Source organism: Paenibacillus rhizoryzae (assembly GCF_059686995.1).
Map to the genome: position 1 here is coordinate 574,283 of NZ_JCAALT010000003.1, position 203,797 is coordinate 778,079.

196 protein-coding genes, 4 pseudogenes and 1 riboswitch (1 of these 201 only partly in view) are annotated in these 203,797 nt (G+C 48.9%); of the genes and pseudogenes, 171 read left to right on the plus strand and 29 right to left on the minus strand.

Annotated features, from left to right (window positions below; translation table 11 throughout):
- From dapG to AC6ESO_RS11805, 28 genes are all read left to right on the plus strand, one after another.
- Positions 1 to 698, plus strand: the 3' portion of a protein-coding gene (gene dapG / locus AC6ESO_RS11670) for an aspartate kinase (RefSeq protein ID WP_497091445.1). Its footprint begins 520 nt before the window's first position; the window shows 698 of its 1,218 coding nt (coding positions 521-1,218); its start codon lies off the left edge, out of view; the stop codon is at positions 696 to 698.
- Between the two features lie 188 nt (positions 699 to 886).
- The gene (gene dapA / locus AC6ESO_RS11675) at positions 887 to 1,750 is read left to right on the plus strand and encodes a 4-hydroxy-tetrahydrodipicolinate synthase (RefSeq protein ID WP_497091446.1); all 864 of its coding nucleotides are present in this window, start codon (positions 887 to 889) and stop codon (positions 1,748 to 1,750) included.
- A 379-nt stretch (positions 1,751 to 2,129) separates the two neighbouring features.
- Positions 2,130 to 3,809 carry a ribonuclease J gene (locus AC6ESO_RS11680; protein WP_091218615.1) on the plus strand — a complete coding sequence of 560 codons (1,680 nt, stop codon included), beginning with the start codon at positions 2,130 to 2,132 and terminating at the stop codon, positions 3,807 to 3,809.
- A gap of 158 nt (positions 3,810 to 3,967) precedes the next feature.
- Positions 3,968 to 4,726 (plus strand): ClpP family protease, encoded by a 759-nt coding sequence (locus AC6ESO_RS11685; RefSeq protein ID WP_497091447.1) that lies wholly within the window; start codon positions 3,968 to 3,970, stop codon positions 4,724 to 4,726.
- Positions 4,723 to 4,947, plus strand: coding sequence for a YlzJ-like family protein (locus AC6ESO_RS11690; protein WP_210661430.1), 225 nt, complete (start codon positions 4,723 to 4,725; stop codon positions 4,945 to 4,947). Before AC6ESO_RS11685 ends, AC6ESO_RS11690 begins: the two co-directional genes overlap by 4 nt.
- 76 nt (positions 4,948 to 5,023) lie before the next feature.
- Positions 5,024 to 7,666 (plus strand): FtsK/SpoIIIE family DNA translocase, encoded by a 2,643-nt coding sequence (locus AC6ESO_RS11695; RefSeq protein ID WP_497091448.1) that lies wholly within the window; start codon positions 5,024 to 5,026, stop codon positions 7,664 to 7,666.
- A 98-nt stretch (positions 7,667 to 7,764) separates the two neighbouring features.
- On the plus strand, positions 7,765 to 8,541 hold the full coding sequence (gene sleB / locus AC6ESO_RS11700) for a spore cortex-lytic enzyme (RefSeq protein WP_497091449.1): 777 nt from the start codon (positions 7,765 to 7,767) through the stop codon (positions 8,539 to 8,541).
- A gap of 128 nt (positions 8,542 to 8,669) precedes the next feature.
- The gene (gene yfmF / locus AC6ESO_RS11705; protein ID WP_497091450.1) at positions 8,670 to 9,950 is read left to right on the plus strand and encodes an EF-P 5-aminopentanol modification-associated protein YfmF; all 1,281 of its coding nucleotides are present in this window, start codon (positions 8,670 to 8,672) and stop codon (positions 9,948 to 9,950) included.
- A gap of 4 nt (positions 9,951 to 9,954) precedes the next feature.
- Entirely contained in the window at positions 9,955 to 11,241 is a 1,287-nt protein-coding gene (yfmH, locus tag AC6ESO_RS11710; protein WP_497091451.1) for an EF-P 5-aminopentanol modification-associated protein YfmH, read from the plus strand.
- Between the two features lie 14 nt (positions 11,242 to 11,255).
- Positions 11,256 to 11,987, plus strand: a complete 732-nt coding sequence (gene ymfI / locus AC6ESO_RS11715; protein ID WP_497091639.1) for an elongation factor P 5-aminopentanone reductase — start codon at positions 11,256 to 11,258, stop codon at positions 11,985 to 11,987.
- Between the two features lie 88 nt (positions 11,988 to 12,075).
- Positions 12,076 to 12,327 (plus strand): DUF3243 domain-containing protein, encoded by a 252-nt coding sequence (locus tag AC6ESO_RS11720; protein WP_475779588.1) that lies wholly within the window; start codon positions 12,076 to 12,078, stop codon positions 12,325 to 12,327.
- 155 nt (positions 12,328 to 12,482) lie between these two features.
- Positions 12,483 to 13,247: a DUF3388 domain-containing protein gene (locus AC6ESO_RS11725; protein WP_090976411.1), complete on the plus strand. Its 765-nt coding sequence runs from the start codon at positions 12,483 to 12,485 to the stop codon at positions 13,245 to 13,247.
- 20 nt (positions 13,248 to 13,267) lie between these two features.
- A complete protein-coding gene (locus AC6ESO_RS11730) occupies positions 13,268 to 14,194 on the plus strand; it encodes a helix-turn-helix domain-containing protein (RefSeq protein ID WP_497091452.1) in 927 nt (308 codons plus the stop codon).
- A gap of 109 nt (positions 14,195 to 14,303) precedes the next feature.
- Complete coding sequence (locus AC6ESO_RS11735; RefSeq protein WP_494819089.1) at positions 14,304 to 14,792, plus strand: YajQ family cyclic di-GMP-binding protein; 489 nt, start codon at positions 14,304 to 14,306, stop codon at positions 14,790 to 14,792.
- Positions 14,793 to 14,929: 137 nt separating this feature from the next.
- A complete protein-coding gene (gene rimO / locus AC6ESO_RS11740; RefSeq protein ID WP_494819090.1) occupies positions 14,930 to 16,258 on the plus strand; it encodes a 30S ribosomal protein S12 methylthiotransferase RimO in 1,329 nt (442 codons plus the stop codon).
- A complete protein-coding gene (gene pgsA / locus AC6ESO_RS11745; protein WP_494819091.1) occupies positions 16,255 to 16,830 on the plus strand; it encodes a CDP-diacylglycerol--glycerol-3-phosphate 3-phosphatidyltransferase in 576 nt (191 codons plus the stop codon). The genes rimO and pgsA overlap by 4 nt, the downstream gene beginning before the upstream one ends.
- 112 nt (positions 16,831 to 16,942) lie before the next feature.
- Entirely contained in the window at positions 16,943 to 18,184 is a 1,242-nt protein-coding gene (locus AC6ESO_RS11750) for a competence/damage-inducible protein A (protein ID WP_497091453.1), read from the plus strand.
- A 323-nt stretch (positions 18,185 to 18,507) separates the two neighbouring features.
- Positions 18,508 to 19,566, plus strand: a complete 1,059-nt coding sequence (gene recA, locus AC6ESO_RS11755) for a recombinase RecA (protein WP_497091454.1) — start codon at positions 18,508 to 18,510, stop codon at positions 19,564 to 19,566.
- A gap of 91 nt (positions 19,567 to 19,657) precedes the next feature.
- Positions 19,658 to 20,323 (plus strand): RecX family transcriptional regulator, encoded by a 666-nt coding sequence (locus AC6ESO_RS11760; RefSeq protein ID WP_497091455.1) that lies wholly within the window; start codon positions 19,658 to 19,660, stop codon positions 20,321 to 20,323.
- Between the two features lie 179 nt (positions 20,324 to 20,502).
- The gene (gene rny / locus AC6ESO_RS11765; RefSeq protein WP_494819095.1) at positions 20,503 to 22,044 is read left to right on the plus strand and encodes a ribonuclease Y; all 1,542 of its coding nucleotides are present in this window, start codon (positions 20,503 to 20,505) and stop codon (positions 22,042 to 22,044) included.
- 75 nt (positions 22,045 to 22,119) lie between these two features.
- Positions 22,120 to 22,914, plus strand: coding sequence for a TIGR00282 family metallophosphoesterase (locus AC6ESO_RS11770; RefSeq protein ID WP_497091456.1), 795 nt, complete (start codon positions 22,120 to 22,122; stop codon positions 22,912 to 22,914).
- 146 nt (positions 22,915 to 23,060) lie between these two features.
- On the plus strand, positions 23,061 to 23,321 hold the full coding sequence (locus tag AC6ESO_RS11775) for a stage V sporulation protein S (RefSeq protein ID WP_028597363.1): 261 nt from the start codon (positions 23,061 to 23,063) through the stop codon (positions 23,319 to 23,321).
- Positions 23,322 to 23,417: 96 nt separating this feature from the next.
- Positions 23,418 to 24,368, plus strand: a complete 951-nt coding sequence (locus tag AC6ESO_RS11780) for a dipeptidase (protein ID WP_497091457.1) — start codon at positions 23,418 to 23,420, stop codon at positions 24,366 to 24,368.
- A gap of 190 nt (positions 24,369 to 24,558) precedes the next feature.
- On the plus strand, positions 24,559 to 26,292 hold the full coding sequence (locus AC6ESO_RS11785; RefSeq protein ID WP_497091458.1) for a 2-oxoacid:acceptor oxidoreductase subunit alpha: 1,734 nt from the start codon (positions 24,559 to 24,561) through the stop codon (positions 26,290 to 26,292).
- A gap of 3 nt (positions 26,293 to 26,295) precedes the next feature.
- On the plus strand, positions 26,296 to 27,162 hold the full coding sequence (locus AC6ESO_RS11790; protein WP_497091459.1) for a 2-oxoacid:ferredoxin oxidoreductase subunit beta: 867 nt from the start codon (positions 26,296 to 26,298) through the stop codon (positions 27,160 to 27,162).
- Between the two features lie 98 nt (positions 27,163 to 27,260).
- Positions 27,261 to 27,830, plus strand: coding sequence for a phosphate propanoyltransferase (locus AC6ESO_RS11795; RefSeq protein WP_497091460.1), 570 nt, complete (start codon positions 27,261 to 27,263; stop codon positions 27,828 to 27,830).
- A gap of 173 nt (positions 27,831 to 28,003) precedes the next feature.
- Positions 28,004 to 29,605, plus strand: a complete 1,602-nt coding sequence (gene miaB / locus AC6ESO_RS11800) for a tRNA (N6-isopentenyl adenosine(37)-C2)-methylthiotransferase MiaB (protein WP_497091461.1) — start codon at positions 28,004 to 28,006, stop codon at positions 29,603 to 29,605.
- 22 nt (positions 29,606 to 29,627) lie between these two features.
- Positions 29,628 to 30,116: a YlbF/YmcA family competence regulator gene (locus AC6ESO_RS11805; RefSeq protein WP_497091462.1), complete on the plus strand. Its 489-nt coding sequence runs from the start codon at positions 29,628 to 29,630 to the stop codon at positions 30,114 to 30,116.
- 57 nt (positions 30,117 to 30,173) lie between these two features.
- Here the strand turns inward: AC6ESO_RS11805 and AC6ESO_RS11810 are convergent, their stop codons facing one another.
- Complete coding sequence (locus AC6ESO_RS11810) at positions 30,174 to 31,370, minus strand: MFS transporter (RefSeq protein WP_497091463.1); 1,197 nt, start codon at positions 31,368 to 31,370, stop codon at positions 30,174 to 30,176.
- A 194-nt stretch (positions 31,371 to 31,564) separates the two neighbouring features.
- Here AC6ESO_RS11810 and lepB point away from each other — a divergent pair, with 194 nt between their 5' ends.
- The 45 genes and pseudogenes from lepB (at position 31,565) to AC6ESO_RS12035 (ending at position 78,673) form a co-directional block, all read left to right on the plus strand.
- The gene (gene lepB, locus AC6ESO_RS11815) at positions 31,565 to 32,116 is read left to right on the plus strand and encodes a signal peptidase I (RefSeq protein ID WP_497091464.1); all 552 of its coding nucleotides are present in this window, start codon (positions 31,565 to 31,567) and stop codon (positions 32,114 to 32,116) included.
- A gap of 2 nt (positions 32,117 to 32,118) precedes the next feature.
- Positions 32,119 to 33,123: a DUF4184 family protein gene (locus AC6ESO_RS11820; RefSeq protein ID WP_497091465.1), complete on the plus strand. Its 1,005-nt coding sequence runs from the start codon at positions 32,119 to 32,121 to the stop codon at positions 33,121 to 33,123.
- A 68-nt stretch (positions 33,124 to 33,191) separates the two neighbouring features.
- Positions 33,192 to 33,533, plus strand: a complete 342-nt coding sequence (locus AC6ESO_RS11825; protein ID WP_497091466.1) for a DUF3889 domain-containing protein — start codon at positions 33,192 to 33,194, stop codon at positions 33,531 to 33,533.
- A 55-nt stretch (positions 33,534 to 33,588) separates the two neighbouring features.
- A complete protein-coding gene (locus tag AC6ESO_RS11830; RefSeq protein ID WP_210661392.1) occupies positions 33,589 to 33,900 on the plus strand; it encodes a heavy metal-binding domain-containing protein in 312 nt (103 codons plus the stop codon).
- Between the two features lie 145 nt (positions 33,901 to 34,045).
- Positions 34,046 to 34,354, plus strand: a complete 309-nt coding sequence (locus tag AC6ESO_RS11835; protein WP_091218217.1) for a rhodanese-like domain-containing protein — start codon at positions 34,046 to 34,048, stop codon at positions 34,352 to 34,354.
- A gap of 130 nt (positions 34,355 to 34,484) precedes the next feature.
- Positions 34,485 to 36,701, plus strand: coding sequence for a heavy metal translocating P-type ATPase (locus AC6ESO_RS11840; RefSeq protein WP_497091467.1), 2,217 nt, complete (start codon positions 34,485 to 34,487; stop codon positions 36,699 to 36,701).
- Positions 36,702 to 36,743: 42 nt separating this feature from the next.
- Positions 36,744 to 37,006, plus strand: a riboswitch (cobalamin riboswitch).
- A 175-nt stretch (positions 37,007 to 37,181) separates the two neighbouring features.
- The gene (locus AC6ESO_RS11845; protein ID WP_497091468.1) at positions 37,182 to 38,183 is read left to right on the plus strand and encodes an ABC transporter substrate-binding protein; all 1,002 of its coding nucleotides are present in this window, start codon (positions 37,182 to 37,184) and stop codon (positions 38,181 to 38,183) included.
- Position 38,184: 1 nt separating this feature from the next.
- A complete protein-coding gene (locus AC6ESO_RS11850; protein WP_497091469.1) occupies positions 38,185 to 39,225 on the plus strand; it encodes a FecCD family ABC transporter permease in 1,041 nt (346 codons plus the stop codon).
- Complete coding sequence (locus AC6ESO_RS11855) at positions 39,222 to 40,025, plus strand: heme ABC transporter ATP-binding protein (protein ID WP_497091470.1); 804 nt, start codon at positions 39,222 to 39,224, stop codon at positions 40,023 to 40,025. Before AC6ESO_RS11850 ends, AC6ESO_RS11855 begins: the two co-directional genes overlap by 4 nt.
- A gap of 104 nt (positions 40,026 to 40,129) precedes the next feature.
- Positions 40,130 to 41,188: a nicotinate-nucleotide--dimethylbenzimidazole phosphoribosyltransferase gene (gene cobT, locus AC6ESO_RS11860; protein ID WP_497091471.1), complete on the plus strand. Its 1,059-nt coding sequence runs from the start codon at positions 40,130 to 40,132 to the stop codon at positions 41,186 to 41,188.
- A gap of 41 nt (positions 41,189 to 41,229) precedes the next feature.
- Positions 41,230 to 41,853 carry a bifunctional adenosylcobinamide kinase/adenosylcobinamide-phosphate guanylyltransferase gene (gene cobU / locus AC6ESO_RS11865; RefSeq protein ID WP_497091472.1) on the plus strand — a complete coding sequence of 208 codons (624 nt, stop codon included), beginning with the start codon at positions 41,230 to 41,232 and terminating at the stop codon, positions 41,851 to 41,853.
- A 1-nt stretch (position 41,854) separates the two neighbouring features.
- Positions 41,855 to 42,670: an adenosylcobinamide-GDP ribazoletransferase gene (gene cobS, locus AC6ESO_RS11870; RefSeq protein ID WP_497091473.1), complete on the plus strand. Its 816-nt coding sequence runs from the start codon at positions 41,855 to 41,857 to the stop codon at positions 42,668 to 42,670.
- Positions 42,671 to 42,956: 286 nt separating this feature from the next.
- Positions 42,957 to 43,997, plus strand: a complete 1,041-nt coding sequence (locus tag AC6ESO_RS11875; protein WP_497091474.1) for a LacI family DNA-binding transcriptional regulator — start codon at positions 42,957 to 42,959, stop codon at positions 43,995 to 43,997.
- A 359-nt stretch (positions 43,998 to 44,356) separates the two neighbouring features.
- Complete coding sequence (locus tag AC6ESO_RS11880; protein WP_497091475.1) at positions 44,357 to 45,751, plus strand: ABC transporter substrate-binding protein; 1,395 nt, start codon at positions 44,357 to 44,359, stop codon at positions 45,749 to 45,751.
- 193 nt (positions 45,752 to 45,944) lie between these two features.
- Complete coding sequence (locus AC6ESO_RS11885; RefSeq protein WP_497091476.1) at positions 45,945 to 48,881, plus strand: extracellular solute-binding protein; 2,937 nt, start codon at positions 45,945 to 45,947, stop codon at positions 48,879 to 48,881.
- Positions 48,882 to 48,990: 109 nt separating this feature from the next.
- A complete protein-coding gene (locus AC6ESO_RS11890) occupies positions 48,991 to 49,863 on the plus strand; it encodes a carbohydrate ABC transporter permease (protein WP_240548257.1) in 873 nt (290 codons plus the stop codon).
- A 4-nt stretch (positions 49,864 to 49,867) separates the two neighbouring features.
- On the plus strand, positions 49,868 to 50,734 hold the full coding sequence (locus AC6ESO_RS11895; RefSeq protein ID WP_494819117.1) for an ABC transporter permease subunit: 867 nt from the start codon (positions 49,868 to 49,870) through the stop codon (positions 50,732 to 50,734).
- A gap of 13 nt (positions 50,735 to 50,747) precedes the next feature.
- Positions 50,748 to 52,223 carry an SMP-30/gluconolactonase/LRE family protein gene (locus AC6ESO_RS11900; RefSeq protein WP_497091477.1) on the plus strand — a complete coding sequence of 492 codons (1,476 nt, stop codon included), beginning with the start codon at positions 50,748 to 50,750 and terminating at the stop codon, positions 52,221 to 52,223.
- Complete coding sequence (locus AC6ESO_RS11905) at positions 52,204 to 52,824, plus strand: YIP1 family protein (protein ID WP_494819119.1); 621 nt, start codon at positions 52,204 to 52,206, stop codon at positions 52,822 to 52,824. The genes AC6ESO_RS11900 and AC6ESO_RS11905 overlap by 20 nt, the downstream gene beginning before the upstream one ends.
- Before the next feature lie 14 nt (positions 52,825 to 52,838).
- Positions 52,839 to 55,415, plus strand: a complete 2,577-nt coding sequence (locus AC6ESO_RS11910; protein WP_497091478.1) for a DUF5696 domain-containing protein — start codon at positions 52,839 to 52,841, stop codon at positions 55,413 to 55,415.
- Positions 55,412 to 56,314: a carbohydrate ABC transporter permease gene (locus tag AC6ESO_RS11915; protein ID WP_497091479.1), complete on the plus strand. Its 903-nt coding sequence runs from the start codon at positions 55,412 to 55,414 to the stop codon at positions 56,312 to 56,314. Before AC6ESO_RS11910 ends, AC6ESO_RS11915 begins: the two co-directional genes overlap by 4 nt.
- Before the next feature lie 63 nt (positions 56,315 to 56,377).
- The gene (locus AC6ESO_RS11920) at positions 56,378 to 57,334 is read left to right on the plus strand and encodes a carbohydrate ABC transporter permease (protein ID WP_497091640.1); all 957 of its coding nucleotides are present in this window, start codon (positions 56,378 to 56,380) and stop codon (positions 57,332 to 57,334) included.
- A 27-nt stretch (positions 57,335 to 57,361) separates the two neighbouring features.
- Positions 57,362 to 59,101 (plus strand): DUF5060 domain-containing protein, encoded by a 1,740-nt coding sequence (locus AC6ESO_RS11925; RefSeq protein WP_497091480.1) that lies wholly within the window; start codon positions 57,362 to 57,364, stop codon positions 59,099 to 59,101.
- 32 nt (positions 59,102 to 59,133) lie between these two features.
- On the plus strand, positions 59,134 to 60,129 hold the full coding sequence (locus AC6ESO_RS11930; protein ID WP_497091481.1) for a glycosyl hydrolase: 996 nt from the start codon (positions 59,134 to 59,136) through the stop codon (positions 60,127 to 60,129).
- 43 nt (positions 60,130 to 60,172) lie between these two features.
- On the plus strand, positions 60,173 to 61,168 hold the full coding sequence (locus tag AC6ESO_RS11935) for a glycoside hydrolase family 113 (protein ID WP_497091482.1): 996 nt from the start codon (positions 60,173 to 60,175) through the stop codon (positions 61,166 to 61,168).
- Between the two features lie 214 nt (positions 61,169 to 61,382).
- Positions 61,383 to 63,932 (plus strand): ATP-dependent helicase HrpB, encoded by a 2,550-nt coding sequence (hrpB, locus tag AC6ESO_RS11940; RefSeq protein ID WP_497091483.1) that lies wholly within the window; start codon positions 61,383 to 61,385, stop codon positions 63,930 to 63,932.
- A gap of 13 nt (positions 63,933 to 63,945) precedes the next feature.
- Complete coding sequence (locus tag AC6ESO_RS11945) at positions 63,946 to 64,236, plus strand: DUF1294 domain-containing protein (protein WP_497091484.1); 291 nt, start codon at positions 63,946 to 63,948, stop codon at positions 64,234 to 64,236.
- Positions 64,237 to 64,463: 227 nt separating this feature from the next.
- Positions 64,464 to 66,557 carry a HelD family protein gene (locus AC6ESO_RS11950; RefSeq protein WP_497091485.1) on the plus strand — a complete coding sequence of 698 codons (2,094 nt, stop codon included), beginning with the start codon at positions 64,464 to 64,466 and terminating at the stop codon, positions 66,555 to 66,557.
- A gap of 811 nt (positions 66,558 to 67,368) precedes the next feature.
- Positions 67,369 to 68,184, plus strand: a complete 816-nt coding sequence (locus AC6ESO_RS11955; RefSeq protein ID WP_497091486.1) for an aminoglycoside adenylyltransferase domain-containing protein — start codon at positions 67,369 to 67,371, stop codon at positions 68,182 to 68,184.
- Positions 68,185 to 68,301: 117 nt separating this feature from the next.
- Positions 68,302 to 69,402 (plus strand): DUF3900 domain-containing protein, encoded by a 1,101-nt coding sequence (locus AC6ESO_RS11960; protein ID WP_494819129.1) that lies wholly within the window; start codon positions 68,302 to 68,304, stop codon positions 69,400 to 69,402.
- 34 nt (positions 69,403 to 69,436) lie between these two features.
- The gene (locus AC6ESO_RS11965; protein WP_497091487.1) at positions 69,437 to 69,856 is read left to right on the plus strand and encodes a ribosomal maturation YjgA family protein; all 420 of its coding nucleotides are present in this window, start codon (positions 69,437 to 69,439) and stop codon (positions 69,854 to 69,856) included.
- 106 nt (positions 69,857 to 69,962) lie between these two features.
- Entirely contained in the window at positions 69,963 to 70,205 is a 243-nt protein-coding gene (locus tag AC6ESO_RS11970; protein WP_497091488.1) for an SDR family NAD(P)-dependent oxidoreductase, read from the plus strand.
- Positions 70,199 to 70,468, plus strand: coding sequence for a hypothetical protein (locus tag AC6ESO_RS11975; RefSeq protein ID WP_497091489.1), 270 nt, complete (start codon positions 70,199 to 70,201; stop codon positions 70,466 to 70,468). The genes AC6ESO_RS11970 and AC6ESO_RS11975 overlap by 7 nt, the downstream gene beginning before the upstream one ends.
- Positions 70,469 to 70,542: 74 nt before the next feature.
- Positions 70,543 to 71,211, plus strand: a complete 669-nt coding sequence (locus AC6ESO_RS11980) for a response regulator transcription factor (protein ID WP_497091490.1) — start codon at positions 70,543 to 70,545, stop codon at positions 71,209 to 71,211.
- A gap of 2 nt (positions 71,212 to 71,213) precedes the next feature.
- Complete coding sequence (locus tag AC6ESO_RS11985) at positions 71,214 to 72,626, plus strand: sensor histidine kinase (protein WP_497091491.1); 1,413 nt, start codon at positions 71,214 to 71,216, stop codon at positions 72,624 to 72,626.
- A 139-nt stretch (positions 72,627 to 72,765) separates the two neighbouring features.
- Entirely contained in the window at positions 72,766 to 73,353 is a 588-nt protein-coding gene (locus AC6ESO_RS11990; RefSeq protein WP_497091492.1) for a metallophosphoesterase family protein, read from the plus strand.
- Between the two features lie 161 nt (positions 73,354 to 73,514).
- Positions 73,515 to 73,907, plus strand: a pseudogene (locus AC6ESO_RS11995) (GNAT family N-acetyltransferase); the annotation flags it as partial.
- A 144-nt stretch (positions 73,908 to 74,051) separates the two neighbouring features.
- Positions 74,052 to 74,453 (plus strand): GNAT family N-acetyltransferase, encoded by a 402-nt coding sequence (locus AC6ESO_RS12000; protein ID WP_497091641.1) that lies wholly within the window; start codon positions 74,052 to 74,054, stop codon positions 74,451 to 74,453.
- A gap of 131 nt (positions 74,454 to 74,584) precedes the next feature.
- A complete protein-coding gene (locus AC6ESO_RS12005) occupies positions 74,585 to 74,995 on the plus strand; it encodes a DUF1572 family protein (RefSeq protein WP_497091642.1) in 411 nt (136 codons plus the stop codon).
- Positions 74,996 to 75,164: 169 nt separating this feature from the next.
- Entirely contained in the window at positions 75,165 to 75,323 is a 159-nt protein-coding gene (locus tag AC6ESO_RS12010; protein WP_497091493.1) for a hypothetical protein, read from the plus strand.
- Between the two features lie 747 nt (positions 75,324 to 76,070).
- A complete protein-coding gene (locus AC6ESO_RS12015; protein ID WP_497091494.1) occupies positions 76,071 to 76,586 on the plus strand; it encodes an 8-oxo-dGTP diphosphatase in 516 nt (171 codons plus the stop codon).
- A 17-nt stretch (positions 76,587 to 76,603) separates the two neighbouring features.
- Positions 76,604 to 77,149, plus strand: a complete 546-nt coding sequence (locus AC6ESO_RS12020) for a hypothetical protein (protein ID WP_497091495.1) — start codon at positions 76,604 to 76,606, stop codon at positions 77,147 to 77,149.
- A 37-nt stretch (positions 77,150 to 77,186) separates the two neighbouring features.
- Positions 77,187 to 77,381 carry a hypothetical protein gene (locus tag AC6ESO_RS12025; protein ID WP_497091496.1) on the plus strand — a complete coding sequence of 65 codons (195 nt, stop codon included), beginning with the start codon at positions 77,187 to 77,189 and terminating at the stop codon, positions 77,379 to 77,381.
- A gap of 21 nt (positions 77,382 to 77,402) precedes the next feature.
- Positions 77,403 to 78,107 (plus strand): methyltransferase domain-containing protein, encoded by a 705-nt coding sequence (locus AC6ESO_RS12030; RefSeq protein ID WP_497091497.1) that lies wholly within the window; start codon positions 77,403 to 77,405, stop codon positions 78,105 to 78,107.
- 2 nt (positions 78,108 to 78,109) lie between these two features.
- Positions 78,110 to 78,673 (plus strand): GNAT family N-acetyltransferase, encoded by a 564-nt coding sequence (locus AC6ESO_RS12035; RefSeq protein WP_497091498.1) that lies wholly within the window; start codon positions 78,110 to 78,112, stop codon positions 78,671 to 78,673.
- 48 nt (positions 78,674 to 78,721) lie between these two features.
- Here the strand turns inward: AC6ESO_RS12035 and thrC are convergent, their stop codons facing one another.
- The gene (gene thrC, locus AC6ESO_RS12040) at positions 78,722 to 79,990 is read right to left on the minus strand and encodes a threonine synthase (RefSeq protein WP_497091643.1); all 1,269 of its coding nucleotides are present in this window, start codon (positions 79,988 to 79,990) and stop codon (positions 78,722 to 78,724) included.
- 183 nt (positions 79,991 to 80,173) lie between these two features.
- Here thrC and AC6ESO_RS12045 point away from each other — a divergent pair, with 183 nt between their 5' ends.
- From AC6ESO_RS12045 to fosB, 21 genes are all read left to right on the plus strand, one after another.
- Entirely contained in the window at positions 80,174 to 81,070 is an 897-nt protein-coding gene (locus AC6ESO_RS12045) for a LysR substrate-binding domain-containing protein (protein ID WP_497091499.1), read from the plus strand.
- The gene (locus AC6ESO_RS12050) at positions 81,067 to 82,548 is read left to right on the plus strand and encodes an FAD-binding oxidoreductase (protein WP_497091500.1); all 1,482 of its coding nucleotides are present in this window, start codon (positions 81,067 to 81,069) and stop codon (positions 82,546 to 82,548) included. The genes AC6ESO_RS12045 and AC6ESO_RS12050 overlap by 4 nt, the downstream gene beginning before the upstream one ends.
- Complete coding sequence (locus AC6ESO_RS12055; RefSeq protein WP_497091501.1) at positions 82,545 to 83,105, plus strand: MFS transporter; 561 nt, start codon at positions 82,545 to 82,547, stop codon at positions 83,103 to 83,105. Before AC6ESO_RS12050 ends, AC6ESO_RS12055 begins: the two co-directional genes overlap by 4 nt.
- 143 nt (positions 83,106 to 83,248) lie before the next feature.
- Positions 83,249 to 83,911 carry an FMN-dependent NADH-azoreductase gene (locus AC6ESO_RS12060; protein ID WP_497091502.1) on the plus strand — a complete coding sequence of 221 codons (663 nt, stop codon included), beginning with the start codon at positions 83,249 to 83,251 and terminating at the stop codon, positions 83,909 to 83,911.
- A gap of 282 nt (positions 83,912 to 84,193) precedes the next feature.
- Positions 84,194 to 86,587, plus strand: a complete 2,394-nt coding sequence (helD, locus tag AC6ESO_RS12065; RefSeq protein ID WP_497091503.1) for an RNA polymerase recycling motor HelD — start codon at positions 84,194 to 84,196, stop codon at positions 86,585 to 86,587.
- A gap of 30 nt (positions 86,588 to 86,617) precedes the next feature.
- Complete coding sequence (locus AC6ESO_RS12070; protein WP_497091644.1) at positions 86,618 to 87,046, plus strand: GNAT family N-acetyltransferase; 429 nt, start codon at positions 86,618 to 86,620, stop codon at positions 87,044 to 87,046.
- A gap of 161 nt (positions 87,047 to 87,207) precedes the next feature.
- Entirely contained in the window at positions 87,208 to 87,828 is a 621-nt protein-coding gene (locus tag AC6ESO_RS12075; protein WP_497091504.1) for a TVP38/TMEM64 family protein, read from the plus strand.
- The gene (locus tag AC6ESO_RS12080) at positions 87,825 to 88,307 is read left to right on the plus strand and encodes a tetratricopeptide repeat protein (RefSeq protein WP_497091505.1); all 483 of its coding nucleotides are present in this window, start codon (positions 87,825 to 87,827) and stop codon (positions 88,305 to 88,307) included. The genes AC6ESO_RS12075 and AC6ESO_RS12080 overlap by 4 nt, the downstream gene beginning before the upstream one ends.
- Positions 88,308 to 88,489: 182 nt before the next feature.
- Complete coding sequence (locus AC6ESO_RS12085) at positions 88,490 to 88,837, plus strand: hypothetical protein (RefSeq protein ID WP_497091506.1); 348 nt, start codon at positions 88,490 to 88,492, stop codon at positions 88,835 to 88,837.
- A 92-nt stretch (positions 88,838 to 88,929) separates the two neighbouring features.
- The gene (locus tag AC6ESO_RS12090) at positions 88,930 to 89,343 is read left to right on the plus strand and encodes a hypothetical protein (RefSeq protein ID WP_497091507.1); all 414 of its coding nucleotides are present in this window, start codon (positions 88,930 to 88,932) and stop codon (positions 89,341 to 89,343) included.
- Positions 89,333 to 89,788, plus strand: coding sequence for a hypothetical protein (locus AC6ESO_RS12095; protein WP_497091508.1), 456 nt, complete (start codon positions 89,333 to 89,335; stop codon positions 89,786 to 89,788). The genes AC6ESO_RS12090 and AC6ESO_RS12095 overlap by 11 nt, the downstream gene beginning before the upstream one ends.
- A gap of 11 nt (positions 89,789 to 89,799) precedes the next feature.
- Positions 89,800 to 90,294 (plus strand): NUDIX domain-containing protein, encoded by a 495-nt coding sequence (locus AC6ESO_RS12100; RefSeq protein ID WP_497091509.1) that lies wholly within the window; start codon positions 89,800 to 89,802, stop codon positions 90,292 to 90,294.
- Positions 90,295 to 90,312: 18 nt separating this feature from the next.
- Positions 90,313 to 90,744, plus strand: a complete 432-nt coding sequence (locus AC6ESO_RS12105; RefSeq protein WP_497091510.1) for an NUDIX domain-containing protein — start codon at positions 90,313 to 90,315, stop codon at positions 90,742 to 90,744.
- A gap of 241 nt (positions 90,745 to 90,985) precedes the next feature.
- Entirely contained in the window at positions 90,986 to 91,135 is a 150-nt protein-coding gene (locus AC6ESO_RS12110) for a hypothetical protein (protein ID WP_497091511.1), read from the plus strand.
- Positions 91,132 to 91,257, plus strand: a complete 126-nt coding sequence (locus AC6ESO_RS12115) for a hypothetical protein (protein ID WP_497091512.1) — start codon at positions 91,132 to 91,134, stop codon at positions 91,255 to 91,257. The genes AC6ESO_RS12110 and AC6ESO_RS12115 overlap by 4 nt, the downstream gene beginning before the upstream one ends.
- 15 nt (positions 91,258 to 91,272) lie before the next feature.
- Entirely contained in the window at positions 91,273 to 91,938 is a 666-nt protein-coding gene (locus AC6ESO_RS12120) for an HAD family hydrolase (RefSeq protein WP_497091513.1), read from the plus strand.
- 31 nt (positions 91,939 to 91,969) lie between these two features.
- A complete protein-coding gene (locus AC6ESO_RS12125; RefSeq protein ID WP_497091514.1) occupies positions 91,970 to 92,482 on the plus strand; it encodes an NUDIX domain-containing protein in 513 nt (170 codons plus the stop codon).
- 18 nt (positions 92,483 to 92,500) lie between these two features.
- The gene (locus tag AC6ESO_RS12130) at positions 92,501 to 92,992 is read left to right on the plus strand and encodes an NUDIX domain-containing protein (RefSeq protein ID WP_497091515.1); all 492 of its coding nucleotides are present in this window, start codon (positions 92,501 to 92,503) and stop codon (positions 92,990 to 92,992) included.
- A 31-nt stretch (positions 92,993 to 93,023) separates the two neighbouring features.
- Positions 93,024 to 93,503: an SRPBCC family protein gene (locus tag AC6ESO_RS12135; RefSeq protein WP_497091516.1), complete on the plus strand. Its 480-nt coding sequence runs from the start codon at positions 93,024 to 93,026 to the stop codon at positions 93,501 to 93,503.
- Between the two features lie 36 nt (positions 93,504 to 93,539).
- Positions 93,540 to 94,127: a hypothetical protein gene (locus AC6ESO_RS12140; protein ID WP_497091517.1), complete on the plus strand. Its 588-nt coding sequence runs from the start codon at positions 93,540 to 93,542 to the stop codon at positions 94,125 to 94,127.
- 25 nt (positions 94,128 to 94,152) lie between these two features.
- Positions 94,153 to 94,575 carry a metallothiol transferase FosB gene (gene fosB / locus AC6ESO_RS12145; RefSeq protein ID WP_497091518.1) on the plus strand — a complete coding sequence of 141 codons (423 nt, stop codon included), beginning with the start codon at positions 94,153 to 94,155 and terminating at the stop codon, positions 94,573 to 94,575.
- Positions 94,576 to 94,601: 26 nt separating this feature from the next.
- Here fosB and AC6ESO_RS12150 read toward each other — a convergent pair whose 3' ends face one another.
- On the minus strand, positions 94,602 to 94,976 hold the full coding sequence (locus tag AC6ESO_RS12150; RefSeq protein WP_497091519.1) for a VOC family protein: 375 nt from the start codon (positions 94,974 to 94,976) through the stop codon (positions 94,602 to 94,604).
- 81 nt (positions 94,977 to 95,057) lie between these two features.
- Positions 95,058 to 96,464 (minus strand): sulfatase family protein, encoded by a 1,407-nt coding sequence (locus tag AC6ESO_RS12155; RefSeq protein WP_497091520.1) that lies wholly within the window; start codon positions 96,462 to 96,464, stop codon positions 95,058 to 95,060.
- Positions 96,465 to 96,593: 129 nt separating this feature from the next.
- Here AC6ESO_RS12155 and AC6ESO_RS12160 point away from each other — a divergent pair, with 129 nt between their 5' ends.
- From AC6ESO_RS12160 to AC6ESO_RS12175, 4 genes are read left to right on the plus strand one after another with little or no spacing between them, the layout of a single operon-like run.
- Positions 96,594 to 97,646, plus strand: a complete 1,053-nt coding sequence (locus tag AC6ESO_RS12160) for a formylglycine-generating enzyme family protein (RefSeq protein WP_497091521.1) — start codon at positions 96,594 to 96,596, stop codon at positions 97,644 to 97,646.
- Positions 97,643 to 98,188 carry a GrpB family protein gene (locus AC6ESO_RS12165; protein WP_497091522.1) on the plus strand — a complete coding sequence of 182 codons (546 nt, stop codon included), beginning with the start codon at positions 97,643 to 97,645 and terminating at the stop codon, positions 98,186 to 98,188. The genes AC6ESO_RS12160 and AC6ESO_RS12165 overlap by 4 nt, the downstream gene beginning before the upstream one ends.
- Positions 98,185 to 98,427 carry a hypothetical protein gene (locus tag AC6ESO_RS12170; RefSeq protein ID WP_497091523.1) on the plus strand — a complete coding sequence of 81 codons (243 nt, stop codon included), beginning with the start codon at positions 98,185 to 98,187 and terminating at the stop codon, positions 98,425 to 98,427. Before AC6ESO_RS12165 ends, AC6ESO_RS12170 begins: the two co-directional genes overlap by 4 nt.
- Before the next feature lie 37 nt (positions 98,428 to 98,464).
- Complete coding sequence (locus tag AC6ESO_RS12175) at positions 98,465 to 98,935, plus strand: GNAT family N-acetyltransferase (protein WP_497091524.1); 471 nt, start codon at positions 98,465 to 98,467, stop codon at positions 98,933 to 98,935.
- Here the strand turns inward: AC6ESO_RS12175 and AC6ESO_RS12180 are convergent.
- Positions 98,924 to 99,370 carry a GNAT family N-acetyltransferase gene (locus tag AC6ESO_RS12180; RefSeq protein WP_497091525.1) on the minus strand — a complete coding sequence of 149 codons (447 nt, stop codon included), beginning with the start codon at positions 99,368 to 99,370 and terminating at the stop codon, positions 98,924 to 98,926. The genes AC6ESO_RS12175 and AC6ESO_RS12180 overlap by 12 nt on opposite strands.
- Before the next feature lie 110 nt (positions 99,371 to 99,480).
- Here AC6ESO_RS12180 and AC6ESO_RS12185 point away from each other — a divergent pair, with 110 nt between their 5' ends.
- Genes AC6ESO_RS12185 through AC6ESO_RS12195 form a run of 3 tightly spaced genes read left to right on the plus strand, consistent with a single transcriptional unit; the run spans position 99,481 to position 100,945 of the window.
- Positions 99,481 to 99,987, plus strand: coding sequence for a GNAT family N-acetyltransferase (locus AC6ESO_RS12185; RefSeq protein ID WP_497091526.1), 507 nt, complete (start codon positions 99,481 to 99,483; stop codon positions 99,985 to 99,987).
- A 24-nt stretch (positions 99,988 to 100,011) separates the two neighbouring features.
- On the plus strand, positions 100,012 to 100,491 hold the full coding sequence (locus AC6ESO_RS12190; protein ID WP_497091527.1) for a GNAT family N-acetyltransferase: 480 nt from the start codon (positions 100,012 to 100,014) through the stop codon (positions 100,489 to 100,491).
- A 1-nt stretch (position 100,492) separates the two neighbouring features.
- On the plus strand, positions 100,493 to 100,945 hold the full coding sequence (locus tag AC6ESO_RS12195; protein ID WP_497091645.1) for a GNAT family N-acetyltransferase: 453 nt from the start codon (positions 100,493 to 100,495) through the stop codon (positions 100,943 to 100,945).
- A gap of 185 nt (positions 100,946 to 101,130) precedes the next feature.
- Here the strand turns inward: AC6ESO_RS12195 and AC6ESO_RS12200 are convergent, their stop codons facing one another.
- Together AC6ESO_RS12200 and AC6ESO_RS12205 are read right to left on the minus strand one after the other, a co-directional pair.
- On the minus strand, positions 101,131 to 101,619 hold the full coding sequence (locus AC6ESO_RS12200) for a YhjD family protein (protein ID WP_497091528.1): 489 nt from the start codon (positions 101,617 to 101,619) through the stop codon (positions 101,131 to 101,133).
- Entirely contained in the window at positions 101,616 to 102,881 is a 1,266-nt protein-coding gene (locus AC6ESO_RS12205; protein WP_497091529.1) for a DNA polymerase IV, read from the minus strand. Before AC6ESO_RS12205 ends, AC6ESO_RS12200 begins: the two co-directional genes overlap by 4 nt.
- Positions 102,882 to 103,281: 400 nt before the next feature.
- On the opposite strand from AC6ESO_RS12205, the gene AC6ESO_RS12210 reads away from it, so the two are divergent.
- The 14 genes from AC6ESO_RS12210 to AC6ESO_RS12275 all read left to right on the plus strand — a co-directional run bounded on the left by AC6ESO_RS12210 (position 103,282) and on the right by AC6ESO_RS12275 (position 122,623).
- Positions 103,282 to 103,377: a YgaP family membrane protein gene (locus tag AC6ESO_RS12210; RefSeq protein ID WP_497091646.1), complete on the plus strand. Its 96-nt coding sequence runs from the start codon at positions 103,282 to 103,284 to the stop codon at positions 103,375 to 103,377.
- A 393-nt stretch (positions 103,378 to 103,770) separates the two neighbouring features.
- Positions 103,771 to 104,097 carry a hypothetical protein gene (locus AC6ESO_RS12215; protein ID WP_497091530.1) on the plus strand — a complete coding sequence of 109 codons (327 nt, stop codon included), beginning with the start codon at positions 103,771 to 103,773 and terminating at the stop codon, positions 104,095 to 104,097.
- 59 nt (positions 104,098 to 104,156) lie between these two features.
- Complete coding sequence (locus AC6ESO_RS12220; protein ID WP_497091531.1) at positions 104,157 to 104,594, plus strand: hypothetical protein; 438 nt, start codon at positions 104,157 to 104,159, stop codon at positions 104,592 to 104,594.
- Between the two features lie 422 nt (positions 104,595 to 105,016).
- A complete protein-coding gene (locus AC6ESO_RS12225; RefSeq protein WP_497091532.1) occupies positions 105,017 to 106,810 on the plus strand; it encodes an alpha-L-rhamnosidase-related protein in 1,794 nt (597 codons plus the stop codon).
- 176 nt (positions 106,811 to 106,986) lie between these two features.
- Positions 106,987 to 107,895: a creatininase family protein gene (locus AC6ESO_RS12230; RefSeq protein WP_497091533.1), complete on the plus strand. Its 909-nt coding sequence runs from the start codon at positions 106,987 to 106,989 to the stop codon at positions 107,893 to 107,895.
- Positions 107,895 to 110,195, plus strand: coding sequence for a family 78 glycoside hydrolase catalytic domain (locus AC6ESO_RS12235; protein WP_497091534.1), 2,301 nt, complete (start codon positions 107,895 to 107,897; stop codon positions 110,193 to 110,195). The genes AC6ESO_RS12230 and AC6ESO_RS12235 overlap by 1 nt, the downstream gene beginning before the upstream one ends.
- A complete protein-coding gene (locus AC6ESO_RS12240) occupies positions 110,192 to 111,406 on the plus strand; it encodes an amidohydrolase family protein (RefSeq protein WP_497091535.1) in 1,215 nt (404 codons plus the stop codon). The genes AC6ESO_RS12235 and AC6ESO_RS12240 overlap by 4 nt, the downstream gene beginning before the upstream one ends.
- Before the next feature lie 14 nt (positions 111,407 to 111,420).
- Complete coding sequence (locus AC6ESO_RS12245) at positions 111,421 to 113,613, plus strand: glycoside hydrolase family 36 protein (protein WP_497091536.1); 2,193 nt, start codon at positions 111,421 to 111,423, stop codon at positions 113,611 to 113,613.
- Positions 113,614 to 113,721: 108 nt separating this feature from the next.
- Complete coding sequence (locus tag AC6ESO_RS12250) at positions 113,722 to 115,392, plus strand: extracellular solute-binding protein (RefSeq protein ID WP_497091537.1); 1,671 nt, start codon at positions 113,722 to 113,724, stop codon at positions 115,390 to 115,392.
- A gap of 40 nt (positions 115,393 to 115,432) precedes the next feature.
- Positions 115,433 to 117,232: a sensor histidine kinase gene (locus AC6ESO_RS12255; protein ID WP_497091538.1), complete on the plus strand. Its 1,800-nt coding sequence runs from the start codon at positions 115,433 to 115,435 to the stop codon at positions 117,230 to 117,232.
- Positions 117,210 to 118,811 carry a response regulator transcription factor gene (locus tag AC6ESO_RS12260; protein ID WP_497091539.1) on the plus strand — a complete coding sequence of 534 codons (1,602 nt, stop codon included), beginning with the start codon at positions 117,210 to 117,212 and terminating at the stop codon, positions 118,809 to 118,811. Before AC6ESO_RS12255 ends, AC6ESO_RS12260 begins: the two co-directional genes overlap by 23 nt.
- A 188-nt stretch (positions 118,812 to 118,999) precedes the next feature.
- The gene (locus AC6ESO_RS12265) at positions 119,000 to 120,706 is read left to right on the plus strand and encodes an extracellular solute-binding protein (protein ID WP_497091540.1); all 1,707 of its coding nucleotides are present in this window, start codon (positions 119,000 to 119,002) and stop codon (positions 120,704 to 120,706) included.
- 90 nt (positions 120,707 to 120,796) lie between these two features.
- Positions 120,797 to 121,702 carry an ABC transporter permease gene (locus AC6ESO_RS12270; protein WP_497091541.1) on the plus strand — a complete coding sequence of 302 codons (906 nt, stop codon included), beginning with the start codon at positions 120,797 to 120,799 and terminating at the stop codon, positions 121,700 to 121,702.
- A gap of 39 nt (positions 121,703 to 121,741) precedes the next feature.
- The gene (locus tag AC6ESO_RS12275) at positions 121,742 to 122,623 is read left to right on the plus strand and encodes a carbohydrate ABC transporter permease (RefSeq protein ID WP_497091542.1); all 882 of its coding nucleotides are present in this window, start codon (positions 121,742 to 121,744) and stop codon (positions 122,621 to 122,623) included.
- Positions 122,624 to 122,970: 347 nt separating this feature from the next.
- Here AC6ESO_RS12275 and AC6ESO_RS12280 read toward each other — a convergent pair whose 3' ends face one another.
- The 4 genes from AC6ESO_RS12280 to AC6ESO_RS12295 all read right to left on the minus strand — a co-directional run bounded on the left by AC6ESO_RS12280 (position 122,971) and on the right by AC6ESO_RS12295 (position 124,937).
- Positions 122,971 to 123,282, minus strand: a complete 312-nt coding sequence (locus AC6ESO_RS12280) for a helix-turn-helix transcriptional regulator (protein ID WP_497091543.1) — start codon at positions 123,280 to 123,282, stop codon at positions 122,971 to 122,973.
- Between the two features lie 60 nt (positions 123,283 to 123,342).
- A complete protein-coding gene (locus AC6ESO_RS12285) occupies positions 123,343 to 123,726 on the minus strand; it encodes a hypothetical protein (RefSeq protein ID WP_497091544.1) in 384 nt (127 codons plus the stop codon).
- Positions 123,723 to 123,944, minus strand: coding sequence for a hypothetical protein (locus AC6ESO_RS12290; protein ID WP_497091545.1), 222 nt, complete (start codon positions 123,942 to 123,944; stop codon positions 123,723 to 123,725). Before AC6ESO_RS12290 ends, AC6ESO_RS12285 begins: the two co-directional genes overlap by 4 nt.
- A 393-nt stretch (positions 123,945 to 124,337) precedes the next feature.
- On the minus strand, positions 124,338 to 124,937 hold the full coding sequence (locus AC6ESO_RS12295) for a TetR/AcrR family transcriptional regulator (protein ID WP_497091546.1): 600 nt from the start codon (positions 124,935 to 124,937) through the stop codon (positions 124,338 to 124,340).
- A gap of 144 nt (positions 124,938 to 125,081) precedes the next feature.
- On the opposite strand from AC6ESO_RS12295, the gene AC6ESO_RS12300 reads away from it, so the two are divergent.
- Both AC6ESO_RS12300 and AC6ESO_RS12305 read left to right on the plus strand, forming a co-directional pair.
- On the plus strand, positions 125,082 to 125,981 hold the full coding sequence (locus AC6ESO_RS12300) for an ABC transporter ATP-binding protein (protein WP_497091547.1): 900 nt from the start codon (positions 125,082 to 125,084) through the stop codon (positions 125,979 to 125,981).
- On the plus strand, positions 125,974 to 126,756 hold the full coding sequence (locus tag AC6ESO_RS12305) for an ABC transporter permease subunit (protein ID WP_497091548.1): 783 nt from the start codon (positions 125,974 to 125,976) through the stop codon (positions 126,754 to 126,756). The genes AC6ESO_RS12300 and AC6ESO_RS12305 overlap by 8 nt, the downstream gene beginning before the upstream one ends.
- On the opposite strand, the gene AC6ESO_RS12310 is transcribed toward AC6ESO_RS12305, so the two are convergent.
- A complete protein-coding gene (locus tag AC6ESO_RS12310) occupies positions 126,731 to 127,495 on the minus strand; it encodes a TspO/MBR family protein (protein ID WP_497091549.1) in 765 nt (254 codons plus the stop codon). The genes AC6ESO_RS12305 and AC6ESO_RS12310 overlap by 26 nt on opposite strands.
- 1,490 nt (positions 127,496 to 128,985) lie before the next feature.
- On the opposite strand from AC6ESO_RS12310, the gene AC6ESO_RS12315 reads away from it, so the two are divergent.
- From AC6ESO_RS12315 to AC6ESO_RS12335, 5 genes are all read left to right on the plus strand, one after another.
- Complete coding sequence (locus tag AC6ESO_RS12315; RefSeq protein WP_497091550.1) at positions 128,986 to 129,954, plus strand: ABC transporter permease; 969 nt, start codon at positions 128,986 to 128,988, stop codon at positions 129,952 to 129,954.
- Positions 129,955 to 129,996: 42 nt separating this feature from the next.
- Entirely contained in the window at positions 129,997 to 130,899 is a 903-nt protein-coding gene (locus AC6ESO_RS12320) for a carbohydrate ABC transporter permease (protein WP_497091551.1), read from the plus strand.
- Between the two features lie 78 nt (positions 130,900 to 130,977).
- Positions 130,978 to 132,678, plus strand: a complete 1,701-nt coding sequence (locus AC6ESO_RS12325; protein ID WP_497091552.1) for an extracellular solute-binding protein — start codon at positions 130,978 to 130,980, stop codon at positions 132,676 to 132,678.
- A 94-nt stretch (positions 132,679 to 132,772) separates the two neighbouring features.
- On the plus strand, positions 132,773 to 134,335 hold the full coding sequence (locus tag AC6ESO_RS12330; protein WP_497091553.1) for a response regulator transcription factor: 1,563 nt from the start codon (positions 132,773 to 132,775) through the stop codon (positions 134,333 to 134,335).
- A 14-nt stretch (positions 134,336 to 134,349) separates the two neighbouring features.
- Positions 134,350 to 136,125 carry a sensor histidine kinase gene (locus tag AC6ESO_RS12335; RefSeq protein WP_497091554.1) on the plus strand — a complete coding sequence of 592 codons (1,776 nt, stop codon included), beginning with the start codon at positions 134,350 to 134,352 and terminating at the stop codon, positions 136,123 to 136,125.
- A 379-nt stretch (positions 136,126 to 136,504) separates the two neighbouring features.
- Here AC6ESO_RS12335 and AC6ESO_RS12340 read toward each other — a convergent pair whose 3' ends face one another.
- Complete coding sequence (locus AC6ESO_RS12340; protein WP_210661234.1) at positions 136,505 to 136,993, minus strand: pyridoxamine 5'-phosphate oxidase family protein; 489 nt, start codon at positions 136,991 to 136,993, stop codon at positions 136,505 to 136,507.
- A gap of 616 nt (positions 136,994 to 137,609) precedes the next feature.
- Here AC6ESO_RS12340 and AC6ESO_RS12345 point away from each other — a divergent pair.
- On the plus strand, positions 137,610 to 137,837 hold the full coding sequence (locus AC6ESO_RS12345) for a Spo0E family sporulation regulatory protein-aspartic acid phosphatase (protein WP_497091647.1): 228 nt from the start codon (positions 137,610 to 137,612) through the stop codon (positions 137,835 to 137,837).
- An 11-nt stretch (positions 137,838 to 137,848) separates the two neighbouring features.
- Here AC6ESO_RS12345 and AC6ESO_RS12350 read toward each other — a convergent pair whose 3' ends face one another.
- Together AC6ESO_RS12350 and AC6ESO_RS12355 are read right to left on the minus strand one after the other, a co-directional pair.
- The gene (locus tag AC6ESO_RS12350; RefSeq protein ID WP_210661232.1) at positions 137,849 to 138,415 is read right to left on the minus strand and encodes a beta-class carbonic anhydrase; all 567 of its coding nucleotides are present in this window, start codon (positions 138,413 to 138,415) and stop codon (positions 137,849 to 137,851) included.
- A 405-nt stretch (positions 138,416 to 138,820) separates the two neighbouring features.
- Entirely contained in the window at positions 138,821 to 139,105 is a 285-nt protein-coding gene (locus tag AC6ESO_RS12355; protein WP_497091555.1) for a hypothetical protein, read from the minus strand.
- A gap of 440 nt (positions 139,106 to 139,545) precedes the next feature.
- On the opposite strand from AC6ESO_RS12355, the gene AC6ESO_RS12360 reads away from it, so the two are divergent.
- Both AC6ESO_RS12360 and AC6ESO_RS12365 read left to right on the plus strand, forming a co-directional pair.
- Entirely contained in the window at positions 139,546 to 139,893 is a 348-nt protein-coding gene (locus AC6ESO_RS12360) for an NTP transferase domain-containing protein (protein ID WP_497091556.1), read from the plus strand.
- A gap of 146 nt (positions 139,894 to 140,039) precedes the next feature.
- A pseudogene (locus AC6ESO_RS12365) lies at positions 140,040 to 140,306 on the plus strand (bifunctional acetaldehyde-CoA/alcohol dehydrogenase); the annotation flags it as partial.
- A gap of 168 nt (positions 140,307 to 140,474) precedes the next feature.
- On the opposite strand, the gene AC6ESO_RS12370 reads toward AC6ESO_RS12365, so the two are convergent.
- Positions 140,475 to 141,047 carry a Crp/Fnr family transcriptional regulator gene (locus tag AC6ESO_RS12370; protein WP_497091557.1) on the minus strand — a complete coding sequence of 191 codons (573 nt, stop codon included), beginning with the start codon at positions 141,045 to 141,047 and terminating at the stop codon, positions 140,475 to 140,477.
- 255 nt (positions 141,048 to 141,302) lie between these two features.
- Here AC6ESO_RS12370 and AC6ESO_RS12375 point away from each other — a divergent pair, with 255 nt between their 5' ends.
- Genes AC6ESO_RS12375 through AC6ESO_RS12385 form a run of 3 tightly spaced genes read left to right on the plus strand, consistent with a single transcriptional unit; the run spans position 141,303 to position 142,860 of the window.
- Positions 141,303 to 141,839 (plus strand): DoxX family protein, encoded by a 537-nt coding sequence (locus tag AC6ESO_RS12375; RefSeq protein WP_497091558.1) that lies wholly within the window; start codon positions 141,303 to 141,305, stop codon positions 141,837 to 141,839.
- Positions 141,840 to 141,865: 26 nt separating this feature from the next.
- On the plus strand, positions 141,866 to 142,417 hold the full coding sequence (locus AC6ESO_RS12380; RefSeq protein WP_497091559.1) for a hypothetical protein: 552 nt from the start codon (positions 141,866 to 141,868) through the stop codon (positions 142,415 to 142,417).
- A gap of 5 nt (positions 142,418 to 142,422) precedes the next feature.
- Positions 142,423 to 142,860: a universal stress protein gene (locus AC6ESO_RS12385; RefSeq protein WP_497091560.1), complete on the plus strand. Its 438-nt coding sequence runs from the start codon at positions 142,423 to 142,425 to the stop codon at positions 142,858 to 142,860.
- A gap of 50 nt (positions 142,861 to 142,910) precedes the next feature.
- On the opposite strand, the gene AC6ESO_RS12390 is transcribed toward AC6ESO_RS12385, so the two are convergent.
- The 3 genes from AC6ESO_RS12390 to AC6ESO_RS12400 are packed head-to-tail and all read right to left on the minus strand — an operon-like array spanning position 142,911 to position 145,167.
- Positions 142,911 to 144,020, minus strand: coding sequence for a PAS domain-containing sensor histidine kinase (locus AC6ESO_RS12390; protein ID WP_497091561.1), 1,110 nt, complete (start codon positions 144,018 to 144,020; stop codon positions 142,911 to 142,913).
- Entirely contained in the window at positions 144,013 to 144,657 is a 645-nt protein-coding gene (locus AC6ESO_RS12395) for a response regulator transcription factor (RefSeq protein WP_497091562.1), read from the minus strand. Before AC6ESO_RS12395 ends, AC6ESO_RS12390 begins: the two co-directional genes overlap by 8 nt.
- A 45-nt stretch (positions 144,658 to 144,702) precedes the next feature.
- Positions 144,703 to 145,167 (minus strand): GAF domain-containing protein, encoded by a 465-nt coding sequence (locus AC6ESO_RS12400; protein WP_497091563.1) that lies wholly within the window; start codon positions 145,165 to 145,167, stop codon positions 144,703 to 144,705.
- A gap of 270 nt (positions 145,168 to 145,437) precedes the next feature.
- On the opposite strand from AC6ESO_RS12400, the gene AC6ESO_RS12405 reads away from it, so the two are divergent.
- The 3 genes from AC6ESO_RS12405 to AC6ESO_RS12415 all read left to right on the plus strand — a co-directional run bounded on the left by AC6ESO_RS12405 (position 145,438) and on the right by AC6ESO_RS12415 (position 148,668).
- A complete protein-coding gene (locus tag AC6ESO_RS12405; RefSeq protein WP_497091564.1) occupies positions 145,438 to 145,839 on the plus strand; it encodes a DoxX family membrane protein in 402 nt (133 codons plus the stop codon).
- Positions 145,840 to 146,250: 411 nt separating this feature from the next.
- Complete coding sequence (locus tag AC6ESO_RS12410; RefSeq protein ID WP_497091565.1) at positions 146,251 to 147,249, plus strand: type I glyceraldehyde-3-phosphate dehydrogenase; 999 nt, start codon at positions 146,251 to 146,253, stop codon at positions 147,247 to 147,249.
- Positions 147,250 to 147,645: 396 nt separating this feature from the next.
- Complete coding sequence (locus AC6ESO_RS12415; RefSeq protein WP_497091566.1) at positions 147,646 to 148,668, plus strand: zinc-dependent alcohol dehydrogenase; 1,023 nt, start codon at positions 147,646 to 147,648, stop codon at positions 148,666 to 148,668.
- Between the two features lie 240 nt (positions 148,669 to 148,908).
- On the opposite strand, the gene AC6ESO_RS12420 is transcribed toward AC6ESO_RS12415, so the two are convergent.
- Complete coding sequence (locus AC6ESO_RS12420; protein WP_497091567.1) at positions 148,909 to 150,063, minus strand: MFS transporter; 1,155 nt, start codon at positions 150,061 to 150,063, stop codon at positions 148,909 to 148,911.
- Between the two features lie 957 nt (positions 150,064 to 151,020).
- On the opposite strand from AC6ESO_RS12420, the gene AC6ESO_RS12425 reads away from it, so the two are divergent.
- The 6 genes from AC6ESO_RS12425 to AC6ESO_RS12450 all read left to right on the plus strand — a co-directional run bounded on the left by AC6ESO_RS12425 (position 151,021) and on the right by AC6ESO_RS12450 (position 157,136).
- Positions 151,021 to 152,121: an oxidoreductase gene (locus tag AC6ESO_RS12425; RefSeq protein ID WP_497091568.1), complete on the plus strand. Its 1,101-nt coding sequence runs from the start codon at positions 151,021 to 151,023 to the stop codon at positions 152,119 to 152,121.
- A gap of 213 nt (positions 152,122 to 152,334) precedes the next feature.
- Complete coding sequence (locus tag AC6ESO_RS12430; protein WP_497091569.1) at positions 152,335 to 153,867, plus strand: spore germination protein; 1,533 nt, start codon at positions 152,335 to 152,337, stop codon at positions 153,865 to 153,867.
- Position 153,868: 1 nt separating this feature from the next.
- Positions 153,869 to 155,056: a Ger(x)C family spore germination protein gene (locus AC6ESO_RS12435; protein WP_497091570.1), complete on the plus strand. Its 1,188-nt coding sequence runs from the start codon at positions 153,869 to 153,871 to the stop codon at positions 155,054 to 155,056.
- Entirely contained in the window at positions 155,053 to 155,268 is a 216-nt protein-coding gene (locus tag AC6ESO_RS12440; protein WP_497091571.1) for a hypothetical protein, read from the plus strand. Before AC6ESO_RS12435 ends, AC6ESO_RS12440 begins: the two co-directional genes overlap by 4 nt.
- A gap of 23 nt (positions 155,269 to 155,291) precedes the next feature.
- Positions 155,292 to 156,389: a GerAB/ArcD/ProY family transporter gene (locus AC6ESO_RS12445; RefSeq protein ID WP_497091572.1), complete on the plus strand. Its 1,098-nt coding sequence runs from the start codon at positions 155,292 to 155,294 to the stop codon at positions 156,387 to 156,389.
- Positions 156,390 to 156,434: 45 nt separating this feature from the next.
- Entirely contained in the window at positions 156,435 to 157,136 is a 702-nt protein-coding gene (locus AC6ESO_RS12450) for a Crp/Fnr family transcriptional regulator (RefSeq protein WP_497091573.1), read from the plus strand.
- Between the two features lie 338 nt (positions 157,137 to 157,474).
- Here AC6ESO_RS12450 and AC6ESO_RS12455 read toward each other — a convergent pair whose 3' ends face one another.
- A complete protein-coding gene (locus tag AC6ESO_RS12455; protein ID WP_497091574.1) occupies positions 157,475 to 157,936 on the minus strand; it encodes a cupin domain-containing protein in 462 nt (153 codons plus the stop codon).
- Between the two features lie 524 nt (positions 157,937 to 158,460).
- On the opposite strand from AC6ESO_RS12455, the gene AC6ESO_RS12460 reads away from it, so the two are divergent.
- The 5 genes from AC6ESO_RS12460 to AC6ESO_RS12480 all read left to right on the plus strand — a co-directional run bounded on the left by AC6ESO_RS12460 (position 158,461) and on the right by AC6ESO_RS12480 (position 162,002).
- Positions 158,461 to 158,934 (plus strand): GNAT family N-acetyltransferase, encoded by a 474-nt coding sequence (locus tag AC6ESO_RS12460; protein ID WP_497091575.1) that lies wholly within the window; start codon positions 158,461 to 158,463, stop codon positions 158,932 to 158,934.
- A 137-nt stretch (positions 158,935 to 159,071) separates the two neighbouring features.
- Complete coding sequence (locus tag AC6ESO_RS12465; RefSeq protein WP_497091648.1) at positions 159,072 to 159,770, plus strand: Crp/Fnr family transcriptional regulator; 699 nt, start codon at positions 159,072 to 159,074, stop codon at positions 159,768 to 159,770.
- A 91-nt stretch (positions 159,771 to 159,861) separates the two neighbouring features.
- Positions 159,862 to 160,191 (plus strand): putative quinol monooxygenase, encoded by a 330-nt coding sequence (locus AC6ESO_RS12470; protein WP_497091576.1) that lies wholly within the window; start codon positions 159,862 to 159,864, stop codon positions 160,189 to 160,191.
- Between the two features lie 317 nt (positions 160,192 to 160,508).
- Complete coding sequence (locus AC6ESO_RS12475; RefSeq protein WP_497091577.1) at positions 160,509 to 160,952, plus strand: hypothetical protein; 444 nt, start codon at positions 160,509 to 160,511, stop codon at positions 160,950 to 160,952.
- Positions 160,953 to 161,309: 357 nt separating this feature from the next.
- The gene (locus tag AC6ESO_RS12480) at positions 161,310 to 162,002 is read left to right on the plus strand and encodes a Crp/Fnr family transcriptional regulator (protein WP_497091578.1); all 693 of its coding nucleotides are present in this window, start codon (positions 161,310 to 161,312) and stop codon (positions 162,000 to 162,002) included.
- On the opposite strand, the gene AC6ESO_RS12485 is transcribed toward AC6ESO_RS12480, so the two are convergent.
- Genes AC6ESO_RS12485 through AC6ESO_RS12495 form a run of 3 tightly spaced genes read right to left on the minus strand, consistent with a single transcriptional unit; the run spans position 161,992 to position 164,252 of the window.
- Positions 161,992 to 163,134, minus strand: a complete 1,143-nt coding sequence (locus AC6ESO_RS12485) for a sensor histidine kinase (RefSeq protein WP_497091579.1) — start codon at positions 163,132 to 163,134, stop codon at positions 161,992 to 161,994. The genes AC6ESO_RS12480 and AC6ESO_RS12485 overlap by 11 nt on opposite strands.
- Positions 163,131 to 163,811, minus strand: a complete 681-nt coding sequence (locus tag AC6ESO_RS12490; RefSeq protein ID WP_497091580.1) for a response regulator transcription factor — start codon at positions 163,809 to 163,811, stop codon at positions 163,131 to 163,133. Before AC6ESO_RS12490 ends, AC6ESO_RS12485 begins: the two co-directional genes overlap by 4 nt.
- 60 nt (positions 163,812 to 163,871) lie before the next feature.
- Positions 163,872 to 164,252, minus strand: coding sequence for a hypothetical protein (locus AC6ESO_RS12495; protein WP_497091581.1), 381 nt, complete (start codon positions 164,250 to 164,252; stop codon positions 163,872 to 163,874).
- A 471-nt stretch (positions 164,253 to 164,723) separates the two neighbouring features.
- On the opposite strand from AC6ESO_RS12495, the gene AC6ESO_RS12500 reads away from it, so the two are divergent.
- From AC6ESO_RS12500 to AC6ESO_RS12555, 12 genes are all read left to right on the plus strand, one after another.
- Entirely contained in the window at positions 164,724 to 166,199 is a 1,476-nt protein-coding gene (locus tag AC6ESO_RS12500) for an ABC transporter substrate-binding protein (protein ID WP_497091582.1), read from the plus strand.
- A 351-nt stretch (positions 166,200 to 166,550) separates the two neighbouring features.
- On the plus strand, positions 166,551 to 168,482 hold the full coding sequence (locus AC6ESO_RS12505) for a fructose-1,6-bisphosphatase (protein WP_497091583.1): 1,932 nt from the start codon (positions 166,551 to 166,553) through the stop codon (positions 168,480 to 168,482).
- 267 nt (positions 168,483 to 168,749) lie between these two features.
- Positions 168,750 to 170,318 (plus strand): response regulator, encoded by a 1,569-nt coding sequence (locus AC6ESO_RS12510; protein ID WP_497091584.1) that lies wholly within the window; start codon positions 168,750 to 168,752, stop codon positions 170,316 to 170,318.
- Between the two features lie 5 nt (positions 170,319 to 170,323).
- The gene (locus AC6ESO_RS12515) at positions 170,324 to 172,120 is read left to right on the plus strand and encodes a sensor histidine kinase (RefSeq protein ID WP_497091585.1); all 1,797 of its coding nucleotides are present in this window, start codon (positions 170,324 to 170,326) and stop codon (positions 172,118 to 172,120) included.
- 2 nt (positions 172,121 to 172,122) lie between these two features.
- Positions 172,123 to 173,661: a response regulator gene (locus tag AC6ESO_RS12520; RefSeq protein WP_497091586.1), complete on the plus strand. Its 1,539-nt coding sequence runs from the start codon at positions 172,123 to 172,125 to the stop codon at positions 173,659 to 173,661.
- Between the two features lie 137 nt (positions 173,662 to 173,798).
- The gene (locus tag AC6ESO_RS12525) at positions 173,799 to 175,508 is read left to right on the plus strand and encodes a type 2 periplasmic-binding domain-containing protein (protein ID WP_497091587.1); all 1,710 of its coding nucleotides are present in this window, start codon (positions 173,799 to 173,801) and stop codon (positions 175,506 to 175,508) included.
- Between the two features lie 131 nt (positions 175,509 to 175,639).
- Positions 175,640 to 176,563: an ABC transporter permease gene (locus AC6ESO_RS12530; protein ID WP_497091649.1), complete on the plus strand. Its 924-nt coding sequence runs from the start codon at positions 175,640 to 175,642 to the stop codon at positions 176,561 to 176,563.
- Positions 176,564 to 176,576: 13 nt separating this feature from the next.
- Positions 176,577 to 177,473: a carbohydrate ABC transporter permease gene (locus AC6ESO_RS12535; RefSeq protein WP_497091588.1), complete on the plus strand. Its 897-nt coding sequence runs from the start codon at positions 176,577 to 176,579 to the stop codon at positions 177,471 to 177,473.
- 82 nt (positions 177,474 to 177,555) lie between these two features.
- On the plus strand, positions 177,556 to 178,326 hold the full coding sequence (locus tag AC6ESO_RS12540) for an alpha/beta hydrolase (RefSeq protein WP_497091589.1): 771 nt from the start codon (positions 177,556 to 177,558) through the stop codon (positions 178,324 to 178,326).
- Between the two features lie 346 nt (positions 178,327 to 178,672).
- Entirely contained in the window at positions 178,673 to 180,064 is a 1,392-nt protein-coding gene (locus AC6ESO_RS12545) for an AraC family transcriptional regulator (RefSeq protein WP_497091590.1), read from the plus strand.
- 700 nt (positions 180,065 to 180,764) lie between these two features.
- The gene (locus tag AC6ESO_RS12550; protein ID WP_497091591.1) at positions 180,765 to 181,106 is read left to right on the plus strand and encodes a hypothetical protein; all 342 of its coding nucleotides are present in this window, start codon (positions 180,765 to 180,767) and stop codon (positions 181,104 to 181,106) included.
- A 164-nt stretch (positions 181,107 to 181,270) separates the two neighbouring features.
- Positions 181,271 to 181,909, plus strand: a complete 639-nt coding sequence (locus AC6ESO_RS12555; RefSeq protein ID WP_497091592.1) for a hypothetical protein — start codon at positions 181,271 to 181,273, stop codon at positions 181,907 to 181,909.
- A gap of 271 nt (positions 181,910 to 182,180) precedes the next feature.
- Here AC6ESO_RS12555 and AC6ESO_RS12560 read toward each other — a convergent pair whose 3' ends face one another.
- Positions 182,181 to 182,777 carry a YjgB family protein gene (locus AC6ESO_RS12560; RefSeq protein WP_497091593.1) on the minus strand — a complete coding sequence of 199 codons (597 nt, stop codon included), beginning with the start codon at positions 182,775 to 182,777 and terminating at the stop codon, positions 182,181 to 182,183.
- A 338-nt stretch (positions 182,778 to 183,115) separates the two neighbouring features.
- On the opposite strand from AC6ESO_RS12560, the gene AC6ESO_RS12565 reads away from it, so the two are divergent.
- Complete coding sequence (locus AC6ESO_RS12565) at positions 183,116 to 183,760, plus strand: class I SAM-dependent methyltransferase (protein WP_497091594.1); 645 nt, start codon at positions 183,116 to 183,118, stop codon at positions 183,758 to 183,760.
- A 652-nt stretch (positions 183,761 to 184,412) separates the two neighbouring features.
- A complete protein-coding gene (locus tag AC6ESO_RS12570; protein ID WP_497091595.1) occupies positions 184,413 to 185,015 on the plus strand; it encodes a YjgB family protein in 603 nt (200 codons plus the stop codon).
- 381 nt (positions 185,016 to 185,396) lie between these two features.
- Here AC6ESO_RS12570 and AC6ESO_RS12575 read toward each other — a convergent pair whose 3' ends face one another.
- The gene (locus AC6ESO_RS12575; RefSeq protein WP_497091596.1) at positions 185,397 to 185,582 is read right to left on the minus strand and encodes a hypothetical protein; all 186 of its coding nucleotides are present in this window, start codon (positions 185,580 to 185,582) and stop codon (positions 185,397 to 185,399) included.
- A gap of 679 nt (positions 185,583 to 186,261) precedes the next feature.
- On the opposite strand from AC6ESO_RS12575, the gene AC6ESO_RS12580 reads away from it, so the two are divergent.
- The 3 genes from AC6ESO_RS12580 to AC6ESO_RS12590 all read left to right on the plus strand — a co-directional run bounded on the left by AC6ESO_RS12580 (position 186,262) and on the right by AC6ESO_RS12590 (position 190,511).
- Positions 186,262 to 188,109, plus strand: coding sequence for an ABC transporter ATP-binding protein (locus AC6ESO_RS12580; RefSeq protein WP_497091597.1), 1,848 nt, complete (start codon positions 186,262 to 186,264; stop codon positions 188,107 to 188,109).
- Positions 188,084 to 189,913, plus strand: a complete 1,830-nt coding sequence (locus tag AC6ESO_RS12585; RefSeq protein WP_497091598.1) for an ABC transporter ATP-binding protein — start codon at positions 188,084 to 188,086, stop codon at positions 189,911 to 189,913. The genes AC6ESO_RS12580 and AC6ESO_RS12585 overlap by 26 nt, the downstream gene beginning before the upstream one ends.
- 91 nt (positions 189,914 to 190,004) lie before the next feature.
- Positions 190,005 to 190,511, plus strand: a complete 507-nt coding sequence (locus AC6ESO_RS12590; RefSeq protein ID WP_497091599.1) for a DinB family protein — start codon at positions 190,005 to 190,007, stop codon at positions 190,509 to 190,511.
- Positions 190,512 to 190,845: 334 nt separating this feature from the next.
- Here AC6ESO_RS12590 and AC6ESO_RS12595 read toward each other — a convergent pair.
- Positions 190,846 to 191,577: pseudogene (locus tag AC6ESO_RS12595) on the minus strand (glycoside hydrolase family 130 protein).
- Positions 191,578 to 191,628: 51 nt separating this feature from the next.
- Complete coding sequence (locus AC6ESO_RS12600) at positions 191,629 to 192,306, minus strand: MOSC domain-containing protein (RefSeq protein WP_497091600.1); 678 nt, start codon at positions 192,304 to 192,306, stop codon at positions 191,629 to 191,631.
- Between the two features lie 132 nt (positions 192,307 to 192,438).
- Here AC6ESO_RS12600 and pdxR point away from each other — a divergent pair, with 132 nt between their 5' ends.
- The 5 genes from pdxR (at position 192,439) to AC6ESO_RS12625 (ending at position 197,901) form a co-directional block, all read left to right on the plus strand.
- Positions 192,439 to 193,878 carry a MocR-like pyridoxine biosynthesis transcription factor PdxR gene (gene pdxR / locus AC6ESO_RS12605; protein WP_497091601.1) on the plus strand — a complete coding sequence of 480 codons (1,440 nt, stop codon included), beginning with the start codon at positions 192,439 to 192,441 and terminating at the stop codon, positions 193,876 to 193,878.
- Between the two features lie 447 nt (positions 193,879 to 194,325).
- A complete protein-coding gene (locus tag AC6ESO_RS12610; RefSeq protein WP_497091602.1) occupies positions 194,326 to 195,519 on the plus strand; it encodes an epoxide hydrolase family protein in 1,194 nt (397 codons plus the stop codon).
- A 201-nt stretch (positions 195,520 to 195,720) separates the two neighbouring features.
- Complete coding sequence (lspA, locus tag AC6ESO_RS12615; RefSeq protein WP_497091603.1) at positions 195,721 to 196,182, plus strand: signal peptidase II; 462 nt, start codon at positions 195,721 to 195,723, stop codon at positions 196,180 to 196,182.
- Positions 196,183 to 196,591: 409 nt separating this feature from the next.
- The gene (locus AC6ESO_RS12620; protein WP_497091604.1) at positions 196,592 to 197,104 is read left to right on the plus strand and encodes a hypothetical protein; all 513 of its coding nucleotides are present in this window, start codon (positions 196,592 to 196,594) and stop codon (positions 197,102 to 197,104) included.
- 155 nt (positions 197,105 to 197,259) lie between these two features.
- Entirely contained in the window at positions 197,260 to 197,901 is a 642-nt protein-coding gene (locus tag AC6ESO_RS12625; RefSeq protein WP_497091605.1) for an HAD family hydrolase, read from the plus strand.
- A gap of 205 nt (positions 197,902 to 198,106) precedes the next feature.
- On the opposite strand, the gene AC6ESO_RS12630 is transcribed toward AC6ESO_RS12625, so the two are convergent.
- The gene (locus tag AC6ESO_RS12630) at positions 198,107 to 198,610 is read right to left on the minus strand and encodes an Rrf2 family transcriptional regulator (protein WP_497091606.1); all 504 of its coding nucleotides are present in this window, start codon (positions 198,608 to 198,610) and stop codon (positions 198,107 to 198,109) included.
- A 224-nt stretch (positions 198,611 to 198,834) separates the two neighbouring features.
- Between AC6ESO_RS12630 and AC6ESO_RS12635 the strand changes: the two genes are divergently transcribed.
- The 7 genes and pseudogenes from AC6ESO_RS12635 to AC6ESO_RS12665 all read left to right on the plus strand — a co-directional run bounded on the left by AC6ESO_RS12635 (position 198,835) and on the right by AC6ESO_RS12665 (position 203,532).
- Positions 198,835 to 199,329, plus strand: a complete 495-nt coding sequence (locus AC6ESO_RS12635) for a cupin domain-containing protein (RefSeq protein ID WP_497091607.1) — start codon at positions 198,835 to 198,837, stop codon at positions 199,327 to 199,329.
- Positions 199,330 to 199,344: 15 nt separating this feature from the next.
- Positions 199,345 to 199,833: a cupin domain-containing protein gene (locus AC6ESO_RS12640; protein WP_497091608.1), complete on the plus strand. Its 489-nt coding sequence runs from the start codon at positions 199,345 to 199,347 to the stop codon at positions 199,831 to 199,833.
- Between the two features lie 57 nt (positions 199,834 to 199,890).
- A complete protein-coding gene (locus AC6ESO_RS12645; RefSeq protein ID WP_497091609.1) occupies positions 199,891 to 200,349 on the plus strand; it encodes a cupin domain-containing protein in 459 nt (152 codons plus the stop codon).
- A gap of 187 nt (positions 200,350 to 200,536) precedes the next feature.
- A complete protein-coding gene (locus AC6ESO_RS12650; RefSeq protein ID WP_497091610.1) occupies positions 200,537 to 201,187 on the plus strand; it encodes an FMN-dependent NADH-azoreductase in 651 nt (216 codons plus the stop codon).
- A gap of 9 nt (positions 201,188 to 201,196) precedes the next feature.
- A pseudogene (locus AC6ESO_RS12655) lies at positions 201,197 to 201,394 on the plus strand (MFS transporter); the annotation flags it as partial.
- A gap of 395 nt (positions 201,395 to 201,789) precedes the next feature.
- Positions 201,790 to 202,893 (plus strand): CapA family protein, encoded by a 1,104-nt coding sequence (locus AC6ESO_RS12660; RefSeq protein WP_497091611.1) that lies wholly within the window; start codon positions 201,790 to 201,792, stop codon positions 202,891 to 202,893.
- Positions 202,894 to 202,914: 21 nt separating this feature from the next.
- Entirely contained in the window at positions 202,915 to 203,532 is a 618-nt protein-coding gene (locus AC6ESO_RS12665; RefSeq protein WP_497091612.1) for a hypothetical protein, read from the plus strand.
- Positions 203,533 to 203,797: the final 265 nt, after the last annotated feature.

Here is a 203,797-nt window from a genome sequence, read left to right on the forward strand (position 1 = left end):
TCGATATTTATACAGATGTAAACGGCATTCTAACCGCAGATCCCAGGATCGTGAAGGATGCTCGGCCATTAACCGTGATCAGTTATGCCGAGATCGGCAACATGGCAAGGCAAGGAGCGAAAGTCATTCATCCGCGGGCGGTAGAGATTGCTCAGCAAGCTCGTATTCCGCTTCGTGTACGTTCGACCTTCTCAGAAGAGGAAGGAACGCTTGTGACGGACACCTTCGATGCTGCTGCGAAAGCTTCTGCAGTGCGCGATCGTCATGTTACGGGTGTGGCGCATGTCAGCGGTGTTACTCAAATTACCGTACAGGCGCAGGATGGTCACACTGACGTACAACTGCAAGTGTTTCAAGCAATGGCAAGGCATCAAATCAGTGTAGACTTCATTAATGTAAATCCTGGCGGCGCGGTTTATACCGTATTTGATCATGATGCAGACAAAGCCGTTTCGGTTCTGCATGATATCGGTTATTCACCGCGAGCAGTAAGCGGATGTGCCAAAATCTCCGTCATAGGCGGCGGAATGAACGGTGTTCCCGGCATCATGGCACGTATTGTGGAAGCGCTGACGGAGCAAGGAATTCCAATCCTGCAATCAGCAGATTCCAACACTACAATCTGGGTGCTGGTCAGTGAAAATTATATGGCCGGCGCACTGCAAGCGCTGCACTCGAAATTCTCATTACATGAGTAGCAATCGTAAATCGTAGTCAAGCTTTGCGGAGCAAGGCAGCTGAAGAGCTCATGTTTTGCTTCGCAGACCTTTTTTTCATATAAGAACGTATAGGTTCACCTTATACTTAGCTTATATTTCATCGGAATGAAACGCGCTTATCCGCCGAAAGGGCGACGATAGCCGATTCACCTTGGGAGGAATCATACATGGATTTCGGAAGAATAATTACTGCAATGGTTACCCCGTTCCACGCGGACGGATCGATTGACTGGGAAACGACAGGGCGGTTAATGGACTACTTGATCGAGGATCAGCAAAGCGACAGCCTCGTGGTTTCCGGCACAACCGGAGAATCTCCGACGCTTACCGATGATGAGAAAATCGCTTTGTTTACTTTTGCTGTAGAGCACGCACGCGGACGCTGCAAAATTATTGCGGGATCCGGAAGCAATGAAACGGCCCACTCCATTCATTTGACTCAAGTGGCTGAGAAATGCGGCGTTGATGGGGCATTATTGGTTGTGCCTTATTACAACAAGCCGACGCAAGAAGGGATATTCCAGCATTTCAAAGTAATCGCAGAAGGCACCAAACTGCCAATTATGGTCTATAACGTTCCTGGACGTACAATTGTCAGCATGTCTGCTGAGACTACACTTCGTCTTGCGCAAATTCCGAATATCGTTGCAACGAAAGAGTGTGCTTCCCTAGATCAAGTTACGCTTATCGCTTCGCAAGCACCTGCAGATTTCCGCGTTTACAGCGGAGACGACAGCAGTGCTTTGCCTGCGGTTGCTGTAGGGGCACATGGCATTGTCAGCGTGGCAAGCCATATCATCGGGAAGCAGATTCGTGAAATCATCGAGTCTTATTTGAAAGGCGATGTTGCGCAAGCTTATAAAGTGCATGCTGCTTCGCTGCCGATTTTCAGAGGACTGTTTGATCTTCCTAACCCTGTACTTGTGAAAGCAGCGCTAAACCTGAAAGGGCTGCCTGTTGGCGGTGTTCGTCTGCCTCTGGTTGACGCCAATGAGTCAGAATTAGCTGCGCTGCGCAGTATTTTGAACTAATACTTAATTCACTGCTCGTGGTACTTCTTTCCGCAGTCGCCACAAACCGGTGCGCTTGCATCGGTTTTTTGTTTGTACATAGAGAAGGTCATTCCAGACTGGACATTTTCTCCTTTACTTGTTTTTCGTATTTTCAATCATGTATAATGAAAGCAAGTGACGGTGTGCGGCAAAATATTGAAAATGTGTAACGCCTAGGGTGGCGTTGAACAGCACTAGTTATTACTTGTATGAAGCGCGTTCCTGCGGGAGGAACGTCCAGCCATACAATTTGGACAACTATTATATAAAGTTCGATCAGATTAGCTTCGGTTTCTGTCGTTAGGACAGTGATGAGGTCTGGTTTGTTTCGTAAAACTATTAGGAGGTACGGATACACTTGTCTAAGAAAAACATCCAGGATAAGCTGCTTATTTTCGCACTAGGCGGCGTCGGTGAAATCGGGAAGAACATGTATGTCATTCAATATGGAAATGATATCGTAGTCGTAGATGCAGGTCTTAAGTTCCCGGAAGAAGATATGCTCGGAATTGATATTGTCATCCCAGACATTACGTATTTAACGGAGAATCGCGATAAAGTTAGAGGGATTCTGATTACGCATGGTCATGAGGATCATATCGGCGGCTTGCCATATGTACTGAAGCACCTGAATGTGCCGATTTACGGCACGAAGTTAACATTAGGCCTTATCGAAGGCAAATTGAAGGAAGCGGGCTTGCTTGGCGAGACGAAACGCATCCTGATCAATGCGGATTCGGAAGTTCAACTGGGCTCCATGAAAGCGTCCTTCTTCAGAACGAACCACAGTATTCCGGATTCCGTAGGCGTATGCTTGGATACTCCGGAAGGAACTGTCGTACACACAGGCGACTTTAAATTCGACCATACACCTGTAAATAATCAATATGCTGATTTGCAGCGTATGGCAGGAATCGGAGCGCGCGGCGTTCTGGCCTTGCTTTCGGATAGCACAAATGCAGAGCGGGCAGGCTTCACACCGTCAGAGAGCATGATCGGTGTTGAACTTGAAGATATTTTCCGTAAAGCTACACAACGTGTCGTTGTTGCAACTTTTGCATCCAACGTTCACCGTATTCAACAAGTTGTGAATGCAGCTATTGCTACAAAACGTAAAATCGCCGTTGTTGGCCGCAGCATGGTCAATGTCGTGTCGGTTGCTTCTGAGCTTGGTTATTTGAACATTCCGGAAGGCACGATTATCGAGCCTGAAGAAATCAACAAAATGGCTGCTGACCGCGTTGCCGTCCTTTCGACAGGCAGCCAAGGCGAGCCAATGTCGGCTCTTACGCGCATGGCGCGTTCGACGCACCGCAAGGTTGATATTATGCCTGGCGATACTGTTATTATTGCAGCAACTCCAATTCCGGGTAACGAGCGTTATGTGGGACGTACTGTAGACGAGCTGTTCCGTCTCGGCGCCAACGTTATTTATGGACCAGGTTCTGTTTCCGGCGTTCACGTTTCCGGACACGGCAGCCAAGAAGAATTGAAGCTGATGCTTAACCTCATCAGACCGAAATATTTCATTCCGATTCACGGTGAATACCGTATGCTTCGACAGCACGCATTGCTTGGCGAATCCGTCGGAATCGAACGCGAGAATATCTTCGTTATCGACAATGGGGATACGGTTGAGTTCACAGGCGGAGTTGCCCGTAAAGGCAGCAAAGTGCCTGCAGGTAACGTTCTGATTGATGGACTTGGCGTAGGCGATGTAGGTAATATCGTACTTCGCGATCGTAAACTTCTGTCCCAAGACGGCATTTTGGTTGTCGTAGTAACGCTGAGCAAGCAAGATGGCGCGATTTTGTCCGGACCGGACATCATCTCCCGCGGCTTTGTTTACGTTCGCGAGTCCGAAGGACTGCTTGAGGAAGCAAACCGTATCGTAACTTCAACGTTGCATAAGCTGATGAACGATAAAGTCAATGAGTGGGCATCGCTCAAAACAAATGTGAAAGATGCACTCGGACGTTTCTTGTATGAGCAAACGCGCCGTCGCCCAATGATTTTGCCAATCATCATGGAAGTATAAATTGCTCCACCACTAGGAAACGGTCTCCGAAGAGCGTCATGCTCAATTTCGGAGGCCTTTTCTTTTTGCCCGGAATTGCATAATTCTACAGGCAGATTCCATACTATGCAGAGCCGACCATAGGCAGTCTAGGTGGAATGTTGAGGAGGACAAGGCATATGTTTGAGGATGAATTAGTTTATAAATCGGAGCAGCCGGAGCCACCGGCACCTGATCGTAAACCAAGCACGAATCCGGTCGTGGAAACGATTCAGCAGTTAGGTCAGACGGCGACCCCGCAGTCGGAGTCCAACATATTTTGCATGACCATTATCGGGCAGGTGGAGGGTCATCTCGTATTGCCTCCGCAAAACAAGACAACAAAATACGAGCATCTGATTCCCCAGCTGGTTGCAGCGGAGCAAAATGCTAAAATCGAAGGCATCATGATTGTGCTGAATACGGTGGGGGGGGATGTGGAAGCGGGACTAGCTATAGCTGAAATGATCTCATCGCTTACCAAGCCAACTGTCACGCTTGTATTGGGCGGAGGTCATTCGATCGGGGTACCGATCGCTGTTGCCGGCAACAAATCGTTTATCGCGGAATCAGCAACAATGACCATACATCCGATCCGCTTGAACGGGCTTGTTATCGGAGTACCGCAAACCTTCGAATATTTGGACAAAATGCAAGAGCGGGTCGTTCGATTCGTTACTTCCCACTCCAACATAACCGAAGCGAAATTCAAAGAATTGATGTTCAAGACAGGCGAATTGACCCGGGATATCGGAACGACCGTCATTGGGCCGGATGCGGTTAAGCATGGATTGATCGATGCAGTAGGCGGTATTGGACAAGCGCTCCGGGATCTGAATTTACTGATCGATCAGCGCAAGCAAGCAACGGCTGCCGGGGCAGGAGGACTGACGCAATGACAATCTACTCCACAATGCCGCTTGAGCTTGTCTATGATGGAATTAACCATCAGCCGGGTCCTTACGTGTCCATAAAGATAGGGGATGTACAGCTGCAAATTGAATCGGTTACGCCGGGTGTTGGCCGTATCGTACGTTTGCTTGACGGCCCATTGGATGCGTATTTACGTCCTGAGCTCTCGCCGGGAACGCTGATTGCTTTCGGGCACCCATCCTCGTAGAAAGCCCGCCCTTGCTGGATAATAGTAGCACATCCTATGGTCTCCTATGGTATAATGGCTACCAGAGGTGACCATTTTGGCGAAGAAAAAGAAGAAGCGAAAGAGCTCAATTGGGACGAGCCTTAAATATGAAGTATATGGCATTTTACTCATAACCGTATCCGTAATCGCGCTATCGGGTGAAGCAACGGTCGGCCGTTCCTTGTCCAAATTATTTGGTTTATTGCTGGGCAAGTTTTATTTTGTCCTTCCACTAGTCGGTATTTATGTAGGGCTGATCGTCATGGTGAAACGTGCCTGGCCTACAGGCTGGTCGACTCGTAAGACGGGCTTTCTACTCGCAGTGCTTGCTTGCACCTTATGGAGCTCGGTAGCCGTAATGGATCTGAAAACAGAGCCGACAGGCGGGCTGACAGCTTCTTACATACTTTCTCAACTTGGAAGCGATATCCGAGGGACACTCATGACCTCTGCACAACAGGCACAGGCGGAAGGCGTCGTGCAAACGGTTAGCGGCGGGTATGCGGGAGCCATTCAGTATACGCTGCTATATTGGTTGTTTGGCTATTTTGGCGCTAAGTTCGTTATGATTGTCATGTTTGCCATCTCCATCATGCTGATGACGGGCAAATCCTACGTGGATTTGCTGCGGGCAGCCCGAATCAGAGGCGGCCGTTTCTGGTCCTTACTTCGGAAGAAGCTGTTCTCGAAGAAGCAAACGCTGGCGTCTTCGGGGGCGAAGGCAGGTCCGGTTAAGGGTAATGTTGTGACATTGGATGACCTCGATGACGATGATGATGATGAGAACTATGCGCCGGTGCATAACCCGCGTCCGAAGAAAAGCAGATTCCCTATTTTCTCTTGGTTTAATGAAGTACCCAAGACTAATGAGGATGCTCATGATAACGAGTGGCAAATGGATGATGGACACCAAACGGATGCTAAAGGTCAAGCGAGGCGTATGCCTTGGCAAGACGATGAAGATGCTGATGAGCTTGGCTGGCAAGCGAATGTACTGGAGCAGATTGAAGAACATTCAGCGAAAGCGAAGGAAACACCACTCCCTGCGACTTGGGAGCTTCCTTATGATGATGAGAAGGATAATGCCGAGGTGCTAACGGATTTCCATCCGGTTGACGATGCGACCGGAATAGATGATGACTCGTTAGAGGCAGATGATTTCGAGGAAGAACTGCCGGCTGCTGTGACAGCCATCCCGACAAGTCCTGCGATTATGCCCGATGATCCTGATTCACCGGAAGGCTCAGTCAGCATAGTGAAGCGACCGACAGAGAAGCCGTATGTATTGCCATCGTTGTCACTCCTGCAGAAGCCAAGCGGACTTGGCAAAATCGGTGAAACGGCGGATTCCTTGGAGTCCCGACGTAAACTGGAAGCGACACTGGAGAGCTTTGGCGTGAGAGCCAAAGTGCTTGATGTTGTGCGAGGTCCAGCAGTGACCCGCTATGAAGTACAGCCTGCTACAGGCGTTAAGGTTAGCCGAATTGTCGGTCTGACTGATGATATCGCGCTTGCGCTTGCAGCGAAAGATATTCGGATGGAAGCCCCGATTCCAGGCAAATCGGCGATCGGCATAGAAGTGCCGAATACAGAAGTATCGGTTGTTACGATGCGTGAAGTTATGGAGACTCCGTCATTCCTCAATGCGAGTTCGAAGATGTCGATTGCTTTTGGACGTGATATTTCGGGTCAACCGATCGTCGGCAATCTGGCCAAAATGCCCCATCTGCTGGTAGCAGGTGCTACGGGCTCCGGTAAATCCGTTTGTATCAACGGGATTATTACAAGCATTCTGTACAAGGCGCGGCCGGATGAAGTGAAGCTGCTTATGATCGACCCGAAGATGGTTGAGCTTAACATGTACAATGGAATTCCGCATTTGCTTGCACCGGTTGTTACAGATCCAAGACGCGCTTCATTAGCACTGAAGAAGATTGTCGTTGAAATGGAGAAGCGTTATGAGCTGTTCTCCAAGTCTGGCACGCGTAATATTGAAGGTTACAACACGCTCATGGCAGAGAACCCGGCTGCGGTACTCCCCTATATCGTGGTTATCGTGGATGAGCTTGCAGATCTGATGATGGTTGCCGCTAACGATGTTGAGGACGCGATTTGCCGACTTGCTCAGATGGCGCGTGCATCAGGCATCCATCTGATTATTGCGACGCAGCGTCCTTCCGTTGACGTTATTACGGGCGTTATCAAGGCGAACATTCCTTCTCGTATTGCTTTCGGCGTTTCATCGCAAGTCGATTCTCGCACCATTCTCGATATGGTGGGGGCGGAGAAATTGCTCGGTCGAGGCGATATGTTATTCTTACCTGTTGGCATGTCCAAGCCGATTCGGGTACAAGGTGCATTCCTCTCCGATCATGAGGTTGAAGCTGTTGTAGCTTATGCACGTGGTCAAGGCGAAGCCGAATACAAAGAAGACTTAGTGCCCGAGATTGATGATACCGTCACAGAGAATGAAGAGATTCTGGATGAGCTGTACGATCAGGCGGTTCGGATTGTATTGGAAGCGAAGCAGGCATCTGTTTCTTTGCTCCAAAGACGGATGCGAATCGGCTACACACGTGCTGCGAGGCTGATCGATCAGATGGAGGCACGTAGCATTGTAGGACCTTACGAAGGCAGTAAACCGCGTGAAGTACTGCTCACCGTGGATCAGTACGACTCAGGAAAGATTAGCTCTTAAGGCAAATTCATGCATAATCGTATCCTTGATTTCTCATACTAGGAATATGCTTCGCTTGCTTTGCGAATCCATTTGCAAGAGAAAGGCAGATTCTAAAGATGAGAAATCGTTTAATTACGGTGACCATCGTCATCGTCCTTCTGTTGTTCGGCGCCTTCACATTGAAGCATGCCTCGTTCGGTAAAACAACCGAAACGTTCAGCAGCGCTACACTCAAAGTCGGGTCATCAGGAAAAGACGTCACAGAGCTGCAAGGCCGGTTGAAAGCGCTTGGCTACTTCGACGGCAAAGTTGACGGAGTTTTCGGGACCAACACGAAAAAAGCAGTCACCTGGTTTCAATGGAAGTTTGGCCTGAAATCCGATGGGGTTGTCGGCGCGAAGACGAAATTGAAGCTATGGGAAGCAACGAAGAATTGGAAACCGACCGCAGCAGATACAAGCGGCGGCAGTGCCAGTGGATCGAGCGGTAATAAGGAAACATCGGGATCGGATGTAAACAAGTCCAATAACCTGGGCCTTTCTGCGAACGATCTCAAGCTGATGGCAAATGCCGTGTACGGCGAATCTCGCGGAGAACCGTTTATCGGACAAGTCGCAGTGGCAGCCGTTATTTTGAATCGCGTGAAGTCGCCAAGCTTCCCGAATACGGTTTCCGGTGTTATTTTTCAACCGGGTGCTTTCACGGCAGTGGCCGATGGGCAAATTTGGTTGACGCCAAATGAGAACGCGAAGAAAGCGGTACAGGATGCGATCAATGGCTTAGATCCGACCGGCGGATGTCTCTATTACTTTAATCCGGAGACTGCAACATCCAAATGGATATGGTCTCGTCCACAAGTGAAAACGATCGGAAAACATATTTTCTGTATGTAGTAATTGAGGAGCAGCCTGCAGATCGACGCGGGTTGCTTCTTCCATTTCCGATCGGGTAGAATGGAATAGATCCTAGGAAATTGGAATAGATTGACTTTATAAACTTGAGCGGAAGGGGGTCGTGTTGCGTGAGCAACTCTCCATTTCAACGAGGACAGCTGAATCGAATCCGATTGCATGTTCTGCCCACACAGCGCTTCAAAACATTTTCCATTTCCTTGTACTGTGGTCTCCCGCTGACGGAAGAGACCGTTACGCCAGTAGCGCTAATTCCATTTGTGCTGCGCCGGGGAACGGCTTCAACGCCGGAGACAATTGAGTTCCGCGAACGTCTCGACGAATTGTATGGCGCAGGCTTCGGCTTCGACGTGTACAAACGCGGTGACGCACAAATCGTCCAGTTTAGAATGGATGTCATCAATGATCGGTTTGTTTCGTCCGAGCAGCCGCTGCTTGGCGAATCTTTGAAACTGTTAGGTGAGGTATTGACCGAGCCTACCTTAGAGAACGGGCATCTTCGCGCCAAATACGTGGAAGCTGAGAAAGAAACGCTGCGTAAGCGACTGGAAGCGATCATTAATGATAAAATCCGCTATGCGGCAGAGCGTTGCTTAGAGGTGATGTGCGAGGATGAGCCTTATCGCCTGCACCCGCTTGGTAAACTCGAAGACATTGCGACGCTGACACCGGAGTCCGTAACAGCCGCTTATCGAGAGTGGCTGTCTAAAGCTGCATTCGACTTGTACGTAGTCGGCGATACTTCGCTGGAAGAAGTGAAAGCGCTCGTAGCCGAGGCGTTCCATCATAATGAGGGAGCACCAGCGGATTATAAACTGCCGGAGATTCGCAAACCCATTAGTCAAGTTCAGACGGTTGTCGAACAAATGGACGTGAATCAAGGTAAGCTGAACCTCGGCCTCCGTATTAATACGGCATACGGGGATGACGATTACCCGGCGGCACTGCTCTATAACGGTATTCTAGGCGGCTACCCGCATTCTAAGTTGTTCCTTAACGTTCGGGAGAAAGCGAGCTTAGCTTATTATGCTTCCTCGCGTTTAGACGGCCATAAAGGCATTTGCACGATTCAATCCGGCATTGAAATCGCTAATTACGACAAGGCGACGACAATCATCAAAGAACAGCTGGAGAGTATGCGAAGCGGCAGCTATAGTGACCTCGAAATGAACCAGACCAAAGCGATGATTGCCAATCATCTGCGGGAGCTTCAGGATTCCGCCAATGAGATGATCGGCTTTGATTTCAATGCGATTCTATCCAAACGCGAGCGTTCCGCCGCACAGCTGCTGGAGCAGGTGCAGGCTGTTACTGCCGAGCAAATTGCAGCTATCGCACACAAAACCGAGCTCGATACGATTTATTTCCTGCGTGACAGGAAGGAGGGCTAAGCCTATGGAAACGTTAGCTTACCCAGGCGTTCAAGAAACGCTGTACCGTGAAATTTTGCCGAATGGTTTAGAAGTAGTCGTGCTGCCCAAAGAAGGGTTCAGCAAGACCTATGCCACATTCTCCACTCGTTACGGATCGATTGATAACCGGTTTGCCGTAGGCGATCAAGCACCGATTTCAGTTCCGGATGGTATCGCCCATTTCTTGGAGCACAAGATGTTCGAAGAACCGACCGGTGATATTTTCGCAACTTTTGCATCGCAAGGTGCTTCGGCGAACGCTTATACGAGCTTCGACCGCACCGTTTATCTCTTCTCGGCTACAGAGCAAATCGATGCGAATTTAGAAACCTTAATCGATTTTGTTCAAAATCCTTACTTCACCGACGAGAACGTCGAGAAGGAGAAAGGGATCATCGAGCAGGAGATCAATATGTATCGCGATAATGCGGATTGGCGCGTTTATTTTGGGCTGATCGATGCCCTCTATCACAAGCATCCGATACATATCGACATTGCCGGAACGGTTGATTCTATCCGTCAGATCACGAAAGAAACACTTTATAGCTGCTATGAAACCTTCTACCACCCATCCAACATGTTCTTGTTTATTGTGGGCGGTGTTCAGGCTGAAGCTGTGATGAAGCTGGTTCGGGAGAATCAGGCGCGCAAAACGTTTGAGCCGCAAGGCCCAATCTCCAGATTCTTCGATCCGGAGCCGGAAACGGTGAAGATTCCGCGCAAGACAGCAGCATTGCCTGTTTCCATGCCGAAGTGCATGATTGGCTTCAAGGAGAATCGCGGCGCTTTGAACCCGGAGGAATTACTTCGCACGGAGCTTGCAACAAAGTTGATGCTCGAAGCGTTACTAGGTTCGAGTGCTCCGCTTTATCACGCGTTGTACGATGATAATCTCATTTCGGATTCCTTTGGGCACGAATTCAACAGCAGTGAGGATTATGCCTTCTCCGTTGTAGGTGGCGAGACTCGCGATCCGGATGAACTCATTCGCAGGCTGCGTGCTGCTATTGAGGAAGCACAGAAAGTAGGATTAAACGAAGAAACTTTTGAACGGACCAAACGCAAAAAAATCGGCGGATATCTTCGTATGCTTAACTCCCCTGAAGCAATCGCCGGTGAATTTACACGCTATCGTTTCCGTGGCGCAGATTTGTTCAAGATGCTTCCTGTCTATGAAAGCATTACGCTCGAAGAAGCAAATGAGCGGCTGCGCAACCATTTTGACTGGAATCGAATGGCTGTATCCATTGTAGCGAAAGAGTCGGTTTGAAAACATTAAAAGAAATGACGGTGCTCGTGACCGGGGGAAGCCGTGGGATCGGAGCGGCCATTGCGCGCCGCTTCGCCGCGGAGAACATGAACGTCGTCATTCATTATAATCAAGCACATGAAGCCGCTAACGAGACGGCTCGCAGCTGTATGCGGCTGGGTGCAGCCAATGTGTTGACCGTTACAGCGGATATTCGTTCCAAGGAACAACTTATTCGTATGCGCGAGAAGCTGGAAGCACGCGGTATGATGCCGGATATCGTCGTCAATAATGCCGGTATAGCCCACTACAGTATGTTAGCAGACGTATCGGAAGAAGCGTGGGACGAAGTCATGAACGTGAATTTAAAGGGTATGTTTCTCTGCACGCAGCTCTTTATGCCCGCGATGATTTCCCAGCGTTTCGGGCGGATCATTAATGTATCGTCCATATGGGGGATGTCCGGTGCTTCTTGTGAGGTGCTGTACTCAACCAGTAAAGGCGGCATGAATGCCTTCACGAAAGCATTAGCCAAGGAACTGGCGCCTTCAGGCGTTACTGTAAATGCAGTAGCGCCCGGGGCTGTCGATACCGTTATGCTGGACAACCTTAATGCAGAAGAGAAATCGGCATTGGAGTCGGAAATTCCCGTTGGCCGTTTTGCACAGCCCGAGGAAATCGCTTCGTTGGTTTATTTCTTAGCGCTGCCGGAGTCCGCATATATCACAGGCCAAATCATTAGTCCAAACGGCGGATGGCTGACTTGATGTTCAAATCCGTATAAGATTGATCCTTTGCGTGTACAATACGGTTGTTGCCGTATAACGGCTAACATGCGAAGGAGGAACAGAAACAATGTCAACTGTCCTTTCTAATTTCGAAACCTGGAAGCACTTCTTGAGCGATCGCGTGGATCAGGCCAAGGGAATGGGATTAAATGAAGACACCATTGCAAATCTTGCCTATGAGATTGGCTCCTTCCTTGGAGAAAAGGTCGATCCCAAAAACGAGCAGGAACGCGCAATCAAGGAACTTTGGGATGTCGGCGACGAGCAGGAACGAAAAACGATTGCTGGCCTAATGGTCAAGCTTGTACAAAGTTCGTAAACCTTCCACGAGAAAAGCCTCCCGAAACGGAGGCTTTTCTGTAATGTTTGCCGGAGGTTGCAGGATATTGACGAATATTGTAGAATAATCTTTTATCACGCATGAATGATTCATTTATCTTTTTACCTATTCCTCCACAAACACGAGGTGTCATAATGGAATTTAAACAATGGTACATGGAATACAGAATACATAAGAACAGACCGGGTTTGCTAGGCGATATTGCGTCCTTGCTAGGTATGCTCGAAGTAAACATTCTTACGATTAATGGTGTTGAGAACCGCACACGCGGCATGCTGCTGCAAACGAATGACGACGAGAAGATTGAAATTCTCGGACGTATGCTTCAGAAGGTCGACAACATTACCGTGCTTAAGCTGCGCGAGCCGAAACTCGTAGACATTCTGGCTGTTCGCCATGGCCGCTATATTGAGCGTGACTCTGATGATCGCAAAACGTTCCGTTTTACGCGGGACGAGCTTGGTATGCTGGTTGATTTTCTCGGTGAAGTGTTTAAACGAGAGGGTAACCAATTAATCGGACTTCGTGGAATGCCGCGCGTCGGCAAGACAGAGTCTATCATTGCGGGCAGCGTTTGCTCCAATAAGCGCTGGACATTCGTTTCTTCCACGCTCCTCAGACAAACCGTGCGCAGTCAGCTATCGGAAGAAGAAATGACGCCAAACAACATTTTTATTATTGACGGGATCGTCAGCACAATTCGTTCAAATGAGAAACATCATGCGCTCTTGCAAGAGATTATGGCAATGCCATCAACGAAAGTCATCGAGCATCCGGATATTTTCGTGAAAGAATCAGCGTATGAATATAGTGATTTTGATTATATTATCGAATTGCGCAATACACCCGACGAGGAAATTTCTTACGAATCGTTTACGATGGGCTTTAACGATTTTTGATGAAATGAGGAGGTGTGGTCATGTCGGATTTGGGTGCCTTGCTTCAGAAGGCGAGGGAACAGCGAAGGCTGTCTCTGGATGACATCCAGGAATTGACGAAAATTCGTAAACGCTATCTTGAAGCGATTGAGGAAGGCAATTATAGTGTGCTTCCCGGTTCATTTTATGTGCGTGCGTTTGTAAAGAACTATGCAGAAGCAGTGGGGCTTGATGCGGATGAAGTTCTTCGGTTGTACAATAAAGAAATACCCTCTAACGTCCCGGAGCAAGTCGTAGAGCCCATTCAACGACCACGCCGCCGCTCTCAGACGCAAGCAAACGATCGATGGGGCAAATGGGGCTTCCGTACGCTGATGTGGTCGTTTCTGCTCTTGATTATCGTGCTTGTTTACATTTATGCGATCAAGCAGCCGAGCAAGGATAATGTGGATTCAGCAGATCAAACGAAGATGACGGATCAGACGAAAGCGCCGGATTACAATCCGGACAAGGATACGGTCAAAAATAATGATAATGCTTCCACGAACGAATCTACCGGCGGCGATGATACTGTGCCCGTAACACCGCCTCCTACGGAGGAGAAGCCAGAGGAACCAGCTGTGCCGGCTACAACGCTGACGCTTGATCGTTCTTCCGGTTCGACGGATTATTACAAGGTAGCACCAGCAGGCGCGCACAAAATCGTGTTTAACGCTACAGGCCGCGCTTGGATCGGGGTTAAAGAGAAAAATAAGAGCGGGAAGTATATTTTGCAGCATCAATTCAATAAAACCGGCGAAACCATTGAGCTTGATATAAACGGACCGGCTTATATCAATGTCGGGCGTGCAGATCTAGTTGAAGTGACGCTTGACGGCGTTGCCATGGACGATGGGAATGCAGCGAATCCGCATCGGATGCAGTTGGACATGGTTGAGGGAGAAGCGGCTAATAAGACTGCTCAGTAGCACACAGAAGGCATTCATCCTGGGAATAGCCGGGAGGAATGCCTTTTCTTGCGGAGTAAGATGCGTTATAATACGTGACAAAGAAAAAGCAAAGGAGCTGCAATGATAGATGGCAGAGAATTCATTTGATATCGTATCGAAGGTTGACATGCAAGAGCTGAACAATGCAATTACACAAGCGGAGCGGGAGATTGAAACACGTTTCGACTTCAAGAACAGCAAGAGCAGCATTGCAATTGAGAAAGAAGATATCGTCGTAGTATCGGATGACGAGTATAAATTGAAGAGCGTCGTTGATATTTTGCAATCCAAAATGATCAAACGCGGTGTTCCGATCAAGAACATGGAATTCGGTAAACTGGAGCCGGCTTCATCGGGTACGGTTAGACAGAAGATCAAGCTGAAACAAGGCATCGAGCAGGATATTTCAAAGAAAATTAATATTCTGATTCGTGATTCCAAGCTTAAAGTGAAAAGCCAAATTCAAGGGGATTCCATCCGCGTAACAGGCAAGAGCCTGGATGATTTGCAAGCGGTCATGGCGTTGCTGCGCGGCGCGGATCTTCAAATTGATCTCCAATTCACGAACTACCGCTAAGCGATTTAGGTACATAAGAAGAGTCCCGGTCCGCAGGCAAAGTCGCGGTGGCTGGGACTTTTTCGTATTTTGACACTGAATATGCCTTGTATTATACTTGTTAAGATAGCTTTACGGAGGGGTTTGGGGGATACAAAATGACAGAACGAGTGAAAGTCGTAACATTGGGCTGTGAGAAGAATTTGGTCGATTCGGAGATTATGTCCGGTCTAATCGATCAACGCGGCTACCAATTGGTGGATCAAGCAGATGATGCCACCGTTATTATCGTGAATACATGTGGATTTATTGATGCGGCTAAGGAAGAGTCCGTTAATACAATTCTGGACATGGCCGAATTCAAGCAAACAGGCCGGCTTAAGGCGCTTATCGTCTCCGGTTGTTTGACACAGCGTTATAAGAAGCAGTTGATGGAAGAAATGCCGGAGATCGACGGTATTGTCGGTACGGGAGATTTCCATCAGATTACGGATATTGTCGAAGAAGCACTTCGCGGTAAACGTCCCGTTAAAGTCGGGAATCCGGTCTTTGACTACGATCAGAAGCTTCCGCGTCTTGTGACAACACCGCGTTACACGGCTTATGTGAAAATCGCTGAAGGCTGTGACAACGCTTGTACTTTCTGTTCAATTCCGATCATGCGCGGTAAGTTCCGCAGCCGTTCGATGGAGTCCATTGTGGCTGAAGTCGAAATGCTGGCTAAGCAAGGCGTGAAGGAAGTCAGCTTGATTGCACAGGATTCCACGAATTACGGTACGGATCTGTACGATAAGTTTATGCTTCCGGAGCTGCTGAATCGCGTGAGCGAAGTGGAAGGCATCGCATGGGTGCGTTTGCACTATGCATACCCGGGCTTCTTCACGGACGAGCTGATTGACACCATCGCTGCCAATCCGAAAGTGTGCAACTATATTGATATGCCGCTTCAACATAGCGAGGATTCCATTCTGAAGAGAATGCGCCGTCCAGGACGCCAAACGGATACTCGCGCATTAGTGCAGCGTATTCGTGCACGTATTCCGGATGTAGCGCTTCGGACTTCCATCATTGTTGGCTTCCCAGGCGAAACCAATGAGGATTTCGAGCGACTGTGCGATTTCGTTCGCGAGATGAAATTTGATCGTTTGGGCGTGTTCACGTATTCAGCGGAAGAGGATACTCCAGCGGTTCGTTTGCCGGATGCTGTTCCTGACGATGTGAAAGAGTGGCGCTCCAATACGCTTATGGAAATTCAGCGCGAAGTATCCAAAGAGCTTAGCGGCAAACATGTCGGCAAAGAGATCGACGTGCTGGTAGAACGCTATGACGGCCGCAGTGATGTATACGTTGGCCGCTCGGAATACGATGCACCTGAGATTGACGGTGAAGTGTTTATCTCGAAATGTAAGGCCGCAATCGGCGAAATTCAAAGAGTGCGTATTACGCATGCTTATGAGTTTGATATGTCCGGGGAGGGGCTCGCGTGAATTTAGCCAACCGCATTACGCTTGTCCGCATCTTTTTGGTGCCTATAATTATGGTGCTGCTGCTGATCAATGTTGATCTCAAGCCGCTCACCTATGATGATTTTTCCATTACTTGGAATCAGATTTTGGCCGCGCTGGTCTTTATCGTTGCAGCGAGCACAGATGGACTTGACGGCTATATTGCACGCAAGAACAAAATCGTCACTAATTTGGGCAAGCTGTTAGATCCGCTGGCAGACAAGCTGTTAGTTGCGGCGGTGCTTATTTCGCTTGTCGAAATGGCTAAGCTTGATGCTTGGATCGCGATCGTAATCATTAGTCGTGAGTTTGCAGTCACCGGCCTTCGCCAGATTGCACTGCTTGAAGGCTCTGTTCTGGCTGCCAGCACGTGGGGCAAATGGAAGACAGCCGTTCAAATTACGATGATTATCGCGTTATTGCTTAACAATTTCCCGTTTGCGTTTCTGGACTTTCCTTTCGATTTGATCTCTAGTTATGCAGCGGCACTCATCACGGTTTACTCCGGTATCGATTATTTTGTGAAAAATAAAAATCTCATTCCGGTAGCCTAAACCGGCATTGAACATGTAGCATCACTTCTTCTGTTCTTCAGGAAGGGGTGATGCTTTGCTTTTCCTCAATCGAGTTTCTATTCCACCTTATACATAGATTGGAGCTGCTGTCATGCGCGCTGAAATTATTGCTGTAGGTACGGAATTGCTTCTGGGTCAGACTGTGAATACGAATGCTACATATTTGTCTCAAGGGCTTGCGGAGCTTGGCGTTGATGTTTATTTTCAAACCGTCGTCGGCGATAATGCCGGCCGGATCCGCCAAGCGATCGAGCTTGCGCGCACAAGAGCCGATCTCATTCTCTTTACCGGCGGCCTTGGGCCGACGATGGACGACTTAACGAAGGACGCACTGGCGGATTATTTGAACCGTCCCATTGAGATCCATCAGCCGTCCATGGACAAAATAGAAGAGTTGTTCAGTTCGCGCGGTATTCATATGGTGGAGAGCAACCGTCGTCAGGCGCATCTGATCGAAGGCAGCGATCCGCTGATGAATGATGCGGGGTTAGCTGTAGGAAATGCGCTTACCTTGGATGGAACGAGCTATGTGCTGTTACCAGGGCCGCCGCGTGAAATGAAACCGATGTTTGATGGGCCGGCTAAAGCGTGGATCAGATCCGTCATGGGGGAAGAGCGCAAGCTGTTCTCGCGTTTGCTTATGTTCGCCGGAATCGGTGAATCCAGCTTGGAGCAGGCCATCATTGATTTAATTGAAGGTCAATCGGATCCGTCGATTGCTCCATATGCCAAAGAAGGCGAAGTCGCCATTCGGATTTCGACGAAAGCATTGGACGAGCAGGAGGCAGAAGCGCGGCTCAAGTCCGCAGAGGAGCAAATTCTTGCACGCGTTGGTACGCATCTGTACGCTCGTGAGGACATTCCGCTTGAGGAAGCCGTCATAAGACAGCTGCGCGCAACCGGACGCTCGCTAGCCAGCGCTGAGAGTCTTACAGGCGGTTTATTCTCGCAGCTCGTGACACAGGTGCCCGGGAGCAGCGGAGAGTTCGTTGGCGGCGTCGTCACGTACACCAATTTAATGAAACATAAATTGCTGAGCATCCCGATGTCGCAGCTCGAAGGAACAGATGCACCTGGTGCAATCAGCGAATCTACCGCGGCGCTTATGGCGGAGCGGGTGCGCGAACTCGCAGACAGCGATTTCGGCGTATCGTTAACCGGTGTAGCCGGTCCGGCCGAGTCCGAGGGGAAACCGGTCGGACTTGTGTATTTTGGACTTTCGGAGCGCGGGAAGCCAACTCAGGTGTTCACGGCGCATCTTAGCGGCAGCAGAGGCATTATTCGACTTCGTGCGGCGAAGTCACTTCTTTATCGGCTGTGGCAGGCGCTATAAGCTAGAATAAATTGCTAATTTAAGCTTGCCAGATGATTAATTTTCGACTATAATCGACATTAGTTAGCGGAAGAACCGTGGCGAAGATTACTTTGCTGCGGTTCTTTTTTTAACGTTATAGACATGTATAAGTTTCCACGATTATATGTCTAGAAGGTCTAAAGGAAGAAACCTGCCGCACCTCTAAAGTGCGGCTATAGCTGTTTCTTCTTGTCTCTCTATTTGGCCAAATGAGAAATAAGAATATATGTTCGCAAAAACGCTTGTCAAAGTGGTAGAAACAAGGTATCATGAAAGTATAAATTATAAGGGATGTGGATTCGTTGGCAGATCGTAAAGCCGCATTAGAAATGGCATTGCGTCAAATAGAGAAGCAATTTGGTAAAGGCTCCATCATGAAGCTTGGTGAATCAACTCATATGCAAGTTGAAACAGTGTCCAGCGGTGCACTTGCATTAGATATTGCACTTGGAATTGGCGGCTTCCCACGCGGCCGGATTATTGAAGTATACGGACCGGAATCTTCCGGTAAAACAACAGTTGCGCTTCATGCGATCGCAGAAGTACAACGTGCAGGCGGACAAGCTGCATTTATCGATGCGGAGCATGCACTTGATCCTTCGTATGCAAGCAAGCTTGGCGTTAACATTGACGAATTGCTTCTGTCTCAGCCGGATACGGGTGAACAAGGCCTAGAGATCGCGGAAGCACTGGTTCGCAGTGGCGCGGTAGACATAGTCGTTGTTGACTCCGTTGCGGCACTCGTGCCGAAAGCGGAAATCGAAGGCGACATGGGAGATTCCCATGTTGGTTTGCAAGCGCGTTTGATGTCGCAAGCACTTCGCAAGCTCTCCGGTGCGATCAGCAAGTCGAAGACGATCACGATCTTTATCAACCAGCTTCGTGAGAAGGTCGGCGTTATGTTCGGTAATCCTGAGACAACACCAGGCGGCCGTGCACTGAAGTTCTACTCCACAATCCGCCTTGATGTTCGTCGTATCGAGTCCATTAAGCAAGGCAACGACGTTGTCGGTAACCGGACACGTATTAAAGTTGTTAAGAACAAAGTAGCTCCTCCTTTCAAACAAGCCGAAGTCGACATCATGTATGGCGAAGGCATCTCTAGAGAGGGAAGCATCGTGGATATCGGCGTTGAGCAGGATATCGTTCAGAAGAGCGGTGCATGGTTCTCCTATAACGGCGAGCGTCTTGGACAAGGCCGTGAGAACGCGAAGCAATTCCTTAAAGATCATAAGGACATTGCGGCTGTGATCGAGAAGCAGATCCGCGAAGCCAGCAACATGGCGGCTGCAGCTGCAGCTGGAACTGCATTCAGCGAGGACGATGAGGACGAGGACGAGTTGGATCTGGATTTGGAATAAACCGATTATGTTCGGTTACCGGGAGAAGCACCTGTAAAGGTGCTTCTCTATTTATTAAGCAAGTGAGTGTGGAAGTGGAGGAGGGACAGAGGTGCTAGTAATTACAGGCGTTGAACAGGACCGGAAATCCAAGCAGCGCTATCATCTGTTTGTCAATGATTCGCAAGAACCGCACACCAGCGTACATGAAGACCTACTGATTAAATTTCGACTGCTGAAGGGCAGAGAAATTCATGCGGATGAGCTGAAGCAGATTGTCGAAGAAGACACCAGGCATCGGGCGTACATTCTTTCTTTATCCTATTTAGGGGCAAGGCAGCGGACGGAGAAGGAGATTAAGCAGTATTTGGCGCGGAAGGAAATTGATCCCGAATCTGCAGAGAAGGCGATCGAGCGTCTGACGCAGGAAGGTTTGGTAAACGATAAACAATATGCCAATATGTATGCTTCTGAACGGATGCGGACTCAGATGAAAGGGCGCCGCTTATTGCAGCAGGAGCTTGTGCAGCGAGGGATCTCCAGAGACATGGCGAAGCAGGCTTCCCAGAAGCTGAATGAGCAGTCAGAGACGGATATCGCTATACGTGCCGCTCATAAGAAATGGCCACATATAAAAGGTGAACCTCGCGAGAAGAAACAGAAATTAGCGGTGTTTCTGCTGCGCCGCGGGTTTCCGATGAATACGGTAAGAGAAGCGGTAAAGGCTGCTGTTCTCGGAATGGAAGATGATGAGGATGGGCATATGCTTGACAATTGATTTTCACAAAAGATAAAATAAGTTTGTATTCTTTATTCTAGAATCGATTTTCCTTCCAAAAATTGATTCGAAACGATTATTTTCGTCAAATTAAGTATGTATGATCGGGTTAAAAACCGGCTAGAAAACCAAATATGTCCCAAGCGTTTGCTTAGGTGAGCAACGAGGAGGTGAGAAAGATGCCAGTAGTGGTATGGATCCTGATCATTCTCGTTGTTGGTGCAATTTTCTTTGGTGTCGGTTATTTTATTCGCAAATCGATCGCCGAGGCCAAAATTTCAAGCGCCGAGCAGGCCGCTAGTCAGATTGTTGACAATGCGAAGAAAGAAGCCGAAGCGCAGAAGAAAGAAACGGTTCTCGAAGCGAAAGATGAAGTCCACAAGCTCCGTACCGAGGCTGAGAGAGATATTCGCGAACGTCGCAATGAGGTACAGCGTCTTGAAAGACGACTGATTCAGAAAGAAGAGTCGTTGGATAAAAAAATAGAAGCGCTGGAACGCAAAGAAGAACAAGTTGCCAACAAAGAGAAGCGGATCGAGGAAACACAGGAACAAATCGATACCCTTTACAAACAGCAGCTTCAAGAGCTTGAGCGGATTTCGAACCTGACGATGGAAGATGCGAAACAAATCATCTTGAACAACGTTGAGCAGGAAGTCCGTCATGAAACTGCACAAATGATTAAAGAAATCGAGCAGCAAGCGAAGGAAGAAGCAGATAAGAAAGCACGAGATATTATCTCGCTTGCCATCCAACGCTGCGCAGCGGATCATGTGGCTGAAACTACGGTTTCCGTAGTAGCATTGCCAAATGAAGAGATGAAAGGCCGCATTATCGGACGTGAAGGCCGCAACATTCGCGCACTGGAAACGTTGACCGGTATCGATCTCATAATCGACGATACACCGGAAGCGGTCATCTTGTCTGGTTTCGATCCAATTCGTCGTGAGATTGCTCGTACATCACTCGAGAAGCTTGTAGCTGATGGACGTATCCATCCGGCACGTATCGAGGAAATGGTAGAGAAATCACGTAAAGAAGTGGATGAACGTATCCGTGAATACGGAGAGCAGGCGACTTATGAAGTTGGCGTGCATGGCTTACATCCGGATCTTATTAAGATTTTAGGTCGCCTCAAGTATCGTACGAGCTATGGTCAAAACGTGCTCAAGCACTCCATGGAAGTCGCTTATTTGACCGGCTTAATGGCTGCAGAGCTGGGTGAAGACCTGACGCTTGCAAGACGTGCGGGATTGCTGCATGATATCGGCAAAGCGCTCGATCATGAAGTGGAAGGCTCACATGTCGAGATCGGCGTAGAGCTGGCGAAGAAATACAAAGAGCATCCTGTTGTTATCAACAGTATCGCGTCCCACCACGGTGATTGCGAAGCAACATCTGTTATCGCAATGCTCGTTGGTGCGGCAGATGCCTTGTCGGCTGCAAGACCTGGTGCACGCAGAGAAACACTCGAAACGTACATCAAACGGCTGGAGAAGCTGGAAGGCATCTCCGAATCATTCGAGGGTGTTGAGAAATCTTACGCGATTCAAGCAGGCCGCGAGGTTCGCGTTATGGTTCAACCCGACAAAATCGATGATACGGAAGCGTTCCGCTTAGCACGTGATATTACGAAGAAAATCGAGAGTGAGCTCGATTATCCGGGGCATATTAAAGTAACGGTCATTCGTGAGACGCGTGCTGTCGAATATGCGAAATAAGTAAATAGCAAGTTACCTGGAAAAGTGGCTGCTTGCAGCCACTTTTCTGGTCTTCACTAGAGAGGTTATGGTGTCATGAACGTATTGTTTATCGGGGATATCGTCGGTAATGTGGGTCGTAACGCGGTCAAGAAAGTGCTGCCGGCACTGAAATCCAAATACAACCCACATATTATTATTGCTAATGGCGAGAATGCAGCAGCGGGCAGGGGCATCACATCAACCATTGTGAAAGAGCTGCTTGAGGCTGGCGTTCACGGCATTACATTGGGCAATCATACATGGGATAACAAAGATATATTTGAATGGATCGATGATCAGCCCAGAATGGTTCGTCCAGCCAACTTTGTGGCCGAAGCGCCAGGCCAAGGTGCAACGGTCATCAAGGCAAACGGTAAAGAGCTGGCGATTATCAATTTGCAGGGAAGAACGTTTCTGCCGCCGATCGATTGCCCGTTCCGTAAAGCGGATGAGCTGATCGAAGAGATGCAGCAGCAAACGAGGAACATCCTGGTCGATTTTCACGCTGAAGCTACTTCAGAGAAAATCGCGATGGGCTGGTACTTGGACGGACGCGCATCCATCGTAGTCGGCACGCATACACATGTGCAAACGAACGATGATCGCATTCTCCCGGGAGGCACGGCCTATTTGACGGATGTAGGCATGGTTGGGCCAAGAGATGGCGTGCTTGGTATGGAACGGAATGCTGTCCTGCACAAGTTCCTAACGCAGCTGCCAACACGGTTTGTGGTGGATGAAGGTGATTGGCATCTCCATGCCATCGCGGTTGAGATCGATGAAGCAACCGGGGCTGCGACGAAAATACAGAAAATACGATTGACAGAAACAGATTGGCTGCTGATGTAGCTGCCAATCTGTTTTTTTATTATCGTTCTATGAAAATTCGCATAATTCAGAATATATTGTGAAGTGAAAGAAGGAATTATTTCACCTCTCTCGAATATCTATCTAAATAGCAGTATTCATCCATCATTCCCGAGGAGGTACTTTCCATGGATGTCTTAAAAGTTTCAGCAAAGTCCAATCCAAATTCTGTAGCAGGAGCGCTGGCCGGCGTATTACGCGAACGCGGCGCAGCTGAATTACAAGCAATCGGGGCTGGTGCGTTGAATCAAGCGGTAAAGGCGGTAGCAATTGCAAGAGGATTTGTAGCACCGAGCGGGGTAGACCTCATTTGCATCCCGGCATTTACAGACATCGTTATAGACGGCGAGGATCGTACAGCGATAAAACTAATCGTTGAGCCGAGATAGAATCCACCCACATAATTCCATCTGAACTCTTCGACCTGTTTACGCTGTAGGCAGGTTTTTTTGCGCGAAAAATAAGTGATACAGGAGAGTGTGTCCATGCCGAAATTAAGAAGTGTGGATTTTCATTGCGATGTTCTGTGGAAGCTGCTTGAAGATCAGTCTTTGTCATTTGAGCAAGATTCGACGAATAAGCTCGATGTCACTTTACCGCGACTTAAACAAGCCGGAGCCGTTCTTCAGACCTTCGCGATCTACGTTCCTGAACGGATGGAGAAATCCATGACTCCTATTCTACATAGTATTGATTTGTTTCATCGTAAAGTACTGTCAGTCCCTGAAATGACCTTCGTACGGACTTCTGCCGATGCAGCCCGGCTCATGAACAATAGCAGCTCAATAGGAGCAATGCTATCGCTTGAAGGAGCAGACGGTCTGCATGGCGATCTGGCGATGCTGCGCATCCTCTACGAGCTCGGGGTGAGGGCGCTGGGGCTGACATGGAACTATGCGAATTGGGGCGCTGACGGGGCAATGGAGCCGCGTGGAGGCGGTCTTACAAAAAAAGGCCGAGCCCTAGTAAAAGAATGTGATAGATTGGGTATACTGTTAGATGTGTCTCATTTGAGTGACAGCGCATTTTGGGAAATGATCAAGGTTTCAACAAAGCCACTGATTGCATCGCATTCAAATTCTCGGAGTCTGTGCGCGCATCCCCGCAATCTTGCGGACGATCAAATTCAAGCGCTCATTGAACGGGGGGGTATGATTGGGATTACTTTCGTGCCGCAATTTGTTGCGTCTCATCATGCCGTCGCCATTGCTGACGTGCTGCGTCACATAGAGCGAATATGTGAGCTAGGCGGAGAAGAGCTGCTCATGTTCGGTTCGGATTTCGATGGGATCGAGTCACACGTACAAGATTTATCCCATCCCGGGGAGCTGTATAATTTGCAGAATGCCCTGCTTGCGCGATATTCCGAAGAGCGAGTGGATGCATTTTTCGCCGGAAATGCTTTGCGTTTTCTGGTAAAGCATCTACCTAGCTGAACGATTAAGGGATTCCCATCTCGCTGTGATATGGGTATAATCGAAAAGAACTATGTGATGAAAACGCATTTACACCTTGCATTTTAGTACTTTGAGTCATAAAATTTATTTGACTGTTGAAAGAAATTTATTATTATTGTTAAAAGATGTCGAAAATATTGCAGGTTCATCAAAAGAGGAGATGGGCGTTTTGATTAGTCAATTGTCTTGGAAAATCGGGGGACAACAAGGGGAAGGCGTTGAAAGTACCGACCGTATTTTCTCGACAGCTCTTAACCGTCTTGGTTACTACTTGTATGGTTACCGTCACTTTTCTTCACGTATCAAAGGCGGTCATACCAACAATAAAATCAGAATCAGCACCAAACCGATGCTTGCCATTTCAGATGATTTGGACATTTTGGTTGCATTTGACCAAGAGAGTATCGACTTAAACGCACATGAACTGCGTGCGGGCGGCGTAGTCGTTGCCGACGCGAAATTTAATCCTGTTCTGCCGGAAGGCATTAATGCACGTCTATTCGCAGTACCGATCACTTCGATTGCAGAAGATCTGGGTACTTCCCTAATGAAAAACATGGTGGCGTCCGGCGCGTCTTGGGCGCTTCTTGGTCTGCCAGTTGATGTATTTAATAAAGCGGTAGAAGAAGAGTTCGGCCGTAAAGGTGCCGCAATCGTTGAGAAGAATATCGAAGCGGTTAAACGCGGTTCGGACTATGTACTAGAGCTGGCTGGCGGTCCTCTGGAAGAGTTCCAGCTAGAACCGGCTGACGGCAAACAGAAGCTGTTCATGATTGGCAACGAGGCAATCGGCCTTGGCGCTGTAGCAGGCGGCTGCCGCTTAATGTCGGCCTATCCAATCACACCGGCTTCTGAGATTATGGAATACCTGATCAAGAAACTTCCTAAATTCGGCGGAACCGTTATTCAAACCGAAGATGAGATCGCAGCGGTAACGATGGCAATCGGTGCAAACTATGCAGGCGTTCGTACGATGACAGCCTCTGCAGGCCCTGGTTTGTCGCTGATGATGGAAGCTATCGGTCTTGCAGGGATGACAGAAACGCCGCTCGTAATCGTAGATACGCAGCGCGGAGGTCCTTCCACAGGCTTGCCGACGAAACAAGAGCAATCCGATCTTAACGCAATGGTATACGGAACACACGGTGAAATTCCGAAGATCGTTATTGCACCGGCTTCCCTGGAAGATTGCTTCTACGACACGATTGAATCGTTCAACCTGTCGGAGCAATATCAAGTACCGGTTATTCTGATGACTGACCTTCAGCTTTCGCTTGGTAAGCAATCCTGCGAAGCGCTGGATTTGAATAAAGTGCCGATCAATCGCGGTAAACTCGTTCGTGACCTGCCTGAGCTTGAAACGAATGAACTGTTCAAACGTTATGAACTAACGGAAGACGGCGTATCCCCGCGTGTTATTCCGGGCGACAAAGGCGGTTTGCACCATGTAACGGGCGTAGAGCATGACGAAACAGGACGTCCTTCGGAAAGTGCCATCAACCGTAAGAAGATGATGGATAAACGTCTTAAGAAGCTTGATGGTATGTATATCCGTGATGCTGTCCGCGCAGATGCTCCCCATAAAGAAGCGGATCTGCTCATCATCGGCATGGGTTCGACCGGCGGTACGATCGACGAGGCTCGTCAACGCATGGAAAGTGACGGCCTGAAGACGAACCATATTACGATTCGTCAAATTCATCCGTTCCCATCGGAGCTAGTGAAGCCTTACCTGCAAAGCGCTGCGAAGGTTGTAGTGCTTGAGAACAATGCAACCGGCCAACTGGCTGATCAAGTGAAATTGCATGCAGGTTACGCGGACAAAATCAAGAGCGTTCTGAAATACGACGGTAATCCGTTCCTGCCTTCCGAAGTGCACAAAGCATGCAAGGAGTTGGTCTAAGAGATGGCTACATTTAAAGAGTTTCGTAATAATGTTAAACCGAACTGGTGCCCAGGCTGCGGAGATTTCTCCGTTCAAGCCGCTATTCAGCGGGCCGCTGCTAACGTTGGCCTAGAGCCTGAGGGCTTGGCTGTAATTTCCGGTATCGGCTGTTCCGGTCGTATCTCCGGCTATGTGAATGCTTACGGTCTTCACGGTATTCACGGCCGCGCATTGCCAATCGCGCAAGGCGTGAAGCTTGCAAACCGCGAGCTGACAGTTATCGCTTCCGGCGGTGACGGTGACGGCTTCGCAATCGGTATGGGCCATACCGTTCATGCCATCCGCCGTAACGTTGACCTTACGTACATCGTAATGGATAACCAAATCTACGGCTTGACGAAGGGTCAAACTTCGCCGCGTAGTGCGGAAGGCTTCAAAACCAAATCGACTCCAGAGGGTTCGATTGAAACAACGCTATCGCCGCTTGAAATCGCAATGTCGGCTGGCGCTACTTTTATCGCGCAATCGTTCTCCAGCGATCTGAAGCAGCTGACTGCTTTGATCGAAGCAGGCTTGAACCACAAAGGCTTCTCGCTGATCAACGTATTCAGCCCATGCGTAACGTTCAACAAAGTGAACACGTATGACTGGTTCAAAGAAAATATCGTAAACCTGGATCAATTCCCGGATTACGATCCAACGAACCGTATCGCGGCTATGAACAAAATCATGGAAACGAACGGCATGCTTACAGGTCTCATCTACCAAAACAAAGAGCGTAAATCGTATGAGGATATGGTGAGCGGCTTCCAGCCGGAAGGTCTTGCAAACCAAGATCTGTCCTTGTCGCAAGAGCAATTCGAGAAATTGGTAGCAGAATTTAAATAATCGCAACGTCCAGCCTATATAGAAGGCATACAGTTCATCTCATGAGCTGTATGCCTTTCTTATCGCCTGGTGCGTTATAGAAGGGTGTTAACAAACCTATGAAAATGGTTCCGGTTGGCGTATCCGCCAGACATATTCATCTTACTCAGGAGCATGTAGAAGCATTATTCGGACAAGGTGCCGAGTTGTCCGTCTTCAAACCGCTATCACAACCTGGACAATACGCAGCTAATGAGACGGTTGAGGTCGTAGGACCGAAGGGAAGCTTTGGCAAAGTCCGGATTCTAGGTCCCGTGCGCAAACGTACGCAGCTGGAAGTTTCCCGTACGGATGCATTCACGCTTGGCATAAATCCGCCGGTTCGCGAATCCGGGGACATCGCCGGTTCAGCTGGCATCACAATTAAAGGGCCTGTAGGTGAAGTTACGATCGAAGAAGGCGTCATCGTAGCTGCGCGTCATATTCACTTCCATACCAGCGATGCCGAGCGTTTCGGAATAGCGGATAAGCAACGTCTGACTGTACGCTTGCAAGGCGAACGCGGCCTAGTGCTTGAGAACGTAATCGCCCGTGTTTCACCGGAGTTCGCTCTTGATATGCATATCGACACGGATGAAGCGAATGCAGCAGGTGCATCTACCGGCGATCAAGCTGAGATCATCGGGTAACCTTCTATAGCTGCTAGCTTGTAAGAGGCAGTCACTCACAAGAGTGAATTGTCTCTTTTTTGTTACATTCTGCCCCCTGCTAGGTTGAACCAAGGTTCATTTTTCTTTATAATCGCCAGCGGGTTTGCTATAATATTGGAATGGACACGTATGGAGGAAGGGCGTGAAGGTTTGTGAGTAAGGAGACGCATGACGCGGCTGCGGGCCAAGCTAAGTCCGCGAACGGCGAAAAGGACTTCTCCAAGTATTTCGACTTCACAGGTGCGAAAGTACTGAGAGAAGAAGACGGGAAAACAACCTACCGAATTAACGGTCGAGATATAACGGTGAACGCTGCGCCTAACTATAAGGACGAGAAGCGTAGAGGGAAGGAAGCCATTCAGGTTCACTATGAATCGGCTACACCTCCGGAACTCCTGCAGCTTGGCAAAGGCAAGCTCTATCATATTACGACTTACGGCTGCCAGATGAACGAGCATGATACGGAAGTCATGAAGGGCATGTTCGAGCAAATGGGTTACATGCCGACGGATGACCGTACGGAAGCGGATGTCATCCTGCTTAACACTTGCGCGGTTCGCGAGAATGCGGAGGATAAAGTATTCGGCGAGCTGGGGCATTTGAAGCATCTGAAGCTGGAGAAGCCGGGATTGATTCTTGGCGTATGCGGCTGCATGTCCCAGGAAGAATCGGTTGTCAGCCGAATTATGCAGAAGCATAGCTTCGTAGATCTTATTTTCGGTACACATAATATTCATAGGCTCCCTTACTTATTGCAAGATGCGCTGTTCAGCAAGGAAATGGTCGTTGAGGTATGGTCCAAGGAAGGCGACATCATCGAGAACCTGCCTAAGAAGCGTGAAGGCATGCGCGGCTGGGTGAACATCATGTATGGCTGCGACAAGTTCTGTACGTACTGTATCGTGCCTTATACGCGCGGTAAAGAGCGCAGCAGACGTCCGGAGGATGTAATTGCAGAGGTTCGCGAGCTGGCTCGGCAGGGCTTTAAAGAGATTACACTGCTCGGACAGAATGTTAACGCGTATGGGAAGGATTTTGACGATATCGAGTACCGGTTCGGCGATTTGATGGCGGATATGGCCAAAATCGATTTGCCGCGCATTCGGTTTACGACGAGTCACCCGCGCGATTTCGACGATCATCTGATCGAGGTTCTGGCAACAAGGGGCAATCTTGTAGAGCATATCCATCTGCCCGTCCAATCCGGCAGCACAGAGGTGCTGAAGCGGATGAGTCGTAAATATACAAGAGAAATGTTCCTGGAGCTGGCAGCCAAAATTAAACATGCGATTCCCGGCGTCTCGATGACTACGGACGTCATTGTAGGGTTCCCCGGTGAAACGGACGAGCAGTTCGAAGATACACTCTCCCTGATGCGGGAGGTCGGGTTTGCTTCTGCCTACACCTTCATCTACTCACCGCGTGTGGGAACGCCTGCTGCTGATATGGAAGATAACATTCCGGAAGCCGTGAAGAAAACGCGGCTCGCGCGACTGAACGCCGTTATTGCGGAGCTCAGCCGTCAAAGTAATGAAGCGGCGATTGGGCAAATCGTCGAAGTGTTAATCGAAGGCCAGAGCAAGAACAATGCCCATGTATTGTCCGGACGTACGCGTACGAACAAGCTGGTTCATATGGAAGGACCGGCAGAGTGGATTGGCCAGTTCATCGAAGCAAGAGTGACCGAGGCTCAAACTTGGTATGTCAAAGCAGAGCCTATCATGGCATATACGAAACACGAAGCAGTATCTTAACAAACTAGAGGAGCTGGAAACATTGGCAAAAGAGCAAACAGCGAAACACGATCATAAAGATAACCACGATCACGACCACGATTCGAGTTGTACGGTACCGAAATTCAATACCGAAGATATTATTGTGCGCGCGGATATCATGGCCAAGACGAAAGAACTTGCAACGATGATCTTCACTTCGGAAGAAGTGCAGCAGTTCCAACGTGCCGAGAAGCAAATTCAAGGCAATGAGCGCGTGCAAGGATTGATTGCGCAAATCAAGAAGAAACAGAAAGAAATCGTTGCTTTCGAGACAACGTTCAAGAACGCAGATATGGTGGCTAAAATCGAGAAAGAGATCGAAGTGCTGCAAGATGAGCTGGATGGTATTCCGATCATTACGGAATTCCAACAAAGCCAAGCGGATATCAACTATCTGCTGCAAACGGTCGTTTCCGTTATTCGCGACACAGTTGCCGAGAAGATCTCAATCGAAGATGCTCAAGTTGAAGATCCGGAAGAGTGCATGTAGTTAGAGGCAATGAGAAAAACCTGCCGCGCGAGTCGAGTGCGGCAGGTTTTTCTGTTGTTATGCGGATTGCGGCGCGTGACTGCGGCGCCAGATAAGCGTGAGGGCCAGTGCAGCTAGAGCGAACAGACCGCCTAGCCAGAATCCGTAATCGCGACCGAAGGCTTCATTGATGAAGCCGGCTAGGAATGGGCCTGCGAACATGCCGATCGAGTACACGGCTTGGTAGAAACCCATCGCCGTTGCGCGTTTAGAGGACTCAAACGGCTGTATGGCGAGCCCGAGCAGCAAAGGCAGGTGCATGCCCTGCGCAAAGCCGTTAAGCGCCTGTGTGAGAGCCAGCCATCCCAGCGAAGGGGAGTAAGCAATGGCAATCGTGCACACTGCACTAAGTGCAAAGCCTATTGCAATAACCTTCCTGCTTCCATATCGGGGTGCTAGTATTCGGCCTGTAAGCAAGGAAGCGATAGCATGCGGAACCATGAAGGCAATGACGATTAAGGTGAGCTGGCTGCTTGACGCCCCTAAGGATGTGGCTTTCAATGGCGTGAAACCAAACATCGTGATAAACAGTACACAGTGAGCCAGAATAGACAGCGTCGATACTTGGATGAGTGAAGGTGTTCGAACGACTTCACGCAGATGCTGCAGTGAGATAGGCGGTCGTTCTACCCCCTCGCGCGGCTCCTTAACGGCAAAGGAGAGCAGAAAACCGGCGATGCCGAGTCCGATCCCTGCGATAAAAGCGGCATTCCAGCTGTAAGCGCCGGCGAGCCAGCCGCTCAAGGTCATTCCGATTAATTGGCCGGAAACGGTCATGAAGCTGATATTACTCATTGCTTTCGTTGCTTCGGAAGAGGCGTAATAGGCTGCATACAATACAGTGAACGCTACCCATGCAGAAGCGCAAACGCCTGACATCATTCGTCCCGCTAACGGCCACAGCCAGGAGCCGGGAATCGTGAACAATACACAGCTTAATGCACCGCTGACCATGCCCAGCATCAGGAATGGCTTTCGCTTATGAAGCTTATCGGAAGCGAGTCCGAGCGGGAAACGAACGAGCATCTGCGTGAAACCGTAGCTGCCAAGCACGATGCCGATCAGTACATCGGCGTACCCGCTGCTTTTCATGAATGGTGGAAGGATCGGGACATAGACATAAAGCGTGGACCAATACAATAAAGTGACAACGATGAAAATAACATGGTCGGAGCGCGTAGTAGGTATAAGTGCAGCCTTAGCTTCTGCGGACAATGAAAATTCACTCCTTTGTATAAGTTACATCAATCTCCTAACTTTATCCTACCAGTGCGTGGACGGGCAATGCTTTTTACAAAATGCTGTTTTCAAAGAAACTATTTGATGGTTAAAATCGTAATATGTTATAGGCAGTTTAACTAGAAAAAGAACGACGAAACCGATACTGTACGAGTAGGAAGGAGAAGGAAATGGAGAAACCAGAGGTTACACCTACACCTAATAAACGGTGGGCGAGAGAGATAAGGGACTGGATTCTCACGTTAGGCGTGGCGATGGTAGCCGCACTGCTGATTCAGAACTACGCATTTGCCCAAACGGAAGTAAGAAATATTTCGATGCAAAAAACCTTAGTTGAAGGTCAACGGCTAATCGAGGACAAAATCAGCTACAGGTTCGAATCGCCGCACCGGGGGGACATTGTCATCATCAATGGTCCCGAAAGTGACAAGCGACTCATTAAACGCGTGATCGGCTTGCCGGGAGATGTTCTAAACATTACCGGTGACGGCCATGTGATTCTTAATGATAAACAATTGGATGAGCCGTACATAAAAGGCCTCACCTTCTCAAACGGGCTGGGAATGCCCTACACCGTTCCGTCTAACACCGTATTCGTAATGGGCGATAATCGAGAAAACAGTCAAGACAGCCGCGTATTAGGCCCTATCGCCTTATCCAGCGTGGAAGGCCGAGCGGTATTTCGTCTATGGCCACTGAATAAGTTCGGCGGGTTGGATTAACCGTGCCTTTTACATTTGCACACCCGCTCTTTGCGGTTCCATTAAGACGAATAAAGCCAACATGGGTAAGCGTTACGGGACTTATCCTGGGAAGCATGTCGCCTGATATGGAGTATTTTGTAGCTATGGAGCCCTATGAGAGTATTGGACATTCCATAGTAGGTTTTCTGGTTCAAGGTTTGCCCTTATGTTTAGCCATCGCATTCGTGTTTCATCTCATGATCAAGCCGGTGCTGCCGAAGTTTCTTCCGTCGTTCGGGAGAATGGACCAGTTTGTCAAAAGCATGTGCGTGGACTGGAAGTTAGATTCGGTGCGCGCGTGGATTGTGTTTCTCAGTTCCTTATTCATTGGTTATTGGACCCATATGTTCATGGATGCTTGGACACATGAAGGCGGTATTTTTGTCAAGACGTTCTCATTCCTGCGCGGACATCATAACGGAGAGCCATTATATGCACGGCTGCAGATTGACTTCTCGTTGGTGGGGCTGTTTATACCGGGGCTGATGCTCTTGTATCGATACTTTCGCTTCTTAGGCATGACACGGTCAACGGTTAAAGAAAAGCTCGCAGCTCCAAGCACGAAAATTGCCTTATGGTTAGTGATGCTCGCCATAACAATGATTACTTACAAGCTCAAAACGATCGTTATCCACAGGCATGATTTCGTCAGTCTCGTCGTTGTGGCACCATTGTCTTCGTTATTATTCGGATTCTATGTGGCTTCACTGCTCTATTGGGCCGTGAAGAAGCAGAAATTGTGGCATGCGCTCGGGTCACTTGCACTAATCGTTGCGGCTATTCTTGCGCTCAGAGTCGGTTCCAACCTAAGAGACACTTTATTCACAGACGGTATCCCTTATAAGTTTATTCATCCGCCTAAGGGAGTGTTTGATCCGCTCTGGAATGGATTTCTATGGTGCTGGAGTGCCGCGCTGCTGCTATCATGTCGGATTTTGATAAGAAGTCAGCATGTGGTCAAAGATGCATTCCAGTTGAAACAATAAGATTAAGCATGCATGAACGAGCTCGAATTGGGGAATTCTACCATCGCCTAGACTATGGAGGTGGAAGAATGAGACCATTAATTATTCTAATGATGACTTGTATGATGTTGTTCTGTGCCGTAACCCCTGTTTCTGCGGAACCGCCGTACGCAAAGTGGGGCAGACTCGCGATGAAGGAAACGATGCACCGCTATCATGCCGAGATCGTGGATTATAAGCATGTCGGGCGCAAAGTGGAGGAAGCGGGCATGATGACGGAAACGTTTCGCATGCTGCTGAACAAAGGCTCCCGCAAGTTCGAAGTGACCGTTCGCATTTGGTTTGAGCAGCATAGCGAGAAAGTCGTTCGTATTCAATTTATGGAAGACGGGAAAGTGGATGGCTTGCCTGCTTTTTCATCCATGATTTGAATCCAATGACTGACTTCTTACGTATGACTCACTATACCGATTGGGAGGGATTTCGATGATAGTAACGACTACGCCTACGATTGAAGGACATCCGATTCAGCAATACCTTGGTGTTGTAACCGGGGAAGCGATTATGGGTGCAAACATAATGCGTGATTTGTTTGCCAGCATTACCGATATTGTCGGAGGACGCTCAGGTGCTTACGAGACGAAGCTGAAGGAAGCGCGTGACGTTGCTTTTAGTGAAATGCAGAGTCAAGCGGCAAGGCTTGGCGCTAATGCACTTGTCGGCATCGACATCGATTATGAGGTCGTACGTGAAGGTATGCTTATGGTTGCAGTCAGCGGGACAGCGGTACGTATTTAACGAAATGGATCGTAGGAGCAGCGTTCGCGGGAAGTAGCGGACGCTGCTCCTTCTTATGTCGTTCTCTGGATGGACATTGGGCCTGCCAGAGGAGTAGAATGCAGGTATAGGTTTGAATATTAGCGCTAAGGAGCGATTGCAGGAAATGGGAGAAATAACGGCAAGTGAACTGGAAACCCGATTGCGGGAAGGCGAGAAACTGAGCGTGATCGACGTTCGGGAACCTGATGAGTGGGAATCCGGCCACATTAAAGAAGCGGTGAGCATCCCGCTCTCCGTCTTCATCGAACGACTCGGGGAATTGAATGATTTCGAGGAACCGCTGTATATGGTTTGCAGAAGCGGCAATCGCAGCGGCAAAGCTTGTGATTATTTGGCTGCGCAAGGGTATGAGGTCGTTAATGTGCTCGGCGGTATGCTGAGCTGGCCGGGTGAAGTGGCTACCGGGGAATAAATTATGGATCAAGAGAGCACTTTCGCGCTTGCTGCGCGAAGGTGCTTTTTTTGTTTATATCATGAGTCGAACAACCCTGCCATATAGTGGAGAGTAGGACAGCTAGTTTGTTTGATTTAGGAGGTTCCTTATGCAGCAGCAACACGGAGACCAAGCGCTTGATTTGCGAATACACGGCATGAGCTGTACAGCCTGTGCAACCCGTATCGAACGGGCTGTCGGCAAGCTGGCGGGCGTATCCGGCGTATCCGTTCATTATGCGGCCAAATCAGCTTACATCACCTTCTCGCCGGAGCAAACGACACCGACATCCATTATAGAACGAATCGGGCAGCTTGGATTTCACGCTTTCCTCTATGGGAAGGATGGTGACGGTACATCTGAACTCGACTCGCTTAAGGTGCGCGTCTTCGTAGCGGTACTCTTCACGATTCCGCTGCTATGGACGATGGTGCATCATTATGCATGGCTGGAAGCCATTCCGGTTCCGTTGATTATTCAAGAGCCGCTGCTTCAGTTTGTGCTTGCGGCAATCGTGCAGTTCTTTATCGGGATGCCGTTTTACTTTGGTGCATTCTATGCCCTTCGAGAACGAACGGCGAATATGGACGTGCTCGTAGCGATTGGGACTACGGCTGCGTTCGCGTACAGTTATATCTCCATGATGACCGGGGGAGCGTTATATTTTGAAACTTCAGCGGTGGTCATAACCGCCGTGCTGCTCGGCAAGCTGCTTGAGGCGTCCGCATCGGAGAGGGTTATGAAGGAAAGCGACAGCTATGCCGCGCTCCAAACCAATGAAGCGATGGTCATTCGCGGTGGCAGCAGGGAGAAAACTTCTCTCGCCAAAGTGAGGATCGGAGATCACCTTATTGCAGCGGTTAACGAACCTCTCCCTGCTGATGGCATCATCGTCGAAGGACATTCGACGATGGATGAATCATTCCTAACAGGAGAGAGCGCACTTGTTGTGAGGTCTGCCGGCGATCAAGTGTACGCGGGTACGATTGTTCGCGGACAAGAGCTGCGAATTCGAGTCACGGCGACAGGGCCGGATACGATGTTAAGCCGGATTGCGGCGTTGACGCGCCAAGCTCAAGCGACGAAGTCTTCGATCGGGCGAAGGGTAGATCGGTTATCGGCTATTTTTGTACCTGTCATGATGCTGCTCTCTATAGCTACCTTGCTTCTCTGGCTAATTTGGCTTGAGCCTGGCAATTGGGGGAAGGCCTCGCTTCATGCGCTGGCTGTTCTTCTAGCCGCGTGTCCGTGCGCGCTTGGTTTGGCAGCGCCGATTTCACTCGTATTGGCCACCGGAAAGCTTGCTCGCCGCGGCATTGTAATGAAGGAAGCTGGCGCGCTGGAGCGTCTGGCTCAATTAGATACAATCGTCCTGGATAAGACGGGGACGTTAACCGAAGGCAAACCTGCGTTAACCGAAGTATCCGCATTATCCGGTTCACCGAGTGCGCTGCTGCGCTTAGCGGCGTCGGCTGAGGCAGACTCCCAGCATCCTTTCGCGGCAGCAATAAAGGCGGCCTCTAAGCGGGCCGGGTTAGTAATCCCGGAATCAACGGCATATCATTCGTTCCCAGGTAAGGGGATTGAAGCTGTCGTGGAGAGTAAGCGGGTTGAAATCGGAAATGCCGGTTTTGCCGCTGAGCGGAACTGGACGATGAACAGGGTTTTGTTAAGCTTCGTCAATCGTAAAGAAGACCTCGGGGAGACGGTCATTTATGCCGCGATAGACGGGGAGTGCGCAGGTGCTTTTGCCTTCACGGATCAAGTGAAGCGCTCCTCAACGGATGCGGTGACCGCGCTGGCAGCCGAAGGGATTCGCATTCTACTTGCCACGGGCGATCATCCGTCAGCAGCTATGAACGTAGCCAGGATCACGGGCATTGCAAAAGATGATGTTCATGCCTCCATGCTGCCGGAGCACAAGGCGGAGCTCATTCGAGAGCTGCAAGCGGAAGATAGAGTCATTGCAATGGCCGGAGACGGCTGGAACGATGCTCCTGCACTTGCGGCCGCAGACGTCGGCATCGCGATGGGCGGCGGTACGGAAGCGGCGCTTCATGCCGGGCATATGACACTGCTTCGTTCGCGTCTGACAGGCATCTATGAGGCGTTTCAAATCAGTAGGCTGACGGTACGCAATATCCGTCAGAATCTAGGTTTTGCGCTGCTGTATAACTCCATTGTGATCCCATTTGCAGCAGTGGGCGGCATAGAGCCGTGGATGGCCGGAACAGCTATGGCACTCAGCTCGGTTTCGGTCGTATTTAATGCATTGCGTTTAAACGGCCAAATGAATCGATTTCTTCGGAAACGAGGCCAAATATAGACATCTTAAATAGGTGATGGTATATTTACTCAAGCACAATTTCATAGTTTAGGAACAGGTGCTAAGCGTATGCGGTCGATTCCATCATTTGAAGAATCGCGCAAGCTTAGCTTAAAAGGGAAGACCGGTGCAATGCCGGCACGGACCCGCCACTGTAAGAAGCGTCGATATTGGGATGGAGGTATGCTCGTCCATCTGCAGTCGACAATGCATCAATACGAAGTCACTGAACGATGGGATCGTTTGGGAAGACGTTGATGACAGAAGCTTCAAGTCAGGATACCTGCCTGTTCGGAATGAACGCTACCTACGAGGACTTAGGGAGGTGTTGGAGATGGGCAGTTTCGTATTGCCCGCTGATGTTCTACGGAACGTAAGCATTTCTGACGCTCAAGTCGGAAATGCTTTTTTTTGTGTCATTTTAGAATGACAGCCGGTTCTTCTTGTACGCAATTATAAAATAGGGAGAGTATGACTCAAATGAAATCAAAATTAATGCCGTTAACTAAAATCGCGTTATTAGTAACCATGGCTGCGCTGCTGCTGATTACAGCTGCTTGCGGTACGAAGGAAAATAACGGAACTCAAGCTGCCACTGAGGGTAATGCTGTCAACACAGCTGATCAAAATCAAACGACAAATAATGCGGCACAACATTCGGTCTATCCGCTGACGTTGAAGGATGTAACGGGTACAGAGCTTACGTTCCAGTCGGCACCTGCTCGTATTGTTTCGCTGCTGCCTAGTGAGACGGAAATCGTCTATGCGGTAGATGCAGGGACTTCTCTGGTTGCCGTGGATAATTACTCCAACTATCCGAAGGAAGCGGAGAGTCTGCCGAAGATCGGCGACATGGACGCCGATATTGAGAAAATCGTTTCGCTTAAACCAGACCTTGTCCTCGCCTCCTATACAATGGGAAAAGCCGTTGTCGATAAACTTCGCTCTCTCCAAATTCCGGTGTTTGCAACAGATCCTAAGACGTATGATGCGGTCATGGAGAAGGTGAAGCAGATCGGTGAAATTTTGGATAAGAACGATCAAGCCGCACAGGTTACGGCTCATATGGAGCAAGTTAGAGAACAGGTTGTTAATACCGTTAAAGATGCACCGAAAAGGAATGTGTACTTGGAATTCGCACCGGGCTGGACAGTCGGTAAAGGAGAGTTTCTGGATGAACTCATTACTCTCGCCGGCGGTGTTAACATTGCAAGTGAGCAGGGCTGGTACGAGATTGATCCCGAGTCAGTCGTGAAATCGAATCCGGATCAGATTATCTATGCTTCCATGACGCTTGCTGAAGGGGAGAAGAATCCAATCCTAACCGGAATTGAGACTAGACCGGGCTGGGCAACAATTAATGCCGTTAAGAACAAGCAAGTGTTTGAAGTTGATCAGGATCCGTTGACCCGTGTCGGACCTAGACTTGCCGATGGGCTGCTGGAGGTAGCGAAGAAGCTGCATCCGGATCTGTTCAAGTAAGATGAGAAAAAAGCTTTATGTTTATGGAGGAGCAGCGATGCTCCTTCTTGCCGTATCTGTCGTCGTCAGTTTGTCTATCGGCTCATCCAGATTGCCATTGCTGCGCGTTTGGGGAATTCTGATTCATCAACTGCCATGGATGGAAGATCCGAATGGTCTCTATGATGCCAGCGATATTGCCATTGTGACACAGCTGAGATTATCCAGAGTCGTATTGGCCATGCTTGTCGGATCTTGTTTGGCGCTTGCCGGTTCCGGGTTTCAAGGTGTGTTGCGTAATCCACTGGCCGATCCATTTACACTAGGTGTCGCAACAGGGTGTTCGGTAGGCGCGGCATTCATGATCGTATTTGGTTATCAGACGGTAATCGGTTTATGGACTGTCCCTCTGGTCGCGTTCACAACAGGAATGATTACACTCGTTATTGTATTTGCACTCTCGCGAGCAAGAGGTGCGATTAACGTCGAGACGCTAATCTTGTCCGGAGTAATCGTTCAAGCGTTCCTTGGCGCTTTCGTGACGTTCATGGTGTCGATGTCTCAAGGCGTTATTAACGAAGCCTTATTCTGGCTAATGGGCAGTCTTAGCGCACGGAGCTGGGAGCATGTCCGGTTGATCGTACCGTTTCTCATTGTAGGGCTGCCGGTGATGATTCGTTATGGGCAGCATCTCAACTTATTCGTGCTGGGTGAGCGGCATGCCGCGCATTTAGGTGTAAACGTTGAGCGTACGAAGCTGATTGTTCTTATCGTTTCTACTTTACTGACGGCTGTTGCGGTTTCGATTGCCGGTGTAGTAGGATTCGTAGGGCTAGTCGTGCCTCATCTCCTGCGCCTCCTTGTCGGTCCTGATTATCGCTTGATTATTCCGCTGTCTGCCGTAGGTGGTGCTATTTATCTCCTATGGGCGGATACGCTCGCTCGGACAGCACTCAGCCCGAAAGAAATTTCGCTTGGCGTCGTGACGGCGCTTATCGGTGCACCGTTCTTTGCCTATCTGCTCTATCGGCGCAAGGTGCTGCAGGGAGGGTCGCAGGCATGATCGAAGCAAGGCGATTATCCAAAATAATTGCGGACAAGCAAATTCTGCGCGAGATTAGTTTCTCGATGCGGGAAGGTCGTATGTACGGCATTATCGGTCCCAATGGCGTCGGTAAATCTACGTTGCTGCAGCTGCTAACAGGAATGGAACCGCCGACTTCCGGCGAAGTGCGGTTGAGGGAGCAGGCTGTTGCCGCGTATAAGCGCAAGGAATTGGCGAAATGGGTCGCCGTGCTGCAGCAAGGCGGACTTCCGGCGGTTGGTTTTACGGTTCGAGAGGTAGTCACGATGGGGCGTTTTCCCTACCAGAATTGGCTGGGTGAGGAAACCTCCGGCAGCGGTGATGTGGTCGACGAAGCACTTGGAGCCATGGGACTGCTTGAACTGCAGCATCGACGGATCGATCAGCTTAGTGGAGGCGAGCGTCAGCGCGTTGCATTGGCAAAAGTGATGGCGCAGGAGCCGGAGCTGCTGCTTCTCGATGAACCGACCACTTATCTGGATATCGGCTATCAGGTACAGCTGCTGGATACGGTGAAGAAGTGGCAGCGCGAGCGGGGACTTACAGTAATTGCTGTATTGCATGATTTGAATTTGGCTGCGCATTACTGCGATGAATTGCTCGTACTACATAATGGAGGCATAGAAGCTTTTGGGCCTCCTTCGGAAGTCATTCGGCCTGAGCTCATTCTAACGGTATTTGGCGCCAGATCCATCGTACTGCCGCATCCGGATACCGGCGTACCCCAAATATTACTGCAATCAGGCGTGCAACCGAGGGAATACGTTCGAGGCGAATGACAATCGTTTCGCCACCTTGCGAAGCTCCCAGCGCCTGATCAATTCCATGACGTTGTAAAGCCGATATTTTAATCGTAAAGGGTATTGGAAAAGGAGAGTTTAGCATGAAAAACGAAATTTATTTAACGGGGTTAATTGAACGGATTCAGCCACTATACGTGGAGCATATGGAAGCAGCGCAGCTGCATTTGGACAATTTGACGAAACCGCCGGGCAGCTTGGGAAAGCTGGAGGAAATCGCGAAGCAAATAGCTGGCATATCTGGTGAAATCACGGCTGATTTATCGAAGCGTGCGGTTATTGTGATGGCTGGTGATCATGGTGTATGCGAAGAAGGAATTAGTGCTTTTCCCGCTGAAGTAACACCTCAAATGGTATTGAATTTTCTCTCGGGCGGTGCATGTGTGAACGTACTTGCCAGAGGTGCTGGTGCTGATGTGTTCTGCGTGGATATGGGCGTGAATGCGGATTTGGAACATCCGTCATTGATTGCCTGCAAAACCCGTAAGGGCACTGCGAACATGACAAAAGAGCAGGCGATGACGCGCGATGAAGCGGTCGCGGCTATTATAGACGGCTTTCATTTGACGGAAAAGCTTGCTGCGGACGGCTATCGCATGTTCGCAACGGGCGAAATGGGGATTGGCAATACGACGGCAAGCGCCGCGCTCTGCGCGGTGCTCGGCAGCATGACGGCAGATGAGGCGGTTGGACTTGGTACCGGCATCAACGAAGAGCGGCGTTTGCATAAGGTCGATGTGGTCAAGCGGGCGCTCGCCTGCAACGCGCCTACTTCGAGCGATCCGATCGGTACGCTGGCAAAAGTGGGCGGACTTGAGATTGCCGGATTGGTCGGCGTCATTCTCGGCGCCGCCGCCAATCGCTGCCCGGTTATCATTGATGGTTTTATCTCTTCGGCAGCGGCGCTTGTGGCAGCCTCGATTGCACCGCAATCGGCGGCATTTATGATCGGCTCACATCTCTCGCAAGAGCAAGGACACCGCAAGCTGCTCGCGCAGATCGGCCTATCGCCGATGATTCATTTGGATATGCGGCTTGGCGAGGGGACGGGGGCCGTGCTTTGTTTCCATTTTGTCGATGCGGCACTTCGTATAATGCGGGAAATGGCTACGTTCGAGAGCGCCGGTGTTTCCCGCGAGTAGCTGCCTTATAGCAATTGGTGGAACGAGAGGTAGGGGAGAACATGGCGATATTCATTACCGGCGGTGCACGGAGCGGGAAGAGCGGCTTTGCCGAAGCGTACGCGATGAAGCTGGCTAAGCGGGGCATCTATGTCGCCACATCTCAGATATGGGATGAGGAGATGAAGGAACGGACCGATCACCATCGGGATTCGCGCGAGCGGTCAGGGTTTGCTTGGCAAACGATTGAGGAGCCTTATGATGTGGCGGAGCTGTTGGTAAAGCTCGAGGCGGAAGCGGTAGTTGCGGGAGAAGGGCGAGACCATGGCCATGGGCGTCCGGCCGTTATTATCGATTGTCTTACGCTGTGGTTGACGAATCAGATGCTTCGACTAGGTGAATTCGATGCGAATGATGGAGAATCATATCGCTATGATTCCGGCGCGCTCTCAGCGGAGGTTAATCGACTTGTTGAGGCTGTTTCCGGATACAAGGGTCCGCTGCTGCTCGTTACCAATGAGGTAGGCAGCGGGATCGTGCCGACTTATCCGCTCGGACGTCAATTTCGCGACGAGGCGGGGCGAATGAACCGCAAGCTGGCTGCTTGCGCAGAGCAAGCATTGCTAGTGGTGGCCGGAATCCCGCTTGATTTGAAGGCGCATGCCTTTGACCTGGGGGAGGATTAGCATGCTTAGCCGAATACTGAAAGAACAGCTACAAGCTGCTGGAACCGCGTTTCAATTGCTGACGAGAATTCCGGTACCTGTCGTGATCCCGTTCACGCCGGAGGTACTTGCGCGAAGCGTCATCTACTATCCCGTTGTTGGTGCGGTGATCGGCGGAGTTGTGGCGTTGGCTGGCATGCTGCTTCATGAATCAGTGCCAGCGATGCCGTCTGCCGTTATTCTGCTCGCGGTCTGGATTGCGCTTAGCGGCGGATTGCATACAGATGGGCTGATGGATACCGCGGATGGGGTGATGAGCCACCGCTCCCGCGAGAAGATGCTGGATATTATGAAAGACAGCAGGGTTGGCGCGATGGGCGTATTGACGGCGGTGCTGCTGTTATTGTTTAAATTCTCCAGTTTGTCGGCTGTAATGAACGTATCGGAGCTGGACTGGCGCTGCTTCTTCCCTCTGATCATGATGGCTTGCGCCTGGAGCCGGTTATGGATTGTCCTTGCCATGGCAGTGTTTCCGTTCGCAAGGCCAAACGAGGGGATGGCATCGTTGTTTCGAGCGGTGCGCTTTCGTCATGCCGCGTGGGCGGTGGTGGTGGCCATTTTGCTAACGGCAGGTTCATGGCTTGTATGGCCGAGTGCCGGGCTTCAGTCGGCGTTGGTTACGCTGCTGCTGCAAGGAGGAATTGCGGTTGCCGCGGGCTGGATTCTCGGCATTTGGCTGACCCGCAAACTGGGCGGTTTGACCGGAGATACCTATGGAGCCATGTCTGAAATCATAGAATCGATTCTGCTGTTTAATCTAATGTTGGTTTTGGTGTAATTGTAGTTTCGTTTATGCTTTGCGAACGAGAAACGATAAGGGACGACCTGCGGATAACAAGTCTGCAAGGTCGTTCTTTGTATGTTCAAATGGAGATTCCGTTAACTTTTTGCTATTTGACCAAACAAATACATAACAAATAGCATCATCTGATTTACGTTTGACAAACTGTTTGCTATGATTGGATTACAACAAGCGGCAAATTTGGACTCATTCATCGAAATGCGCTCAAAGACCGATCAATAGGCTGAGATACCTAAATTGTGCACAGAATGGACTGGTCCGAATGAGAGGAAAAGTAAAAATCCAGGAAATAGCCGATTTTGCAGGCGTTTCGAAGTTTGCCGTATCGCGCGCGTTATCTGGCAAGAATGGCGTGAGCGAGCGAACGAGAGAAATGATCATGAAAGCGGCAGGCCAGCTCGGATATTTCAAAAATAATGAGCCCGCCCGGTTTACGGGAGAGCTGAACGAGCATGAGGACGTGAAGCGGAGCGGAACCATTGTCGTACTGTTTCCGAACGTGCGATATCAGAATCGGGATTCCGTCTATTGGGGTCCTGTATTTGACGGCGTCAACGCGAGATTGAGCCAGCGGGGCATGGACATCATTACGCTGACCGAACCGTCCGGCGAGCATGTATTTTCGCTTCTCAAGCCCGAAGCCATCCAAGGCGTCATTACGATCGGCTCTGTCTCGACTCAGATTCTGCTCGATATTAAACGAATGAATATCCCTGTCGTCATGATCGACCACAGCGATCCGGCACTCCATTGCGACACGATATTCTCCGACAATTTCAGCTGTGTACAGGAGCTCATGACGAAATTAATAAGCAAGGGCTACCGGAAGTTCCAATACGTTGGGAGCATCAATGATGCGCCTAGCTATTTCGAGAGATGGCTTGCCTTCCGCACGACGTTGGAAAGCTATCAGATCGAATTGAATCAAGACCCGCAGCTGATCGGTCCCGACGCTCAAGATATGTATCTCTTATTCTCCAAGATCAAGCTGGGAGAACTGCCTGAGGTATTCGTCTGCGCGCATGACGTGAATGCAAGGTATTTGATCGAAGAGCTGAATAAGCTGCAGATCCAGGTGCCGGAACAATGCGCCGTTACCGGCTACGACAACACCTGCGACAATTATCCGATTCTTGCAACGGTCAATGTGAACAAAGAATTGCTTGGAATGAGAGCTGTCGATCAAATCCTGTGGCGGATCCTTAATCCGAGCTCGTCCTATGAGAAAAAGTTGATTTATGGCGAGATCATTATTCGAGATGCCTATGCTCATCCCATTGCGAGCATGGAGTCCGTTATCTGAATCGATATCTGGAACCCTTAAAGCCCGTCTGAATGCGTCGAAGCGCGTTCAGACGGGCTTTTTATATACCGTCAGGTATGTACAAATACCTAACAAAATAACAATTACATAACACTTTAATAACTTATAATAATTTTATTTGTTATTTTAACCAAAATTTAATTGACTGTTTTTGGCAGGTGATGCTATGCTTGGCATGTGCTTTTGGAAATGTTAGCCTAACGGTGGTGGTGAGATAACATTAAACGATGAAATGTAAACGTTTACTTTGGGGAATCTGGTAAAGAAAGGCGGTTCGGAGGCGGATTGGCTTGTGCTCCGAAATGCGGCAAGACAAACAAATAGGAGGTTGTTTTGCAATGAGAAAAATGAAAGCACTTACAATCCTGTCTGTCTCGTTAATGCTTACTCTAAGCGCATGCGGAGGAGGCAACAGCAATAACAGCAGCAATGTCTCAAACACAACCGAAAGCAACACTGCAACCAACACAACTACCGAACCTGCCTCAAACAATGCCGCAACCGAAGAAAATGACGCAGCGAACGAGCCTGTGGCAGAAGCCATCGATTTAGGCGGCCGCACAATCAAAATCTCCATGTGGTGGGATGGAAAGCCAAAAGGTGAAACGGCAGGCGAGAAAGCCTCCCTCGCGAAGATTGCAGAGCTCGAAGAAAAATATAACATGAAGCTCGAATTCGTGAACATTCCGTTCGATCAATACATGGACAAGTTCACGACCGCAGTGCTTGCGGGGGAGCCGATGGCCGACATTTCGATGATGGAGTTCAAACGCTCGATCGCGCCAATTAAACAAGGCCTGGTACTTCCGCTTTCGGACTTCACAACGGCTGATAACGACATCAACAAAGAACAGAAGCACGTTCAGAAGCTGCCGGCAATCGGCGGAACGGAATATTCGTTCAACACGCCTGGCATTTCGGCAGTGGGCCTGTACTATAACCGCGATCTAATCAAGAAGCTTGGGTTGCAGGATCCGCAGGATCTGTACAACAACGGCGAGTGGACTTGGGAGAAGTTCATGGAAATCGCGAAGCAAGCAACGACTGACTCCAACAACGACGGCAAGAAAGATACATGGGGCTACGCAGGCTGGGCAGCTGACGCGGCTCGACACATCGGCGTAACGAACGGCGCGCTGTTCGTTAACGATACGGACTTATCGCTAGGTTTTACAGATCCGAAGATGTCTGAAGCACTTGAATTCGTTAACCGTCTCTACAATGTGGAGAATGTCGTGAAAGTGAAATCCGGCAATAAAATGGACTGGAACGAAACAAATACGTTCAAAGACGGCGATGTCGCCATGTCGATCAACTATGACTGGAACATGGGGGATCTGACCTTCGAGGTTGGTCTCGTACCTAACCCGGCAGGTCCGCAAAGCGACGGAAAATATACCTTCGCGAATACAGCGCAAAATGGCTACTTTATTCCGAAAGGAACGAAAGACCCGCAAATCGTGTACCAAATTTTCGAAGAATTGCAAGATATCCCTGCGACAGAAGAGTACCTCGGTCAAGATTGGCTTGAGTCTCGCTTCAAGAACGAAGCTGACATCAAGATGGCGATCGAGCACGTTAACGGTACTGGCCGCCTTTCGATTGAAGAAGGCGTAGCAGACTTCCCGTTCTTCACGATCATGGATGACATTATCGGCAAAAATCAATCCGTAGCGGCAACGCTTGAGAAGTATAAGACAAACGGCCAAGCTGCGTTGGATAAGCTGAAATAAGCTGATTGGAGCAGTATTGGCAACTAAGGAGAGGGGCTGCCGACTAATCGGTACAGCCCCTTTTGTTTCACCAATTCCCGGATGCTACTTCAACCTATCATGCGATCATAACAACCTAACTGTCCGGTTAGTTCGTTAGGCGAAAAAATATGAGGTTGGCCGCAGATCTCGTCGCCGCATAGGAGGGCTGACATTGAAAGGAACTGTTCGAAAGAAGAAGTTGACTTTATGGTCGATCGGCATCATCGGAGCGGCCGGACTAATTGTACTCTGGTCCCAGCTTGGGGCAGACAACGTTAGCGGTGCTGGCGGGAAGTCGACGTTCGTTAGCGGTTCGTGGACCTCGCTGCAGCAAGAACGAGGCGATTACACGTCGTACCTGGCCAAGAATGAAAGTGCCGGGTTCCCTGATCGCGAAGTGATCATCAATGCTTCCGATTATGCGAAGGCGGAAGGCGATGACATCGAGAAGCTCGACAATTACGAGGGGATGGGCGGTACTTCGCTCAAGACCGGCGAACAAGGGCAAGTCGACTGGACGGTGAATGTCCCGGAAGAGGGCTTCTACAATATGTCGGTACAGTACTATCCCATCAAAGGAAAAAGCTCCAGCATCGAGCGTTCATTATTGATCGACGGCGAGCTGCCGTTTGAGGAAGCGGGTTATTTGCAATTCGACCGCATTTGGGACAATGAGCTGGATCAAGTGAAGCGGGATAATCGTGGAAACGACCTGCGCCCGCAGCAGTTTGAACGTCCCGAATGGCGCGAATTGCTGCTCAAGGATTCGAACGGCTACTACGCGGATCCATTCCGGTTCTACATGACTGCCGGAACGCACACGCTCTCATTCGTATCACAACGCGAGCCGATGGTCATCCGGCAGCTGCGCCTGTATCAAGACAAACATCCCGCGCTATATGAAGAAACCGTTAAGCGATACGAGCAGGAGGGCTTGAAGGAAACAGACGGCCAGCTCATTACGGTTCAAGCCGAGAATGCGCGCGCCAAGTCTTCTCCGACGCTCTATCCGCAAACCGAACGAGCCAGCGCAGCCGTACAGCCGTATAGTCCGGAGCTCATTCGGGTGAATACGATCGGCGGCTACAATTGGCGAATGCCCGGACAGTGGATTGAATGGGAAATTGACGCTCCGGAAGCAGGATTATACAAGATCGCCTTTAAGGCCAAACAGCAATTCGTCCGCGGTATCTACTCGACGCGCTCGCTGTACGTTAACGGCGAAGTGCCCTTCCGGGAAGCGGAGCAAATTCCGTTCCGCTATAAGAGCGGATACCGCATCGACGTCATGGGAGGAGACGAGCCGTATTTGTTCGAGCTAAAGAAAGGCAAGAATATCATCCGCCTTGAAGACACGCTCGGCGAATTTGCGCCGCTCATCCGCGAAGTGAAGGACAGCTTATTTAATCTCAACGAGATGTACCGCAAAATCATTATGATTACAGGCGCATCGCCGGATAAGTTCCGCGACTACCGCGTGGACGAGCAGGTTCCGAACCTGTTGAAGACGTTCAAGTCGGAGGAAGAAAGACTGACGGCCGTCAGCAAAGAATTGAAGAGACTTTCGGGCGGCAGCAGCGATTCCGAAGCGCTTCTCAAGACGATGGCGCTGCAGCTTGGTGAGCTCATCGATAATCCGGACACGATTCCGCGCCGCCTTGCCGCTTACAAGAGCAACACGGGCGGTCTGGGCACTTGGCTGCAGAAGGCGCTCGAAATGCCGCTGCAAATCGACGAGATCTATGTCGCTTCGCCAAATAAGAAACTTCCTTCCGCCGGTGACGGTTTTTTTACGAGACTTAGCCACGAGATCACAACGTTCGCGTATTCCTTCTTCATCGATTACAACCAGATCGGTAATGCGTCCGATGAGAAGAATCCGCGTTCCATTACCGTGTGGATCGGAAGCGGCCGCGACCAGGCGAATACGCTGAAAGCGATGATCGACGAAACCTTCACGCCGGAGACCGGCATTAACGTGAATCTGAAGTTGGTGCAAATGAATACGCTGCTGCCGGCAACGCTTGCAGGCCAAGGGCCGGATGTCGCGATGCAAATCAGCAACGATATTCCGGTGAACTATGCGATGCGCAAAGCTGCGGCCGATCTGTCGCAATTCCCGGATTACCAGGAAGTAGCTAAATGGTTCCGCCCAAGCGCATTAGTTCCATTCACCTATGAGAAGGGCGTTTATGCGCTGCCGGAAACCCAAACCTTCAATATGCTTTTTTATCGGAAGGACGTTCTGAAAGAGTTGGGCCTTGAAGTGCCTCAGACTTGGGACGATATGTATAAGCTGCTCGCAGTGCTGAACAAGAACCGGATGCAGCTTGGCATGCCGATTACGACACCGGCGACCTCCGTGCCTATTCCAGGCCAGAACATTCCTCCTAATGCCATCTTTGCTACCCTGCTCATGCAGAATGGCGGGCAATTTTACCGGAATGAAGGCAAGGAATCCGATTTGGATTCCAAAATCGGGGTCGAAACGTTCAAAACCTGGACCGACCTCTACAGCGATTATAAGCTCGAGCGCGAATTCGATTTCGCGAACCGCTTCAGAACCGGTGAAATGCCGATCGGTATCGTCGATTACACGACTTACAACCAGCTGTCTGTATTCGCGCCGGAAATTCGCGGCATGTGGGGCTTCGTTCCGATTCCGGGCACGAGACAGCCGGACGGCACGATCCGCAGAGATACGCCGAGCAACGGCAGCGGCACGCTGATGCTTAATGACGCGAAGGATAAGGATGCCGCATGGCAGTTTATGAAATGGTGGACCGGCGAGGATGCGCAGACGAAGTACGGCCGCGAGATGGAGGCGCTTATGGGCGCATCTGCCCGCTATCCGACCGCGAACGTCAAAGCGCTTGACAGCTTGCCTTGGCCAGTGGCCGACTATGACAGCTTGAAAGAGGAATTCGAGTGGGTCCGCGGCATTCCGGAGGTTCCGGGCGGTTACTTCACCGGACGGCATTTGCAGAACGCATTCTTGAAAGTCGTCGTCGGTGCGAATACGGAGGCGCGCGAAGCGATCCTCGATTACGCGCAGTATATCCAAGATGAAATTCGCGCGAAACGCAAAGAATTCGGCCTGCCGGAATAAAGGAGAAGTCCAAATGTCAAATATCGATATCCCGAAGCAACGAACTACGACAATGGCAGGAAAAACGCCGACGAGAACTCCGAGCTGGTGGGCTGTCAAATGGGAGATCATGAAGGGGCATAAGCATTCTTATATCTTGATGTCGCCTTATTTGCTGCTCTTTGCCGTATTTACAGTACTGCCTGTCATTATGTCAATCGTTATTAGTTTCACTTACTTCAATATGCTTGAATTTCCGCGTTTTATCGGCTGGCAAAATTATGGCCGCTTATTTCTGGAGGACGACGTGTTCCTAATCGCGGTCAAGAACACGATCCTCTTCGCGGTTATTACGGGACCCCTCAGCTACATCGCCTGCTTCGTGTTTGCATGGCTCATTAATGATCTGCGGCCGAAGCTGCGCGCATTCATGACGCTCGTGTTCTATGCGCCGTCGATCTCGGGAAACGTGTATTTCCTGTGGCAGATGATCTTCTCGGGCGACCGTTACGGCATCGCGAACGGTTTCTTGATTAAGATGGGGGTGATCCTGGACCCGATTCTTTGGCTGAAGACGGAAAAGTACATTATGCCGATCGTCATCCTCGTTCAATTATGGCTCAGCTTGGGTACCGGCTTCCTTGCTTTCATCGCTGGATTGCAGACCGTCGATAAGACGCTTTATGAAGCCGGCGCCGTCGATGGCGTCAAGAACCGGTGGCAAGAGCTGTGGTATATTACGTTGCCGTCGATGAAGCCTCAGCTGATGTTCGGCGCCGTCATCCAGATAACGGCGTCACTCGCCATCGCGGACGTTTCCATCTATTTGGCAGGCTTCCCGAGCGTGAACTATGCCGCGGAAACGATCGTCACGCATCTGATCGATTTCGGTACGATCCGATTCGAAATGGGTTACGCTTCCGCGATCGCGACCGTCTTGTTCCTTCTGATGCTTGGCGCGAATTTGGCGGTTCAACGACTTCTCAGGAAGGTGGGGAATTAACCGCATGAAGCTTGCGCTAACGCTTCGCAAAAAACGCGTAAACCGTTCCTTCGTCGGAACGTTCTGGCTTACGGTATTTCTGGCTCTCGTTGCTTCTTTTATGGCGCTGCCGCTCGTTTATGCCATTAATGCGGCGTTCAAGCCGCTGGACGAAATTTTCTTGTTCCCGCCGACCTTGTTTGTCCGACATCCGACCACGAGCAATTTCATTGATCTGATGACGCTGCTCGGTCAATCGTGGGTCCCGTTTTCGCGCTATATTTTCAATACGTTCTTCATAACCGGGATGGGAGTAGTCGGGCACGTCTTGCTGGCTTCCGCCGCGGCATATCCGCTAGCGAAGCATCGTTTTCCAGGCAGCAAAATCATCTTTACGATCGTCGTACTGTCGCTGATGTTTACGCCGCAGGTTACGGCAATTCCGAACTATATGGTCATGTCCTGGATCGGATTAATAGACACGTACTGGGCGGTCATCGTGCCAGCCTTCGCGTTCTCGCTCGGCCTCTACTTGATGAAGCAGTTCATGGAGCAAATTCCGGACGCGCTTCTTGAATCGGCGAAGATCGACGGGGCGAACGAATACCGTATTTTCTGGCAAATCGTCATGCCGAACGTGAAGCCGGCTTGGCTCACGCTCGTCATTCTCTTGTTCCAAATGCTTTGGGGGACGGATGGCAACGGGTTCATCTACAGCGAACAGTTGAAAACGCTACACTATGCGTCCAATCAAATTATCTTCGGCGGGATCGCCCGTGCAGGCGTCGGCTCGGCTGTCGCATTGATTCTCATGAGCGTGCCGATTGCCCTGTTCATATTCTCGCAGAGCCGCATTATCGAAACGATGACGACGTCCGGCATGAAGGACTAGAGGGGGTGGAAGCGTGCAAAGAAAGAGAGTGCTCCTGCTTGCCGCGATAATAGCGCTGGCGATGACGATCGTTGTACCGCCGCCTCCAGCCTCGGCAGCTGCGCCTTATGAAGCTTACAATTACGATTTCTACGGGGATGCCGTGCCGCTGCCCGCCCCATACTTGCCGGACAGTGCGATTACCGGAAGCAGTTTGGGAGTCGGCGAATTCAATCAGCCTAACGACATGTATGTGACGCAAGACGGCACCATGTACATCCTGGACAGCGGCAATGCGCGCGTGGTCATCGTTGACAGTCAATTAAACGTCAAGCAGATCATTGCCAAGTTCGACAATAACGGCAAGGAAGATGGCTTCGCGGCGCCTGAAGGGCTGTTCGTCTCGGCGAAGAATGAAATCTACGTCGCCGATACGGAGCACAATCGGGTCGTCGTGCTCTCGAACGACGGCAAGTTAATCAAGATCGTCGAAAGCCCGAAGTCGGATATTTTGCCGAAAGACTTCAAGTTCGTGCCGCTTAAGGTAACGGTTGACAGCGCGGACCGATTATTCGTAGTTGCCCGCGGCGTCTTCGAAGGCATCATGCAGTTCGATGACAAGAGCCTGTTCATGGGCTACGTCGGTACGATCAGCGTATCGCCAAGCCTGTGGGAGCGGCTATGGAGATCCTTGTCCACGAAAGCGCAGAAGCAGCAGATGGAGCTGTTCATCCCGACCGAATTCGCTAGCGTCGATATTGACGGCAAAGGGTTCGTCTATGCGACCGCCATCGATAACACGTCGGATGAAACGATCAAACGGCTTAATCCGTCCGGCCAAGACGTGCTCAAACGGTTTGGCTACTGGCCGGTCAAAGGGGATATCCGCTTCCGGAGGTTCGGCAATAATTCGGGACCTTCGAAGCTTACCGACATTAAGGTGCTTGACGGCGGCATGTACGTAGCGCTGGATTCGAATCGCGCGCGTCTGTTCACGTACAATGACGAAGGCGACTTGCTCTATGCTTTCGGCGACAGGGGCAACCAGCTTGGCGTATTTAATACGCCGGTCGCCGTGGAACGGATCGGCGATAAGCTCGCCGTGCTCGACCGGGGCAAGAACAATATCGCGGTCTTCCGTCCCACGGAATTCGGCAGCCTGGTCCGTCAAGCAACGATTCAGCATTACAGCGGCAACGATGACGAGGCCGTCAAGATATGGAGCCAAGTGCTGCATCTGAATACGAACTACGAGATTGCTTACCTGGGCATCGGCAAATCGCTGCTCATGGAGAAGAAGAACGAAGAGGCCATGGAATACTTTAAGCTCGGCATGAGCCGTAAAAACTACTCCGTCGCTTACAAACGCTATCGCCGAGAAGTGATGAAGGACAACTTCGGACCATTCATGACGGTGCTGATCTCGCTCGTAGCCGCATTCGCCGCGTTCCGCATCGTCAGGAACGTTATAAGAAGGAGGACTGTGAAACGTGAAGCAGGATTATATTAAGTTTCCGCTCCATCTCATCTTGCATCCCTTCGACGGATTCTGGGACATGAAATACGAGAGCAAAGGGAAGGTCAACGTTTCCTTGGCCATTCTCCTGCTGCTTGTGCTGACGCTCATCCTGCAGAAGCAATTCGCGGGCTTTCTCGTCAATTTCGTGGATCCGAGATCGTTAAACAGTCTGGATGATTTGCAGTTCACGGTGCTGCCGTTCTTCCTTTTCTGCATAGCGAACTGGTCCATCACGACGCTGATGGAGGGCGAAGGCAAATTCAAGGATATCATTATGGCAACCGGCTATGCGCTGCTGCCAATGGTGCTGCTCAATCTGCCGATCACATTTATAAGCCGGTTCATGACGCAGGAGGAGACGCCCTTCTATTGGCTGGTAAACAGCGTGGCGACCATCTGGTTCCTCCTTCTGCTGTTCATTGGCATTATGACGGTCCATCAATATACGCCGGCTAAAGCGATTCTCACGCTGGCGCTGACCGTGATCGCGATGGGATTCGTCGTATTCCTCGGTACGCTGGCGTTCAGCCTGGGGCTGCAAATATATTGGTTCGTTTATGATGTGTATCGCGAAATCATATTCCGTACGTAAAGGAGGCCGCACCCTTGAATAACCGAATGAAATGGTATGCGGCGCTGGCTTGTATCGGGATAGCGGGTATCTCGGCTCTCGCCTATTACCAGTCTACTAAAGGAGCGCCTGCGATCGAGGTAAGTACCTATATGCAGGCGGACGATAAGCCGGCCGCGGCCACAGAGCTCAAGTATTTGCCGGATCGCGCGCCTGCCGTTCCGGGCATGAAGCTAGCGGCCCAATCGGATACGCTGGCGCTGTATTTCAATCCGGACACGACCGAGATCGCGGTGCTTAACCGAATCAGCGGCAAAGTATGGCGGAGCAATCCGGAGGATTTGGGTTCGGACGCTAAAGCGTCGCCTTTCGAGAAGGATCGGCTGGCCGCCCAGATCACGATCAATTATAGGGATTCGATCGGAACGCTTGGATCGATAACGAACTTTACGGATAGTATCGCACGCAAGCAGTTCAAGGCAGAGGGCATCGAGAACGGCATCCGGCTTACGTATACGATCGGGGACACGTCGCTCGGCATCGATGCGCTGCCGAAGAGAATCAGCAAGAAGCGCATGGAAGAGAAGGTCTACAGCAAGCTTGATGAAGCGACGGCGAAATATGTAGGCAACCGGTATTTCCCGCTCGAGAACAATCCGGAGGTGCTGGAGCGGCTTGATACGGCAGTATCCAGAGCGCTCGTGCTCAGCAGAATGCTGGATGCTTTTGCGAAAGCGGGCTATACGGCAGAGGATTTGGCTGCCGACAATCAAGAGAACGGCTTGGCTGTCGAAAGCGGAGCGAGCCGTCCGAACTTTACGGTTCCGATCGAGTACCGGCTCGCCGGCGATGAGCTGACGGTTCGCGTGCCTGTTCAGGACATTCAGGAAAGCAAAGGCTATCAAATCCGCACGGTGGAGCTGCTCGACTTCTTCGGCGCTGCCGGTTCCGATGCGAAAGGCTACATGCTTGTGCCGGATGGCTCCGGAAGCTTGATCGAGCTGAACAACGGCAAGACCAAAGAAGAGGTCTATGCCCAGCGCGTCTACGGCGAAGACGAGAACAACAACTCCCGTCGCCGGGGGCAGCTGTCTGAAGCCGCACGCCTGCCGGTATTCGGCATGAAATCCGGCGATGACGCCTGGTTCGCCACGATCGAGAAAGGCGAAGGTATCGCCAGCATCAACGCCGATATTAGCGGCCGCAAAAATTCGTACAACTATGCGTACGCGAGCTTCGCCATCCGCGGGGAGGATGAGCTCGAAATCTATAAAGGCAATAAGGTAGACGAGATTCAGCTGCTGACCGAGGATTCCTTCAAAGGCGATCTTCAGGTCCGCTACAGCTTCTTATCCGGCGACGAGGCGAATTACTCCGGCATGGCGAAACGCTACCGAGAAAAGCTGGTTCAGGATAAAGTGCTGCAGCCGAATGAATCGCAAGGCGGGCTACCGTTCTACCTCGATGTGCTGGGGGCCGTGGACAAACAAAAGTCGTTCCTCGGCATTCCGTATAAAGGGCTCATGACGATGACGACGATCGAACAAGCCGGACACATGGCCGAGCAGCTGGAGGCTGCCGGCGTTTCCAACATCCAAATGCGCTATGTCGGCTGGTTCAATGAGGGCGTCGATCACAAAATCGCGAAGAACGTCAAATTGGACAGCGAACTTGGCAGCAAGACCGAGCTGAAGCAGCTGTCCGAGAAGCTTGAAGCGATGGGCGGCCGTTTATATCCGGATGTCGCGTTTCAGCATGTGCTTCGCGAGAATCGCAACTTTAAGCCTGCCTCGGATGCGGCGCGCTTCGTAACGCGCGAGCAAGCGATGCTTGCGCCAATCAATCGCGCGTTCAACGCGATGGACCTTTCGCTTGGCTCCTTTTACTTGCTTTCTCCGGCCAAGCTGCCTTACTTCGTTGACGAATTCATCGACAGCTATGACGGCTACGGAATCGATGCCGTTTCGCTCCGCGACATGGGAGACTTGCTGCAGTCCGATTACCGGGTAAGCCGCGTCATATTCCGAGATGTCGCCAAGAACATCGTTACGGAGCAGCTAGGCAAACTGGAGAAGAGCTTTCCTAATATGCTGCTGACCGGCGGAAACGCCTACGCGCTGAAATATGCGGATGAGCTGATCGACGTACCGATGGCCTCCAGCGGTTTCGGCATTACCGATCAGGAAATTCCCTTCTACGAAATGGTCATACACGGTTACAAGAATTATGCCGGCTCTGCCGTGAATCTGGATGACAATCAAGATTTGACCTACCATTTGCTGCGCTCGCTAGAGTATGGAGCCGCGCCGCATTTCTTCTGGTCCTATGAATCGTCGTCCAAGCTGAAATTGACAGCATACGAATCGTTTTTCTCGACGCATTATACCGATTGGCTCAAAGCCGCTTCCAGTCTATACGGCAAAGTAAACGATGCCCTCGCAGGTTTGCAGAACAGAACGATTGCAGAACATGTCCAGCTTCAACCCGGCGTCGTTCAAGTGCGCTATGACAACGGTACCTCCGTTTATGTGAACTACACGGAAAAGCCGGTTACGGTCAATGGCATTCAAATCGCAGCCAAAAATTTCTCGGTAGGCGGTGACAATTCGTGAACCTCAGACGATTAACCTTGTCGCAGAAGCGTGCATTTCTCGGAGCCGCGTTTATTACGCCTTGGCTGCTTGGCTTCGTGTTCCTGTTCGCGACGCCGCTGGTTCAATCCATCCGATTCAGCTTCAGCGAGCTGAAGGTGGCTCCGGGCGGGTATTCGCTGGACTTCATCGGACTGAAGAACTTTACCGATGCGCTCTCGGTCGATCCCAACTATAACCGGATCCTTACCGAATCGTTAACGGAAATGGCTTGGAACGTGCCAATGATCCTGTTCTTCAGCTTATTTACAGCTGTCATGCTCAACTCGAAGTTTCGAGGCAGGTCGATTGCGAGAGCGATATTCTTTCTCCCGGTCATTCTCGCTTCGGGTGCCGTAGCCGCAGCTCAATCCTCCGGATTGATTCAGTTGACGGGCAGCTCCGAGGTTGCGCAGGAATTAGGTCTTGCACAGAACGGCTTCGACCCGCTTATGCTCGCTTTTATGCTTACCGATGCGGGCATGCCGACCCTATTCATCGAATATATCATCGATGCCGTACAACGGATCTATGAGATCATTAGCAGCTCCGGCGTCCAAATTCTTATTTTTCTAGCGGCGCTTCAGTCTGTGCCGGTCACGATGTACGAGGTCGCCAAGATGGAAGGCGCAACGCCTTACGAGACCTTCTGGAAGATTACGTTCCCTATGGTAAGTCCGCTTATTCTAACTAACATCATCTATACGATCATCGACTCCTTTACGGAAAGCCAGCTAACGAGAACGATCTACACCACGGCATTCCAAGCGCAAAATTTCGGTCTGAGCGCCGCGATGTCCTGGATCTATACCATCGTCATCAGTTTGATTCTCATAGTCGTCGGCATTCTGGTTTCCAGGAAAGTGTTCTACTATAACTGATGCAGAAGGGAGGAGAACAGCTTGAAAGGTTCGCTTATGGAGAACGAGATCGTAGTTTTGAGGATGCAGAAGGCGAAGAACAAATCGATCGAGCTGCTGTGGTCGATTTTTCGTTACATTCTGATTATCGGCATCTCATTCGTCATCATCTATCCGCTCCTTCAGCAGTTTTCGGTCGCTATCAAAGATAAGACCGATATTTACAATCCGACGATCTATATGATTCCCGTTCATTTCACGACGGAGAATTTACGGCTTGCATTGAGTGTGCTGAATTATTGGCCGCTGCTGAAGAATACGCTGCTATTCGTCGTCTCGACGACGGCACTGCAAGCTGCGTCTTGCGCCCTTGCAGGCTATGGCTTCGCGAGGTTCACATTTCCGGGACGCAATATTCTGTTCACGCTCGTTATTCTAACGATTCTCATTCCTTCAAGCACGCTTATGGTGCCGATGTATTTGCACTTCCGCAACTTTGACATCATGGGCTTGGTGAACCTGTTTACAGGCAAAGAGGGCATCAACATGCTGAATACGTATGGCCCCTCCCTGATAACGGCCGCTCTTGCCAACGGCTTGAAGTCGGGCTTGTACATTTATATTTTCCGTCAATTTTTCCGCGGCATGCCGGCGGAAATTGAGGAAGCTGCGCTCATCGACGGAGCGGGAGGCTTCCGGACCTTCTTTACGATCATGCTGCCAAACGCGATTCCTCCGTTGATCACGGTCACGCTGTTCGCTTTCGTATGGCAGTATAACGATACCTTCTACAGCTCGCTCTTTATGAGCCAAAGCAATCTCATGGCAATCAAGGTTGCATCTTTGCCGGCTGACGCCAACCAATATTTGCCCGGCATTCTAGGCGTCGGCGCGGGCTCGAACGTGAAGGTCGATCCGAATTTGGTATCTATGATCGTGGATACGGGAATTCTTCTGGCAATCGCGCCGCTTGTAGTCATGTACCTGTTTGTTCAACGATTCTTTGTAGAGAGCGTCGAACGGACAGGCGTCGTTGGTTAACCGGAGGCGCGAGGGGAGACATCACTCATGATCAATCGCAAACTAGCCCTCTTCGCAAGCGGAAGTTTACTCGTGTTGGCAGCAGCCGGCTATATGGCGCTGACAGCGAGTAATGACCTCGCAAATCACGTCGGGCCGACGCAGTCGCAGAAGGAGTCGGGATCGGCAGCTAATGCTGGGACGACGCCAGATGCGGTGGCAGCGGCGAAAGCGCCGGTCATACGAAATGTTGTGGCGAATGCGGATGCAATCGAGCTCTATACGAAATTCGAGCTTACGCTGGAGATGGACGCCGATTATAAGAATCCGTACGATCCGCGTGAGATTGATCTGTCCATGGACTTGACTTCGCCAAGCGGGAAGAAGTGGTCGGTCAACGGCTTCTATGACGGTACCGGATTTGCCTGGAAGGTCCGGTTCTCGCCGGATGAAGCCGGCAAGTGGAGCTATCAGCTGCATGCCTTAGCAGCTGGAGCTGCAACTGAAGGGCCACTAGGCTCGTTCGAGGCAGCCCCTACCAAGCGTCGCGGATGGATTCAAGTGTCGGACGATAATAAGCGGTACCTCGAGTATAAGGATGGCTCTTCCTTCTACGGGGTAGGCGTAGCCTATCCGTGGGGAATTACTGACGTCAATCTCGATAAGATCGCGGCGAACGGAGGCAACCTCATTACCTATTGGAACGGCAATTATGACAGCGCCGGTAATGGCGGCGGCACCAATCAGCTGCAATCCTCCACGTTCGGAGTCGAGAAGATCGACCCGCTGAAGGCAAGACGAATAGATGACTTGATCGAATCGTTCGAACAGCGGGAGCTGCACATGAACTTCGTCATTTGGCCGCATGACTCGCTGGCTGATACCTTGGACGGGTGGCCGAAAGCGTGGGAGAAGAGCGGTTACGCGGAGCTCGGCGAAGCGAAGGATTTCTTCACGAGCCAAGAGATGTGGGTGTATCAGGAGCATCTCTACCGGTATATCATTGCCCGCTGGGGATATAGCAGCGCAATCGGCATATGGGATTTGGTATGCGAGATTAACGGCACAGATGGCTGGGTGCACGGCAGCACAGCAGATACCGATGCTTGGACGGCGAAGGTGCACAGCTATTTCAGGGAGCATGATCCGTACGGGCATCCGACGATGGGCTCTATGGCGGGGAATCGCCAGGATTATTGGGATTATGCCTATCGGACGCTTGATCTTGCCGATCGAGAGAACTACTACAATCTCAGTTACAAAGCCTATGCCCAGGACATACGTAAACGGTGGGACAGCTATGAGAAGCCGCTTATGATCGGTGAAACTGGCAATGTAACCGATACGTTGAACTATCATCAAGCGATCTGGATTTCACTCGCAAGCGGCTTGGCCTCCTCGCCGTTCTGGTGGGATTTCGGACAAGTCAGCGACGAGATGTTTCTGCATATGAAGCATTTTGCCGCGTTTACGGCGGGTATCGATTTTCGCGAGAAACGCGTACCCGTTACTAGTTCGGAAGCCAGTAAAGGTAGTCAGGTGCAAGCTTGGGCGATGCAAGGAGAACGCCAATCCTATGGCTGGCTGCTCGAAGAGAAAGGCGGAGCCGGAGGCAAGTCCGTTACGCTGCCGAATTGGCCGACTGGCATGTACACCTTGTCTTGGTATGATCCATGGACAGGCGTCTCGCTTGGCGATAGTCGTTTAGAGGCAGTGGAAGGCAAGCTTATTCTCGCCTCTCCCGACACCTCTCAAACCGATTTGGCGTTTACGATAACTCGGAACTAATGGCATGACGATTAAGCATGGGGAGGCGGAGTATGTCAGCTATCGCAGGAGATCACAATCGGTTTCAGGTGCAGCCAAAACTAATTAATCCGAACGCTGATGATTGCGCCAAACGGCTGATGGCTTATTTATGCGATTCCTACGGACGTAAAATGTTGACGGGACAACAGATAGGCGTTATCACGACGCCCGAGATGGATGTCATCCATCGCGAAACAGGCAAATATCCAGCTGTCGGCGGATTCGATTTCATGAACGATTCTCCTTCGCGTTTGGAGCGAGGCGCGGTTGGGACGGACACGGAGTTAGCGCTTAAGTGGTGGGAAGATGGCGGCATCGTCACCTTCTGCTGGCACTGGAACGCGCCGAAGGACCTCATTGATCAGCCGCCCGACAACGGATGGCATCGCGGCTTCTATACGTCGGCGACGACATTCGATTTGGCAGCAGCGATGGAGAATCCCGATTCCGAGGAGTATCAGCTGCTGCTCCGCGATATCGATGCCATTTCGGGCTTGCTGGCCAAGCTCCGGGACGCCGGCGTACCCGTACTGTGGAGGCCGCTTCACGAAGCATCCGGCGGCTGGTTTTGGTGGGGGGCGAGAGGTCCTCAGCCGTGCATCCGGCTGTGGAAGCTCATGGTCGAACGCATGACCCATATGCACGGGCTCCATAACCTGATTTGGGTTTGGAACGGACAGCATAAAGACTGGTATCCCGGTGATGAATACGTCGATATCATTGGCGAGGACGTTTACGTCCCCGAGCGCAATTATGTTTCGCACGTTAAGAGATTCGATCAGGCAGTCGATTATACCGAGGAAGCCAAGATTATCACCCTCTCGGAAAACGGACCGCTGCCTGACCCTGACAGCATGCTTGCGGACGGAGCGCTTTGGGCGTGGAACTGTACATGGTATGGCGATTTCGTGAAGTCCGAGCAGTTTACCGACTGGGAGATGCTCCGGAAATTCTACAATCACCCGTTCACGCTGACGCGCGAGGAGCTTCCGGATCTGAGAAGTTAGCCATTACAAATGCGAGAATACGACGAAAAGGAGAGAAGAAGCGTTGCCGACCGAATTGTTCATCAAAGGGATGACGTATGGATGGAATAGTTCCCGAGGCTCTTACAGGCAGCCTTATGCGGTTGATTCTCTCCGCAAGCTGAGCGAGACAGGCAGCGAATGGATCGCCTTATCGTTTTATACGATGCAAAATAACGTGTACGCCACAGAAATCCCGTTCGATTACGGGTTGACGATGACCGATCGGGATATCGAGCACACCGTAAAAGAAGCCAAGGCGTTGGGATTGAAAGTATGCTTAAAGCCCGTCGTCAACTCCAAGGACGGGATCTGGCGCGCTCATATCGGCTTCCCGGAGGAATCCGGCGCTGAGCCTTACTGGGATGCATGGTTCCAATCTTATGGCAATTTTCTTAGCCACTATGCGGAGCTCGCACAAGAACTAGGGTGCGAGATGTTCTGCATCGGCTGCGAAATGGTGAAGACCGAAGCCAAGCTGGAGCATTGGATGCAGCTGATCGCTCGAATCCGTAGCCTCTATGACGGGCCGATCGTTTATAACGCTAACCATGGGTCGGAGGAGCGGATAAAGTGGTTCGACCAAGTGGACTTCATTGGTACGAGCGCTTATTATCCGGTCGCGAATCAGCCCGGTGACAGCGAAGAGCAAATGATTGCCAACTGGCTGCCGGTGCGCGAGAAGATGGCCTCGCTTCACGCGAAATTCGGCAAGCCGGTTATCTTCATGGAAATCGGCTGCCGGAGCGCGCTTGGCTGCGCGACGATGCCTTGGGATTTCACGCATACCGAGCTGCCCGTAAGCGAAGAAGAGCAGGCGAATTTCTACAGCTCGGTCTTAAAGGTGTTCTGGGACGAACCATGGTTTGCCGGTTTCTTCTGGTGGGATTGGAGCGTGAAGCTGTACGACAGGGAAGAGGCTCAATCGAATGTTGGCTTTGATATTTATGGCAAGAAGGCGGAGTACATCTTAAAGGAATGGTATGAGAAGCCCAAGCAATCGCTGGTCCAGCTTGGATGAGCTTCGGAACGTGATCGCGTATGTTATGGCCGTCAGAGAGTTGTTCTCTGGCGGTTTTTTCATGATTGGCTTGTTTAGCGGCAAGCAATCTGTAAGTGGCTCTATAAAACCGAAAGGGAAGCACAGGCCAGGCTCATGGGTTTTGAATTTTGACGGTGAAAGCAGTAAGTCCCTATAATAGGACATATGAGATTGAGAGACAGGGGAATTAATCATGAACGAACGTAACAACAATCGAACGGTTCGAACGTTTCGCGCCGATGAGCCGCTTCCGATTGACGGGCTTCTGCCTGAGCTGCGGCAAGTGCTTGAAGAGCGGACTTCCTCCGTGCTCGTAGCGTCGCCCGGCGCGGGTAAGACGACCCGTGTACCGCTCGCGCTGCTGGATGCGCCGTGGCTTCAAGGTCAACGGATTCTTATGCTGGAGCCGCGGCGGTTGGCGGCTCGATCCGCCGCGCGTTACATGGCTTCTTCGTTAGGGGAACAAGTGGGAGGAACGGTCGGGTATCGCGTACGGATGGATACCAAAGTCGGACCGAATACCGTTATTGAGGTCATCACGGAAGGCGTTTTGACGCGAATGCTGCAAAACGATCCTGCGCTTGAAGGCGTCGGGCTCGTTATCTTCGATGAGTTCCATGAGCGGCATTTGCATGGAGATTTGGGGCTGGCGCTTTGTCTGCAAACGCAGTCTGTCCTGCGAGAAGATCTCCGGTTGCTTGTCATGTCAGCGACGCTTGAGGCGGAGCCTGTTGCTGCATTGCTGGGCGACGCACCATTGCTTGTGAGTGAAGGTCGCGCTTATCCGGTTGAGACTTTCTACGCCGCAAAGCCATTGTCCGGCAGAATTGAAGATGCAGTGGCGCGGACTGTTATTGAGGCGATGCGTCAGCATGAAGGGGATGCGCTCGTATTTCTGCCCGGAGCCGGTGAAATTAGGCGCGTCGAAGGGCTGCTGCGCGCTGCGCAAGCGTCATCTTCTCTGCCTGGAGCGGAGCGGCTCTCCATTATGCCGCTCTATGGCGCGCTGTCGCCCGAGGCGCAGGATCGAGCCGTAGCGCCGCCTTCTGCGCCTGGCATGCGCAAAATCGTCCTCGCCACCTCGATCGCGGAATCCAGCGTCACCGTGCGAGGCGTCCGTATCGTGGTGGACGCCGGACTAAGCCGCGTACCGCGATTCTCGGCACGTACGGGGATGGCGAGATTGGAGACGGTTCCCGTCTCTGTCGCTTCCGCGGATCAACGGCGCGGTCGTGCCGGCCGCGAAGCGCCCGGTTACTGCTACCGGCTGTGGACGGAGCAGATGCATTTTCAGCTGCAGCCTCAGAGCGATCCGGAGCTGCTCGGCGCTGACCTCGCGCCGCTGGCCCTGGAGCTGGCGATCTGGGGAATCGCTGATCCGGGCGAGGATCTGGCCTGGCTCACGAAGCCGCCGGCAGCCGCGTATGCGCAAGCGACAGAGCTGCTGCGCGAGCTTGTGGCCATCGATGCCGATGGGAAGCCGACCGCACATGGGCGAGAAATGGCGGAGCTTGGCATGCACCCGCGGCTAGCGCATATGGTGCTGCAGGCCAAGAAGCTCGGCCTTGGCCGCCTCGCATGCGAGCTCGCGGCGCTGCTGAGCGACCGCGACTTGCTGCGCCAATCGCGCAGCATCGACATGCGGCTGCGCCTTGATGCGCTGCACGGGCGGGCCGCGGGCGAGCAGCCGGACGATGCTGCTGTGAAACGCATCGCAGCAGAGGCGAAAGAATGGATGCGCGCAGCAGGCATCCCTGATGGGGCGCCGCAGTCCGGCGACAGCTGCGGTTTGCTGATTGCGCTGGCTTATCCCGACCGCATAGCGCAGCGCCGCAGCGACGGCCGCTATCTGCTTCGCAGCGGCCGAGGTGCAGCCATTCAAGAGCTGCAGCCGTTATCGAACTCAGCTTATTTGGCAGCGGCGGAGCTGGAGGACAGCGGAAGCGACAGCCGCATCCAGCTGGCGGCGCCGATTACGATAGCGGAGATTGAGCATGATTTTGCCGATCAGATCGAGACGGAAACGGAAGTGAAATGGAATCGCCAGACGGAGTCGGTGCGAGCTCGGCGCAGGCTGCGGCTTGGCGCGCTGATTCTCAAGGAAACGCAGCTTACCGATGCTGAGCCTGCACTTGTTGCAGAAGCGCTGCTTAGCGGTATCGCTGAGCAAGGTTTGGAGCTGCTGCCTTGGTCGAAGCAGGCTCGTCAGCTGCAAGCGCGGATTGCACTCATGCATACCCACAATAGTAACTGGCCTGATGTTTCGAGTGAGGCTTTAGTTGCTACGTTGTCGGATTGGCTTTCTCCTTACATTGGCGGTATGAGAAGTCGAAATGATCTGTCGCGGCTGTCCATGGTGGCTGTATTGGAATCGCTGCTCACTTGGCAGGAGCGTTCGGAGCTCGATCATGAGGTGCCAACGCATATTACGGTGCCGAGCGGTTCGCGTATTCCGGTCGATTACAGCGATCCGGCAGCCCCTTTTGTCGCCGTTCGATTGCAGGAATTGTTTGGACTGCAGCAAACTCCTCGCATTGCCGGAGGAAAGCTGCCCTTGACGATTCATCTGCTCTCTCCGGCACAGCGTCCTGTGCAGGTCACGCAGGATCTGGCGAGCTTTTGGCAGCATGCTTATTTTGAAATCAAGAAGGATTTGAAAGGCCGTTATCCAAAACATTACTGGCCGGATAATCCGCTGGAGGCAGAACCGACTAACCGCGCGAAGCCACGCCCCAAGAATTAAGGAGGTCTGCTAAATGACACTGACTGTACTGGACAAGCTGATTCTAGCTTATATCATCATTATCAATGTGTACGTGTTTGCTTTAATGCGGATTGACAAAACACGCTCCGTCCGCGACCGCAGACATCGCATACCTGAACGCCGATTGCTTGGAATGAGCGCCATTGGCGGAGCACTCGGCGGGTTCCTGGCCATGCGTATGTTCCGTCATAAGACGAAGCATCCTTCGTTTTCTGTCGGGCTGCCGCTGTTGCTTCTTTTGCATATTATCCTTGCAATTTGGCTGCTTCGAACTGTGCTGTAATAGTCGTATCTTGTCTAAAATGGGATGGATTGACTCGGGTGGTTCGGTTATGCTATATTGGTCACTCGTGCTCCGCCCTGGAGCCTTAGCTATTATCACATATGATCAGACCAAGCCGCATGCGAATGCGGCTTTCGCCGCCTCCTGATAAGCCTATCGGGCACGGGCAGTGAGAGCTGTTTTTACGCTGCAAAAGCGGCTTGCAGTCGCAGAGGGAGGTAACTGACATGACCGTTCAAAGTGCCTTTCAAGAAGAGGCTGCGCGCGTAGACGAAGTACTGGTGCAAATTCGCAAACAGCTTCGCGAAATCGGACCGCGCTACACCGGCAATGATTTCACCGAGCAAATGTTGGAGCTGCAGCGCGAACAGCGGCAGCAACGGCTTGAGGTGGCCGAGCGAGAGCCTTATTTTGGCCGAATTGATTTTCAAGAGATGGTTCATCCTGCACCGAAGCCGCTCTATATTGGAAAAGCCGGCGTTGCCCATGAGAAGTCGAATGAAGTGTTAGTCGTCGACTGGCGCGCGCCTGTGGCCAGTTTGTTCTATGCCTTTAGCGGCGGGGAAGCGCCCGTAACGTATGAATCGCCGGATGGCGATGTTGAAGGTACCGTGCATCTTAAACGCAACCTGATGATCCGGGATGGGAAGCTGGAGCGGGTTGTCGACAGCTATGTGCGGGGCCAGGAAGAAGAGTCCGTTACCGATGAGTTTCTACTTTATCGGCTAGGTGAGAGCAAGGACAATAAGCTGCGCGATATCGTCTCGACGATTCAGCAGGAGCAGGATCGCATCATTCGTACGGATAAAAATAAAGCTGTTTTCATTCAAGGGGTTGCGGGTAGTGGAAAAACGACCGTTGCGCTGCACAGACTAGCTTATCTGCTTTATCGTTATGCAGGTGCTATCCGGGCAGAGCGCATGGTTATTTTCGCTCCGAACCGAATGTTCCTTGATTATATTTCCGGCGTATTGCCGGAGCTGGGTGTCGGAGATATTCTGCAGACTACTTTTGCCGATTGGGCGCAGGAGCAGCTGCAGCACGAGGTTCGTCTTGACGAAGCCTACGATCCCTTCGTGTATTGGTTCGAGCAGCCGAGAACGCGCGAAGAAATGGAGCTTGCGCCAAGCCGTGTGAAAGGGAGTCTCGACTTTAAGCAGTTGGTCGACGAGAAGCTGGCGCTGACTGAAGCGTCGCTTATCCCGGAGCAGTCCTTCGAGCCGATGCCCGGCTGGAAGGTAACGCCGGCGATGATCGTCGAGTGGCTCTCAACGGACGATGCAAGCGAGCCTTATATGAAGCGACGCAACCGGCTGGTTAGCCGGCTCAAGCGCTGGCTGGAGTCCGAATGGAAGACGCGCAGACTGACCGACAGCAAGCTGAAGTCGCAGCTTGGTACTAAGCTGAATGCCTATGCGAAGAAGATTCCTTCGTATACGGCATCTCAGTTGTACAGCTCTTTGCTGCGTGAGCCGGCTGTTCAAGAGCTTTTGCCTGCGAAAAGCACGGCCGCGACGATCAAAGCGCTGAAGACGAAGCTTGTTCAGCCGGAGGATTTGGCGCCTCTTGTATATATTCAGCTGCGGCTGTTCGGCTTCGAGCATTCGCCGTATGATCACATCGTCATCGATGAGGCGCAGGATTACTCGCCGTTCCAGCTTGAAGCGCTGAAGCGGTGTCAGCGTCAGCCGTCGATGACGGTGCTTGGCGACTTGCAGCAAGGGATTCACGGCTATGCCGGTATTCATAGCTGGAAGGAGCTGATATCGCTGCTGCCGGAGGAGGATACGGGCTACTTCGAGCTCGACCGGAGTTATCGGTCCACGATGGAAATCATCGATTTCGCGAACCTTGTTCTCGGGGCGATGGGGACCGGCGTGAAGCCGGCTGTACCCGTGTTCCGGAGCGGCGAAATGGTGGAAGTGACGAACGCTTCCACCGATGAGAAGCGCCTCGCGATGGTCGTTGAAACCGTGAAGGAATGGCGGAAATCCGGCCATTACCGGACGATGGCCGTACTTGGCAGAACGGCGCGCTCCTGCGAGGAGATTGCCGGTAAGCTTGCGGAAGCAGGCATCGCGGCTTCGCTCGTGCAGAGTAAGCAGGATGCCTATGGCGGAGGATTGACCGTCGTGCCTGCGTATTTGTCAAAAGGTCTCGAGTTCGACGCCGTGCTGATCGCGGACGCGGATGGTGACAGCTTCGGCAGCAATGATGCGAAGCTGCTTTATGTAGCTTGCACCCGAGCGTTGCATAAGCTGAAGCTGCTCTATTGCGGCGAGTTGACCTCCTTGGTTTCCGAGCCTGTAGCTGCTCTATAGTGATTGTGTCAGGGCTGTCCCATGTATCATCAGTTGATGATGGGGGCGGCTCTTTTCTTTACGGAGGGGAGGGCTGAGGCTAAGCGGGGGAAAATGGAACTCTGTGCGAGCCATTAAACTAACTAGCCTCACAGGTACAATCGAGAGCGGAATATCCGCTGAAGATGTAACAATTACCTCAGAATTGCTGCTGATAGCGGTATAGCCGTTACAACTCCGAGAAAAGGCGAGGTTAGTTGGATTTCGGCGGTTGTGTCACTTCGGGAGCGGTTGATACGCAAGCAGCACCTACAAAGTTGAAATTAATGGGAGTTCGTCGTCAGCACAGGCCGAGAATCGGAAAATTCAACTCTCCGCTCTAAAGGTGATGCGATTTCGCCGACTGGGTAGGCTGAGAGTTCCAAAATGGAACTCTCAGCGCCAAAACCGCCACAAAAGAGAGCCGAGAGTTCGGAAATCGCACTCTCAGCCCTGAAAGCGATGCGATTTCGCCATCAACGCATGGTGAGGGTTCCAAAATGGAACTCTCACCAGCAAAACCGCCGCAAAAGAGAGCCGAGAGTCTTAAAAACCGACTCTCAGCCCTGATAGAACCGCGATACCGCCTCCTGCCCTTGCCGAGAGCCCGAAAACCCGGCTCCCACCCAACTAGCCGATCGCTATAAGCACCTCTGGTGACCGCCCGCTCCCCGCATTTTCAAAATAAGAAAGAAAATATTTCAACTTTTCTCTTTTTGCCGGGGTGAGATACCGATAGTATGTGGAGGGAAGCTCCTACACGGCAAGGCGTAGAGGAAGGGATGGGTGAACCATGAACATTAGCATGAACAAATCCATGATTCCAGATGAATTAATTCCGTTGATGGACGATTTTGGACGGTTGCTTCGTTTGCATGTGCCGCATCTCGTGCATGGGCTTTATCTTCAAGGCTCGATCGCCCTGGGCGGTTATCAGAGCATGAAGAGTGATATAGACTTCATTGTCGTGTTGAATCAAGCGGTCATCGACGAGGAAGACAATGCGAAAATTACCGCCATCCATGAGGAATTACATGCACGGCATCCGTTTCATCTGGCGGTTGAAGGGATGTATACGAGCTTGGCACATCTAAGCAAGAAGGCGGAACCGTCTGGGGAGACCTTTCCCAGACTCACTCATGTCGGGAAGAAGAGTCTGCATACCGGTTATGTTGATGCCACGTCGGCATGGATTTTGAGCAATCATGGCATTGCGGTGTTTGGCCCTGAAGCAGAGAAGCTTGGCATCGTCGTGGATTGGGATGAAATACGTGCGGCGATGAACTATAATTTGAACGTCTACTGGGCAGGGAAAGCCGACCGCGCAGAGCTCTATATGGATGAAGAATGGATTGAATTCGCTGTGCTGACGCTAGCCAGAATTGTATACACCCTGGAACACAGCAGCATAATTACGAAGCTCGAAGCGGGGCAATTCCTGCTGCAGCAGGAATCGAATCGATGGCATCGCGTGATACGGGAGGCTGTTCAAATCCGCAGCGGAGGTACCGGAGGGACGCTGTTCAACACGGATCTGGAGCGTGCGCAAGAGGTGCAGCAGTTTGTACGGACTACGATTGCGGAATGTAACGCGAAGTATCCGTTCTAAATATTCCGAACTTGGTTTCCGGCAGGACAGCCTGAGGCGAATTATGCTATGCTAATGACTTGAGTGTCAGCTTGACCACTTCGCAGATTATTTCAGCCAAAGGAGTTTACATACCGAATGGATTTTATCGTCGAGTATTTATCGTTTTTTGTTATACAAGGTGAAGGTGGCGACAACAGCGCCGCGAAGACGTTTAAACATTTTCAAACCTTGGATCGTTATGATTACGCCGAGAGCGAGCTGAAAGCCTTTCTAGACGGGGAGTTCACGCGTATTTGCAAACGTAAGGCTGAGCGTCATCCGAGTACCGAAGGCGCGCCGACCAAAATCGGCCGTTTTATCGTGGAGCCCGGCTACGAGCTGGACAGCAACCCGAATTATAATACATTCCAGCGGCTGCGCGCATCCGAATCAGCTTCAGAGTTCCATGGCTTCGCCGATGAGCTCGTTCGCCTCTATATGGAAGCGGCTGCTGTACGCGGTGGTGCTTTACTCGTTGTACATGCCACGCCGAACCGTCATACGGATGAGCCGCTAATCTTCGTGTTAAAATGTGATTTTGAGCCGAAAATTGCCCGTATAACGGATGAACATAACCTGATTTCGCATGTCGAGATGGCCATCAGCGCACGTAATATGAAATCCATCCAGTATCCGTTTATGCCGGAGGATGGCATGCTGGAGCCGTGGGAGCTGAAGATTCATCAAGCATCACATGCCCGGTATTTCGAGGATTTTCTGCGGTTTGTCAGCTACGAGAAAGCGATGCCTGAGCTGATGAGTGAGCATATGCTGACGATGGTTCATGAGTATATGGAAGACAAATGGCAAGGCCATGTGGGCGAAGAGCGCCAGCAAGAAGAGAATCAGTTCGAAGTATGGGCGGCCAGCGAGAAAAGGGAGCTGCAGCAGTCTTGGGATCAGGAGCGAGTGGTAGCCGCAGCTGAACGCCTGGTTGAGCAGCAGCCGAACCTAAGCGTTGCGTTTAAACTAGGTGAAGTTTCGGTGAAAGGACCGCTTGCCGAGTTCGGGCAATCGATTCATTTTGCAACCTATAACGGCCGTTATATTGCGCTCATCGAAGGGGACGCGTTCCAATTCGACCGCAGCATGTCGCCGGTTGAATTGCTGCAGCCGCCGGATCTGCTGGAAGTGCTTGAAGTGGTTGGACGGAAGAAAGAAAAGGCGAACACGAACAAGGATGATTTGCCTTACTAAGACCGATTATGATGAAGGTAGTTAGGGGCTTCGGATGAGTCGCCGTATTCTATATTTCGTAGCAGCTTTGGTGCTCATTGTGCTTGGTTTATCTGTCAGGCACTATGGAGATCATCTTCCTAAGATTGTTGCCGATCACGCAGGCGATGCGCTTTGGGCAGGCATGATTTATGTTGGATTCCGCGCTTGCTGGGTACATCAGCGTGCTTACTTAGCAGCCGGTATCAGTTACCTATTCTGCATGGCAGTGGAATTTAGTCAACTGTATCAAGCAGATTGGATTCATGCGATTCGCTCAACTGTAATTGGCGGTTTGGTGCTGGGACAAGGCTTTCTTGCCATCGATTTGGTCCGGTATACGGTGGGCATCGCTATCCTATACGGAATCGATATCGGGCTCAGAGCGATCTCTATACGCAGGGCTAACACGATGGAATATAAGAGCGATCTGTGAGCGTTGTGCTTGCAGGTCGCTTTTTTGTCGTGAGGGCAAGCAGGTTGCGAAGTTCATCCATAGATCGCTACAATAGAGGAAAATGATACCAGGGAGGACGACTGCTATGAATCGGGGGAAATCAGTTGCAATCGTAACGGGTACGTCACGCGGAATTGGGGAAAGTTTGGCGCTTGAGCTGTTAACTGCCGGTTACGAGGTTTATGGTTTATCACGTTCGAAATCAATCCTGCTCGCAGGACGCGACGAATTCACTTACTTGCCTTGTGATTTGGCGAATGCTGAAGATCTTGAGCTTACGATTAATCGATTGTTACTGACCATTCGCGAGGACGCTGAAATATGCTGACACGGTGTATTGCCGATGAGCAGCGGGATGAGACGAATCCGGTTCACGTGTTCGCATTTGACCCCGGTATGACCGATACACAGATGCAGAACGTTGCCCGGGGACGGGATAAGGCGGATTTTCCGCTGCAAAGCTTTTTTCAAACTAGCTATGAGCAAGGGAAACAGCGTTCGACCGCAGCTGTTGCAGAAGAGCTGTATCGTTTGCTTGGAGAATCCCATCAGAGCGGGAGCGTTCTCGTTGCTTTCGAGAATGAGCGATAGCTGTTCATATTTTGTTCATGGAGCGGCCTTATAATAAGCGCAGGAAGAGTAATTATAGACCGGAGATGATCACCATGACCAAACTGCTTATTGTAGATGACGATCCCCATATTCGTGAACTGATAGCGCTGCTGCTTGCTGCGGAAGGCTTTGAGCTTGTGGAAGCCGGCGACGGGAGGGAAGCGCTGGCGGTTCTTGAATCTACGCAGGTTCAACTAGTCATTCTGGATGTGATGATGCCGAACATGGATGGCTGGGAGCTGTGTAAGGAGATTCGCGACGGAATGGAGCTGCCTGTCCTTATGCTAACGGCAAAAGGAGAGACCAGCCAGAAGGTAAAAGGGTTCGAGCTTGGTGCAGACGACTATCTCGTTAAACCGTTCGAGCCGCTTGAGCTGGTGGCTCGGGTGAAGGCGCTCCTGAAGCGTTATCGCATTGCGACCTCGCAAACGGTGCAAGCCGGCGGCGTTGCATTGAATCGGTCAACCTATTCGGTGACGGTTGAAGATTCGACGATGACTCTGCCAATGAAGGAATTTGAACTGTTGTTCAAATTAGCGAGCTACCCGGGCAAAACCTTCTCCCGCGAGCAGTTGATCGAACAGCTCTGGGGTTACGATTACGAAGGCGATGAGCGGACGGTGGATGTTCATATTAAGCGTCTTCGCGAGAAGTTTCCTGAGGAACAGAGCCGTTTTCGCATTCAGACTATTCGTGGCCTTGGCTATCGGCTGGAGGTATAGGGATGCCGAAATGGAAGAGGTTTCTCTTTGGTTTAGCAGGCGTTCTGCTCATGAATCTCGCAATTTATACGAGCTATACGGCTGCTTACACCATCGTTTCTTATACGAAAGAAAAGCGGAATCACTCCGCGGTTACATCGGCGCTGCTTCATGAGGTAGATCTGATCACAATTACGCTTGCTAATCGAGAAAATGTATCGGAGTGGATCGGCGGCTTGAAGTCGCTTTCGAATAGCAAGGGTTATCGGTTTATAGTGATCGATGCCGCTGGTCGCGAGCAGCGTGTCGGAGAATTGCGTGATGGCGGCAAAGAAGTCGCAACGGCGGTTGAGCAAGAGCATACGGCTAAAGTGCTTGGCGGCGGAAGCGTCGAAGATGTGGAGCGGGGTAATTTGGTCGGTAAAGGTCTCGCGTTAGTGGGGATGCCTGTTGATATCGGCGGAAAGCGCTATGCCCTGTTCGCCGAACGGATCGTACCAAGCATTTATGCCGGATTCTTGGAGCAGGTGTTTACCGTGTTCCTCGGCTTTCTTCTCTTGTTTATTGTCTTGTTCGTCATTGGCCGGCCATGGAGGCACCGGGAAGGATTCAATATCTATATCTCGGCAATTCGCCGCATGTCGAAAGGCGATTTCTCCGTCACGATTGAATTGCCGAAGCAAATGCGCGGTGAATTCAGTGAGCTAGCCCATAGCATTAATGATATGGCAGCGGAGCTGAGTCAGATGGAGCAGATGCGGCAAACGTTTATCTCGAATGTGTCGCATGAAATCCAATCCCCGCTGACATCTATTCGGGGCTTCGCGCGCGTGTTGCAGCAAACGAATTTAGAAGAAGAACAGCGTCAGCACTACGCCGGCATCATTGAAACGGAGAGTGTGCGCCTCTCCAGGTTGAGCGATAACTTGCTGAAGCTTACTACATTGGAAGCCGATCAGCAGCCAATGCGAGTGAAGCCCTTCCGGCTTGATCAGCAGCTGCGTTCTGCCATTCTTGCCTGCGAGCCGATTTGGACGGAAAAAGATTTGCTCATGGATGTGAATTTGGACGAAGATGTCACTTACAACGGAGATGAAGAACTATTGTCGCAGGTGTGGACCAACGTGCTCGCGAACAGCATGAAGTTCACGCCGGAGGGCGGTAGTATTTCAGTTGAAGTCAAGAGGACAAGCGGCGGAGCTAGCGTCTGTATATCGGATAACGGAGTGGGAATCTCTGAAGAGGATCTGCCTCATATCTTCGAGCGGTTCTTCAAGGCGGATAAAGCGCGCAGCCGTATGGGGGGCGGGAGCGGACTTGGTTTATCCATAGTGAAGCGTATCGTCGAGATGCACGGCGGGACGGTCACCGCGAACAGCAAACCCGGAAGCGGGACTACCATTACGGTATTGCTGCCGGATACAGCGGTTAAATAACACTAGTGATGGGAACATGGAAAGGTTGCAACGTCTTGAAGGACGGCTGCAGCCTTTTTTATTTCCAGTTTTTCCTATAGCTGATATACTGGGAGAAAACTTACGCGATTGAATAATAGATCTGGCCGGAGGAGATAGGATGAGGATCTTGGTTGTCTCCGATGAAGAGTCCAACTATATCTGGGATCATTTTGATCCCAAGCGGTTTCAAGACATTAGCATCATCATTTCATGCGGGGATCTAAAAGCGGACTATTTGTCTTTTCTCGTCAGTATGATTCACGCGCCATTATTTTATGTTCACGGTAATCACGATTCCACCTACAAGCAGTCCCCACCTGAAGGGTGCGAAAATATTGAAGATCGGATCGTTACTTGTAAGGGAGTGCGCATACTGGGGCTTGGCGGCAGTTATCGTTACAGTCCAGGTGAATTTCAGTACTCGGAGAGGCAAATGAAATGGAGAATTTCGAAGCTGAAGGCAAAGCTATGGTGGACTAAAGGCGTTGATATTCTGGTTACTCACGCGCCGGCTTACAAAATCGGTGACGGTGATGATCTGTGTCACAGAGGGTTTGAGTGCTTCCTTTCATTTATGAATCAATATCATCCGAAATTATTCCTTCACGGTCATCAACATTTAAACTATGGAAGAAATGAAAGAATTCATCAATATAAAAATACTAAAATTATAAATGCTTTTGGTTACTATATCGTTGAGATTTAGCAGGCTGCGAGATCGAGTAAGTGGATGCTTTGCTGCCATTTTACAATAACGCATTTATGAAGCTGGTTGACGGAAACGAAGTCACTTATATAGATGAGGGAATCATTCATTAATCTCGGGAAATGGAGTTTGAACAGACAATATAAGGAGAGTAGACGCGCATGATAATCGCAATTCAAAAGGTTGAATACGAGCAGAAATCCATTCTGCGTAATATAGTGGAGCTGTACCGATACGATTTTAGCGAGTTTTTTCCGGAAGATGATCTCAATCCTCAAGGGTTGTATGAGTATAAATACTTCAATCATTATTGGACGGAAGAGGGGAGATTCCCTTTCTTCATCAAAGTGGATGACAAGCTGGCAGGCTTTGCACTTGTGAGAGAGCTCGGCATCAATGATAGGCATGAGAAGATTTATTGGATGGCTGAATTTTTTGTGCTGAAAAATTATAGACGACTGAAAGTCGGACAATCTGCTGCATACGAGCTCTTTAATCGCTTCCAGGGTTCGTGGAAAGTGGCTCAAATCGAAGCGAATGTACCTGCAAAAGCTTTTTGGAGGAAAACCATAGACAGCTACACAAACGGAGCTTATGAGGAAATCAAGGAAGCGGACTGGAATGGTCCGATTCAGACGTTCTCGTCCTCTAATCGGGATAATCACGAAGAAGGGAGCTCGGCCAACACTCCTTCTCAGATACAAATAGGCTCAACGGATGATGCAGCTTATGTGAGAAACCAGTTAATCGCGTTCAATGCGAAACATGTGCCAAACGGCCGCTATGAAGAAGTGAATTTATGCGTGAAGGATGCTAAGGGCGAGATTATTGCGGGGCTTAACAGTGCGGTCTGTTGGAACTGGATGGAAATTGATATTTTGTGGGTCCGTGACGATAACAAAGGGCAAGGGTTCGGTAAGAAGCTACTGGAGGAAGCAGAGCAGATTGCAAGAGCGAAGGACTGTACGTTCATTAAGCTGAATACATTCAGTTTCCAAGCCCCTGAATTCTATAAGAAATACGGATATCAGATAATTGGAATTATCGAGAATGCTCCGGAAGGCAGTAAACATTATTACTACAAGAAGGACCTGAACTAAACTTCATTCCTAACGTTTTGATGCTAATGCAAACTATCGGATTGTAGGTGCGTACGATGGAAGAAATAAAAAGCATTCTGATAAGCAAATTCGAAGAAATCGAGCGAAGGATGCGGTCCGTTCTCTAACAGCTGAATGATGAGGAAGTCAATTGGCGACCGAATGAAACAAGCAATAGTATTGCGAACTTGATCGTACATATCCATGGCAACATTAACGAGAGAATCGTGAGCGGCATTCATAACGGGAAAAACGTTAGAAACAGAGACGAAGAATTTGAGGACTTATTTAAAACGAAACAAGAGCTGCTCGAGATCATCCATGAATGCTTTCAGATTACAATTGAAACGGTTAAAGGTTTGACTAACGAAGACTGGCAGAAGATCCAGATCGTGAGGAACAAGGAAAGAACTCACCTGGACGTCCTCATTCATTGTGCAGCTCATTTCTCAGAGCATTTGGGGCAAGTGTTTTATATTGCAAAGCTGATCAAGGACACGGAGTATGTCACGACATCGATTCCGAAAAAGATCAAGCCATAAAAGCAAAAACCGAATATGGTGCGAAACAATTATTATTGTCATGCGCCAGCACCAATACCAGAGGATTAGCATTCTATCACAAGCAGAGTTTTACGCCTATCGGGATGCGAATTAACAAAATGGATGATGGGCAGAAGGTGATTACGTTTCAGATGATGGTGGAGCTCTAATGAACAAACCATTTTGGAAAACGTTGCTCGTTATCGTTTCATTATTTCTAGTGCTGTATGTGGTCTTCGAGGTTTGGATGCTTAGCAGCGTGAAGAGCTCGCTGAGGTCGATTTATTTAGGCGGTATAGAGAGCGAATCTGCGATATGGCTCTTCTAATGTGCCGATGAAACTTGAGGCTAGACTTGATCATGGCAAATGGATAATCGTAGATAAGTTCGAGAAACCGTAGAGTAAGCACGGACGTGAGAATTTCGGTGTAGTTATGTTGTGGAAAGGAGATTACTGTGATTTTATCCGTTAAAAAAATCATCTTACTTGTTATTATAGCTGTACTTATATTTAAGTTCTGGAACTCTTACACCTCTTCTACCTATGAGCAAGCGAAAGTAATAAAAGTAAGTGTAGATGAAATCACAGTAGTTAATTTAGCGGGTCGAGAACGAACGATAGCAGTATCCATAGACATTTCAAAATTGGTTGAGATCGATAAAGACTACATCATTTTGTACAAAAAACGAGTGTTGGACAGATACCGGCTAAAATCTATTCATTTATCGCTCGGATAAAATTCAATCTCATAAGATGGGTAGGCTAGAGGCAGCAAGATGGCATGCTATTGCCGAAGCTTCGCTCTAACGAATCCTTGGGGTCTTATTTGCATGAAATTAGTCAATATCCAAATCTAACGAATCGTAGCGGCCTTATTGTGGGGAAATACAGCGAAAAAGAACCGTTTGACACCAAATAAGACCTGTAGAATTTATTAGAATGTTAAACCCCCTCTGTTTGATGAAATAAGGCTTGTAGGATTCGTTAGCGGGAGTGAACATCTAGCTAAGTGCAGCTGGTGATTATGCAATACAACTACTGAGGCTCAAATGGCCGGATTAATTGGAGTGAATCATGGTGTCAGCGACTGTCACGCACAAACTCTATACGATGTGTATGGTGCAGAACGGAACGAAAGTGCTCTTGATGAATAGGCCCGATAAACTTGGCTTTCCGGGGTACATCGCTCCTGGGGGGAAGGTTGATTTTCCGGAGAGTGTTGTTGATGGGGCCATACGAGAGGTTAGAGAAGAGACGGGATTGATCGTGAAAGACATCATCTATAAAGGGCTCGATGAGTTTTGCGAACCGAATCAAGGCTTACGATACATGGTGTTTAATTACTTGGCTACTTCGCATGAAGGAGAGTTGCTCAGCCATCCGCCTGAAGGGGAACTGCTGTGGGTGGACATCGAAGAAGCGTTGAAGCTGCCGATGCAGAGTTGGTTTAAGCGAAGATTTCCGTTGTTCTTTGAACAGGGAACGTTCGAAATAAGCTCCGTATGGGATGAGAAAAACAATCAAACCTTAGGGCAAACGATCAAGAATTATGGGGCAGGCGAACGCTTGCCAGATTCTAAACGAACATGAACAAGAAGGAAGGTACAATGAAGAAGTTTGTGCGATCCTGTGTTGTGCTGGTCATACTCGCTGCAGTACTTCTAACCGCTTATACCTTTTATCCTAGGAAAATAGAAATCCATGCACAAGGGATCAAATACCAATTAGGAGAAGCGGGTATCGGATCGGAGAAAACAGTCGCCGTTAATATAAGAGGTAAAATGTATCGCAGCCTGATGGGAAACCGAACGTTTAAAGGAACGATGGACATTGAAGGTGAAGACATACCTGTTCCGGAGGATCAGCGAGAGCTGAAGATCTCTTTTTTCAAAGAACGTTACGGACTGATTTGGTATCCCTATATTACGAATCATACTGCACAGCTCTTCCATTATGGCTACATGTATATCAATAGTGACTTCAATAAGGCGTCTATTATGGTATTTGACCCCAATCAGAAGGCGGCTTGGCGTCCCTATGATGGCGAGATGATCGCGGTACCTGCTGCTAATAGGGAGGAAGCCGTAAAGCTTTCGAATGAGCTGATGAGAGTCTACTTGGATGAGTCTCTTAATGGTTATATTCTGAAGTAATCCATCGCGAATCTTATAAGCAAATGAGGTTGGTAAAATGAAATCCTATGCATTCGGTTATTTTCTCCTTTCCGTTGTAATTACTGTCTTTCTGTTCTTTCTACTAGCTGCAATCATGCAACCTTCAGACGGAGAAATGATTATTGTTATCGGAATCGTCATCTCGCTTCAACTCTCTTTCCTAACGGGATGGCTCATCCACAAATTGAATCAAATTCAGAGGAAACGTTAATAGAAAGCGAGAGGATCTATCATGTCGAACGCGAATGTAGGACTCGATCTGGATCGTATTATTTTCATCGGACGAACGTTTGAAGAATACAGCGATATTTTCAACCTGGCTAAGGAGGACCTGCTCCATAATAAAATATTGGATTGTCCGTCCGGCGCGTGCTCGTTTACTGCGATTGCTAATCAGCTTGGCGGAGATGTTACAGCGGCTGATATTGCCTATTACCATCCCGTCCAATTGCTTAGAGAGAAAGGACTTCAAGATCTGGAACACGGTATCGCGAATATTCAGAAGGTGAAACAAAATTACAAATGGAATTATTTCGAATCCGCGGATGAGCTGCATGCTACAAGATCGAAAGCGTTAATCGACTGCACGAACGATATGGTTGCAAATCCGCAGCGGTATGTTGCTGCAACCTTACCTCAATTGCCGTTTGCAGATCAACAATTCGATCTCACGTTGTCGGCGCATTTCTTATTTATGTATGCGGACCGGCTGGACCTTAGCTTTCACAAAGCGACTCTTGCCGAGCTCATGAGGGTAACAAGGAGAGAAATCCGCTTATTTCCGCTTGTTGATCAAACCAGTGAACGGTCTGCGTTTGTAGACGAAATGCTTAGCTTCATCGAAGAGATGGGCTGGAGCTATGAGATTCAAGATACAGACTATGAGTTCCAACGAAATGCCAATCAAATGCTGATTATTAAAGCTGCGGGAGAGTAAGAATGAACGTGTTTACGATTGAGTGCGAAGACGTTGTGCTAAGGGAATTTATCCCGGCAGACCTGGAGTCGTTTCATTCTCTGACCTGGCAGCCGGAGATCCATGAGTTTCTGCCGGGCTGGAACGTGCCGAGAGAACAACGGGAAGATTGGTTCATGAACTACGAAATACCAGAGAACAAAACCTTTCTACGTGCCATAGCGGAAGGTGGAGACATCGCTGAATTGCGCCTTCGTTTGGGCATGATTCACAAAGAGTCGGGAGAGCTCATTGGCTGGTGCTGCACGGGATTAAAGGATGAACTGCCCGCTCCTAACCGAGAGATCATGTATGCCATATCAAGGGATCATCGGGGGAAGGGATACACCACACAAGCGGCACAAGGGTTAATCTCTTACTTATTCGAGCACTCCAATGTTGAGGTGCTCAATGCGCTAGCGCTGCTGCGCAACGAACCGTCGAATAAAGTCATCCATAAATGCGGGTTTACTTTCCAAAGTATCATCGAACTGGATGGAGAGCGATTTAATACCTACAAGCTGAATAAGCAGGATTGGTCAAAATAAAGCGATGGTTAAAGGCTGAGCGGATGTTCCCCGCTCAGCCTTTTTGTGTTACGCCAGTAGTCCGTCGCGGCCAAGTGTTACAGCTCGAATTACGTTTCGCAGGTGTGGAGCGCTCAGCTCGCCATCAATATGGTATTCGCGGATAGCATCGGTATCCTTGAGCATGCTGCCGGTGAGGATGCATGCCGCTGATTCCTCCGGTGCGATGATACCTTCGCGAACGAGCTTGCGCAGCCCCGCGACCGACGCGGCGGAAGCGGGTTCGCAGCCGATGCCGCTTCGGTCGACACAGGCTTTGGCCTCCATGATCTCTGCGTCATTGACAGCTGCGGTTACGCCATCCGTCATATCGAGCATGCGCAAAGCCTTGAGCCAGCTTGGCGGATTGCCGATATTCAGCGCCGACGCGCGAGTTGAAGGTTTCGGCTCGGGTATGAGGGTTCGACGCGAGGCTTCAATCATGCGATGGAAGGGGCTTGCACCTTCTGCCTGAATGACGGCTACTCTTGGCAGCCTATCAATAAATCCTAGTGTGTAGAGATCATGCAAGCCTTGTCCAAGTGCAGCTGCATTGCTGAGCGCGCCTCCGGGAAGCACGATCCAGTCCGGTAACTGCCAATCGAGATCATGGGCGAGCTCGAAAATAATGCTTTTCTGTCCTTCGATACGCAGCGGATTAATAGAATTGCACACATACATTCCTTGCTTCTCGGCGTAACTGCTTAACCACCGAATGCCATCGTCGTAGGTGCCGCTGAACGTATTTACAGTTGCCCCATAGGCGAGTGTTTGCAGCACTTTATTGGGTGACACCTCGCTGCTCGGCACTAGAATCATAGCCTGCTTACCCGCTGTAGCCGCGTACATGGACAGTGACGAAGAAGTGTTCCCTGTTGAGGTGCAGGCGAAAGTGGAATAGCCGAGCCACTTGCCGTGAGACACGGCGACAGCCATGCCATTGTCCTTGAAGGAGCCGCTCGGATTCTCGCTTTGCGCCTTCAAGTGCAGGCGGCGAACGCCGGCAAACTCCCGTACCGCCGCAGGTTCGTACAACCCTGTATTGCCTTCGTTTCTGGTCACGATGGCTGCGTCCGGCAGCTCAGGAGCAATAAGCTCCTTATACCGCCACACTCCGCTAGCTGCGATACAGTTCCGCATCCCGCGCCGCTCATCGAATACCCGCTTCAGCGTCGCAGCATCAACCTGACTGAAGTCATGAACGATTCGCAGTAATCCCCCGCATGCACCACAATGATACTGCATCGGCTTACGGTCCAGTGCCACTTGGGCTTCACATGTAATACAAGCTGCCTGCATCATCCTGCCTCCCTTTAACCGTTCTTTAATGTTTGTTCGCTTGTTAAGCCGCTTTATACTTCATACAATAAATTGGAATGATTAATAATTCCAATATAGAGTTTTATGGTTATCATAATTTTAAGTTATGATATAGCGTACTTAGACTAGCTGTCTGTCTCAATAGGGAGGCTCCAACGAACGATGAACCTGTACGGATTAATAGTCTTTCACCATGTCGCTGCTTCAGGCAGCGTTACGAGGGCGGCTGAAATTCTTCGTATCAGCCAACCTGCGGTTACCGCACATGTGCGCAATATGGCAGCCGAGCTTGGACTCACTCTGCTCGCGCCCAAAGGTAGAGGGATTTTGCTTACCGAAGCGGGCGCGCGGGTGGCCAAGCATGCGGCCAAACTATTCGCGCTCCAGAACGAAATCACGCGCGATCTCGATCTTTACCGGATCGGTGAAGCGGGAGAGCTGCGGATTGCGGCCACTTCTCTGCCAGCGAACTTCCTGCTTCCTGAACAACTGGTTTCCTTCCGAGCCGCTTGTCCGGCCGTTCATGTCACTATGCAGACGCTGAACGCAAGCGATGCGCTTGGGGCGCTTCAACACTATAAAGCGGATATCGCTGTCATTGGCGGCGGGGGAGAAGCCCGTCCGGGACTAGATCGGAAGCTGCTGCTGGAGGATGAGTTATGGTTTGTTGCAGCGGCGAATCATCGTTACGCAGGGAAGCGACTGGCTTTTGCGACCCTTATGGAAGAGCCCTTCATCATGCGTGAACCGGGCAGTGCAGCGCGAGAGAGGCTGCTCTCTTTGTGCCGCGTTCAAGGTACAAGTTTGCCGGAGGCGGCCTTGCAGGTGAGCGGCGTACATGAATCGCTTCATGCCGCTGCGGCCGGACTTGGCGTATCGTTCGTATCTTCGCTTGAAGCAAGTCGTGCCGTATCGCGCGGGGAGCTGGCCCGAATCGAAGTGGAAGGCGTAGATCTGCGCAACCCAATCGTTCTGTATACGAGGGAAGGGGAAACGCCGCCGCCTGCCGCTCAGCATTTTATCCAAGTGATTATGAAGCAAGTGGAGGTGCTGGTTTGATCGATATCGAACCTGCTTGGCCCATTCGGAAGTTCCGTAGTAGTCGGCCGTTCATCCTTGTGGCAATTTTGCTCTATGTTTGTATACTGGCGTTGTCGGTCATCATCCGGTTACATGTTCAGGATAACGAGTATGCGAGTGATGTTAGTCGGCTTATGGAGGTTCGTATCTTCAAGACGGTTCATGTGCATGAAACAGCAGATATTAAGGAGGCACTTCAGGAAGCCAAACGAAGAGGGCTGCCAATCTCTGTTTCCGGGGCCAGTCATAGCCAAGGCGGGCAAACCTTCATAGAGAACGCGATCGTACTGGATATGAAGCCCTATCATCAGGTGCTCCGACTTGACGCGAAGCGCAAAGAAATAACCGTTCAAAGCGGTGCGACTTGGGAGCAGGTACAGGAGGCGCTGAATCCGCATGGCCTCTCGCTTCGGATCATGCAATCGCAAAACCTGTTCACAGTTGGCGGTACGATGAGCGTTAACGCCCATGGGCGAGATATCCGCGAAGGTCCTTTTATCGAGTCGGTTCAATCGTTTCGGCTGATGAATGCGGAGGGTAATATTGTACAGGTTAGTCGAACGGAAGAGCCGGAGCTGTTTGCGAATGCGATTGGCCGCTACGGATTGTTCGGTATCATCTTGGACGTGACGCTGGCCCTTACGGAGGATGAGGTTTACAAGCAGCATGTGATGCCGGTTCATTATGAGGCGTTCCCGGATCTCTTCAAGAAACAGGTGCTGGAGCAGCCTTCAATTGCAATGGCAATTGCACGATTGTCAGTGTCGCCCGACTCTTACCTGACCGATATGTTTGTCACTACCTATGAACGGACGGATGAGCCTTTGACCGCTAAGCTGCGGGAGCTTCGAGAGGAGAATTTTGCAAGCGCAGGGATTACGAAATTCGCTTTTGGTTTGTCGCGCAAATGGGAATGGGGCAAAGAGCTTGTTTGGAAGCTGCAAAAGAAAGGTTATCTGCTCAGTGACGGCGATCTAATTTCTCGGAACAATGCAATGCGCCCGGCAGCCAAGTTTATGGAATACGCCGATACACAGCGGACGGACTTATTGCAGGAGTATTTTGTGCCGCTTGATCAATTTAAGCCGTTTGTCGATGGCATGAGGACCATTATGCGCGAGGATAAGCTTAATTTGCTCAATATTACGGTCCGTTATGTACCACAGAATGAAGAGTCCACGCTCTCTTATGCGAAACGCGACAGTTTCGCATTTGTCCTGCTCTTCAATAACAAACGCTCATCGGGTGAGGTAGCGAAGCTTGCTGCATCAACTCGGCGGCTAATCGATTTGGCGATTCAGAACGGTGGCACGTATTATTTGCCGTATCAGCTGTTTGCGGGTGGCGAGCAGCTTCGAACTGCGTATCCGAAGACGGAAGCGTTCTTTGAAGCCAAACGGCAGGCAGACCCGGGTCTGCTTTTCCAAAATGAGTTCTACGCGAGGTATGCCAAATGACGAAGACGATGCGTTTAATGATGCTGTCGCAAAGTATGATGACGTTCGGCTCGGGGATAGTGTTTCCGTTCTATCTGATCTTTGTCAAGGAAATCGGCGGAGATTTTACGCAATATGGCATAGCTTATGGCTTATTTACGCTCTGTTCGGCTTATTTGAATTGGTGGTTCGGTAAATCGTCGGACAAATACGGCCGTAAACCATTTCTGCTGTTAAGCGCTTGGGGGACTGCGGTTTTGTTTCTTCTTTTCCCACTCGTATCAAGCATTTGGCAGGTTTACGCACTGCAAATCGCGATGGGCGCATTCGGTGCGATGCAGCGGACTTGCGAGAAGGCTTTTCTGGCTGATCTGACAGAGGAAGGACGCCGAGGCGAACAAATTGGGCGTTATCATATCGGAGTGTCCATCTTCTCGGGAATCGCTGTCATAGCCGGCGGTTTCCTCATTGATTTATTTACGCTCGATATCATGTTTTATCTGGGATCGGTCATTTTATTTATTAGTGGACTCATGCTTTCGCGTGTGGATGAAGCAGAAGCGCATACGCGAAGCTGAGCATCATACTCACGTACTTTTTGACATTGTCTCCAACAAGACTTCCTTACAGGCAGCGCTTCGCCATACATCGTTCGTCCCTGGCCGGTACACTCTAATCAGCGTGTTCGTCAATCTAACGAAGAGGCAGGGATCGCTACCTTATGGCAAAGCTTCTGTATATTACCGCTCATCCTCATGATCACCAGGCTTCGTATAGTATGGCTGTCGGCAAAGCATTCATTGATTCCTACAAAGAGTCTCACCCGCAGGACGAGGTCGTCCATTTGGATTTGTACAACACACAGATTCCCTATATCGATGCCGATGTGTTCAGTGGATGGGGCAAACTAAGGAGCGGCGGCAGCTTTGGTGACCTGTCGAACGAAGAGCAGCAGAAGGTGCAAAGGCTCAATGAGCTGGCGGATCAGTTTGTCGGTGCAGATAAATACGTGTTCGTAACGCCAATGTGGAACTTCTCCTATCCGCCAATTATGAAGGCTTATATTGACTCCATTTGCGTAGCGGGCAAGACGTTCAAGTACACGCCGCAAGGTCCGGTCGGACTCCTGCCCGATAAATCCGCCATTCATATTCAGGCTCGCGGCGGCGTCTATTCGGAAGGTCCCGCAGTTGATATCGAATGCGGCCATCGGCATTTGAGCATGATTATGCAGTTCTTCGGCATTACGGATTTCAAAGGCATCTTCGTTGAAGGCATGAACGCGACCCCCGATCAGGCTCCGGCTATTAAAGAGAAGGCGATCGCAGAGGCGCAGAAGGAAGCCAAAGTATTCGGCAAGCAAGCAGCAGGCGCAGGGAAATAACGAACAAGAACTCCTTCCGCTGCAGGTGCAGATTTGGCAGCACTTGTGGTGAAGGGAGTTCTTGTGTATACATATAAGAAGAAACGGCTGTCGCCGAAACCTTATTACTTCTATAATAAGAATGAGAAGAGATGCTGGTGTTATTTGGTCGGCGTCTCGGGAAAGCGCGATGTGTCAGATGCAAGTGCAAGGTATCTTTCTCTAAAGGCTGGAGATGAAGTCGCGGCGGCTATGCTGGTTCATAGGCGAGTCGATCTTATCTCAAGAGAGGATGGGTTTAGGTTGAGTCAAGATATAGTGTGGAAGCTAGAGCAAGAGCGCGTAGTCTCGGTCGTCAATCAGATCGGGCAGCGTATGGAAACACTGGAACAACAAACGGCGGATACAAGAGAAGAAATGGTCGATATCCGCAAAAACTTCTGGGATGAAGTAACGGTCAACTTCGAAGATTCGGTCGAAATGGCGGAATCCTATGCAAGCTTGAAGCAACAGGCGGAGGTTCTCTCGGAGCGTGAACGGACGCATCGTCAAGCTGCCTTGCAGCTGAAGACACTGAGGAAGCTGAAGTCGTCGCCATATTTTGGACGGATTGATTTTCAAGAGCATGGCGAGGGTCATGTAGATCAGGTTTACCTCGGCATTGCATCGCTTCGTGATGCAGCGGACGAGGAATATCTCATTTATGATTGGCGTGCGCCGATTGCGAGTCTCTATTACGACTATCCCCCAGGTCCGGCTCAGGTGGAGACACCAATGGGAACGGTTCACGGGGAGCTGCAGCTAAAGCGGCAGTTTGTCATTAGGGATGGCGAAATCCGCAGCTTATTTGATACAGGCGTGACAATCGGCGATGAACTGCTGCAAGAGGTACTGGGCAAACAGTCTGACGCAGCCATGAAGAGCATCGTCGGCACGATTCAGAGGGAGCAGAATCGGATTATCCGTGATGAGCGAAGCCGACTGCTGCTGGTTCAAGGGGCGGCGGGAAGCGGCAAGACATCAGCAGCGTTGCAGCGCGTAGCCTATCTGCTTTACCGGTTCCGTGGAACGCTGAGCGCCGATCAAATCGTGCTGTTCTCGCCGAATCCGATGTTCAACAGCTACGTTTCCACGGTATTGCCGGAGCTTGGCGAAGAAAATATGCAGCAAACGACGTTCCAAGAATACTTAGCCATTCGAATGGGGAAATCGTTTAAGCTGGAAAATCCATATGCACAGCTGGAGTATGCCCTTACGGCGGAGCAAGAACCCGGTTATCAGGCTAGGATGGCAGGTATTCGCTACAAAGCGTCGACTGATTTTGTCGCGTTGATTGAGCGGTATTTAGGTGTGCTGAGCGAAAAAGGGCTGAAGTTCCGCGATGTTGCTTTTCGTGATGAACTGCTTGTTTCGGCGGATCAGATCGGGGACTACTTCTATGCGCTTGACGGCTCCATTGCGATTCCGAACCGGCTTCGACTTGTTGCGGAATGGCTGCTCGGTTTACTGAGAGAGCGGCAGGCAGTTGCGCTGGAAGAGGCGTGGGTAGATGAAGCGGTTGAGCTGCTGGATAAGGATACGTATTTGAAGGCGCATCAAAGCTTGAAGAGGCAAAATCGTAAAAACAGAGAAGATACGTTCGACGATTTCGATCGGGAGCGCGAGCTTCTGGGTCAGTATGTCGTGCAAGAGCAGTTTAAGCCGATTCGTGCTCGCGTGCGCAAGCTTGCTTTTGTCGATTTGAAGGCAGCGTATGTGAAGCTGTTTAGCGATCCGACATTCGCAGCGAGTTTGTCCAGTTCGCTGCCGCAGGAATGGACGGAAATTTGCCAGCAAACGACATCACGGCTGCACAATCGGACCATGGCGTATGAGGATGCAACGCCGTTCCTGTATGTAATCGAGCGAATTCGTGGATTCCAAACGAATACTTCGGTGCGTCATATCCTCGTGGATGAGGCGCAGGATTATACGGCATTCCAATTCGCTTATTTGAAGCGGTTGTTTCCGTTTAGCCGCGTTACCGCACTTGGCGATCTCAATCAATCAATCAACGCACATACGGCATCGGATGAGAGTACAGGTTTTGCTGCGCTGGCTGCCTTATATCCGCAGGAAGAAACGGAGACGGTGGTGCTGAAGCAAAGCTACCGGTCAACGCGCCCCATTGTGGAATTCACCAGCCAGCTCATTCCCGGCGGAAACGAGATTCAACCTTTCAATCGGGACGGGAATCGGCCTACTTTAACAGTTGCGGCCGACTATGAAGAGTTGCATCGTCTTCTTCATGCCCGCATCGAGAAATTGGTCGCAGGAGGCAACCGAACGATCGCCGTTATTTGCAAAACAGCCGTACAAAGTGCAATTGCCTACGAAGCGCTTCGTCATGACAGTACGGTTAGGCTAATTGAGAAAGAAACAGCGACCTTCGAACCGGGCATCGTCATCATTCCATCGTACCTTGCCAAAGGGGTGGAGTTTGATGCGGTTCTGGTGTATGATGCATCTGCCGCCTCTTCCGGATATGTTAGGGAAAGCGATCGCCGGTTGTTTTACACCGTTTGTACTCGTGCGATGCATGAGCTGCATTTGTTCGCTGTGGGCAATACGCTGAGTCCTTTCTTGAGCGGAGAAGCGGCAGATTACTACGATGTTCCAGGCACTCGGTCTGATGCCACGCCGGTTCATACTTTATAAATGTGAAAGAGGTATTTATTCGTGGATTATATGCGAGCTACTACGACTGATTTGTTAGAAGAAGCAATTGCCGTGCGATTCGAAGTGTTTGTGGATGAGCAGAAGGTACCGGCGGATTTGGAGCGGGATGAATACGATGTCTCGCCTGAAGCTTGTCACCATTTTGTCGTGAAGGATAATGGCAAAGCCATTGCCGCCGGACGGTGGAAAGAGTATGAGCCGGGCGTTGCGAAGCTGCAGCGTATTGCGGTTCTGCTGCCTTACCGTGGACACGGCGTGGGCAAGAAGCTAATCGACGTGATGGAACAGGATGCTCGCGAATGCGGCTATACGTCTTCCATATTAGGCGCACAATGCACAGCTGAAGGCTTCTATCAGAAGCTGGGCTATGTGACGGAATCGGCGGAGCCATTCCTTGACGCCAACATTCCGCATGTGAATATGCGCAAAGCGTTGTAATGGTTTAGTCATTTGGTTAGTCAAAGCACCTATAGAGAAGCGGCATAGCTGCCGTTGACTCTATGGGTGTTTTTGTATGCTTATGCCGCCAGAGTGACCATTTGTTGCAACTATCAAATCGATTATGCGATAATCGCCAATAGAAAGCAGGTGTACGTGCGTTGAAACGCGGGTTGATTATCGTCTGTTATGTTTTGATTATTGCGATTGTTTGGTATAACAAAACCGAGCTGCTGCATTGGATGAAAGACGGGGAAGCGCCGTTTCCGTTGATTATGCTGCTTGTTACCGGCCTTGCGTGCATTCCGGTCATCCCATTCAGCGTCGTGATCGGAACGATGGGATTTCTGTATGGACCTTTGTTGGGTGCGCTGCTTAGTTTAACCGGTGCTTGGCTTGCTGCAATCTTCATGTACGGCTTGTTCCGGTACGCCCTTCGTAAGCGAGGTCGAGCGCTGCTTCAGCGCTATAAACTGACGGATCGGTGGACCGCGATGGTGGAGCGGCACCCGTTCCGTTCCATTCTGCTTGCCAGGCTGATGCCGATTTTGCCGCAAACCGCGGTTAATTTGTATGCTTCCGTAGCAGCGATTCCATTCTTGACGTATGCCTTAGCATCTTTACTGGGCAAAATGCCGGCGATGCTGATTTTTGCTTTCATCGGGGATCACATTTCGGGGGATTGGCGGTCGTTGCTGCTTGTGGCAAGCGTATATGTCCTGTTTCTGCTCACGGTATATGGTTCATTTCGGTATTGGCAAGCGAGGGGGCATAAGGTATGAATGATTTGCATAAAGCCATTGCGCTGCGAGAGGCGGGGCAATTAGAAGAGGCACGGTTGCTTCTGCTTGAATTGGTGGGGAAGGACGCGGATGATCCGCAGGTGTGGTATCAATGCGCATGGGCCCATGATGTATTGGAGCTCGAACGTGAAGCTATACCCTATTATCAGCAAGCGCTTGCGCTTGGAATCTCAGGCAAAGACCGACAAGGCGCATACCTGGGACTAGGCAGCACGTTTCGAGTATTAGGACAATATGCGGATGCCAAAGCGAGCTTCGAGCAGGGGATTTCCGAATTTCCGAAGTGCCGGGAGCTTCACGTTTTCTATGCGATGGTACTGTATAACTTGAAGGATTACGAAGGTGCGATGGCAATCATGATGCGCGAACTCGCCGAAACGAGCGAGGATGCGGGCATCCGCGATTATAAGCGAGCTATTCTTTATTACTCGGGCAAGCTGGATGAAGTGCTGGGCTAACCGGCGCAAGAACTGGCAGTACAAAGCAATCCCTGCGAGCAATCGAGGGTTGCTTTTTTTTATACTTAATTGTAGCTAGACTTGTAAAAAAGTAAAATTTTAGAATTAATTAAGTCCGAAGCGGGTTGCTTTCGTTTAGGATAGAATTATAAACTGGGCGATCCTATTGGAGGTGGAACAACGTGCTGCGCAAAATTACAAACCCGCATATCGAAATCGTCGGTTATGCCGCATCCATCCTCACCTCTGTGCTTTGGATGGTTTTAGTGTGGCAGGACCCTTACTTCGAGGGGATGAACAAGGTTGATCCCACCCAATCCTTTCTAATGTTAGTTCTGCCTGCTTGTTTATTTGGCATTGGATTATTGCAATCAAGGGTCATCATCATGCTGGTTGCGTTTCTTTGGAGTGTTCCGTTTAGCATTTTTATGTTATTCTCTTCCAGTATGTTCGTCTTGTTTGGTGTTTGCTGCATGCTGTATCTGATTTGCGCTGTCTTGTCGCGCGTGAATAAGACTCGATATTGGTAGAGTAGCAGGAGATTGCAGGGCAGTGAAACTTTATTGCAGATGGTGACGTTGGTAGAATATAGAAACCAATTACCAAAGTCGGGGGTTACAACATGAAACGGATAACGATGCTGTTCTTGGTTATCTTCTTGGCTGGCTGTCAGATGCATTTGGGCGGAAGCTCCGGGAAATTACGTTCGATCACCCTAGCGGAGGCTTATCCCGGGGATATTTCAAAGGTAACAAGAATCGAGCTCTTGAACGGTTCCTCCGGAGAACGGGCTGCGGTGGAAGATAAGGAAACGATATCGCAGTGGCTCAACCAGGTAAAGGATCTGAAGCTGAAACCGGACGGGAATCAAGAGGATCGAGCGGGTTATGTGTTTGGCATCAGCTTGTTTGAAGGGGATGAGAAAACAATGGGGTTTACTCCCAATGGAATAGGCGGGGTTTACTATGAGTCGAATCCACAGTTTGAATCCTATACCCGATCCTTATTCGAGAAGGCGTTCGGGCATGCGTTCTAGACGCTTGAAGCGTATTCTCGCGGCGGTTGTTGTATTGACGCTTCTCGCAGTCATCCTGTTGATCCACTCTCTGTATTTATTCAATCCGGTGACGTTTCATCGCGATCATGTGACATTATATAGCTGGTGGAATTACCCCAAATCAATGGTGATGGAAATCGCGGATATTGATAAAGGCTGGAAAACCGTAGTCGTTACCGATCCGGATGAGATTCGGCGTATTTATATGGAGCTTAAGGCTGCGCCGGAGACAGAGAGCACGAAGCAAGCAGGCAAACACTTCGTCATCACGACAAGGCACGCCGGCACTTCAGGAAACGACGGCTGGATTGATCAGTTCAACGGATATTTGGAAAGCGGCGTCCAGATTAACAATGGGAAGCAAGGTGAAATCGGAAATACATTGAGGGCGTTGCTGGAGAGACTGATGACGGAGCGGGAGTGAGTGGGGATTTTATGAAAAATATCATTAGAACTGCTGCGCGGGCAGTAATCATTCAAGATCAAAGGTTGTTGGTCCTGATTAGAGATGGGATTCAAGGTGAGTTTTATGTCCTTCCCGGTGGAGGGCAAGAACACGGCGAATCCATACAAGAAACTTTGCGAAGAGAAGTTCTTGAGGAAGTCAATTTACATATCCATGCGGAAGAACTGCTTTTTATTAATGAATTCATTGCTAAGCGACACTCGGCATTTCCAGAGCATGAACCAGATATTCACCAGTTTGATTTTACATTCCTTTGCAGAGTTGGGGAAGGTCAGGTTGCCTCTATGGGGGCTGCGCCAGACGTACATCAGACAGGAATCGCATGGATTCCGTTGAGTGAAATTCTAGACTATGAGTTACACCCGAAGGAAGATTTAAATTTTATCATGGGAGCTCCGACTCGTGAAGTTCTATCGGCGTGGCTCGGCAATCGTAACGATTTTAAAACCCCGATTCTTATCTAACCCGAAAAGAGGGATTCCATGCTAAAAGGTCAGGATGCTTCAGGAATCATCATCATCGATGAGCAGAACAGGGTGCTGCTGGTTCGTCAAACGTATGGCAAGAAGAAATGGTCCATTCCCGGCGGCATGGTTGAGGATGGAGAATCCGCATGGAATGCGGCTGAGCGGGAGCTGCAAGAAGAAGCCAATATTAGCGTTCGCGACATGGAACTGTCCGGGCTCTATTTTCAACCGCATAAGAACCGATACATCTACACCTTTAAAGCTGATCACTATGTAGGCAGCATCCGCGTAGATAACAATGAAATTGATCAATACGGTTTTTTCGATGTGGCAGCACTGCCGAGGCCGATCAGCAGCTTCACGATTCAACGTCTGATGGATGCGATCCAACATGCGAAAGCCGTGTTCAAAGAAGAGTCGATTGATCAGTATGAAATATTGTATTAACCGTGGGGCAGTGTACATGGTCACTCACGCTAACGAATCCTAGAGGCCTTATTTCAACAAAATGAAGGGTTCCCAAATTCTAACGAACGCTACAGGTCTTATTCGGTATAAAAAGGCTCTTTTTCACCCCATTTCGCCTCAATAGCGTCTCTACGATTCGTTAGATTTAATAAGTGGTAAATTTCGCACGAATAAGACCCTCAGGATTCGTGCTGATTACCCGATCGGCGGTTTGCATTGTGTGCCCATTATGGAAAATGGCAATTTGATTATGGTTTGGGATCGTGAGGAGAAGGTGCTGACTACCATCGGCGGTAGGCTGGAAGCCAATTTAGCTGAGGTGAAGCGATTGCCGATATGCCTGTTGGGTTCGAGAAGACGGGCTGCGTGATCATGAATTTTGCAACTGCGATTGCGATGATCCAGAGTATTGAAGGCAGACAGGAACGGATTGCTATTGTTCGGCGAGCGGGGATGCTGTCCGGGCATCTCCAAGAAGTTGATCGATCATAGCTTGGAGGAGACGACATGACGGTTAAAGCTGTATTTTTCGATTTGTTTGAAACGTTAATCACTGAATTTGAGCAGGGGAAGAGACTATCGAATCGGAACTATGATTACGGCACGTTACTGGGCATCTCGAACGCAGACTTTAAGAAAGAGTGGAGCCTTCGCCAAGAGAAGCGCATGAATGGACATTTCGCCTCCTACGAGGAAGTGCTTCGAGACATCGCGCTGGCAAGAAACTTGGAGATTAATGAAGACTCTGTTCGATATCTCTATCAATCAAGAATTGAAGAGAAGAAGCTCCCCTTCCATGCGATTCAAGATGAGATCATGAAACTGTTAACTGAGCTTCGCGCGCAGCAAATCAAAATCGGCTTAATAAGCAACTGCACGGAAGAAGAGGTGACTTATTGGCCCGATTCGCCTATAGCGGCGTTTTTCGATGATTATGTGTTCTCCTTTGATGTAAAATGCAGCAAGCCGGATGCTAGAATCTACGAGCTAGCTTGTGAGCGGTTAAATGTGAAGCCAGCGGAATGTGTATTCGTAGGCGACGGAGGATCCAATGAATTGGTAGGGGCATCACAAGCAGGAATGCGCGTGTATCATGCTTTCTGGTTCAACACCTATGTGCAAAGCGAGTATAGCAAACTGCTTAGCCCGAAAGATCTTATGAAGGAACTTTGATAGTGGACAAAACAAGAGAAAGGAAGTCCCCATGGAGCTAAGACAAATGGCAACGGTGTTCTTGTTTAATGACAATCAAGTATTGATGATGAAGAAAACAAGCAGCAGGCTGTATCAGCATGCGTTTTATTCCGGGTTAGGCGGGCATCTGGAGCCAAGTGAGCTTCATGCTCCGAAGACAGCCTGCCTTCGAGAGATTCAGGAGGAGTCGGGCATTTCGGAGCACAGCATCCATGAGTTGAAACTGAGATATATGTTGCTGCGTGTGAAGGAAGGGGAGATCCGGCAGCAATTTGTCTATTTTGGACGGACAAGCGATAGGCAATGCATGCCTTCTGAGGAAGGCGAGCTGCTGTGGGTCGAAGAGGGGGAACTGCTTAACCTACGCACCTCGAAAATCATTCATTTCATGCTGCAGCATTACTTCGCTCACCGTGAGTCCGATGAGGTTATGGTTGGGACGATCGCTCTTAATGATGCACAAGAGCCTATCATGCAATGGTCGCGATTGTTGGAATCGGCGATAGGATGGACAACCCTATAAAAGGAGGATGACGGCAGGATGTCGTTTCCTATTCGAGTCAGGCCTACCGCTCTAATTATCGAGAATAATCATGTTCTGCTCATCGAATACAGCGAGCATCGGGATCGGCTTCATTATAATCTTCCGGGCGGAGGTGCTGAGCCAGGTGAATCCGTTACCGAAACGCTGGTTCGCGAATTGCGCGAAGAAGCCAATGTCGAAATCGATATCGGTCCGATCGCCTTTGTGTACGAGTTTGCACCGCATCGACAGTCGGGGGAGTATGATTCGGTGACTCCTAGTCTTAATCTTATTTTTGACTGCTCGATTCAAGAAGGATCCATACCTAGATTGCCGGATTCCCCCGATCCGATGCAGGTGGGGATTCGCTGGGTAAGTCTTCAGGAGCTCGAATCCATTACGCTGTATCCCAACATGAGTAAACATATTATCGAATACGCCCGCGCGAAGAGATCCATTGCCTTGGTTGAAGACCATCAACTAGAACGGTATGCTAATAACAGGCAATAACTTGACCTAACTCAAAGGAGCTGTACTCAAAATGATCCAAACGACGTTGATTGCTGAACCGGGTAAACAGGAGTATTTTATGAGCGTTACGTTCGATGCACCGCGCGAACTTGTTTTCAAAACCTATACCGACCCGAATACGATTGCGGAGTGGTGGGGGCCAAGACGCTTGACCACGACGGTGGACCAAATGGATGTCAGAAAAGGCGGCGTATGGCGGTACGTTCAGCATGACAGCAAAGGCAATGAATACGCATTTAGCGGGGTCTATCATGAGAGCCTTGCGCCTGAGCGGCTTGTACAGACCTTCGAATTTGAAGGCATGCCCGGTCAAGCCGGTCTTGTAGTCGTAACTTTCGAAGAGCTTCCGGACGGCAAAACGAAGCTGACGGAGCAATCGATCTTCCAGTCGCTTGCCGCCCGCGATGGTGTGATTCAATCTGGCATGGAAGCAGGAGCGAAGGAGCTATTTGAACGTTTTGCCGAGCTGCTGGCGAAGCTTCAAGCCTAACTCGAATCCACAACGAATGAGTGAGGTGGGAACGAGATGTCGCCATCTTTGATGATGAGAAGTGATACGGCCTATACCTTGAATTTTCTGGTGTATATTCAAAATCTGTATCTAAACCAACGAAGCGGGCAGGGCGAGGACCGCTATACATTTCCTTATCTTTCGGGACGGGAGATTCCGTTCTTGGCTGATTTTGAGAGGGCGTTTGCGAAGGTGTGGGCCGAAGCCGCTACAGCTCGGATAGCCGAGGAGCCCTTTCATGATTTGAACATGTTTAAAGCGCATAGGGAGCTGGTATACGAAAGGCTGTTCGTGCAGGAGGAAGACAGTGATCGCCGCTATCAAGAGATCCATCAATCCTTCCTTGCTTGGTGGAACAGCATGGCCGGGAGGTTTGCGCTGGAGCAGGCTTTTGACAATCGAAAGCTGTACGCTGCATTGAAGGCTGCTGTTCAAGCGACCGGCGGCGAAATCCGCAAAACGTTCGATATTAGCATTCTGTACGACGCTTGCACGCTTGGGAATGAAGAGGTATTCTCGTATTTTGCGATTATGCCGTTTGTGGATTGCTTATTGAAAGAGGAAGTCCTCGTGGCTAAGTTGATGGCTTGTTTACATCATTAGAGATTTATACTGGGAGGAGATAACTATGCAGCTGGAACGTATGAATCATCTTTGTTTCTCTGTATCCAGTTTGGAGCGTTCCGTTTCCTTCTATGAGCAGGTGTTTGGTGCCAAGCTGCTTGTGGCCGGGCGCTCACTTGCTTATTTTGATTTATTCGGGTTGTGGATTGCCTTAAACGAGGAGCGGGACATCCCGCGGAATGAAATCCATCAGTCTTACACGCATATGGCCTTTACGATTGCGGAAGCGGACTTCGATGCTTGGCTTGCGAAGCTGGAAGGGCTTGGTGTGAATATATTGCCGGGTCGGTCAAGGGAAGCGGAGGATCGTCAATCGATCTATTTCACCGACCCGGATGGTCATAAGTTCGAGCTTCACACGGGAACGCTGGAGGAGCGAATGGCACATTACCGAAACACGAAGCCGCATATGACGTTCTACACGTAAGGCTCTTTCGGTGCTGAAGCTGGTGCTTATTTCCATTCCAGAAACTCTAGTCGATTGCCGAAAGGATCAGCCACATAGAATCGTGTGACACCTTCGTCTGCCCGTGCCTCATCGTCGATGACTTGAATTTGACTGCGGAGCAGATGCTCGCGCAAAGCTTGGATGCCGCGAACGTGAAAGGCCGGATGGGCTTTGGTCGCGGGGACAAAATCCCGCTGAACCCCGATATGGACTTGGTGGATGCCGCATTGAAACCATACGCCGCCGCGCTGGCGCAGCGGTTCAGGTTTGGTCAGCTCCGTCCAGCCGAGCACATCGGTGTAGAAGCCGCGAGCCGCTGATTCGCAGCCTTCCGGTGCTGCGAGCTGAACATGGTCGATGCCGTCGTAATGGTAAGGCATGAGGTAGCCTCCTTGAACTCAGCCCCAACTTGCAGAGCTGAGTTGCGTAGTTAATCTTGTCGTTACATGATTATTCCTGTGCTAGTGCAGCGCTTCATCTCCGACATCGTGCATGAGCTGCTCCATTTCAAGCGTGAGCGCTTTTACAATCTGCTCGTAGTTTGGAGAATAGTAGACGTTGCTCAGCTCATACGGGTCCTCGGCTAGATCGAACAATTCCCATTCCGGCGGCTTCGATTCGTCGCGGGAGCCTGTTGTACCGAGCGCTTCGGCGTAGTAATAAATAAGCTTATAGCGCTGCGTTCTCATCCCGTAATGGGCGTACACCTCGTGAGCACCGTCAAGATGCATCCAATAACGATAATACATGGAAGTTCTCCAGTCGGACGGTGTTTCGGCGTTCAGTACGGATCGGAAGCTCCGACCTTGCATCGTTTCCGGGATCGGGAGGGCGGCGTAGTCCAAGAAGGTAGGCGCGAAATCGACATTCAAAATCATCGTGTCGCTAACCGTACCGGCTTGGATGGCCCGAGGGTAACGAATCAGGAATGGCATGCGCAGCGATTCCTCATACATAAACCGTTTATCAAACCAGCCATGGTCGCCTAAGAAGAAGCCTTGATCGGACGTATAGATGATAATCGTATCGTTTGTTTCGTCTTCTTCATCCAAGTAATCGAGCAAACGGCCTACATTATCGTCGACGGAGGCAATGCAGCGCAAGTAATCCTTGATATAACGCTGATATTTCCACTTCTTCTCCTGCTCCGGGGTAAGTCCTGCGGGCGGTGCGCCTTTGGTATCTGATTCATGCAGATCTTCGATGCGCATCTTCGCATTCACGGCAGCCTGAGAGCGAGTGGCATAATCGTCGTAAAAGGTTTCCGGCTCCGGAATATCGGTATCTTCGTATAAGTGCATATGCTTCTGATCCGGTTCCCAGTGACGATGCGGCGCCTTGTGGTGGCACATGAGCATGAACGGCCGTTCTTTGTCCCTGTTCTTCAGCCAATGCAATGATTTATCTGTAATAATATCCGTTACATAACCGTCAACCTGCTGAGAGACGCCCATCTCAATCATGACGGGATTATGGTACTCCCCTTGGTCAGGCAGGACGCTCCAATAGTCAAAGCCGGTCGGATCGTAGTTGCCGCCGTGGCCGAGATGCCATTTGCCGACAATCGCGGTTTGGTAGCCGTCCTTCCGGAGCAGTTTCGGAAAGGTCGTCATGCGCCCATCGAGGGGGTCGGCAAGCGTTTTAACTCCATTGATATGATTGTATTGCCCTGTTAGAATGGCTGCGCGGCTCGGTGTACAAATCGAGTTGGTGCAGAAGCAATTGTCCAGACGCATGCCGCCTTCTGCGATACGGTCAATATTCGGCGTTACATTGATTTGGCTCCCATAGGCGCTGATGGCGTGGGATGCGTGGTCATCTGACATGATAAACAGAATGTTCGGTCGTTTCGGAGTGTTCGTGGTCAATTTTCATCTCTCCTATCCTCTTGAAACGTTTCGATAGATTCACAGTTATTGTATAATATTCCCTTGGAAGCGTCTACAACGGGTGCCGTTTGCGGCAGTCCGATTCCTATAAGCTTGGAGATGACAGAGATGGCAGAACAACTTAAATCCTGCTGCTGCGCAAGCAGAGGCGATGCTTCTGTAGAAGCGCAGACGTCGGCGTCTGCGTCGGAAGGCGGGAGCAGCGAAAGTGCGAATCAACAGCGGTTACCGGAGCTAGAGCCGGAGCCGGCGTCATCTCCACAGGTTGACGAAGATATGATGCTCATCCCCGCGGGAGAGTTTCTGATGGGAACCGATGATGCGGAAGGTTTTCCCCAGGACGGTGAAGGTCCAATCCGCAATGTGAAGCTGGATGCGTTCTTCATCTCTCGTTACGCGGTTACGAATGCGCAGTTTGCTCAGTTTGTGGCAGCAACCGGTTATGTGACGGAGGCGGAGAAGTTCGGCTGGTCGTATGTGTTTCACCTTCTGGCCTCTGAAGCTACTCGTGAAGCAGCGGCCGGTGTACCCCAAGGCTCGCCATGGTGGCTCGCGGTGAACGGAGCGTATTGGGCGCATCCGGAAGGTCCGGACTCCAATATCGAGGAGCGGGCGGATCATCCGGCCGTGCATGTGTCTTGGAACGATGCCGCAGCCTATTGCAGTTGGCGAGGCGGGCGACTGCCGACCGAGGCGGAGTGGGAGTATGCGGCAAGAGGCGGTTTGGTGCAGCGGCGGTACCCGTGGGGGGATTTGCTGAAACCGGACACCGAGCATCTGTGCAACATTTGGCAAGGGAAGTTTCCGGTCAAAAACAATGCAAGCGACGGCTACCACGGAACTGCCCCTGTAGATGCCTTTAAGCCGAACGGCTACGGGCTGTATAACATGTCCGGTAATGTGTGGGAGTGGTGCAGCGACTGGTTCACGCCGCAGTATCACCGGGTTACATCAGCGGTTAGTCCTCACTATACGAAGCCGACGCATGCGCGTTCCATGCGCGGGGGTTCCTTTCTATGCCACAAATCATACTGCAACCGGTACCGGGTGGCGGCGCGAAATTCCAATACGCCGGACAGCTCGACCGGGAATTGCGGTTTTCGAATCGTTAAGGCAGTTGGCTTGGGCGAAGGCGCTGGCGAGGGAGGCAATCGGGTGTGAGTGATCCGATTATTATTGTTCCTTATGATGCCGAGTGGGCACGCGAGTTTCAGGAGATTGGTCTTCGTCTGCGCGAGGCGCTTGGCAAAACGGCGCTGCGTATTGACCATATCGGCTCGACATCGGTTCCCGGACTGGCTGCCAAACCTGTGATCGATATTCAAGTTTCGGTCCGTTCGCTTGAGCCGGTGGATGTGTATCGTCACGGTTTGGAGCAGCAAGGCTATATATTCAGAGCGGATAATCCCGAACTCACCAAACGTTACTTCAGAGAAGGAGCAGGTATGCGGCGCACGCATATACATGTCCGAGAAGCGGGCAGCTTCGGGGAACAATTCGCGCTGCTTTTCCGTGATTATCTGAGAGCGCATCAAGATGAAGCAGTGGGTTATGCCAATGTGAAAATGAACCTGATGGCGCAGTTCGCGCACAATCGCCATCGCTACGTTGATGAGAAAGATCCTTACATCTGGGCGATCATGCGCAGGGCCGGCAGCTGGAGTCAAAGCATAGGCTGGAAGCCGGGAGCATCGGATCTATGATGAAGGTTGATTTTGCGGCTTGGAAGCATTATTTTCTGCATAATCAGCAGAACTTGAGGGCGATTGATTGGGCGGATTCGTATCGGCTGACAGAGGCCGAGCGAGCGTGCATCCAGACATCCATTCAGCAGTTCCAGCTCGGCGAGAGCTCCGAAGGACTGTTTTTCGAGCCGGCGGATACCGATTCTCTGATTTTCTGGCTGCATGTCGGAAGGAATTTCGCTTATCAGGCAGCATAGCCGCCGGGGGATCACAAACAGGGAGGACGTATGAAGGATGATGCGGATTATCGAGCTGAGTGATCAGCCGCAAGCTTTCATCGATGAGGCGATCAGTTATATCTGGAACCAGTGGGGCAACGAGCACAATTATGCGTTCTATCGCGACTGTATCCTACATTCTCTGCAAGCAGATGTGGATGTGCCGAAATTCTATGTAGCCATCGATCAAGAGAAGGCGCAGTTTATCGGCATATGCGGCGTGCTGCGCAATGATCTTATCAGCCGGCAGGACCTGTTCCCGTGGCTCGCTTGTCTCTATGTAGACCCGGCCTACCGGGGCAAAGGGCTTGGCAGCCGCTTAATGGCGCACTTGGAAGAAGAGCTTGCCGTCAAGGGTTATACGCAGCTTTACTTAAGTACAACCCTTGACGATTATTACGAGAGGTACGGGTGGAGCTACTTCAGCCAGGGCTATTACATGGATGGGAGCAGCACGAAAGTGTATCGCAAAGGGTTAGGCGGATAGAGCCCAGTAAAGCATCCCGTCCTGCGCGTTCGTTTGCTTCATGCCGAGCTTCTTCAGCACGTTGATCGAAGCGAGATTATCTGCGAGGCATTCGGCGATGATCGTTTTAACTTGGGAGGTGGAGAATGCCCAGTCCAGGAGAGCACGTACACTCTCGGTCGCGTAACCGCGATTGCGAGCGGAAGGGACGAAACCGTATCCGACCTCCGCGATGCCTCCGGCAGGTTTCCCTTTAAACCCGATGTCGCCGAGCACTTCACCGGTTGCGGTGTCGGTCACCAGCCACACGCCCCAGCCAAGCAGCGTGGGATCGAGCTTCACCTGCTCTATGTAACGGCCGATATGTTTCTTGTCTTGGATATAGGCTTCGAAGTCATTCGCGTTCAGGGCGGAAACCGGGAGCAGCGTGAGTCGTTCGGTTGTTACGGTAAACATGAATTCGGTTCACTCCTTATGCAAACTACGTTTTAGGGCACATGTTCAATCATAGGGGCAGGGTATGGTTGAACACAAGCTTTTATGGAAAGAGGAGGGAGAGGTTAGCCATGATTGTGGTCAAAACGATTATGCCTGACGAAGTAGAATCGTATTGGCGATTGCGGCTGGAAGCGCTGCTAGACAGTCCGGAAGCGTTCGGGGCGACGTATGAGGCATCGGTTGACACGCCGATTGAATCGGTTAAGGCACGGATTCAGGTGACCGAGGATCAGTATATTCTAGGTGCGTTCACGGAGTCCGGGGAGCTTGCCGGCATGGTCGGGTTTCGAAGGGAAGAGTCCGTCAAGACGAAGCATAAAGGCTTCGTGTGGGGGATGTACGTGTCTCCGGCAGCACGCAAGCAAGGTGTTGGACGACTGCTTCTGCAGGAGCTGCTGAGCCGGGGGCGCGAGCTGGATGGGCTGGAGCAAATCAATCTCATGGTCGTCACGGGCAACGAGCGGGCAAGAGGTTTGTATCTGTCGCTCGGCTTCGAAGTGTATGGCTTGGAGCGCAGGGCGCTTAAGTATAAAGGGATTTACTACGATGAAGAACTAATGGTCTATACCATCTAAATTGGAATAGGGGAGGTTATCAGAATGGTGGTTGTTCGCCCATATAGGGAGTCGGATTTAGAGCCGCTCACCGCGCTGATGGCTGATCTGGGATCGCCTTCGACGCCCCAGGATATGAGGCTGCGCATGGCGCATATTGAGGGAAGTCCGAATTATTTTACATTCGTGGCGGAGCTTGAAGGTGCTGTAGTTGGCATGGTCGGCCTGCGGATGCAGTTCAGCTATGTCAGTAACGACGTTAAAACGCAAGTATCTTCGCTAGTGACGAAGAAGGAGTTTCAAGGCCGCGGCGTGGGCCGGGCGCTGCTTGCGCATGTGGAGCAGTGGGTGCAGGAGCAAGGCGGGCAGTTTATCTACTTGAACAGCGGGATCAAGGAAGAACGACTGGAAGCCCATGAATTTTATAAGAAGCGGGGCTACGCCATCACGGGCTATCGGTTTGCGAAGAAGCTCGGCGGATTGGAGCTAGCGCTGGCGGATAAGGATGCGCCCACAGATGTCTAAGCTGAGAATTCGCTCAATAGGTGAAGACGAAGAGCTGCCTTACGAGCTGCTGCTGCTGGCTGATCCGGAGCGGCAAGCGATTGACGCTTATGCCGGGCGAAGCACCTGCACGGTGCTGGAAGAGGACGGGCAGGTGATCGGCGTATATTTGCTGCTCGCCACTAGGCCGAAAACCGCCGAAATCATGAACATCGCCGTGCGGGAAGACCGTCAGGGCAAAGGATACGGCAGGAAGCTGATCGAGCATGCCGTGCAGAATTGCAAGGAACAAGGATATCGCGCGGTTGAGATTGGGACAGGCAATTCCAGTCTGGCTCAGCTGGGGCTTTATCAGAAATGCGGGTTTCGCGCGGTAGGCGTGGAGACGGACTATTTCGTAAAGCATTATGCGGAGCTGATTATCGAGAATGGCATTCTTTGCCGGGATATGATCCGGCTGAAGATGGACTTATAGAAAAAAGCCCCAAATCGAAGTGCACCCCGCTTGTTAGACATCCTCTAACAAGCGGGGCTTGTTCATAATGACTTTAAATTACGCTTTGCGACTTACAGTACTAGATTCGCAAGCGATGGGGCTGATGTCTCTCTCAAAAAAATGCTGTTCCGATTAGGGTTAATCGGAACAGCATTTTTATGCAGTCACTTCTTATGGATAAGCCCGTTGAAATGTTTTTCGAGCTGGGCGATATATTTTCCTAGCCGTGTACTAATTTCAGACCTCACTAAAAACCTCATTAATGCAAATTTATGTTCATAACCTCGATAGTAAAATTTATAGTGTGCGGCATCGTCAACGCGTTCTTCCTCAATGACTTTAATTTGATTTTCCCTTAATTCTTTGCGGATCCCGGCCAAGTCTGCATGGATGGCATTTAACAGTGTGTTTGCAGCTGCCGTATAAAGTGTCTTTAAGGAGTGGTTCGACCTCTCGATCTCAAGCCGATTGTTCTCAACCACCGTCATCATGATCGGTAAAAGCACGGAGTCACGTACCATTATCAGGATCTGTTGAGGTACCTTCTGGGATGCGCCCTTATCCGGGTCGCTAAGCTCGTTGAGCTGATCACGATGCTCGGGAGAAATAAACTTTGTGCCCCAACGGCCATTCCCCTCGAGAAATTTGCTCATTTATAGTGCCCTCCAATTTTTTGAGCTCGCTCGCGCGCCTGCCCGGATTTAAGGAGCGATGCGGCGCTTAAAATGGCCGCCTCGCCGAACCGATCTTTGATTTTATCTTTGGTTGCGGCGAGTGCGTGCTGTCTAGGTAAGTCCTCAAAAAGGTCCAGTTGGTACACGCTATTGTCTGTTAGCTGGGAAAGGTCCACGGCAAGATGAGTCAGTGGATTACCGTCCCAGTGCGACATAAACAGCTTGTGTGCAGCTGCCAGTATGTGATGCTCTAAGCAGCTGGAACTATCCAAGGTGGTTTGGCGACTGAAGCCGCTGGATTTAACCCCGTTCGTTGTGCCCGCGCTGACCGTGACTTTGCGCCCTTTATACTTGTGGTATCGGCTTGTGCGGCATACCTCGATTACGAGCTCGAGCAGCAGCGGTTCGATGTCAGATAAGGTTTGGTAAAGCACCCAAGGCAAGGCGCGACCTCTGGTGACCGACTTCGGCTTGCCAAACGCTCCGGCTACGACAGGGCTCGGGTCAATGCCGCGCGCAGTCTGCCAGTAATAGATGGCCTTAATATCGCTCTGTTTGCCCATCCTTTGCTGCATCCGCCGTTTAAAGTCATGCAGCTCCATTCTGGCTAAATCGCCAATCGTGTTAATGCCCATGCGTATAAAGTGCACGGTCATGCGAGAGGCCACCATAAACATGCTGCTGATGGGCAGTGGCCATAACTCGGATTCGATATTTTCGTAATCCAGTGTAAAGATCCCGTCGGGCTGCTTTTTGGCGAAATTGTCCGTTGCTGTTTTCGCCAATATCTTGGTTGGCCCGCAGCCAACTCGCGTCCAAACCCCGGTTGAGAGCAGCACCTTGTTTTGCATCTGATTCGCGATATCGAGGGGAGGGCCGTAAAGCGAGACCGATCCGGTGACATCCAGAAACTGTTCATCGATCGAGAAAGGCTCAACAAGCGGTGTGAATGTCTTATATATCTCCGTAATGAGCAGGGATACGTTTATATAGGTCTGCATCCTTGGCCGGATCACGACGAGCTGGGGACACTTTCCGACAGCTTCGCCCAACCGCATGGCTGTGGAAACGCCGTAAGATTTAGCAAGCGGGCAAGCAGCTAAGACGATCCCCGATTTGCGATTTGGATCGGCACCTACCACGATGGGCTTATTCGCATGCTCAGGGTGCGAAGCCTTCTCTACCGACGCATAAAAGCTTTGACAATCCGCCAACATGATTACCCGATCTTTAGCCGACATCGCGGATCACCGGCTCATGTGCCAAAATGTTTTGAAGCTTAAATAGCCGAGGCGCGCCTGATTCCAGGCAAGTTGCTCGTACATGCGTATGTGTAACTGCGCGTATAAGGATTTGTCTTTTGGTTATCCGGTCGTTTCTGTCCTGATAAATGATAACTACGGCCATCCCGATATATTTGCTGAGATTTGATTGTAATGATGGCATTCTTATTCGCCTCCATACGAACGTTTGTTCTTTATTATACTACAAACATATGTTCGATATGCAAGGTATGTTTCTGGAATTTTTTGAAGAACCTAAAAAATGATGATTGTGTGATGATGTCAAAATTGCTGTGACAATTTTCAAAATTCATGAGGAAAAATGTCTTAATTGATGAGAAATGGATTTTAAATCATAATCGGCGTAGCTCCAATTATAACGGGGACTATCAGATATTGCCCCGTTAGCGCACTTCTTGGTGTTTCCACATGTAAGAAAACAACAAGAAATTAATCCTAATTCTAAGGTATTCGCTTACAGTTTCCGGTATCAAGCTTGGCTTGGCACTTACTGGTCAAAGTGTCACCAGTATACGTACACAAAATGAATATTTAAAATCATAAAACGGGAAAATAAATAAAGTGCTTAGAGGAGGGATGCAAAAAATGTATACCATTTTGGTACTCATTGGTGCTGCCGTATGTGTATTCTCATTGCTTAGTTCAATTTATTTTATACGTAAACAGCAGCATAATACCTTGGATAAAAATACCAGTATGACTACCGTTAAACATCCGGTAATATCCAATCCGATTGTGCTTGCGTACTTCGCACTTCCAGTTCTTATAATTTTCGGTGCGATTATATGGACACTCTTTTGGAGATAGCGGTTAAGGAGGATTTTATATGGAAAAAAGAAAATATTATGTGTCGGTTCAATCAAAATGTATTATGTATAATCAAGGCGATGCTGCCTATGAATTAGAGATTTATGCGTCTGAAGATGAAGTCGAGAAGTTAAGAAGTTTATTTGAGGAGTGGGAACGAGCCGAAGAGCATACGTATTTCCGTGCGCAGTTTCCGGGCATACCCTATCATCATGACAGTGAAAATGACGAATATGATATCGTACTAAAGGAAATTTATAAAATGATTAGCGATATTGGCACCGAAGAAACTAAGAACTTTATTGCTTCAATGGATTTACAAATGGGAGCACCTAAAGAGTTTTAAGCAGCTTATTGTCTCTTTTTACTAGACTAATCAAGGCACGAATATTGAGAACAATTAGTATGAGACTGATGAAAACCATAGCCAATATCATTGAACAACTTGAAGAGTGGTTACAGCATACACGATTTCATGGAAATCATTACAATTTGCACCTTCTTCCTTATAATCGGCTTCATCTATCGGAAGCCACCTGGCGGCTTCTTTCCCGTCCTGATAGCGAACCCTATCCGGAGGGTCGACCGACATCGAACAGCCGCCTCTTTAAAGAGGCGGCTGTTTTGCATTTTGAACGCGACACCGTGTTTATTGTTTATCAATGTTGGAATAACGGCTCGATGAACACATTAAAGAGTTTGTCTTTACGGGGGTGGAGATCGGTCTTTCTAACGGAACGTTCCCTAGCCCTTTTGTTTAACGTCTCCGGATACACCATGCTTCTTATCATCCTGCGAAGGAAATGCTCAACTCATGGCGCTAAAAAAGATTTTCCCAAATAATTAAGTTAAAAAAGGATGGCAGGTGCCATCCTTTTTTAATGGATTAATGTGGTGTCGGTTGACAAGAACTATGGTTACGCGCATATTTATCGGAAGGCGCCCGGTAGTATGGATTCAGAGGTGATATGGTCGTTTCATTTTGACGGTGAAGAGACATTTGAGAGCATGGAACGCAATCTTCAAGATATGGTCTTGGAAGAGGGCAACCGACTCATAATCAAGAGCCATGAAGGGGTCACAGTGAGAAATTGGACCGGTGGATTCACGCAATTCTCAATCTGACAAAAATCTACCCGAATGACAAGAGGATCGTATTTCGCAAGAAGATGCGTTTTTCTAAGATTAGAATAGAAGTAGCTAGCGATTCCTATGCTGCGGTTCATTCGTTCTTACAAAATTGTACGTGGAAGGTGCATCCATTAATGAAAAGATCCTTTACTCCTGCCTCCCGAGAGCTGGTTCCCGACGGTTTCTCGCAGGTCGTGCTGCAGCCTGGTCAAACCATAAGGTTTGATTTTAGCTTGAAACGCGCGGGTTTGTTGTATGTTCTACTGGGAGGGGCTTCACCTGCATGGGAGCGCATTCGCTATGCGTACACAAGCGACGAAAGACTATTCTCCTCGCTCTATAAAGGCTTCGAGGATGAAGCATTGCTGTCCGGCCGCTTCCCCTCGTATGTGCGCATGCGTCCTTTCGGTATGCTGAGCCAATTCGTTGCGCAAGGCGAAGGCGTCTATTTACTAGAGGATGACTTGACGGTACTTCGCTATCTGGAGATTGAGAATCGTTCAAACGAGCCGCTGGAGATCCGCAAGCTGTGGTTGGCATATACGGCGGCTCCTTACAAAACGGTCGGCGGGTTCGAATGCGACGATGAGCTGATTAACGAATGCTGGGCGATTGGCGCCTATACGACGGAGATTTGCAGTCAGCCATCCATGTACACGCAGCGCGAGCTTAAGGGACCGTTTTCGGACTATGTCATATGGGACGGGGTGCGGCGGGACAAGGATATTTGGGGCGGCGATCTCAGGCCGGCATCGCTTACCGCTTTATATGCATTCGATAGACCTGAAATTGTTAAAAACACGCTCGAGCTGCTGTTAAGCATTCAGCATACAGATGGCGAGGAGAAAGGCATTATTCCGGGCAGCGGCGCATACGGCCAGATCTTCTATGAGTGGACGATGTGGACGGTCGTCAACCTGTGGGAATATGTTCTATTGACGGGGGATATAGGCTATTTGCGCGAAAACAAGAATCGGCTGCTCGAAGTCGTCGCTTGGATGAACAAACGCATGGATACTGATGGCTTGATTAGCGGACTCAACAGCTGGATGTACTCCATCGACGCACGCGGGAAAATCAGTGGGCTAGCGCTTGCGCAGAAAGCCGCTTGGGATGCGCTCGTCCAACTGTTCGCATTAGTCGGCCATCCGATGCAAGCTTATTGCCGCGAGCAGGCTGAACGAACGAAATGTTCGATTCTATCCCAGTTCAGCGTCATAGGCACGTCGCTGCTGACCATGCTGCCCGCAGGCACGAAGCAGAGGAATCGATTCGCAATTGATGGCAACTTGTGGGCGATATTGCACGATGTAGTGGAATTGTCGCGAGCAGAAGCGATTTTGCATGAGGTGCAGGAACAGTTCTGGACGGAGCGCGGATCGATTAACGTCGTGCCGGTGTTCGAGGAGCCGCTAGACGGCGCGTGGTGGTGGAATGTCCTGCCGAAGGAGGTGGCCGTATGGCGGCATAACGATACGATATGGCCGTACATGTCGGCTTATGAGGCGCTTGCCAGCTTTCATGTGGGACAAACGGATCGAGGACTCGAGGTGATGCGGCGCGTCGGATCAAGCCATCTGAACCAGGGACACCGTACGTATTGGGAAATGATGAACCGCGACGGCAGCCTGCCTGTCGGAAGTTTTGGCGACACATTGTCGCTCAGCCACGCTTGGGGAGGCTCCTCGAGTTATGGGCTGCAGGCGTACGTTGCCGGTATTCAGCCGCTGACACCGGGGTTTGCCAGCTTCAGCGTCAAGCCTTCCTTGGGCGGACTGAAGTGGATCAAAGCGGAGGTGCCTACACCGCATGGCATAATAGAAATGGAAGCAGAGCGGAACCGAGGGGGGCAAGTGAAGGGAATTGTGCGCCACCCGGGAACCATTCGCTGCAAAGCAGGCGAAGGGATGGAAATCTTCGGCAAATAGCAGCTGTTCAGCGCACAAGAACGTCAACAGTGACGTCTTCGTTCAAGCGGGCAAGATCGTACCTGAAAGTAAAAATGTTGTTCTTACCCTGGCGTCGGGGCTTACCTATCATAAAGGTGAGCCCCTTCTTTGTATATTTAGGGGATAGACTAGTCAGATAAAGGAGTCGATTCAGAGTGAGCGATAAGCTGCCCCGCAACCAAATTCAATGGGAACTCATGCTGCCGCAAGAATTCCGCAACGCGCAGGCGAAGCTTCCGATATTGTTTATGCCCCTTGGCACTGTGGAATGGCATGGCGAGCATAATGCGCTGGGACTTGATTCTCTCAAAGCCCACGAGCTGCTTGTTCGTACGGCCGCCCGTGCGGGAGGTGGAGTCGTGCATCCCCCGTTGTATGGCGGAATGGGCGGACTTGATAAGCCCGCGACGGTCATCATGGAGCCGGAGATGGCGTGGGAGAACGTTATGCTTCGCACATGGCTGGAGCAGTATTGCTATGAATTCCACCGCAACGGCTTCAAGGCGATCATTCTGCTCACCGGACATTACGGTCATAACCAGCAAATCGTCATTCGCGAGACGGCTGTACGTATGTCAGAGAGGTTGCGGATTCCCGTATTCGGCTCGCCGGAATACTGGCTTGCGCTTGATGAAGGGTACCTTGGCGATCATGCTGGCATTGGTGAAACCTCTCTGTTATGGGATTTGCATCCTGATCTCGTTCAAATCGAGCGAATTCGGCATGATTCTGACTACAGTATAGGAGGGATCATCGAGAATGGCTCGTCGCCTGAGCTAGGAAGACGATATGCAGACCGTATTGTCGAGCGGTTGTCACGCTTGGCGCAGGAAATGACGAGCTGGGACGATACGGTGCTGGATCGCTATATCAGCAGCGAGCGGGCCATTGTGCAAGCGCAGGTTAAGGGCTGGAGGAACGTGGGCGGCTGGGAGTTCTGGACGCATATTGCCGGTTCGGAATTCGTGAATTACGGTCATTACCTCGTGGAAGGAAAGTTCGAGGAGATCGAGCGGATGGCAAAAGATTTCGGAAGCCTTACACTTCCCAGGGAGCGAACATAATGACGGAAGCGGCATGGATTTGGTATCCCGATCAAACGGCTGTACAGCCGAATATGTACGTGGATTTTAGAAAAAAGGTTGCATTGGGGCATGTGAACGTCATCGTGAAGGTGTCGGCATGCCAAGAATATCAACTATTCGTAAACGGGCAATTGGCCGGCAGAGGACCGTCTCCTTGTTCGCCGGAGTGGCAATATTATGACGAAATCAATATCTCGTCCTTCCTGCAAGAGGGAGAGAACGTCCTTAGCGCGGTTGTCTATCATTTCGGAGAGAAGGATATCGTCATCAATCAGATGCAAGGTCCCGGAGGCTTCTGGCTGCAGCTGGAGTCGTCGGCGGGCGAGGTGCTGCTAGCCTCGGATGCCTCTTGGTCCTGCCGGATTTCACCACGGTGGGAGACACGTAATCATCGTATCAGCCGGTGGGGCGGGTTTAATGAAATTTATGTGGTTGATCGCGAGGATGGCTGGCATGAGAAAGAATATGCCCAGGAAGGCTGGCTGCAAGCCGGCATCGTAGCCCGCATCGACGATTCGGAGAGTCCTTGGACGCATTTAATCCCTGCGGAGATTCCGCCGCTGCGCCTGGAGCGGGTGTATCCGAAGGCAATCATTCGAACAGAAGCCAACTTCGGGAGCGTGACTGGCGAAGGCGAACTGCTCGCGAAATCGCCTGCTGGCGGGATGACGATCGATTGCTCGGAACCGTATTCGCTTCCGGGTGTCGTCTTCGATTTCGGAAGGGAGGTTGTCGGCCGACCTGCACTCATAATTGAAGCGCCGGAAGGCGGTGTCGTGCGGCTGGCGTACGGGGAATCGCTGGAACTGCAATATGTTGATACGTTCGTGCTTCGCCGCGGCGCCAATTCGGTGTCGACTTATGGACGAAGGGCTTGCCGGTTCATGCAGCTTTCCTTCCTTGCGGCGTCTCAGCCACTGACGGTGAAGGAGCTTGTCTTCGAGCTTCAACATTACGACTTCAAGCAGCAAGGGGCATTCGTTACGAGCGAAGAACGATTGAATCGGATTTGGGACGTAAGCTGCTATACGACGCTAATGAACAGCCAGGATCACCTCGAGGATTGTCCATGGCGCGAGAAAGCGCTATGGGTGGCCGATGCCGTTGTTATGGGCAAGGTGATCTACCATGTATACGGCGATACCGCCCTGCTGCGCAAGTCGCTGTTGCAAGGGGCGCGTATTCAGAACGAGGACGGATCCATTCCGGGAACGGGACCGGAACGCAACGCGCAAATGCTGACCGATTTCTGCGGACACTGGCTGCTTGGCGTGCGCGATTATTGGCGCTATTCCGGCGATTGTGCAACAATCGAACAGCTTTGGCCGAATTTGCTCAAGCTGACGGATTGGTTCAGCGCTCAGAAGGACGAGACGGGCTTGTTCGCCCGGGCGGACCGGCCGGGCTGGTGGTGCTTCATCGACTGGACGGTGCATATCGACAAGCGGGATAAGGTGACGTGCATCAATGCGCTGTTTGTTGCGGTGCTGGAGGCGATGTCCGAGATGTCACTGGCACTGGGTAAATCCGAAGTGAGCGTCGCTTACCGTGAACAAGCTGATCAGCTGAAGTTCGAAATCCGCAGGCAGCTGTGGCTGGCGGGCAAAGAAGCGTTCACCGATTGCCTGATCGGCAACACGCTGTCGAATAATCTGTCTTTGCAAACGAATTTCTTAGCTGCTTGGTGCGGCATTATGACCGAGGCGGAGACGACTCGCTTCATCGAGCGCTATTACGATACGAATGCGCTTGTTGAAATCAAAGGTGCGTTCTTCCAGCATATTGTTCTGGAGGTATTCGTGCGGATGGGCATGACGGGCCGTGCAATGGAGCTCATTCGCGGTTATTGGGGAGCCATGGTAGATCGTGGAGCAACCACATGGTGGGAAACGTTTGACGCCTCGACGCCGCACGGCGTAACGCCGAGCACCTACGGCGGCAACGTCCCAACTTACCTGTGGGAAGGCCCGCTGGTCAGCCAGTGTCATGCGTGGGGAGCATCTCCTGCTTATATTTTGCATCAACTGATCAGCGGGATTGACGTGCTGCGATTGGGGCAGGGGATCATCCGTCTTCGCAAGCCGGCCGACGAAGGGCCTGACCGCTTATCGGCCGCGCTGCCGACTAAGAACGGTTTGATCCGCGCCGAGTGGAAGCGGGAGAACGGCGTCTATTCGGGCACGGTCACCGTGCCTTCTGTCTATCAGGTCGTCCGTGATGAGGATATGCCTAAAGCCATAATCATTCATTTCGAGAAGGAGGCTGCGGTGCAGCGATGATGCAGACAACGAACAATGATTGGAAAGCGTGGCTGGACGTTCTCAACGCCAAGCCTGTCTATAGCACGCATGAGCATCACCGGGAAGCGTTCAGCCAGCAGCAGCTGGATCTGGATCTGCTGTTCCAGTGGTCCTATGTCGGCTGGTGTGGACCTACGCCTGCTGCAACCTATGAAGCGCGGACGGCATGGCTCGATAAAATCCGCTTCAATACGTATTTTCAATGGCTTGAGAAAGCTATCATGCGCATCTATGGTATTGAGGAAATCACTGCAGACAATTGGGACGACGTTTCGCATGCGATTCGGCACGCACATCTGGCGGATGCCGACTGGCATCTGAATCTGATGAAACAGCATGGCGGTTATACAGGCTTTCTGGAAGACTGCTTTTGGAATACGGGCAGCGATGTCGGGTACCCCGACTTCATTACGCCGGTTTATCGGCTCGACATGTGGATGATGGGTTACCATCCGGAATCGCTGACCAATGAGCGTACGACGATTCACGACCAATTCGAGCAGCCGCCGACCTTCGCGCAGTACATAGAACGGTTCGAGCATGAGCTGCGCAGCCGCAGGTCTTCTATCGCCGGCTTGAAATGCGCATCCGCTTATCAGCGGACGATTGCATTCTCTGATGCGTCGCGAGAAGACGCTAAGGCTGTCTTCGGAAAGCAACCGTCCGAGACGACCGAGGCCGAGCGGAATCGGTTCGGCGATTATATGCTGCAGGTTGCCCTTAGCCTCGCGGCGGAGCTGGAGCTTCCTGTGCAGATTCATACCGGGCTCGCAAAACTCGGCGGGTCCAATCCGCTCCTGCTGGAGCCGCTCATCGCCGCGCATCCGAGCAATCAGTTCGTCCTGTTCCACGGCGGCTTTCCATGGACCTACGATACGGCGGCGCTTGCGCACAATTACGACAATCTCGTCATTGACATCAACTGGCTGCCGCTCATCTCAACCACTGCTGCGGAAGATGCTCTTCACGTCTACGCCGATGTACTGCGGGACAGCGGCAAGATTGCATGGGGCGGCGACACGTGGACTGGTGAAGAAGCGGTCGGTGCTTCTATGGCCTTCCGCCATATTTTGGCCCGCGTCTGCGCGGACAAAGTGAACAGCGGCGCATGGCGATCGAAGGATGCGGAGCGGTTTGCCGACAAAATCATGCACGAGAACGCCTACAAGCTCTATCAAATCAAACGGTAAAGGAGATGCAACGCGTGATAGAAACGGTAACCGGTATAAGCAAACGAAAGATCGAACATCAAGGCATGAGCATGGAATTTCTGGAGAATGAGACGGCTTGTGCCATGGATGTGCTAAATACGGTGGAAGAACGATTCGATCGCTTCGCCAGTATCCCGGTCGTGCCTTTCCAGCTCGGCGTTGAAGGTGTCGGCCGCCTGCTCTTCCCTGTACCGCCAAACGGGAGCACGATTCTGCCCGCGCAGATGATCGCCAAGTCCAAGGAGCAGAATGAAAAAGGCTTTCGCATTACGTACGTCCATGAGCAACAAGCGATTGAGGTCACCGTTGATTACGAATTCGTGCCGGGCTGCGCGGTCATACGCCAGCATACATCCGTGACGAATACGGGCAGCGAACCGCGTAAGCTGACCTACTTTTCAGCGGCGCTTCTTAACGGGCTGGCAACGGACGGACTGAAGGATTGGCAAGCAGCAGACAAACTACGACTACATTATGCGCATCAGACCTGGCATGGGGAAGGCCAGTGGCGCAGTCAGAATCTTGAAGAACTGGGGTTGTACCATCATTCGCCTCATCCGCCGTCCAATACAATCCGATTTTCCTCATACGGATCATTCAGTACGGGCAAATATTTGCCCATGTTCGTGCTCGAGAATAAGGAAACTGGAAGGGTATGGTACGTGCAGCTAGAGACCTCTACTTCTTGGAATGTGGAGATCGGCTACCGCGGCTCATGGGCAGGACCCGAAGGCTGCTTGTACCTAAGTGCTGACGCTGGAAGCGAGCGCTTTGGGAATTGGAGCAGGCTACTTGCACCAGGGGAAACGTATACGAGTGTTCCGGCAGCCTTCGGTTGCGCGCTTGGGGACTTCAATGAGGCAGTCGGCCAATTGACTCGCTATCGGCGTCAAATTTTAAAGCCGGCCAATGCTTGGGAGGGAGAATTTCCTGTCGTCTACAACGACTTCATGAACGGTATCTGGGGTCAGCCCACTCGCGAGCGCATAGAGCCGCTCATCGCATCCGCTGCCGAAGCGGGGGCAGAAGTGTTTTGCATTGATGCCGGCTGGTTTATGGAACATACCGAGGAGCCTATGCAAGTGCTCGGTGAATGGGAGCCGGTCGACGAACGCTTCGGAGAAGGCGGGCTGCAGCAGATGCTTCGTGACATTGAACGAGCTGGCATGACGCCCGGAATATGGCTCGAGATCGAGATGTGCCATGAGCGATCGAAGCTGTTCGCCAAGCCGGATGCGTGGTTCCTGCTGCATAACGGGAAGAGAGTCGGCGGCCCGGACCGTGTATTTCTCAATTTTACTTATCGCGAAGTTAGAGCCTATTTCCATCAACTGTTTGATCGATTGGCAGCAATGGGCGTCGGCTATATCAAAAACGATTACAATGACTATATTCCACATGCTGACAGCTCGGATGGGCTATCGAAAGACGGCGTCCGCGAGAATTTGGATGCGTTCTATGCCTTTATTGATGAAGTGAGGGTGAACCATCCAAATTTAATATTGGAGAACTGCGGTTCTGGTGCGATGCGTGAGGATTACGCGGCGCTCGCGCATTTCCATGTGCAGAGCACGAGTGATCAGGAATTTTACGAGCGTTATCCATCCATTCTGATGGGGACGCAGGCGGCTGTCCTACCGGAGCAGTCCGGCATATGGAGCTACCCGTACCCGCTGCCTTTCCTCGAGCAGAAGCAGCCGGAACTCGTCTATAGTCAGGCCTATCAGGAAAGCATGAAGGACGGCGAGCAGACGATCTTCAATCTTGTGAACGGCATGTGCGGGAACCTGGTGCTGGCCGGACATCTCTATGCCGCGGACGTATTCAACATGGCACTGATTCAGCAGGGGCTTGAGATCTATAAGCGTGAACGCGCGCAGATCAGACAATCGGTTCCCGTCTATCCGACCGGCCTTGCGAGACTTGGCGATACGAAGGGATGGGCTTCATTCGGGCTGTTCAATGGCAGCGAGAACCGGATGCTGCTCGCGGTATGGAAGCTGCAGAGCACGGAGGATGTCTGCGAAATTCCGCTTGAACGCTGGTTCGGCCGACATGCCAGGGCAGAGCTGATCTATCCAGCGAGTCCGGCGGAAACGCAGTTCGCTTTCCATCCCCATCTTGCGAAGCTGTCCGTGCGGATTTCAGGCATGAACAGAGCGCGTTTGTTTGTGATTAGCGGGTAGTTCCCGTAGTTCCCCACTGATGGAACGCCTTCCATCTTTTGTTTATGAGCCCTGCCTGAGTAAATGATATGATTCATATATATTGTTTTCTTGGGGGGCGAGGGTAAGGTGAAGATTCATAGATTCAGAGGTTCCTATTCATTCGGTTTCGTTTCCCTTCTCGCTATTGCTCAGATGGCCGGCTGCGCTTCGCAAGCCGGGAAATCGCCAAATACCGAGCTGTCCCGGCCAGAGACGGACGGCCCTGTCACTCCTTATGCCGAACCGGTCACGATGACGGTCTGGGCAGGGATGAACGACGTTATGCGATTCGCATCGGGCGAAAGCATAGACGATAATCTGCATACACGCTATATGAAATCTTTTCTGAATCTCGAATTTCATAATAAATGGGTGGCGGACGGCGGAAAGATCGGGGAGAAAATTGATCTCGACATCTCCAGCAACGATCTTCCCGACGCCGTCCAAGTAAACGTGGAGCAAATGTCCCGCCTGATCAAGAACGGTCAGGTCGAGGATTTGACGGATGTATGGAACAAGTACGCACTGCCTGGTCTGAAGGCGAACATGGGCTACCAGAATCGGATAGCGTTTACACCTGCAACGAAGAGTGGACGCATCTTCGGGATTCCGCTTCCCTCGGATATGGGCAATTCCATAGCATTAATGTATATACGTAAGGATTGGCTGCGTAACCTTCATCGCCAAGTGCCGCGTACGACTGCCGAGCTGAACGAGCTTGTTCATGCGTTCGCTTCGCAAGATCCTGACGGCAATGGGAAGAAGGATACCTGGGGCGTTGCTTTTGAGCAAGCCGCTGAGGGCGGCTCAGTCGGCTTGCCGGGTGGAATGACAATGGACGCGCTTGCAGCAGGCTTCGGCGTTTACCCGGAGCTATGGGTAAGCTCTCCTGACGGCAAATTATCGTACGGCACAATCAGCGATCGGATGATTCCCGTTCTCTCCATGCTGAAGGACTGGTACGATTCCGGCGCCATCGACCCGGAATTCGCCATTAAGGACTTGAACCGCGTATCCAAGGATGTCGCGGACGGACGAATTGGCATCGTATTCGGACCGTTTCATTACCCCCTATGGCCGCTTAAGGATGCGCTCAAGAACAATCCGAATGCGGACTGGATTGTCGCGCCTATTCCGAGCGTGGATGGGAAAACCGCTGTGCCTAAGGCGCTTCCCTTCTCGGGAAGCTGGGTCGTGGTCCGCAGCGGCTACGAGCATCCCGAAGCGTTGATCAAGGCTCTCAACGTTACCTACATGATGCAAGCAAATATGGGGGAACCGGGTAAGTTCTGGGACGAAGCGGGCAAGGGCGTCTACAAGGATATGTCCGCGCATCTGTACATGAAGCCCTACTTGTTCGATTCACCTGTTCGGAACTTGCAATCAGGCAAAGAAATTCATGCGGCGCTTCAGTCGGGCGATGAAACCAAGCTCGTTTCCACATCAGCCCGCAATATCTATGCGAACTTTATTCAATCCAAGGATAAGCTGGACGCCTGGACCTTCCGCAAAATATTCGATGAGTCGGAACTGGTGCTGAGCAGTTACCCTAAGCTGCAGTATTCGGCCTTCTTCGATGCGCCGACACCGGACATGCTCACTAAAGGAGAAGCGCTCGCACGCCTCGAGCACGAACAATTGACGCGAATCATCATGGGCTCACCTCTGGACATGTTTAGCCAGTTTAAGGAGAAATGGGTCAAGCTCGGCGGGGATGCGATCACTCGGGAAGTGAATGCCTGGCAGCAAAAACAATGAGGCTCCGACTAGCGGAGCGCGGGCAGGAAGGCGGAGGACAATGGGATTGAGAGGGTTGCTGCGCACAGGCGTGTTTCGTAAAATGTTTCTCGGCTTTCTTGCGGTCATGATTCCTTTCACCGCGATTTGTTATGGCGCCTTGTGGGTGGCGGGCAATGCGCTGTCCAACCAAGCGCAGCAATCGGCGCATTCGAAGCTGCAGTTTTTTATGGATTACTTGCAGGAAGAGCTGCGCAACGTGAATCAGATGCTCATCGCCCTGAATAACGACGCTGACATGCCGGCGGTTTATCTACATCAGCATGACGGTTTTGATTATGAATTCGTGCAGCTGACTGGCAGTATCCGGGCCAAGATGAAGATCGTTAATTACTCCAGCGATTACGTCACGGACGTCTTTCTGCTGCTTCCCCAGTCGAAGATCAAGTTGTCCGTCAATGAAGGGGTGACGTCGATCGGGGCGGCGGACGAAACCATTCTTCGCAGGCATATGAATCGTACGGACGAGATGGTGCGTTATATCGGCAATGATACCATTACCTATTCCACGGCGGTCACGGACGGTAGCAATACCAATGTCCTGTACGTGCTCGGAACGAACCTATCACAGAAACGCATGATTGCGACGATGAACAAGCTGGACGACAACAAGAAGTTTAACGTGTTTCTTATTGATGACGAAACGAGGAAACGAATCGGCGACGCAGATTCGGAAGCACTTGACCGCAGCATCTACGATCAGCTTGAGGAGGACGAGACTAGCCGGATTCAAGTTGACGGGAAAGCATATCTCGTCCAGCGCTCGACGGACCATAACTTCACGCTGGTGTCCTATATCGCTGAAAGCAGCATTTTGGCGCCGGTCGCCGTCATCTGGAAATGGTACGTGGGCATCTCGATCAGCATGATTCTGTTTGCGGTGCTCTACTCCTGGTTCACCTACCATCAAATTCATAAGCCGCTCCATAAGCTTGTGCGGACGATGCGCGAGGTGGAGATCGGGAATTTGAATTCTACCTTGCCGGTCAGTCAGAAGGACGAGTTCGGATTTGTCTATAAACAGTTCAATAAAATGGTCGGGCAGCTCCGAAGCTTGATCGAGGAAGTGCTCGAAAGCAAAATCGAGCGGCAGCAAGCAGAGCTGAAGCAGCTACAATCGCAGATTAACCCGCATTTTCTGTTCAACTGCTTCTACATCGGGTATCGGATGGCCAAATCCGGCGAGATGGGTCAGGTGGCAAAGCTGTGCAAGTACTTAGGGGATTATTTCCGTTTCGTCACCCAGCAGGGATCTCGCGACGTGGCTCTGATGGAGGAAATCAAATACACACGTACGTATTTGGAAATCCAGAAGATGCGGTTCTCCAACCGGCTCGAATTCGAAATCGATATTCAGTCAGGACTTGAACGTATCGAGGTTCCGGGCCTGCTCTTGCAGCCGCTTGTGGAGAATGCGCTCTTACATGGGATCGAACGCGCGGACCGGCCTGGTTTACTGCGCATTACCGGTTACGTGGAAGGTGATGTCTTACGGTTGGATGTGAAGGATAATGGTCGCGGCATGGAAAACGAGCAATGGCTGAGGCTGCAGAGCCGTCTGGAGAAGTCCGTGAACAGCTCGGATCATTTTGGCTTATGGAATGTGAATCGCAGGCTTTATCATCTGTACGGCGAGGAGAGTCGGATCATGCTGGAGAACGGTGCGCCGGACGGGTTTACATCCTCGCTTCGCATTCCGCTATGCAAGCTGAAGCAGCAGCCGGAAGCTATTCATCCGAATCCGTTCAAGCCACTAAACCAAGAGGGAGTGAGCGGCCATGTACAGACTGTTGATCGTTGACGACGAGCCGGCGATTGCGGAGGGCCTTGCAGAGATAATTACCGAGCTAGGGCTGCCTCTAAGGGAAATCAGCTACTCGTTCTCGGCGAACGAAGCGCTTCGCAAGTTCGATCAGGAACCGTTCGATATCGTACTGGCGGATATCCGCATGCCCGAGATGGATGGACTGCAGCTCGTTCAGCGTCTTAGGGAAAGATGGCGACATACCGCAGTTATCTTCCTGACCGGTTTCTCGGACTTTGATTACGCGAGACGCGCGCTGCAATTAGGAGCGTTGAATTATTTGCTGAAGCCTGCGGAGGACGAAGAAGTCGTGGCGAGCTTGAAAGAGGCGATAGCCCAGCTCGACCTAGTCTACCATATGATGCTTTCTCTAGAGGAGGCCGAGCGTCTGTCCCGTCAAGCGATTCCGCTTATGCAAGACAAATGGTGGGGGCGCGTGCTTCACGGCGAAGTGAATGTGAGGACATTGTCCGAGGCGGCTTTCCGCCAGAAGCGGATTCCGCTTTTTGTGTCCTTGCCCGTATGGACGTTGATTGTGCGCATCGACGATTTCGGCAAGCGGTTTCACAACGAAGACGAGTTTTTGCTGCTGTTTGCGGTGCAAAACATGCTGCAAGAGCTATGGGCGGGACAATATCGCGTGGAGTCGTTCCGCTTCGACGGCTGGTTCGTGCTGCTGCTGCAGACGGAAGATCAGGAGCAGAGCAGGGAGCAGTGGAGCGAGCGGGTGTCGATTGCACATGAAACCGTTCAACGGGTGCTCGGCATCACCTTCTCTATGGTGCTCACGCCTGAGCCGTCCTCATGGGACAAATGGCCCGATGCGTTCTGGTATGCTGAATCCGCGCTGCGATTGTGCGCATTCAGCAGCACGCTGCTCGTCACGCCGGAGCGTGACAAGGCGACGGCGATCCACTACCAGTTGCTGCACAAGATCACGCAGGAGTTGTCTGAGGCGCTGAAAGCCAGGGATGAGGCAAGGTTCAAGCGCTGCCTGGACAGTGCTTTTGCGATAAACGGCCTAGAGCTCCCAAGCCCGGAGCAGCTGGCCATCCATTACATAGCAATCGCGAACCAGCTGTCGCAGTTCTTGTTGCTCTATAATTTGCAGAACCAATTGGACCCTCAGACGGCGGATCGGCTGGGCAACTTCAAGTCTCATCGGGACGTCGGCTCGATGAAGAGCTTCCTCATCCAGCTTTTTAATCATATCTCGAACAAGATGGGGGAGGTTCGCGACAATCCGTCCGATCTCTTGATCGCGCAGGTCCGCGCTTACATTCATCAGCATTTAGACGAGGACCTTTCCTTAAACGCGCTGGCCAAGCTGAAGTATGTCAGTCCGTCCTATCTGTCGCGCCTGTTCCACCAGATTACAGGTGAACAGCTGATGAGCTATATTACCCGTGTTCGTATGGAAGAAGCCAAGAAGCTGCTGCTGGACGATCGCTATCGGATTCAGGACATATCCGAGAAGCTCGGCTTCCAGAGTGCGAACTACTTCTCCAAGGTGTTTCGCAAAACCGTTGGCATCCCGCCGCAGGATTTTCGCTCGTCCTCGTTATCGAATTCATAGCTTGAAACGGCGGCTCTCACACGGGAGCCGCTTTTTTACTGCTTCGTATCGCTTTAATTCACGCAGAAGACAAAATCGTGCACAAACGTAAAGACTTTCTTCTTATGGGCTATAGCGCACTTCCGTTACGATAAATGTGTAGCAAGTAGAGCAATTCCAATAACGTTCAGCGAAAGGATTGGATGCATGTGAAGAACAAGGCACTGCGCTTTACTCTGTTTGGATGCATGGCGTTGTCGCTCGTACTGACGGCAGCCTGCGGCAGCAACAATGGCAATAACACGGGGGAATCGGGGAATAAGACAAACGATGCGGCGGCAACGAATAATGCGCCGACGGACAATGCTTCTGCGGAGAAGCCGGCGGAAGAGATCGACTACTACAAATTCAAGGAGCCGGTCGATGTCGTATTCGCGAAGAGCGTATTCGATGTCAAGGTGTACCCTGAAGGCGAAGACCCAGGCAACAACGCGGTGTACAAAATGATCGAGCAGACGACGAACATCAAGCCGACGAACAAGTTCGCCGTCCCTTACGAAAACTACCGCGAACGCATCAAGCTTGGCATTGCGAGCAACGATCTGCCGGATATCTTCTTCGCGGAGCAAGCCGACGTGGACCAACTGATCAAGAATGACATGCTTGAAGACCTGAAGCCGATTTATGACAAGTACGCAACGGACAAAACAAAACAAATCGCCGGTTACAAAGATGGGCTTCTGTTCTCTGGCGCACAGCGCGAAGACAAGATCTACGGCATGCCTAACGTTTCCGATTCACTGAACGGTTCGCCTGTCGTCTACATCCGCAAGGATTGGATGGACAAACTAGGCGCTCAAATGCCGAAGACGTTCGAAGAGCTGATCTCGCTGGCGAAGCGCTTCGCCAAGGAAGATCCGGACGGCGACGGCAAACCGGACACGTACGGGCTGTCCATGAACAACCAGCTCGACCTGAAGTTTACGGCGCTGATGAACGCTTACGGCGCATATCCGAAGGTATACGTGAAGGATGCGGACGGCAAGCTGAATTACGGCAGCTTGAATCCGAATATGAAGCAGGGCTTGACGATGCTGGCCGAACTGTATAAAGAAGGCGTCATTGACAAGGAATTCGTAACGAAAGACATGCCGAAATCGATGGAGCTCGTCTCGCAAGGCAAAGTCGGCATTCTGATCGGGGAGTTCTTCTCGCCGCTCTGGCCGCTGCAGGATGTGCCGAAGAACGTGAAGGGCGCTGATTTCGTCAGCATGCCAATGCCTGGTCTTGGCGGTTCGGAGTATCAGCCGAACGTTCCGATTAACGTAAGCGGCTACTTCGTGGTCCGCAAAGGCTTCGCGCATCCGGAAGCGCTGATGGTGCTGCTAAACAATCTTGCCGAAACGTCCTACAGTAACCTCGACAATGCGTGGGCGAAAGCATGGTCGGAACTCAATAAGGATCCGAAGTACGCGAATGCCAGCATCAACAACTGGCTGCCAGTCTTCAATGACCGCCCTGACGCCAATACGAACCGCTACAACCTCTTCACCGATGCGCTTAAATCAGGCACCGATCAGAACATGCCAGCCGATCAGCGCGTTACGTTCCAGAACGTGAAGAAAGGCAAGGAAGGCGATGCGGCTAACTGGCCATGGTACAAAACGTTCCTCGAAGGCGTACCAAACGCGAGCAGCTACAAAACGATCGTCTACAACGGTTGGTTCGGAAGCGCGACAGAGACAGGCAAGTTGAAAGGCGCAAGCCTGCTCGACCTGGAGAATCAAACGTTCATTAAAATCATCGTGGGCAAGTCTCCGGTCGATTCCTTCGACGACTTTGCGAAGCAATACAACGATCTCGGCGGCAAGCAGATTCTAGATGAAATGAACGAGGAGCTAGCAACGCAGAAGTAAGCCCAATACCAAGACGTACGCGCAACCGAATACCAGGGCTCGTCCTCAGCGGCGAGCCTTGGCATATCTAATGGCAATGGCGGTGGCTTCATGAACATGATCAAAAGGCGTTTGGCTACAAAAGAATGGCAGCTTCATCTGATGATTGCTCCCGGCGTCGTTTTTCTTATCCTGTTTTCGTATTTGCCGCTCTATGGCATCCTGATTGCTTTCAAAGAGTTCTTGCCTTCCAAAGGAATTTGGGCATCGCCTTGGGTCGGACTCAAATACTTCGACTTCATGATGAAGTTGCCCGATGTCTTGCGCGTGACGAACAATACGGTTTACATTGCCGGATTGAAAATACTGCTCGGCTTCCCGGTTCCGATTATCATTGCGCTCATGCTGAACGAAGTGCGCCGCAGCTTCTTCAAGAAAGGCGTGCAAACGATCATTTATCTGCCTCATTTCCTGTCCTGGGTCATTCTGGCGGGACTCATTCTCGACGTGTTTTCGCTAACGGGCATCGTGAACTCATTTCTTGGCTGGTTCGGCATCGAACCTTTCTATTATCTTGGAGACAACCGGAGCTTTCCCTGGATTATTATAGCAACGGACATCTGGAAAAATTTCGGCTGGGGAACGGTCATTTATCTGGCAGCTTTAACTGGTATCGATCCAGCCCTTTACGAGTCGTCGGTTATTGACGGGGCGAACCGCTGGAAGCAAACGCTCCACATTACGATCCCGGGCATCGTGCCCATTATCATATTGACCGCGATTCTGAGCCTGGGCAATGTGCTCAATGCGGGGTTCGAGCAAATTTTCAACTTATATAATCCGCTCGTCATGGATCGGGGCGATATTCTGGACACGTACGTGTATCGGGTGGCGTTTCAGGAAACGAACTGGAGCCTTAGCACGATGGTAGGGCTGATCAAATCGGTTGTGAACAGCGTGCTCATTATCGCAGGCTACTTGCTTGCTTACCGCATCACGAAATACCGCGTATTCTAATCGCGCATTCAGGCATTTGTTCCTTCGGGAGGTCATGAAATGAACAAACTACATGATACATGGGGGACGCGCTTGTTCGCCATCTTCAACTATCTGCTTCTTGCGGCTGCAGCATTCCTATGCATCCTGCCGCTGATAAACGTGCTGGCAGTTTCCTTGAGCAGCAGCCACGCGGCCAATGCCAATCTGGTAGGCCTATGGCCGGTTGATTTCACGATTCAATCCTACAAAGTCATTCTGACCCGCGCGGAAGTGTTGAAGGCGTTTTGGATATCCACGGAGCGAACCTTGCTTGGCGTGCTGCTCAATAATGTACTGACCATCCTGATGGCCTATCCGCTGGCCAAGTCTGCGAAGCAGTTTGCAGGGCGGCACGTCTACATGTGGGGGATGATCTTCGTTATGCTGTTTAACGGCGGACTCGTGCCAACCTATATCATCGTGCATGATCTTGGGCTGCTGAACTCCATTTGGTCGCTGGTGCTGCCGGGCGCCGTTCCGATCTTCAGTGTCATTCTAATGATGAATTTCTTGAAGCAGTTGCCTTCCGAAATCGAAGAAGCCGCGTTTATGGACGGCGCATCCTACTTCACAAGCTTATCGAGGATCATTATTCCGTTGTCCATGCCGGTCATCGCAACCGTGACGCTGTTCCACTTCGTGGGGCATTGGAACGATTGGTTTGCGGGTTTGCTGTACATGACGGATATTTCCAAGTATCCGCTGCAGACGATGCTGCAATCGGTCGTCAAGGGCAACGACATTATGACGCTCGACGCAGCAAAGCTGTATGCAGATGTTTCGGATCGGACGCTGAAAGGCGCGCAAGTCTTTGTGACGGCTTTGCCGATTCTAGTGCTCTATCCTTTTCTTCAGAAGTATTTTACGAAAGGGATCGTCCTTGGTTCTGTTAAAGGGTAAATGGTAGTCTACTTACTTCTATATCATCGAAACCCATCATCAATTGCGTAGAGGTTGAGCGTAACGGCAGCCGATCGCTGCCGGCGAAAGAACGATCGCCGTTACGCTCGATCGCGGTTGATCCGATTCTACCTAACGCGGCCGCTTTCGATGTCGCTGTTACACATCTGATCATGAGAAATTGTATATGTCGAATGTATCCCGATAACACGCTTAGACTCTTCTCGTTGATCTTACAGATCCACCATATAATTCCACTACCGCATGAGGTAGTGGATTGTTGCTATTCTAGTTGAAAGTATAAAAGATCAGCCATGAATGAAACTGTGAAGAGTGATACAGCTTATTTATTCTAATCGGTTTCTATATTCGGTAGGCGTCAGGCTTGTATATTGCTTAAAGATTCGGCTGAAATAAAAAGGGTCGGGATAACCGACGGCTTCTCCGACATCTTTAACGGAAAGCTCCTTTTTCAGCGAGAGCAATTGCTTGGCTTCGTTCATTCTGAGCGAGATAATATAGTTGGATGGCGATTCGCCGGCAAACTTCAAGAAGATTTTGCTTAAACGAGGAGCGTTCACGTTGAAGTGCTTGGCAATGTCTTCAAGGCTTAATTCCTTCGAAAGAATCCAGCAAAACACACGGTTGATTTGGTTCATGCTGTATTTAGTTCAATGGCAAAGCATGGCTTTCCGCAAGGAAAGCATCGACTTGAGCCGTCAAATCTGCCCTCGCAAATGCAGGTCCCCGACTTTAATGCTGCTATCCGCCGCTTTAAGCGCGTCAGCGACTTTGTTGTAAATGACTGCTAGTGTTCCCAAATTGCTGGAGTATGGCCCGGAAGATCCGTTCTCCAATTCATTGAAAACCTCCCAATATTGAATATTATAATGTTTCACATTGTTCAGACAATTGACAAGCGAAGCACAGAAGGCGGCATACGCATCATACATGGTCGTTTTCAGCTTACCTGTGCCGTCGTCCATATAAGAAGGCCAGTTTGCAAAATCGACCATTCTCACCGGAGCGTGACTGAACGTATTGGAGAATATGGAATCGATTTTGGTGAAATCCCAGGCATAGGAGGACGATCCCGGATTCAATACCCCCCTCCAGAGCTATAGCCCGGATAGCCGGAACGGGATTCCGCCATTTGATCAGCCAGATGGTAACGGAAACGGAGAATGCCGTTGTTTATGAAAGCGACATTCGTTTTGTATTTGGCGTCTGCAGCGATGGAAGAGCCTTCGAATGCTTTATAAATATTCATGCCATAGCTCAGATTGCCGGCGCTCTTGCCGGTGGAGCTGCTCCAGTTCAAGCTCCCGGATACAGATGCTGCGAATGCGGTCGAGGGGACGAAGACGACGGACAACAATAAGGTGAGCGACAGACATAGTGAAACGGCCCTTCACCATAATCGTTAAAACGGCACGTTGGACATACGAATTTGTGGTATATGCTGATATTTAGCTGACAAATGGTCTGAAAAAATAAAAAGGCTTATGGAAAAAATCACTACCTTTTCGAAAAGTTTTCATAGATAAGGTGCCGTTTTTACTTATCAAATATAAAGTATTGTAGATAAAAAAGAGGTCGGCAGTTAACCCTTTGACGGATCAACAGCTGACAGCCCGAATAAGTGAACTGATACAATCATTACCCAATAGTTGGTTCTCTCTGAATAAGGAGATCTAGAATTGTTATGGTTTCTTTACATTGTTTGAGCATTTGACTTCAATAATATGATTTTTTTCAGTACGCCTTCATTCATAAGTTCGTTCATTAGCACAAATAGTTGATCTAATGTTGGTCTGGCTTGTTGACTAAACCAATAGTTGAGAATGCCGATCATTGCGTTCAATGTAAATTCTATCGTGTAGTCCAGTTCGTATCCGGCTGTGATACCCTCTGCCATTAATTTAGCTTGCAGCAGCGGCTTGAAACTGGCTTTGACTTTACTTAGAAATGCAGGATCGCCTTGATCACCGAGTAGCACGATGAAATAGTCCCCCAACTCCTCGAATAGCTGAAATAATATACCGACTGGCATGGAGATATCCATAGGCGGTACAGGCGTAAGAGTAGGCGGTATCATTAGGTGCTGCAGTCTGGCTAGCAAATCGTTCTCAATTTGTTCTAATACGTCATACACATCCTTAAAATACTCGTAAAATGTGCCCCGATTGTACCCCGCTCTGGTTGTAATCTCCTTAATTGATATCTTCTCAATGCGTTTCGTGCAGTATAGTGTCCAGAACGCATCTGTTAAATTCTTTTTCGTTTGCAACGTGAGCTGCAGCTGCTTCTTCATGTTAAATCCGTTCCTTTCATATGTAGTTATCCGACATTTCAACTAAGACTGTTGGTTGAAGCAGATGAAGGACTCCTTTACACTTTAATCATACGACAAGTTGTTGGATGATTAAAGCTGTTAACCTGGAAGGGGAATAAAACGATGAGCATCATTCAAGTAGAGGGCATTACGAAAAAGTTTAATGGAGAGAAGGGGATATTCGATCTCTCTTTTGGCATTAATCGGGGAGAAGTGTTCGGATTTATCGGTCCAAACGGAGCAGGGAAGACGACTACCATCCGCCATCTGCTTGGCTTTATGAAACCTCAGAGCGGAAGGACATCCATTCTCAATTTTGATTGCTGGAGCCAGTCGAAGGAAATTCAGAAGCAGCTTGGTTATTTGCCGGCGGAAATCGCTTTTCCGGAGAAAATGACGGGCATGCAGCTGATTCGGTATCTAGCCAATATGCGGAAGCTTCGCAGCCTAACGAAAGCGGAAGAACTGATTCATCGCTTCCAGTTTGATCCAACAGGGCCAATTACCCGTATGTCAAAGGGGACAAAGCAAAAGATTGGAATCATCTGCGCATTTATGCATAATCCGGAGGTACTGATTCTAGATGAGCCGACGAGTGGCTTGGATCCAATTATGCAAGCTGCTTTTGCTGACCTGATTCGGGAGGAGAAGCAGCAGGGCAGAAGCATTCTGATGTCTTCGCATATGTTTGAAGAAATCGAGGGGACTTGTGATCGCATTGGCATGATCAAGCAAGGCAGAATGGTCTCGATCGTGCAAACGGAAGAGATTAGAAACAGCTCCAAACGGACATATACCATCGAATTTACCCATTTAACAGAGATGGGATTAATCATTCATAAATTTGTAGCAAAGGAAATCGATGCAGAACATAGGCGTTTAATCATTGAGATTGAAGACGCACGAATGAATGAGCTTCTGCGTGAGCTGTCCACACTGAACATTAAGTCGTTTCGTGAAATTAAGTCTTCGCTTGAAGAACATTTCAAGAGCTACTACAAAGGAGAATATCATCATGTTTAATCGCACGTTGTTCCTGCAAATTGTCGCCTCGAACCGCAAGTTGTTCTTTACCATTACAGGGGTTCTGAGCGTCCTAATCTCAATTATTATGAGTGTATTCGTTCCGTCCACCATTCAGCAGATTGCACAGGCAAACAAAGGAGCAGGTGTAAATCCGCTTGGTGACATTTCATCGCTTCTTGCATTCGTGGCCAACCAATATTATGGGATGTTTGCGCTGATCTTGGGCATGGTTTATGCCATTGTGCTTGGTAATAAGCTGATTGCAGGGCAGGTAGATCGAGGTAGTATGGCAACCCATCTCTCTACGCCGATTTCGAGAACGGAGTTGACCTGTACGAGTGCATTCTACCTGCTTGCCTCACTGGCAGTGATGTTTGCGTTCGTCTTCGGTATTGGCTGCGGTGTGGCAGAAATTACGCAAGCTGGAGAGCTGGATATCATCAAATTTCTTAAGCTGACCGTTGGATTTTTCTTGCTGCAATCGGCCATCGGCGGAATTACCTTTACCGCTTCATGCGTGTTTAATCGTTCTTTCCACTCCCTTGCTGTAGGAGCGGGACTACTCATCTTCTTCTTCGTTGCAAAAATGCTTTCCGGGATGAGCAATGGCCTTGAAGGATGCAAGAATGTAACTTTGGTCACGTTGTATCGTTCCGAGGCTATTATCAGCAATGGACACTATGTTGGGGGACTAATCGTCCTCACTGGAATAAGTATAGGGTTATATTCTGCTGGCGTAATAGTTTTTAAGAGAAAGGATCTTCCTCTTTGATAGGTAGAACTCTGTAAAGCGTTCTAATAAAGAGCAGTAGAGCGAGGAAATAGGCTGTATAAGCAATTACAAGGTGAGAATCATTGCTCACTCCGATTGCAATAAAAGCCCAGATGAAGACGGTTACTACTGCCTGGTCATTGTATCTAATGCCCATCCATGAAGCAAGCAAAGCAGTGATAATTAACATGAAGATCGTCCATGCTTCTTCGGAAATACCGAAACGATCCCAGTGGAAGGCATATAGCGCAACGGCGACGTTGACAATAGTTGCGACGCAAATCCACCCCAAATATAAGCTGAAGGGTAAGAAAACGAATATGCGATCCGCCAGCGTAAAGGGTCTGTTGGAGAATGAACGGATTCTCGTGTATAGAATTATTAGAGTGAATAAGAGTGAAAACATAATGATGACGCTCGCCGTCAATTTTTCTAGATGAAAGGCTGCCAGCCACCAGACGTTGAATATACAACTTAACATGAAGTATAGGCTGCAAGCTTGTACGGACCGGCTCTGTGAACCTTTCTTGGTAAAGGAGTACACCACGAATCCGACCAATAGAGCGTAAATGACAGTCCAAATACCGAAAGCATAGCCTGCGGGCTGAATGAGCACGGGATACTGAGCGGCGATTTGACCCGTTGTTTTGCCTCCTAGCGGCAGCTTCTCAAACCAATAATTGAGGACAAGTACGAGTGCGAGACCTATTGCATTAATAAACGGAAGTACTGAACGCATGTGCAACCTCTCCTCAATCTTCATTAGTAATAGAATATACCGTACTTGTCCCAAAAATGTTTAAATGTTGCCACGATCCGAGCAATGGGCAACGAGACTATAATCTTCCCATGTTGAAGCAAACAAAGGACTTTCATCCCATACTATTGTGTGGAGAATGAAAGTCCAATATTAATTTTCCTGTTTTTGTATCTTTCAGCACTTACATTTAGTTGACCAAAAGTTTAGTTACTTGTATAGCCAAAATGGCTAATGACCGCTTGCGAAGATTGAATGGACGATTGTTGAGGGAACCGCTAAACTGCGAATTTTGTGCTTGATAGCCACCAAAGTGTGAAATTACCGGCTGAGAAGGAGGTTGAACATTTGCATTGTGGGAAGCACTATAGTTCTGTCCATTAAACGACTGGGAGCGGAAGGCATAGGTATCTCCAGAAGAATACTTCCTTTGAAATTAAATAATTTCACATAATACCATTCGATTAGTTAAGAGAACGTCATGCAATTCTATGCTTAGGCGGAGATCAATTTTACGCTGACGATATACTTGATTTAGCTTTGGCTGAGGTCATCAAATGAAGTAAGAAGTTAGATGGAGGGGAGGCCGAGAAACTTTACATATCCGTACCGCTTCCAGGTATCGTGCACGTAACAAATTCGTTAGAGATGAGGCTAATTTCACATCTGGAGAAGAAGATTGTAAGAATCACCTGGTGCTATTTACGGAATATCTGGCTATGTATGGCTTGATGTGGAATATCCATAATTGGTCGACACTCCCATCCGAACTTTCTCACTTAACGGATACGCTTTGGAAAGTAAGAAGGCTGCTATTGGACGACTGGAACATTTCTGTTTCGTGGACAATTGACGTAAATACGAACAGTCTTGGAATGGTCGCTAATGGCTTGATGGCATTCTGGCTTTCTCAAGAATATGGAAATTATTGTAAATAGTGCTCATAGCTCCAGGACCAGTATTCGGATTAAAATTTTTCGATGAATTGCAGATACAAGTATCTAAACTAGTTCTGAAAAATTATGCTAATGATATTGCGACTGGAAGGCCAGCGAGAATCATTAAAACTATGATTGTTACGACCGAAAACGGGATTTATGAGAGTGTCGAAAACTACGAGAATTCGGAATTCGATATTACGCAACTCTCTCAGGAGGAAATCGCAGCTAATTGCGGGTTTGCCAACGTGCACAACTTTTCTAAAATGTACAAACAGAAAAACGGATTCCCTCCCGGAGATATTCGAAGAAGAAACAAGGCGATAAATCCCGTGGGGATACAATTCGTCAGCTGGGTCTGGTTAAAATGAACCTTATTTCGAGATGTATCGAAGTAGGGTTTTTGTTTATATCGGTGACACTACGATCGTTGCAAAATGACATTTTTAGTTGTATGCCTCAATTGAGGGCTCCCGCCATGGTGCGGTACGATAGTATTATCTTAGAAGCGCTTCCGCAGAAAGGAGGAATACGATGCAGCCAACCATTCAGCAAGCAAATAAGAAAGCGATTACAGGAGAACGGGAGTCGTTATGGAAACGGTTCCGAGGGCAATGGGACATCCAATTGATGATTATTCCGGGACTGCTGCTTGTATTCGTCTTCAGCTACATTCCGATGTACGGCATTATCATTGCTTTTCAGAATTACAACATTTTTAAAGGCGCATTCAAGAGCGACTGGGTCGGCATCAACAATTTTCGGATGTTCTTCGAGTCGCCGGATTTCTGGAAAATCATGCGCAATACGATCGTCATCAGTCTGCTCAAGCTGCTGTTCAGCTTCCCTGCGCCGATCGCTTTGGCACTGATGCTGAATGAGGTGGGACGGGCATATTTCAAGCGTGTGATGCAAACGATCAGCTATTTGCCGCATTTTCTTTCGTGGGTCATCGTAAGCGGCTTCGTCATCTCGATGCTGTCGACGGAGAACGGCAGCATTAATATGCTGCTGGAGAAGCTGGGCTTAATCGACGAACCGGTGAATTGGATGACAAAGCCGGAGTACTTCTGGTCCATTCTGATCGCCTCCAACGTATGGAAGGAAATTGGATTTGCTTCGATTGTCTATTTGGCGGCCATAGCCGGAATAGATCCGCACCTCTATGAGTCGGCCGCGATGGACGGGGCTGGGAGAATCCGGCAAATAATCTCAATCACGATTCCATCGATAATGCCGGTTATTTTAATCTTCCTGATCCTAGCGATCGGCAATCTGATGAGCGCCGGGTTCGAGGATATCCTGATGCTGACGAACAACGGCAGCAATGCGATTTTGCTGGATGTCGGAGAGGTCATCGATACTTATGTCTTTCGTATGGGCTTGCAAAATGAACGCTACTCCTTCGCCGCTGCGGTTGGGTTGTTCAAGGCGGTATTCAGCGTCGGGCTGCTTGTAGGCGCCAACATACTGGCACGCCGTGCCGGACACAGCCTATGGTAGTCCGCCGTCAGTCACAAACTAGGAGAGAGCGGTGGTAATCGAATGAGAGCGGGAATAGGCGATAAGCTTTTGATGACGGCAGTCTATAGCTTTCTGATCGGACTTGGTTTCGTAACGCTGTACCCATTCTGGAATTCCTTCGTCATTTCGTTGAATGCAGGCGCGGATACAGCTTTCGGCGGTATCACCTTCTGGCCGCGAGCGTTCACGCTTGACAATTACGTTGTCGTACTAAAGGATGGCAGGTTTATGAACGGTTTCCTGATTGCGGTGTTGAGGGTCCTTGCCGGCACAGTGCTATCGATCTTCTTCACGGCCATGCTAGCCTACGGCATGTCGAGACGACAAGTCGTGTTCAAGAAGTATTACATGATTTTCTTCATTATTACGATGTTTTTTAGCGGGGGTTTAATTCCGTTCTACATGGTTGTTCGCGAGCTGGGCATGCTGAACACCTTCTGGGTCATGGTTGTACCAGGCATCATCAGCGTGTGGAACATGATCATCTTCCGCACGTTCTTTCAAGAGCTCCCGGACGGCTTGGAGGAATCTGCAAAGATCGATGGCTGCACGAATTTCGGCATTTTCTTCCGTATCGTATTCCCGGTTTCGGGGCCGGTGTTTGCTACCCTGTCATTGTTCACGGCCGTTTATCATTGGAACGACTGGTTTAACCCGGCGATCTTCATCAATAACAGTCATCTGCTTCCGGTCTCTGCGGTGCTGCAGCAGATCTTGAATTCGAATTTGGCACAGGAGATGATTGCCCAATCGACGGGCGGTAATGCCGCCGCGCTGGACGCTCTGACCCGTGCTCGCACCGTCACCAACAAATCGCTCAGCATGGCTACGATGGTTGTGGCGACAATCCCGATCATCGCGGTGTATCCGTTCCTACAGAAATATTTCGTGAAAGGCGTGCTTGTTGGCTCCCTGAAAGGGTAATGACATCGGTGATCCGGCCTTACTCGGCCCTCACATAGCAGCATAAGTAAACCGTTAATAGAAGAAAGGGGTTAGGACATGAAAACTAAAAAGACTGCACTCATTCTGCTTGCAATCACCATGATGCTCAGCCTGATACTCGCTGGTTGCAGCAAAGACAACGGCAATAACACCCAACCGCCTGCCTCATCCGAGACAAACGCCAACCAAGATGCCGGAGGAAACAAAGAAGGCAACGAAGTTAGTAAGGGAGACGATGCTGCGAGTTCGGCCGACTTCAAGTTCGGAAGCGAGCCTGTGGACTTCTCCTTCTACGCTCACTACGACTGGTGGACAACCGAGCCTTGGGGCAACGATGTAACGAGTAAATGGGTTAAGGAGAATCTGAAGGTTAACGTAACGCCAATCCAATCCGGCGGTACGGCTAAGCAGAAGCTGAGTACCATGCTTGCGTCCGACGATTTGCCCGATGTTATCATCATGGACCGGAATGCGGAGGTCGAGAAGTTGCGCGCGGCAGGAAAGCTTGTTGCCTTCGACGACTATCTTGACAAATATCCAAACCTAAAGAAGTGGGCAGGCGACAAAACGTTGAATATGCTCCGCTCCCCGGATGGTAAGCTGTATCAGTTCCCGAACTGGTACACATCCCGTCCAAACGGCAACGCCGGCTATCTGATAAACAAAAATATCTACAATGAGCTCGGCTCACCTAAACTTGAAACATTCGATGATCTCTACGCTTACCTGAGGTTGGTTAAGGAGAAATACCCAGATGTCGTGCCATTCGAGACCGACATTGACGGTCAAGGGGTACATATCTTCACATCAGGCATGGAGAATGGCTTCTCGCCTTCTTATATCGGTGTAAGAGGCGTTCCGAATGGCGATAAGCTTGAATCGGTATACGCGCACCCAGCCTTCATTGAAGCGGTGAAATTTGCAAGTAGGCTGTACCGCGAGAAGCTAATGACGCAGGATGCCATGACGCAGAAGAAAGAGCAAGTGAACGAGAAGATGAAGAACGGCCGTGTCGCCGTCTATCTCTCTTACTCTTCGATGGAACCTTCCATGTCCGAAGGCAATACGCTGCTGAAGCAGCAGAATCCAAACGGCGGCTATGAAATGATCTGGCCGTTGCATAAGGATGGCGTCGATAAGAACCAAGTATTTCCGAACACATTCAATTCGCTGGGATGGAACGTCAACGTAATTACGACAGCCGCCAAAAATCCGGAAGGTATCTTCGCTTACCTCGATTGGATGACCGGTGAAGAAGGCCAATCCGTCATGATGTTCGGTCCTCCGGGACGTTACTGGGATACACGCGACGACAAAGGCGCTCCGATTCCGAACGATAAGTGGAAGAACACGCCTCAAGCCGAGAAAGACAAAGATAAGATGGGCATATTCAACTGGGTCGGCAACACGACGTTCGTCGATACGACGAAAACCGAAATCGAAATGGCTTTACCGCCGGAGAACCAGAACTGGGCTTCCGTACAACAGAACAACGTTTCATGGAAGACATCTCAGGATACGACCGCTTTCGTTAACCTGGATCCTCCGACGGACTCCGAAGAAGGCATCGCAGCAACGGCAATCGAAGACTTATTCAAGAAATATTTTGCTAAAGCGATCTTTGCCGGAAGCGATGCCGAGGTTGATACGATTCTGAAGGAGCTTAACGACAATGCCATGGAGTTGGGCCTTGAAAAGCTGTTGGCTTACAAGACGGAACAATGGCAGGCGAACCTTCAGAAGATGAACGGTCAATAAGCTAGATTCCTTTATGGAAAAGAAAGTATACTGATTCTGGTATACTTTCTTTTTCTAATATTTTGGGGCAATGCTGCCATGGGAGCGTGAAGATATGTACAAGGTGCTTCTAGCAGATGATGAAATGCTGGATCTGGAAGGGCTGGAGCGACTGATACCATGGAGGGAGCTTGACATGGAAGTAGTGGCATCGGTCAGCAATGGGCATGAGGCACTGTCATGGATAGCCGACAATACAATTGATATCCTGGTGTCCGATATTAAGATGCCGCATATGAGCGGCCTTGAGTTGTCCAAACGCGCACTGGAGCTGATTCCCGGACTTAAGACGGCGTTCGTCAGCGGCTATGAGGATTTCCACTATGCGAAGCAAGCGCTCGGGCTTGGTGCATTCGGTTATGTGCTCAAGCCCGTGAATGATAACGAACTGATTGACGTTCTCCGTCGAATCAGGGTTACCTTGGATGGGGAAGTGAAACAGGAGCGGCTGAATGAAGCGTTCGAGGATTCGTTGCCGTTTGTACGCCAAGAAAAGTTGCTGCAGTGGCTGGCGAATAAGAACAACTTTGAAGCCGTGCTGCCTTATTTGGATGAGCTGAACACGAGTGCAGAGGGAGCGGAGTTTGCAGTAGCCGTCTTAGAATGGGATAGCGTGCTGCACAACTTCAATGCGGGGAGTGCTCATGTGCACTCGGCGCCACGGCCTGCCAAAGAGCTGCTGCTTCAGCTATGCCGCGAAAGCGGTCTTATTCTGCTTTGCGAGGCTTCTGATCAGCGTATTGCAGTTTTGGTGCCAACAGCCGTATCGAGATCGGCACTAGCTAATATTGTTCTCATGGTTGAGCAGCGTACCGCTTATACGATTACAATCGGTCTTGGCGACTCCGTAGTTGCGCCGGATATCCCGGCATCCTTTGAGAAAGCGCTTCATTGCTTGACCTACAAGCTTATTGTCGGGAAGAATCGACTGATTTCGGGAAACGACACGAAGCCGGAGCTGCTGGAGAGTACTCAGGATCTGGACTTGCTGCTGAGCCGGATGTTTGTGGCGGTATCCAGCTACGACCTTGTTTCCATTGATGATGAGCTTAATAGGCTCGTCATGATTGTCAAGCAGCTGGGAAACCGGATGACCGTGCACAATTTTACTGTTCATATTTTGTCTCGCCTCGATAATTATCTGACAACTCTGAACGAGAACATGCAGAGTATTCTCGGCATCCGCTTCCAGGATTATGACATTCTTTATGCATTTGAGACCGTCGATGATATCCAATCTTGGCTTAGACGTCGGCTTTTCGAAATTTCGGAAATGCTTCATCTAAAGAAACAGAAGAAGAACCGAAAGCTCATCCAGGAAATCGAGACGTATGTGGAGAAGAATCTGGGTGACAACATTACGTTGCGTGATGCCGCTAACACTTTCTCTTTCTCGCCGAATTATCTCGGTCATCTGTTCAAGGAGGAAACGGGCGAGAATTTCAGCGATTATGTCATTCGCCGCCGTATGGAGGCTGCCAAAACAATGCTGCAGGATCCGAAGATAAAGGTGTTTGAGATCGCGCATCGGCTTGGTTACAAGAACCTTACCTACTTCAGCCGCCAGTTCCGCGACAAGTTCGGCATGACACCGAATGAGTACCGGCGCACCACATAAGGAGAACCTCCAGGATGATGCCTAATTCATTGAAACGCATTGCCGTTCCGTTCGGCTACAAGGTAATGTTCTCCTATCTGATTTTCGTGCTAGTAGCAGTGCTCGGCATCGGTTACTTCGCTTATACCGCCTCCGTTGATTCGATTCGAAGACAGACGGAGGCCCGTATGCAAGATACGCTGGGGCAGATGCGGGATAATGTTGTCTACAAAACGGAATCCGTCAAGCGTATTTCGGATCTCATCTTCTTCGATCAGACCATGCAAAAGACTCTGCGTGTTTTCCGGCTCGGCTTCAGGGGCTATGAGACGACGAAAGAATACTTGCACCCGACCTTCGAGAATGTAATCAAGCTGGCCAGCAGCAAAACGCGGCTGAAGCTATACCTGAACAATCCGCAAATCTGGGAATATTACGGCGATCTGAGTGAAGATAAGGACCCTCTGGCAGGATCGAACACCTTCGACGTTCTGCATCTTTCGCGGCTGGAAGGAGTGCCATGGTACCGAGAGCTGCCTTGGCAGACAGAGAAGTCGGTTGCCAAGGATGTTTTTAAGGGTACGGAGGCAGTTTGGAGGCAGGTCGGCAATGACGCAATTTTCGGCAATATCTCGCTTCTGCGGCGCTTGTTCGACATAGACGAGGAGCAGTTGACCGGGGTAGCACAGACGACCGTGAGGTTAGACGATCTGCTTGAGGCTGCCCAGCACGAGAAGATTGGCGACGAGAGCAGACTCTATGTGTACAATTCCGAGGGTCAGGCTCTACGCGCCTCCGGCGGGCCGTCTATGACATTCAATGCTCTCAAACAAACTGTGGAGGGCCGTTTCCTTCTGATCGAGCAGCCGGTACCGGGTGTCGAATGGCGACTTGTCGCGCTGGTTCCTAATGAATTGTTGGAGCAAGAGGCCGAATCCGTTCGAACCATTACTATTGCGGTATGCGTGGCGGCTCTCGTGTTACTGGTCTTCATAGGTTGGCTCTTTTCCCGCCATTACTCGAAGAAGGTCAGGGGAATCGTAGTATCGCTGAACGCCATGAGGGAAGGGGAGTTTCGGCGCCGTATCCATTACTCGGGCCGGGATGAATTCGCGCAGATCGCTATGGCCTTCAACAGAATGAGCGAGCATATCGATGAGTTGATTCGTGAGGTATATCTAGCGGACTTGTTGCAGAAGGAAGCGGAGCTGGAGTCGCTTCAGGCGCAGATCAACCCGCATTTTCTCTACAATACGCTTTCCTCTATCAGTCGATTGGCCAAATTTGGGGAAACCGACAATGTGCATGATATGGTGACGGGAATTGCTAAGTTCTACCGATTGACACTGAACGAGGGCCGGTCTCTAATACCGGTAGAGAAGGAGCTGGAACAAGTCGGTGCCTATCTAGACATTCAGCGGATCAAGTATCGGAATAAGCTGGAGGTTTGGAACGATATCCACCCGGAGGTACGGGGGCATGTTACGGTCAAAATCATTTTGCAGCCGTTTGTAGAAAACATTCTGGAGCACGCTCTGTTCGGCAGCGGGGGGATTCGGATAAAGCTGGTTGCTTATAAGGAAGGCGACACAATTATCTTCCAGGTCATCGATGACGGCATCGGAATGGATGGGAGTACGATTCGCCGAATCTTTGAGCCGGACGCTGTAAATGGCGGTTACGGCATCCGAAACGTACATAAGCGGATTCAACTGCAGTATGGGGTGAAGTATGGGGTCAGCATCGCCAGTCGCCGGGGGATCGGAACTGCAGTCACCATTACAATACCGGCTAGTCGAGAAGCACGCTGACATCCTCGTCTCATTTACGGCACAAACGTCTGAATAAATTAACTGGTACTCCATCAGAAATAGATTAAAGTCGCTGAGCATGAGCATCAGCGACTTTTTCTATTCATATGACTCCCAGATGTAACTTGACTTACCAAAAATAAGTTATAAATGCTCTCGACAATGGACAATAGTGTCGCGATGGTGAACTTTAGAAACTTAATAATTGATCAAGGTAAAACACAAGCGGATCTAAGTTTTATTGGTAGTCTAAGCATATAACCGTCCAATTGGGTTAGTCCTCAAAAAAGAACCGGCTGTAAATGAACAGCAGGCTCTTTTTTTGGCTCAGATGTGATAGACAGCCTTTCGGTTAATAAAAGCTTTGAGTCACTGCTTACTAATTCAAATTTACCATCTGATTGATATCCGTACCTTCCGTATTTTTGCCCAACAGCCTGCTGAACAGAAACTTGGCCATCTTAAACTTGTTGCCAGTATCCCAATACTCGGCAGTTTCGGCTTTTACCTTAATCAGAACGAGAATCGGATCGTCATAGGTTGTCTCCAGCAGTTTCTCGTAAGCTACGTTCCAAAATTCTTTTATTTTCTCGGTACTGTCCACGAGTTCTGCTTCACCTCGAATGGAGACGAATGATTTACCCGCATATGAAACGTTAACCTGCCGATTGTGGAGCAGTTCTTCAAACTTGCCGGTATCTTTCTTGGTTAGAAACCAAAGGTTACCGTCGAACTCGACATCCTGGGTCTTCATGGGTCGTGAAACCAGTCCATCCTCCGATACCGTTGTTAGCATCGCTATTTCAATGTCTTTAATTAATTCACTTACTTTTGAAATCGCTTCTTGTTTGTTAACAGTTGTCTCCATAGGCACATCCCTTTCTATATTAATTAGTCTGAGGATTATTTTCCCAAGCTCGATCACACTTTATTCATTACAGGGAAAAGAACGCTCCTGAAGGATCGGCATAGCGTTGTCTGGAAAGCGAAGTTTAATAGAGAGGCGGCTATCCCAGGTTCTCTCACGCCTCCACCTTAAAACAATTTTGATGAATTCAATCATGTTTGACACCATTTACATAGGGACCTTCATGATAAACAAAGAGGAACAAGCGAATAAGGGAATTTTGTAAATTACAGAAATCAGCCACCTTGCCAGATTATTGCTGCCGAGGCGGCTTTCATGGTTGGATGAAATTAATGTCAAAACAAGTTAGCTATTACTATACCGTATGCATGAATCTATAATTGAAATTATTTAAGAATATTCGTACCATAAAGGAATCAAACCTTGGAAACGGCATCGACGTCATCCGTCATCAATACCAACGGAAAAACATGGTTTTGGAAACAATTATGTATTTATATCAAACCATGTCCATTCGCTCGAGGATGCAGGCGTTTATTCAAGATACAGAGCAATGAAGTGACACGGAAAAAAGGAACAATCTATAATTTAGAGGGTAAGGTTTGAACATAATAATATCTCTCATTTATCAGGTGATAGAGAGAAGCGTTTAGAATTGGATTCTGTCCGTAAGGAGTATGGGTTATCATCGACATTAACCCTAAAAATATCGAAAGAATTGGATGAACTGCTAAACACCTTTATGTTGTGCTGTATGAAAAAAGCAAGAATATTAATTAACTTAAACAGCCGCCTGTCCAGCTTAATTGCTGCTGAGGCGGCTTTCATGGTTAGATGGGTCTAACATCGAGCTAGTTAGGTATACGTATACCCGTCTATAATTAAATCAAGTTTTCCTGTTTTGGGGTCGATGACAAGACCATGAACCGGGACGTCTTCGGGTAAAAGAGGATGATGTTTGACGGTCTTTACACTAGATTTGACTGATTCTTCTACACTATCGAAACCGTGCAACCATTTATGCAAATCAATTCCAGCACTTTCCAAGGTTTTGAGCTTTTCGGACGAGATACCTCTTTCTTTCATTTTGTTTACTGTCTGGTCAGGGTCAATAACACCCATTCCACAATCATGATGCCCTATTACAAAAACTTCATCTGCTTTTAATTCATAAACTGCCACTATAATGCTTCGCATTACGCTGCCGAACGGATGCAAGACAATTGCGCCTGCGTCCTTGATAATTTTAGCATTTCCTTCTTTTATATTTAAAGCACGGGGCAGCAGATCGACAAGCCTGGCATCCATACAAGTCACGACAACGATTTTTCTATCCTTGAATCGTATTCCTTGGTATTTTTCAAATTCTTTATCCTCGACGAATTCCTTATTAAAATTCAATATTTCATATAAACGTTCCATAATTCATTCACCTCAAATTTTTAATCTGAAAATAATTATACCCGGCGCGGCAAACAAATGCTAATGAATACAGATTTAGCTAGCCGTAAACAGAATGTACTGGAGGTCGACCAGTAAGTTCTTGTGACCTCATAATACGAATGGGTACGAAAGCTTAACAAAGATCGGGTTGCCAATCAGTTGTTGGCCTATTGCGTTAGTGGAGAGAATTTCAAGTGTTGAGTTTTCAATAATTAATTGCTAATTATGAAAATGAGTGTGTCACTGCTAAGTGAAAAGCCTACCCGGATAATATTATGAGCAGGCTTTTATGCATTATCGTCTGTACCACCGTCGCAACTCCTCCAGTGTGATTTGGTTGAAAAACCCATGATTGACCTGTTTTGTTATATTTGAACACGGAGACTAATTTTGAATCAAGTCTTTCGCATGATGTTCAAAACCTAAGTCGTCTAAATCGCCTTTCTCGTCCTTCAATACGTGAATTAAATAGGCTTCTCCTGCTCGAGAGGCTTTGAAAATCAGATGTTCTCTGTCGATGAGTATAGTATCATGGCCGCATTGTTTAAGGCACACTTCCACATCATGCAATGTAGGCATTTGGTTTTCTTCCAGAAAGACAATTCCTCTCAGCAAAGAACTTTTGTCCCCGTGAATAACTTTAAAATGAATAAACTTTTCCTTTAACATGGCAACGTTCACTCCTTCTCTTGTGTGTTTCTCTATATGTTCATATTAATGTGTCAACGTTCATGTTGGTTATCGGGAAGTTCTCTGATCTTTGAAGAGTAAAATCCCTATTTTATGCCCATGTAAATGCGGAAGTTAGCGTAAGCTGTGACATTCATCTTGGATAATTGATGGAACAGACAAACGCGAGCTGTCAATGAACCGGTGGCATTCCGAGAGCGAATAAGTGAAGCGGAAAGCAGACCATTAGCATTTTGTGATTCCAGCAGCATGCAGCGGCTTTTTATCGATTCGTTCGGCAGAGCCGCCGTTTTTTTTCTGATCCTTGCATCATCGGAATCCTTTGAACCCTATGTGAGGTACGACAAAGATCACTTACTGGTTCAGCGAATGAGTCTACAATAGAGGTGTCCGAATAAGATGAAAGGGAGTGCGAGCCTATGCTTTCTGGCGCTATTTTAGCCGGGGGAGCCAGTGAAAAGCTGGAAGGAGGTTTAAAATCTCTCTTCGCATTTAGCGGTATCCCGCTCACTCAACGTCAGATTGGCCGCATGCGGGAACTTTGCGACGAGATTGTCGTCGGCACAGGCGAACCGAAGCTGTGCGTTTCTGCAATAGAAGCCCTGATCCGAGAAGACCGTCCTGCTGTTTATTCAATGCTGGAGCAAGCGAACTGGAAGGCGGTAAACGATTCGTCTTTTCAGGCTAGAGGAATTGCGCTTCATTTTGTTGCAGTGATGAATACGATAGAGGATATTGAAGCCATGAAGCGGATAGCGACATTCTAGGCTTAAAGGGCAAATTTGTGCAGTTGTGATTTATATCATAGTTCGCTGCAGCAATAAGGAATAAGCTTGATCTGTAGCAAGTGGTTCAGAAAGCCGCGGTTATAAGGAGATGAGTGACGATGAAAGCCCAATAAGAGCTTAAGGCCATGGAACAAATATCAGCTCATGAAGAAGTAAATCGAATCGACCGTATTATCCAGCAGATGGCGCTTGCCGGCGTCGATCGGCATATGTCGTTAGCCAAGCTTGCCGTGGAAGAAACGGGACGAGGCGTCTATGAGGATAAGATTACGAAGAACTTGTTCGCTACGGAGTCCATCTATCACAGCATCAAAAATAATAAAACGGTCGGCGTAATCGAAGAGAATACATATGAGCACTATCAGCTTGTCGCTGAGCCCGTCGTCATCCTAAGGTAAAAACGTAAGGGTGGCATCTGCAGCTGCGCAAATGGAAAGGAAGAATAATGATGGCCAATGAAAGAGCCTTTAGCCAAGACGGATATGAACATCCGTCGGTCGAAGGCTCTTCGTTAATTATGGCAGCCATCGGGGATTTCCCGGCGGCTGCGCGAGGCAGAATTACATTTGGCATACTTCAACGGGGCAATAGTCGCACCGGCAGATGTTACGCAAGTGCTGACCTTCCAGTTTGCCGTAAGTGCTGCTTAACGGGATCAATAAAGAGCAGAGCGCGCCGGGCTTGCCGTACATCATCAGGTCGCGAAGGTTGGTTTCCGATATCCGGTGCATAAGACCCATCCACCTCATGAATTCAGTCGCGAGATCACCATGCTGCCAAATTAGCGCTTCCAGATCTTTGCGCTGTATGATGCCGATTCGGCTTTGCTCCGTCGTCTCCGCACCGAAGCAGTGAACCGATTGATTAAACTGATCCAGCTGGCCAAACAGGTCGCCCTTTCGATAGAGGTGAAGGACGAACTGCTTGCCGCTATCTGCTAGCTTGCTGAAGCGGATACCGCCGCTCAGGACGTAATATAGATGATTCGCCGGATCGCCTTCCTGGTACAAGCATTCGCCCTTGGCGTAAGTCTTCCTATACATGATCTCTTGAAGCTTCTCGCAGCTTGCCGGAGAGAAGAATTGTTGAAGGCCTTCTAATTCGGCTGCGCCGGCGGATATATACATCGACATAAGAACATGCCCCCTATCAGAAAACTCATACACTCATCTAATCTCCTGCCCGCCTCCTTGTTTATCGGGGGATATCCTGATCTTTCCGGCGGGAACATCCCTACCTTGAAATAAGAACATCTCTCCGGCATTCTTCGATTTCCCCTAGACAAATAATCAGGAAGCCGGCCTCATTAAATCAGTAGGAATCCCGATAACAATCCGTTTCCATTGCCGATATGATAAAGACAAATAGAACTTGAGGAGCTGGTCGGAATGATGATGAATTGGCTTAGAGGGAACCGTTACGCCGCCATTCTGCTTACTTTGCTAAGAGTATATGTAGGTTGGGAGTGGATGACAGCTGGCTGGCATAAGCTCACGGGAGATAAGGTATTCGATGCAGCAGGTTTCATTCAGGGGGCGATTAGCAAGCCAGTAGTCGATATGGGAACTCACGAGAACATTTATCCCAACTTCGTATGGTTTCTCTCCCATTTTGCGCTGCCGAATGTTGGGATGTTTAACATTCTCGTGCCGTGGGGAGAATTTCTGGTTGGCCTCGGGCTAATTATCGGCGGTTTAACAACAGCCGCTGCATTCTTCGGTCTGCTGATGAATTTCATGTTTATGTTCGCAGGTACGGTCTCGATGAACCCATGGCTCGTGCTGCTTGGCGTTATCCTTCTCATTGCGGGAGCAAATGCGGGACGTTTCGGAGCGGATTACTATTTGCTGCCGGTTATCCGCAAAGCTGTTCATCGTCTAAAACAAGTTCAAATTAAGAAGAAATTTAAAAAAATGCCTATGTAATACAAGGGAAGGGAGATGTGAACCACATGGGACCGGATGAAATCGTCACAAGTGTGGAGCCAAAGCCCACTATGCTAAAGTTGCTTGAAACTTTTCAAGCGGAGCACTTTCAGTTGACGCAGCAGTTCAATCAGTTTTATATAAAAGTATCCGAAGCGGATCGCAATAAAGGCTTCCAAGATGAGGAAAAGAAGGCCTTGATTCACTCGCTGCGGGAGAGTGTCCGTGAATTCGTCAAAATGATGGAGCGGCATGTCGCAAGCGAAGACGAGGAACTGTTCCCAAGTCTGGCTGCATGCTTCACGGAGGAAGAGGTCGTACCGTCATTCCGCTTTTCTTCCCTGCTCATGGAACAATATTTTTGCTCCGCGCGCTCTTATTTGAAGCTTTTTCTCGACGTGTCGGAACCCGGAAGCGATCAGTTCACAAAGAAAGAACTAAATCGAACGATATCACTCTTGCGGGAAGGGTTGATCCTGTTAACGGAGTATTTCAAGGTCGAGCAGCAGCTCATTCTACAGCAGGCGGAACAAAAGCTGCAAACGAAAGACGTCAGCAACGCGAAGGAAGGCGGATGAGAGCAATGGCTATCACCAATTTCAATAAGATATTGATTGCTTATGACGGATCGGAGATGGCTGAGAAATCGCTCAGGCAAGCAATAAAGCTTGCGATGCACAACAATAGGGCCGAGCTGCACGTGCTGCATGCGATCTATGAGACGCCGATTTTTGAAGAGACGGCATACAGGGAAGCCGGCGGAATGAAATATTTGCGGAAAAGCGCGGAAGCGATGATGAGAGAAGTGGAAGAGTCGCTAGATGGCTTAAGCAATCCGGTGTTCGTACGAATCGTCGAAGGGCGTCCGGATAAGAAAATCATTGAGTACGCGCATAGACATCAAATTGATTTGATTCTAATGGGCAGCAGGGGATTAAGCGGATTGAAGGAACTGGTCCTTGGAAGCATCAGCCATTATGTGGTGCAGCATGCTAACGTTCCGGTTTTTATTTATAAATAAACGTCAGAATTCAGAAGAAGCGCCGGTATGCAGCCGGCGCTCCTTCTGGCTTAGAATAACTTCGGACAAACAAGGACGACACGCGTGCCCCGACCCGGCAAGGAATCTATCGTTAGCTCTCCGCCGACCCCTCTTGCACGTTCCTCCATGCTGAATAAACCGACTCCTTTCATATCCTGATTCCGGATAAAACCATTGCCGGTATCGACAATTTGAACCTCCACCCGGCTCTCGGATTCAATTAGCCGGACCTCTGCGGAAGAAACATTGGCATACTTGCTAATATTCGTCAATGCTTCCTGGATAACACGGTAGATGGTCGTCTCGGTTTGGGCGTTCAGACGTTTACGCAGATTGGATTCGAAATTGACCTGTATGGCAGAATGTTGGGTGAAGTTCTCGATATAGGTGCGGATGGCAGGGACGACGCCTAAATCATCAAGCACTGACGGGCGCAGCTCCCAAGCAAGGTTGCGTACCTCCTCCATTACGGAGGAGACGCTCCGACGCAGCCCCTCAAGCTCGGGGCTGCCCTTATCTGCGATGATGCGATCCAGCTGGATGAGGAGGGAGAACATATTCTGGCCGACACCATCGTGAAGCTCGCGGGAAATGCGCTTACGTTCTTCTTCCTGGATGTTCATGACTTGCGTCATAAGAAGCTTCAACTCTTCCTCGATTCGTTTAAGCTCCGTCACTTCGTTCCGAATCGCCAAGTATTGATAAGGGTTCCCGGATTCATCGAGGAAGGGGACGATCGTTGTATTGACCCAGTAATAAGTGCCGTCCTTCGCTTTGTTTCGTATATCGCCCTTCCACACTTTGCCTGAGGAAATCGTTCCCCATAGTTCGCGAAAGAAAGCTTTGTCATGGTTGCCCGAATTGATAATTCGATGATCTTTTCCAAGCAGTTCATCCCGGGCATATTTGGAAATCTCGCAAAATTTATCATTCACATAAAGAATAACGCCGCGCGCGTTCGTCACGGCAACAATGGAGGATTCATCCAGAGCGAACCTGAGATCGTTCAGCTGTTTGAGCGACTGCTGAAGGTGGTGGCGGAACGGAGTTTCTTCCAGCTGTGCTTCGATTTGTTCGAGGAGCTCTCCGACATTTTGTCCGATTACCGAGGAGAAGAATCTGTTCACTTCTTTATTCAAAGTTCAACAGCCCTTTCTTCATCGCAAATTTGACCAACTCTGGTCTTGTTTTCAAGCTGAGCTTTTCCATCAGGTTGCTCTTATGCGTTTCCACTGTTTTGACACTGATAATCAGATTCTCGGCGATTTCCTTATTGGAATACCCTTTCGCAATCCAGCTTAAAATTTCTTTTTCCCGTTCGGATAAGGATTGGGAGCTTTCGCCATGCTTGGCTCTGTCCAAATATTCGCTCATGAGCCGCTTGGTCGCTGTGGGATAGAGGTAGGCATCTCCTTGGGCAATCGTTTGAATCGCGTTTATCAATTCTTCGTGAGGCGCGTTCTTTAATATATACCCGGAGGCGCCCGCATGAATCGCTCTGAACAAATACTCATCGTCATCATGCATGGTCAACACAAGGATGAAGCAAGCGGGAAGGTGTTTCTTCAGTTCGGAAGTTGCCGTGAGGCCATCTTTGCCGTGCGGCATGCTTAAATCCATGAGAACGACATCCGGTACAAGGCTGAGCGCTTTCGCGATGCCTTCGTCGCCATCCGCGGCTTCCCCGATAACTTCCATGCCATTGTTCGCATTCAAGAGTGTCATTAATCCGGATCTTACGATTGCATGATCGTCAACGATTACAATTTTTATCATGATGCTCCTCCCAACAGTAGCTTTTAAATAAACGTATGCTGCTTGTTATTTTCTTAGCTCCTCGCGATTCATTTGAGAAAGCAAAGCGTTCAACCCATTTGCTGCCTCCGTGATCACCGTTATATGTTTCTTTTCGTATATGCGGTCGCAGCGGTCCCCAATTAAGAGCACGGCGCCAAACTCGCTTCTACTTGTGATAGGAACTGCTAGGGCAGATCTTAAATGCTCCAGTCTCATGATGGCATATTCGCATTGAAGCCTGGCTCTCTCCACAACTTCAATTGTTGCATCGACGCGGACGGGGCGACCGAGCTTTATGACGAGTCCAGCTATGTCGCGGTTCGGCCGAATTAGCAGATCTTTATAGCGCTGGCTTCGGTTGCCGCATGCAAATGCCCACCGGATGCGGTTCGGTTCGTACTCATGTAGAGCCAACGCGCAGTAATCGCTATTTGTCGCGATGCGGACTGCAGTTAATTCATTTTGGATCTTTTCATGTAAAGGGCCCATTACCTGTAGTCACCTCATTCTATAAGGCATAGAGCGTGTTGTATGGCTCTTATAAGTATATCGTTTTCTTATGTAATTGTAAGTCAGGGAATCCCCTGAATCTAGTAGAGGCAAGGCTTTCATCCATGTCAGGGAAAGCTTCTTGCGGAGAGAGTTAATTCCTGAATCATGTTCAAGATTTATTCCTCCTAATATCCGTGTTTCTACCGATAACAAGAAGAACTTGCCGGAGGTATGTTGGAATCAACAAATAACGAGGAGCTGGTTGAAATGATGAAATGGCTTAGAGAAAACCGATACGCGGCAATCTTGCTGACATTAGTTCGATTCTATGTGGTCTGGGAATGGCTGACTGCAGGCTGGCACAAGATTAACGGTGGCAAAGCATTGGACGCGGCAGGCTTTATTCAAGGGGCGGTAGCGAAGCCGGTCCTGGACAGCAAGAGTCACGACGCGGTATATCCGCATTTCATAGCTTTTCTCAAGCACGTCGCGCTGCCGAATGTGAAAGTATTCAATATACTCGTCCCGTGGGGGGAGCTGCTGGTCGGAGCGGGATTGCTGCTCGGCGCGTTAACGACAGCCGCTATTTTCTTCGGGCTGACGATGAACTTCGCCTATATGTTCGCATGCATGCCTAAAGCTCTCAACATTTCATGTATAAATATGTAAAGTGACTGTTGCGGATATTCTCAGTAATTAAGAAAATCACGCTAATTAATAAGCCCTTTAGAAAATGCTTTCTCATTATTTGTGAAAGCGACCCTTGATAAATCTCGCTTTTCCCTTAGTCTATTCTCACCAATTCTGGCGTCACACAAAATGCGATATTCCTTAATTCTTTAGACTTATTTCAGAATTCGTTAGAAAAGTTTATTAGAAATCCTTAGAAAAGAAACGCATGCACTGTTGTGTATGAAAATACATAATCTGTCGCTTATGGACCATTGCGCTGCTGGGAATCGACGGCCTAGGCATGGACGAAATCAGGTTGACAGGAAATGGGCCAACGTTGGAATTCTGGCAGCCAAATAGCATACACTATACCCGTCGAAAGCAATATGCAAATGGAGGCTGTAAAAAATGGGTAATATTGCGATTTTCGGATTTGGCCGCATCGGCAGACTGCTGCTGCGCGTCGCGCTTCAGGACAGGCTCTTCGTTCCGGTTTCGGTATCGGATATCAAGGACGAGGGCACGATTGCCGCGCTATTTGAAGTAGATTCCAATTATAAACGTTGGCACGAGGACGTATCTGCTCAAGACGGTGTGATGGTCATTGGCGGACGAGAGATACTTTATATTAATGCCTCTCAGGAAGTGCCGGACTGGAAGGCGCTCGGCGTGGATCTTGTCGTCGATTGCACGGGCCGCGCCGTCGTCCGTTCTGTAGCGCAGGTGCATCTGGATCGCGGCGCCAAACGCGTCTTGATCAGCGGGCCAAGTAAATCCCTCGACGATTGCGATGCGGTGCTGCTGAAGGGCATCAACCTTGATAGCTTCGATTCCGATAAGCACCGGATCATCAGCATGGCCAGCTGCACGACTAACGCCTTGGCCGCCGTCGTCAAATTGGTCAAAGAAAACTACGGGATCAAATTCGGACTATTCTCCACTGTCCATTCCTATACCAATACGCAATCGTTAACGGATCAGCCGATGCGCGACCGCCGGGACTCGTGGGCGGCGGCAGAGAACATCATACCGTCTTCGTCTGGCGCAGCTAAGGCGCTCAAGTTCATCTGGCCGGACCTGAAGATCACGGGCAAAGCGTACCGCATACCGACGCGCACGGGCAGCATCGCTGAGCTGAACCTAATCACGGAGAAGCAGTGCTCGGTTCAAGAAGTGAACGATATGTTCCGCCGCGCCGCGCTGGAAGGCGACTTGAAAGGCGTCATGGACGTACTCGAAGGCGAATGGGCGTCGTCGCGAATTGTCGGCGACCCGCATACGTCGATCATCGATCTGCCGCTCACTCACGTGGAAGGAGAGCTTTTGTCCGTCGCTACATGGTACGACAATGAATGGGGCTTCGCTACGCGTCTTGCGGAGGTTGCCGCATTCTTGGCGAGCAAATAACGGAGACTGTCCCGGCACGCCATTTCAGTGACTGGAAAATTGGGATACAGGATTATTTAGGATAAGCAAAAAGAAGATCGTTTAAAAAAGAGGAGCCGGATATTTATTCGCTTCCTTTTTTTTTTTGAATGTAATATCGCTAACTTCCTGTCGCTAAGTAAACCCATGCAGCATTAAGAGGTTACTCAAGAATGAAGCCCTGACTATCGTTGTTTTGCTTGCGCTAAAAGAAGAGTCTGAGTGTTGCTTGCGATTTAATGGTGTGGTTTCCGTCAATCACATTGAATCTTGAATTGTAAAGCATGGCGTAATATGAGACTATCCATTTCGGAGTAAAGGTTTATAATGGACTTGTCATAAATACAAGAATACGGATGGTCCAGGGAGGATAAGAGGTTGAAAACAAAAGCGTGGTATGCTAAGGCGCCGTTTCAATTTGAACTTCGTGAAGGAGAGCTTGGGGAGATCAGTGACGACGAGGTATTGATTCGTGTCAAAGCTTGCGGCATATGTGGAACGGACATGACCAGCGCGAAATCGTCCGCAGTAGATTGGGAACCGATTGGGCATGAAATCGCTGGTGTTGTTGTTCGAAAAGGCGCGCGTGTCGACCATGTGGTAGAGGGCGCCTCAGTTACGTTGGAGACGAGCACGTTTTGTCGGATGTGCAAATGGTGCCGGGACGGGCGTTATGATTTGTGCAATAAGGGGCCGAGTTTCTGGGGTAGGAATTTCTCAATGGGATTCGCCGATTATATCGTCGCTCCAAAGGAAGTCGTCGTTCCGTTCGAAGGGTTGTCCTTCGCTGTTGCCTCTCTAGTGGAGCCGCTTGGCGTGGCGGTCGACCTTACGGAGACCGTTGACATTCAAATGGGCGATGATGTGTTGGTACTAGGGCTTGGACCTATCGGCTTGATGGCGCTTCGCCTCGCGAAGCTACGTGGCGCGCGTAAAATCTACGCGGCGGCCCGATCCCACTCGGTTAAGCGAATCGAGACGGCGCTCGCATTCGGCGCGGATGAAATCATTTATACGGACAAGACGCCTCTCGAGTCATACATATTCGACCGGGAGGGAGTGGACCGCGTGCTTGTTTCAGCGCCACCGTCGACGATTCCATCCGCGTTCAAGGCAGCAAGGAGTGGCGGCGTGATCGGCTTCATCGGCATTGAGTATGGCGCTGGAGCGAGTATTACGTTCGATGCGAATGAATTCCATTTCAAAAAGCTGCAGTTGAGAGCGTCTCATGCGACCCCCGCGTTGTTCTTTCCTAAATGCATTGAACTGCTGAAGTCGGGAGCTGTCAATGGCGATGCCCTGATCTCACACACATTCGCTCTGGAAGAGTTCCCGGCCGCGATGCAGGGGCTGCTTGACGATCGCGGGTCGGCGGTCAAGATGGTCATGGTCAATGAGTAGGAATATGAAATTGTATTTTATCTTATATTATTAATCGAGCTGAAGCAAAGCCGGCTGCGGGAATACCGCAAGCCGGCTTTGCTTCAATTGCTACCATTAATGATCACAAACACATTTGGTATATCAAGGGTTTCTGTGATGAAATCTCATTATCTTGCCTGAAGGCAGTCCCTCATTTTAGAATTTTTTCTCAACAAAGCTGTATTCGAGAAGATGTTTAAAGCTAATTTAAGGAGAGCGTTAGTTAGGCAAGCTCTTCTTCAAATCATAGCGTTGGACTCTCCATACGATCATAATCACTCCAAGGGCCAGAAGGATGATACCGCTCCAGGCAATCTGTTCAAGTCCCAGATAGGAAATAAATAAACCTCCTACAAAAGTGCCGAGCGTGATGCCAAAATTAGTGAAGGATACAACTAAACCATTGGAAAACTCAGGTGCATCGGTAGCGATGGATGTAATCCATAACTGAGTAAAGTTTAGGCCGATGGTGGTGATAATGCCCCAAAGCAAGACAAGCAAGGCCATTGGAATCGAATATCGGCCAAAGAAATCAACCATCAAGTAAATAAAACCGAAAACAAAGGGGAAAATTAAGGCGGTTCTTATCATGTTTTTACTAAAAACATATCCGGCTACTAAATTGCCAATCATACCGCCAACACCATATACGATCAACATCAAACTGATTTGTTTTCCTGACATATGAGTGATTTGACCCAGGTATTCAGCAAAGTAGCTGTATACGGAAAATACGCCGGACATAATTAAAGTAGAGGCGATTAAACTAAGCCAAACTTGAGGTCGTCTCAGTATGCCAAGTTGTGTTGAATAGGACATTTTCCCATGTACAGGCATAGAAGGAATAAAGGCCGCAATGCCTATCATTGCAAGTGCGTTAATGGCTCCCGAGAACAACAATGCGGATCGAAGGGAAAATACGTCTGCAATAAAAGTGGTGACCGGAATACCAAACACGAGTCCAGCGGTAACCCCCATAAATACTTTACCAACGGCCTTCATACTTTGCTCTTTATTTACCGAATTGGCTGCGGCAATAAAGGCGACTGAGAAATAAACGGGATGCAAAAAGGCCGGAATTATTCTAGCAATGATTAAAATCGGATAGTTAGGAGCAAAAGCACCAACAACACTGCTTAGAACGAAAATGGATAGTACTGCAACCATCATTTTCTTATGATTGATGCCCGAAAACAACAATGTCATAAACGGGCCAAATAACGCGATGACCAATGCGAATAGACTGACCAGCAAACCAGCTTGAGAAGCGCTGATTCCGTAAACATCAGACACTTGAGGCAAAATTCCTACGATGCCAAGCTCAGTATTGATAATTCCAAATATGCCAAAGGTGATCATAAACAATCGGAACATTCTAGGTTATCCCCTTTTCTAAATAAATATTAATCGAACTTACATCCAAGCCGCGTCCGGCAACAACCAAAGTTTAATACGATCTCCGCATAGGCAGCAGTAAGATAGATTACAATGGAATTTTCCAGATTCGAACAGTAGTTTTGCGTGTCGATTCAATAGAAAAGGAGCCGTCCACATATGGAAGGCTCCTGTTTATTGTTGTCTCTTCATTTCGCAAACAGTCAGATATACTATTTGATTCTATTAGATGGATGCTTTGTGCTGTGCAATGGCAATCGTGAGTACCAGCCCTTATGACTATTCGGACCCGAATGTATTACTTTACCGCTTGGATTTATGATATTGAACTTCCGTAAGTTAGATTACAGATATATGTCGCATGCTGAGCTAAGATGAGCACATAACAAGGAGGGATGCACAATGAATAGAATTGAAAATCAATTCTCCTTCGGTTACAGACTTCTAAAGTAATCTACATTACTGAGAAATCATCCATTTAGGGTTATGATTACTTCATCCTTTTGGAGGTTCCAAAGGAGCTGCAGCTGCAGCCGAAAAAGTATCAACGTGAACCGCCAAGTAAATAATTATCGCGGTTAAAGATAGGATTCGAACAACGCTAGAGGAGGAGTCAATAAGTCCAATTGAATATTCGATTCAAAGCAAAACCGGGAAAAAGAAGAATTCAGCAAGGAGCTATCTTCCCTTATCGAAGACATGTCATCCGAGCAAGCATTCATCAGCGCCATTGTCTTCGATGACCTGGATCAGCCGGATGACTTGGTCATTATGAAACATGGCAAGGCACGCGAGATAGCTGGATTGCGGTATAAATCCTTGAACTTAGGAACAGATTATTTATAATCCACTGGAGAAACATTGTCGCGCCAGACCTTAGAGACTTAGTGATTTTTTGGGAAAAATAACTTTTTGACATAAAAGGAGATACTTTTCATGACAACACCTAAAAAACTTCTTTCCACATATAATCTAGGAAATCTTACCTTGAAAAACCGAGTAGTCCTTGCCCCGATGACTCGCATTTCTGCCGAAAAGAATGGTAATGCAACCGATAGAATGGCGCGATATTATGAAAGCTTTGCTGCGGGTGGATTTGGTCTTGTGATTACCGAAGGAACATACCCAGATGAAGAATACAGTCAAGGATATAGTCATCAACCAGGAATCGCAAATGTTGAGCATGTCGGAGCATGGAAACAAGTAACTGAAGCTGTTCATGCAAAGGGTAGTAAAATTATAATGCAAATTGCCCATGCCGGTGCTCTCGCTATGAGTAATATTTATAAAAATGGGACAGTGGCTCCTTCGGCCGTGAAGCCATTAGGTGAGCAATCACCAGCATTTGGAGGGGAAGGCGACTATTTAACGCCGAAGGAACTTACACGAGAAGAAATCAAAGCTATCATAGCGGAGTTTGCGGAAGCAGCTTTAAGAGCCGAGCAAGCAGGGTTCGACGGGGTAGAGATTCACGCGGCAAGCGGTTATTTATTGGACGAATTTTTGACGGATTTCACAAACCTACGTGAAGATGAATATGGCGGATCAACTGAGAACCGTGTGCGCTTTGTAGCCGAAGTTATTAGAGCCGTTAAGGAGAAAGTTGGTCAACGTATGGTTGTCGGCGTTCGAATATCGCAGGCTAAAGCCAATTACTTTGCGCACAAGTGGAACGGTGAAGAAGACGCCCGAATCATTTTCGAAGCCATTGGCGCAGAAAAGCCCGATTATATCCACACCGTTGAATATAATGCCCATTTACCGGCCTTCGGGGATAGCGGTTCAACACTAGCAGAATTAGCGAAAAAATATGGAAATACAACAGTTATTGCTAATGGGCAACTGGATCAGCCAGAGGATGCCGAAAGGGCGCTGGAGGCAGGTTCCGATTTGATTTCACTAGGAAAAGCCGCGCTAGCTAATCATGACTGGGTGTACAAAGCAGAGAACGGCCTTCCGATGGAATCATCTTTAGATAATATTTTGGCTCCTACACCTAATCTAAAGGACGAAGAATTGTATGTGCATGCGAAGTAAAGAATATCCTTATTGAAGAAATAACGAGACTAATATGAGGATTTGTACAAAAACACGGCCTATGGGTCGTGTTTTTGTTATTTGGAGAACTGGAGGGGAATGCTAGTTGATAGCGATAGGTGGTACAACGGCATTCTACGGATACATAAAAATCAGGTAGGATGGGGAAGTTATTCCTGCGGCATAGTTTACATAAACTGGGGGGGGACTGGGATGGGTTTTGGGAGGAGAACAAAGGTACCGAAGGTCTTCCTGGATAAATCAACCTTACATCAGAGCGAACGTCTCTCCTCTTCTCTCGAAGAAAACAAAACCAAACTTCATGCAATCTTCGAAAGCTGCGCTGATGTTGTCTTTCGCCCATTTTATATTGGCGGGCAACAACACGCCTTCCTTCTATATATTGATGGATTAATCGATAGTGCGCAATTGGATGAATCGCTGTTAAAGCCACTCATGTCTAGTACGCCTTCCGAAATGCCCAATGATGTTCCAGAACTTCTTCCATTCCTTCAAAATCGTCTCATCATGATTTCCCAAGTGAAACAGACGGCGGAATTGGTTCGGATTGAACGCGAGATACTACATGGTTCAGTAGTGATATGCGTGGACAACCAGGCAGAAGCAATTGTAGTCGGCTTGCCGGGAGGTAACACGAGAGCCGTTGATGAGCCTGCTTCCGAAAGTACTGTACGCGGTTCGCGCGACTCGTTCACCGAAATTCTTAGCACGAATACGAGCTTGATCCGCAGAAGAGTTCGATCCTCCCGCTTGAAAATCGAAATGCTCACGGTCGGAGAAATCACGCGAACCGACGTAGCCATCGCCTATTTGAAAGGGATTGCGAACGAATCCACCTTGCAAGAAATAAAATCGCGAATTCAAGATATTGAAATTGACGTCGTGCTGGAATCCGGATACATCGAACAATTAATCGAAGAGAAAACGTACTCCCCGTTTCCTCAATTTCTCGTGACGGAACGCCCCGACTATCTCGCCGCCGCCTTATTGCAAGGGCAAGTCGCGATTTTTACTGATGGCTCCCCGTTTGCGATCAGCGCTCCGATGACGTTCTGGGGGTTTATGCAGGCCGGCGAGGATTATTATGAACGCGTGCTGTATATTAATGCCATTCGAGTGATCCGGTTTATCTTTGCCATGATTGCATTACTGCTGCCTTCTCTTTATGTTGCGCTTACGACCTTTCATCAGCAAATGATTCCGACGAATTTTCTGCTTAGCATAGCCGCGGCTCGCGAAGGGGTTCCTTTTCCGGCGTTGATTGAAGCCATGCTAATGGAAGTGACGTTCGAGGGCTTAAGGGAAGCCGGCGTCCGCTTGCCGAAGCAAGTGGGACAGGCGGTCAGTATCGTTGGCGGTTTGGTCGTCGGTCAAGCTGCGGTGCAGGCAGGCATCGTGTCCGCTCCGATGGTAATTGTCGTGTCCTTAACGGGCATCGCTTCGTTTACCATCCCGCGGTATAATTTCTCCATCGCTTTCCGGATGTTACGGTTCCCCTTGATTATCCTTGCAGGCATGTTCGGTCTTTATGGCATTTCAATTGGCTTGGTGTTGATTTTAGTCCATCTCAGCGGGTTGAAGTCTTTCGGGGTTCCTTATCTGTTCCCGGTGGCACCCGTTACCTTGCAAGGCCTCAAAGACGCGCTGTTCCGCGCTCCCTTGTGGACGCTGTATCTCCATCCGCAAACGGTCGGCAAGAAATTAAGAAGAAAGGGGAGCGGCTGATATGCCTGCGCGCATGCTTCTCTTGCTTCTGTTCGTACCGCTGCTAAGCGGCTGCTGGGATCGGGTCGAAATGAACGACATCTCTTTTTTTATGGCTTCGGGCTTGGATTTATCGGAAGACGGAAGATTGAAAGCGACGATTCAAGTACCGATTCCCGCGGGAGTCGGCGGCGAGAGCGGCAAGGCGTCGACTGGCACTTTCGGAAAAACGTACTATGCCGTTTCGGCCATCGGCACGAACATTTTCGATGCTGAGAGACAAATCCAGCAAAAGAATTCCCGCCATTTCTTCAAAGGCCAGCGCAGAGTCGTGTTTATTGGCGAAGCGCTTGCGAGGAAAGGCATCCAAGATATTTTGGACAACTATGCAAGGGATCCGAGAAGCAGGTTGCGGACTTATATTGTCGTGGCGAAAGGCATCGAAGCATCCCAGCTCCTTCAAAACGATCATCCCACCGAACGTATTCCGGCAGATGAAGTTCGAGAGCTGGAACGTTCCGGAGTCGGCACATCCGTGACGTTCCGCGACTTCTTGATGACGCAAGCCAGGGATGGAATCGTGCCCGTGACGGGAGCAATCGAGCTGGTGCCGCCTTTGGTGGATCCGAGTAGTAGCGCGGCATCCAAATTCAAAATGTTCCGACTTTCCTCGACGGCCGTGTTCAAAGACTATAAATTAATCGGTTACTTAAACGACATTGAAACGCGAAGCCTGCGGTGGATCAAGAATGAATCCAAAGAAGAGCATTTCGGAGATACGCTTACCGAACTTAGCGGAAACATCGGCATTGTAATGAATGACCTTAAATGCAAAGTCAAAGTAACCATGAACGGCAACCATGCGCGGGTACGCATCCAGCTTCGGGGCACGGGCTCGATCAATGAATCGAACGTCAATTTGAAGCTGAGCCGATTGTCGAATATGACGCTCATCGAAAAACGATTCGGTGAATTAATTTCGCGGCAAACGTTGAAGACGGTGAAGAAAGCCCAGACCGAATGGAAAGCCGACATTTTCGGGTTTGGATTGCATCTGCATCAATTTCATTATCAGACGTGGAAGAAGGTTCGTACGCAATGGGATACGATTTTTTCCGAAGCCGACGTCGACGTAACGGCTGAAATCAGCCTCCACCGAGCCGGAATCATTGGGAATTCCTTTGAGCATCAAGGAGCGGAGAAGAAATGATCATGCTCTCGCTGCTGTTTTTGTTGGGATTTGCATCCATGGCAGGGATTCAATTTCGCTATATGCGCCATTCGGCTTCCAAAATAGACGTGATGATCGTTTCGATCCTTTTACTCGGCTCCGCATTGTTGGGATTTCTAATGATTTGGCATGTATCAATTCTCAGTCCGTCGGTTCTTATCAAGAAATGGTTGCTGTTTCTTGTTGAATGAACCTGCTGGAAAGGTAGGTTTCAATGGAGACTTATGGACCGAATGATCGGATTTCGAATTTGGAACTTTGGATACTCATGTTCGTGTTTACGATGGGCAGCTCGCTTAATTTGCAGATCGGTTACGTTGCAGGACATGATTCATGGATATCAGCCATCCTTGGCACGATAGCGGGGCTAGGAATCAATTGGATTTACGCATTCTTATGTCAGAAATATCCGCAAAAATCATTAGTCGAAATCGCGCACATCTTATTCGGGCCATGGCTCGGCAAATTGGTCGGTTTATTGTATACCTGGTATGGCGTTTTCCTCGGGGCCTATGTGTTGCGCAATTTCACGGATTTGGCGGGAGCCGTTCTGCTGCCGAAAACGCCTTCCTTAATCGTAGGAAGCATTATGATCTGCGTGGTTGGCTGGACGGTATTCAAAGGGGTGGAGGTCATATGCAGATGCGCGATGATTTTAATGGTGCTTACCGTGGTTTCATCCCTCCTGATTCAACTATTATTGATACCGGATATGGATCCAAAGGCAGTACTGCCGGTCTTAGAAAGCGGCTGGACGTCCATCTTCAAAGGTGCTGGACAAATCGCCACCGTTACTTTCGGAGAGACCGTTTTGTTTTCCATGCTCATTCCATATGTCAATCGGTCGGCCTCCATGCAGAAAACCGTCCTTTCCATGGTTGCCGTAGTGGGGACGTTCATTGTCGTTCAGGTTTTCGCCGTTATCATGGTTTTAGGGGAAATCATGAACAACCAGCTGTTTCCCAGTTATACCGCTTTGACGTATGTCGGGGTCGGAGACTTCATTGAACGCATCGAGCCGTTCGGGTTTACGGCGTGGATTTTCAATGAATTTACCAAACTATGCGTCTGTTTATTTGCAACGACCTTAGCCTTCTCGCAGACGACCGGCAGTCGGGATTACCGATTTTATATTATCCCCCTTGGGCTGCTGGTTCTTATCGGATCCATTATTATTCATCCCAATCAGCTGGATCTCGTCGAATTCGTAAAAGATATTTGGCCGCTGTATTCGGTACCTTTTCTGATTCTCGTTCCGTTGTGCATGCTTCTCGTCTCTATGATGAAGCGAAAAAGCTGGAATTTGAAATAGCGTGGCACCATAATTCCCTGGAAAATGGGAGGAATTACATTCACGATGTTAGATAAACGCTTATATTTATCAAAGATGAGCATCTTTGAAGTATTGACCCCTGATGACTTGGCGGAGCTTGATCATATTTCGCCAATGACCCATTTTAGTCCAATACCTAAAGGAAGCTTAATACAAACGCCTGAAACAGCTAAAGACGGGCTGTTTTTTCTTAAAGAAGGTAAACTTCGTTTGTATAGAACGAATACGGAAGGTAAGCAATTTACTCTAGCCATTTTGGGCAAAGGCAATGTTTTCGGAGAGATCGACACGTTCTCTTTTGGGACGAAAGAACTTTATATCGAAACGATTGAGGAAACCTTGATTTGCTCGGTGCCAAAACAAGATTTTGAACATTTCTTGGCAGGGCGTCCGTTACTCGCTATGAAAATGCTAACGGAATTGAGCAAGATTCTTAAGGAGCGGGATGGCATGCTCGAGAAGATAGCACTTGGCGATGTCCGGGATCGCATTCTCCATTTATTACTCAAGCTTTCTGAACGATTTGGAGTAGAGGATGGAGAGTATGTAAGGATTGACTTGCCGTTAACGCATCAGGAAGTTGCCAATATGGTTGGGGCCACACGCGAGGCAGTCTCTGTGATTCTGAAGACGCTAATGAGGGATAGTGTTATTCAAACCGGCAGGAAATCGATATCCATTTCGCCCGTAAAAGTAGCTGAAATACTGGAGTTGACTTATTCGTAAAAGACTTATTTTTGAGGAGCTTTCTCGGCAGAGAGGGCTCTTTTTTGTCGTTGCATGCGTGTTCGAGGGTTTATCTAATTAACTTATGCATCCATTAGTTCTCTACTATTGGAGCAATAAAGTCATAGTAAATAGCCCAATTTTCTTTCATATACTCACCGTGTTCGGAGGAATTGTTGTACTAGTTATCCCTTGGTTTTCTACGCGCTTCTTCCGGAGATTCAAATCGGAGGGCTTTTGATTGCAAAAAAAAAGCGATTGAACGGGGAGAATCCCTGTTCAATCGCTATTTTCATTCTAAAGCAAATGCATCCATACGTGAACTGTGGCTCGTTTGCTTAGCCCAATTTGATGCCGATCGATGCATTGTCATCAGGTGTTCCGAGCCAATATCCATAGGCGATGGCTACTTTAACAAAATGGTTCAATACTTCTGGAGAAGGAGGACCCGGTGGAACCGAATCGGTTGGTCGGCCGATTTCAACGAAGAAGTCTCCCATATTCGCCGTCGATGCGACTACCAATGTTACGGTTTCGTTCGTGGCATTTCTCCAAGCATGCTTTACGTCTCCCGGAATATCAACCGTTTGGCCAGCTCGAACGGTTTGCCAGCTGTCATTCGTGAACGCTTCAAGTTCTCCAGAGAGGACAACAAAGGTTTCGCGATCCTCGTGACTGTGAACAGGAACGACCACGCCTGGTGGAACTTCTGCTTCCATAAGGCTGTAATCCCGATTATTCGCTAAATCCGTTAAAAGTTTGATACGTGGTCCCATAACATCCAAAAAAGTTGACATCATTGTATTCCTCCATAAATTTAATTTTTATATGATGCTAAGCTCTAACGAAGAATGAACTCTTATTTATTGATAGCCGAAAATCTAGCGTGTTATAGCAGTTTTATTTGTGTAACACAGCAACATCACCGCTCCTTTCTTGCTTGATTCCTATCATAATGTCTTGCTATCTAGTTATCAGTAATCTGTTTCACAAAAAGAGATAAGCCATTACTTAGCGGTGTAAGTATCTGTAGCTGTATTCTTTGTTATTCATGTTGAACAAGTTAGTTTCTGCAGTTTCTACATGATAAGTTCCCGAATACGTTTCCGATTTAGTTGCATTGTAATCTGGATTACAGAAGCAGAAAATTTGGTAGTTTAAGATGTAACAATCAGGTTGTGGTAGGCTATCGAGTGGGATCATATCTTCACGCATCCTTCGATGAGCGAATCCTTAAACGATTTATTTCAATTGATTCCGCGTTGATAGTCAAGAAAATAATTAAAGCGCCGAACAGGCGGGAGAACGGTGGGGAAACTGGGGAATGTTTAAAACGTATGATGCAAAATATAAGAATGAGATCATCGATCTGATTCTGTACGTTCAAAATACGGAGTTTCATTTGAATATCGGCATCGAGGAACAGCCCGATATACTTGATATTCCAACGCATTACTTGGCTAACGGAGGAAACTTCTGGGTCGCTCTAAATGAAGACGGCAACGTAATCGGATCCATAGGATTGCAGCAGCTCAAGGAAGACTTTTACATCTTGAAGAAGTTGTTTATTTATAACGAATACCGGGGCAAGGCATTTTCGCTTGGACTATTCAATGAATTAGTCATGTATGCGAAGCAGCAGGGGATAAAGACGGTTATCTTAGATACGCCTTCCATCGCGACGCGATCGCATCGCTTCTACGAAAAGAACGGATTCAAGGAAATATCCAAACATGACCTGCCGGTTTCTTATGACTATCCGGATCGGGACTCATTACTTTACCGGTTGGATTTATGATATCGAACCTTTTGTAAGTTAGATTACAGATATATGTCGCATGCTGAGCTAAGATGAGCACATAACAAGGAGGAACGCACAATGAATAGAAATGAAAAACATGCGCAATTCCAAGAGCAAACCGGTAAATAAGAATGATGGAACAGGTCAAAAACAGGTTGTCACTATTGTCGCAAATCAAGATATTCGAGTCGCTTCCAGCGGAAATCATTCACGAAATCGAACAGCTGACTAAGGGATCGAACGCCAATAGGCTGCCCAAGAACGCCATTATCCAAACGCCTGGTAACGAGAAGAATGGCTTGTTTTTCGTCATCGCTGGCAAACTTCGGATATACAAAACCAATCCGGCCGGCAAACAATATACGGTTTGCATTCTTAGCGAGGGCGGGATGTTTGGCGGAGCCGAATCGTTTTCTCTAGGCACAAGAGGAACTTACGTGGAAACGATGGAAGAAACAATGATCTATTCGATACCCTCGGAACAATTTGAGCCGCTATTAAGCAAATATCCGGAACTCGCTTTGCGTTTTTTATCGGAAATGAGTACGAGATTGAAAGATCAGGACGAATTAGTAGAAAAACTGATCTTTAGAGATCTTAGAGGTAAAGTGCTTTACTTTCTCGACCGGCTTTCAAAAAAATTCAGCGTGGAAGATAACGGGTATCGCAAAATAGATATCCCACTGACTCATCAGGAATTGGCAAATATGATCGGCGCTACAAGAGAAGCGGTTTCGCTTGTATTACAGGAGCTTTCAAACGAGGGGATTCTCGCTACCAGCCGAAGAACGATCATGATTCATATTGAAAAAGCCATGGAAGAGATATCTTGATTTTTCTGTAGGAACAATTCTCCTTCAGTTGCAGGAAGCAAAATAATCGCGTTCAAAGATAGGATTCGAACAAAAAATAGGAGGAGTCAACATGTCCAATCAACAAGTCCAGCTGAATATTAGGTTCAGAGCTAAACCGGGGAAAAAAGAAGAATTCCGCAAGGAATTATCTTCCCTTATCGAAGAAATGTCATCCGAGAAAGCGTTCATCAGCGCCATTGTCTCCGATGATCTGGATCAGCCGGATGATTTGGTCATTTATGAAACATGGCAAGGCACGAGAGATAGCTGGCTTGCGGAAGAATTTACAAAGCCATATCGTAAGAGTTACGAAGGAACACTGGGCAATTTAATCGTTGATAGAAGCGTCAGTTGGCTAGAACCGAAGGGCGAATGGGGAAGTCAAATAACGAGCGCATAAAGACCCTGTTTTGATCGACGGATAAGCATCGTTTTCAAATCAGGCAGAGGAGTCTATACACAGCTCCCTGCCTGATTTACATATCCCGGCAGACCAATAAGACACACTGGTTAATTCAACCTTAAATGATCAGTAGCCGATTTTCGAATGGGATCATAAACTTCCTAAAGATGCAGCAGTTCGCTGTCATGTCGTTCAAGGACCGACAAGGCAGCGTATGGGTGACATTCCTTTCCGGAGAACCTGGGTTTGTAAACGTGCTTGATGAGCAAAGGGCGGAGATAAGAGCCGGATTGATAGTCGGTGAGTCAATAGCGATGTCTGAGCCACAACAGATCGGATTGCTTATTATCGATACGGAACGAAGGATCAGGCTGCGGATTAACGGGTTCGCCACTAGGGAGCAGGATCGTTTTGTCGTAGTTGCGCATCAGAGAGGGAATCCGGGGTTTATTCATATCTTTAATGCGGAGACACTATTAATTCCTGATTATCAAGGTAACTCATTGTACAACACGTTAGGAAATATCCACTCCAACCCTTCATCGGGACTTTTATTTATCGATTATGACCATGGTCATTCGCTTCAGTTGACTGGGGAGGCCCATATCATATGGGACGAAGAAGCGACAGCTTCCTTCCCTGGTGCTGAACGATTAGTTAGATTTGAAATTAAAGAGGCTGTTCAGTTGGATAATGCCACTGAACTGCGGTGGGGAGATAAAGAAATGTCTCCTTATAACCCGATTATGCAGCATTGATCCGATTGGTTGGCTGAAAGGCAGCCACAGCTTTTCGTTCGGGAATTACTTTAATGAAGAGAATACCTCTTTTGGTCCGTTGCGAGAAAAAGCCGGTTGCCCTATTCAGGGCAGCCGGCTTTTTCGGCAGATCAAGAATAATGCTTACCTGCTGTAATCGTAGTTCCCCATTCGCCCGTCGGTGTGTAGAAATTTGGTTCTCTTCCCAACAAATACTCGGCTGCTCCAGTAAAAGGACCTTGACGATATGCTTTGGATTCAGTACCTCATAATGATAACCATTTTATGGACATAATAAGTTCAAAGATCTCCTTTGCATGAAGAAAACGGGATCAAAAAGAATAGGGGGATTTGAATATGCAATCACATTTGCGATTATCGTCGTCCAAGCTTTTTGCGTCACTCCCAAGCGAAATATTAAATGAACTAGATCAATTAGTTTCCATAACGGACTTTCATTTTCCGAAAAAAAAGACGGTTATTCAAACGCCTGGGAACGAAAGGGATGGCTTGTCATTCGTGATTGAAGGTAAGCTGCGCCTCTATAAAACAAATTCGTCCGGAAAGCAATATACTGTCGGTATACTGAGTCCGGGAAGCATGTTTGGTGAAAGTGAATCATTCTCATTGGGGACGCATGGGAATTATATTGAAGCCATTGAAGACGTATGTTTTTGCTCGATTCCAAAACAGTCTTTCGAAAATTTATTAGTAAAATATCCGGAACTGATCATACGAATTCTGAAGGAGTTAAGTACACGATTGAAGGAACGGGACGAAATGTTGGAGACCATTTCCTCAAAAGATCTACGAGGCAAAGTTCTATTTTTCCTGTCGAAATTATCCTCCAAATTTGGCGTCGACAATGATGGATATCAAAAAAACGATCTGTCCTTAACGCATCAGGAACTTGCTAATATGATTGGTGCTACGAGAGAAGCCGTATCCGTTATTTTACAAGAGTTATCCAATGAAGGCATCATAAGTACAGGGCGAAATTCAATTATTATTCACAAAGAAAAAATGAATGAAGTTAGAATCAAAAAATAATTGTTATAGTAAAGGTGGAACCCTGCTCGAATTGACTATCAACCGTAATTTTCCATCCATGTTTCTCAATTATTGCTTTTACAATGGATAAACCGAGCCCAACCCCCCCGGATTTACGGGAGCGCGATTTATTTACACGGTAGAAGGGTTCGAAGATCTGTTGTAGTTCATCAGTAGGAATACCATGGCCTGTATCGGTTATCATGATTTTGCCCACATTATTTTCTACTAGGGTCTCAATGCGGATTTGGCCGCCATGCTTATTATACTTGGCTGCATTCTCGAACAAATTGAAGAAAGCCCTGTACAGTAAGACCTGATTGCCAAGCACGGTCAGGAGTCCGCCGCTTAGCTTAGTTTCAATATGCTTCTCTGCAAGAAGCAGGCCGAGCTCGCTGCGTATGGATTCAAACATCTCTTGTAGGTTAATGGAAGCGAAGTCGGATCGCTCCAGTTCGTCATATAGAGTCATTAGATCATCGACAACGGCTATCAACCTTTTCACATTGCTATCTGTAGTCGCAAGTGTTTCTTCATAATCTGATCGTGTGGGACGCTCCTCGAGATGAAGGACCTGTATCCCTGCATGAATTATAGCTAAGGGAGTTTTAAGCTCATGGGCAACATTAGCAGAGAATCGTTTTTGTTGCGAAAAGGATTTCTCTAAACGGTCAAGCATGATATTAAAAGATTGCCCCAGCTGTCCAACCTCATCGTTTCTTTTTTCATAAGGAATGCGCTTCCGTAAATCATCCTCGGTTATGGCGGAAATCATTTGGCTCAAATTATGTATTGGGCGAAGCGACCTGCCCGCGAAGAGATAAACCAAACCCATACCAAGCACTGAAACAATGGCTAGGAGCATCATATTGGCCGTATCAAATTTCTTTTTTGCCTCAGTAACTGCACTTGCAGATAATTCCGCTTTGGGGATTGATCCGCTATCGGTTAGAGTATCACTTTCTATTATGGAAAGATGCGCGGAAATCGGACCGGCAGCCGTTAAGTAAGAGAATTGCGAATGGGCATTATAGGAAGCAGTGATTGATAGGATAAGAGAACAAAAAATTAATATTGCACCGGTCAGCAATGTGATACGCAGTCTTAAGGATATTTTGCCTGCGAATTTCATTCTTTTCCCTCCTCAATTTTATACCCCCTGCCGCGGACATTTGTAATCAATTCTTTATCGCATTTAGCTTCTAGCAATTTCTTTTTTATCGCATGAATGTGGTACTTTAAAGTGTCGGGAAATAGATCAGCATCGCTGTCACTCGTGTGATTTATTAACCTCGCCGCACTGATAACTTGTCCCTGTTGAAGCATCATGTATTCCAATATGGCAAACTCTTTTTTAGTAAGAGTAAGGCTATTCTCTTGAAAAGAAACCATCTTCGTAGACATATTTAAGCGAAGGCCGCTACAAGTAAGTTCATTTCCTTGTTGTATATATGAAATACGTGACAAGGTTCGTATTCTTGCCTCTAATTCAAGAAAATCAAACGGTTTCGTCAAATAATCGTTTGCGCCTAGGTCCAAGCCCTTCACTCGTTCTTCTATTGCAGTCCGGGCGGACAAAATCAATATTTTTGTCTCTTTGTCCTTTTGCCTGATGTATTGCAATACTTCGAGGCCATCAAGTTTGGGCAAATTTAAATCGAGGACAATGACATCATAGGCATTTACTCTATAGTAGTCCAATGCTTCCTCTCCATCGTATGCCTGGTCCACAGCGTAACCGCTCTTATGAAGCCCACGGTTAACAATCCTTGATAAGTCTTCTTCATCTTCAACAAGCAATATTTTCATTATGCCTCCATATATACAATAAGGTGAGCAACTTAACGCTGCCCACCTATTAGTTTGATGTTATTTTACTGCTTTTGTTTTGCCTGTAAGCTGATCTAATGAAATGTCCTTCGCAACAGTTAAAGTTGCTGGTTTGGCTTTGCCCGCAATTTCATCCAAGTTCATGCCCTTAGTTTCGGCGAATGAGAGCGAAGATTGTTTGCTGTGTTCTGGAGCTGTTGTTTTGCCAGTCATCTGGTTCAAGACCGACTGTGGGATTGTACCTGCAACTCTTAAATCCTTTGCACTGACCTTATGAGAATGGGCTACGACTTCATTCAAGTTAACGTCTTTGACTTCTGTCAGTGAGGTATACGTTGTCGCCGCAAATACGGAAGTACCACCGATAGCCATAATCGCAATAAGGGCAATGCCAACTATCTTTGTTTTCGTAAGTAACATATTGAACACATCTCCTCTGATTCTATGTTTGTCTATCAAGGTTGCGCAACCTGTAAAAAAAGTATAACAATCCAATGGTTGAGAAAACGTTAGTATAGCAGCTTTATTTTTGCACACAGCAAATCGCTCCTCTCTTGCTTGATTCCTATCATAGTGTCTTGCTTTCTATTTATCTGTAATCTGTTTTACAAGAAGGAAATACACCATTACTTAGCTCTGAAAGTATCTGTAGACGAGTTCGTTCTTATGGAATTTGAAAATATAGAAACGCAATTAAACATAATATTACGAATCTATTGTAATTTGCTTTACTGAACGATTACTTAGAAAGAACTATTATTAAAGTTAATGTCCATCTAAGGTCTAAGATGATGTATTTGTGTCAGCCCAGGCATTGAGGATAAGGGGGATAGCCGCGGGCCTAGAGGCGGCTGTGCTCTCCTTAATTAACGGAGGTGGGAACCATTCATAATGCGTAAGAATAGAACGAAACAAAGTTTGATAGGTTATCGTTGCGTTTCGCTCGGAGTAACTTTAACCATCGTAACGTGCTTACTCGCCGCATGTTCGGGGGGAGGTGACGTTGAAGAGGAACGCCAAGTACTGCGCATTGGCGTCCTGTATGCTAGCGATGGCAATGAATCTGGCATACGGCAGGAATTGACGGATGATTACGAATTAACTCATCCAAACGTCGATATCGAGCTAACCGCGGCCATCGACATGGATGATCAGCGCAATGAAGAGCTCACCGGCAATCTCGAGCGCCCCAAGTATTACGAGGCGTTAAAGCAGATGTTGAGCGGCAACGATCCTGTCGACGTGGTGATTTTGGAGAATTCTGCTTATCTGCACCGGTTGTCGCAGGATAATCTGCTTACTCCACTGGATCCCTTGATAAAGGCAAGCAAATTCGATCTGGAGGACTTCCTGCCTAACGTGACTAACGGTCTCAGAGATGCGGACGATCATTCCATCTACGCCTTGACGTCGACGTTCGGAGGCGCAGCACTTTACTATAATAAGCAGCTATTCACCGACGCAGGCGTCTCTCCTCCAACCGACAGCATGCTTTGGCCGGATGTTCTTCTGCTCGCGAAGAAAGTCGCCGAGGGCGAAGGCAAGACTCGTAAGTTCGGATTCTCCTTCGATCGGTGGGGAACCGATGGCATGAATGATATCCTGACATATTCCGCTCCGCTTCAATTGAAGCTATTCGATAAAAAAGCGTGGAAAATGACTGTTGATACACCGCAGTGGAACCGTTCGTGGTCCGATATTGCCGCGCTCTATCTTGATAAGATTGTACCTTCGCAATCCGACTTGAATAGCGGTAATGGGAATGCGAATAGCGATCTATTCCTTAATGGACGTCTTGCAATGTTGATCGGAGGCTATGACTATATCAACACGCTTTCCGCTGCCCGTACCTACTCTGACAATCCCATGATCCAGTCGCTCGATTGGGACGTAGTCTCGCTTCCATCCTTTGCCGAAGCACCAGAAATCGGAGGGAGCATCGCATTAACCAATTTAATGTCGATCGGCGCTAAAGCGCAAAACAAAAAAGGCGCTTGGGATTTCATTATGTATAACAACAGCCAGCGCATGGCAAAGCTGAAATCGCGAAGCAGCAGTAATCTTCCGGTCCGCCGGTCGCTTCTACAGCCGAAAGAGGGTATAAGTTACAACCTAAGCGCCTTCTATGCGCTTAAGCCTGTCCCGCCGTCGGAAGAGTGGGAAGAACTTTATTGGGAGACCCCAAACTTGTCGCCGGTGTTTAAGCTAGGTCGGCCGCTGTTTCAGGATGTTGTCAATGGGAAAAAGACGGTGAAGGACGCACTCCGGGAATGGCAGATCAAAGGGGATGCTTTAATGCAAGACATCAAACGAAATCCGGCTGCCTACACAAACGGCGAAAATTTTTGGGGAGGTTGGGGAGGATAATTCTATATGGCAGCGAATATTCCCCTCACGAAATACGCTGTGAAGTAGAGATTGCGGTCATATTTTGCAAATTGAAAGAGAAGATATCTCTATTTATTAGGGCTAGTGCTTAGCTTAAGGCGTGTTGTTTAACAACAACGCGCCTTATTCGTGTCTATAATTGGATTCACGATTCGCGGGTCCATTATGAACGAATAGGATAATGCACATACTGGTTGCACCTCTGGAGCTACGCTAAATGGGCCGAATACTTCAATCGGGAAAATGGTAAACTACTCCATCGGAATCAAAAATCATCATGATTCCGATTCCAATGATCAACAGCATATTTCTTGAAGGGGGACATCTGTTTTGGATGCGCAGTTTCTAGATTTATTGGCCAAGAAATATGATACGGAAGAAAAAGTGGTTACAGAAATCATCAACCTTGAAGCGATCTCCAATCTTCCCAAGGGAACTGAGCATTTTGTCAGTGATTTGCATGGGGAGTTCCAGGCTTTTCAGCATGTACTAAGAAACGGTTCGGGTACCGTGAAAGATAAAATCAAAGCCTTATTCCGTGAGGTTTGGACGGATCATGAAATCAATGATTTTATTGCGTTAGTTTATTATCCGGAAGAGAAAATACAGTTGGTTAAAGGAGACCTTTGCAATAAACATGCATTAAACCGATGGTACAGACAAACGATTGAACACATGCTTAAACTCGTTTCTTATGCCTCTTCCAAATATACGCGCTCGAAATTGCGTAAAGCGCTGCCGGAGCAGTTTGTATACATTGTGGAAGAGCTTCTATATAAGACGGATTCGACCAACAATAAGGACCCTTATTATGAGGAAATATACCGGCAAATTATTTCCTTGGGCCAGGCAGACAAGCTCATTATCGGCCTTGCTTATACGACCCAGCGATTGGTGGTAGACCATCTTCATGTGGTGGGAGATATCTATGACCGCGGGCCTGACCCCGATAAAATTATGGACACGCTGATCAACTACCATTCTGTAGACATTCAGTGGGGGAACCATGATGTCCTGTGGATAGGCGCTTACGCGGGTTCCCTGGTCTGCCTTGCGAATATTATCCGGATCTGTGCCAGATACGACAATCTGGACATCATCGAAGACGTATATGGGATCAATCTTCGTCCACTGCTGAATTTGGCGGAGAAATACTATGATGACAATCCAGCGTTTAGACCGAAGCTACAGTCCGGCCATAACGGTTCGGAGCAGGAAATCCTGCAGATTACCAAAATTCATCAAGCCATTGCCATGATTCAGTTCAAGCTTGAAATCCCGATTATCAAAAGACGCCCATACTTTAATATGTCTAAAAGGCTTTTGCTTGAGCAGATCGATTACGACAAAACAGAAATTAAGATCGGCGGAAAAACTTATCCGCTGGAAAACACCTGTTTCGCAACCGTAAATCCGCAGCGTCCTGAACAATTGCTGGAGGAAGAGCAGCAGGTGATGGAAAAGCTGCTATTCTCCGTTCAGCATTCCGAAAAGCTGGCCAGACATATGAATTTTCTTATGAAAAAGGGCAGCCTTTATTTGAAATATAATGGGAATTTGTTATTTCACGGCTGTATTCCTTTGGATGAAGAAGGAAACATGGAAGAAATGCGGATTGAAGACAAGACGTATTCGGGCCGTCAGCTACTCGATGTTTTTGAATATTACTTGCGTTACGCCTTTGCGCATCCGGAAGAGACGGAAGATCTGGCTACGGATATGGTATGGTACATCTGGACAGGGGAATGTTCCTCGCTTTTTGGAAAGAGAGAAATGACTTCCTTTGAACGGTACTTTATCAAAGATAAAGAAACCTATAAGGAGAGAAAGAACCCTTATTACCATTTACGTGAAAATGAGGAGATCTGCCGGAAAATCCTACTCGAGTTTGATATGAATCCGGATCATGGACATATCATAAACGGCCACACGCCAGTTAAAGAAATTCGTGGAGAGAACCCCGTTAAAGCAAACGGGAAATTGGTTGTCATTGACGGCGGTTTTTCCAAAGCCTATCAATCCACAACGGGCATCGCCGGATATACCTTGTTGTATAATTCCTTTGGCATGCAGCTAGTTGCCCATCAGAAATTTATTTCAAAAGAAGATGTGTTATGTAATGGAACGGACGTATTGTCTGTAAAAAGACTGGTGGACAAAGAACTGGAGCGGAAGCTGGTGAGGGAAACCAATGTCGGGGAGAAGCTGCTGCAGAAAATCTCAAATCTCAAGAATCTTCTTGAATATCACTACATGAAATGAAAGAGCTACTAACGGATCCAAATCATGAAGACCTGGATCCGTTTTTTTGCATCAAAATAAATGAATGGGTTAGAACAGTGGACTGTGCTTCTACTGATTTATAGAATGAGAGCAAGAGCAGTGATCATTTGGAATTGCTCGGCGGTGAACTGAAAACCTTAGCGTAAAATAATCCAAGAAATAATAAACCAATACATTGTCGCTTTTGTGAGCGATTGGCATACTTAGGTTGAATTGAGCTAATCAGAAGCGGCAGGTGATAAAAGGATGTATAAGGTCCTTGTAGTGGACGACGAACCATTGATGCTGGAAGGCTGGAAAACGATGGTGGACTGGCAAGCCTGCGGTTACGAATTGTGCGGTACGGCGACTGACGGTGAGGAAGCGCTTGCATCCATTCGTGCTTGCGATCCGGAACTTGTCATAACCGACATCCGGATGCCCGTTCTCGACGGAATTGGGCTGATTCGGGCGATGAAAGATATGGGTCACAGCGCCAAAACTATAATTGTAAGCGGTTATTCTGAGTTCGCCTATGCCCAAAAGGCACTTCGCTATCAGGTAGACCGTTACATGTTAAAGCCTCTTCTGACGGAGGAAATTCACAGCCTCCTGCTCGATATGGCCGTTTCACTGGAGGATTGGAGGCAGACGGCGGCGTCTACCCGCAAGGTGCAGGCAGACGCCGCCGCTGACGCTATAGTCAGCTTGCTCGGCAATGGAGGTCCAGCGGCTGTCGATATGGCTGCGCAGCTGCTTGGTGTGGACGAACGAACACGCTTCCGCCTACTATTGGCCGATTCAATCGGTGCAAGCGACGAATCTGAGTCTGGCAGATGCCCCTTTATTGTTCAGATGAAAACACTCATGGAGGCATTATTCATTGAAGGAGGGCAGGCTTGGGTATTTGAGGAGTCCCCGGGCCTAGCAGGTCTGCTTATTATTGATAACGTACTGAACGAGGAACAATTCGAGGTCCGATTGAAGGAAGTGATCGCCAAGAACGGATGGCCGCTTCAAGAGCTGGCAATATACTGTAGCGACACTGCAATCGGACTTACCAATGTACCGAATCTGTACCGGCAGGCAATGGAGATTAGAAGCCGTGCGCTGCTTGGGCCTTATGTAGGCATACATAGATACCGAGAACGAAAGGTTACCAACCAATGGTGTTTGGAGGAGATGAGAGCGTATGTGGGGGAACTGCTTCATTCGATTGAATCCCACGATCTGCAAGGCATCGACCGAACCGTGGATGGACTAATCAGACTGTTCGACAAGACGGGAGCTCAGGAAGGCTGGATGAAGACCACCGTTCGTCATATTCGCGGCGAGCTGCTTCGTCGATACACAGAACTGGGAGCGAAACCGAATGACGTACCTGATTGGCTGCATCAATTGTTGGGAGGAACAGAATCAGCCGACAAAGCTTCATGGACAGGCAACTATCTAAAGCGGCTGTCTATGATGGCGACTGAGCAGTTCACTGTGAAAGCAATGTCAGCCCAGATGAATGGCAATGCCATTACGGAAGCAATCGACTACTTAAAGCAGCATTTCCGTGGGAAAATCCGACTTCAGGAGCTGGCGGATCGGTTCCATCTTAAACCGGCTTATTTCGGACAACAGTTCAAACGGGAGACAGGGTATAGCTTCCACGATTATATCCATCGCCTTCGGATCGATGAAGCCTGCAAAATGCTTCGCAGAACGGATATGTTGGTGTCTGAGATTGCATCGGAACTCGGTTATCACGATACCGAGTACTTCACCACTAAATTTAAAGCGCTTTCGGGAGAATTGCCTTCATTTTATAAATACAAGCGGCAAGGGTGATCTGAATGCGAAGGCAACCTGTGGTTCTACGTACAGTCAACGACATCCCTCTTAAATACAAGTTTCTGCTCATTTATTTGTTATGTGTGTTTGTTCCTATCCTAACAATCAACATCTTTTTTTATCAGCAGAATTCTGCCGATATTAAAATTCGAGAAAAGGATAACTTGCGCAAGTCGATCGAGCGAGCATCAGGCGAACTGCTAGGCATGATAGACGAGAGCGTCGCTCTCAGCCGTTCGCTCGCCGGCGATGATTCGATCTACAAGGCACTCGATCATTCGTATATGTCGCCGGTCGACTACTATGAAGAATATGACGACTTTCTGCGGGATAAGCTGAACCTCTACATGTTTCCGAATATTTTAGAAGTTCGCATTTATACCAATAACAGCACCATACAGACAGGTGCGAACTATCACGTGGTCCGCAACGTTCCTGAGGATCTTCCGTGGCAGGATCGATTAAGCCAATCAAACGGGGACACTGTGGTTGTCGCTTATGATGAGAAAGGCTTCCATCCGGTGAAACGGATCAGCGTCGTCAGCAAGATGAACAACTTCCCTCAATATTCAAAATATTCTAAATATGTGCAAATCGTTTTGAACGTCGATAAGATGGATAGCATTCTGAACCGCGAACTCGGTAGTCTGCAACTAAAGCTTGTTGACGATCGGAACCAGGTTGTTGCTGCCAGCACCGGAATCGAAGTTTCTGAGCGTTCGCTTGTTCAGAGTCCGACACTCTCAGACACTCCCACAAGGTCCGAGTATTCGATGGAGGAAGCGATTGGGAATTACAACTACGTGAAGGGGTGGAAGTTAGTCGGAATCGCTGATACCCGGCATATTGATCGTTTGCTGGATAACGCCCGCCGTTCCATTATATGGCTTGCGATTATTAGCATGGTGGTTCCATCCTTGCTTATTTTCATCATCCTTCGGTCATACCATTATCGGGTGAAAAAGCTGTCAAGACATATGGAAAAATTTCGAAATGAAAGGTTTGATCTGCTCGACATCCAGGAAGGGCGCGACGAGATAGGAAGCCTTATCCGGACCTTCAACGTCATGACTGGAAAGATTACTTCACTCATCAACGATGTCTACAAGCTGGAAATCCAGCAGAAAAACCTTGAGCTGGAACGGGTGCGCACCGAGCTATCCATGCTGCAGAACCAGATGAACCCGCATTTCCTGTTTAATACGCTCAATGGGATACTGGTCGTCTGCACGAGGAACGGGTATTCCGACGTGACAAAAATTATTAAAAACTTGTCTCTACTCATGCGGCAGCTGCTCAGCCGGGCGGAAGACCTCGTTCCGCTTCGGGAGGAGCTGGAACTGACGACCATGTACCTGCAGATTGAGACTTTCCGTTTCGGTGACCTGCTCGAGTATTCCTTCGACATTGATCCTAAGGCCCTTCCGCTGTATGTTCCGCGAATGAGTATTCAAACGCTAGTCGAGAATGCATGTAAGCACGGGCTGCAGGCCCGTAAGAGCGACCGTACGATCAAGGTGACTGCGCAACTGAAAGAGCGAACGTTGGAGATTAATGTCATCGACAACGGCGTCGGTATGGACGAAGCGAAGCTGCGTCATCTGATGGAGAACGTGCGGTCTGATAAAGGGATGGACGGTCATATTGGGATACGAAACGTCTACCGGCGATTGGAGCTGTATTACAACGAGAGTGTCCGGTTTCGATTCAGCAGCGATCCGGAAAAAGGGACTGAGGTAGGTTTTCACATTCCGCTCTCACGGCTTGAAGCGATCGATGAAATAAAGAAGGAAGTGTGAATATGTACAAAGTGCTGCTGGCCGATGACGAACCGCTCGCCCTCGAAGGGCTAAAGCTGATGGTCAATTGGGAAAAGTGGGGGTTTCAGATCGAACGGTTGTGCCGAAACGGCGAAGAAGCGATCGAGCACATTCGTTTAGACCCGCCCGACCTAGTCGTTACCGACATTCGCATGCCGGTACTGAGCGGGCTTGAACTCATTGAGGAGACGCGTCGCGCGGGAAACCGTTCCACACTCTTTATTATAGCAAGCGGATACGATGATTTCGATTACGCAAGACAGGCGATGAATTTAGGAGTCAAGCATTACTTGACCAAGCCGATCATTGAGGCTGAGGCGGATGAAGTGCTGGAACGAATACAGAATGAACTTTGCGAGCGGGAACGGCATCGGCTCATTCGTACCAGCGCGGATCGTTATGCCGTTAGGCAAGCGTTGTCCATGATTCTCTTCGGTGGCGAGGAGGCCGATCGGCAGGAAGTGATGCTGACGATGATGCATCTCGCCAACCAAGCGTCCCATTGGACGTATGTGCATGTGTGGACAGATGCCGAAGCTTCGGGCAGCGCCCGCGAAGTCGCCTTGCGGATAGCTGAAGACAACGGCCGCTGTTACTTGATTGATAAGATGGGATACACGTTTGGACTCGCACTCGGATTGGATCAATCAGATGGTAACGCCGTTACTGCATTCGCTGAACGTCTGTATGCAGCTATGCGAATCCCAACATCCGGCCGAATCGAAATGGCAGTCGGCTGCGATGTCATCGGTCTGGACAATCTACTTAGATCCTACCATAGCGCCATCGAAGCCATGCGGTTTCATTTTTTCGGTGGTACTGCCATCGTTCATTATGCGAAACTGCAGGGGAAAAAGCTGTCTTTTGATCCAAGGGAACTGAGGGCAGCAGACGCCATCGTTGAGGCAATGGAGACTGGCCGTCCGGACGATCTTACCGCCATGATTAGGGAAGTATTCCGCACGTTCGCGGAGCGAATGGCTGAGCCAGAGCTGGTTCGCATTTTTGAGACTCAGGTAATGCTAGGCTGCGCTTCTCTTTTCAAGCAGCTAGGCGGAGACCCCGATGAAATGCACAGGTTATGGGATTCCATCTCCGATGTCGAACACGGCAAGCATCTGCAGAAATCGATAGAGACGTTGATTGCCTTCTGCCTGAAATGCCAAGCTGCCATACACGAACTATGGGAGAGGCATAGCGGCGGCACTCCGGCAAAAGTGGCTGATTTCTTGCGCCAACATTATAAGGAGACGTTCACGATCAAAGAGCTTGCGGAAAGATTCTATATAAACCCTGTCCATTTAGGTCAGTCGTTCTCACGCAAATACGGTATAGGCATTCTTGACTTTATTCATGATCTTCGTATTGAGAACGCGAAGCGGCTACTCCAGGATACGGACGATGCCTCGTGCGTGATCGCCGAAGCGCTCGGCTATCGGGGCTATCAGCATTTTCTGAAACAATTCGAAAAGCGGCTTGGAATGAAACCGACCGATTTTAGACTTCATTTCACCAACTAATTTCGTTTATCCCGCAGCCTTCGGAGTACAGCTTAAATTATGGGGGCATAGAACTTAAATCTGATTATGTTGCAAACGCATACATTTCTCCATAATGGAAGAAGCAAGACGAACCGAATTAAGAGGAGGAGCAATACATGGGGGTTGGGAAAAGAAAGAACCTGTGGGGCTCGTTGTCGCTTGGGATTGCGCTTAGTCTCGCGCTTGCCGGCTGCGGCGGAAATAACAACAGCAATTCTGCTGTGAATCAAGGGACGACGGATCCGGCATCTAGTTCGGCAAATGCCGATAGCAATTCAACGGTATCCGACGATTTGAAACCGATTACGATCTCAGCTTTCATCGGCTCTCCGAACCAGCAGCCGACAGCGGACAATCGGATTTACAAAAAGATGCAGGATGAGCTCGGCGTGAAGCTGAACATGGAATTCCTGGTCGGGGATCTGCAGCAGAAGCTGGGCGTTATGATCGCAGGCGGCCAATATCCGGATCTTATTACCGCTGATCCGAAGCTGGTAACGGCAAAAGCGGTCATTCCGCTAGAGGATCTGATCGACAAATACGGGCAGCACTTGAAGGAGCATTATGCGAAGTATTTGAACCAGATGAAGGATTCCAGCGACGGCCATATTTATTGGCTGCCGAACTATGGCGCCTACACCGGGGATTTTCTTGCAACCAATTATTCAGGCCCAGCTTTCTGGATTCAGAAGGATGTGCTCAAAGAAGCGGGCTACCCGACACCTAAGACGCTGGACGATTATTTTAAACTGATAAGCGATTACGCAGGGAAGCATCCGAAGACGAGCGACGGTCAGCCGACAATCGGGTTTACGACTCTTGCGTATGATTGGCGGACGTTCCCGCTGACCAACGCGCCGGAGCACCTGAGCGGCCATGCAAACGACGGCGGAGTCGTGGTCGACAACGGAGTCGCCTCCGTATTTGCTACTCAAGATATCTCGAAGACGTATTACAAAAAGCTTAACGAAATTTATAACCAAGGCTTGATGGACAAAGAAGCCTTCGTCCAAAACTATGACCAGTATATAGCTAAGATCTCTACTGGTCGCGTGCTCGGTATGTTCGACCAACACTGGAACTTCCAGGATGGCGAAAATGAGCTGGTCGCACAGAATAAGATAGGAGAAACGTATGTTGGCTTCCCTCTGACCTACGATGGTGTTACGGACCACTACCTGGACCGTCCCGTTCTCAACTTGAACAACGGCTTTGGCATCAGCAAGGATGCGAAGGATCCCGTGCGCATCATCAAGTTCCTCGACGCGTTGATGACTGAAGACTGGCAGAAGACGCTGTCGTGGGGTGAAAAAGGCGTCGACTACGAAGTGGACGCGAACGGTAAATTCAGCCGTACGCAGGAAGAACGCGATCAGCAGAATGATCCGACTTGGAAGCTGGCCAATAAAGCCGATGCATTCTACGGTTACGCGCCGAAGATGGAAGGCACATTCAGTGACGGAAACGCTACAGGAGCGGGAACTCAGCCCGACGAGTTCTACGCCTCGCTTAAGCCGCAGGATAAAGAGATCTTAGACACCTACCACCATAAGACTTGGACGGAGTTCTTTACACCTGCTCCGGAGAATCCGGTCGCTTATCCAGCCTGGAATATCGATCTGATCGACGGCTCTGACGCATCGGTAGCTAACAAGCAAATGACGGATGCTACACTTAAGTATTTGCCGATGGCCATTATGTCGGATAATTTCGACTCCGTCTGGGATCAGTATGTGAGTGCTTACAAGAAGATCAACGTAAAGGCATACGAAGATCGGATCAACTCGCAAATTCAGTGGCGGACCCAGAACTGGTCCAGCAATTAACCGAAGAACCGATAGGCTGCGGAAAGCATCGGCGAACCGTCGATGCTTTCCTTCTGCCTTGGGAAGCTAGATAGGAGGAGAGAACGATGGCAAGCGCCCCGAAAGCCGCTACATCCAAGACGGCTGCGGTGATGGCCGGACCGAAGTCATCCCTTATGAAGCGGATGCGCGGCCAGAAGCAGTTGATGCTGATGTCGCTGCCTATACTGCTTTACGTCTTTTTATTTTTCTACTACCCCCTTTGGGGCTGGATGCAGGCCTTTCAGAATTTTAAGCCGGCGTTATCTTTTTCCCAGCAGGAATGGGTCGGTTTAAAACAGTTCAAATTCCTTTTCAGAGACGATACGTTTCTGCTCGTGCTTCGCAACACAATTGCAATGAGCTTCATCAATCTTGTGCTCGGCTTCGTCACGGCGATTGTGTTCGCCATTTTGCTTAATGAAATCAAGACCAAGCTGTACAAGCGTGCGATACAGACGATTTCTTATCTTCCGCACTTTCTATCATGGATTATCGTAACAGGCCTCGTTGCGAGTGCGCTCTCCGTGGACGGCGGCATCATCAACGTTGTGCTCATGAAGCTCGGGTTTATTCATGAACCGATCATGTGGCTCAGCAAACCTCACTACTTCTGGGGGATTGTAGGCGCTTCTCATGTGTGGAAGGAAATAGGATGGAATACCATTATTTACTTGGCGGCTATTACGTCCATCGACCCCTCTCTTTATGAAGCAGCGGAGATCGACGGGGCGAACCGATATCGTAAGATGCTTAACATCACGCTGCCGGGAATCAAATCGATCGTCATTATTTTGGTGATCATGAATCTCGGATGGATTATGGACGCTGGATTTGAAGTGCAATACTTTCTTGGTAACGGCGTCGTCGTCGACTGGTCGCAGACCATCGATATATTCGTACTGAAATACGGCATACAGATCGGCAACTATTCGCTGGCAACCGCCGCCGGCATCTTTAAAACAGTGGTCAGCGTAACGCTGATTTTCGCTGCCAATTCGATCGCTAAACGCTTCGGCGAAGATCGATTAATATGAGGAGGGCATACCGATGAGATCGAGAACGCTTAGGCTGGAGCCGGTTGTCTTCCAAACGTTCAACGCCATCGTCATGATTGCGCTTGGGATCATCACGCTATATCCTTTTCTGAATACGATAGCCGTCTCGTTTAACGCTGGTAACGATACGCTCCGCGGAGGCATCTATCTATGGCCTCGGATTTGGACCTGGCAAAACTACAACGCTGTATTCGCAGGCGGAACGATCTATCACGCCTTCTGGGTATCGGTGGCAAGAACGCTCATCGCTACGGTTCTCAGCCTGTTTCTGACCTCGATGCTGGCCTATACAATTAGCCGTAAGGAATATGTGTTTCGCCAGCCGATAACGATCATTGTCGTACTGACGATGTATTTTAATGCAGGACTTATACCGAACTACTTCTTGATCAAGGACTTGCATCTGCTAAATCATTTTGCGGTCTATATCGTTCCAGGCTTGATCAGCGCCTTTAATATGATTGTCATTCGGACCTATATTCAGACGCTGCCGGAGGGGCTTATCGAATCGGCCAAGGTGGACGGAGCGGGAGATTTCCGGACGCTCTTCGCGATCATCCTGCCGCTCTGCCAACCGGTTCTCGCTACGGTTGCGCTGTTCGTCGCAGTCGGCCAGTGGAATTCTTGGTTCGATACGTTCCTCTATGCGTCCTCCAAGCTGAACTTGAGTACGCTGCAGTACGAACTGATGAAGCTGCTGTCTTCCGCATCGCTTTCGAATAGCAACCCGGCTGTAGCCAATGGGAATCAAGTCACGCTCAACATGGTGACCCCGATATCGATTCGGGGGGCCATCACGATCGTCGCATCCTTGCCGATTCTCGTTGTATATCCGTTCCTGCAAAAGTATTTCGTGCATGGCTTGCAGCTCGGTGGCGTGAAGGAGTAGCAGCACCATACAGATGTAAGATATACTCGGTCAACTAGCGTATGCTGGATGGCCTTTTTGTTTAGAAAGGGGAAGAGAATACATGTATCTTGAATCGGCTCCGTCTGGTTATGACCAGTACAGGGATGATGTTCCTCACGGAAAAATGGCAACTGTCGAATATGAATCCAGCACTGTTGGCAACAAACGTAAATGTATGATCTACACGCCTCCAGGATATATCGATGAAACGAAGTATAACGTCTTGTATCTCTTGCATGGGATTGGAGGGGATGAGCTGGAATGGTATAATCATGCCGCTCCGCAGGTGATCCTGGATAATTTATATGCGGAAAGTAAGCTTGCTCCTATGATCGTTGTTCTGCCGAACGGCCGTGCCATGCCGAATGATAGGGCAGAGGGGAATGTTTTTGATGCCGATAAAATAAAAGCATTCGAGACTTTTGAAGCTGATTTGATTCATGACTTGATTCCTTTTGTGGAGTCGCACTACCCGGTTCTAACAGGTTCTGGGAACCGGGCATTAGCCGGCCTATCCATGGGTGGAGGGCAATCCTTGAATATTGGATTGAGTAATCCCAATCAATTTGTGTGGGTTGGGGCTTTCTCTCCCGCGCCAAATACGAAAGCTGCCGAACTGCTTATCCCGCAACCGGAGGAGACGACAGCAAAACTCAGGTTGCTTTGGTTGTCGTGCGGCATTCTGGATGAACTGAAACATGTGAGCGACAGAACACATACGTATTTGGCAGAGCTCCATGTTCCTCACCTATGGTATGAGGAGAGCGGCGGTCACGATTGGCCAGTATGGAAAAATGATTTGTATCATTTCTCCCAGCTTATTTTTCGATAAATCGGATTCAAATCCCATCATTATTCAATTGCGATAAGCCGTTTGAAGTGAAAGATCACAGCTGTAAGAGCTGTGATCTTTTTTATCGGAAATTGATGACAATAAATTATGGGAAGAGAGAGGGACTTACATATGAGCAGCGCAATGATTACGAATCCGATTCTAGGGCGGATGTTCCGGATATCGATAGTATTCGGGCAGAGTCATTCTTCTTAATGATGCCCATAATCTATTAGATCGGGTAGGTTTCCGCTTCGCTCATGAAGCTGATTCTGATTTGTGCATTTCATGAATATCCGCTAAACTAAGTTCAGTCAGTCAACTAAGTTTAGAGGAGGCAGTTTCGATGGCTGAGCCGTTGGATCATGGAAGAGAACATAGTGTCGAGTTGTACGCAATGTCCGATCTTCATTTTTCCTTCCAAATTTATGGCATTCATTGGCGTAAAGTCCGACAAGGCTGGTCTTTCCCGGAACACGAGCATCCACTCTTAGAACTTAATTTGGTCATAGAAGGCACTCAAGTGTCACGGATCGGTGATAGGGAATATGTACAGGGTTCAGGGGATTTGCTGCTTATTCCGCCAGGATGGCGACATACCAGCAAATCGGAAGAGGCTGGCGGCATGACTTATTTCTGCCTTCATTTAAATATTGACGATCATTTTATTATAGAGCCTTTATATCGTTTAACCAACATTCTGCAAGACAAGGATTCTGACTTTACAATACGGATTAGACCCCTGCTTGACGACCTTATTGTAGAAGCCTCAAGCCCGACTGAACCCTCTTCGTTGCATCGTCGTGCCAAGATTCAGGCGACTGTTCTAAGACTGATAATCGTACTGAGCGAGATGTTAATTATCGGTGAAAACGGGTTTGAGAGTAGGGAGTTTAATGATATAGAAAGGAAAACGATGCTCGGAGCGGTTATGATGCGAGAACAAACGTTGTTGGAAAGGCGTGTACAAAATTTGTTCTATGAGCCGCTTGGCACAACAGCCCCGAGCCTCTATGAGCCTTTGCTCCCTCCCTATCGCTGGATCAGTATTTGTTCACTTGCCAGGAAGGATTTTCTATACTGGGAGAAAGAGCATCGGTCGTCCGCGAAGTTGATGTTAAAGGAAGATTTGTCGCCCTTGGGAATTGTCGTAATCGTCGATGAACTACAGATGACCGCTGTTGTGTTCTCTAATCAAATCTCGGTACCCCCTATAGAAAAGAAAATTATGGAAGCGGAAAAGAATCTGATTCAGCATTTGGACCCGAATCTCCATTTAAGCTTTGGAGGCATTACCTCGGACTTGCGGGAAGTTCGTTCTATGTATGAGCAAAGCCTGAGGGCATTCTCAGTTTCTCAGCGGGATAAGGTCTCCTGTTATAAAAAGATTGATTTCGTGAACCGAATTATCCGTCTTGCGATGACGCGGCTTGAGACAGAATACGCTAATAAGGATTTATCCCTTGGTTCGCTCGCGGAATCACTCGACATCAGTCCCAACTATTTAAGCGCGTTATTTACGACGGAGACAGGCATGACTTTTACTCAGCATCTGAATCGCATACGAATGGAGCATGCGAAGCTGCTTTTAGGAGTAACGCAGTTAAAGATTTATCAAATCTCCAAGGAGGTAGGATATTCGGATGCAGCGTACTTCAGTAGGCTTTTCAAATCGTTGGAACGAATGAGTCCTTTCAAATATCGAGAACATTTGAGATTCGAAAGGGATAGCAACTAATCGCAGATCGGTTCAGTTATCCATTATTAAAAGTGCCCATTTCTCGGAAGGTCCGAATATAAGGATAGGGGTTTATGTTCAATATCTCGGGACAATACTATGGCTAACTTCGAATGATATAGCTTTTTTAATAAAGGGAATGAGTTAGTCCGACAAATATCGTTAATGAATATTTGATCTACATGCTTGTAATTAAGCTAACGGGCACAATAGCTCAACAGAACATGACGGCAGCTGGATAAGAAATCAGCTGCTGTTTTTTTTATTGAAGTAACGGGCAGGTTACTGAGCGGTTTGGAAATAAGTAATGAGTCTATGTCTTCGTCATTTAATTATTAGAAAATAATTATTATCTGCCTCAAGCTGATTAGTTAACTTTCAATTAACGAGGAACGATAATCTAACCGTAAGAGGTGTTCTGAGAATAAGGTATACAAAAAACCGTCCAAGCTCAGCAAGTGCTGCGCCGGGACGTTTTTTTTCGCTCTGTCGCGTGGAATGTTCTTGTTTCTTTTTGACATATCTCTCTTTTGGTTTACAGAAGAGTTTTATAACTTTTGGTTTAACTAGCATAGAAATGAGAATGATGTAATGCAGACTTCATTACGGTAACGAGCAGTTTTCCGTAACAAAGGAGTAAACTTAAGCGTCTAAATAAAGAAGATATTCCAAATGGATTGCTAATGGAGGGAATGAATGTATGAGGATGATATTTTTTGTTTTGCTCGTGTTATTCCTGGCATCAGGTTGTAGTGGACATAATAAGGAGTCAAACTCATCAAGTAGTTATCCAAGTGCCGTTGCCTGGAATAATATCCTTTATGGACTCTCTATTGAGGAGGTTTCCATTGAGAAAATCGGTAAGGAGATTGGAAAGGTCGAAAGGCGAACAACCCCTATGCCGAAGAAAAATGGAGACTCAAATGACTTACCAACAGGAAGCATACTTTACGAAATAAAAGGAACAGACCCTAATGAAGTAATTGCAGTAAAAGTAAATGATAAATATTTTAATGCTTCAAAACTAGGACCTCTGAAATGAACTTACAGGATGCGTTAGCACGATAAATACGAAGACACTGGCAGCCGGTATGTTGGTTGCCGTTTTCTCAAATAACGGGCAGATTACTTAAATAAAACAGGAGACTTATTCAAAGTTGTTGAAGTAGTGATATACGCTGTTGAGAATAACTTGTGGGGGTTAATATGAATTTTCTAATCATCCAACCAAAACTTGAGCAGAACATCGCGCAACTTGAAAACGAACTCCAAATTAATTCTTCCGCTGATGCGGTAATCTTCCCGGAAGGTTATTTGAATGAAAATGTGGAACAAGCACGTACTTTAGCAAAGAAACATAACAAGATACTTATTGGAGGGTATAGAAGGCTAAGCGAAAGTCCGAAAGATAGGGCTATCATTATTGACCGCTCAGGCGAAGTCGTTCTCGACCGAATTAAGTACAGCCAAACGACTTTTAAGTCGGTAGAGGGATGCAAGATAGGACACATACTTTGTGATGAATTGGTCAAACAAGGTGTGAAGAACGAAGATGCCAGTGGAATTGACGTGATTGTTCATCCTATCGGTGTGGGAATGTTCAGCGAAGAACAATTCGATGAATGGATAAATGAAGCAAAAAAGATAGCTGTCACATATAAAGCGATGATTATTGGGGCAAGCCACGCTAATGGCTCATTTAGAGGTAGTAATGTATCCATCCCCATTGCCTATTGTTTCGACCGAAACGGAAAAACAATTTTCATTTCAAAAAATGATATACGGACCCGCATGTTGGATATTGCAACTAAAACCGTTTCCTTCCCTCAACACGTCAAACAATAGCGTTAAGCTAACGGGGAACTACTTATCTCAGAGTTTGAAGCGAAGTTTGATTTAGATCTTCGACAAGGGCAAATTCGTTCGATCCATGGCAACCGCTTTCTTACGACCATATAAAAAAGAGGTCGACCAGAAAATCTGGTGACCTCTTAATACGAAAGGGCACAATAGATCAAAAAAGAAACGGCAGCAATCCGGCTACTGCCGTTTCTCAACTAACGAGCTGAATAAAACCCTTGTGTCTAGCTTGATCGGTTTTTTGCGTTGCCTTGCCTTACTTATTCGCTTTACCCGCATAGACATTGATGTGGTCAATATGCGCAATTTTGCCTTTGGCAACTTCGCTTGGACCAACGAATTTCAATTCGTATGCTTTGGATGGATGGTAAACATAGATTTTGTCCGCGCCGTAGAAGCGGACTTCCTTCGGCTTGCCAAGCGTTTTAATGACGGACGCGAAGGTCAGCGATTTAATGCCCCCCGTTCGATCGACGGACGTCCCATAATTGCGCAAATCGTAAATGACGCCGGATTTATTGACGCCAAAGCCGAATGCGCCTTTTCCCATGCCGAGATTGTACATTTCGTAATGGTTGCCTTTCAGGTCACCGCCTACATCCGGTTCGCCCCAGTTTTTATGAATGGTGGAGATCGGCGTTTTGCCTGAGATGGCGTTTAAGCCCGGGATTTTCCCTGCGCTCGCGAGCTTGTAGATGCTTTTAATATAGCTATACTGTGCGTTCGTACTAGCGCTGGCTGCTGCCGCGTGGACATTCGACTGGGAGATTGCCGTCATCGAACCTACCGCGATCAATCCGGTCAATGCCAGCTTGGCGGCTATTTTATACATTTGTTTCGATTTGTTCAACATAATAGAAATTCACCTCTTATTTTTTTTGAGACAAGCGACAGTTGACTTACGACCTCATAATTACCCAATCTAACCTCGAAAGGAATGACAGAATTGCCGGCACGATATTATTCTGCAGTGGCAAATTTTTTTTCATTCTTCAATACCTCCGATATTTTTGGTGCTTCAAAGCTACATACCAACTATAATCGAGCCGTGTTATGAACTAATCTCCAAGTTGTAATGGAGTTGTAAAATAAACATAGTTGAAATACGAAATAGCAGTTGTGGTAGAGTATACAACAAAAAAACGCCCAAAGTTGAATGAAGATCAATAAATGATAGGACAAGGAGCTCGTATGATGACGAAACGTTCGAGTGTGTCGAATCAAGAGCATTGGAATCAAGTGTATAACAAGTTATACCTCGGCAAGCCGGTCTACGACTTATGGCTCGATGCCTATGAACACTTTTTGGCAGGAGCAAGAAAGGACGTCATTATCGATCTAGGATGCGGTTACGGCTGTGATACGCTCTATTTGACGGAGCGCGGTTACCGCGTTATAGCTTGCGACTTCTCGGAAAAGGCGCTAAGCAGCATCGCCGAACACATCCCGGAAGCTGAGACGAAGTTGGTTGATATGATTGCAGGCTTACCGTTTGCAGACGGAAGCGCCGGAGCGGTCGTGGCCGACTTATCGCTCCATTATTTTGCTTGGCAAGATACCGTTAATATCATAAACGATATCGCCCGGGTACTGAAGCCGCGGGGCGTTTTACTGGCTCGCTTTAACTCGGTGGGGGACGTTCACTATGGCGCCGGACTTGGGGTTGAGCTGGAGCCGAACTATTATGAGCATGATGATCGGCGTAAACGGTTTTTCGACGAGGCCGATTTGCGCAAGCTGTTTGCAGATTGGGGAATTGAAGCGATCAGAGAGACGGATCTACACCGTTACGGCAAGCCGAAACGGTGTTGGGAACTGGCTGCTGTAAAGGTGTAAGCGATCTTGCCGCAAAATTAACGGGAATAACGCAACTTCGAAGTATTAACGATAGTGGAGGAAGCATAAATGGCGATAGAGACGAGAGGATACCTTAGACTTGCCAAGCCCAAAACATGATGTTTGGAAAGCACATTAGCTGAATAAAATACAACGAGGCTGCCGACAATTTGATCCGGCAGCCTTTTATTACTCTAACGGGTTGAACCAAGGATTTAAGAATATTGGAGACGAATCGCTGTCATGGCTGAAGTTTTGTTTGAAATCTTAATCTGCAATTTTAGGTCTTGATTTGGATTGCTCGAAAACAACATCTTTGGACGTGTACGGTTATTCCATGAGTTGATATAGTACGAGTGTGGCAGATCTGCTGCTTGGCTTTGGCCGGCCATTCAAACAAAATAGTAATAAATCAAGCAGCGAGTCTAGCCCCTTTTGCATGCATTAACCGCATAATAACGCCTGGCGGAGCTCATCACACAGCAGGAAACATCATCTTTTGTCATCAACAAGTCGAAATCTTTCGTTACCTTTTCCTTCTTGTAACTGTTTAGTTACCGTTCTGTTATTCCTTTCGAGGCTGGGCTGTGTAATATGAGGTTGTAAGCAAAACATCCCTTGTCTCCAATTAAAATAAGAGGTGAAATACTATATGTTGAACAAATCAAAACACTCGCATAAATTAGCAGCTAAGCTGGCTTTGACCGCATTGATCGCGGTAAGCTCCATGACGGCAATCTCTCATTCGAATGTCCACGCTGCAGAAGCGAGCGCTAGCGCTAGTACGAACGCGCAGAAGGACTATATTAAGAGCATCTACAAGCTTGCGAGCGTAGGAAAAATCCCAGGATTAAACGCCATCGCGGGCAAAACGCCGATCTCCGCCGTTCATTACAAATGGGGCGAACCGGATGTAGGCGGTGACCTGAAAGGCAACCATTACGAATTATACAATTTCGGTATGGGAAAAGGTGCATACGGCTTCGGCGTTAATAAATCCGGTATCATCTACGATTTGCGCAATTTTGGGACGTCCATCGATCGGACTGGGGGAATAAAATCGCTGACCTTCACGTCCGTTATCAAAACGCTTGGCGCGCCGAAGGAAGTTCGATTCACAAGCACGGACAAAATCTATGTTTACCATCCATCCAAAGCATACGAACTGAAATTCGTTGGCCCACTCAAAGTCGCCAAAGGCAAAATCGCGTATGTTGACCACATCAACGTCTATGCGGGCAAAGCGAATACGTAACGCGCGGCAGCCCGGAGAAACTGTCCCGGCACAGCACTCGCTGAGCTGGGACAGTTTCTTTTTTTTGTAAATAATGAACATGAACTCGGCAACACGTTATATAAAGCAGTGCAGCACATCAGAATGATATCAATAACCTTCTCTGTAGATTCGTTAAATATAGCAGAGCGTTTAAAAAATGACGCTGAAGATGAATCCACAGCATGGCGCAATACAGATTGTCAAAGACATGAGACAAAAGTTGCCTGAGGAGCAACGAGCATGCAGCCGCTGCGGAGAGAAAATGTTGCCATCCAATTTGGTTAACTAGCTCAACCTGGATGTAATTATATGGGGGTGTTCCAAGCAGCCATTTAAGGGCGTTTGGTTCACCCTCCTTTTTTATGCAAAATAATGCTCTTCTTCGAGATCGGCGATCAGTCCGGGGTGCATCGGCTTCCAGCCCAGAAGCTCCCGTGTTGCCAGACTCGCTTGCGCAGTATTGTACAAGCTTGTGATGTCGAATGACGCAATGGTGCCAAGAAAGCCGAAATGGTCGGCAGCTTCTTCAGGTGTTATGCTGACCACGGGCATAGAGTCGGGCAAAATATATGGATTAGCGGGCTCGATTGGTTCAGGAGGATGGTTACTTAGTTTTCTGCTCGCAGGAAAAGACCACTTGTTTTCTCAGAACTTGATATCAGAAACCAAATCTCAAATAACAATAGATGGGATACCAGCAACTAATGAACGATTAAAAAGTATCTCTTGATACATTGGTGAGGGAGTGGCAGAAAATCCTTATAAGAAATATAACTCAAGAGTACATACTGAGCGGGTATAACAGTAATATATTAAGATACTCCAAGAGACAGGTGCAGCAATAATTCTGCCAGTTAGTAACGAGAAATTTGTATGTAAAATCGCTGATGTAGTAGTCCATTTATAATCCAGAGTCAACCCATTCGGTCCTGCCCCTAGGAGTGAGAAAGTCTTTGGTTCTTCTGGTATGGAACATCTTTGATGAAGCCGCCGGAACGATCGGCGGCTTCATTACATTAACGGGCAGGAAAAAGGGGTTATTTTGAAGAAATTAGTGGAATCAATTTCAAACGGTGGCCAATTCTACCGTTAATTGAATCTTCCAAAGCCTGCAATTTCAACTAATGCTTGATAGGTTGTCATTCGCGGGTGTGCTATGCTGATTCCGGCATCGCACTTTACGATGTTGCACGATTAATTATAACGATTATAAGGGGGATTTAGAGTGTCAACTGAGAAAGGAGCAGCGTACTCCGCTTGGTCAAACATCATTTATGCCATGCGGTTGCACTGGCGGGCAAGGCCATTTACGCTGATTTGTTGTGTCATCTCGGTGCTAGTTGGTGTCGGTCTGCCATTTGTAAGTATTCTTATGCCCAAAATTGTCATCGACAATATTACAGCAGGTGTCACGCCAGGCAGGTTTATATTGTCAGTTGGCGCTATGGCGCTTCTTCTGGCCTTGCTGAGCAGTGCGAAGAGCTATGCAGACCTCATTACCAATGAATCTGTCGGTACAATCAGCATATTGAAACACCTTCAAACTACGATGAATAAGCATCTTAATATGGACTTCGAGGTGCTAGAGAGCCCCGGATACGCCAAGCTGGGGGAAAAAGCATGGCGCGCCATGCAAAGCAACCACTCTCCCGCCTCCAACGTACCGCGCAACTTGTCACATCTCTTAATGAACGTATTAGGTTTTCTTGCATACGGGATGATTATTGTAACGGTACATCCTCTCATTATTCTCTTTCTGGCTGTTTCAGCCGGAATCAATTGGCTGGCGCTCTCGCGCGCCCGCAAGATTGAGAAGGATACGCGTGAGGAGCGGTCCAAGCTTCATGGCAAGCTGTGGTATATCCAGAAAGTATCAAAAGAGCCGTCAGGCGGCAAGGACATACGCCTATATGACCTAGGCAGCTTAATCAACGGCATTTTTCATAACGTACTCGTTGCTAGCACCAAGAAAGAACGAGAGGTAGCGACAGGCGATATGAAGGCTCAGCTTTCGGATGCAGCGCTCAGCCTCCTGCGTGACGGTGCAGCATACGCGTTTCTCATTTATTTGCTGATAAACGACAAGATGACCTTGGGCAATTTCGTGCTCGTGTTTGCCGCCATTGGTGCGTTTGCTGGCTGGTTATCCGGCATATTGAGAAGTTCAAGCGAGCTTATGCGCGCTTTAAGTGAAATGTCCGATATTCGCGATTATCTTGACGTCCCGGATATTTCTAACACCGGCGCCGGCAATGAGCTGCCGTCCGGAGAAATGCTGCCTCCCGCGATTACGCTTAGAAACGTCGGATATACTTATCCGGAGGCAAACAAACCGACCCTTACCGGCATAGATCTTGCTATTAAGCCGGGGGAGCGCATTGCCATTGTCGGGGGGAACGGTGCAGGCAAGACGACGTTTATCAAGCTGTTATGCGGGCTCTATAAGCCGACAACCGGCGAGATTACGCTCGGAGGCGTCGACATCGCGCGTTATAACAGAGATGAATTCTTTTCGCTCTTTTCGACGGTATTTCAAGATATCCATCTGTTCTGCTGCGATATTGCCGGAAATATATCTCAACAATCGCCTGAAAAGACGGATTACGAGAAGGTAAAGAAATGCCTGGAAATGTCCGGTCTTATGGATAAAGTTAACGGGCTTGATAAAGGGGAGTCGACGCTTCTTGTGCGTCGCGTACACAACGATGCAATTGAGCTCTCAGGCGGTGAGCAGCAGAAGCTGGCGCTGGCGCGCGCACTTTATAAAGACGCGCCGGTTATTATCCTGGATGAGCCGACTGCTGCGCTTGATCCTATCGCGGAGAACGAAATCTATCAGCGTTACGCCGAGCTGACTGCCGGTAAAACCTCCATTTACATCTCCCACAGACTGGCAAGCACGCGTTTTTGCGACAGAATTCTGTTCATTGACGGCGGGGGCATCGCCGAGTGCGGCACGCACGACGAGCTTATGAGACATGGCGGGAAATATGCGGAGATGTTTAACGTCCAGTCCCACTACTACAAGGACGGGGAGGTTTCAGAGAATGAAAACGCGCTCTATCTGGCATAACCTGCGCTGTGGATACGGGATTGTAAATCGCCTTACGCCGACCTATATTCCACTTACTTTCGTCACCTCTTTTATTAACGCTGTGCAGCCGTTAATGATACTTTTCCTGTCTGCACAGATCATTAACGAGTTGGCCGGCGCGCGCGACACAAGTCGCATTATCCTGTACGCCGCGCTTGCAGTAGGGCTTGCATTTGTTTTGTCAGCTGCAAATGCCGCGGTCTCTCGCCGGATTACGACTTTAAACAGTACCCTGTGGGCGCGTTTCTACTTCTTCCTGGGCAATCGGTACATGCAGCTTAATTACGATCAAGTGGAAGATACGATGAATAATGAAAAGTTAGCGGATATTGAAGCGAAGACAAACGGCAACGGACTTGGCATTCTTCGCCTGCACTACAGCTTGCCGGAACTGTTGCAGCCGCTGTTTGAACTAATCGCGTCTATCGTACTGTTCTTCGGCATGTTTACGGCTGTATCTTCTTACGAGAAGACGTTTATAACCTCTCCGTTTGCTACCGTGCTGCTGATCATTCTCATCCTGCTTATCCTGCCCTTTACGTACGTGCTCAAGAAGAGGGAGGAGAGGATCCAGAAAACGGTGTTTGAGGAAAACCCGAAGTCAAACACCTATGTGCATTTTTTTAACGAGTATATGCAGGCAAAGAATGCCGCCAAGGATATTCGCCTTTATAAACAGGCGTCAGCGATCGAGGAACACTATAATAAATCTGTCGGAGCGGAGTTTTGGTATAGAATTTTCGACTTATTCGGTAGGAACAACGCATTGGCAGCGGCTGTGAACGCCGTGCTAGGGGGCTGCGTCTATCTCTTTATCGGTCTGCGTGCGTTATATGGCATGTATCCTTTAGGCAGCGTGGTTCAGTATATCGGCGCGGTTTCCGGCGCTGTCGGCGCGCTGGCCAAGCTTGTTTCGGTTCTGGGCAACTTTATTACAAACAATCAGTATCTCGGCCAAATCTTCGATTATCTTGACCTGCCGGACAACATGCGAGAGAACAAAGGAAACAGACCAATCCCGCAAGCGGATCTGGAGTTTGAGTTCCGTGACGTGTCGTTTAGGTATCCCGGCGCCGACAACTATGCCATTAAGCACCTTAGCATGAAGTTTAATATCGGCCAGCGGCTTGCAATTGTAGGGTTGAATGGCAGCGGCAAGACGACCATGATTAAGCTCCTTTGCCGGCTTTATGAACCTACAGAGGGTGTAATCACTTTAAACGGCATCGACATTAGGGCGTACGACTATTCGGCCTATATGGGCGTGTTCAGTGTCGTGTTTCAAGATTTTAAGCTCTATTCCTTCTCACTCGGCCATAACGTTGCCGCTTCCGAGAGCTTTGATGCAGAATTGGCGGAGGAATCACTCATTATGGCTGGGTTTGGCACGAAGTTAAACAATATGCCTGGTGGGCTAGATACTTTCTTGCATAAGGATTTTTCAGACGACGGCGTTGAGATTTCAGGAGGCGAAGCGCAGAAGGTTGCATTGGCACGAGCGCTGTATAAAAACGCGCCTTTTGTGGTACTTGACGAGCCAACGGCGGCACTGGACCCCATAGCGGAGTTCGAGATCTATTCCCGATTTAATGAGTTAATCAGCAAAAAGACAGCAATATTCGTCTCCCATAGGCTCTCGTCCTGTAAGTTCTGTCACGACATTGCCGTGTTTCACGAGGGTCGTCTCATTCAACGCGGCTCCCATGACGAACTTATAACCGACCGGGGCGGGAAATACGCTGAACTGTGGAATGCACAGGCGCAGTATTATGTCGGAGCGTGATTGTTTCAAAAATGCCGTCATAAACTGCAGCCGCCTGTTCCGCTGACAAGTAGGGGAAGTCGTTTGATATATAGAATTAGGAGTGGTACTGATGACTAGCGTGAGGGAAGTTTTACTCGATCAGTTGGCAGCTTGCCATAACGATGAAAGTTGGTTTAAATCGTCTAAAACGATTTTAGAAGATATATCCGTGGCTGAAGCCATCTGGAAAACAGAGGGTAACTCAAGTTCCATCTGGGAGATCGCGAACCATCTCATTTTCTGGAATGAAATGTGGCTAAGAAGGTTTGTTAATGATGCTATCATCGAGAAAAATGATATAGGAAATGATGAAACATTTGAATTGGACCCTATGAAGAAGAATGAAAAAGGGTGGAATGAGACCATACAGCGATTAAGTAATGGCTTTGCAGAATGGCGAGACATGATCTCGAATTGTGAGGTTTCAAAACTAGAAAGAAGAATACCATCCTACTTTAATGCTCAGTGGTGGGGTGTCATTTCAAATTTGTGCATCCATAACGCGTACCATATCGGGCAAATGATGTTGTTGAAAAAGCAAGTGAAACAGATCGACTTTAATGAGATAAACATGTAAAACCTACATCGCACCATGGATCGCTTTTATCGTCGGCATCCATTTTATTAGCTTGAAGAGCGTATTTGATGATCCCAGCCTATGGCTTCTGGCAGCGCCTATGGTTACCGTCTCGATTGTGGCGCTAATTGTATCCCCCAAGCTCCAAGTGGCAAACAGCGCGATTGCAGGTATTGGTGCCGGCACGGTATTATTTGGTTTTGCTCTATTAGGATTAGTACGATATATAGCAGTGCAGTAATGTTACTCCCGCTAGCGAGTACCTCCTTAGACTAACGCTTCATCCCTTTCGGACCTCCAATACATCTTTGGAGGTTCTTCTTTCTTCGCTAAGTTATTCGACCGGTTCTAAGCTGTCCAAAATTTCCTGTAGGCTCAGTTCGTAGCCTGCCATGGACATGTCAGCGACGCCATAATACATTTTTACGAGATCGCCCTCCACAATAAGGGCTCCACAGGCGAAGACTGCGTCTCCGAAGGAGCCTTTTTCTCGTAATCTGCATCTGGTTCCAAGATGGGTGTACCCGACCGGGCGATTACTTTCGAAGGATCTTTCAGGTCAAGCAGCACAGCCCCCATGCAGTAGCGTTGACGTAGTGTCGCACCGTGGTACAGCCCCAGCCAGCCAAGATCGGTTTTGATGCTATGGGTCGTCGGGCTGTGAAGCGCGTAATATTTGCGGTTCACTTTCTCCGGGAAAATAAGAACGTCTTTCTTATCCGGACCAAAAATCATTCCGTGGTATGTGATGTTCAAAAAGTCAGTCGTGGAAACCATAGACTCACCAATACCAACCGAACTTACCGCAGAGTAGTAAATGTAATAGGTGTCGCCGATCTGTGTCATTCGCGGGTCCTCAATTCCGAACGTCTCAAGTGGGTTTGATGGAAATAGTGCCTGGATTGGGGCTGATTGGCATTTCAGCCACGTGAAGCAGCATAATGAACTTATTCTTGTAGAACGCGATGCCGGCATTGAATGCACCGATCACCTCGAAATTTTCACTATGAGGTTTCACGTCGAGTGGTGTAAGTAACGGATTTTCTTCATATCGGTTTACGTGCATAAACAACAATAACTCCCTTATCATGCAAGTTCATGTTCAAAGCGCTCAAACTTACGGTAAACGTAAACGCTCGCTGGAATCAATCTTAATCCCCAGAAGCCTTTTCTCAAGCGTGTTTCTCCAACTCGTGGACAATTCCTTCACGTTTAACAGCTTCTCCGTATCCATGGCATGATTGGTTCCTTTATGCATGACCCGATTTGCGAAGTCTACCGTTATCGCTTGGGGATGCCGGTTCACAAGCGTCAAATTGTCTTTGTAGTAGACGGTTCCCTCCTGAAGTACGCGGAAATAGAACCCTGTATAGCCCGTTTCTTGAACTCTCAAGGGCATCTTAGGAGCATGATAGCGAGCCGCTAATTTGAAGCATGGCTGTCTGGGCTGGCTGACCTGCACAATGGCGCTTCCCAGCTGAAAGATATCACCGATGCAAACAACCGATTCCGATAAGCCCCGTGTCGTCAAGTTCTCTCCGAAGGCGCCGAAAGGCAGCGCTCTCTCCAGCACACTTTCCCAGAATGGATAGTGTTCATGGCAATATACGCATACCGCCTTATCTTTGCCGCCGTGATGCTTTAGATCGGCTTGTCCATCTCCTTCGAAGCGTTCCCAATACAGGTTCACATGCTTGTTGACGGGTGATTTGAATATACCGGTTTCTACTTCTTTCTGGTTATATCGCATGAGAGTTGGCATGCCGATGTTAAGGGAAATCAATTCGGGGTGCATTTTATGGCCCTCCTTTGCGAACAATAAAGCTTACTATAGCATTCGATGGATTTCGGGTACACATCCATTCCGAGCGTTTTGGTCCAATCCATAATTCACAGAACCATAAGAAGGAATGTAGGTGATATCCTCATGATTGTAAATCGCAATGATGCAAAACCGATCTGGCAGCAACTTCTGGACCAGGCGATCAGCAATATTTCAAATGGGCACTGGCCGCCGGGAGAGCAGTTGATTCCAACGCGCGAGCTAGCACAGAAATTAAGTGTCTCTCGCTCTACTATTCAGCTTGTTTATGAAGAACTGCTTGCACGAGGATATATCGTCACTTCTAGACGCGGAGGTACGCGGGTGAGCCCGTTATGGAATAAAAGCGTGGAACCCATTGATTTATTAGTTGAGCCTAAAGGCCCGCCGATCCCTGTGTTGCCGCTCTTGAAATTTTCTGCTGATCGCTTGAAGGATTGGCTTAAAGGGGAAGAAGCAGGCGTAGTGAAAATTGATTTTAGCCCGCATGAGCCCTATTTGGATCACATCTTTCAGAAGCACTGGAGGCAAACGTACCTGCAAGCGTCCTCCTCTATGAACCTATGCGATTGGGCATACGGCGATTCTTTCGGCTATTTGCCTTTACGCGAGCAAATCAAGCGTTATTTGTCGCTAGAACGGGGTATTCATGTTCAGACGGATCAAATACTATTAACTTCCGGCGCGCATCAAAGTATGAACTTAATTGCGCAAGCGCTGTTAAACGAAGGGGATACGGTCACAGTTGAAGATCCGGGATTCCCGGCTTCCTGGATGATTATGAACTATTACCGCATGCATGTTGTCCCCGTACCTGTGGACCAGCATGGACTTGTCGTTGATCGGATTCCCGAGAACTCGAAATTGACTTTTGTCACGCCATCTCACCAATGCGCAATTGGTACCGTGCTGTCGGAGCCGAGGAGGCAGCAGCTTCTACAAATGTCTGTAAAGAATCAAAGCTGGATTTTAGAAGACGACTATGACAGTGAGTACCGTTATCGCGGAGAACCGCTGCCGACTCTGTATAGCCAAGCGCCTAATAATACGCTCTATATGCTGAGTTTCTCTAAGCTGATAGCGCCAGGACTTCGGACTTCAGCGCTCGTTGGGCCTGCTCCAGCTATCGCTCAAATTGCTCGCGTGCAGGAGCTGATTTATCGTCATGTTCCCATTATGGAGTCGCTAACGCTTGCCCGGTTTATAGAGCAAGGTCATTTCATGCGTCATATGCGCAGAGTACGGAACGTGTATAAACGAAAATACGATCGTCTTGTGAAAGCAATTAAGGCGCACGGTTTAGCTAAACGGTTCAACATTATTTGCATCGAAACAGGATCGCATATATTAATAGAAACCGAGCCGCAAATTGACGAAAGCAACGTCGTCTCACGACTTCTGCAAAGAGGCGTACGCGTTTATCCCCTAAGCTCCTACTGTATGAACAGCAACCGTAAGGGGTGGGTACTCGGATTTGCCAAAACGGACGATAGATTAATCGAGGAGGGAATAGCTCATATTGCGGATGTCTTGCTAAAGTCATAGCTTTTATTGCGAGTATGAGATCGTTCAATAGTGTATTAATCTCAAAAAGACTATATCAACAAATGGATTGCGAGTATACGTCCAAAAACCAATAGTTATTGCAGTCCAATAATCATGAGCTTAATTCAGCTCGAGTTTGCTAAATGGGTAGATTTTACCTGTTGACATCGAAGAAATTGGCGGTGTAAGCTTCGTCAGGTACTGGAGGTGAAATTGCTGTAGGGTGAGCGAAGCGGTATAAAAGCGATATCAATGCAAGTATTCGGCGGTTAAAGTCGATTCTTGTAGTGCGATACTATACATAGACTTTAGTGAGACTAAGTATTTACGTATTACAGCATTAACGCATTGGCTTGAAAAAAGAGAGCCGCCCAATGTTTTAGGAATGTCGGCCGCTCGGCTTTTCCAGGAGAACATAAACAACATGATTTAAAGGAGATTTAAACAATGACACAACAACAAAACAAAACAGACATTCGCCCATTTCACGTTAATATTCCGGAAGCTGAACTGATTGAATTGCGCAATCGCATTAACGCAACAAGATGGCCTGAGAAGGAAACGGTCTCGGATCAATCGCAAGGGACGCAGCTCGGAACGATTCAAGCACTCGCGCGTTACTGGGCAAATAATTACGATTGGCGCAAAATCGAAACCAGAATCAATTCCTTCCCGCATTTCTTGACCGAGATTGACGGTTTGGACATCCATTTCATTCACGTCCGTTCGAAGCATGAGAACGCGATGCCAGTCCTCATTGCGCATGGTTGGCCAGGTTCTATCATTGAGCAAATGAAACTGATAGAGCCGCTAACTAACCCTACGGCTCATGGCGGAACCGAAGCGGATGCGTTCCATGTCGTTATTCCATCTATGCCTGGTTATGGGTTCTCGGGTAAGCCGACAGCGACCGGTTGGAATCCGAAACGCATCGCAACCGCTTATAGCGAGCTGATGACTCGACTTGGCTACGAGAAATACGTAGCGCAGGGCGGCGACTGGGGATCGATCGTCGTGAACATGATGGGCGTTCAAGAGCCTAAAGGCTTGCTCGGCATTCACACCAATATGCCTGAAGTCATCCCGCCGGAAGTTGATGCGGCGATCTGGTCCGGAAACCCGCTGCCGCCCGGTCTCTCAGACGAAGAGAAGCAAGCCTGTGAACAAGTTCAAGAGAATAAATTCTATTACGCCTTCTTAATGGGAACGCGCCCGCAAACACTGACCGGTCTAGTAGATTCTCCTGTCGGACTGGCCTCCTTTATGATCGACCACGACTGGCGGAGCCATGCACTAATTGCGAGAGCTTTTTCAGGCGTCCAGGAAGGCCTGACACGAGACGATATTCTTGACAACATCACGCTCTTCTGGTTGACGAACACGGCGATTTCAGCGGCACGTCTCTACTGGGAAAACGGTAATGCCGGCATCTCTTTCTTCGCCGTTAAAGGCGTCAAGCTCCCGGTTGCCTGCAGCGTTTTTCCAGACGAGATGTATGTAGCACCGAAGAGCTGGGCAGAAAAGGCGTACCCGAATTTGATTCATTACAACAAGCTTCCTAAAGGCGGGCATTTTGCAGCTTGGGAGCAGCCGGAGTATATGATTTCTGAAATCCGTACTGGATTCAAGTCGTTGCGTTAATTAGAAGCAATATAACTGGTTAAATGTTCCTCGGTGGCTCACATTGCCACCGAGGAATTTTGTTGACTCATACTCCGGAATTTAGGGTTGAAACCACAAAGGTACATTCCATTATTGTTATCGGCATGATTGGCTTTACATATTGACTACTCTATACTTGGTTAATAAACTGTCCCGGGTAATAAGAAAGGCGTGAAGCTCATGTTTTTTTATATGTTTGCCATTCTAGTCGTACTGGTCGATCAACTATCCAAAATCTTTATCCGCTTATACTTAACTATCGACGAGACCAGTAATCTTTGGGGAATTCCTATTACCCATATTGAGAACAGCGGTATGGCTGGCGGCTTATTACAAGGATACAGTCGATTTTTTGGGATTGTGGCTGTCTTATTCGTAGCAAGTGTGATCTATTATCGTAAAACGGGAATGTTCAAAGGGAAGTTGAACGAGATTAGCATAGCTTTTTTAGTAGGTGGCGCGGCCGGGAACGGAATTGATCGTTTGTTGTTCGGGCGGGTTACGGATTTTCTGGTTTCGCGCTCCGGTAATGGCGTGCTTAATATGGCGGACCATGCGATTGAAGTCGGAGTTGTGCTATTAGTAATTAGTTTCGTAATTCGTGTTGTGAGAGGCAGGATTAATAGACGATGTTTCGTATAATTTTCCTAATGAATGAAGTCGATGCGAAGGATCTATGATGACCATTCACGAAGAAGCAAGACTGGTGGGAAGACACAATTATCTGTCGGTGTCGGGTGACAAGAACAGATATGCGTAGCCGGACTCCAGCCCTCGGTCCGATCCAAACGTCACTAAGCTAACGGGTACTATAGAGGGCATACTTCTTGGACTAATTGGACTTGCAATGATTTTAATTGGAGCAATTAATTTACGTATATTGTTGAACTAAAGGGGAAATTCCCCTGTATTATCCAATCGCAAACGCTGATATGATGGCTTAGTACCACACTGACAGGAGGAGAAATTTATTATTCGTTATGTAATCGTCGCAGCAATAAGTCTAGCAATAATATTAATTGCAGTTAATCTTCCCCATAAGAAAGCGGAAGTGACTGAGGACTTGCCTGCTCCTGCTCCTTCCCATAAGAAAGCAGAAGTATCTGAGGACTTGGTTGCTGTGGTTGCTGCTTATAAGGAAAAGTATGATTCGGGTATGTACGATGTAATCAAAGAAGTATATCCTAACAACGCTGATTTTGATAAAGCTGGTTTTTACTGGTTGAACAGCATAAATAGGGATAATATTCACTACGAGTTTGTGTTTGAAGTTAATCATGCACAAACGAAAGAGTTGTCTGCTAAGTTGAAAGAATACTTCAAGGGGAGTGAGGTGGTCATCCGGAAAACTCAGATATTACTAAGAAATGAACTAGAGCAAAAGCAAAAAGAGATCCATGAAAAGGTAAGTGTAAAACACAAGGACGTAGCTACCGACATCAATCAATATGAACAGATCGTAGTAAAAGCAGATCTAACAGATGCCGAAAAACACGAACTTATTGCGGAATACGGTGAGGGCACTATAGAATTTCAAAAAGCAGTTCACGCAGGTATGTTTTAGCCCATCTAAGATTTATTAGTGAGGCTACTGGCGCTACTGTCAACTGAGATATCCTAAGAAAGCAGCGACGATTGCAACAACAAAATAATACGATGTTTCATAATGGCGCGTGATGGCAAGCATGGTTGCCCCAGCTGACAAAGGAGAACGAAACAATGAAGAAGTACATACTCTTCGATCATGATGGTGTTCTGGTTGATACTGAATTCTGGTATTACAAAGCGGGAGAACGCGCTCTGGCTGACATTGGATTTACCTTGGATAAAGATCAATACCTCCGCGACATGACCCAGTCATTGGGCACTTGGTCCCAAGCTAGGGCGGCAGGTATTGATGAACAGACCATCAGCAAGCAGCGCGAGGTCCGCAACGTCTATTATCAGGAATATCTAAGAACAGAAGCCATAGAGATCGAAGGCGTAGTTGAAACCCTAGCCGAACTGTCAAAGTATGTCCGCATGGCTATCGTGACGACTGCAAAACGTGCGGATTTTCAACTTATTCATGAAAACCGCCAGATTAGACAATTCATGGAATTCGTCCTTGTCCGCGAAGACTACGAGAGCACCAAGCCGCACCCGGAACCATACTTGACCGGCCTAAAGCGCTTCGGAGCTACCAAAGAAGAGACCCTGGTTGTAGAGGATTCAAACAGAGGGTTGAACTCAGCCGTGGCGGCTGGTATCGACTGTGCTATTGTCCATAACGACTTCACAAAAACACACGACTTCTCAAAGGCCAGCTATCGAATCAAGACTCTAATTGAACTAAAGGACATTATCCTGAATGTAACCTGAGAGAGCAGTGGGGCGCATGATGGCGGATGCATTTGGTTACCTCTGCATCGGTAACGGTAAGGATATTTCATTTCCATGTATTTCCTTCCCTGAGCGTATACATTAAAGAAACCGTCCAAGCTCAGCGAGTGCTGTGCCGGGACGGTTTTTTCGCGTTTCCGCGCGTTACGCAATTCATAGATGACGCCCTAACCTCGAAATGAGATTAGCCACTGTTGCCCTGAGCAAAAAATTCGCGCGTTACTTGACGAGCTTTAGGATCTAACACGCGATCGAGCTCTTCGTTCAGCCAAATCAACGATTTAGTCCGAAGATAATTACGCATGTTTTCCTCAGCATCGCGCATCGTTAAGTTAATGACGCAGGGGGTGGCTCTGGTACAGGCCGCAAACTCCTCGTCACGGCACAGATAACTGTTATCCTTAATATTTTTGCATTGAAAAATGGGAGTTTTGCCTTCAACGGCTTCAACGACATCCCAAAACGAGATTTCCGCAGGAGGCTTGGCTAACCTATAGCCGCCTTTTACCCCGGGAACGGAGATAACGATACCGGCCTTCGTTAATTTTCCGAAAATTTTCGACAGATAGGTCTCCGAAATGTTTTGAAACGAAGAGAGTTCTTTAATCCCTACAGTCGCATTAGGAGGAATGTCGATCAAATATACGAGGCAATGCAGTGCATATTCAACACCAATACTGTACTGCATGCAAACACCTGCTTTCTGGATGTGAAACTTAATACTAACATCTTAGGTGGATTCATACCCCTTGTCAATCGAGCCATGGCTGAATTTGTAAGTCGAAATGCGCCGTCCGGTCGATTGACAACCCCCATGTTAACCGCTATATTATAGACAATGTTTATAGGCGATAAACATTATCGACGATTCGTGGGCGATAAAGAGAACAGAAATAACGGAGGTAAGACTGTATGAACAATCATCAAGAAGATGTACAGGAACGTAAAGCTATTTCCCACCGGAATGATGAAATCGAGTGGCAGCAAGTGGAACACGTGCCAGGAGAACGAATTTGTATTCGCGTAAAAGGCGAAGATACGAATGGCGCATACTCCATTTTGGATCTCGTTAAGGACTCTTCCTATGGTTCATCATACGGACCACCTATTCATATCCATGAAAGAACGGATGAGATTTTCCGCGTCATTGCGGGAAAAGCGCGATTCTACTTGGATGGCAAAGAAATCGATGCGGAAGCGGGCGATATCGTTGTCGTTCCAAAGGGTACGACGCATACTTTCGCTAATTTTGACATGGAAACGCCGCTGCATTTGCAGATTACGTTTACTCCCGCGGGAGATGAGCTTGCATTCCAGGATTGTGTCGGAAAGACAATTGAAGAAATTATTGAACTGTCTAGAACCAAATACCAGGTCATCTTTACAGGGCCGCCACTTGAAAAATAAGGGGGGCATAACATCTTGAAACAACATCAACAACCTGTAAAAGATCTGCATGCCATTTTCCAGCAAAATGAGGAAGCGGAGTGGATTGACCTGATCCACACGCCGGGAGAAAGGTACAGAATTCGCGTAAAAGGCGAAGATACGAATGGAACATACTCCTTTATTGAAGTCATGATGGACCCGAAGGATGACCCGCCGTATGGACCGATGCTTCATATTCATCAGAAGACAGACGAACTATTCCGCATTCTGGAAGGACAGGCTCGATTTCACGTGAATGGAGAAGAGTTCGATGCGGGAGAAGGCGATATCATTAACGTTCCCAAAGGTACCCCTCATGCTTTCGCTAATTTTGGCGACTCTGTTTTACATTTGCAAATCATGTTTACTCCCGGGGGAGAAGAAGCTTTTTGGCAGAAAATAAACGGTATGCCATTAGAAGAAATGGAAGAAGTATGCAAAACATTTCACGTACTGATAGTGGGACCGCCACTTCAAAAATAAAACTACAATCGGGATATCGATTTCATAAAATCAACAAAATAATAGGGGGCTAGTAGTATGTCAGCAGTTTTAGATGTCATGGGACCACGTATTCAACTCTTAACGGATTTGTCGGAAAATAGGGAATATTCCCTTATGAAGGCTGAAGTTCCACCGGGTGTTCTTGTTCCTGTTCATAGTCATGAAGATCGCGAAACCTTCGTTGTTCTCTCAGGTGAACTCGAAGCTTTCATCGGTGACAGTTGGAGAGCTGTTATCGCCGGTGATACGATTGATATCCCGGGGAACGTAAAGCACGCTTGGAGAAATTCCTCTAATGAAACCGTAACTTTGTTAGTCGCATCGACGGTGAAAATGGGAGAATTTTTTAGCGAAATCGGACGTCCCGTTGATACGGTACCACCGGGTCCGCCAACGCCGGAAGTTTTACTGCATTTCGTAACAGTAGCCCTAGCTTACGGCTATTGGCTTGGTACCCCCGACGATAATGCTTCAATCGGTATCTCTCTGAGTTAACACACTCGAATGCAGGAAATCCGCTCAACAAAGCGGGTTTCTTTTTTTTGCAGCATAACGTCACTCAAACTCAATTACCAATGAAAATGGAATTGACAGAAGCGAATCAAAATAATATCATAGACACATTGAATCGACGATTAACTTTGTCGATAATAAAGAGATGATCACAAGGGAGAGATACGTTATGAATAAAATGCTTATCATTAATGCCCACCCGAAAGTAGAATCCGCATCTTCTTTCAGTTCGAACGTTCTTCATCATTTTTTGAAGACCTATAAGGAATTGAATCCAAGTGAGACCATTGAACAAATTAATCTATACAGCGAAGAAGTACCCGCGGTCGATCAAACGGTACTGAGCGCATGGGACAAGTTGGCGAAAGGTGAGCCGATTACCGCCGAAGAACAGAAAGTGACTTCGCGTATGGCTGAGGTACTGCACCAATTTAAAAGCGCCAATAAGTATGTCATTGCCATGCCGCTGCATAACTTCAACATTCCATCCAAACTCAAAGATTATATGGATAACATCCTGATCCCCCGCGAGACGTTCAAATATACGGAGAGTGGTTCGGTAGGGCTGTTGAAGGACGGTCGAAGCCTTTTAGTTATCCAAGGAAGCGGCGCCGTGTACACCAATAATGACTGGTATACGGAAGTTGAATTTTCTCATAAATATCTCAAATCCATGTTCCAATTCCTGGGGGTTGAAGATTATCAGATCATCAGGGCTCAAGGGACTGCGGTTTTAAATCGGGATGAAATATTGGAGAAAGCCTATAAAGAGGCTGAGGGCGCCGCGACATATTTATCCAAAGTGCTGGTTCAGAAGTGAGGCTTTCCTATGCAAAACAATGATGTTCAAAACAATACCGGAGAGTTATTACTTGGTATTCTGGTCTTTACGCTTATTATCTCTGTTATGAGTGCAAATATGTTTAATGTTGTACTTCCAACTATCAGCAATGAGCTTCATCTTACGCCATCCCAAGTGAGCTGGATGATAACAGGCTACATGATTGTATATGCAATCGGCTCGGTATCGACTTGCCTGAAGGTAAAACAATAACAGTGAAGAGAGGTAGCATATCCAATAAATTAATCCTCACAAGGGATTCGTTTGAAGATGACCCGCCTGGAAAATTGTTAAGGCTTAACAATAACGATATAGCCTTATTTGGTTTTACTCTAGCTCAAAGAAAACCGTTGAGTTTAACATCAACACAAATACAATGACGCTAGGAAGTGTTGGAGCAAAATAATATAGGTTAAACACCTCGTCATTTTCAGATGAGGTGTTTTTACTGTTTAACAGATTCGGACAGTAAAGAGGTTTATCGCTGGCAGCTTGGTTCCACCAATTCTGCAAACCAGTTCCGCTCGGCTGACATATAGTAGCATATCGGATTTAAGCCCAATCAATCGGAGGAAGATGGAATGTCGAAGGAAATTGTAATTGCGGCAGTCGGCGATCTGCTGATGAAGCCGCTGCTCATCCAATTGCTTCGTAATAGCGGGCAATCGGGCGACACGGACGTTCAAAGAGGGACGACCTACGCGTTCGGGCAGATGTTTGAACCGGTTGCCCGTTATTTGCAGGATGCGCATTTGACGATCGGCAATCTGGAAACTACCTTCGCCGGAGGCTCGGATGCTGGCTTCAGAAAGACGAGTCGCAATCCAAAAAACCGCAATCCGATATTCAAAAGCCCGGATGCTTTTGCGCCGGCTCTGTCGGCGGCGGGCTTCGATGTGGTCGCGACAGCCAACAACCATTGCGCGGATTACGGCGTTCGCGGACTTAAACGGACGCTGGATGTGCTCGACAAGAACGGTCTCGACCACGTCGGAACGTACCGGACTGAGAAGGAATCGCGGACGCTCTGCGTGCGGAATGTCGAAGGCTTCAGGATCGGCATCTTGTCGTATACGCGGGATACGAACGGCATGTACGTACCGGAGAGCCAGCCAGCAGGCGTTAAAAAGCTCGTACGCGCGAGGATAAAGAACGATATGAAACGGCTTCGTGCAGCCGCGGATTTTATTATCGTGTGCATGCATTGCGGATTCGAGTACGAGCATGACCCGGCCAGCCACCAGAAGCAATGGGTCCGCTTCCTGTTCCGGAACGGCGCGGACGTGGTGCTGGGCTCGCATCCGCATGTCCTTCAGCCGGCAGTGACGCAAACCGTGAAGGACGTCTCAGGGCGGACGAGAAAACGTTTCGCCATCTACTCGCTCGGCAACTTTATCTCCACCCGGTTGCATGGCAAGGATGAGGCTCTAACCGGTATCATAGTTAGACTTAAGCTGCGCAAAACTATCAGCGGCCAAGTCCGGCTAGACGGCATCGAGGGCGTCCCAACCTGGGTAAGCATCAATAAGAACGGCAAGCCCGCAAATTGCCGCATCGTGCCTTTGCATGAAGCGATCAGAAAACCGGATGAATTTCCGAAGGAACAGCTAGTGCGAATGAAACGTGCCTTTCAAGGCACGCTGCGCATGTACAGAGGGGAGTTGTCATTTCCAAAAGACGAGTAATAATCTTGAAGGGATGATTCCATGATCATCACGGGAAACGTTTACGTCGAGGTTTCAGCAACGCGTAGAGATAACGAGCTTTTTTTGAATGGGTGTGCTCAAGGCGGAAGTCCCCTTACTCAAATCCATAACGGGACTCTCGCGCTATTTCGAAGGAGAGACATTCAAAAACGCGTAACGATCTTGGCTGAAGAGGATTGCCAGGGCGAACAAGATAATAATTTCTTGATTGTCAGTCCTGCGACTGCAGAAATGTTTCGATTAAAGGATGGATTTCTGTATGTTTTGGCGTTTAACGATAATACGAACGTTTTGACAATAAGTCTTAGACGGACTCGTACTACTGCATCATTCGGAATTGAAGGCGTTGACGAACAGAGAAATGATAGGTTGTTAGTCACCTTCGACACACTCGTCGAACTAGGCTTACCGGCTGATAATACGTTACTAACCGTCATTAGGGCAGGTAAAATAAAAAAATTGAGATTACAATTAGTCTCTGAGAGTGAAACCGAATTTGGTTTTGAAACCAGTTCTCAAACAGCAGCCTTTTTTGGCTTTATAACCGGCTACAGATACGTGCTAAGGTTTAATCAAGTGACCAAAGTGCTAGAAATTCGAAGTGTGGGCGGGAAGTAGAGCATTTATTGCATGAAGAAACCAACGCTGAGAAGAGTTGGTTGGCCTATCTCCATCATTTCGCCACGCAAGGGTATTGTGTCACGCTAACGAGACACGATAGCACAATAAACATGAAGAAACTGCAGCCAGCAAAGTGGCTGCAGTTTCTCAACTAAACCAGCTAATATCTTGTCAACATTTTTCATTAGAAGCTCGAACAATTACTGCTATACTAGAATCTGAGCAAGACAAAGAACCCTCCGAAAATACGTTGGAAGGTTTT

Coding starts and splice junctions, on each gene's coding strand:
- dapA (WP_497091446.1), top strand. CDS start 887: ATGGATTTCGGAAGAATAATTACTGCAATGGTTACCCCGTTCCACGCG.
- AC6ESO_RS11685 (WP_497091447.1), top strand. CDS start 3,968: ATGTTTGAGGATGAATTAGTTTATAAATCGGAGCAGCCGGAGCCACCG.
- AC6ESO_RS11690 (WP_210661430.1), top strand. CDS start 4,723: ATGACAATCTACTCCACAATGCCGCTTGAGCTTGTCTATGATGGAATT.
- sleB (WP_497091449.1), top strand. CDS start 7,765: ATGAGAAATCGTTTAATTACGGTGACCATCGTCATCGTCCTTCTGTTG.
- yfmH (WP_497091451.1), top strand. CDS start 9,955: ATGGAAACGTTAGCTTACCCAGGCGTTCAAGAAACGCTGTACCGTGAA.
- ymfI (WP_497091639.1), top strand. CDS start 11,256: ATGACGGTGCTCGTGACCGGGGGAAGCCGTGGGATCGGAGCGGCCATT.
- AC6ESO_RS11720 (WP_475779588.1), top strand. CDS start 12,076: ATGTCAACTGTCCTTTCTAATTTCGAAACCTGGAAGCACTTCTTGAGC.
- AC6ESO_RS11725 (WP_090976411.1), top strand. CDS start 12,483: ATGGAATTTAAACAATGGTACATGGAATACAGAATACATAAGAACAGA.
- AC6ESO_RS11730 (WP_497091452.1), top strand. CDS start 13,268: ATGTCGGATTTGGGTGCCTTGCTTCAGAAGGCGAGGGAACAGCGAAGG.
- AC6ESO_RS11735 (WP_494819089.1), top strand. CDS start 14,304: ATGGCAGAGAATTCATTTGATATCGTATCGAAGGTTGACATGCAAGAG.
- rimO (WP_494819090.1), top strand. CDS start 14,930: ATGACAGAACGAGTGAAAGTCGTAACATTGGGCTGTGAGAAGAATTTG.
- AC6ESO_RS11750 (WP_497091453.1), top strand. CDS start 16,943: ATGCGCGCTGAAATTATTGCTGTAGGTACGGAATTGCTTCTGGGTCAG.
- rny (WP_494819095.1), top strand. CDS start 20,503: ATGCCAGTAGTGGTATGGATCCTGATCATTCTCGTTGTTGGTGCAATT.
- AC6ESO_RS11770 (WP_497091456.1), top strand. CDS start 22,120: ATGAACGTATTGTTTATCGGGGATATCGTCGGTAATGTGGGTCGTAAC.
- AC6ESO_RS11775 (WP_028597363.1), top strand. CDS start 23,061: ATGGATGTCTTAAAAGTTTCAGCAAAGTCCAATCCAAATTCTGTAGCA.
- AC6ESO_RS11780 (WP_497091457.1), top strand. CDS start 23,418: ATGCCGAAATTAAGAAGTGTGGATTTTCATTGCGATGTTCTGTGGAAG.
- AC6ESO_RS11790 (WP_497091459.1), top strand. CDS start 26,296: ATGGCTACATTTAAAGAGTTTCGTAATAATGTTAAACCGAACTGGTGC.
- AC6ESO_RS11795 (WP_497091460.1), top strand. CDS start 27,261: ATGAAAATGGTTCCGGTTGGCGTATCCGCCAGACATATTCATCTTACT.
- lepB (WP_497091464.1), top strand. CDS start 31,565: ATGGAGAAACCAGAGGTTACACCTACACCTAATAAACGGTGGGCGAGA.
- AC6ESO_RS11825 (WP_497091466.1), top strand. CDS start 33,192: ATGAGACCATTAATTATTCTAATGATGACTTGTATGATGTTGTTCTGT.
- AC6ESO_RS11830 (WP_210661392.1), top strand. CDS start 33,589: ATGATAGTAACGACTACGCCTACGATTGAAGGACATCCGATTCAGCAA.
- AC6ESO_RS11835 (WP_091218217.1), top strand. CDS start 34,046: ATGGGAGAAATAACGGCAAGTGAACTGGAAACCCGATTGCGGGAAGGC.
- AC6ESO_RS11840 (WP_497091467.1), top strand. CDS start 34,485: ATGCAGCAGCAACACGGAGACCAAGCGCTTGATTTGCGAATACACGGC.
- AC6ESO_RS11845 (WP_497091468.1), top strand. CDS start 37,182: ATGAAATCAAAATTAATGCCGTTAACTAAAATCGCGTTATTAGTAACC.
- AC6ESO_RS11850 (WP_497091469.1), top strand. CDS start 38,185: ATGAGAAAAAAGCTTTATGTTTATGGAGGAGCAGCGATGCTCCTTCTT.
- AC6ESO_RS11855 (WP_497091470.1), top strand. CDS start 39,222: ATGATCGAAGCAAGGCGATTATCCAAAATAATTGCGGACAAGCAAATT.
- cobT (WP_497091471.1), top strand. CDS start 40,130: ATGAAAAACGAAATTTATTTAACGGGGTTAATTGAACGGATTCAGCCA.
- cobU (WP_497091472.1), top strand. CDS start 41,230: ATGGCGATATTCATTACCGGCGGTGCACGGAGCGGGAAGAGCGGCTTT.
- cobS (WP_497091473.1), top strand. CDS start 41,855: ATGCTTAGCCGAATACTGAAAGAACAGCTACAAGCTGCTGGAACCGCG.
- AC6ESO_RS11875 (WP_497091474.1), top strand. CDS start 42,957: ATGAGAGGAAAAGTAAAAATCCAGGAAATAGCCGATTTTGCAGGCGTT.
- AC6ESO_RS11880 (WP_497091475.1), top strand. CDS start 44,357: ATGAGAAAAATGAAAGCACTTACAATCCTGTCTGTCTCGTTAATGCTT.
- AC6ESO_RS11890 (WP_240548257.1), top strand. CDS start 48,991: ATGAAGGGGCATAAGCATTCTTATATCTTGATGTCGCCTTATTTGCTG.
- AC6ESO_RS11895 (WP_494819117.1), top strand. CDS start 49,868: ATGAAGCTTGCGCTAACGCTTCGCAAAAAACGCGTAAACCGTTCCTTC.
- AC6ESO_RS11920 (WP_497091640.1), top strand. CDS start 56,378: ATGCAGAAGGCGAAGAACAAATCGATCGAGCTGCTGTGGTCGATTTTT.
- AC6ESO_RS11925 (WP_497091480.1), top strand. CDS start 57,362: ATGATCAATCGCAAACTAGCCCTCTTCGCAAGCGGAAGTTTACTCGTG.
- AC6ESO_RS11930 (WP_497091481.1), top strand. CDS start 59,134: ATGTCAGCTATCGCAGGAGATCACAATCGGTTTCAGGTGCAGCCAAAA.
- hrpB (WP_497091483.1), top strand. CDS start 61,383: ATGAACGAACGTAACAACAATCGAACGGTTCGAACGTTTCGCGCCGAT.
- AC6ESO_RS11945 (WP_497091484.1), top strand. CDS start 63,946: ATGACACTGACTGTACTGGACAAGCTGATTCTAGCTTATATCATCATT.
- AC6ESO_RS11950 (WP_497091485.1), top strand. CDS start 64,464: ATGACCGTTCAAAGTGCCTTTCAAGAAGAGGCTGCGCGCGTAGACGAA.
- AC6ESO_RS11955 (WP_497091486.1), top strand. CDS start 67,369: ATGAACATTAGCATGAACAAATCCATGATTCCAGATGAATTAATTCCG.
- AC6ESO_RS11960 (WP_494819129.1), top strand. CDS start 68,302: ATGGATTTTATCGTCGAGTATTTATCGTTTTTTGTTATACAAGGTGAA.
- AC6ESO_RS11965 (WP_497091487.1), top strand. CDS start 69,437: ATGAGTCGCCGTATTCTATATTTCGTAGCAGCTTTGGTGCTCATTGTG.
- AC6ESO_RS11970 (WP_497091488.1), top strand. CDS start 69,963: ATGAATCGGGGGAAATCAGTTGCAATCGTAACGGGTACGTCACGCGGA.
- AC6ESO_RS11975 (WP_497091489.1), top strand. CDS start 70,199: ATGCTGACACGGTGTATTGCCGATGAGCAGCGGGATGAGACGAATCCG.
- AC6ESO_RS11980 (WP_497091490.1), top strand. CDS start 70,543: ATGACCAAACTGCTTATTGTAGATGACGATCCCCATATTCGTGAACTG.
- AC6ESO_RS11985 (WP_497091491.1), top strand. CDS start 71,214: ATGCCGAAATGGAAGAGGTTTCTCTTTGGTTTAGCAGGCGTTCTGCTC.
- AC6ESO_RS11990 (WP_497091492.1), top strand. CDS start 72,766: ATGAGGATCTTGGTTGTCTCCGATGAAGAGTCCAACTATATCTGGGAT.
- AC6ESO_RS12010 (WP_497091493.1), top strand. CDS start 75,165: ATGAACAAACCATTTTGGAAAACGTTGCTCGTTATCGTTTCATTATTT.
- AC6ESO_RS12015 (WP_497091494.1), top strand. CDS start 76,071: ATGGTGTCAGCGACTGTCACGCACAAACTCTATACGATGTGTATGGTG.
- AC6ESO_RS12020 (WP_497091495.1), top strand. CDS start 76,604: ATGAAGAAGTTTGTGCGATCCTGTGTTGTGCTGGTCATACTCGCTGCA.
- AC6ESO_RS12025 (WP_497091496.1), top strand. CDS start 77,187: ATGAAATCCTATGCATTCGGTTATTTTCTCCTTTCCGTTGTAATTACT.
- AC6ESO_RS12030 (WP_497091497.1), top strand. CDS start 77,403: ATGTCGAACGCGAATGTAGGACTCGATCTGGATCGTATTATTTTCATC.
- AC6ESO_RS12035 (WP_497091498.1), top strand. CDS start 78,110: ATGAACGTGTTTACGATTGAGTGCGAAGACGTTGTGCTAAGGGAATTT.
- thrC (WP_497091643.1), bottom strand. CDS start 79,990: ATGCAGGCAGCTTGTATTACATGTGAAGCCCAAGTGGCACTGGACCGT.
- AC6ESO_RS12045 (WP_497091499.1), top strand. CDS start 80,174: ATGAACCTGTACGGATTAATAGTCTTTCACCATGTCGCTGCTTCAGGC.
- AC6ESO_RS12055 (WP_497091501.1), top strand. CDS start 82,545: ATGACGAAGACGATGCGTTTAATGATGCTGTCGCAAAGTATGATGACG.
- AC6ESO_RS12060 (WP_497091502.1), top strand. CDS start 83,249: ATGGCAAAGCTTCTGTATATTACCGCTCATCCTCATGATCACCAGGCT.
- AC6ESO_RS12070 (WP_497091644.1), top strand. CDS start 86,618: ATGCGAGCTACTACGACTGATTTGTTAGAAGAAGCAATTGCCGTGCGA.
- AC6ESO_RS12080 (WP_497091505.1), top strand. CDS start 87,825: ATGAATGATTTGCATAAAGCCATTGCGCTGCGAGAGGCGGGGCAATTA.
- AC6ESO_RS12090 (WP_497091507.1), top strand. CDS start 88,930: ATGAAACGGATAACGATGCTGTTCTTGGTTATCTTCTTGGCTGGCTGT.
- AC6ESO_RS12095 (WP_497091508.1), top strand. CDS start 89,333: ATGCGTTCTAGACGCTTGAAGCGTATTCTCGCGGCGGTTGTTGTATTG.
- AC6ESO_RS12100 (WP_497091509.1), top strand. CDS start 89,800: ATGAAAAATATCATTAGAACTGCTGCGCGGGCAGTAATCATTCAAGAT.
- AC6ESO_RS12105 (WP_497091510.1), top strand. CDS start 90,313: ATGCTAAAAGGTCAGGATGCTTCAGGAATCATCATCATCGATGAGCAG.
- AC6ESO_RS12120 (WP_497091513.1), top strand. CDS start 91,273: ATGACGGTTAAAGCTGTATTTTTCGATTTGTTTGAAACGTTAATCACT.
- AC6ESO_RS12125 (WP_497091514.1), top strand. CDS start 91,970: ATGGAGCTAAGACAAATGGCAACGGTGTTCTTGTTTAATGACAATCAA.
- AC6ESO_RS12130 (WP_497091515.1), top strand. CDS start 92,501: ATGTCGTTTCCTATTCGAGTCAGGCCTACCGCTCTAATTATCGAGAAT.
- AC6ESO_RS12135 (WP_497091516.1), top strand. CDS start 93,024: ATGATCCAAACGACGTTGATTGCTGAACCGGGTAAACAGGAGTATTTT.
- AC6ESO_RS12140 (WP_497091517.1), top strand. CDS start 93,540: ATGTCGCCATCTTTGATGATGAGAAGTGATACGGCCTATACCTTGAAT.
- fosB (WP_497091518.1), top strand. CDS start 94,153: ATGCAGCTGGAACGTATGAATCATCTTTGTTTCTCTGTATCCAGTTTG.
- AC6ESO_RS12150 (WP_497091519.1), bottom strand. CDS start 94,976: ATGCCTTACCATTACGACGGCATCGACCATGTTCAGCTCGCAGCACCG.
- AC6ESO_RS12160 (WP_497091521.1), top strand. CDS start 96,594: ATGGCAGAACAACTTAAATCCTGCTGCTGCGCAAGCAGAGGCGATGCT.
- AC6ESO_RS12170 (WP_497091523.1), top strand. CDS start 98,185: ATGATGAAGGTTGATTTTGCGGCTTGGAAGCATTATTTTCTGCATAAT.
- AC6ESO_RS12175 (WP_497091524.1), top strand. CDS start 98,465: ATGATGCGGATTATCGAGCTGAGTGATCAGCCGCAAGCTTTCATCGAT.
- AC6ESO_RS12180 (WP_497091525.1), bottom strand. CDS start 99,370: ATGTTTACCGTAACAACCGAACGACTCACGCTGCTCCCGGTTTCCGCC.
- AC6ESO_RS12185 (WP_497091526.1), top strand. CDS start 99,481: ATGATTGTGGTCAAAACGATTATGCCTGACGAAGTAGAATCGTATTGG.
- AC6ESO_RS12190 (WP_497091527.1), top strand. CDS start 100,012: ATGGTGGTTGTTCGCCCATATAGGGAGTCGGATTTAGAGCCGCTCACC.
- AC6ESO_RS12200 (WP_497091528.1), bottom strand. CDS start 101,619: ATGAGCAAATTTCTCGAGGGGAATGGCCGTTGGGGCACAAAGTTTATT.
- AC6ESO_RS12205 (WP_497091529.1), bottom strand. CDS start 102,881: ATGTCGGCTAAAGATCGGGTAATCATGTTGGCGGATTGTCAAAGCTTT.
- AC6ESO_RS12215 (WP_497091530.1), top strand. CDS start 103,771: ATGGAAAAAAGAAAATATTATGTGTCGGTTCAATCAAAATGTATTATG.
- AC6ESO_RS12220 (WP_497091531.1), top strand. CDS start 104,157: ATGAGACTGATGAAAACCATAGCCAATATCATTGAACAACTTGAAGAG.
- AC6ESO_RS12225 (WP_497091532.1), top strand. CDS start 105,017: ATGAAAAGATCCTTTACTCCTGCCTCCCGAGAGCTGGTTCCCGACGGT.
- AC6ESO_RS12235 (WP_497091534.1), top strand. CDS start 107,895: ATGACGGAAGCGGCATGGATTTGGTATCCCGATCAAACGGCTGTACAG.
- AC6ESO_RS12240 (WP_497091535.1), top strand. CDS start 110,192: ATGATGCAGACAACGAACAATGATTGGAAAGCGTGGCTGGACGTTCTC.
- AC6ESO_RS12255 (WP_497091538.1), top strand. CDS start 115,433: ATGGGATTGAGAGGGTTGCTGCGCACAGGCGTGTTTCGTAAAATGTTT.
- AC6ESO_RS12260 (WP_497091539.1), top strand. CDS start 117,210: ATGTACAGACTGTTGATCGTTGACGACGAGCCGGCGATTGCGGAGGGC.
- AC6ESO_RS12270 (WP_497091541.1), top strand. CDS start 120,797: ATGAACATGATCAAAAGGCGTTTGGCTACAAAAGAATGGCAGCTTCAT.
- AC6ESO_RS12275 (WP_497091542.1), top strand. CDS start 121,742: ATGAACAAACTACATGATACATGGGGGACGCGCTTGTTCGCCATCTTC.
- AC6ESO_RS12280 (WP_497091543.1), bottom strand. CDS start 123,282: ATGAACCAAATCAACCGTGTGTTTTGCTGGATTCTTTCGAAGGAATTA.
- AC6ESO_RS12295 (WP_497091546.1), bottom strand. CDS start 124,937: ATGAAGAAGCAGCTGCAGCTCACGTTGCAAACGAAAAAGAATTTAACA.
- AC6ESO_RS12300 (WP_497091547.1), top strand. CDS start 125,082: ATGAGCATCATTCAAGTAGAGGGCATTACGAAAAAGTTTAATGGAGAG.
- AC6ESO_RS12305 (WP_497091548.1), top strand. CDS start 125,974: ATGTTTAATCGCACGTTGTTCCTGCAAATTGTCGCCTCGAACCGCAAG.
- AC6ESO_RS12310 (WP_497091549.1), bottom strand. CDS start 127,495: ATGCGTTCAGTACTTCCGTTTATTAATGCAATAGGTCTCGCACTCGTA.
- AC6ESO_RS12315 (WP_497091550.1), top strand. CDS start 128,986: ATGCAGCCAACCATTCAGCAAGCAAATAAGAAAGCGATTACAGGAGAA.
- AC6ESO_RS12320 (WP_497091551.1), top strand. CDS start 129,997: ATGAGAGCGGGAATAGGCGATAAGCTTTTGATGACGGCAGTCTATAGC.
- AC6ESO_RS12325 (WP_497091552.1), top strand. CDS start 130,978: ATGAAAACTAAAAAGACTGCACTCATTCTGCTTGCAATCACCATGATG.
- AC6ESO_RS12330 (WP_497091553.1), top strand. CDS start 132,773: ATGTACAAGGTGCTTCTAGCAGATGATGAAATGCTGGATCTGGAAGGG.
- AC6ESO_RS12335 (WP_497091554.1), top strand. CDS start 134,350: ATGATGCCTAATTCATTGAAACGCATTGCCGTTCCGTTCGGCTACAAG.
- AC6ESO_RS12340 (WP_210661234.1), bottom strand. CDS start 136,993: ATGGAGACAACTGTTAACAAACAAGAAGCGATTTCAAAAGTAAGTGAA.
- AC6ESO_RS12350 (WP_210661232.1), bottom strand. CDS start 138,415: ATGGAACGTTTATATGAAATATTGAATTTTAATAAGGAATTCGTCGAG.
- AC6ESO_RS12355 (WP_497091555.1), bottom strand. CDS start 139,105: ATGTTAAAGGAAAAGTTTATTCATTTTAAAGTTATTCACGGGGACAAA.
- AC6ESO_RS12360 (WP_497091556.1), top strand. CDS start 139,546: ATGCTTTCTGGCGCTATTTTAGCCGGGGGAGCCAGTGAAAAGCTGGAA.
- AC6ESO_RS12370 (WP_497091557.1), bottom strand. CDS start 141,047: ATGTCGATGTATATATCCGCCGGCGCAGCCGAATTAGAAGGCCTTCAA.
- AC6ESO_RS12375 (WP_497091558.1), top strand. CDS start 141,303: ATGATGATGAATTGGCTTAGAGGGAACCGTTACGCCGCCATTCTGCTT.
- AC6ESO_RS12380 (WP_497091559.1), top strand. CDS start 141,866: ATGGGACCGGATGAAATCGTCACAAGTGTGGAGCCAAAGCCCACTATG.
- AC6ESO_RS12385 (WP_497091560.1), top strand. CDS start 142,423: ATGGCTATCACCAATTTCAATAAGATATTGATTGCTTATGACGGATCG.
- AC6ESO_RS12395 (WP_497091562.1), bottom strand. CDS start 144,657: ATGATAAAAATTGTAATCGTTGACGATCATGCAATCGTAAGATCCGGA.
- AC6ESO_RS12400 (WP_497091563.1), bottom strand. CDS start 145,167: ATGGGCCCTTTACATGAAAAGATCCAAAATGAATTAACTGCAGTCCGC.
- AC6ESO_RS12405 (WP_497091564.1), top strand. CDS start 145,438: ATGATGAAATGGCTTAGAGAAAACCGATACGCGGCAATCTTGCTGACA.
- AC6ESO_RS12410 (WP_497091565.1), top strand. CDS start 146,251: ATGGGTAATATTGCGATTTTCGGATTTGGCCGCATCGGCAGACTGCTG.
- AC6ESO_RS12420 (WP_497091567.1), bottom strand. CDS start 150,063: ATGTTCCGATTGTTTATGATCACCTTTGGCATATTTGGAATTATCAAT.
- AC6ESO_RS12425 (WP_497091568.1), top strand. CDS start 151,021: ATGACAACACCTAAAAAACTTCTTTCCACATATAATCTAGGAAATCTT.
- AC6ESO_RS12430 (WP_497091569.1), top strand. CDS start 152,335: ATGGGTTTTGGGAGGAGAACAAAGGTACCGAAGGTCTTCCTGGATAAA.
- AC6ESO_RS12435 (WP_497091570.1), top strand. CDS start 153,869: ATGCCTGCGCGCATGCTTCTCTTGCTTCTGTTCGTACCGCTGCTAAGC.
- AC6ESO_RS12440 (WP_497091571.1), top strand. CDS start 155,053: ATGATCATGCTCTCGCTGCTGTTTTTGTTGGGATTTGCATCCATGGCA.
- AC6ESO_RS12445 (WP_497091572.1), top strand. CDS start 155,292: ATGGAGACTTATGGACCGAATGATCGGATTTCGAATTTGGAACTTTGG.
- AC6ESO_RS12450 (WP_497091573.1), top strand. CDS start 156,435: ATGTTAGATAAACGCTTATATTTATCAAAGATGAGCATCTTTGAAGTA.
- AC6ESO_RS12455 (WP_497091574.1), bottom strand. CDS start 157,936: ATGATGTCAACTTTTTTGGATGTTATGGGACCACGTATCAAACTTTTA.
- AC6ESO_RS12460 (WP_497091575.1), top strand. CDS start 158,461: ATGTTTAAAACGTATGATGCAAAATATAAGAATGAGATCATCGATCTG.
- AC6ESO_RS12465 (WP_497091648.1), top strand. CDS start 159,072: ATGGAACAGGTCAAAAACAGGTTGTCACTATTGTCGCAAATCAAGATA.
- AC6ESO_RS12470 (WP_497091576.1), top strand. CDS start 159,862: ATGTCCAATCAACAAGTCCAGCTGAATATTAGGTTCAGAGCTAAACCG.
- AC6ESO_RS12475 (WP_497091577.1), top strand. CDS start 160,509: ATGTCTGAGCCACAACAGATCGGATTGCTTATTATCGATACGGAACGA.
- AC6ESO_RS12480 (WP_497091578.1), top strand. CDS start 161,310: ATGCAATCACATTTGCGATTATCGTCGTCCAAGCTTTTTGCGTCACTC.
- AC6ESO_RS12485 (WP_497091579.1), bottom strand. CDS start 163,134: ATGAAATTCGCAGGCAAAATATCCTTAAGACTGCGTATCACATTGCTG.
- AC6ESO_RS12490 (WP_497091580.1), bottom strand. CDS start 163,811: ATGAAAATATTGCTTGTTGAAGATGAAGAAGACTTATCAAGGATTGTT.
- AC6ESO_RS12495 (WP_497091581.1), bottom strand. CDS start 164,252: ATGTTACTTACGAAAACAAAGATAGTTGGCATTGCCCTTATTGCGATT.
- AC6ESO_RS12500 (WP_497091582.1), top strand. CDS start 164,724: ATGCGTAAGAATAGAACGAAACAAAGTTTGATAGGTTATCGTTGCGTT.
- AC6ESO_RS12510 (WP_497091584.1), top strand. CDS start 168,750: ATGTATAAGGTCCTTGTAGTGGACGACGAACCATTGATGCTGGAAGGC.
- AC6ESO_RS12515 (WP_497091585.1), top strand. CDS start 170,324: ATGCGAAGGCAACCTGTGGTTCTACGTACAGTCAACGACATCCCTCTT.
- AC6ESO_RS12520 (WP_497091586.1), top strand. CDS start 172,123: ATGTACAAAGTGCTGCTGGCCGATGACGAACCGCTCGCCCTCGAAGGG.
- AC6ESO_RS12525 (WP_497091587.1), top strand. CDS start 173,799: ATGGGGGTTGGGAAAAGAAAGAACCTGTGGGGCTCGTTGTCGCTTGGG.
- AC6ESO_RS12530 (WP_497091649.1), top strand. CDS start 175,640: ATGGCCGGACCGAAGTCATCCCTTATGAAGCGGATGCGCGGCCAGAAG.
- AC6ESO_RS12535 (WP_497091588.1), top strand. CDS start 176,577: ATGAGATCGAGAACGCTTAGGCTGGAGCCGGTTGTCTTCCAAACGTTC.
- AC6ESO_RS12540 (WP_497091589.1), top strand. CDS start 177,556: ATGTATCTTGAATCGGCTCCGTCTGGTTATGACCAGTACAGGGATGAT.
- AC6ESO_RS12545 (WP_497091590.1), top strand. CDS start 178,673: ATGGCTGAGCCGTTGGATCATGGAAGAGAACATAGTGTCGAGTTGTAC.
- AC6ESO_RS12550 (WP_497091591.1), top strand. CDS start 180,765: ATGAGGATGATATTTTTTGTTTTGCTCGTGTTATTCCTGGCATCAGGT.
- AC6ESO_RS12555 (WP_497091592.1), top strand. CDS start 181,271: ATGAATTTTCTAATCATCCAACCAAAACTTGAGCAGAACATCGCGCAA.
- AC6ESO_RS12560 (WP_497091593.1), bottom strand. CDS start 182,777: ATGTTGAACAAATCGAAACAAATGTATAAAATAGCCGCCAAGCTGGCA.
- AC6ESO_RS12565 (WP_497091594.1), top strand. CDS start 183,116: ATGATGACGAAACGTTCGAGTGTGTCGAATCAAGAGCATTGGAATCAA.
- AC6ESO_RS12570 (WP_497091595.1), top strand. CDS start 184,413: ATGTTGAACAAATCAAAACACTCGCATAAATTAGCAGCTAAGCTGGCT.
- AC6ESO_RS12585 (WP_497091598.1), top strand. CDS start 188,084: ATGAAAACGCGCTCTATCTGGCATAACCTGCGCTGTGGATACGGGATT.
- AC6ESO_RS12590 (WP_497091599.1), top strand. CDS start 190,005: ATGACTAGCGTGAGGGAAGTTTTACTCGATCAGTTGGCAGCTTGCCAT.
- AC6ESO_RS12600 (WP_497091600.1), bottom strand. CDS start 192,306: ATGCACCCCGAATTGATTTCCCTTAACATCGGCATGCCAACTCTCATG.
- pdxR (WP_497091601.1), top strand. CDS start 192,439: ATGATTGTAAATCGCAATGATGCAAAACCGATCTGGCAGCAACTTCTG.
- AC6ESO_RS12610 (WP_497091602.1), top strand. CDS start 194,326: ATGACACAACAACAAAACAAAACAGACATTCGCCCATTTCACGTTAAT.
- lspA (WP_497091603.1), top strand. CDS start 195,721: ATGTTTTTTTATATGTTTGCCATTCTAGTCGTACTGGTCGATCAACTA.
- AC6ESO_RS12625 (WP_497091605.1), top strand. CDS start 197,260: ATGAAGAAGTACATACTCTTCGATCATGATGGTGTTCTGGTTGATACT.
- AC6ESO_RS12630 (WP_497091606.1), bottom strand. CDS start 198,610: ATGCAGTACAGTATTGGTGTTGAATATGCACTGCATTGCCTCGTATAT.
- AC6ESO_RS12635 (WP_497091607.1), top strand. CDS start 198,835: ATGAACAATCATCAAGAAGATGTACAGGAACGTAAAGCTATTTCCCAC.
- AC6ESO_RS12645 (WP_497091609.1), top strand. CDS start 199,891: ATGTCAGCAGTTTTAGATGTCATGGGACCACGTATTCAACTCTTAACG.
- AC6ESO_RS12650 (WP_497091610.1), top strand. CDS start 200,537: ATGAATAAAATGCTTATCATTAATGCCCACCCGAAAGTAGAATCCGCA.
- AC6ESO_RS12660 (WP_497091611.1), top strand. CDS start 201,790: ATGTCGAAGGAAATTGTAATTGCGGCAGTCGGCGATCTGCTGATGAAG.
- AC6ESO_RS12665 (WP_497091612.1), top strand. CDS start 202,915: ATGATCATCACGGGAAACGTTTACGTCGAGGTTTCAGCAACGCGTAGA.